The following is a 230,686-nucleotide window of genomic DNA, read 5'->3' as shown; positions in this document are numbered from 1 at the left end:
AGGCGGTCGTTTTGGTGTTCGTGATAGCAAAAAATTTCTTGTCCTTTTTCGTTGAACTTTCGTGTGACTTTGGCGTAAAATTCTTCATTTTGCAAAGTCAAAATTTCAGAATTATTGTTGTTTTCATCATAAGTAAAAATTTGTTTTAGTTCTAAATTTCCGTCTGAATCATAATAAAGAGCCTGTATTTTTTTGCCATACGCATCAAATGTTACTTTTTTGTATTCGTAAGGTTCAAAATATTGATAATGAAAAATCCACTCCACAACTCCATTTCTATTTAGAAAAAACTCCTTTATGGAATATAAATTTTCTCTTCCTTCAATCACTGAATAACAATTGATTTTCAAATATTTGACATTTTGATGTGTCATTATTTGATAATATTCTGGGCTAAAAAAAGCACTTTCTTCCAGTATGATAAGCAACGTTTGATTTTGTTTTTTCATCGTGTTTTTTTTTAGGAAAGACAAACTTAATAATAAATTTTATTATTGTTTTGGACTTGGACAATATACCTTTGGTGGTGTTAAGCTGTGAAGCGTATCTACCAAACGTTATTTTACTTCATCAATAGTAATACCTCCTTTTTGACAGCTGACCTTTAAACTTTCTTGAAAAATGCAAAATCTTATCAAATGCCTCACTTCATCTTTCGGATTAAACTCAAATCAAAAAGAGCTAAAAAGCTGAAATACAGAGTTCCCAATGCAATCGCTGTATGAGGAAAATCTAAAAAAAGTCCACCGTGTTTTTTGGCATCTAAGTAACTTTGGGATTTGCGAAATCCTTCATCTAAGGCAAATTCTGGGACAATATTTTGCCCAAAAGCGACAAACATCGCAAGAAAAAAATACAGCATTACTGCGACGACAGATTGAGCCATTACTCTTTGTTGTACAGCTTCACTGGTGTTAAAAAATGCAAAACGCATTCGGTTAAACACGGTAACGCAATAAAGCGTAGTAATCGTCCAATCCGAAAACCCCATAATACTCTGAAAAGAATAGGCAAACAAGCCATATACAGGGAAAAATATAAACAAACTGATGCGTGCAGAAAACGCCACCATAAACACACCTGAATGTACCATTATAAACTCAAATGCCATTAAAAGACTGAATTTAAATACTTTATCAGCGTCCAAAGGCGTGGCGGAAAACCACAAACTTCCGTAATAAAATGCCATCAACACCAAATTCAAAAATCCAAAATACTCAAAAGGCTTGTCCCAACGCTCTATCACACTGATTTTTGAGTTTTCTTTTTTGGTTCTTTTTCGTGTCATTTTTTATTTTTTTGGCAAAAATAGGAGATTTTATTTATTTTTCACAAATTACGAAAAACAAGGAAGAATTATACCTCCTTATATTAACCATTTAGCATTGAGAATTATCCCTCCCATTCTTCCGGTTCGTGTTCGTTTACCCACCAACGGAAACCGCTAATACCTTTTATTTTCAATCGCTCAATGATTTCTGCTGTATGGTGTTGGGTATGCCGGATGCAGTTCAGATGCAATTCAAAACGCGAAACTGGATACCATTCATATCCCGAATCCGCTTCAAAAGGCAGAGTTTCAATCCGTTGTAGCAAGTTTTCATTCAGCTCATCAATAAACGAAAACAATTCTTCTTTGGTATGAAATCCCTCTACCACCACACCTGCATCAGGATTTTCCCATTCTTGCGAACCTCCAAGACTCTCTGCCCCTCTGATGTCTTTTTCAAAGGGTACAAAACTGGCGTCATTTGCCCCTAAATAATATTGTATTGCGGCAATGCAATGATAGGCAATTTGTCAATTCGGATTGTTGTACTCATCCGTATTCCATTGGTCTTCAGGAACTTTTTCCAAAGTTTTACGTAGCATTCCAAGGCTTGCTTTATACTGCGAAGCCAAAATCTCTGCGATTTTTTTGTTGTTCATTTTATTCTGATTTTTAGGTTGTTACTATTTTGTTGTGGGCTACATATCAAGACCGTAGCCTTTTGAAAAAGGAATTTTTACTGTTTCGTTGGCAAAAATACGATGGTGTTGAACAACCGATTTGCTTGGCGATATTTCGGGTAGAAAGTACTCCAAACCCTTCTTTACGAACCATTTCAAAGGCAGTATCCACAATGATTTCTTTGGTAATTGTCGTTGATTTCGGCATAATTTTATATCAAACTTGTTTAAACTTTTCGAATAAATGTTAGTATAATCCCTAGATACAACATAGCCATCCAAGTTGTGTTTAGGGTTTCATATCTTATAATCAATCCTTTAAAACCATCAAGCCACGCAAAACTTCTCTCTATTTTAAACCGATTTTTATATAATTCTTCGTCAAAATAAATATTTTCATTTTGTCCATTTCTGGGATTTTGTTTGATATTAGGTATTATTTCTTTTTCCTGTAAAAAACTTTTTAAGTCTCGGCTATCAAAACCTGCATCTGCATTGACAAACAAGCCTTTATGCTCTATTTTCGCTTCCTCCAAAAGATTCAAAATCTCTTTTAAAACAAAGTCTATATTATTCAAATCGTGATGATTACCGGATTTTGGACTACCCATTGCTAAAATTTGCCCCAAATTATCACACAGAAAGATAGAATTCGTGGTCTTTGACTTTTTTCTTAACTGATAACCAACAGATTGTCCTCCCATTCGACATCGAGTATGACTACCATCAAGTTGGACGCTTGATAAATCTAATTTTCTCCGATTCTCAAGCAACAAATTAAGCCAAATTCGCTTAAAACTACCATCTTTACTCCATTTATTGAAATAATAATAGACTGTTTGATAGCTTATTTTTTGGTCTTTAAAATACACTTCTACCGGAAGTTCCCTCCACTGGCAACCTGTTTTTAATCGTTTGACTATCAGAAGAAAAATTAATGATAAATCAAATTTTGTTTTAAATCCTCTTTTTCCAATACTCAAATGGGAAATAATCCATTTTTTTATTATATCTTTGCTCAAAGTTCCTTGATTTTCATTTTGTTATGCAAAACAAAAATGCTAAAAATTCTTGGAACTTTTAATTTTCCTCTTAAAAAGTTTAGACAGGTTTATTATAACTTTTTTTGAATGAGCAATATTTTAAATAAAAAAAGGAACGAAATTGCTCGTTCCTTTAAAATATCTTAGCTTTTCAGTCGCTTCGGATGTCGTGCATCCTTTATCAATGACAATCGCCGCACTTGCATTTCATTTTTCAGTCCTCAACCATTCCCTTCATACCCCTCGTAATAATACGATTGCTCAATGCCTTTGAAAATGATTTCTCTATTTTCAACCTCATCGGTTAGGTTTTCTTTTAATAAAAATCGGATTTCTAAATCATTTATGGGACTTCTTTCCATAGCTTGCAGATAAAGTGTTTTGTCCACAAATTGCCAATTTACTATCTTTTTAAGATTCTTTTTCAGCATCATATCCAACCAAATACGCATACTTCTGCCGTTGCCTTCCATAAATGGATGAGCGATGTTCATTTCCACATATTTTTGAATGATTTCCTCAAATGAGTTTTCGGGCATTTGCTCTATTTTCACCAAAATTTCGTTTAGATAAAGTGCCGTAGCAAATCGAAATCCGCCTTTTGAGATGTTACTCGTTCTTATTTTTCCTGCAAAGTCATACAATCCACCAAACAAATATTCGTGAATTTGTTGCAATCCCTTGGTCGTTCCGACTTCCATTTCATCAATAGCCTTACTTTCAAAAAGTTGGTAAGCCTTATTCAAACTCTCTTTATCGATATTTTTCATTGGTCAGATGCGTATTTTAGGCTGTAAAAGTACAATATATTTACTCTCTTTATGCGAAAAAACTTAATTGTCAATAAAATTTTAGAACAAACACACTAAACTATTCTCAATTTTGCGTGAGCAGTGAATATGCTTACAGTTTTAAGTCAATGACAATCACCACACTTGCATTTCATTTTTGAAAGTTCTATTTCAAAAGTAGAATGCTGAATATGTTCGTGTTGGAGAGTGTGTTTTATTTCCTTTTTGAGTTGGTCGATTTCCTCAAAAGTGCTGTTGTCTTCAACTACCAAATGTGCGGTAAGTGCGTTTTCCTGACTGCTAAGTGCCCAAATATGAATGTGATGCACCGAACAAACCCTAGGATGTTGCTCAATAATTTGCTTTATTTTGTCCACTTTTATGCTGTGTGGCACGCCATCGAGGATGAGTTTCACGCTTTCGGCAAGCAAATTCCAAGTGGAAATCAAAATCACCACCGCAACGACCAAACTCGTCAGCACGTCGGCAATGTCCCAGCCTGTGAAATAGATAATTACCCCCGATACAATCACCCCAACCGACACCAAAGCGTCCACCAACAGATGCAGAAAAGCTCCTTTTACGTTGATGTCCTGTTTTTGTCCTTTGTAGAAAAGAAAAGCCGATAAAGCATTGATAATAACCCCGATAGTTGCCGTTATGATAATCATATTACCCGTCATTTCGGGGGGAGCTTCAAAGCGTTCGATAGCCTCAACGATAATTTTCACGGCGATATACACCAGCAGCACCGCATTGATGAGCGATGCCAAAATGGAGGCTTTTTTGTATCCGTAAGTAAATGAGTACGTGGCTGCTTTCTGGGTTAGTTTCAGCCCGACAAGCGAAATAACCAAACTGGCAACATCGCTCAGGTTGTGACTCGCGTCCGAAATGAGTGCCAGCGAATTGATGCGGAAACCCACCACAAATTCGATAATCGTATACACCAAATTCAGTCCGATACCAATGTAAAAAGCTCGGTTGATGCTCTCCAAACTCGCTACGCTATGGGTGTGTCCTTCGTGTGAATGTTCCATTGCTTTAAATTTTTAGTTTGTTGTTTTTGAATAATTTACTTTCAATTTTATATTTATATTAATTTTTTTCCATCTTTTTTCCAACGATATTTTATAAATTGTTCGAATTCTTCCTCATCAGCATGTTCTAAAACAATTACTTGAGGTTTATATCCGCATTCTTTTTCAGTATCCTCAATTTCTTGAGAAATTACCTTAAATATATTCTTAACTTGAATAATATTATCATCAATAATCTTTTGTTCATTTTCAAATTCTTCATCTAATTGTCTATAAACTTTGGGAAAATATACCTGACTTGGTTGATCCAATATCAAAATTGATGGGATTTTAGATGATTGGGTTACACTGTGAAGATATAAAAAGCCTAGAAAAGTGGATAGGTGTATTGCTAGCCAATTTGAGCCACTTCCCATTTCTGATAATAAAATATCTTCATTATTTTTTACCTTATATTTCAAACTAAATTTTTCTAAATCAAAAGATATTTCTCCTGGTTTAAATTCTTCTTCAAAATCAAGCTTTTCACAAATAGAGGTCATTTTTGTACTTAAGGTTATTTTTGCTTTCTCCAACTTTTCTTTGAGATTATATGTAGCAAGCTTATCCTTAATACTATTAATTTCAGTTTCCAATTCAGAATAATCACTTTTATTATTCAATAAAATGTCATTCCTTTTAATGAAATTTAAAGCATTAGCTTCTGTTTTACCTTTTAATAACAATCCTCTTTCATACTCGCCTCTAGTATTAAACTTTGATATAATTTGTTTATTTAAATTATCTGCTTTATTCCTAAGATTCCTTATATCTTTCTTCAATCTATCTCGTTCCTTTTGTAACGAGATAGATTGTTCGGACATATCATTTACATATATTCCTATCTTTTTGAACTCATCCTCTAACATTTCGTTAGATTTCTTTATGGTCAAAATCTTCTCATTTATTTCCTTAACGTCTTGCTCACAAAGTGGGCAAGAAATTTGTCCAACATTTTGTTCAATTGATGCTAGTGCTTTTAGTCTATCGATACTTTTTGAATAATTTTGAGATACATCATTATTGGACTCTATTGCGTAAATCAAGTTTTTGACTGAACATAGCTCTTTGTTCTTCTCAAATATTAAATTATCTATTTTCTTCAGTTCTTCATTGAAATTTTGATCGCCTAATGAGTTTATATTGGGTAATGGTAAATCTTTAGCTAATTTTTTAAGTTCTGATAAGTCAATATCATCTGGTAGTTTTTTACCAATTATAGTATAGTATATTGATATAGAATTAAAAAGATCTTCTCTTAATTGTTTATTATCAATTTTCAGTTTCTCATCAATCTTTTTCTTTTGATTCAATTCTTTTTGCTTACTTTCTAATGTTCTCTGTAACTTAAAAAAGTTAGCATCTCCCCACCCCATTAATATAGGATAATCATCAATTGTTTTTTTTCTTTTATAAAAATCGTCGAACCTATAAAATAAGCTATGTTTATTAGCAATCAAATTTTGATGTTGAAAAATAAAAGGAATGAAACTCCTCATTGTTACTTTTCCTCCCGATTTCCTTTTATCCTCATCTTCGCTAGTTCTCGTATCCAAAATAGAAATTCCTATGTGTTTTTCAAATTCCTTCTTAGCCTCTTCTATATCAATTTGATTTTTGCCTTTAAAGTACTCCTTTGAAAAATTTTCTATGAATTTCAAATTAGTTTCAACATTAAAGTACACTTGACTACTATTTTTATTTCTTGCAATTACTAAATATTTTTCTTTTACTCTGATAATTAAACAATAAAGATTAGTCCAATCCGTTATGATTCCCTTTGGAATTGTTGATTTTTTAGCAAATAGACAATAATCAATAATTTCAATTATTGCACTTTTACCTGTTTTAGAATCTCCTGTAATTATATTCAATCCATCATTAAATTTTAGTACTCGTGACTGCTCATTATCATTGAAAAGAAATATACGGAATATTGATGCTTGCATAGTTTTATAAATTGAAAAATATTTTTCTATAATCTTCTTTTGAAAAAATAGAACCTAAGTTGAATGCTGCTTTATAATAATCTCTGAGTGTACTATTCTCCTCTTTTGAATAAGTTAGTTCTTGATTCTCTTTTAAAACTAAATAATCAGCAATTTCAACATTGTAGGTATTAGATAGTGTAATCAAAGCCTCTTTCGTTTTTATTTTATAATTAATTATAAGATCGTCTATTATAATTAGTTCTCTTTTAACTTCTTGATTTAAAAGAGTATTTAATGTACTCGTCTTTTTACTATTTGTAAGTTTGCTCCTTATTATATCATTATAAACCATTGGAAGAATAAAATATATAAGTTCTACCTTTAACTGATTACTTTTTGAACCAGCTAAAGCCATCAACAATAACTTAGAAGTAAACAAAGGGTTAAAAAGAATATTTTCTATCTGCTTTATGTTCATATATCAGTTTCTTTATACAGCCATTCAAAATCAGTAGTTTCATTTATATTATAAATTCTACCATTTCTAAAATACATTTCAGTTCCTGTAAATCCATTAATATCTCTATGAGGCTTCTTGATACAACTGAAATAAACCTCTCGTGATTTTCTTATGTAAGTATCATCTTTGAAAGATTCAATTGACAAGTCATATAAGGCAGAACTTTTTTCATTTTTAATTTCATATTCTATACCTGACTCATAGGATATTACATTCTCTTTCAGAGTAGGATTTATTTTTAAAATTTGTTGATAAGCCTGTTCGGATCTGGCATAATCTTGAAAAGCTTGATGTAAATCGTTTTCTCGAATTGATATTGATTTTAATTTTTCAATAAACTTGTACCCCTTTGTTAGATTTGTATCATCTCTTTTGGGTTCTTCGATTGTAGGAAAAGGAAAATAATCTTTTGTGTATTTTGACAAATTAACTCGCAAATCCGAATTGAAGTCTGTAATATTAATCTCCCACTTATTGGAGTCATCTATAGCTCTTGAAACAAGATATTGAATAAGTACACCAATCGCTGGTTTTCTAAATTCATCAGGTATTAATTTGAATACTGAGTGTTCCTTCAATTGTTCAAATTTTTCGCCAATTTTCGGTTTACTACTATCAATGGTAAACTTTTCTAAAATATCTACTAAATTAGCCTTAGAAATCCCTCTAGTATCAAAAATTATATTTTTAAAGTGCTTGGAAGTTTCTGAGACGGGATGAGCCTTAAGCTTACGATATTTATTTTTTCCGTCAAGTTTATTCCAGCCATAGAATATACTATTCTCTGGTATTTCTTGTGTAGTATGTAAAATAAACTTATCATTTGCTTTTAATTTAGAGTATTCAACAACAATATTTTTCAAAGTTTTCCAAACGTCAACAGAATTACTAGTAAGATTTGATTCTCCTAAATGATGTTTAACTTCAATGGAATCACCTCCATATTGAACATCTCCAAAACATTCGATATACACATATTCTCCATCTTTTGCATTTAAACAATATTCTAAAGCAATTAATTTTTGATATTCAAATCCTAATTGCTTTTTAGTGGAGTCATTATTTAAAATTTCACGCATATTTTATCATAAAATTACAATGTTTTACCTATAAAGATACTCTAAAAAAACTTTCATATCTTTCAATCTCAGTTATACTCGTGTTTAATATCTCTCGCAAAGATATAATTTTTTCACAACAAAACCCTTTCATTTCGTAAAATTTGCTAAAAAAACAAAAAAACTATCCTTTTTCAGAATAGTTTTTTGTTAAGTTTCTTTCAATTACTTCAACTTTCCAAACTTGCCTTGTTCAAAATCTTGGAAGGCTTGCACGAGTTCGGCTCGGGTGTTCATCACAAACGGACCATAAGCCGCAATGGGTTCGGCAATCGGTTCTCCGCTAAGCACTAATAGCAAGGCATCAGAAGTGGCTTCCACAGTGAAATTTTCACCATCGTTTTTGAATAACACAAAATGGTCGGCTGCAATTTCTTCCTTCTCGTTTACGCGGATGCTTCCCTCCACCGTTACCAAAGTTGTGGTGTAATTTTGTGGGAAAGAAAGCGTGGTTTTTGCTCCTTTTTGCAAACGCACATTGTACATATGGATAGGACTAAAAGTAGAAGCCGCACCTTTCACGCCGTTGTATTCCCCAGCAATGATTGCTACTTCGCCCTCGGCTATCGGAACTTTGGGAATATCCGCATTTTTTATCGCCTGATACTTAGGCGGAGTGGTTTTGTACTTTGCCGGAAGATTCACCCACAACTGCATCATATGGAAAAGTCCGCCCGATTTGCTCCACTCGGTTTCGTGAAATTCTTTATGTAGAATACCATTTCCGGCGGTCATCCATTGTACATCGCCTTCTCCGATTACTCCGCCTCCACCCGCACTATCGGCGTGTTCCACCTTGCCTTTGTAGGCGATGGTTACGGTTTCAAAACCCTTATGCGGGTGTACATCTACGCCCTTCGGAATTTCGCTGGGCGGAAAAACATAAGGTGAGTTATAATCCATCATAATAAACGGATCCATACGCTCCATAGAAGAAGTTCCAGGAATGAAATTATGCACGCGAAATCCGTCCCCCACAAAATGCGGTGTTCCAGGACGAACGATTTTTTCTATTGTTTTTGTGTTCATAGTGTTCTTTTTTTAATTTGTTATTTATTGTTTTACAATGTGAAATATTAGCTATAAAACATTGATTTCATCATCTATTTTCATATTCGTACTTTTGTCTTGAAACAAAAGTACCAAAAATTCAAGACTATGGATACTTCTCTAAAAATCAAATCATTTCACTGAAAATCTCCAAACTCGTTAACGCTCAAACAGTGGATATTTTCTACGCTCCATTCATTGATTTTCTTAACGCTTCGTCTCCAATGTCAATGGAATATTGGAAAAGTCATCATTATAATATATCAACGCAAAAAGTATTTTCATTACTCGTTTTTCTTAAAAATATTGGTTTTATCCAAGTTCAGAAAAGGATTATTCAAATTGGGATTATCTTCAAAAGTATAATTCGACATTCTTCTTCTAAATAATTCATTACGAAGATTGATGACTACTTTTTCCAAATCTGCCATATTTTTGAAATCTGTTTCTTCAAATATAATCTCAGAATCTAAAATTCCTGCGATTTTCTTTATTTTGAGAATTTCTTGTTCTTCAATAGTTGCATCTGCCAATATTGCTCCCACAGCAAAGAGATTCAATTTTTCAATGGCTTGTTCGGCATTATTCGCAAATTCAAACACAACTGAAGTATATACTTTTGCCAACTCTCTGATGAAAGTTTCTTCTTTAGAAACAATCAAAACAACATTTTTTTTCATTGTTTAATCTCCTTTTATTTTTCTGATACAAAGATACGACTATATGCAATACATTTTTCAGTAATAGAACATTATCAAGTTAATATAATTTTATATAGTAATTGATTTCTAGATGTTTATTTTGAAAAATGTAGATATTCAATATTTTTCTATTTGCCAATATTGTCTATTTTTGCAATCTAAAAAACTTTTGATGAAAGAAAACAACGAAAATAAATACACGGAAATACAATCGGTTTTAGATGCGATTGAAGTTATTGGCGGGAAGTGGAAATTTCCTATTATTTACAGCCTCTGCGACCATACCAAGCGGTTTAAAGAATTGGAAAACGAACTAAAAGGTATTTCACCCAAAGCTCTTTCCAACGCTTTGAAAGATTTGGAAATGAATGGACTAATACATCGCGAAGTGTTTCCCACCGTTCCCGTTACGGTAGAATACAGCCTTACGCCCTACGGCAAAGACCTAAAGCCTGTACTTTCTGCCCTACAAGAATGGGGCAAAAAACACCGTGAAAAAATCGTGGAATCTTGTAGGGAGGAATCGCAAACAGCATACATCCGCTCCGAAACAGAAAAATAGTACATATATGGAAAAAATAAAAATAAATCATTCAAACCACCCTTTTTATGCGTCTTTTAAAGAACTTTATACCACGAGTTTTCCTATTTTTGAACAAAGAACAGAACCTCAGCAAGAATACGCTTTCAGTTGCGAAAAATATCATCTGATAGGCTATTGTGACGAGGAAAATTTCGTAGGATTTATCGCGTATTGGGAGTTTGATAACTATTTGTATATCGAACACTTAGCCATAAATACAAGTTTGCGAGGCAAAGGCTATGGCAGTCAATTACTAAACGATTTTATCAGTTCGACTTCCAAAATTGTGCTATTGGAAATTGACCCTGTGATTGATGAAATTTCCGAAGCACGATTGCGATTTTACAAAAAGTGTGGTTTTTACAGTAATCCCTATTTGCATAGTCATCCTGCCTACCGAGCTGATTATCCGCCTCATAGGCTTATTGTACTCACCACCCAACGACCAATCACAGCAACAGAATACGAACAGTTTTCACACGATTTGAATTCCGTTGTGATGAAATTTCTGTAGTATTTCAACTTAAAAAATTTAGATTTATAATATTTCATCAATATTCGCATACAAAAAATGAACATTTCTTTATTTGCAAGCTTTTATCAGCCTTCGCAGCTTACTACTGAAGAGATGGAAATTCTTGCCGAAAAACACCAATATTGGGAAGTTCCTAAGGGGACCATCATCTTAAAACAAGGCGAAATCTCCAATGAAAATTATATCATCGAAAAGGGCGTAATGCGTTCCTACACCTTTGATTCGGACAACAAGGAAATCACCACCCGACTTTTCTTCGAAAATGAATTAGCCATAGAAACACTTTCCTTTTTTGGGAGAATGCCCTCGCCCGAGTTTTTGGAAACGGTTACCGATTGTAAAATCTGGCGTTTCCACTGGGATACGGTGCAAGAACTTTACCATACAATGCCCTCCTTTCGTGAATGGGGACGCTACTGGATGACACGCGAATTATTTCTCTCCGAAACCCGAATGCTTGATTTTAAAACCCTTAGTGCCGAACAACGCTACCAAAAACTCATACACGAAAAACCCAAAACCCTACACGAAGTACCTCTGAAATACATCGCCAGTTTCTTAGGCATCACCGATTCTACTTTGAGTCGAATTAGGAAATTGAAGTGATTTTTTGCCCTATGTCAAGTGATAAATCAGAAAAACCTTCATAGTTTTGCCTCATTAACTTAAAATCATCTAAAAATGAGACACTTATTAAAAAATACTTGGATTTTTGTCCTATTGGCAATTGTTTTCGTAGGTTGTTCCAAAAGTGAAGGCTCGGACGACGGGAGTTATTTTATAAAAATGCGGGTAGATGAAAGAGCCGTGGTTTGCAAACCTATCAACGCGTATTTCATCAAATATAGGGCAACCGTAGGCAATGAAGAGAAAGATTTAGTGCATATTACATTTTCCTGTCCAGCAAATAATGATCCTTTGGAGACCGTCACTGCAAGTATGACCGATTTTAAAGGGCTCGGAACTTACAATCTGAATCCAGAAAACCCTCAAAATTCGGCTCAATACGCCAAAAATGTTACCATTGCCGATGAAGTGTGCGGTGCTGTGGAAGGGGAAATCACAGTTACGGGAGTTACCGAGGCTAGTATAACAGGTACTTTTAAGTTTACAGGAGTGAATCATACGAATTCAAAAAGTGTAAAAATTACTGACGGAAGTTTTTATCTTCCTTTGAAGAAATCTTAATTTTATCAAAGCAAAAGGACAGAATTTAATTTTATTCTGCTCTTCTTTGAATCAAACAAAAACAGAATGAAAAAATATATTTTTCTGATTTTATGTATTTTACCTTCGTACATTCTGGCACAAAAGCAGGTTTTCCCAAAAGAAAAATTTGACGCAAAAGATGCAGAAAACAAATTAGCGTACGGCAACAGTACCATAAAAGGGGTTGCCGTTACCAGAGAATACGCTCACGCACGAGGCATCAAGGAATTTACAGGGGAGAAACACCTCGCTCCGAAGGGTACTGTGGTGATGCTTTTTCCTGTAACAGATTATTTTAAAGCCTATTATAAACTTAGAAATAAATACAAAGAAAGTATCAAATATGTAGCGGCAATTTCGGCGGAGGCGTTCAGTTATCGTATCGAAACCCAAGTGGGCGACAATGGTGAATTTGTTTTTGAGAAAATGAAACCAGGCAAATATTACATCGAAACCACAAGTTTTCAGTATGGCGGAACAGCAGTGGGGCATCGTGAAATTGGCAGAACACACTACTGGAACGGCTTAGGGCATTACAAAGGTTACGACCCCATTTACGAAAAATACAATTATAACTATACAGGAATTGCCGTAGAAAATGCTTTTGTAGAAATCAAAAAAGACGGAGAAATTAAAAAAATCAAACTTTAAAATTTTAATTATGAATAAATTAAAAAGTAAAATAGCTTCTACCATTGTAGTTTTTATGCTTTTGATGGGGTACAATGCAAACGCTCAAAAAAGAACCTTTCAAAGGGTGAAAGCCGGATACAGCCACGGAATGCCGAAACTGAGTTTAGACAAATTAGGTGAATTGGAAGCCAAAGGTTCGCACGGTTTTTATGCCAATTATTCACTTGAAATCCGATTTGCGGAGCGTTTCGCCTATTTTATGGACCTTTCATACGAACAAATACACTCGGAATTTACACCTACCCTACCCACTGCTTCCGTCAAAAATACCAACGGAAGTCTCAATGTAGCTTTGGGACTAAAATTTTATCCGATATACAATTTGGGAATATATGCTGGAGGCTTCGGTGGATTTAATCTTGTCAATAACATAGCTATTTCGTCCGACACGATAAAAAAAGACGAAATAAATGATTTGGAAGAGGCTTTTGATAAGAGTTTAAAGAGTGGTTACGGCTTGCGTTTTGGGGCGGATTATCGCTTTGTAGATAACTGGTTTGTAGAGGTTTCGTATAGCTGGGGCAACAATCAAGAAATTAAACAAGCCAGAACACTCAAAGAGATAGGTAACTACCGTCTAAGCTACATCAGTGCTGGAATTGGATATCGCTTTTAGGAAACCAAAATTTATTTTTTGCTCTATGTCAAGTGATAAACTCAAAGAAGTCCATACCTTTGGTGTAGTAATCTTGTAAATTACAAATACTGTTAAAAAGAAAAGACGCCGTGGGGGCGTCTGTGGAGGTGGAGTTGTATTGGATGTTTTTGGGGACTTAAGATTTATTATCAATTCATCTGTAATAGCTTAGAAACATCTTCGGCGTGGATACGGCAATAGTACATTACATAAGCAATGTAAGGAACAAAAAGCAAAATACTCCACAACAAACCTTTGGCAAAGGCTTGGTAATTTGCGTTTTTCACAAAAAGATAAATCACCCATAAGATATTCAAAGTCATCACGATATGCGACATTTGAGCAAAAATATTGGCTCCGCTCCAACCAAAAGTAAACATTCCCATCGTTCCGAAATAATACATCGGCAAGAGGGCAAGAGGCAACAAAACTGCTTTTTTCTTCCATATAAACAGCAGAAAACAAAGCAAATATACCAAACTTGAAGGCGAACAAGCGTTCAGCATCGCCCATTGTAACAGGCTTACTTTCAGCTGTGCAAAGAAATACCACGAGCCACTGAATGTCAGCAATAACAGTAAAAAAGCCAACACCATTCCGATTGTTTTTTCTGTTTTTGTAAGTGTCATAGCTAATTATTTTATGGGTAAATAGATTTCGGTTTTAAGTTTTTCAGGCGGTGTTTTTCGGGCATCGTTCAAATATTTTTCAAAAGGAACAATACTGCGAAGTTCGTAACCGCTTTCGGGCAACCATTTTCCGAAAATTGTGTCGTACACTTTCCCTAAATTGTCGTATGCACCCTGATAGTGAAAAACGGCGTATTTGCCTCCCTCAATTTCTTTCACCCCAACCTCGCCCTGAGGCTTGGCAGGTTTGTGAATCGCCAAACAGATGTCTGACCGCTGTTTGTCTCCCTCCGTAATTTTAGGGTCATCGTGCGAGATGCAAATATGTTCAATACCTGCCGTAAAGAGCTTATTTTCCTTAACGAAAGCCCAAAGTTTGGCGTAAGTATCGCCGTAATTGAGTGTTCCGTAAGTTCCTGTAAGGGCAATATAAACAACTTTTTTCGGCTCTAAATCAATGATTTTTGGAGCTTTCAGTTTGATTTCCGCAATAAATTCTTCTTTTCTCATAATATATACTGTTTTATTGTTTCTGTATTCGGTAGGACTTACGCCGTAAAACTTTTTAAAGGATTTGGATAAAGACGAAAGCATCTCATAGCCAACTCTTTCCGAAATCTGCTCAACCGACAGATTAGAATATCGGAGCAAAATCGCCGAAGCCTCTACCCGCAGACGCGTAATGTAAGCACCAACAGATTCATTTACAAAGGCTTTGAAAATGCGATGGAAATGAAACTCTGAAAAATTAGCAATTTCGGCAAGGGTTTTCAGTTCTATTTTTTCATCTAAATGAGTGCCGATGTATTCGAGAACTCGGTTGATACGCTCGTGATAGTCCGCTTGTGTAGATTTTGTATTCATCAGTATTGTGTCTTTTAAATTTCTGAAACAAAGGTAATAAGGTTTAAAAGAATTTTGTTTTTCCTATCTTGCGAAATTGTTTTTTGAAAAGATTTTTTTTATCTCTGTTGCAAAAGAAATTTTGTAAAGTTTATAAACGTGTCGGAAAATTATAAAAAATAAGGGCGAAAAAATTTTCGCCCCTACTATTGCCTAATCCCTATTTTCTATTCCCTACTTACTCAAATACATTTTCCTTCTTGCATAGAGTTCATAGAATTGGTAGTCTTTGAGGTCGTCTGTGAAAATAGGTCTATGTGTGGTAAAAGTTTCACCCTTCAAAAATAATCATCCAAGAGATACCGAACTTATCTTTGAAATCTCCGAAATAGCCAAAAAACTGCTCTTCCATAGGCATTTCTATTTCGCCTCCTTCGGAAAGTGCGTGGAAAAGACGGTCGGCTTCGGCTTTGCTATCTACGGAAATACTCACATAGTTGTGATTGCCCGTAACAAGTTTTTGCCCAAGCGATTCGAAAATGTCCGAACCCATTAGTTTATCGTTTTCGCCTATGGGAAGCTCAATGTACATCACGCGGTTTTTCTCATTTTCAGCCACTTCCATCGGAGTTTCATCAGAACGAACCACCATTGTAAAATCGCCCCCGAAAGCCTTTTTGTAAAAATTAAACGCCTCTTCGCAATTCCCATTAAAATTCAAATACGGATTGATTCTTGTTGCCATTTTTTTATCGTTTTAATTATTAAGAGCAAAAATAAGCAGTTAGAACGAAAAAAATCTTGCCATAAGGCAAGATTTAATATATTTTCAAAAGTAAATTCTATTGAAAATAGGACTCTACAGAATCAAAATTAACAATATCATTATCATAATTAGAGTCAATAATCAATCTACATTTTCTATATAGTTCTTTGGAAAATATTCTCAGAGGAATATTAGGTCTAGCTTCTTCTGGGGTAAAAGCGGGATTGATGTAAATGATGTCACTATGACTTGGATTTCCTTCATCCGTTTCATCAATAATATTTCTATTAATCAAATAGTTTCCCTCATTATCTAGAGGGGTAAATTCCAAAATAGATTCAAATTGAGATCTAATTTTTCTAAACTCATTACAAGCCAATAAATAATCTTCCTTCTTAAAAAGCACAAAGCCTACAAATATTTTATTATTAATCGACTTTGCTTTATTTTTGCAAAATTCAAAATTTGAATATCCAATCCGCTGTAATGAGATTCCTACTAAACGTGTATCCAAAAAAACATCTCCATCTATTATTTTATCGGGAAGTATATTTTTCTTTTTAAAATTATCTTGGAAAACGAAACGCAATAATATTTCAGAATCATCAATATGTTGAGGTACAAGCATTTATTCTAATTATAAAATTTCACAAATTCTTTACTCAACTTTCCAAAAATTTTATTTCTTTCGTTCCTTTCTTCAGGGATAAATACTTCTTCTTCGATTATCAAATAATCACCATCCTTCTCACCAAAATATCCAAAAGAATCTTCCCCTATTTCAATAGTAAAATTAGAACTCTTTGTTTCGTACTCTAAAATAGCTGTTCCATATGAGGATTCGTAGATATTGTCTACATCAAAATTGATTAAAAATAACTCAGGTAAATTATGAATAATATCCAATGCGTTTCTTTTTACAATTTTATTTGATATTTCTAATTCTTTTATTATCTGTTGTTGCTTAACCTGACTAGAACTATTTTTTAAAAAATAGGTTTTTACAAAGGGCTCTGATTTTTTATACAAACACTCAACATTGGCAGGTGTACTACTCACATAAGACTCCAAAAAACTTTGTTTCTTTGCATCTGAAGACAAAGAAGATACTATTAGAGTTGTTGCGGCAATTAGCATAATTGAATATTTTTAATGTAAATTGATATTTTTTTTAATTTCTGAAGTAAAAATCTTGTCCAACAATTCTATATTTTTCGAATGTGCTTCATTAAATAACTCTTCTAAAAAAGACTTGTCATATCCTTTAAAATCTTCTAATTTAATGGCATATATATGATTAATAATAACTCTTTTAACATCATTATTAAACAAAATTTCTGTTTTTTCTTCCCTAAATTTTTCTTTGGGATTGTGTTCCGACTGCGAAATTATAACCAAAGTCCCATTATGTGATTGAATAAAATTAGAATTCATTAACTCAGCATCTTGATTAAAAATCGAAGACACAGGAATTTTTTCATCTGATTGCCAAATAAATTCATCTATATAATTTAATGACATTGCCTCTACATAAAAAGGATAAACATTTGCTAATGAATCAATATTTCTAAAAAATCTTTCTTTGAAATTCATCCAATTAGTATAATCTCTTGTTTCAAAACTTATTTGAGATTTACTTTTATCATTTATATTTTCAATCTTAAGCACATTAACGCTACTTCCAATTTCATTGAATTCTTCAAACACAAAACCAAAAATTTCATCACTTGATATATGCAAGCCATCATTGTGCAGATTAATGGTCTTTGAAGAAATCAACCCTTTTTTTTGATACTCTGATAATGCTTTTTTTTGATTAATTTTATCAAACACATCTTCAGGTTTAATCAGCGATTGAGGCAAAAAAATATTCGCACTTACTCTACTAATTGAGTGGTTTCCAGCAACAGGTATAAACATTTATGTCTAAAATAATTTACTTTAAGCGACAAATGTAAAGAAAAAAAATGTATTTACAATATATTTTAAAAAAATAATATTATAGTCAAATCTCCTTTCGGATTCTACTCAGCGAAGTATCGGTAATTCCCAGATAGGTGGCGATGTGCTTTAATGCCACATTTTGAAGTACTTGTGGTTTTTCTTTGAGGAACTGCAAATAACGGTCTTTGGCAGGAAGCGTAATCATTTCGAGGAAACGGCGTTGGGTTTGGAAGAGTTTTTCGGTCATAAAAAGTCGCCCCCACTCGGAAAAACCTGCGATGGAATGGTACAAAACTTGGAAATCGGCAAAGGAAACTTCCCACGCCGTGCAGTCGGTCAGGGCAACGATGTTTTCTAAACTTGGCTCTTGTTTAAAAAGCGATAATTCATTGATAACGAACTCCTGCTCACAGAAAAAACCCGTAGTGATGTCGTTTCCATCATAATCATACACAAAACTCCGAGCAATGCCAATTTGCAAAGCAAAATAACTTTTGGAAATTTCGCCTTTTTGTAAAATAAAATCTCCTTTCTTGAAACTCACCTGCCGATGTACTGCCTTGATTTGTTCAAGTTGAACAGTCGAAATCAGCGGATGGGCGTAAAGTGTGGAAAAATCAAAGGTGGTTTGCATTTTGTGTTCGGTATTTTACGGTTTAGATATTAAAAATGATTCATTGGGCAGTCCTTGCACAAAGATACATTTCTCTTTATTATTCACAAAATAAAATCTTTATAGGAAAACAAAACGACCTTTTCACTGTAGTGAATTGCTTCGCCATAAAACTTTTCTACTTTCGGACATTTGCCCTCTTAAAAAGTTGTCTTTGTGAGTTGAGTGTGCCTAACAAAAAAACAATTATTTTTCATTATTGCTTAAAATTTCTAAAAAAAGTATATCTTTGCCGTTGAGACTTTGGGGGTGTCCACCAATCAAGTGGGCTGAGATTTTACCCTTTGAACCTGATCTATATCATAATAGCGTAGGGAATAAGTGAAAAAAATATCTTCTTTTTTGAATATCTTTCATTAGGTATTTCAGAAAACATTTCCGGAGTTCAGCAATCTTTTATTTTTACCTAAAAAGAAAATCGGAAATGGAAATTACTATCAACAATCAATCGGTTTATTTTGAAAAACAACCTCTGTTGGAAGAATTGGTGCTTTCGTTTACCAGCGGAAAAACCAATGGTATCGCTGTTGCTCTCAACGGAAAAGTAGTCGCCAAAGAGCAATGGGCAGCTACGCTTGTAAACACTTCGGACAATGTGCTTATCATCACCGCAACACAAGGAGGATAGGTCGTCGCAATTTATTCAGAGTTAAAAAATAGATACAAATAATCAATTAAAACATCATACAAAAATGGAAATTACAACCACTCCTTTTCCCAGTTCAAAAAAGATTTATGTGGACGGAGAGCTACACCCGATAAAAGTGGCAATGCGTGAAATAACTCTTACGCCTACGCATCTTGCTAACGGAAATATAGAAGAAAACCCGCCAATTACGGTCTATGATACTTCAGGAGCTTATACCGACCCGAACATTACCATCGATGTACGCAAGGGATTACCTCGTTTGCGTGAGCAATGGATTTTAGACCGCGGTGATGTGGAAATTCTCGACGAGGTTTCTTCCGATTTTGGAAAAGAACGACTCAACGACCCTAAAACCCAACATCTTCGTTTTGAATACAATCACAAGCCTAAAGTTGCCAAAGAAGGTAAAAATGTAAGTCAGCTGTACTACGCCCGTCAGGGAATTATCACGCCCGAAATGGAATATGTTGCCATTCGCGAAAACCAACGCATCGAGCAGTTGCAAAACGCGCCTAAAGGACTTGCCAATCAGCATCCGGGGAACAGCTTCGGAGCCAATACGCCCGTGGGAAAAATTACGTCCGAGTTTGTTCGCTCTGAAATTGCTGCAGGTCGTGCTATTATTCCGTCAAACATCAACCATCCTGAATGCGAACCTATGATTATCGGACGCAATTTCTTGGTAAAAATCAATGCCAATATCGGAAACAGCATCGTAACTTCGAGCATCGAAGAAGAGGTAGAAAAAGCCGTATGGGCTTGTCGTTGGGGAGCGGATACCATTATGGATTTGTCCACAGGAAAAAACATACACGAAACCCGCGAATGGATAATCCGCAACTCGCCCGTGCCGATTGGTACAGTGCCTATTTATCAAGCACTTGAAAAAGTAAACGGAATTGCAGAAAATCTTACTTGGGAAATTTTTAGAGATACGCTTATCGAACAAGCCGAACAAGGAGTTTCGTACTTTACGATTCACGCAGGAGTTCGCCTCAAATACATTCACCTCACGGCAAAACGCGTTACGGGAATTGTATCACGCGGTGGGTCGATTATGGCGAAATGGTGCCTGTATCATCACAAAGAAAACTTCCTTTATACACATTTCGAGGAAATTTGCGAGATTATGAAAAAGTATGATGTGGCTTTCTCACTCGGAGACGGATTACGTCCAGGTGCTATTGCCGATGCCAACGATGAAGCACAATTCTCGGAACTTGAAACACTGGGTGAACTCACCAAAATTGCTTGGAAACACGACGTGCAGACCATCATCGAAGGGCCTGGACACATCCCGATGCACCTCATCAAAGAAAATATGGAGAAGCAACTCAAAGAGTGTGACGAAGCACCTTTCTACACCTTAGGTCCTTTGACTACGGATATTGCACCAGGTTACGACCATATCACTTCTGCCATTGGAGCGGCAATGATTGGTTGGTACGGTTGTGCGATGCTTTGTTATGTAACACCGAAAGAACATTTAGGATTGCCTAACAAAAAAGATGTAAAAGACGGAGTAATTACTTACAAACTTGCCGCCCACGCTGCCGACCTTGCCAAAGGACATCCAGGGGCACAATACCGCGACAATGTGCTGAGTAAAGCCCGTTTTGAGTTCCGTTGGGTAGACCAGTTCAACTTGGCACTTGACCCCGATACGGCACGCGAATTTCACGACGAAACCCTCCCAGCCGAAGGAGCAAAAATCGCTCATTTCTGCTCAATGTGTGGCCCGAAATTCTGCTCAATGAAAATTACACAGGAAATCCGCGATGTAGCCGAAAAAGGTATGAAAGATATGTCCAAAGAATTTATCAAAGCAGGAAAAGAAATTTATTCGTAAAACGGAATGGAATCTCTAAAAAGCATCATTATTTCTCCTGAAAAAGCCTATCCCGATGAAACCTATTGGGTGAATGGTCTTTTGAACGAAGGATTGAACTATTTTCACATCCGAAAACCGCAGTTCACGGAAAAAATGATGCTTGACTACATTGAAGCGATAGATAAAACGCACCGAAGTAGATTGGTTTTACATTCTTTTCATCACTTGGCGGAAAAATTGGGCATTCAGAGGCTTCACTTTTCCGAAAACGACCGAAAAAACAAAGCCTACGAAAGGTACAAAAAACACCTTTTGCTCTCTACTTCGGTGCATTCGATAGATGCATTTAACCTGTTGGCTGATACTTGGCAATACGCCTTTTTAAGTCCTGTTTTTGCGAGTATTTCCAAAAAAGGTTACGGCATTAAGCAAAATGTTTTTGAAGAATTAAAAAGGCGAACCAATACTGCTGTGGAGCTTATTGCCTTGGGGGGAATTTCTGCCGAAAACTTACATCGTTTGGCAAATGAATCCATTGATGGAATAGCACTTTTAGGCTTTGTGTGGCAAAGAAACAGTCCAGTGAAAAATTATCAATTATGCAAACAGACCGACCTTTTGTAATGAGCATTGCAGGCTTTGACCCTTCGGGAGGTGCGGGCGTGCTTGCCGATATCAAAACCTTTGAACGACTTTCCGTACAAGGGCTGTCGGTGCTTACTGCGCTTACTTTACAAACCGAAGATACTTTCCGAAAATTGCAATGGCTCCCAATAGCGGAAGTGGTAGAAGCGGTTGAAACCTTGCTCGACCGTTACGCGGTTCGGTGCGTAAAAATAGGCATCGTACCCAATATCGTTTTTTTGTCGGAAATTGTGAAAACCATTCGCAACAAAGATAAAAACTTGCCCATTGTGTGGGATACTGTACTCAAAAGCAGTTCGGGAGGTACTTTCTTTTCCATAGAAAATCTGTCATTACTTGGTGAAACGCTTTCAGAAATCAATCTGATAACGCCCAATCAACCTGAATTTGAATTTTTGTCGGAAATGGGGGTACTCAACAATTTGCAAACGGCGATTTATCAAAAAGGCGGACACAGAGCCGAAAAGGGAGAAGATATTTTGCACATTGGTAAGCAGAAAATAAAACTTTTGCCAACCCAAACCGATTGCCCACCCAAACACGGCTCGGGTTGTGTGTTGTCAAGTGCCATTGCGGGGCATTGGGCAAAAGGCTACGATTTGGAAAACGCCTGCCGACACGCTAAACAATTCATTGAAAAGTTTTTAAATAGTCATTCTTCTCTTTTGGGAAATTACAATTTTTAAATATGCAACATACCTATTATATATCACAAGGAAAAACTGCCGAAGAACAACTCGCAAATATTCAAAAAGTACTTGATTGCGGTGGAAAGCTCATCCAATTGCGGTGGAAAACAACCGACCCAATCGCACTTTTGGAATTGGCTGTCGAGGTAAAAAACCGTTGCCAAAAGCACAACGCACTGCTCATCATCAACGACAACCCAGACGTTGCCCAAAAGGTAGATGCAGACGGAGTGCATTTAGGTTTGCAGGACAGTTCAGTGGCTTCGGCTCGGACTTTGTTGGGAACAAAAAAAATCATCGGAGGGACGGCAAATACTCTCCAAGATGTACTCCAACGCATTGCGGAAGGTTGTGATTACATTGGCTTAGGGCCTTTTCGGTTTACAACTACCAAAGAGAAATTAAGTCCGATTTTGGGGGTTGAGGGTTTTCAAAAAATCCTTCATCACTTGAAAAAAAATAATCTATCATCTCCTCCCATTTATGCCATCGGAGGTATTGAATTAGGAGATATTTCTCTATTGAAAAAGTGCGGACTTTACGGCGTAGCTATCTCGGGATTGCTTACGGAAAAACCAGAACTTTTAAAACAAATAGAATCAACTTTTACAGAAAATGAAAATAGCAGATAAAGAATTTCAATCACGATTATTTCTCGGAACAGGCAAATTCGGCTCACTCGATTTAATGTCCGAAAGTGTAAAAGCCTCGGGGAGTGAATTGGTAACAATGGCATTAAAACGTGTAGATTACCAAAACCAAAGCGACGATTTGCTCAAACACTTGCAGTTGCCTGGCGTAAATTTATTACCTAACACATCGGGAGCAAGGAATGCCAAAGAAGCCGTATTGGTGGCTCAACTCGCCCGTGAAGCCTTGCAAACCAACTGGGTAAAGTTGGAAATCCATCCCGACCCGCGCTACCTTTTGCCCGATCCTATCGAAACGCTCAAAGCTACGGAAGAACTTGCCAAATTAGGCTTTGTGGTCTTGCCTTACATTCACGCCGATCCTGTGTTGTGCAAACGCTTGGAGGAAGTGGGTACTGCCGCCGTGATGCCTTTGGGTTCACCAATCGGGACGAACAAAGGACTGAAAACGATTGACTTTCTGGAAATCATCATCGAGCAATCCAATGTGCCAGTGGTGGTTGATGCGGGTATCGGAGCCCCCTCTGATGCTGCCAAAGCAATGGAGCTCGGAGCAGATGCTGTACTGGTAAATACCGCCATTGCCGTAGCACAAAACCCCGTACAAATGGCTATCGCCTTCAAAGAAGCGGTAATCGCCGGCAGACGTGCTTACGAAAGCGGACTGGGAAGCACACAAAAACACGCCGAAGCATCCAGCCCTTTGACGGGATTCCTAATGTAACAAAAATCTGAAAAGGCAAAACTATTCTGAAATCGTATTTCTAAAAATAACATCCAAAAGAAATAAACCAAAACAACAATGTCTTTCATCGAATTATTTGAAACCTATTCTTGGGACAATATAAAAGAACGAATCTACAATACCACCGCCGAGGATGTACGCTTCACACTTGTCAAAAAGAAACATACCGTGGAGGACTTCCTGATACTTGTTTCACCTGCGGCAGCTCCTTTTCTGGAAGAAATGGCACAGCTTACCCAACGGCTTACCCAACAGCGTTTCGGGAAAACCATTCAGCTTTATGCACCACTTTACGTAAGCAATGAGTGCAACAACATCTGTACCTACTGCGGATTTAGTTTTGACAATAAAATACGACGCCGAACTCTCACTGATGCCGAACTACTTCAGGAAGCAGAAGTACTAAAAAAAATGGAAGTCGAACACGTACTTTTAGTAAGTGGCGAGGCAAATCATATTGTAGGGCAGGCGTATTTTCTCAACGCCCTCAAAGTGTTGAAACCTCACTTTGCTAATATTTCCATCGAAGTGCAACCTCTTTCTGCCGAGCAATATACCGAGTTGCAACAAGCCGGTACGTACGCCGTAATGGTCTATCAGGAAACTTACCACAAAGAAGTGTATAAAACCTACCACCCAAAAGGAAAAAAATCGAATTTCAACTACCGATTGGATACCCCCGACCGCATCGGGCAGGCAAATATTCATAAAATAGGATTAGGCGTTCTGCTGGGATTGGAAGATTGGCGTATAGACAGTTTTTTCACCGCACTACACATTGATTATCTTCAAAAAAAATACTGGAAAAGCAAATATTCCGTATCTTTTCCTCGATTGCGACCGGCACAAGGCATCATAGAACCGAATTTCGTGATGAACGACCGCGATTTGTTGCAACTTATCTGTGCATATCGCATTTGGAACTTCGATTTGGAAATATCCATCTCTACTCGTGAAAGTGCCGTCTTCCGAAATAATGTCATCGGCATTGGGGCGACTTCTATGAGTGCCGGCTCGAAAACCAATCCGGGCGGATACACCACCGACGAAGAATCATTGGAACAATTTGAAATCAACGACGAACGCCCAATGGAAGTTTTCCGAGAAATCATCAAACAAAAAGGCTACGACCCTGTAATGAAAGATTGGGACAAAAGTTTTTCAGTTTAATTTACAATCGCATACAAAAACAAAAGCATTCATCCTGAGAAAAATAACAAACCACGAGACAAAAAAACGCAGATGAACGACAAACTTTTCAATAGATACAGCCGTCAGATTTTTATGGAAGAAATCGGGACGGAAGGACAACGAAAACTGGGCAACACAAGGGTTTTAGTAATCGGAGCCGGAGGATTAGGAAGTCCCGTTTTGCAATATCTGGTGGCTGCAGGCGTTGGAAAAATTGCAGTTGCCGATTTTGACACACTCGAACTACATAACCTAAACCGACAAATCATCCACACCGAAAAAAACATCGGCAAAAAAAAGGTGGAAAGTGCTTCGGAGTTTATACACAATTTCAATCCGCATATTGATTTCAATCCGCTTGATTTGTACATCAATGAACAAACCGCAGATGAGCTTGTACCCCAATATGATATCGTGGTTGACGGGTCGGACAACTTTGCTACGCGTTACCTCGTAAACGATGCCTGTGTACAGCACGACAAACCGCTGGTATATGGCAGTGTATTTTCGTTTGAAGGGCAGGTTGCGGTTTTTAACTACCAAGGAAGCAAGCAACTCCGCGACCTTTTCCCCACACAACCCGATAACGCCCAAACTTGCGACAAATTTGGCGTGTTGGGAGCTTTGACAGGAATTGTAGGCAGCCTTATGGCGATGCAAGTACTGAAAATAAGTCTGCAACTACCCGTACAAACCAATCAACTACTGCTTATAGATGCAATGAATTTCAGATTTACAACGGTGGATTTTTAAGCAGAACTTTATTTTCTCTTCATAAAAGCGTTATAACGCGATGTTTTTCAACGATATTTCCTTCCTTACCGATGTGTTCATCGAGTTTTCAAGCAAGATGCCAATAAAGCCCGCAATCTACTTTTTGATTACCTCTTCAACGGATTTTCGTTTTGAATAAGGGAGCGGTTTTGCATAACCGATACGCAAAAGAATTTGAGGTATCTCGCCTTTTATAGGTAATTCTTTTTGCATTTTTTGCCGTAATTCGGGAATTTCGCAAGGCTGATTAAGATATGCGTGAGCAATGCCTTTCTGGGTGAGCAATAGCAAAAATCGTTGCAGAATGCGTCCCGTTTTTACCCACGAAACCACCGTATTTTCCGTACTTGTTAAAAGAACTATGTGCGAGGAAGAAGCTATTTTCTTAGCATCTGTTTTATTTTGCTTTTTACTGCTAAGCGACGCTTTTACAATGGGTTTGGTGATAAAAAGAGGCAGATTGGGAGCACCCAAAGCGGCATAACTGATACCATCATTTGTCTTTTCGGAGTGTCGTTTGTTAAAACGTATCCACGAAAGAAGCTCTTGTTTGAAAGCCTCATCATTCATCTGGATTTCATTTCCTTTCATCACAAATTGGCAAAGCAAATCAAACTCCGAAGTTTTGTTTTTCCACGCATAAATGGCTCCATTTCCCTCTTCTTCAAAACATTGCAAGATACTTTTTAGCTCCTCTTCAGGGATTTCTTTCTTATTGTAAACCGACCGATTTGTCTGCCGTGTTTCAATTTGGTCAAAAAGCAAATCTTTTTCTACAAGTTCTGATTTTTCCAAATGAACCGTGATGATTCCTTGTGGGGAAACGCTCACATTTGGCTGATAACTCAACACCAAAGCTGCCAGACATAAATTTTCAGTTGCACACCCCAAGCTGATAAAAAGTTCACGATTATCACCATCAACCGCAGCAAGATGTTTATCAAAATTAGGATGAATTATTATCTGATTATCTGTCATTTCAAACAACCAAGGTTGCGTATTGTGTCCGGAAGGGGCTTTAATGGCGTACTCAATCATACGCATATAGTCCGAGTTTTGAGCATTTGATTTCATCATTCCTCCAATTAAAATTAAACAAAAATAAATTGCTAACGTTCTCATTTTTTGAAAGATTTTTATCGTTCTACGGCAAAGTAACGACTATATTTTCTCTAAAAAATGAACCTCGGTTAAAAAATGGTTTTATGCTACAAACATTTCTCTTTTTCTATTCCGTTACGATGCGCCTGCGAATTCGGCTAAGTGCCTGCGGAGTTATTCCTATGTATGAGGCGATGTATTTCAAAGGTAATTTTTGTACTAAAACAGGTTCTTTTTCAATAAGTTGTTTATATATTTCTTCCGGTGATTGTGTGAGGAATTGTATTTCCTTGCGGGCTTTCTGTACGAAGAGTTCTTCCATAATTTGCGACTTAACGAGAAGGAATGTTTCTTGCTTCATTAGCGTATCAAGCAATTGTTTGTCAATTCGGTAGGCACGGACATCACTTATGGCTTGAAGTTCCAAAAGCGAGGGCGTGCAGTCACGAAAAGATTCGTACGACAAACAAAACTGATTCGGAAAAATAAAATCAACGGTTGTTTCTTTATCCTTTCGGAAATCATAGTGAAATATTCGCACCATTCCGCTTTCAATGTAGTAAAGATATTTTTCAATTTCGCCCGCTCTGAGCAGATAATCTCCCTTTGAGAAGGTTATTTCTGAAAAATATTTATAAATCAAATCCGTTGGTATTTCCATTTTTACTCGCTCTGAATTAATAAATACTAAAACGATACTCCTTCCGCTCTTTCAGAGTTTTAGACTAACCGAAAATAGTTTCATTCTTACCATAATTATACACTATTCTTTCCTATTTTTCTTTATTTTTTTTGTCATTACAAATTGATATATTATCAATTTTGGGAGAATAACAAACAATAGTAATAATTGTTTTGGCTTTCCCCCTTTCATAATGCTAATAACAATAGTTACAAGTGGAATCAATACTAACAATACCGTATTGATGCGATATGCCCAAATTAAATACCCTTTTTCTGCCCAAAGGTCCAATTCATCTTTGATTTTCAAGTCAGTTATTTCACTTTTGAGAAAATCAACGAATTGTTTGGTATCGCTTTTAAACAGTGGGTAGGAATTTTTACATACAAAAGCAATAGTTTTGTTCCTGGTTACAATCTTATGAAGCACATTTCTTCCTTCATCATCAAAAACAAGTGCTGTTATTTCCGAAATATCAATCGTAGGAATCTCTTTGTAATTAAATATCAACTTCTTGTTCCAATGAAATACAAGTTTGTTGTTTTCAACAGTTACTATAAGTCGGCTGACTATAGAATATATTAGCAATAAAGTCAGCCCAATGAAAACGAGCGAAGAAATTATCCATTTGAGATACGGAATTTTAATATATACAGCTAAGATAATAGCAATAAATATCAATAGAGGGAAAATAAAAATACTTATAAGCGCTCTATTTAATCTATAAACCAACAAACTAAACGTTTTCTTCTCTTCCACGACTTATTTTTCAAAGATAATTTTACGGTTCAAAGATATAAATTTTATGACTTTTTTTGAAAGAATATTAGGATAAAAACTTCGACTTCGCTCAGTTTGACAAAGTGCCTATAACATTGAGTAAAGTCAGCATTTTTGATTTAAGTCAAAAGAACAAAAAGATAAAAACCCAAACAGATTTCAATCCATTACCGATATAAGAAAAGTAAAGACGCCACGACAGACGTCCTTACCGATAATTTTTTAATTCTTTAGCCTCTTTTGGTAACAATGCCCAAGGCTTCAAGGTCTTGGCTTTGCGAAAGGGCAACTTTGGCATAGGCGACAAACTCGCTGTACTGCGGGTAAAGCTCATCGAAGAATTTGTCACGGGCTTCGGTGGCTTTTTGGGCTTCAGCGGTTTCTTTTTTCTGACTTTCTTTCAAGGCGATGATTTCCGAAAGCCGATTTTGAGCCGCTTTAAGGTCTTCTTCCTTGATGTTGATGCCCTGCAATTTGGTCATAAAGTTCGGGTTTTTGAGCAATTGCGAATAGAAATTCCCCACTTGCACCAACCAATCGCTGTACGCCGTTTTGCGTTTGCCTGCAAAGTCGAGCGAAGCACTTGCCAACGTATCACCTTTGAAAAGAATTTTACAGAAAGCTAAATGTTTGGTGTACAAATCGTTAATTTCCGTAAACTTTTGGTCGAACTTCTGCGTTTCAGCGTATTGCTCGGCATATTCCGTTTTTTGAGTTTGATGTAATTCTTGCAAACGTTCTACTTTGGCTAAAAGCCCGTCAAGTTTTTCAGTAGTATAGCCCAGCAGACTCATTTGCTCCTGAATGTTAGGCAGTTTCCCGTTAGAAAATGCCAATCGCATTCTCTGAATCCATTCCTCCATTGAAATATGCACGTTTCGCTTCTTCGGAGTTGGTGTTTGCTCATTTTGATTCAGATTTTGGTCATTCTGATTCAAGTTTTGTTCGTTCTGATGTAAATTCTCGTTCATAATAATTGTGTTTTTGGTGTTAAACTTTTAATTTTCTATTGATTTTATAGATTTTTACTTGCAGGAAATGGATTTTTACCGGTCAGAATCCATTTTTTATCGGTCAGAATCCATTTATTGTCAGTCAAGATTGATTTCTTGTCAGTCAGAATTCATTTCCTGTTGGTAAATATTGATTTCCTATGGGTCATAACTTATATAATGCAGGTCAAACCTTGCTTCCCTGTTGTAAGAATGCTTTTCTGTACGGGAATTATCAAAATCCTATGGGTAAACATTCATCTCTCACAGGGATTTCTTGTTATATATGCAGCAATATCCGTGCCGTAAGTGGTAAAAATTCAGCGGATTAGTATTAAAATGCTGTTAAAAAGAAAAGACGCCGTAAGGGCGTCTGTGGGGGTGGAGTTGTATTGGGTATTCTTTAAGAAAATAAAATTTTATAATTAATTCATCTGTAATAGCTTAGAAACATCTTCGGCGTGGATTCGACAATAGTACATCACATAAGCGATATAAGGAACAAAAAGCAAAATACTCCATAGCAATCCTTTGGCAAACGCCTGATAATTTGCGTTTTTCACAAAAAGATAAATCACCCATACAATATTCAAAGTCATCACGATATGCGACATTTGAGCAAAAATATTGGCTCCGCTCCAACCAAAAGTAAACATTCCCATCGTTCCGAAATAATACATCGGCAAGAGGGCAAGAGGCAACAAAACTGCTTTTTTCTTCCATATAAACAGCAGAAAACAAAGCAAATATACCAAACTTGAAGGCGAACAAGCGTTCAGCATCGCCCATTGTAACAGGCTTACTTTCAGCTGTGCAAAGAAATACCACGAGCCACTGAATGTCAGCAATAACAGTAAAAAAGCCAACACCATTCCGATTGTTTTTTCTGTTTTTGTAAGTGTCATAGCTAATTATTTTATGGGTAAATAGATTTCGGTTTTAAGTTTTTCAGGCGGTGTTTTTCGGGCATCGTTCAAATATTTTTCAAAAGGAACAATACTGCGAAGTTCGTAACCGCTTTCGGGCAACCATTTTCCGAAAATTGTGTCGTACACTTTCCCTAAATTGTCGTATGCACCCTGATAGTGAAAAACGGCGTATTTGCCTCCCTCAATTTCTTTCACCCCAACCTCGCCCTGAGGCTTGGCAGGTTTGTGAATCGCCAAACAGATGTCTGACCGCTGTTTGTCTCCCTCCGTAATTTTAGGGTCATCGTGCGAGATGCAAATATGTTCAATACCTGCCGTAAAGAGCTTATTTTCCTTAACGAAAGCCCAAAGTTTGGCGTAAGTATCGCCGTAATTGAGTGTTCCGTAAGTTCCTGTAAGGGCAATATAAACAACTTTTTTCGGCTCTAAATCAATGATTTTTGGAGCTTTCAGTTTGATTTCCGCAATAAATTCTTCTTTTCTCATAATATATACTGTTTTATTGTTTCTGTATTCGGTAGGACTTACGCCGTAAAACTTTTTAAAGGATTTGGATAAAGACGAAAGCATCTCATAGCCAACTCTTTCCGAAATCTGCTCAACCGACAGATTAGAATATCGGAGCAAAATCGCCGAAGCCTCTACCCGCAGACGCGTAATGTAAGCACCAACAGATTCATTTACAAAGGCTTTGAAAATGCGATGGAAATGAAACTCTGAAAAATTAGCAATTTCGGCAAGGGTTTTCAGTTCTATTTTTTCATCTAAATGAGTGCCGATGTATTCGAGAACTCGGTTGATACGCTCGTGATAGTCCGCTTGTGTAGATTTTGTATTCATCAGTATTGTGTCTTTTAAATTTCTGAAACAAAGGTAATAAGGTTTAAAAGAATTTTGTTTTTCCTATCTTGCGAAATTGTTTTTTGAAAAGATTTTTTTTATCTCTGTTGCAAAAGAAATTTTGTAAAGTTTATAAACGTGTCGGAAAATTATAAAAAATAAGGGCGAAAAAATTTTCGCCCCTACTATTGCCTAATCCCTATTTTCTATTCCCTACTTACTCAAATACATTTTCCTTCTTGCATAGAGTTCATAGAATTGGTAGTCTTTGAGGTCGTCTGTGAAAATAGGTCTATGTGTGGTAAAAGTTTCACCCTTCAAAAATAATCATCCAAGAGATACCGAACTTATCTTTGAAATCTCCGAAATAGCCAAAAAACTGCTCTTCCATAGGCATTTCTATTTCGCCTCCTTCGGAAAGTGCGTGGAAAAGACGGTCGGCTTCGGCTTTGCTATCTACGGAAATACTCACATAGTTGTGATTGCCCGTAACAAGTTTTTGCCCAAGCGATTCGAAAATGTCCGAACCCATTAGTTTATCGTTTTCGCCTATGGGAAGCTCAATGTACATCACGCGGTTTTTCTCATTTTCAGCCACTTCCATCGGAGTTTCATCAGAACGAACCACCATTGTAAAATCGCCCCCGAAAGCCTTTTTGTAAAAATTAAACGCCTCTTCGCAATTCCCATTAAAATTCAAATACGGATTGATTCTTGTTGCCATTTTTTTATCGTTTTAATTATTAAGAGCAAAAATAAGCAGTTAGAACGAAAAAAATCTTGCCATAAGGCAAGATTTTAAGTTAGAAATTAACTATTTTATCATACCTTCTTTTCCTAACAATCGGCGAGCATACCCGATTTGTCCACAATGATAAATCTCGTGCAGTGACAAAAATGAAAGTTCTACAATATTGCTTTTAGGTTGATTTTCAAACTGTTCCAAACCGTCCATTAAAGGTTTATATGTTTGCTGAAAGTATGATTTAAGAAGTTCAAAATCAATGAGTTTTTCTGTTACATCCTTAGCGTTGATATATCTTCCGTAGAAAGCAAAATGTTCATCGTTCCAAACGGAATTTTTACCCAAAATTTTTAAAACCAAATTGCGAGAATAAATCAAATGCCCTAAAAGCCAATTCACACAATTAGCCTCATTCTGTGGAAAAATCAACGATTCTTCGGCTGAAATTCCTTCTAAATTCTTCAAAATCAAACCAAAATTGGCTTCAAATTGCGTTTTTAATATGAGAGTGTCCATTGTTATGTTTTTATTTGGGCAAAAATAAGCAGTTGGAACGAAAAAAATCTTGCCTTATGACAAGATTTTAGTTCATTTGTCGTATCCTTACTTCAATAGGTGTATTTTTGAGTTTTTCAATAAGTTCACTAACAGGAGTTTCGTTGAAATGATATGGGTAAAATATCTTAGGTTGTACCATTTTTGCTGCTTTTTCGGCTTGTTCTAATGTCATCGTATAAGGTTGATTGACAGGTAGAAAAGCAATGTCTATATTTGAAAGATTTGCCATTTCGGGAATATCTTCCGTGTCGCCCGCCACATAAATCCGTAAGCCGTCAAAGGTAAGAATGTAGCCATTATCACGCCCTTGTGGGTGGAATTTTTCGCGACCAATGGTAGTGTTATAAGCGGGGACAGCCTCTATGGTTACATTTTTCATAAGGGAACGCTTTTCTCTGTTTTTCATTGCTATTCCTCTTCCTAATTTGTTCTGACAACTTTCATTCAGAATGATTTTTGTTTTCTCCTTTTCAAGAGAAGCAATTGTTTTGGGGTCGAAATGGTCGTGATGCTCGTGAGTTACCAAGATAAAATCTGCTTTCGGAAAGCGTGAATAATCGGTTGTATGGTTTTGGTAGTTTTCAACAGGGTCAATTTGAAAATATACATTTTCATAATTTATTGCCAAACTGCCGTGCTTGATGAATGTTATTGTTACCTGTTTTCCGTTTTTGGTAGAAAAAGTATCGGAAACATAGTTTTGAGCAGACATACCAACACACCAAAAAAATATAAATGCTACAATTATCTTATTCATAAAATTTAAAATTTTGAAACAAAGGTAATACAATAATTTGATTTGCAAAATAAATTTTGTTTTGTAAGTTTGATGTTTCCCCCAATTTTTATCATCAAAAAACCTCCTTCCGAATTCTACTCAGCGATGTATCGGTAATTCCGAGATATGAAGCGATGTATTTTAAAGGTACACTTTGAATTACTTGTGGCTTGTCTTTAAGGAATTGCAAATAGCGGTCTTTGGCGGGAAGCGTAATCATCTCGAGGGAGCGTTGTTGGGTTTGGAAGAGTTTTTCGGTCATAAACAATCGTCCCCATTCAGAAACTCCCGCAATGGAATGGTACAACAGCTGAAAATCCTCGAAAGAAATTTCCCACGCTATGCAATCGGTCAGGGCAACTATATTTTCTAAACTTGGCTCTTGCTTAAAAAGTGACAATTCATTGATAACAAACTCCTGCTCACAGAAAAAACCCGTAGTAATGTCGTTTCCTTCGTAATCGTGGACAAAACTCCGAGCAATACCACTTTGCAAAGCGAAATAACTTTTGGAAACTTCGCCTTTTTGTAGGATAAAATCTCCTTTCTTGAAACTCACCTTCCGATGTACCGCCTTAATTTGTTCAAGTTGTTCAGTCGAAATCAGCGGATGGGCATAAAGTGTGGAAAAATCAAAGGTGGTTTGCATTTTTAAGTTAGTTATGAATATATAATTTATTACTCAAATATAGTTCTATTTCCCTGACTACAAAAACAAGATATTTTATTGTTTGGTCTTTTAATTTTCCTAATTCTGTTGTTGAGTAATCTTTTCCAATTTCAGCAAACGAAAATAATCCGTGAGCAAGATCGTTTCGCTTATCCTTTATTATTTCAAGTGTATTTCCGTGTGCAGTTTCTTCATAATTGCTATTTTTAATATTAAACCCATAAACCATAGCTAATGAAGAAATTACTTCTCTATCTATATTACCTTTTGATATATTTTCTTTTTTAAAAGATAGTTTTATAACATCTCTTGATATTTCAGTACAGAGCCTAATAAAATCTTCAGGGCTGATGTTCTGTCTTAAGTCCTTTATAATCTGTTTCTTTATTTCAGTTTTTAAACAATTAAAATCTACAGAAGAATCTTTATGTATATTGTTTCGAATTGCATCAACAGAACTAGATACCACAGCCTCAATACAATTATACAGCATTAGTAATATATTGGCTTTTAATATCTTATACACAGTCATATCTGTATTATTTTCAACCGAAGATATGTAACAAAAATAACTATCAATTTCAGTGCTCCTTTCCTCTAAAATTCTTTTAGTTTGCTGCATTCTGTAACAATTTGTTTTTTACATACTCAATTCTTCCAATTACTTTTAATCTATTGTTAGAAGCATCTGATGTTGTGTGCTCTTTAAATTCTTCAGAGTTTAACCATTTTTCTACATTAGCAACTTTCAAGTTTGAGTTCTCTTTTAGTGCCAACGTAACACCAACTGCAATGGTTTCAAATCTTACACGAGGCGTAGTATTATGAGTAGGTGCTTTTTTAAATCCGTAAGGGAAGTATGTATTTACAAAATCCAACATATTTTCAAATTGAATTTTCATTTCACTTTCATTAAAACTACCATTATGTTTCTCCTTGATATAATCATCTAAAAAAACATCTACGCGATGTGTAAACTCTGCTAATTTTTCTGAATACGCAAAATACCTTAGCACTAACTCCTGTGCTTCTCCTCTTTTTTGTCTATTTTCTGATATCGGACATAATTCTATAAACAAAGGATTTTGTGAACACTCTACAATCAAATTATAAAATTCTCCCTCCTGGTACATTCCCTTTCTTATTTCCATATCAGTTAAATCATAAGGGTCAGTATTTATTCTTTGAAATATATCTTTTTTAACTTCGAAATCTGCTCTTTCAGTTAATTCAATTGAACGCAGGGTTTTTCTCAAAAAACGTCTTTGACGACTTTCTAATAAATCAGAAAATTTAAACCCATTAAGTTTATATAATTTTTCCAACCCCTTTAAAGTTAAGTCATCATTTTTAAAAGCTACTAATGTTCTAATTCTTTGCGAACCATCAACTATTTCTAATTTACCATCATCTTTATCATCTGCAAAAAAAAGATATGGAATAGGTAAATCTAGCAATACAGACTCTATAAACCGAGATTGTTTTTCTTTATCCCAAACAAACTCCCTCTGATAAGGAGGAATTTTGTATTCTCCCTCAATGAATTTATCAATAATATGCTCTACTACGAATTCCCTTGTATCGTAATCTACTTGCCTTTTTTCGGTTATCAATTGATCTTCTGCCTCCTGTTTTTCTATCTCTGTTTTCATTCCTTAATTTTTTTTAAATGTTCCTTTATACTTTGAGCAATTACTTCTCCGAGCCTTACAGGAACTGCGTTACCTATTTGTCTTGCAATATTTACAACGGGTAATTTCTCTTTGGTCTCGTCGTAAAAAACATAATCCACAGGAAAAGTTTGTAATAATGAGGCTTCTCTGAGTGAAATAGCTCTATCTTGCTCTGGATGTCCAAACCGTCCATTTCCATAACCCACACAATGAGTTGTCATTGTAGGGGAAGGTTCGTCCCACTTCATTCTACCATAAACACTTGGATAAGATTTTCCTGATTCTTTTTTATGGCATTCTAATTTTAAATCATCCGACCAATCTTTCCAACTTCCTCCATAAGGCGTATTTTGAATTCTTTTTTTGTTAAGCGGACTTAACTTTCTTGCATAATGCAAAGTGTCATTTTCATAAAATTCACCATCATTAATTCTAGGAAGCTTACCAATAGTATCTTTTACAGTAACATAATTCTCTTTACTATGAGTTTTAGGAATTAGCTTAATTTCTCCCAATTTTGATGCTAACAGAACCAAGCGTTTTCTATTTTGAGGAATACCATAGTCAGGACAATTTACAATTTCATAATGAACAAAGTACCCTAATTTCTTTAAAGAATTTATAAAATCTTCAAATACAGGAGCTTTTTTAAAGTTGATTAATTGAGAAACATTTTCCATTGAAACAATATCTGGTTGTGTTTCTTCTACTAATCTTGCAAATTCGTAAAGCAACTTCCATTTTGAATTGTCTTTTTTTTCTTCATCTTTAAATGTATAGGAAGAAAAAGGTTGGCAAGGAGCACAACCAACTAATATTTTATATTTAGGATTTCCAAACAATGCATTAATCTCTGTTTTGGAAATATCAGACACACTTTTAGAAATAAAAACAGCATCGTTATTAGTTTCAAAAGAGTATTTACAAGTTTCATCAATATCTATACCTGCGACAACATTAAAGCCTTCCCTCACAAATCCGTGAGATAAACCTCCTATGCCACAGAACAAATCTATAACTGTAATATTTCTATCTTTTTTGTTCATAAAATAACCCACGAGGCAAAGTTACGACTTTTTGATAAATGTAAAAGATTGCTTATCAAAAAAAAGGGCGAATTATAATTCGCCCTTACTATTTCCTATTATCTAAATCCTACCGCCTATTTAGACAGATACATCTTCCTTCTTGCGTAGAGTTCATAGAATTGGTCGTCTTTGAGGTCGTCTATGAAAAGAATACTCTCGCCGGTAGATTTCATTTCGGGACCTAAACGCTTATCCACGTTCGGGAACTTGTTAAACGAAAACACAGGCTGTTTGATAGCAAATCCGTCCAATTTCGGTTGGAAATCGAAATCAGTTACTTTCTTCTCACCGAGCATCACTTTGGTAGCATAGTTCACGTACGGCTCCCCATAGGCTTTGGCGATAAACGGAACGGTACGCGACGCCCTCGGGTTGGCTTCGATGATATACACCGTGTCGTCCTTAATGGCAAACTGAATGTTTATCAGTCCCACCGTGTTTAGGGCTTTGGCGATTTTGTGCGTATGGTCTTTGATTTGTTGCATCACAAACTCACCGATGTTAAACGGCGGCAGTGTGGCGTTACTATCCCCCGAATGCACCCCACACGGCTCGATGTGTTCCATAATCCCGATGATGTACACGTTTTCGCCATCGCAAATAGCATCGGCTTCGGCTTCGATAGCTCCATCTAAATAATGGTCGAGCAAGAGTTTGTTATTCGGAATTTTACGAAGCAAATCCACCACGTGTTCTTCCAATTCGTGCTTATTGATAACGATTTTCATTCCTTGTCCACCCAACACATACGACGGACGCACCAAAAGCGGGAAGTCCAACTCATCGGCTAACTTTAAGGCTTCGTCGGCAGTTTCGGCAACACCAAATTTCGGATACGGAATGCCCAATTCTTTCAATAAAGTAGAAAAACGCCCTCGGTCTTCTGCCAAATCCAACGCGTCAAAACTTGTTCCGATTATTTTAATGCCGTATTTGTGGAGTTTTTCAGCCAATTTCAAAGCGGTTTGTCCGCCCAACTGAACGATAACACCTTCGGGTTTTTCGTGACGAATGATGTCGTAAATATGTTCCCAAAAAACAGGTTCGAAGTAGAGCTTATCTGCCGTGTCAAAATCCGTAGAAACCGTTTCAGGGTTGCAGTTAATCATAATGGTTTCGTAACCACACTCAGCAGCCGAAAGGACTCCGTGAACGCAACAGTAATCGAACTCAATTCCCTGCCCAATGCGGTTGGGTCCTGAGCCTAACACAACTACTTTTTTGCGGTCGGAAACGATACTATCGTTCGCTGTGAAAAGATTGCCGTTCGCATCACGAATTGGAGCTTCAAACGTAGAGTAATAATACGGCGTTTGTGCTTTAAACTCGGCAGCACACGTATCTACCAACTTATATACTCGGTTGATACCCAATTCTTCACGTTTTTTATAGACTTCACTTTCCCAACACCCCAACATATGGGCGATTTGGCGGTCAGCAAAGCCTTTTTGTTTGGCTTCCAATAGTAAATCTTTCGGAAGTGTTTCTATTTTATAGGTTGAAATTTCTTTCTCAATGCTGTATAGTTCTTCGTATTGCTTCAAGAACCACATATCTATCTTAGTGATTTCGTGAATTCTCGAAAGTGGAATACCCATCGCGATGGCGTCGTAAATCACAAAGACTCTATCCCAACTTGGGTTAGTAAGTTTATCGATAATTTGCTCATAGTTTTTGTATCCTTTGCCATCTGCTCCCAATCCATTGCGTTTGATTTCAAGTGATTGCGTAGCTTTGTGAAGTGCCTCTTGGAAAGAACGACCAATTCCCATAACTTCCCCTACCGACTTCATTTGCAGACCGATAGTTCTGTCCGAACCTTCAAATTTATCAAAATTCCAACGCGGAATTTTCACAATCACATAATCCAACGTAGGTTCAAAAAGTGCCGAAGTGGATTTGGTAATTTGGTTGCTGAGTTCGTCCAAGTTGTAACCGATTGCCAGTTTCGTAGCAATTTTGGCGATTGGGTAACCTGTTGCTTTTGAAGCCAATGCAGACGAACGCGACACACGCGGATTGATTTCAATAGCGATAATATCTTCTTTTTCATCAGGCGAAACCGCAAATTGCACGTTACAACCGCCGGCAAAATCGCCAATGCTTCGCATCATCTTGATTGCCATATCTCGCATACGTTGGAAGGTTCTGTCGGAAAGCGTCATCGCCGGAGCAACGGTAATGGAGTCACCCGTGTGGATTCCCATCGGGTCCATATTCTCAATGGTACAGATAATTACCACGTTGTCGTTTTTATCACGAAGGAGTTCCAACTCGTATTCTTTCCAACCCATTAACGCCTTGTCAATGAGCACCTCGTGAATGGGAGAAGCCTCCAAACCGCGAGTTAGGAGCGTATCGAAATCCTCTTTTTTGTACACCACAGAAGCACCCGTTCCGCCCAAAGTAAACGACGGACGAATCACGAGCGGAAACCCGAATTTCTGAGCGATTTCTTTCCCACGAAGGAAGGAATTTGCCGTTTCGGAAGGAGCCATCGGAATCCCGATTTTGTCCAAAAGTACACGGAATTTCTCTCTGTCTTCAGTAATTTGAATGGCATCGATATCCACCCCGATAATTTCCACGCCAAAATCTTTCCAAATGCCTTTCTCTGCAGCTTCAATGCACAAATTCAGAGCGGTTTGCCCTCCCATTGTAGGCAGAACGGCATCAATATTAGGATGTTTTTTCAAAATTTCAACAATGGATTTTGTGGTCAATGGCTTTAAATATACGTGGTCAGCCATTGAAGGGTCGGTCATAATGGTTGCGGGGTTGCTGTTGATAAGCACCGTTTCGATGCCGTCCTCACGAAGTGAACGCAACGACTGCGAACCCGAATAATCAAACTCGCACGCCTGCCCAATAATAATAGGTCCCGAACCTATTAACAATACACAATTTAAATCTTTACGTTTTGGCATAATATTCAGATAGGTGTTATTTTTTTCGAAATTTTAAAAAAAAGGTGTTACCTAAAAAAGATAACACCTTTATATATTGTAAAAACCAACCATCGACCTATTTTTTATGTCTTGGTTCAGAAGAAACAGTCAATTTTTTTCTTCCTTTTGCTCTTCTTCTCGCTAATACTTTTCTACCGTTTGCAGTAGCCATACGCTCTCTGAAACCGTGCTTATTTCTTCTCTTTCTTTTTGATGGTTGAAATGTTCTTTTCATTGTCCTAAATCTTTAAAATATCTTATTCTCAAATAAAATTATAGAAATTTTCTCTACTTAAAAGTGGGGCAAATGTACGATATTTTTTTAAACTGACAAATATTACATCTAATTTTCTTATCAATTTTTGTTTTTATTATTACTTTTAGGATATTTATTTATGATGATATCGAAATATTTATCGTCATAAGTACCTGTCATAGAATAAAATAAGTCTTTCCGCTGTTTTAAATCTTTCGGAAGAGAAATCAGCTTTAAATCTGTTTCCAGAATTTGCCAAATAAGCTCCGTACAGTACATTTGTGAAGGTTCGTCAATGACGCCCATTCTGTCAAACGGAACTCTTCTTTCTAAATAATATTTTGCCTGATTTACAATCTGTTGCCCTTCCTCTATGTTTATATTTTTAGGACGTACAACAATAATTTTTTCAGGCATTGAGCCTTTTAAAAACTGATTGAGTGGCTGCTCTTGCATTCCGTCCGTGTCACTTGCATCTGATGAAAGTGAATGAATTACCCACCATTTGCCTTCTTTCAGGTACAAAATTCCCGAATGAGTAACATCAAAAACAGAATCATTTAACTTTTTGGCTATCAAATCACTAAAAAAACCATATCCTCGCCTAAGAATAATGTCCCCCTGTCGTATTTTTTTCAAATCTTCTTGAGTAAGGCGAGTAATGGTTTGGTTCTGTTTTATGAGTTTGTTTTCTTGCTTTCGGTCTATCCAAAAGAAGAAATGAAAACCTATCCACAAGAAAAAAATAAAAAAACCGAAAAATAAAGCTATTTTTCTAAAATATTTCTTCATTTTTCAGTTTTTCTGTAATTTTATTGTTCTGTTGTTTCGGAAACCACACCTGATTCTATATTTTCAAGCTCTGTTCCCATATTTTCATCAGTTGCCTCATTTCCAGAATCCATTGAATTTGGCTCTGTATTAGGTGCTTCTTTGTTTGCATCTTCTTTATTGAAAGAAACTTTCCATTTTCCGTCAATCTTCTTCAAATCAATGCTTTGCTCTTTGCTTTCTCCTTCAATTTCCGAACTTTCAATAATGTAGAAAACCTTTGCTTTATCGCCTTCTTTTTCTACTTTAGTCACTTTAACTTTCGCATTTTCAGCCTTTTTATTGTTTTCTTTCGGCATATCATCAAGCATCGTTAAAAGCTGCTTCATTGAATCGTCAGAATATTTTTTGGCTTCTTCAAAATTCTGGTTTTCCATAGCTGTTAAAAATTTTTCTGCTACCGATTTTGGAGAATCACCTGAACAAGAAGCAGTTAAAAGAGCTAAAAACACTGTTAAAATTAAAAATATCTTTTTCATATCAATCTATTAAATTATTAAAAAATGCCCGCAAAGGTAAGAATAAAGAAGTTATGGGAAAAATCTTTTTTTGATTTTTTATGCAGAATTCATATCTTCGCAATTCTTTTATTGATTTAATTTTTATGAAAATAGTTATTTCTCCGGCAAAGTCTCTGAACTTCGACAGAAAAATCCCTACAGAAAAATATTCACAGCCCATTTTTCAGCAAGAAATGGCGGAAATTAATTCGGAATTAAAAAAGCTGAATCCCAAGCAATTGGCTGATTTAATGCATATTTCAGAAAAACTTGCCGACCTTAATTGGCAACGAAATCAGGAATTTTCTCAGCCTTTTTCTACTGAAAATGCCCGACAAGCAGTGTACGTTTTCGATGGAGATGTTTATGACGGATTAGACGTATATTCTTTTGATAATGAAAAAATTGAGAAAATGCAAAACCATCTTAGGATTCTCTCAGGGCAATACGGATTATTAAAACCTTTGGATTTGATGCAACCCTATCGCTTGGAAATGGGAACAAAATTTGGCGTAGGAAAAAATAAAGATTTATATGACTTCTGGAGGGAAAAAATCACGACAGCTTTAAACAATGAACTATCAGAAAATGAACTGTTTATAAATCTGGCAAGCAACGAATATTTCAAAGCGATTGACACAAAAAAACTAAAAACTTCAGTCATCACGCCAATTTTTAAAGATTGGAAAAATGACGAACTTAAAATCATCAGTTTTTATGCAAAAAAAGCCCGCGGATTGATGGTCAAATACATTATAAAAAACAACGTCCGAACCATTGAAGACCTGAAAGGATTTGATTATGAAGGATATAGTTTCAGTGAAAAGCATTCAACAAAGAAAGGTGAACTTGTTTTTGTGAGATAAAACAAAAAATTACCTTTGTAAACCAAATTGATTTTGCAAAGGTAATTTTTGAATTTCTATTTAACTCATTTAAAAGAAATTAGCTAAGCTTCATATCCTTAACAATAGCCTTGATTTTATCATCTAAAACTTTTTCGGTTTGTTTGAACTCTTCAATGCCGTTAAGTGGAGTATTTACACTGAAATAAAATTTAATTTTAGGCTCTGTTCCGCTTGGGCGAGCAGCTATTTTTGTTCCGTTTTCAGTATAGTAAATAAGCACGTTTGATTTTGGAATATCAATTTCTTCCACTTCTCCTGTTATGATATTATGAGCTTTTGAAGTTTGATAATCTTCAACCATTGTAACTTTCTCTCCGTTAATTTCTTTCAGAGGGTTTTCACGAAGGTCTTTCATCATTTGAGCAATTTCCTCAGAACCTGAAATTCCTTTACGCACCAACGAAATTAGATATTCTTTATAAAAACCGTAATCAACATAGGCTTTTAGCAATTCTTTATAGAACGAACTTCCTGATGCTTTGGCTGTTGCTGCAATTTCGCAAGCTAATAACGTAGCTGTAACAGCATCCTTATCGCGTACAAAATCACCCACCATATATCCGAAACTTTCTTCTCCTCCACCGATAAATGTTTGGTCAGAAAAATCACGAATCATTTTAGCAATCCATTTGAAACCTGTTAAACCTACTTTACATTCTACCCCAAAAGCTGTTGCTACGTCATTCATCATAGGAGTAGAAACAATCGTTGAGCCAACAAATTCGTTGCCTTTAAATCCTTTTTCTTCGTGTCTTTGCAGTAGGAACAAAGTCATCATCACCATTGTTTGGTTTCCGTTCAAAAGAACCATTTTCCCTTCCAAATCACGCACGGCAACACCTACACGGTCACAATCCGGGTCTGTACCGATAACAATATCTGCACCTATTTCATCAGCTTTTTTAAGAGCCATTGTTAAGGCTTCGGGTTCTTCGGGATTTGGAGATTTCACTGTTGGGAAGTTTCCGTTAGGCGTTGCTTGCTCTTCCACAATGTGAACATTCGTATATCCTGCCCTTTTAAGCACCTCAGGAACCATCGTGATAGATGTTCCGTGTAAAGAAGTGAACACCACTTTCAAGTTTTCTTTACCCGGAGCGTTGAAACTTCCGTTTTTGATAGATGCCTCCGCAAAAGCATTATCTAACTCGGCATCAATCCACTCAATTAATTTTTCATCAGTATTGAATTTAATATCCTTAAAATCAACCTCTTCAATAGCTTTCATAATTTCTCCATCTTGCGGAGGAACAAGCTGCCCGCCGTCTTCCCAATACACTTTGTATCCGTTATATTCAGGCGGATTGTGTGATGCCGTAAGCACGATTCCGCATTGGCAACCTAAATAACGTACTGCAAATGAAAGCTCCGGAGTCGGACGCAAATCCGAAAATAAAAATACTTTTATTCCGTTGGCAGAAAATACATCAGCAACCACTTTCGCCAATGTTTTGGAATTATTTCGGCAATCGTGAGCGATGGCTACTTTGGGTTGCTCATTCGGAAATGACTTTTTGAGGTAATTACTCAATCCTTGCGTGTTTTTTCCCAACGTGTATTTGTTGATTCGGTTTGTCCCGATTCCCATAATACCACGCATTCCGCCGGTTCCGAATTCAAGATTTTTGTAAAAGGATTCTTTAAGTTCGTCAAGATTTTTGTCAAGGAGTTCTTGCACTTTGGCTCGTGTTTCTGCATCGAAAGTGTCAGAAAGCCACGTTTTTGCTGTTTCAATACTTTTCTCTAACATAGGACTATATAAATTAGAAGATATTTTATTTTACTTATCGTTTTTCAATCAAGCAAAGATAAAAAATTTATATCAATTTCCTTAGTAAAAGATTTAATATTTTTAGGAAGAATTCTGTTGTTAAAGTTATATTTTTTATGTTCAGTTTGTAATTTACTGATTTATTTACTTTTGATTTTCCGATTCTTTTTTGGTATTCTGCTGCAATTCCACCCAAGCATCTGCAAGCATAAATTCCAATGTTTTATCATCTTTTGCCTTTATTATATCGTGAAACTGAGGTCTTTCCATTACATAATAGGCTAACAATTCTATTTCTTCGGTTGTGAGCCGAATGGTTTTCTGAAGAAAGGTGGACATATTTTCAACGATGTAATTCTTCACTTTTATATTTTCATCATTGACTACCAGCTGTTTTATCTTTTTACTTTTTCCGGTAATTGCATTTACAAGACCTTCTAAATTCACCGTAAACGACCCAACAAGCAGAGGTAAAATTCCGTTTGGAAGAACGCGTGTTTCGCTATACACTCGCTTTTCGTTATAAGTTCGGATTTTGGGTTTATGTTGTAAAATCCCGAGCGATTGTACGTTTATATCCGGATTTTTATAAACTTCAACTTCCTCTATCTCAATCACTTCATCTTTCATTTTAACAAAAAACAATTGACCAGCTTCTAAATCATACTGAGTAACAACACGATGAACCGTTTCCTTACCTACGTGAGTAATTTTCAGCGTATTACCTTCAAAAACTTCAATAGAAAATTCCCCATTAGCATCTGTTGTGGAAAAACGATTTCTCTCCAAATTTTGTATGTGGACGCCCTGCAGAGCTTGTTTTTCATCAACCACTTTTCCCTTGATAATCACAGCTTCCTGAGCGACCAACGTTTTTCCTACAAACAGAAAAAATACAAATGCTATCCAATTACTTGCTCTCACTTTTTAGTTCTTCTTTCAGAATTTTTTGCAATTCCAGCCAAGCATCTATAAGCATAAATTCCAGTGTTTTATTGTCTTTCGCTCTGATTACTTCGTGAAATTGAGGTCTTTCCATTACATAATACGCCAGAGCATCAACTTCTTCTTGAGAAATTTTGAGTTCTTTTTTTAAAAAATCACTCATATTTTCAGAAATATAGGTTGCAACCGCCATATTTCGCTCATTTTCCAAATCTTTTTTTATTTTCTTCGTTCTCCCTGTTATGGCATTTATGAGAGCACCAACATCTAATCCTCCACTAAAAACTCTGGTATTACTATAAACTTTTTTCTCTGCGTATGTTCTTTTTATGGGTGTATGTTGCAAAATTCCAAGTTCTTGAGCCGTAATATTTCTATATTTTGTCACTTGAACTTCCTCTAACTCATTAACTTGCTCCTTCATTTGTATCACTATTCCGGCAAACTGAAAATCTGCTTTCACAATATTTCTGAAAACCGTTTGCATACTAACGTGAGTCAATTGCAAAGTATTTCCTGCAACTGCCTTTATTGAGAAATATCCTTTTTCATCAGTGGTGGAAAACAATTCGGTATGAAGGTTTTGCACGTGAACGCCTGCCAAAGGAATTGTGTCGTTCATCACACGCCCACGTACAACTTCTTCATTTTGAGCAAAAAGCTGTCCAAAAAATAATAGAAAAATAAATGTTATTGCAGCTTCTTTCATTTGTTAGGTTTAATTTTCAGTTTCCGATTGTCCCATAAGCATTAAATAGGCTTTCAGGAATTGGTCAATTTCACCATTCATTACGCTATCCACATCAGTGGATTCATATCCAGTACGAACATCCTTTACTAATTTATACGGATGCATTACGTAATTACGGATTTGTGAGCCCCACTCAATTTTCATTTTTCCTGCTTCAATTTCATCACGTTTTGCTTGACGCTTCTTCAATTCAATTTCATAAAGTTGTGATTTTAAAAGCTGTAATGCTTTATTTTTATTATCAAGCTGACTCCGTGTTTCTGAGTTTTCAATGATAATTCCCGTTGGATGGTGGCGAAGACGCACCGCTGTTTCTACCTTGTTTACATTCTGCCCTCCCGCACCGCTGGAACGCATCGTTTCAAAAGTGATGTCAGACGGATTTATCTCAATTTCAATGGTGTCATCGGCAAGCGGATACACGTACACCGAAACGAACGACGTATGGCGTTTGGCGTTGCTGTCAAAAGGCGAAATACGTACCAAACGATGCACGCCGTTTTCCCCTTTAAGATAACCGAAAGCGTACTCGCCCTCAATTTCAATGGTTACGGTTTTAACACCCGCCACATCACCCTCTTGAAAGTTGAGTGTTTTCACGCTGTATTTCTGGTTGTTACACCACATTGTGTACATTCGTAAAAGCATTGAAGCCCAATCACAACTTTCAGTTCCTCCTGCACCTGCCGTAATCTGCAACACAGCACTCATACTGTCTCCTTCCTCGGACAGCATATTTCTAAATTCAATATTTTCAATGTGTTGCAACGCTTTTTGGTACTGCTCGTCCACCTCGTCGGGCGTAGCAGCTTCTTCTTTTAAAAATTCCATCAACACCTCCAAATCCGAAACCAATTTTTCGGCTTCTTCATAATCCTCTACCCATTTTTTTTTGCTGCGGAGTTCCTTTATGATTTTCTCAGCCTCTTTGGCGTTGTTCCAAAAGTCGGAAGCGAATGTTTTTTCTTCTTCATTTGTGATTTCGATACGCTTGGCATCTACGTCAAAGATACCTCCTTAACGCACCCAGGCGATTCACTAAATCTTTTACTTGCTCGTTGTTTACCATCTTTTTTTAATTTTAAAAGGCAAATATAAATTTAAGAAATTAAGAATACAAATTTATCTCTTAAGAAAAATAATCTTAGTTATTGTCAAACTATTATTTTTCAACCAAATGTTCTCTCTAAATTCCTTTTATAATAATTTTATAAAAAGCAATCTCGACCTCTAAACTATCCCCAACCTTTCTTTTGTTAGTAATCTTAACCCTCAAAAAAACAAAAAACCTCAAGATTCCTCTTGAAGTTTCTAAAAGAAGGTAGTGTGCGGCCGCAGAAACACTCTACCCCCCTTAAAAAACAAAAAAACTCCAATCATCTCTGATTGGAGTTTTAACTTAAAGAAGGCGGCGACATACTCTCCCACTTGCGTAGTACCATCTGCGCTAAAAGGTTTAACTGCTCTGTTCGGAATGGTAAGAGGTGAGACCTTTCGCTATAACCACCTTAAGTCTTTAGGGAAGAGCCATTAGGCAACAGGCATTAGCCATACTTCCACTATAATATGTTAACATACTAGGATAAAAAACACGTTCTAATTATCCGCCAACTGCCATAAGCTATCAGCACAAAAGAATCTGCGACGCAATAAGTCTACGGGTTATTAGTATTACTCGGCTATGACATTACTGCCGTTACACCTGTAACCTATCAACGTGGTCATCTCCCACGACCCTTAAAAGAAATCTCATCTTGTGGCGGGTTTCGTACTTATATGCTTTCAGCACTTATCCCTTCCCAACGTAGCTACTCAGCCATGCTCCTGGCGGAACAACTGATACACCAGAGGTTGGTCCAACTCGGTCCTCTCGTACTAGAGTCAGCACCACGCAAATTTCTAACGCCCACAGTAGATAGAGACCGAACTGTCTCACGACGTTCTGAACCCAGCTCGCGTGCCACTTTAATGGGCGAACAGCCCAACCCTTGGGACCTTCTCCAGCCCCAGGATGTGACGAGCCGACATCGAGGTGCCAAACCCCCCCGTCGATGTGAGCTCTTGGGGGAGATCAGCCTGTTATCCCCGGCGTACCTTTTATCCTTTGAGCGATGGCCCTTCCATACGGAACCACCGGATCACTATGCTCTACTTTCGTACCTGATCGACTTGTTAGTCTCTCAGTCAAGCTCCCTTATACCATTGCACTCTACGCACGGTTACCAAGCGTGCTGAGGGAACCTTTAGAAGCCTCCGTTACGCTTTTGGAGGCGACCACCCCAGTCAAACTACCCTCCACGAATTGTCCTCCACTCTATGCGGAGTTAGACCTCAGATAAGCAAAGGGTGGTATTTCAACAACGACTCCACAACTACCGGAATAGCCGCTTCTAAGTCTCCCACCTATCCTACGCATCACTTATCCAAGACCAATACGAAGATATAGTAAAGGTGCACAGGGTCTTTTCGTCCCACTGCGGGTAATCGGCATCTTCACCGATACTACAATTTCACCGAGCTCATGGCTGAGACAGTGTCCAGATCGTTACACCATTCGTGCAGGTCGGAACTTACCCGACAAGGAATTTCGCTACCTTAGGACCGTTATAGTTACGGCCGCCGTTTACTGGGGCTTCAATTCAATGCTTCGCCGAAACTAACATCTCCTCTTAACCTTCCAGCACCGGGCAGGTGTCAGACCCTATACGTCATCTTTCAATTTAGCAGAGTCCTGTGTTTTTGATAAACAGTCGCCTGGACCTTTTCACTGCGGCCTCCCCGGAGGGAGGCGACCTTTCTCCCGAAGTTACAGGTCTATTTTGCCTAGTTCCTTAGCCATGAATCTCTCGAGCGCCTTAGAATTCTCATCCCAATCACCTGTGTCGGTTTACGGTACGGGTTTCATAACTCGCTTTTCTTGGAAACGTTATCTGCTCATTATCACCGCAGCCGAAGCCTTAGTGTACTATCAATGCCATAACAGCACCTTCAACGTACTATTCCGTCAGTACGCAGAGCTTACCTCATTCCGTCACTTCTATCGTTATGAAAGTACAGGAATATTAACCTGTGGTCCATCCACTACTCCAATTCGGATTCGCGTTAGGCCCCGACTAACCCTCAGCTGATTAGCATAGCTGAGGAAACCTTGATCTTTCGGCGGGCAGGTTTCTCGCCTGCCTTATCGTTACTTATGCCTACATTTTCTTTTCTAATCGCTCCAGCAAACCTCACAGTTCACCTTCAACGCCATTAGAATGCTCCCCTACCACTTAATTTATTAAGTCCATAGCTTCGGTAATATGCTTATGCCCGAGTATTATCCATGCCCGACCGCTCGACTAGTGAGCTGTTACGCACTCTTTAAATGTATGGCTGCTTCCAAGCCAACATCCTAGCTGTCAGTGCAGTCAGACCGCGTTTGGTCAACTTAGCATATATTTGGGGACCTTAGCTGATGGTCCGGGTTCTTTCCCTCTCGGACATGGACCTTAGCACCCATGCCCTCACTGCCGCAAAACATTTATTAGCATTCGGAGTTTGTCAGGAATTGGTAGGCGGTGAAACCCCCGCATCCAATCAGTAGCTCTACCTCTAATAAACTATATACGACGCTGTACCTAAATACATTTCGGGGAGTACGAGCTATTTCCCAGTTTGATTGGCCTTTCACCCCTACCCACAGGTCATCCGAAGTCTTTTCAACGACAACCGGTTCGGTCCTCCACGCTGTGTTACCAGCGCTTCAACCTGCCCATGGGTAGATCACCAGGTTTCGCGTCTACTACTACCAACTATATCGCCCTATTAAGACTCGCTTTCGCTACGAATTCGTATCTGAAATACTTATCCTCGCTGGTAAAAGTAACTCGTAGGCTCATTATGCAAAAGGCACGCCGTCACCCAAAAGGGCTCCGACCGCTTGTAAGCGTATGGTTTCAGGGTCTATTTCACTCCGTTATTCACGGTTCTTTTCACCTTTCCCTCACGGTACTGGTTCACTATCGGTCTCTCAGGAGTATTTAGCCTTACCGGATGGTCCCGGCAGATTCAGACAGGGTTCCACGTGCCCCGCCCTACTCAGGATTTCCCTATGATTTATTAAACGTTACCCATACGTGACTATCACACTCTATGGCGTATCTTTCCAAACACTTCCGGTTCCATTTAACAACCAACATCGGGTCCTACAACCCCCATATTGCCGTAACAACATGGGTTTGGGCTGTTCCAATTTCGCTCGCCACTACTCTCGGAATCACTTTTGTTTTCTTCTCCTCCGCCTACTTAGATGTTTCAGTTCAGCGGGTTCGCCTCCTTTATAAGGATACTAGTCCTTCAAACTAGTGGGTTGCCCCATTCGGATATCTGCGGATCTATTCGTATGTGCCAATCCCCGCAGCTTTTCGCAGCTTATCACGTCCTTCTTCGCCTCTGAGAGCCTAGGCATCCCCCATACGCCCTTACATAACTTATTGCGCTTGTAGTTGCTTTACTTCAAGTAAAGCATACCTCGTTCTCTTTGATTCTTTTATTTTTTTCTCGATTTAATCAATCTTATTTGATCTCTCGTGTTTTTTATCCCAATATGTCAATGAACCTTTCGAAAGTTTAAAGTGTAAAGTTAAAAGTTTGAAGTTTTTTATCCTTTTTACTTTATCCTTTATCCTTTTCCCTGTGGAGAATAAGGGAGTCGAACCCTTGACCTCCTGCGTGCAAGGCAGGCGCTCTAGCCAGCTGAGCTAATTCCCCTTTTTATACAGGTATTAGGGGTTAGGCAATAGGGAATAGTTTATATCAATCCCAAAACTCTTACCTATCTTAAAAGCAACAACCTCTAAAATTTCCTTTCATTCTATTTCTATGAACTTTTTAGCATTTAGCTAATAGCTATCAGCCTTTGTAGTCCCAGGCAGACTCGAACTGCCGACCTCTACATTATCAGTGTAGCGCTCTAACCAGCTGAGCTATGAGACTGCATCTTTTTTTATCGACTGCACAAGATTTAAAGAAAATCCCTAACAACTCTCCATTTGGATCGTCTCTAGAAAGGAGGTGTTCCAGCCGCACCTTCCGGTACGGCTACCTTGTTACGACTTAGCCCCAGTCACTAGTTTTACCCTAGGCAGCTCCTTGCGGCAACCGACTTCAGGTACCCCCAGCTTCCATGGCTTGACGGGCGGTGTGTACAAGGCCCGGGAACGTATTCACCGGATCATGGCTGATATCCGATTACTAGCGATTCCAGCTTCACGGAGTCGAGTTGCAGACTCCGATCCGAACTGTGACCGGCTTTATAGATTCGCTCCTGCTCACGCAGTGGCTGCTCTCTGTACCGGCCATTGTAGCACGTGTGTAGCCCAAGATGTAAGGGCCGTGATGATTTGACGTCATCCCCACCTTCCTCACGGTTTGCACCGGCAGTCCCGTTAGAGTGCTCGACTTCACTCGCTAGCAACTAACAGCAGGGGTTGCGCTCGTTATAGGACTTAACCTGACACCTCACGGCACGAGCTGACGACAACCATGCAGCACCTTGAAAAACGTCCGAAGAAATATCTATCTCTAGATACGTCGTTTCCCATTTAAACCTTGGTAAGGTTCCTCGCGTATCATCGAATTAAACCACATGCTCCACCGCTTGTGCGGGCCCCCGTCAATTCCTTTGAGTTTCACACTTGCGTGCGTACTCCCCAGGTGGGATACTTATCACTTTCGCTTAGCCACTCAATATTACTACCAAACAGCTAGTATCCATCGTTTACAGCGTGGACTACCAGGGTATCTAATCCTGTTCGCTCCCCACGCTTTCGTCCATCAGCGTCAATAAGTTGTTAGTAACATGCCTTCGCAATCGGTGTTCTGTGTAATATCTATGCATTTCACCGCTACACTACACATTCCAGCTACTTCACAACCATTCAAGACCTACAGTTTCAAAGGCAGTTACTCAGTTGAGCTCAGTGCTTTCACCTCTGACTTATAAGCCCGCCTACGGACCCTTTAAACCCAATGATTCCGGATAACGCTCGCATCCTCCGTATTACCGCGGCTGCTGGCACGGAGTTAGCCGATGCTTATTCGTATGGTACCGTCATCAATCTACACGTAAATCTTATTCTTCCCATACAAAAGCAGTTTACAACCCATAAGGCCGTCATCCTGCACGCGGCATGGCTGGATCAGTCTTCCGACCATTGTCCAATATTCCTCACTGCTGCCTCCCGTAGGAGTCTGGTCCGTGTCTCAGTACCAGTGTGGGGGACATCCCTCTCAGAACCCCTACCCATCGTAGCCTTGGTGTGCCGTTACCACTCCAACTAGCTAATGGGACGCGTACTCATCTTTTGCCACCGTAGCTTTAATTATTAAATGATGCCATCCAATAATACTATAAGGTATTAATCCAAATTTCTTCGGGCTATCCCTTAGCAAAAGGTAGATTGTACACGCGTTACGCACCCGTACGCCGGTCTCAAGTGCCGAAGCACTCTACCCCTCGACTTGCATGTGTTAGGCCTGCCGCTAGCGTTCATCCTGAGCCAGGATCAAACTCTTCATCGTTAAAATCTTTAATATTATAACCAAATAAAGTAATTGACTCTAGGATTAATTCTTTAAATCTTTTTTGTGCTGTCAACAATATATCAATGAACTATGCGTCTTATTCATTTTAGCAACGCACCTCCCCTTCAGAAGCTCGTTGCATTTGCGGGTGCAAAAGTAATACTTTTTTTTAAACCACCAAAACTTTTTGAAAGTTTTTTTATTTTTTGCTTTTAGCTATTGGCTAATTGCTATTAGCTATACACCGTAAGCCTTTCAAAGCGGGTGCAAAAGTAATACTTTTTCCTAAAACTCCAAACTTTTTACAAAGTTTTTTGCAAAAAAAATTGCGTTTTATTTTTAAGAATCTAAATATCAACAAAGTATAAAGTAAAGATTTTTGATGAAATTTACAACACCTATTTCAAAAACATCTCAAAAGCACAAAATATCAAAGTCAAAGATTTCTATTTTTGGTATTATGTTAGCTAAAAAACACTAATATCAATAAAAGCAACAAAAGTATTTTCTGAGAAATTCATAAAATTGCCGTTTATACTATTCATAATATTCTATTTCACGTTCGGTAATGCTTTCAGGTTTATCTATTGCATACGCTATTCGTTTTACCCAATTACCATACTTGTCATATTCGTATTTATAAGCCCATTTTACAATCAGACTTCTATTGGAATTATGCCCATTTCCCTCTATAAGATTTCCATTAGCATCATATCTATAAGTCAATTGAAAAAAAATACTGCCATCCGATTTATACTCATTTTTCTCTATCTGATTGCCATTGGCATCGTATTTATAAGTCAATTTTTTATCAAGACTTCCATCAGAATCATACTTATTTTTCTCTATCTGATTGCCATTACCATTGTATTTATAAGTTTCTTTCTCTCTAAGATGACCATCAGAATTATACTCATTTTGTTCTACCTGATTGCCATTAGTATCGTATTTGTAAGACCATTTTTCACTAAGGCTACCATCTGATTTATACTTATTTTTCTCTATCTGATTGCCATTAGCATCGTATTTATAAGTCCATTTTATAATAAGTCTTCCATCGGAATTGTATTCATTTTTCTCTATTAGATTTCCTTTATCATCGTATTTATAAGCTTCTTTCCTTCCAAGATGACCATCAGAATTATATCTGCTTTCCTCTACTATATTTCCTATATCACCATATTTATAAATCCATTTTAGAATCAGTCTTCCACCAGAATTATACACATTTTTCTCTATCCGATTTCCTTGCTCGTTATAGATGTAATTATCTATGCCTATAACTGATTTAATTTCTCCTTTTTGAATTTCTCCAAATTTTTCAACAGCATAATAAGGGGTCTCTCTAACCGATTTTACTTTGCCTTTTAAATTAGCTTCTTGTAAATCGTTCTTTTTCCCTACTTTCTTCTCTTGATTACAACCTATTAAGCTAATGACTGTAACCAATAATAAAATTATCTTTTTCATCTTATTCATAATATTGTATTTCGCGTTCGGTAATATATTTAAGTTTATCATCTACATATTTTACGAGTTTTATCCAATTGCCATATGGGTCAAATTCGCATTTACAAGTAGATTTCCAATCAAGACCGCCATCGGAATTATGCTTGTTTGTCTCTATCTGATTTCCATTAGCATCGTATTTATAAGTAAGTTTCCAATAAAGACTGCCATCAAAATTATACACATTTTGCTCTATCTGATTTCCATTGGCATCGTATTTACAAGTCATTTCTATATAAAAACTTCCATCGGATTTATACTTATTTTTCTCTATCTGATTTCCTTTATCATCGTATTTATATGTATACTTACCCAGAAAATTACCATCGAAATCATACCCATTTTCCTCTATCTGATTTCCTTTAGTATCGGATTTACAAGTTATTTTTACATTAAGACTTCCATCGGAATTATACACATTTCTCTCTATCTGATTTCCTTTAGTATCGTATTTATAAGTTATTTTTATATTGAGACTTCCATCGGAATTATAACTATTTCCCTCTATCCGATTTCCATTAGTATCATATTTATAAGTCCATTTTATATTGAGACTTCCATCGGAATTATAACTATTTTCCTCTATCTTATTTCCTTGTTCGTTATAGATGTAACTATCTATAAATGATTTAATTCCTCCTTTTTGAATTTCTCCAAATTTTTCAAAAGCATTATAGCTTGTCCCTCTAACTGATTTTACTTTGCCTTTTAAATTGGCTTCTTGCAAATCGTTCTTTTTTTCTTCTTTTTTCGCTTGGGTACAACCTATTAAGCTAATGGTTGTGATTACTAATAAAATTATCTTTTTCATTTTTCATAAAATTTAAATTACCTACATACACCACACGAACCTCCGTTATTACAATGTTTGCAATATTTGCAGTTTTTACAGGCTTTGCAATTTTTAGCTCCTACGCATTTTGCACAACATTCATCTTTGACGGTTTCTCGAAATCCTACATAAGCAGTAGCCCCCAATGAAACCACTAAGCTCATAATTAATACTATTCTTTTCATCTTTCTGTAAAATTAAATTAGTAAATCTTTACTCTGTTACAAGCTTTTCAGGCTTCGCCTTTTTTATTTTTTCGGAACGCATACCATACTTTTAAGGATGAAATCGAATCATAGAATCTTTGTTATATGCTAATACTAAAACCCCGTTTTCGTATAGAAACAAAAGAAGTTCATCTCCATCTTCATCTAAAATTTCCACTGCTTGAACCTTTATACCCTTATCAATTTTATGCTCTGTTACACTGCTAATGCTCCTAAAATATTTTTTATCTCCATTTGGGAGATACAACAAAACATCTCCATTATCATTGATATTGAAAACGAAAGTACTATTACGTTTTATAGGCTCCTCCCATTTTCCGTCTTTAAAAAAACTCACATAACTAAAATGCCGTGCAAACTTTTCGTTTTTTTTAGTTTCTTCTTGGCTGTATAGCGATATGTTAAAACATATTAGCCCTATAAAAACTAATAAATTTCTCATTTTAAATACATTTTTTTTCATTCTGTTACAGGCTTTTCGGGTTACGCCTTTTTTTATTATCTGGTTTTATCTTTTACATCCCCGCTCTACGAGCTGCCCCTTCAAAGGGGCAATAGCAGAGCAAACGACATTTATAATTGTTAATTATTTGTTATAAAATTATCATTTATTATTTTTTAAAAACCCAGTGTCCACCCAAGCTCTACCCAAGGTGTACCTAAGCTATGCACTTTATTCTTCTTTTATATATTTTTAACACTTTCAGTAATGTTAGCCGGCATATCCGTAGCACGAACTACAATTTTATCTCCAGAAAGGTCGGTGTTAGCTTGTGTAGCGGTATATACCCAATCCAAACCATTATCTACGGCATTGCCCTCCTCTACCAACGAACTATCGGAATTATAAATATGTATCGTAACCGATACTACCTTAAAATCATCATAGGCTCTAACTTTGATGGTATCGCCTACCTGACCCGTATAGCCCGAAAGGTCAATCTGTTCAATTTTCGGAGCTTGGAGCATATCGGCAACCGCTACGTTATAGGCGGTTACTCCTTACTTTTTGTCGGCTTCTGATTGGTATTCCTCCTTAACCGCAGGATTTTTTAATGCCGTTTTTGCATAAATGGTTGCTTGTTGAAATTTTGCCATTTGTTCCTTTACTTTTTCAGAAGTGATAGTTTTCTTGGTTGGTTTTTGAGAAACAATTGTTTTTCCATTACGCTGACTGAACACCAACAAATCGCCTACCTTTCCACTCAATCCGTGTGTAATAATGTTGTTTTTTGATTCTGCCATTATTTTATATATTTTTGTTAGATACTTAATTTTAACATCTCTGCTCTACAAGCTATTTCTTTGAAAGAATAACAAAAAAAATCCACTTGATAGAGATTCCTCTCCATCAAGCGGATTTACACCATTTATATATTATGTTATTATTTAGCTGTTTATGTGCTGTGCTGTGCTGTGCTGTGCTGTGCTGTGCTGTGCTGTGCTGTGCTGTGCTGTGCTGTGCTGTGCTGTGCTGTGCTGTGCTAAGGCACGTACAAATGTACTGATTTTATGTGAATTACACAAGTTTTTCATAGTATTTTTATGCTGTTTTAGTATGTTGAGTTAATTGTATGCGGGGGCAAATGTATAAAAATTTATATTATAACAAAATTATAACGTTAATTTTAACATAAAAAAACGTAAAGAGGCGAATAGCAAAACCAAAATAATAAAAAAATCCGTTTAAAATTAATAATAAACGGACTTTCTATTTTGGTTAAAATGAATATTTCATTGAAAAATTCCAAGTGCGTCCGAAACCGAAATGCACCCGATTTCGTGTGTCTATTCCTTTGTAAGTTTCGCTATTTGTGGTTGTATGAATATTATCCTGTGAATCGGAAATATAGTAAGTATCAAGCACATTGTATATATTCAACCCAAAAGTCATCGTGTGTTTTTTGAATAACGGTAATTTGTAAGACGCTGAAAAGTCAAACAAATTGTAGCTTGGAAGTTTTAAAGCTCCCTTTGAAGCAGTGTCATTGTCGCTAAATGCATAAATATCAAAATCTGAATACAACCGATTTACATAATGCCAGTTAAGATTCACATTCAAATTTCTTAGCGGAGTAACCATCGCACCGAGATTGGTTGTCATTTGTGCAGCACCTCCTACTTTTACTTTATCTAACAAAAGAGGTAATCTGTTTGATTTAGCTCCGTTAAGGATGTAAGGTTTTCTGTCTGCCGTTCTGTACGTTTGTGCTTCTGCGTTTCCTTCATAGTACCAATTGCCATAGGAAAACATTCCGATGAGCTTCAAATATTTGTTGTATCTGTAGAGCAATTCCAGTTCTACGCCCTGATGAAGTTCGTCCAAGTTTGAAATCTCGGCATAGTAACGTGTTTTATTTGAGTCGGTATCTATAAGATTATTTTTTCTTGTGTATCTGTCATTCCAACTTGTTCTGTAAACATTTACCTTAGCATTAAGATTTTTCAACTTCAGTCCGTAGCCCAATTCGATTCCCAACACCTTTTCATTGACATTATCCGAAGCAGGATGATTGATATTTCCTCTGTAAACTGCATTGAAATTTGGCTGTTTCTCATAATATCCCACATTAGTAAATATGTTGTGATTACCTATGTTATGATTAATTCCTACCTTAATATTATATCCTAAAAATGTTTCGTAATCTGTTTTTTGAGGCAAAGAAATGTTTGTTCCTTCAATTAATGTGCCTTCAGCCAGAAAGTTATCCGTCCGTTTATAACCTTTGTTTGAGACAGCTCCCTGAACAAAGGCAGACAAATTATCCTTAGAATATTCCAACTGACCAAAAGCTCCCGACCAAAATATTTGTCCTACGTTGTTATAAAAAATAGTATTTGAAATATCATCTATTTTGGAAAAAAGAGGATTGTAAGTAGGATAATTAGAGTTTGTTGTGGAAACATAATTATTCAGTTTCAAATTTTTATTTGAATCGTCTCTGTAGAAAGTAGCTCCGAACAAGTCATTTAACATTGCATAATGGTATCCTTTGTAATATCGACCATCAATCCCTACGTTAAATATCAGTCTGTCAGAAAGTTTATGATTGAAATTTGCCAAAATTCCGTACAAATCGTGTGAATTTATCCGTGCCGTGCGAATAAGAATATCTCTGTCAGAATTCGCTTCTTGGTTTGCTTTGGCAAGAGCATCAAAATCATATAATCCTGTCGTAACATTTCTGAAAGATTCCAAATCCCTTCCCATAACAGAACCATAATTCAATGTTCCTGAGCCTCTTCCAAAAGAAGTATATGCAGTAGCATTAATTGTTGTTCTTTCTGAAGCGTTCCAATCCCAATTGAACATTATCACCGGCTTATGATATACATTTCTGTACACATTATAATCCTCACCTCTGAAAATTCCTAAATCAGGATTGTATCTTCTGTCAGGATTTCCGTTAGCTCCATATTTTAAAGCATCTGATATTTTCACATACGAAAGCCGTTGGTTATGCCACTGAGGAGAACCCGTCATCATCAGCTGAAAATTATGTTTTTCCGAAGGTGTGTACCCAAAAGCTAAGTAGTAATTATAGCTCTCAAAATCAGTACCTCTAACATACTTATTTCCAGAGGTTCTTCCCATAAGAAGAGAAGCCGAGAAGCCTTTTTCGTTTTTTCCTGTGTTGTATATCGCAGAAGTTTTCACCGCGTAATCATTTCCTACAGAACTCAGTATCGCTCCTCCTTCATTCAAATCAGATGAACGTGTAACAATATTGAGAGTTCCGCCCACAGAAGCTATGGCTAATTTGGAAGCTCCCAATCCTCTTTGCAATTGCAAAACTGAGGTTACATCAGTGATTCCCGTCCAATTACTCCAATAAACTCTGTCATTTTCCATATCATTCATAGGTATTCCGTTTACCATTACGGCAATATTTTCGCTTGCAAACCCACGAATATTAACTTTGGAATCTCCGAAACCTCCTCCTGATTTTATAGCGTACACCGATGGAATTCTGTTTAGAATTTCCGGAAACTCCTGATTACCTGATTTTCCTGCAATTTCAGAAGAGAAGATTGTTGAAACTGCAATAGGCGTTTTTCTTTCCTGTGCCATATCCAACAGACTGTTATTCACAATAGCATTAGCCAGTAAATGAGCGTCTGGTTCTAATTCTATTACTGTTGGTTGCGATTTTCTCAGAATTCGGAATTGCGTTTCCTGAGAAACAAACCCCAAGTATGACACCTCAAGTGTTCCCGCCTTAGAGGGTACTTCCAGTAGAAATTCTCCCTCTTCATCTGTCGAAACTCCCATAATATTTCCTTTCAGAACCACACTGGCTCCCGATAATGGTTGTTTCGTTTCTGCGTCGATTACTTTTCCTTTTATAAAATTTTGAGCATAAGCTATTTCAGTGACTATTAAAAATAGCACTAATGAGTGTAGTAGTCCGTTTCTCATCTCTCTTAATTCATTATATCTTTCCCGTTACAAATTTTCAACTTTTATTAAGATATTCGTGTTAAAGAATGGTTAATATTTTAGTTATTCATAACTTTTTACAGACGAAATACCTCTGTAATATAAAAATATTTCATAAAAAGAAAGACAGAGGACATCTCACAAAACACTCATAATCAAACTGCTTATTTTAAATATTCATCACTTTAATAATAAAAAAAAGCCACTTTTAAAAAGTGGCTTTTTACAATTCTTAATTTTTCTTTAGAAAGTATATCTCAAACCGAAGCTCCAAGTTCGTCCGAAACCAAAATAAACTCTGTTAGAAGTATCGACTCCTTTATAAAGATTATTGTTTTGATAATCATCAAATTGCTTTTGAGCTGTACCTTTAGTAGCATCATCTTTGAAGTCTGCCAACGTTTTAGCGTGCTTATTGTCGTAAGATTCTGCGATGTAGTATGTGTCTAACACGTTATCTACATTCACTGAAAATGTAATGGATTGCTTATCCGTTAAAGGTAACTTATATGAAGCATTCAAATCAAATAAATTAAAGCTTGGTAATCTCAAAGCACCTCTGTCAGCCGCTTCCTGAGTTGTAAAATCTGCTACATTCAAATTAGCATATAAATTATTTACATATCTCCAATCTACATTAAATCTTAATCCTTCAATAGGTGTAACAGTAGCCCCCAAAGAAGCTGTTTGCTGTGCAGAATCACCTACTTTTACTTTATCTAAGAATAATGTGATTGACTCTGCTCCTCCAGTAGGAACAACTTCACCTTGGCTGTTTATTAACTCATTACTTTCATTGAATAAACTTCCTTGAGCATTTCCTTCATAAAACCAGTTCCCTAAAGAAAGAGATCCTTTGAAAGTTAGGTAGTCTGTAGCTCTGATGCTTCCTTCAATCTCTAATCCTTGGTGAATTTCGGTAACTCCCAATACATTGGCATAAGCACGAATTGTTTCACCTGCAGCATTTTTCACATCATTACTTTTTCTTACGAAGCGATCTTTCCAAGAAGTTCTATAAACATTCACATTTAAGTTGGCAATGCTTGATCTAAAACCATATCCAGCTTCAATTCCAAAAATCTTTTCGTTGGTTAAGTTTGGATTTAAGAAGTTTTGATTATTTGGATAAACTGCATTAAAAAAAGGTTGTTTTGAATAGTATCCAACATTAGCAAAAATATTATGCTGTTCATTAATGTTATAATTTGCCCCTGCCTTTATATTATATCCTAAAAGATCTTTAAAACCTGTCTTTCTGTACATTGCAGTTTCTGGTTTGTTTTTGACTGCCTCTGTACCAGGCTTTAAAAACTCATCAATACGCTGAAATCCTTGTAAGGAAGAAGAGCCTTGTACGAAAGCAGAGAAATTATCATCGGAATACTCTAACTGAGCGAAAAGCCCCATCCAACGAACCTCTCCATCATTACTATATCTTATACGATTTTCTATTGGATCTATTTTTCCTCCGAAAGGATTATAATTAGGTTTATCTTTACCTACATAAGTCACATAGTTAGTTTCCGTTAGATTTCCATTAGACTTATCACCGTAAGAAGATGCTCCCCACAAATCTGTAAGTATTTGATAGTGATATCCGTAATAATACCTCCCATCAAGTCCCATATTTACTGTAAAATTTTCATTAATTTTATGATTGAAATTCGTTAAAACACCATACCAGTCGTGCGAATTCACACTTGCTCTACGAACTAGTACTCCTTTATCTGCATCTGAAGCCTTATTTTCTTTAATTAACGCTTCGAAATCATACAAACCTGTATTTGCATCTCTAAAAGAATTTAGTCTTTTTCTGTTTACAGAGCCCAAATCACCAGTTCCAAAACCACGTCCGAAAGAAGCATAAGCTACAGTACTTAAAGTAGATTGCTCAGTAATATTCCAATCCCAATTAAGCATCATAACTGGCTTATGATAAGCATTACGGCGATTTGAATATTGTTCTCCGTTCAAATATCCCCAATCTGAATTATGTTTACGGTTCGGTTTTTCAAGTGACCCTCCGTATTTTATCGCATCTGCAATAGATACCGATGATGAACGCTGATTATGCCACTGAGGTGCTCCAGTTATCATAAACTGCAAACTGTGCTTCTTAGAAGGTGCATATCCTAATGCAAAAAAGTAATTGTATCCTTCAAATTTCGTTGCATCAGCATATTTTTCTCCCGAACTACGACTAAATAAAATAGATGAAGACCAACCACTTTCACTTTTTCCTGTATTATATGCCACAAGACCTTTGTACTCGTGGTTTCCACCATTATTTCCATAACCCGCATAAGCAGCTCCTCCCTCCGTCATATCAGAAGCTCGAGTAACTACGTTAATCGTACCACCAACTGATGCAATCGCTAACTTCGAAGCTCCTAAACCACGTTGTACCTGCATTGCAGAAGTCACATCTGAAAGTCCAGCCCAGTTGCTCCAGTAAACACGACCATTTTCCATATCATTTACAGGCATACCATTAACCATTACAGCAATGTTCTCGTTAGCAAAACCACGAATATTAATTTTAGAGTCTCCAAAACCTCCCCCACCTTTAGTAGCATAAACAGATGGTGTTCTATTCAAAATTTCAGGAAACTCTTTATTTCCCAATCTCTCAACAATTTCTGCTGCCTTAACAGTGGAAACAGCTACGGGCGTTTTTCTCTCTTTTGCAATATCCAACAAAGAACTCCCTGTAACTACAACCTCTCCCAAATCTTGAGCATCAGGTTGCAGAACAACTCTTACATTGGCTTTTCCTCCTGATAATGTGTAATTTACTCTTTGAGTAACAAATCCTATGTAAGAAATTTCCAAAGTTCCTGAATTTGATTCTACTTGTAAAGAAAATTTCCCATCCATATCGGAAGAAACTCCTTTAGTAGTTCCTCTTATCACCACGTTTGCACCTGGAAGAGGCGTGTTAAGTTCTCCATCAATGACTGTTCCTGTTACAATTCCCTGTGCGTAAGTCATTGACGATAATAAAATTAAGGCTAAATTTAAAACCCAGTTTTTCATTTTTTCTATTAATATAAAAGTTAGTTTATTTAGGGTGCAAATTTGCAATTTTTTCAAATAAGAATTGTTAAGTAATTGTTAAATAATTATTGTTTAAAGAAAGAATACAGCTTTTTAGGAATAATATTTCAAAAAATACATTCACATCAAAGCAAAAATTCAAATATTATCATTTTTTTAACAAAATGATTATATAAAATAAAAAATATGCTTCATCAAAATCTCTATTTCAAAAATTGAATGCAAACAGGCTTAGGAATGCTCAATTCTGTTTTTAATTCAAGCAATCCATTTTTCTGAATTTCAAATACTTGAACAGAATTTTCATCTCGTGATGCTACAAACATATACTTCCCTTCAGAAGTTATCGCAAAATTTCTCGGGTGCTTTTTAGTTGGCTCATAACCAATCTTTTCTAATTTCCCTGATTTTTGAATAGAAAAAATTGCAATTCCGTCATTAACCAACCTATTGGAAGCATACAAAAATTTTCCGTTCGGATTAATATGAATATCGGCCGCTCCTTTTCCATCGTGAAAATCATCTGTCTCAATTGATTGTATTTCAGCATATTTATTGTTTTTACAGCTAAAAACGAATATTTTTCGAGAAAGTTCCCCTAAAACATACAAAAATTTTCCATCCGAAGAAAAAGCAAAATGTCGAGGTCCCGTTCCTTTCGGAAGTTTTATTCCTTCGTTAAGAACGCGATGTAATTTTCCCTTCTTCATTTGAAAAGAATAAATCTCATCTGTACCCAAGTCCGCTGCTAAAATTCGTTTTTTATCAGGCGAAAGTTGTGCCGAATGCAAATGAGAATGCTTTTCAAAAGGAATATTTTGAGAAATTTTTTTCAAACTTCCATTTTCAGTTACGGGAAATACGGAAATATTACCTCCCGTATAATTCGATGTTATAACATTCTTGTTATCAGAATCATACATAACATAACACGGAGCTCCTCCAAATGTATTCTGATTGCTAATGAGTTCTATTTTACCATTTTTCTTATCCAAAGAGAAAGAAAATACTTCACTGTCATTTTGGTCGTTTTCGCTTACCGAAAAAAGAAACTTCTCATCAGGCGACAAAGTCAAATAAGACGGATTTTTCACAAAAACAGAAGTTATTTTTTCAAACTTAAACGATTCTTTATCAAAATTATACAGATAAATTCCCTCACTATCGGAATCCGTGTAAGTACCCACTAAAAATTGAATATTCTTTCCGTTTTGAGCCAGAGAAATCACCGTAAACAATAATGTGATTATAGAAAAAATTTTTTTCATACAATTAAAAATAAAAAACCGAAAGTCAGATATTTAAATTTTTAAAATCTTAACTTTCGGTTATATAAAATCTCTAATTCAGTAATTATCTGCAACTTGCTTTCAAATACTCACGGTTCATACGTGCAATATTTTCCAATGAAATACCTTTCGGACATTCCACCTCACAAGCTCCCGTATTGGTACAGTTCCCGAAACCTTCCAAATCCATTTGATGAACCATATTCATCACACGGTCAGCGGCTTCTACTCGTCCTTGTGGCAATAATGCAAACTGAGACACTTTCGCAGCTACGAACAACATCGCCGATGAGTTTTTACACGTAGCCACACAAGCCCCACATCCAATGCACGAAGCAGCATCCATTGAGCGGTCGGCATCGTATTTCGGGATTGGAATAGCATTAGCATCTTGCGTATTTCCGGAAGTATTTACCGAAATATATCCACCTGCTTGTTGGATACGCTCGAAAGCAGTTCTGTCCACAATCAAATCTTTAATTACAGGGAAAGCTGTTGCTCTCCAAGGTTCGATAGTGATAGTGTCGCCATCGTTGAACATACGCATATGCAACTGACAAGTAGTGATTCCACGGTCAGGTCCGTGAGCTTCTCCATTGATGAAAAGTGAACACATACCACAGATTCCCTCACGACAATCGTGGTCAAAAGCCACAGGCTCCTCTCCTTTGGCTACCAAACTTTCATTAAGTATATCCATCATCTCCAAGAATGACATATGCTCGGAAATATCGGTTACTTTATATTCTACCATACGACCTTTGGTTTTTGAATCCTTTTGTCGCCATATCTTCAATGTTAAATTCATCGTTTTATCTTTTTAGGCAATAGGGATTGGGCAATAGGCAAATAGCCCTTAAAACCCTTATCGCAATTAGTTTTTAATTTTATTTATCAAAGCATTCAGCATTCTACTTATTTCTGAAATAATAATCTCAATATCATCATTTACAGAGATAAAGTTTAACTTTCTGGCAATATGGAACTGTGTTTCAAGCTCGAAAAGAGACCCTCGCGCAATGGACAAAAATTGCAAATAAGTCTTGGAAGAACCTCTTCCGTACCCCTCGGCAATATTCGAAGGAATGGATACCGCACTTCGGCGAATTTGACTGGTAAGCCCGTATTTTTCCTCCTCCGGAAACAAGCGAGTTATTTCATAAACCTTTGAAACCAACTCTACTGATTTTTGCCAAACAATCAATTCTTTGTATGAAGATATTCTTTCCATTCTCCAAACTGTTGCCTTTTCCCTATTGCCTAATGCCTTTATTTATAACTACGTTGTGCTAATTTTATATCTTTAAATTCTAATTCTTCTTTATGCATAATTTCCTCACTTGGGTTGTAAGTACATTTCACCTCGTTAGGGTTTCCTGTATATTCCCAAGCAGCTACATATGCATAGTGCTCGTCATCACGAAGTGCCTCACCATCAGGAGTTTGATACTCTTCACGGAAGTGACCTCCGCACGATTCGTTTCTTTCTAAAGCATCTTTGGCAAAAAGTTCACCAAGCTCCAAGAAATCGGCTACACGACCTGCTTTTTCAAGCTCGGTGTTCATTCCTGTAAGTTCTCCCGTAACTTTAACGTTTTTCCAGAAGTCTTCACGAATTTCACGAATTTCCTGAATAGCTTCTCTCAATCCTTGTGCGTTACGTGCCATTCCTACTTTATCCCACATCACTTTTCCAAGTTTTTTGTGGTAATAATCTACCGAATTCGTTCCTTTATTATTGATGAAGAATGCCAAACGCTCTTTTACAACACGCTCTGCTTCAACGAATTCAGGCAAATCTGTTGAGATTTTTCCTGTACGAATGTCAGCCGCCAAATAATCTCCGATAGTATAAGGAAGAACGAAATATCCGTCTGCCAAACCTTGCATCAAAGCAGAAGCTCCTAATCGGTTTGCTCCGTGATCAGAGAAGTTCGCCTCACCGATACAGTAACATCCTGGTATTGTAGTCATTAAGTTGTAATCTACCCAAATTCCGCCCATTGTGTAGTGCGTTGCCGGATAAATCATCATCGGTGTTTTATACGGATTTTCATCAACGATTTTTTCATACATTTGGAAAAGGTTTCCGTATTTTGCTTCAATGATTTTTTCTCCTCTTTTTATAATTTCTTCTTTGGAAGGATTTTCAATTCCGTGGATTTTACATTGTTCTCTTCCGTAGCGTTCAATGGCAGAAGAGAAGTCCAAATACACAGCCTCACCTGTTGCATTTACCCCGTAACCTGCATCGCAACGCTCTTTGGCAGCACGTGAAGCGATATCACGCGGAGCCAAGTTTCCGAAAGCAGGATAACGTCTTTCCAAGTAATAATCACGGTCTTGCTCTGCAATTTCAGTTGGTTTTTTACGTCCTTCACGGATAGCATACACATCGTCCATATTTTTAGGCACCCAAATACGTCCGTCGTTACGAAGCGATTCAGACATCAATGTCAATTTTGATTGATAATCTCCCGAACGTGGAATACAAGTTGGGTGGATTTGCGTAAAACAAGGATTCGCGAAGAATGCTCCTCTTTTGTGAGTCTTCCAAGCTGCCGTTCCGTTACAACCCATTGCGTTGGTAGAAAGGAAATATACGTTTCCGTAACCTCCCGTTGCAATTACCACAGCATGAGCTGAATGGCGTTCTACTTCACCTGTAACCAAATCACGAGCAATAATTCCACGAGCCTTGCCGTCAACTACCACAACATCCAACATTTCGTGACGATTGTACATATCAATTTTTCCACGAGCTATTTGTCGGTTCATTGCTGAATATGCTCCAAGCAAAAGCTGTTGTCCTGTCTGTCCCTTTGCATAGAAAGTACGGGAAACTTGCGTCCCTCCAAACGAACGGTTGTCCAACAATCCTCCATAATCACGAGCCAACGGAACTCCCTGAGCCACACATTGGTCGATGATATTTCCTGATACTTCTGCCAAGCGATATACGTTGGCTTCACGGGCACGGAAGTCACCTCCTTTTACAGTATCGTAAAAAAGTCGGTAGTTAGAATCGCCATCACCCATATAGTTTTTGGCAGCGTTGATACCTCCTTGTGCAGCGATAGAGTGAGCACGACGTGGCGAATCTTGATAAGCGAACGCCTTTACGTTATAGCCCAATTCAGCCAATGTAGCCGCAGCAGAACCTCCCGCAAGCCCCGTTCCCACTACAATAATATCAATATTACGCTTGTTGGCAGGGTTTACCAAGTTGATTTTATTTTTATGTTTTGTCCATTTCTCAGCGATAGGACCTTCTGGAATTTTAGAATCTAATTTCTTCATAGTTATTTCCCTAATAAATGATTAAAATAATGGAACAAAGCAACGAAAACAAATCCGCCACAAATCACAAATGAATAGATATTACCCACCTTGCTGATGAATTTTTTGCGTTTGTCATCCTTCCATCCCATTGACTGAAAAGAAGATTGAAATCCGTGAATCAAGTGGAGGAAAAGGAACACAAAACCAGCACAGTAGGCAATTACTCGCCAAGTTTCGGACATTTTTTCAACCAAGTCGGCATAATAACGGTACTCTCCGTCAATCATTCCGCTCATATCTCCTTCTACGTATTTCACGGTCATTTCGTGAACCCAGAAATCCACCAAGTGAATTCCTAAGAAGATAAGAATGAACATCCCGCTGTAAATCATATTTCGGGACATCCAAGTGGAGTTTGCCGCTCCATTATAACGGGCATACGCATTAGCTCCGCGTGCTTTTCGGTTTTGGAGTTCCAAAACAAAACCCATCACGAAGTGGAAGATAACTCCCAACATCAGAATGGGTTGCATTACACCTTGAACCAACGGATTTGTTCCCATAAAATGTGATAAGTCGTTGAACAAATCGGCACTAAAAACCGAAGTAAAATTCACCGCCAAGTGTATCACCAAAAAGACAATCAGGAAAAGTGCCGATAACGCCATCGCCACCTTTCGAGCAATAGATGTTTTAAATAGTGCTGCCATTATATTTGTTAATTGTTATTTAAAAATTTCACACAAAGTTAAATACTTTTAATGGTTTGGACAACTAAAAAAGACTTTTTCAACCTAATTTATAATCAATATAATTTAATTCAAAATACAAAATACAGAATATGACACACTTTGGTAAAAAACGAACATATTAAAAATAAAAAGAGCCCCTTAAATGGGGCTCTTTATTACTTTTAGTAAACCGATGCGGCTTTAAAAACCACAGTCGAAATATTTTCCATAATTTTGGTAATCATATCTTCATTTGAACTGCCAACAACTGCATTTTCAGAGGTTAACAATATTTTATTCTTACCGCCAAATATGTTACTTGCATTCACTTCAAAGCGTATATCTTTTGTTTTTCCTTTTTCGAGAATCAAACTTTCGGGCAGAGGCAATGTCAATTCAACCGACCTTTCCTTATTTTCGGAAGGAATGTTTCCTATTTGCACACTAAACGCTTTTCCTTCTTCTCCCCAAGTTCCTTCAAAATTCAAATGTTTGTAGCCTTTTGCCCAGCTATCCCAAGTCATTTCTGCTGCCTTTGATGCATTCCAAAATGCTTTTTGTTGGTTTTCTCCCAATTTCCAAGCTGCGTTGGAAAGCCCTACTCTTAATTTAATTTTGGTATAAGTCCCAGCCGGAATTCCTTTTAACTCAATCTTTTTGGGCATTTCATTTTTATGTTGTACCAGCAAGAAAGCTCCCTTATCAGGATTTGTGTGATGATATTTCACTTCTTCTCCTTTGTCATTCACAAGCGAAATATCACTAACGATGTATGTAAAACGCGAGCAATTAATTTTCTGATCCATTGGCGGAGGAGTCGTGTAGTCACTAAGTAGCTCAAAAGGAACATCTTGATAAACATTCTGAAACTCTAAAAATACTTTTCCTGTTTCATCAACAACTTGATTTGGTTCATCTTTTTCGCAAGAAACAACCAAAACAGAAACCAAAACTAACAATAGGCTTTTTAATTCTTTCATTTTCTCTATTTTTTACATTAATATTTTATCAATTGTATCAAATAAATTGAATACCAAGTGCAAAGCTAATCCTTATTTTCTTACTTAAAAAACTTTTTCCCCCTTTTTAATTTTCATTAACACAAAGTAACCTGAGCTTTGGACTTCTCTAAAAATATTCAAAAACACTATGCAAAAAAATCTTTCCTAAACTGAAATCTTTTGGCAATATTATAGAAAATTGTTTTCTTCTCTAAAAAGATATTTCGTATCTTTGGCGGTTGATTTTCTTCTTTCCCGAAAAGAAAGAAATTCACAGAAACTGAAAAAACTGAGAAAGCAAAATATCTTTTTTTAGTTTTTCAGCTTTTAAACTTTAATAATCTGTTAAATATTTTAAATTATTCAACTTGTAAATTTACAAAAAATGCAAGCACTAAAAATATACAACTCACTTACGGGCGAAAAGGAAAAGTTTAAACCTTTAAAAGAAGGACACGTCGGGATGTACGTCTGCGGACCTACCGTTTACAGTAACGTACATTTGGGAAACTGCCGAACCTTTATGTCTTTCGACTTAATATTCAGATACTTGAAACACATCGGATATAAGATTCGCTATGTGCGAAACATCACCGATGCCGGACATCTTACTGATGATGGCGACGTAAATAACGACCGATTCGTGAAACAATCCCGATTGGAGAAGTTAGAACCAATGGAAATCGTGCAAAAATATACGGTGGATTTCCATAAAGTATTGGAAATGTTCAACACATTGCCACCGACCATCGAGCCGACTGCCACGGGGCATATCCTCGAACAAATACAACTAACCGAAAAACTCATCAAGGACGGTTTCGCCTACGAAAGTAACGGTTCGGTGTACTTCGACGTGCAAGCCTACAATCAACGCGGACTAAATTACGGAGAGCTTTCACGCAGAAATATAGAGGAACTGTTCGCTAACACACGCGATTTGGACGGACAGAGTGAAAAACGCAACCCGCAGGACTTCGCCCTCTGGAAAAAAGCCTCGCCTGCTCATATTATGCGATGGGCTTCGCCTTGGGGAGATGGTTTTCCGGGCTGGCATTTGGAGTGTACCGCAATGAGCACTAAGTATTTAGGTGAGCGTTTTGACATTCACGGAGGCGGATTGGATTTGAAATTCCCACATCACGAGTGCGAAATTGCTCAGGGAAAAGCCGCCAACGGAGAAAGTCCGGTTCGTTATTGGATGCACGCCAATATGCTGACAATGAATGGGCAACGAATGAGCAAATCCACAGGAAATTACATATTGCCAATGCAGCTTGTTTCGGGAGAAAACGACTTTTTCGAAAAACCATTTAAACCATCGGTGGTGCGATTCTGCTTTATGCAAGCTCACTATCGAAGTGTTTTGGACATTTCCAACGAGGCAATGCTCGCCGCCGAAAAGGGCTTTACCCGACTTATGGAGGCGGTAAAAACACTTTCGTCCTTGCCTTCTGCTCAGAACTCTTCGTTCGATGTAAAAAATTGGAAGGACGAATGTTATCAAGCGATGAATGATGATTTCAATAGCCCTATTCTCATTGCACAACTTTTTGAGGGCGTTCGTGTTATTAACCTCGTAAAAGACGGGAAAGAGACGCTGACCGAAGCCGACCTTCGTGAGTTGGAAACTACTTTCAACGCCTTTGTTTTCGACGTATTAGGACTGAAAGACGAGCAACAATCCGCTGAGAATAACGATAAATTGGACGGTGTAATCCAAATGCTAATACAGATGCGTATGGAAGCTCGTGCGAATAAAGACTGGGCTTTGTCCGATAAAATCCGTAATGAGCTTGCTACTCTTGGCATAAATCTTAAGGACGGAAAAGAAGGAACAACCTATTCTATTAATTAAAACAACAGTAGAAATTAGTTGTTATATAATAGGCAATAAGAAAGTTTCACAGCTTAAATCTTTCTGTTTATAGACAGAAAAACAGAAAACAGTCTTTACAAAATAACGAAAGCAAAAGAATATAAATCCACTTTATTCTTTTGCTTTTTTTGAAAATAAATAACTGATTACTTGTTTTATACGTACAATTATTTTACCTTTGAGGCATCATTAAATTAATTCCGTTTAATGATGTGAAAAATTTCGACGTCGCAATTTACAAAATGACACGTTGGATTTCAGAAAATTCGACGTCGCAATTTTAAAACTCGCACGTATGAACTTTAAAAAACATATTTTATAAACCTTTAAATCATTTGTGTGTTATGCCGGTAAAATTTAAAGCAATTCAGAAACAAAACCCACAGAAACGCAGTGAACCTGCAAAGTGGTATCCGCACGCAATAGGTGATGGAGAAACAACCCTGCAAGACTTAGCCAATTACGCTTCGTCTGTTTCCACAGTATCTAAAGGAGATATTTTGGCAGTGCTCGAAACAATCTTAACAAAAGTAAGTGCAGACCTCTCTGAAGGACGCATCGTACGTGTGGGAGAGTACTTTACCTTACAAATGGGACTAACGGGGCTTCCTTCTGAAAAAGAAGAGGAAGTGAATGCAAGCAAAGTGAAGAGTTGTCATATTCTCTTTCGTCCCGGAAAAATGTTAAGCGATATGATTAAGCTTGCAACCTTTAAGAAATTATAAACCGAACCTTTTAAAATCCGCATACATACCCTGCGGATTTATTTTTTGTATATATAATATAGGTGTATTCATCAGGAACAATTAATTATGTTATCATTTTTAATTTTCCGAAATATACCTTTATTTTGTATTTTATTTCAGTAACAAATTTTTTGATAGAACGTTGAAGCAAATAAAATTCAACTTTTTATTTTTATAACTCACAATAATAATATTTAATAAACAATAAATACTATACAATGAATCTTTCGTTATTTGGAAAAGTTATATCAAGTGGACTTAAGTATTTCACTTATTTCTTTTTGTTCTTTCTCATTAATCGTTTTGTATTTTTATACGTATATGGCAATTATGAGGAGCTTTCCTCTCATAAAACAGATTTGGTTCAAGCCTTTTTAATGGGCGGACGATTTGATATATCCATAATTTGCTATGGATTTCTTCTTTTGGCTCTTTTTTGGTTAATATCCTTATTTATCAAAAAATCTTTCAGTCAAAAATTTGAAAAAATATATTTGAATTTCTGCAAATACTACCTTTTATTTGCTTTATTCATATTTACAAGTTTGCAAATTATTGACTTCTTTTTTTATCAATTCTTCCAATCACATATTAATATTCTCTTTTTTGGTATTTTCAATGATGATACGTCTGCTGTACTTCACTCGGTTTGGACAGACTATCCCATACTTATGATATTATTAATTTTTACGGTAGTTTTTATAAGTTTCTTAGTTTTTCATAAATTCATTTACAGGAGCTTTCAGCAGAATACAAATCGAATTTCAAAAACTGCAAGTGTTTGTTTATTGTTAATATTTCCTTCATTTGTTATAGGTATGCGTGGAAGTTTGGGAGTTTTTACGCTTCAACGCGACCATACCAACGTAAGTTCAAATACTTTTATCAATTCACTTTGCTATAATGCAGCGTATGCTTTACGGTTTGCCTACGTTGAGCTTGAAGAAAATCACATTAATCCTGATATTGAAAAAACCTTACAAAATAGCGGATTCAGCAGTTTCAATCAAGTAAAAGAAGCATATCAACAACCTGATAGTAACCTATTTGATTCTGAAATGTACGCGAGAACTCAAGAAAATGACTTCTTGAAAAAGAATCCTCCAAACGTTATTTTCTTTCTGATGGAAAGTATGAGCAATCATTATTTTGAGTTACATTCCGAAAAATTGAACTTATTAGGTGATTTAGCCCCTTTGTTGTCTGATTTATATTACTTTAAGAATTGTTTATCTTCTCACAACGGAACGATTGGTTCATTAGAGAACTTAATGATTAACACACCGAAGGGAATTGTAGCTCAGTCGCCGTATTTTGATGTTTCCTTCTCATCATCTGTTGCAAAGCCCTTTAAAGAGCAAGGATATGAAACTATGTTTATTACCGGAGCGAACCCTTCGTGGAGGAATGTGGACAATTTCATTAAGCATCAAGACTTTGATGTTATCGAAGGAAGCTCTCATATAATTAATAAAATCCCTAATGCGGAAACCTTTGCTTGGGGTGTGCACGACGGATATCTCTTTGATTATATTGCTGAAAGATTACGTACTCCTTCTGAAAAGCCACGTTTCATTTTCTCATTAACTGTAAGCAATCATACGCCTTATGAAGTACCTTTACATTACAAGCCTTATCCCATTGACATAAAAGCTCTTGAAGAAACTATCCGAGTGGACAAGCAAATGGCATCAGACAACTTTTATGCTCATCAATATGCAGCGTCGCAATTAGCAAAATTCATCCGATTTATTAAAGATTCTCCTTTAGGAAAGAATACGATTATTGCTATAACCGGCGACCATAACATCCGACAAGTTTTTGAATACGACAATGAGAATGCTTTTCTCCGACGAAGTATTCCGATACTTTTCTACGTTCCGGATGCTTATAAACCTTTGTTCTTTGATGAAAATATTATTGCTTCGCATAAAGATATCTTCCCTACATTATTTCATTTGAGCCTTTCCAATCAAAAATATGTGTACTCGGGAGATAATATGTTTTCAGAATCTTTGAGTTATCGCTTCGGTGTAAATGATTATAACTTCATTGCAGATTCTCTCGGAGTGCTTTCTGTAGAAAGTCAAAAGCCTTTATATTTCACTTGGAAGGACGAAAAGAAACGCAAACTTACTCCTGACAATTCTGATAATCCACACGCACAATTTATGTTAAACAAACTGAGAAGTTTTGAAACTTTACAAACCCTCAAAATTTACACTGACATCAAAAATCAAAAAAAGTAACTGATTAATTTATTCTTAACAAAGAAGAATTTCAGAATTTTTCTTTCTAAAAATATACAAAAACAAGAACAGTGAAAAAGAGTGTGTTTTGTGTTTTTTCCATTGTTTTTAAGTGTTAAAAAGAAAACTTTCTTCAAAATCTCAAATATTTTTCACCAATGGAAGTAAATTTTTATCTTTGCAACCTGTTATTTTTCAGATGAAGATTGGTAAATCAACTTAAAAAAAATTAGAAAAATCAACATAAAAAACAACTTACTGACATATATCATTTTTTATTAACTAAAAGTCGGCTACCTTTGCACAGCCGTTTAAAACAGAATAATGGCAATATCGCTCATACAAAAATACAACGTTGCGGGACCACGTTATACGAGTTATCCAACGGTTCCATATTGGGATAATCTTTCTTTTTCTAATGAAAAATGGATAGAAAGTCTCAAAAGGTCTTTTGCGGAAAGTAATCGTTCTGAGGGCATCAGTTTGTATATACACCTCCCTTTTTGCGAGAGTTTATGTACATTTTGCGGTTGTCACAAACGCATTACCAAGCGTCACGAAGTGGAAACCCCGTATGTTGACGCTGTACTGAAAGAGTGGAAGTTGTATCTTGATATTTTGAAAGAGCGACCACTTATTAAAGAAGTTCATTTAGGAGGTGGAACGCCTACGTTTTTCAAACCTGAGGAATTGAAACGCTTGCTTGAGGGGATTTTTGAAACTGCTGAAATTGCAGAAAATAAAGCCTTTAGCTTTGAAGGACATCCGAATAACACTACGAAGGAACATCTGCAAACGTTGTTTGATTTGGGATTCGACCGCGTTAGTTATGGTGTTCAGGATTATTCCCCAAAGGTACAGAAAGCGATTCATCGTGTTCAGCCCTTTGAAAATGTAGAAAAAGTGACACAATGGGCGAGGGAAATTGGGTATCAATCAATTAGCCACGATTTGGTTTTCGGTTTACCTTTCCAAACCCTTGAAGATGTTCTTTTTACTATTGATAAAACTAATCAACTTCGTCCTGACCGTATTGCGTTTTACAGTTATGCACACGTGCCGTGGATTAAAGGCAGCGGACAAAGAGGATTTGACGAAAGCAACCTGCCTTCGGGTGACGAAAAACGATTGCTGTACGAAACAGGAAAGAAGCATTTGATTAACGCAGGGTATGCCGAAATTGGTATGGATCATTTCTCCCTACCTTCCGATTCGATGTATAAATCTTTTGAAAACAATAACTTACATCGAAACTTTATGGGATACACGGCTTCCAAAACGCAAGTAATGATTGGCTTGGGAATGTCGGCAATAGGCGATAGTTGGTACGGTTTTGCTCAGAACGAAAAAGATTTGGATGATTATTACGCTCGAATAGAACGTAATGAAATTCCTGTTTTTAGAGGACATATTTTGAATGAGGAAGATTTAATCATCCGCAGACATATTTTGAATTTGATGTGTCATTTCAATACATCTTGGGAAGAAAATTCAATGTATTTTCCTGAAATAGAAATCGTAACAAAACGATTAAGTGAGATGGTCAGCGATGGTTTAATCCGCATTACCGATAAAAAAATCGAAGTAACCGATGCAGGAAAACCTTTCGTAAGAAATGTGTGTATGGCATTTGATTTAAGGTTACAACGCAATATTCCGAACACAAAAATATTTAGTATGACAGTGTAACAAATCGGGATTTAATAGTAAAATAGATAAACTTTTATAGTTTTCTATTTTTTGCCAAATTTTTTAGAATTAAGAATCATAGTGATTGAGTTTTTTTAGTTAGTGATTGAAAAGGGACAATGTTGTGAAACAGTCCCTTTTTCTTTTTCTGTCATTTTACCAAATAAGAAAAAGTTTTATGAATAAGCATTTTGCTCCCATAAAACTTTCTCAAATTATAGTTTATTTTTCTACCGAATCAAATTAGCAAGATGGCTGTTGCCTGAAGGTTTCATCAATTAAGTTGGCAACTAAAGCTGTCCAACCGGTTTGGTGAGAAGCTCCAACTCCCCTGCCGTTATCTCCGTGAAAATACTCATAGAAAAGAATCAAATTCTTAAACTCAGGACGTTGATACAATTCAGAATACAAACGATTTACCGGACGATTCCCATCTGAATTCTCACGGAAAATATTTATCAAGCGTTTGCTTAGTTCATCTGCTATCTCGTCAAAACTCAGCTTATTATCTTCATTTCCTGTTGGAAACTCAAAACGAGTATCTTCAAAAAATGTGTGCAATTCCCTTAAAGCATCTATCAAAATATAATTTATTGGAAACCAAATAGGTCCTCTCCAATTGCTATTCCCTCCGAATAAATTACTTGTGGACTCAGCTGGGTCGTAAGCAATCTGATAATCATTACCTTCCAACGGAACCGTAAAAGGAGTTTCATATATTTTGGAAAGTGAGCGAATGCCGTACGTGCTTAAAAACTCTTTTTCATCAATGAGGGCACGCATTAACCTTCGGATGCGGTTTTTAGGCACCAACGACAATAAAATGCTTTGATCTTTTTCGGAAGTTTGAATAATCGGATGCCTTAACTTGCTCATTCTGTATCTCTCAAACCACGAAAAACTTCTTTTTAACCTTGGGAGTTTTTCCAATGTTTCCGCATCAATATGAAGCACAGCCATCAAAGCCAACATTCCTACCACAGAACGAACTTTGATAAGTTTGGAACCTCCATCTTCAAAAATAATTTTATCATAAAAGAAACCTTCATCTTCGTCCCAAATACCTTTATTCTCCTGATTCATATGGTTTAAGGCTTTGGCGATATGAACGAAATGCCCGAAAAACTTGATAGCCATTTCCTCATACGTTTCATCTTCTTTAGATATTTCCAAACTGATTTTCAGCATACAAAGGCAGTACAAAGCCATCCACGCGGTACCATCTACCTGCTCTAAAAGTTTCACTCCGGGAATACCTTGGCTACGGTCAAAAACACCAATATTATCCAGCCCCAAAAATCCTCCTTCAAAAACATTATTATCCGTGCTATCCAAACGATTTACCCACCAAGTGAAGTTCACAGTCAGTTTATTGAACATACGTTTGAGAAAACTTATATCCGGCTTTCCAGTTCTCTCTCTATCAATGTTGTAAACCATAAGAGTTGCCCAAGGCTGCACCGGCGGATTAACATCACTGAAATTCCACTCGTAGGCAGGAATTTGCCCGTTAGGACGCATATACCATTCCTTATTGAACAATAAAAGTTGTTCCTTAGCAAATTGTGCATCAATCGCTGCCATACTAACACAATGGAAAGCAGAATCCCAAGAGGCATACCAAGGATATTCCCATTTGTCGGGCATAAGCAAAATGTCATTATTGCGTAACGTTAGCCATTCGGCATTTCGTCCATTCCAACGCTGGTGGGGAGGTTTTGGTTGTTTTGGGTCGCCCTCCAACCATTGTTCAATATCGTAATAATAATATTGTTTGTTCCATAGCAATCCTGAAAAAGCCTGTTTTTGAATCAAATACAATTCTTCGTTGGAGGAATTAAGGAGATTTCTGTAAAAGATTTCACATTCTTGCTCACGTTGCTCAAACAATTTTTCAGCTTCCAAAAATGGATTTTCCTGCTGTTGGTTTGTGAGTCGCAAAAAGACAATTTTCTGTTCTTTCGGAGCTATTTCAAAACAGTACATTGGTGAAAATTTTGTACCTTCCTGATTTTGAGTTGCCAGAGTGAAATCTCCGGAAATTACTGCTTCGTGAAATAAATCTTTTTTGAAAGGATGGTCATTTGTATGTTGGTGAATCTTTTCATCATTGGTCTCATTTTCAGTAAAAAGATGCTTATCAGCCTTGTCGAAATATAGGAAAAACGTCCCAACAGATTTATTTTCTACCTCTGTAAAATAACCACATTCATTCTTACGCAAACTGATTTTTGGCTTTTGCTCCACATCAATGAAACTCCAATAATTCCTCATCAAAAGCGTGGGCAACAGCGTCAAAGGAGCGGTTTCTTTCCCTTGATTTGTCACCGTTATTTTCATAAAAATGTCATTTTCAGTACATTTTGCATACTCTACCTGCACATCAAAATACGCATTTTCATCAAAAGCTCCTGTTTCAGGAAGCTCAAATTCAGCATCTTGCAGACCTCTCTCGGCATTAATTCTCTCCAAAGCCTCATACGGAAACGCATTTTGCGGGTACTTGTACAGATACTTCATATAAGAATGCGTAGGAGTATTGTCCAAATAATAGTACAATTCTTTAACATCCTCCCCGTGATTGCCCTGATTATTGCTCAGCCCATAAAGTCGTTCTTTCAAGATGGAGTCCTTGCCGTTCCACAAGGCTACGGAAAGACAGATATTACAAAAATTATCGCAAATTCCTGCTAATCCGTCCTCGCCCCAACGATAAGTGCGGCTACGAGCATCATCGTGGGAAATGTAATTCCAAGCATCTCCGTTTGCACTATAATCCTCACGTACAGTTCCCCACTGGCGTTCACTGAGATAAGGTCCCCAACGGAGCCATTCCTTTTCTTTTCTGTCTTTTTCCTTAATTCGTTTATTTTCCGCTGATTCTGAAATCATTTTGTATCTTATTTTTAAGATTTTCTGGTTTTTACTAAAATTTTTACAAATGATAGAATGCTTCACTTCAAAGGCTAACTACATAAGCCCGGCACGTTTTAGCAATGCATCCGGAGAAGGTTCTTTTCCTCTGAAACGTTTGTAAAGTTCCATTGGTTTTTCGCTTCCTCCTTTGCTTAATATATTCTCTTTAAAACTTTTAGCTGTATTCTTATCAAAAATACCATTTTTAGAAAACACCTCAAAAGCATCAGCATCTAACACTTCCGACCATTTGTAACTATAATATCCTGCTGCATATCCTCCCTGAAAAATGTGAGAAAATCCTGTTGAAAAGCAAGATTCAGCAATCATAGGATAAAGCTCAGTAACTGCAACTGCCTTATCTTCAAATTCTTTTACATTTTTAATCGTCTTAGGGTCGGCAGTATGCCAAGCCATATCCACGATTCCAAAACTAAGCTGACGCATCGTTTGTAAACCTTCCATAAAAGAAGAAGATTCTTTAATCTTGTTAACTAACTCGATAGGTATCAATTCATTAGTCTCATAATGCGTGGCAAACAATGCTAAAGCTTCTTTTTCATAACACCAATTTTCCAAAACTTGGCTTGGCAACTCAACGAAATCACGAGAAACGCTGGTTCCGCTCAAATTTGGGTAAGTTGTATTGGCAAGAATGCCGTGCAAAGCGTGTCCGAATTCGTGAAAAAGTGTCCGAACTTCGTAAAAGCTCAGTAACGAGGGCTGAGTTTTGGTAGGACGTGTGAAATTACAAACAATTGTTATGTGTGGACGCGAATTTTCGCCATTGCGTTTATACTGATTCTTGAATGACGACATCCAAGCTCCTGCCCTTTTGCCTGGTCTGGGGAAAAAATCGGTGTAAAATAACGATACATATTCACCTTTTTTATCTGTAACCAAATACGTATCTACTTCTTCGTGATATTTTTCAATAGTATCTATCTTTTTGAAATTCAAACCATAAAGTTTATTTGCTACTTGAAACATCCCATTTACAGCATTTTCCAATTTGAAATAAGGTTTGAGTTTTTCATCATCCAAATTGAACTTTTCTTGTTTTAATTTTTCGCTATAAAAAGTAAAATCCCATTTCTGAAAATCAGTAATTCCGTCACGTTTTAGGGCGAATGCTTTCAGTTCATCCAATTCTCGTTGAGCTGCAGGTTTAGCTTTTTTCAATAAGTCATCCAGAAAATTGTTTACAATTTCGGGCGTATCTGCCATTCTTTCTTCTAAAACAAAAGAAGCATAATTCTTGTATCCCAATAACTTAGCACGTTCGTCACGCAATTTTACAATTTCTAAAATATTTTGCTCGTTATTGTTTGCATTTTTGTTAAACCCACGACTTGCGTAGGCAACAAACATTTTTCGGCGTAAATCTCTGTTTTCGGCATATTTCACAAAAGCACTGTAACTTGGAAAATCCAAAGTGAATACCCAACCTTTTTTATTTCGGTCTGATGCTGTTTGTGCCGCCGCTTCAATGGCAAAATTCGGAAGTCCTTTTAAGTCTTTCTCGTCGGTAATATGTAGTTCAAAAGCCTGTGTTTCAGCAAGTACATTTTCTCCAAAACGAAGACTTAAACTCGAAAGTTCTTTATCTATCTCTCTCAAACGTTGTTTCTGATTTTCAGACAAATTGGCTCCGTTTCGTGTGAATCCTTTGTACGTTTTGTCCAATAGAGTGATTTCTTCAGGAGATAATTTCAGTTTCTCACGATTGTCATACACTTCTTTCACTCGAGCAAACAACTTGGCATTCAATCGAATATCATTGCTGTAATCGCTTAATATAGGGGAAATACTTTGTGCTTCTTTTTGTAATTCTTTGCTGGTCTCCGCACTGTTCAAGTTAAAAAACATCATTGTGAGTCGGTCTAACTTTTCTCCGTTGAAAGCCAAAGCTTCAATCGTGTTTTTGAAAGTAGGCTTTGTTTTTGAATTGGTAATCTTATCGATACCTTTTAAGCTTTCAGAAATGGCTTTTTCAATGGCTGGCTTAAAATCTTCTACCTTATAATCACTAAAAGGAGTTGATTGATAAGGAGTTGCAAAAATAGGTTTATTCATAGTTTGTTGTGCTTTAAGGCTACCACACACAGCAATAGCACATAATGTTATTAGTTTTATTCTCATTCTTTTAACAATTTTATGGTTTTGAATTGATGATTAATCTTGCAGAGTAAAAACAGACTTTAATAAAGATGTTGTTCTTGCTGATATGTTAGTTCTGATTTCCTTTTCCTTATCTCCCACTTTTACAAATAATCCGTTGATAGCCTGCGTTGTAACATATGAAGTTAAGTTAGGTTCTACCTTTTTCACAAACGGAATTTGATTGTATTGATTGATAATATCACTCCAAATTTTATCAGCACCTACTTGGCTAAGTGAAGCTTGTATTTTGGGAGCAAAAGCAGCCTGCAAAGCGGAAAACGTATTGTTTTTCAGGTATGTTGTTGCAGCTTGCGAATCACCTTTCAAAATCGCCATTGCATCATCAAACGTCATATTTTTTATGGCTGAAATAAAAATCGGTTTTGCCTCATTTACAGCATTTTCAGCAGCTTTGTTTAGTATTTTTAAACCTTCGTCAGCCAGCGACCCTAATCCGATACTTCGAAGAGCAGAATCCACTTTTTTCAACTCATCGGGGAGTAAAATCCGAACGGCTTGGTCTTTAAAATATCCTCCATCTTTGCTGAGGATGTCCACTCCGTTTGACACACCAAATTCTAAGGCTTGTTTTAATCCATCTGCTACATTAAACCCTGTATTTGAATAAGTTGAATTAATAACTTGTTGCAATTCACCACAACTATTCAATGTTAATGATGCTAACAAAAGTAACGGAAAAACAGTTTTTCTCATCGTTTTTATTTATTTTATATTATTTATTTATTCGTTGATTTATGTGTCGATACAAACTATAATTTATAGCGTAAAAAATAGGCAATGTTAATGCAAGACCGAAGCCAAAAAGCAACACTCCTGAAAATGCTAAAACTACACCAACAAACAATACAATCAAAGTTGTAAACATTTGCGGAGCCACGCTGGCTGAACTTTGTTTCATTGAAGCTTTAAGTGATTGATTCTCAAAGATAATAATCGGTATTGTTAGTGTAAACAATAAAGATAATATCACTGATACAGAGAAATTTACAGTAGCAAGACCTAATTTCATCAGAAGAAATTCTATGACCAATTTTACAGCCATCAGCCCAACGACAAAGCCCAAAATTCGGGTCGTAAAGGTAGAATTATAGTATGAGAAAAGCACTTTATAACTTACTTCTTCTCCCCTTTTTTTCATATCAAAAGCTTTATAAAATCCTGCTGACATCGGAGCTATAATACACTGAATCAACAACATAAACAAATTGAACTTTATCTGAAATTGTGGCGTAAGAATTATCTCCTGAACCACCTGAGGATTTTCAATTACGCTTTTCATTAGGTATTCTTGCGAAACTCCAAAAAGGATTGGAAAAATCAGCATATAGATTCCTAAAATAATTGAAATTACAGAAATTGACCCTAATATGGTAATTACAAAAGAATTACGATATATTTTGAAAGCGTCTTTTAAAATATCCAATAAAAGCATTTTGTATGAAATATGATTTAATTTTTGTTAAAAAAGAATATAAAATATCTAATTTTCGTACTAAATATTAACAAATTAATTTTATATCCCGCAAATATATAAAAATATAGCCACACGGCGAAAAAAACTAAATTATTTTCCCGAAACGCAAATTTCATTGTTCTTTTTCATTATTTTAATACCTTTGTGCCTTTCCATTTTTTATTAATTTTCAAAAGGTTAAAAATATGTTTGTGTATCTTGTTATTAGTGTTATTTGCTTAGGGATTGGCTTTTTTTTAGGAAATTACATAAATAAAATTAAAACTGAGAACTTAATTTCATCAAATAAAAGCCGTGAGGAGCTACAAAAACGCTCTTTGGAAGAATTACAGCAACTTTTGGCAGCTGAAAAGCAAGAAAAAGAAGTTTTTAGAGACCAAAAAGATGAATTAAATCTACTTTTGACCAAAAACGAATCGGAAAAAGAGTTTTTATTAACAAAATTGAAAGAAAAAGCCAAGGAAACTGAACTTCTACAAGAAAAATTCTCGAAAGAATTTGAGAATTTGGCAAATAGAATTCTGGAGGAAAAATCGTCCAAATTTACAGAACAGAATAAAGAAAATCTCAAAAACATCTTAAGTCCGTTACAAGAAAAAATTAAGGATTTTGAGCAAAAAGTAGAACACAGCCAGAAAGAAAATATCAGCATACATTCTGCTCTAAAACAGCAACTTATCGACCTACAAAATCAAAATTTACGCATCACCAAAGAAGCCGAAAACTTGACAAAAGCCCTCAAAGGCGACAGCAAAATACAAGGAAATTGGGGAGAATTGGTTCTGGAAAAAGTTCTGGAAAAATCAAATTTGGAGAAAGGAAGGGAATACACCGTTCAGGAATCATTCGTGCGAGAGGACGGCTCAAGGGTCATTCCCGACGTGATAATTCATTTGCCTGACGGAAAAAAAATGATTATCGATTCAAAAGTTTCTTTAACTGATTATGAGCGTTTTGTAAATGCCGAAGAAGAGGAAAAACCCATCTTCCTAAAGCAACATATCAATTCAATTAAAAGACATATTGACCAGCTTTCGAGCAAAAAATATGAAGATTTATGTACCAACAGCCCCGATTTTGTATTGATGTTTATTCCTATAGAACCCGCTTTTGCCATCGCACTGCAAAGTGATGATTCACTGTACACAAAAGCCTTCGCTCAAAATATTGTTATTGTAACTCCAACCACTTTATTGGCAACACTTCGCACAATCGATTCGATGTGGACAAATCAAAAACAGCAGGAAAATGCGTATGAAATTTCACGCCAAGCAGGAGCTTTGTACGATAAATTTGAAGGTTTCATCGCTGATTTGATTAAAATAGGTAAAAAAATGGACGAAGCAAAGTCAGAATATGGCAATGCAATGAATAAGTTAGTTGAAGGAAAAGGAAATATTGTCAGAAGTATCGAAAAATTGAAAATAATGGGCGTGAAATCAAAAAAATCGCTCCCCGAAGCCATCCTAAAAAGAGCAATGCCTGAAAAAGAGGACGAAAATGAAGAATAATTGCGGATTTATTCTTTAAAAAGATTGTGTAAGTACAAAATTTTTGTGAATTAAGCCCTCGTCCATTCCTTCAGAGTAATAGTTTTTGTTGTGCTTCATCAGGTAAATATACTTTATATACTTCTTAATTCGGTCACTCATTAAGGAATTTATGTTCATATCTCCTATGAAGTACAACGGCACTCTTTCCGTATTTATGTTCAGCTGCTCAACCGAAAAAAGAATAAAATAGAGAAAATCGTCCATCGTTTGATATTCAAATCGATTGAAATAATACAGTTTTTTATCTCTGAAAACTACAAAGTAAAACGAACTTTGCTCCGCATACACATACATAATTTCGTAAGCGTGTGAAGCGTAATGTTTCAGAAGCATCCGTAGTAATGAAGAGGCAAAATGCTGATATTCAAATGTTCCGTAATACTCAATTAAAATATTATTTATAAAAATATCCGGAACAAAAACGTTTACCGTTTCAATGGGAATAATTCTGTCGTAATCAACAAAATTTTCTTTTAGCGAAGAAACATCAATACTGTATTTCAAATATTCTATTGCTTCTTTCTTGCCCATAAAAAGAGCCTGCGGAATGAAAGTAAATATTGGCGTGTTATGAAACACTTTTATATTATTGAAGTCCTGACGTAAATCCTCCTCAGAATCCAATATGGTATGAATCTCCCGTTCAATTTCCTGCCTATTTTTGTAGTTGAAATTTATTGGGAAATTATAGATAGATTCAACGTAATTTAACACAGGATTGAAGACACAAAAAGAAAGTCCATCCAAGTTAATTTGAATGGACAATTCCTTGAAATAAGTTCTAAATATATTATTTTCTTGCTGTCTTTGCATCGTATGACGTAGGCCAGTTACCATTTGTACTTAGTTCTTCCAAAGAACCTACTTTGATATCCGCACCTTTAACATCTTCTACTGAATTTTTTGCAACTTCTTTTTCTACCTCATTTTTGTCAAGCCCCCAAAGTACTTTAGCTTTAGGCACAGAAACTTCAAAAACAGAAGCTGAATATCCATTTTTGTCAAGAGAAGCAGTCTTCATCACGAATTCTTCTTTTGGATTTTCAGCAAAAGGAACGTATCTAAGATTTTTATAACGATCAGAATTTTTGAACAAAGAATCTTTAACTGATATATGTCCCAAAGTATCAACCACAACTCCTTGTTTTAAAACATCAATTTTAAATGTTTTATCATATTCCGTCCAGCTCGTATCACGCTGAGACGTGATTGTAAACTTTTCAGTTTCAATAAACTTAGTTAAGTCATCAAAACTATTTGCATATTTTCCTGTTACAACCCGATGTGCCTCCTGAGCATCTCGAATATCTTTTAACTTACCGATTACCGCCGTGTAACGTTCCGTTTTAATTTTGTTAAATTCAATAGGACCGGTGACTGATTTATAAATCATAAAGCAAAAAAATAAGCCCACAGCCCAAAGCGCAATTTGTAAAATTTTTTTCATCTTTTAAAAATATTTTTTTCTTGACTGGTTTACTGCAAAGCTACAATTTTTTTTTATTCAAAAAAGCTTTTTGACAAAAAAAATTATATTTTTGGCATCTCTATGGATTCATCAATGGATAAAAATACCTTTTTCAACGGACTTTTAAAGGTCTTTCCTCATACTCCCACGGCATCTCAAAACATTGCTTTGCAACTTCTTAGTGAATTTTTATTAAGTGAAAATTCTTCCGAAAAACTATTTTTGCTCAAAGGATTTGCAGGAACAGGAAAAACTTCGATTATCAATTGTTTGATACAAAACTTGCCTTCAATCGGGCATAAAGCCGTTCTTCTTGCACCTACCGGGCGAGCCTCGAAGGTAATGTCCAATCTTGCAAAACAACAAGCTTTCACCATTCATAAGCACATTTATTTTCCGAAAACAAATGGAGGCGAATTTTCTTTTACGCTGAAAGTCAATAAATTCAGAAATACCTTATTTATTGTAGATGAAGCCTCAATGATTGCGGATAGCAGCGAACATTCCTTTGAACAGAATTCTCTTTTGGATAATCTCATAACGTATGTCTATTCCGGAAAAGGCTGTAAACTATTATTGATGGGAGATTCTGCTCAGTTACCGCCTGTTAACTCCGATTACAGCCCTGCGTTGGATATTCGAAATTTGGAGGTTCGATACAATAAGGAAGTATCTCATATTGAGCTTAATGAGGTTGTTAGACAAGAAAAGAAATCCGGAATTTTATACAATGCCACAAAAATCAGAGAGCTTCTTTTTAATTTTTCCTTCCAAAAAAATTTCAAATTCAATATCAAAAACTTCAAAGATATTGTTCGGCTAACCGAAGGAACTGAAATTCAGGAAGCTATAGAAAATTCATATTCCTATTATGGCTCGGAACAGACTGCAATTATTGTCCGCTCGAATAAAAGAGCTGTGCTTTACAACAAGCAAATCCGAAGGGTAATTTTGGATAACGAAAACGACCTTTCCGCAGGAGATTTGCTTATGGTTGTGAAAAATAATTATTACTGGCTAAAGGATTCACCTGAAGTAAGTTTCATTGCCAATGGCGACACTCTGGAGGTTCTTCAAATCTATGCTTTTCGGGAATTATATGGATTTCGGTTTGCTGAAGCCAAAGTACAACTTGTTGATTACCCGAATCATCCTCCGTTTGACACGGTTCTTCTCTTAGATACTCTTGAATCTGAAAATCCGTCACTTACCTATCAGGAAAGTAATCGCCTTTATGAAGAAGTTTTACTTGATTATGAAGAAGAAACTTCCGCATACAAAAAGTACTTAAAAGTTAAAGAAAATCCTTTTTTCAATGCTTTACAAGTCAAATTTTCGTACGCTATCACCTGTCATAAAAGCCAAGGAGGACAGTGGGACGTTGTTTTCATTGAGAAACCTTACCTCCCAAACGGAATTGATGAAAGCTACCTACGTTGGCTTTATACCTCACTAACCCGTGCCGTTCAAAAAGTATATTTGATTAATTTTCAAGAAGATGATTTCAGGTAAAAACTTTGAGTAATTAGCAAATCATTACTTATTTCTTCCCTTTTCATCTGGATAAAGTTCAAAAACAGGGTCGCTTTGCCAATATTCTTTGGTATCAATATCCATAATTGAAATTCTTCCTTTGAATGCAGCTCCTGTATCCACGTTCCATACATTATTGGCTGTCATCGGTTTATCAGTTCCTGAGCGAGTTGTTGGCGTATGCCCTATGAATGTTTCCGAATATAGCAACAAGCGACTGGGGTATTTGCTATCTTCGGGCGAAGTTTTCACCGATGTCGCTAATTCCCAAAGAGTTCTGTCCCAATAGAACATTTCAGGAAAGTACTCAAAATCAACCCCTCTGAGATTGGTAAATCCTGCGTGAACGAATAACCGATTTTTACTGTCCAAATAATAATTTTCTAAATCCGAAAGAAACTTGATATGCCTTTGCTTTACTTCATCCGAAATATTTTGGTAGGCTTTCTCCGTAGCATCTCCTCCGTGATAATACCACATCTTTTCCATTGAAGCTCCTTGCAAAAATTCAAGACAAAGAGCATCGTGATTTCCCCTGATAAACAAGCAATTATAATGCCTTTTGAATTGTAACAAGAAGTCAAGTACCTCAGGAGTTTGGCTCCAACCATCCGAATAGTCTCCTAAAAATATGAAAAAGTCATTTTTTCTTATTTTCACTCTTTCAAGTACCTGAACCAGAGCCTTGTAAGCCCCGTGAATATCTCCGACAACTAAAGTTCGTCGGGAGTTAGCAGCTGGTTTCTTCATCAACGATTGTATTTTAATTTTCGTAATATTCTTAATGTTTCTTTCAGTGAGCTATATGCCTCTCTGTCAATCTCTTTTAATTTCGGTCGTACTTCTTCCAAAAATTCTTTCACCTCCAAATGCCCGTTCAAATAACATTCCAAACATATTGAAGGCAGCGTTGGAATTTCTTTTAATTCCTCTTCCGTCAGAGGGTTATCATTAATTATCTTCTCTAAAATAGCTCGGTTTTTACTCCATACATCGCATATTTTCTTCTCGTCATAAATGGGTGGCGAAAAAATGAGTTCCTGTTCTATTTTATAAGTTCCGTTATTTGAAAAATCAATTTGAACAATCTCCAGAGGATGATAATCCTTCTGATTTTCAATACCTAACTGAATATATTCTATTATAGAAAACGTATTTTCTTCAACGCGAATTTCAACTTTATCAAGATTAGAAAAAAACAGACGAACTTGCTCATTAATAAGCTCAATATCAACTCTAGAATACATCTTTTTCCCATTGACAAGTTTAGGTTTCCCTGCCCAACAAAGTACAAATTGTTCTCTAAAAACCTGATAATGTGATTCTAAATCTTTATGGCGATGATTTATGAAATTAATTACTCCGTCTAAAGTGTGTTGAATGTTATTGCTTGATGTTTTTTCAATTTGCTGAACTATCTCAGAATTAGAGTCTTTCAGCTCAAAATCAACATTTTGTATTTTGCTATTGCTTCCTTCTCTTTTAAAAATCGTGTCTTTTGAGTATTTCCATATGCCTTTGGAAAGAGAGCAAATTTTCTGTGATGAGGTAACAGTCACCAATCCTACCACTTTGTCATTTGGCAAATCGGGGAAAATAATATTTTCGTAAGTGATTGAAGGGGCGTTGTGTAAATAGGAATTAATCAAATTTTGAATGCGACTATCATCAAAAAAATCCACCCCCACTATTTCACGTGACTCATCTTCTACTCCTATGATAATGAATGCTTTATTATACGGATTAGAATTTGCCAAAGCACAAATTATCTTCAAAAACTTTGCTTTTCCTTCTCGGCTGTTTAGGTCAATAAAACGCTTTCGGTCATAGAAACTATTTTCATCACTATGCCCTAACAAATTCTTTATTAACAAACGTTTATTGACCATTAGTTCGAGAATTATTTTATTAATTTCGCTTCGAAATCAGTTGATTTTGCATCACAAAGATATAATTTATTTTTCGGAAAGCAATTTTTTTTGATATCACACTTCTAAAAATAATCACTCATTAACAAGCAAAACCTCCAACCTTTGAATTTCAAAAATTGGAGGTTTTTTTATTTTGTTTCCCACTTTTATTCCTCGTTATGCAAGAATTTTTTCTTTGCCTCAAGTTCTTCCGTTGTTTCTTGATTGTCTTCATCGGGAATGCAACAATCCACTGGACAAACAGCCGCACACTGTGGCTCTTCGTGAAATCCTATACACTCCGTACATTTGTCAGTTACGATAAAATAAAAATCATCGCTAACAGGCTCTTGTACTTCATCTGCGTTCAACTGCTTTCCATTGGGCAAAACTATCTCTCCTTTCAAAGCCGTTCCGTCGCTATAACGCCAATCATCTGCTCCTTCATAAATAGCATTATTAGGACATTCAGGCTCGCAGGCACCACAATTTATACAATCATCAGTAATCTTTATCGCCATAAATCTATAGTTTTCTCGTTTTTTTAATTATGGGGGCAAAGATACGTTATTTTTTAAATATAATGATTGTATCTTGAGGTGTAAAAGTGCAATAAACTCGGAAATTTAGAATGATTATAATTCTCTGTTTACATCCCAATTTTCAAGATATTTCGCCACAAACTGTACAAACATTCCTCCTAAAGCACCATTTACAACACGATGGTCATAGCTATGAGACAGCATCATTTTGTAACGGATTCCTATCACGTCACCTTCGGGAGTTTCAACAACGGCTGGAACTTTTTGGATTGCACCAACAGCCAAAATTCCTACTTGTGGCTGATTGATAATCGGAGTGCCGAACAAAGTCCCGAATGAACCGATATTTGTAACTGTGTAAGTTCCGTCTGTTATATCATCAGGAGACAATTGACCCGCTCTGGCACGCGATGCTAAGTCATTGACTATCTTCGCCATACCTCTCAAGCTTAGCTGGTCGGCATTTTTGATTACAGGAACGATAAGGTTTCCGTCAGGCAAAGCCGTGGCCATACCAATATTTATGCTTTTCTTTTTGATGATAGTTGTTCCTTCAACTGATATGTTCATCATCGGAAATGCGAGCAATGCCTTGGCAACTGCTTCCATAAATATAGGTGTGAACGTGAATTTTTCTCCTTCACGTGCCTCAAAAGCTTTTTTTGCTTTGTTACGCCAATGCCAAACTCGAGTCATATCAACCTCAATAAAACTCTGAACGTGAGGTGAAGTATGCTTACTACGTGTCATATGTTCCGCGATGAGTTTGCCCATTCGTGACATTTCAATCAGTTCATCGCCTTTTCCTATTAATTCGGCTTTTCTTTCGGCAGAAATTTCAGGTTGAAGAAGAGGAACTTGAACCACCTTTTGTGTCAATTCAGATGGAGCACTTGCTCTGTTTTCCAAATAATCAAGCATATCTTGTTTTGTAACCCGATTATCTACTCCGGTTCCTTTAATTTTATCCAATTCCTGCAACGAAATTCCTTCTCTTTTAGCGATACTTTTTACCAGAGGAGAATAGAAACGTTCTGTATTTGAGCACTGAACTTTTGAAGATTCAGCATTTTGCAGTGTTGTTTCCTTTATTTCAGCAATTTCTTTTTCTATTGCTTTTGCTGTAGTTTCAGTTTTTGCTTCTTGCTTTGCATCTTGAACCGCTTCTGTTTCAAGAATAGCCATAACTTCACCAACTTTTACCACTTGGTCAACTTGAATACAAATCTCAACAAGCACTCCTGAGACTTCCGAAATTACCTCCGTATCTACCTTATCTGTAGAAACTTCAACAACTCCTTCCTCTGCCTCAATAGTTTCTCCTACTTTTTTTAACCAATTCGTAACGGTTGCCTCTGCAACACTTTCCCCCATTTTGGGTAATCTTAATTCGTATTTAGCCATTTCTTAATTGTAGTTATTTAGAGATTAGCTCTTACACCAATCGGTTTTTAAAAATATACACAAAATATGCCCAAAGATACAAAAAAAATTCAAATTAAATATTTTTGAGCATTAAATAATACTAAAATTTTTATTTTTGGAAATTGACTTTTTCATTTTCAACTTTTTAAAGAGTGCTCAAAAGGGACTCTTTGCGTGATGCTTCTTCCCAAAGTAACTTCATCGGCATATTCCAATTCACCACCCACCGAAATACCTCTTGCTATGGTTGAAACAGTGATATCGTATCGTTCTATTTGCCTGAAAATGTAGAAGTTTGTCGTATCTCCTTCCATCGTATTGCTCAGTGCAAAGATGAGTTCTTTTACATTGCCTTCCTCTACTTTTTTCACTAAAGAACTGATATTCAAATTTGAAGGACCTACTCCATCAATGGGAGAAATCTTCCCTCCCAAAACGTGATACTGACCAAAAAACTGCCCTGTATTTTCAATAGCCATCACATCACGAAAGTCCTCCACTACGCAAATAACTCCTGTATTTCTGCTGGGATTGCTACAAATTTCACAAATATCAACATCTGAAATATTATGACAATTATTACAATACTGAATGTTTGTACGCAAATTTAGTATCGCATTTGCCATTCTAACAGATTGTTCTTCAGGTTGTTTTAACAGATGTAATGCAAGACGTAATGCAGTTCGCTTCCCAATACCGGGCAATTGTGCAATTTCATAAACTGCATTTTCTAAAAGTTTTGACGAAAATTCCATTGTGCAAAGGTAAGCAAAAGTTAAATTTTCTTTCAAACAGAATGTTTAAAAATCAAAAAGAAAGTCAAAATATATTCACGAGCCGCATTTAACTCATATAACCCTCAAATCCACCAAGAAAATAAACAACTTATATGGGCAGTAATATAAAAAGTACAAAACCACACTAACAAAAAAAGCCTGTAAAAATCTTGAAAATAAAGAAGTTACAACCAAAAAAGCCCGATTTTCAACGACAAAAGAAATGTGCAACTACCGTAATTATGCGTAATTCTACCGAAAGATTTTTAAGCCAAAAAGCCCCGTATTGAAGCCCTACCGTAATTGACACAAGGCAATATGCCCCAAAAGAGCTAAACCCCTTATAAAACAAGCCCTTTGGGGCTTTTTTTATGTGCTGAAACCACTGCTTTGAAACCCGCCGACAGACCATTTGCGTGGGCTCACGAAAATGATACCACCCCACCCCGAAAAACACAAAAAAACGCATTAGGTGGATGTTTAGGTGGACGTTTAGGTGGACAAAAAAACGAAAAAAATAACCCTTAAAACAGGGTGTAACGACACGTTTAACCTATGAAACCGCTAAAACAACCCCTTAACGCAGGGTGTAACGACATTATTTTTGATAGTTAAAACACATAAAATATTGATTTTTAAATATTTATATTTTATATTGATATATAACAAGGCGTTTGCACCGAAAACTGTACATTTTATTTGGTTACGCCTTACCTGAATTGGAACTATTATACCCACAAGCTGGGCAATAATTAACGTTGTGGCTGAACGAGCGATTTTGCTTGGCTTGGTTGGTTGAATTGATTGACTGCTACACTTTGAGCTGACTTTAACGCCTGTATTTCAGCTTCTAATTTGGCGATTTTTTCCTCTTGCAGTGCGTTTATTTTTTCTAATGAAGCGTTATTTTTCTCCAACATAGCTACGTACTTATCATTTACTGGTCCTGCCGATGGCTGGTTTTGCTCATTTTTAAGCATTGAACCATTGCCCGTAAGCAACCATTCAGCATTTATTTCAGGAATTTCAGATAAAATTTTATCTAAAAAATCCGAATTAAGAGAAGTTAATTTCTGTTTTCCTTTGAAATTTCCATAAGTCATTCCAAAATTTTCAATAAATTTTTCTTTGCTAATACATTTATAATCAGATATTTCTAAAATCCTTTCTTTTATGTAAGATATTTTTTTATCCATTTTCTTGTTTATTAGATATTTTTTTATCTGTCTTTGCAACGTTAAAACATAGAAACAATGGAGACAAAGGTACAAGATTTTAATGAGATTGTTCGCTTTTGCGAACAAAAAAGACAAACAGGGGATTATCAAACACTTGCTAATGTGTTGGGAGTGAATACAGATGCGGCAAGAATGCAGATTTATAGAAAAACAGAAAAAGCCGTAATGATACTCTACAAAATCATTAAGCAACGGGAGGAATTAAAGAAAGAATATCAAAATCAATAAGTTATGCAAGAATTAATCACAATTACAGAACAAAACGGACAGAGAGCCGTAAATGCAAGAGAATTGCACGAATTTTTAGAAGTAGGAAAAGTATTTGGAGCTTGGATAAATGAGCGTATTGAGCAATACGGATTTATTGAAAATCAAGACTATGTAGTTTTTTCCAAAAATGGAAAAAACCCCGAAGGCGGACGACCATTAAAAGAATACGCCATTAGTATAGATATGGCAAAAGAGCTTTCGATGGTGGAGCGAAACGAAAAGGGCAAGTTGGCACGTCGTTATTTTATTGAGGTTGAAAAACAGCAACGCAGTAAAACGCTTCAAATAGAGCAACGAAGCCAACGCCAAATACAGCAAAAACAACGAATGGAGCTTATTGACCTTATTCGAGAGCATTTACGCAGAGGCGATATCACGGAAGTTTGCCGAGAAAATGGTTTTGCTATGAACCAAGTAAAGAATGTAATGCGTTATGATAATTTCCGTGCCGATATTGTTAAAGCGTTGTACAACAAGGCTCTTTCCAACAAAAAGCAACTGGGCAGTGAACTCCAACAAATGATTGACGAACTCAAAAAATAGAGCAATGAAAAAAATCTTAAAAAAACTTCTCGCACCGGTGATACGAGAAGTAGTGCAAGAGGAAATAAAAGGGCTAAATAAAAGCCTTACAATTGAGCATCTAATAAAAGAATTTTCTGTTGTAGTTCGTTCTTGCAATGAGAAAAATCATTCAGACAAATACCCTCAATATTCACTGCTTGACTTGAAAGGGGAAGTGGTATCAGTGGTAATAGAAGCCTTAAATAAGACGTATATGTTTGAAGAAAATCAGCAAAAAGGGCAGGAGTAAATTCATTGGCATCTGTTAATAACGAAAATTCTCTGTAAGCATTAGCAAGGGCTTTTTCAAAAAAGTCATTTTCCAAAGCATCAAAGCCATAGGTATTTATAAGCCAAGAGTTGAAAAGATTAAAATCCATATAACTAAATTTAAGATTGAGACCGCAAATTTAGTGATTTTTCCCGACCTGCTACGAGCAGGGGCAAACAAAACAACGCTGTGGGTCGCACCCACTCGGAAATTATCGTGCGAGGCGGAAAAGTCAAGTTAAAATCCGTAGGGAAGACATATATGTCTTCCGTTAAAAAAGACACGTTACAAGTAAATAGCACGAGTGTCCGTACGGCTGAAAATACGCAAAAAATCACTGAAAATAAATCGTTTAGCAAAACAAAAGAAGTGAAAACGAGCCCGTTTCGTTGGCTTTATTTTACGATGTTTGTCGCAGGCATCATAATTTTGGTTTTGGCATTTTTGCAATGGCGATTGAACGTTTTCGGACGATTTAAACGGCTTTTAAAAATGATTTAAATGGTAGGGAAACGAGCCTTATAATTCGCCCTTGTCCGCTTATACATAGCTATAAGTATGCAAGTAAAAAAAGGATTTTAGGAGGATAAAAAATGTCCTCCGCTTTTTAAAAAGTTCCCCAACTTTTAATTAAAAACACGAGCAAGAAGCTACGGAGGACAAAATGTCTTCTGATGCTTCTTGCTTTTTTTGTTTAAAAAAGTTGGGGATTGCAAATATACAAAAAATTATGAAATATCACTATAACTGGAACTTATCAGACTCAAATTTTACTAAAAATAAAGGCAAAGTATTTAGTTGTTTTGCCTGTGGAGGCGGTTCGACTATGGGTTATAAATTGGCTGGTTTTGACGTGATTGGCTTTAATGAAATCGACCCACGAATGGCAAACTTGTACGTCAAAAATCATCAGCCCAAATATCAATTTGTCGAGGCGATGCAGGATTTTGTCAGTTGGAACGAATACCCCGAAGAACTTTACAACCTTGATATTTTGGACGGTTCGCCGCCTTGCGGTTCGTTTTCTGTTTCAGGAAATCGGGAGGCAGATTGGGGCAAAGAAAAAGTTTTTAGAGAAGGTCAGAAAAAGCAGGTGCTTGACACGCTTTTCTTTGATTTTATTGCACTTGCGGAAAAATTACAGCCGAAAATCGTAATTGCCGAAAACGTGAAAGGCATTTTACAAGGCAAGGCGAAAGCCTATACCGAGCGGATTTTACGGGAGTTTGACCAAGCAGGTTACAAGGTCAATTACCATTTGTTAGACGCTTCAAAAATGGGTGTTCCGCAACGACGTGAACGGGTGTTTTTTGTGGCTATTCGGAAAGATTTAGCAATGAAAGTGAACGACTTACAGCTGAATTTTGATTTGCCGACTATTCCATTTGGAGCAATAAAAACCAACGAAAACACAGCAAGTTTTACCGACCACGATAGAAATGTGTGGAACAACCGAAAGCACGGCGACCGCAACTATGCAGACGTTTTGAAACGCATTGAAAACCGAGATAGCAACTTCAATGCACAATTTATTTATGACGACAAAACACCGCCAACATTGGCGGCTTCGAGCGGTTCAAAAATGGTGCTTTTCAGCGAACCCCGCAAGATGAACCACACCGAGCTAATTCGTTGCCAGTCGTTTCCATTAGATTATCATTTTGGTACAGATGCGTATTCATTTGTGCAGTATGTACTGGGAATGAGCGTTCCGCCTGTAATGATGGCGAATTTGGTCGATGAGATTTATAGACAATGGAGAAAAATATTTGAAAATGAATGAAATAAAACGAATTACTGTACAAAGTAGCAGAATGGGGAATTTAGTTATCAAGCGAATTTCCAAAGAAAAAGCAAAAAGTTTAATCATTGAAAATCATTATAGTAAGAAATTAGGAGCAAATCACGGATTGTTCAATTATGGCATTTTCCGAGAGGGGCAAGAGGCTGAAAATGAATGTTTGGGCGTGGCGGTATACGGCTATATGATGCACCCGAAAGCACGGCATTTTACGCACCCTAATCCGCAGGCTCAAATGTTGGAACTCAATAGAATGTGGATAAATGATGAGCTGGGTAAGAATGCCGAAACGATACTTATTAGTCGATCGTTGAAGCTGTTACGTGAGGATTGTCCGAACTGTGTAGCCGTACAAAGTTTTGCCGATGGGCGGTTAGGTTGCGGAACGATTTACAAGGCAGCGAACTTTAAATATTACGGACACCACAAAACAACCTTTGTCAAAAACAAACGTACGGGGGAAATTAGCCACGAAATGAATTTTACCCGAATGGATAGTAAAGGAATGTATTTGCGTAATAATTTAGCGTTTCTGCTGGGCGATGTTTAAGTGTTTCAAGTAGATACGTATCGTTATATTTTTCCATTATGTAAACGGTTTAGATATAACAAGCCTTCACAGTCTTATCCCGCATATAACAGAGGAGTAACGCCTTTTGAGTGGCAACGTAACCGCAAACTCATCAAAGAACGATTAATTAAATTTATAGACGAATTGGAATAAAAAACACGGCATTTTAGCCGTGTTTTTGCGTTTTTTGAATATATTTGCAGTAGTGTTGAAATTCCGAAAAAATGTACATTTCATTTTGAATTTTGGTACATTTCATTTTGCGGAATATACTTATAATCAACAAATTAAATATTTTATTTAAAATAAATCTAAATTAATTTTGCAGAATTAAAAAACTTACATACCTTTGCCGTGTTGTTAGTAATATTGTTTGTCATCGCAAAAGTGATATAATTTTTATATTTCGTTTGCAATCCATTATGAAGATTACTTTTCGTATTCATTTTGAAACAGTTGTTATTTTTCTTCATAACGAATTAGTTAGTTTTAAGCTAAAAAGCCCATTTTTCAAAATGGGCTTTTTCTTTTCTTGTTCAATGCGAGTGAAAATCATCCCTGAATAGTTATTGTTTCTTCTGTTTTTTTACTTAAATTTGCGGTTGATTAAAAAATCTGGAAGAAATGAAACTAAACACATTTATCCTACTGAGTTTAACAGGATTAACAGGACTTGCCCAAACTCCCGAAGGAATCACGGGTTCGGGTTTGAAAACCGGTCAAGCACCTTTTCCTACCGAAAAATATGTGGAATTACCCAATCCGGTGGCTACCAATTCGCAAAATTGGGCTTCAGTGAAAGGCATCAACATTGGTTGGGGCTCAACGGATGTTCGTTACAAAAAAGAAGAACCTGCAAGTAATTTGGAGCAAACCAAACGCCTAAAAGCTTGGAAAGGAGAACGTGTTTCTGCTCAAATAGCGATTTCAAATGCAGATAAAGATGCTGAAATATCCGTAGAAATTTCGGATTTGAAAAGTGGCAAAAATAAAATCGGAAAAGAGCATTTTGAGTCTGCTTTTGTGCGTTATGTAATGACTGATGAACTCAATAAAGACGGTAAAGGAGGTTGTGGATATCGCAAATCTGCCGATTTTGATTCTACCCTCGTTGCCGATGTACTCGACCATCACGCAAAAAAAATGGAAATTGCAAAACACTCATCTCGTGGAGTTTGGATAAAAATTCAAATTCCTCAAAACGCTAAAGAAGGTAGCTATAAAGGCTTTATTACTGTAAAAAACAAAACGAAAATTCTAAAAAAATTACCTTTTGAAGTTCAAGTTTTAGCACGCACACTTCCTGAACCCAAAAATTGGAAATATCATCTGGATTTATGGCAAAATCCGTATGCAGTTGCTCGTTATTTCAACGTAACTCCTTGGTCTGAAGCTCATTTCGAACATTTAAAAAAGGAAATGAAACTTTATGCTGATGCCAGTGGAAAGTCTATCACGGCTTCGATAATGTACGAACCTTGGGGCGGACAAACACAAGACCCTTTCAATTCTATGGTGCTTTGGATGAAGAAGTTAGATGGTTCTTGGTATTTCGATTTTGCGGTATTTGACAAATGGGTTGAATTTATGCACCAAATGGGGATAACCAAGCAAATCAACTGTTATTCAATGGTTCCTTGGAAATTGTCTTTCCAGTACTTCGACCAAGCTACCAATCAATTGCAAAGCGTTAAAACACAGCCTGGTGAACCTCAATATGAGGAAATGTGGACAGCTATGCTCACCGCTTTTGCCAAACATCTGAAAGCAAAAGGTTGGTTTGAAAAAACTTTCATTTCGATGGATGAACGCCCCAAAGAAGTGATGCAAAAAACCCTGAAAATCATCAAAAATGCCGACCCTAATTTTAAAATATCTTTGGCAGGAGATTGGCATCAGGAATTAGAACCTTATCTTGATGATTATTGCGTTCCGCTAAGTACAAAATACGAACAAAAAGTCCTCGAAAAAAGGCAAAAACAAGGCAAGGTAACCACATATTATACCTGCTGTACAGAGCCTTACCCAAATACTTTTACTTTCAGTAAACCTGCCGAAAGCGAGTGGTTGGCGTGGTATGCAGCAAAAGATAATCTGGACGGATATTTGCGTTGGGCGTTGAATAGCTGGACGTTAGAACCTCTGTTGGACAGCCGTTTCAGAGCTTGGGCAGCGGGCGATACTTATTTGACTTATCCGATGGGAAGAAGTTCCATACGTTTTGAACGAATGTTGGAAGGTATCCAGTTTTATGAAAAAGTAAACATTTTACGTGAGGAATTTCAGAAAAAACAAAATTCCGAAGGACTCAAAAAAATAGAAAGTGCCTTGCAACTGTTCGATGAAAAAACGTTGCCTCAACATCCTGCATCGGAAGTTACAAAAAAAGCAAGAGAAATTATCAATTCACTATAAATCAATAAAATAATATGAATAAATTAATTACAATATTGGCTTTGTGCCTATTTGGGTTTTCAAATGCACAACAAAAAGCGGAAAACACTATATATCAATTTGTTGTGAAGGATATATATGGGGACGATTTTGCTCTCTCGCAACTGAAAGGAAAAAAGGTGATGATTGTGAACACGGCTTCCAAATGCGGGCTAACTCCACAATACGAAGGTTTGGAGGCTTTATATAAAAAATATAAGGATAACAACTTCATTATCATTGGGTTTCCTGCAAATAATTTTAAATCGCAAGAACCGGGAAACAATAACGAAATTGCCGAATTCTGCAAGATAAATTACGGTGTAAGCTTCCCGATGATGGAGAAAATTTCTGTAAAAGGAGATGATACGCATCCTCTGTATAAATTCCTGACCTCCAAAAAATTAAATGGAGTTGAGGATTCCGAAGTACAATGGAATTTTCAAAAATATCTCATCGGAACAGATGGAAAATTGGAAAAGATAATTGCTCCAAAAACTGCTCCACAAGATAAAGAAATCATCGATTGGATTGAGAAATAATATGAGTTTAAAATTAGATATTTTAGCCTTTGGGGCACATCCTGACGATGTGGAATTGGGCTGCTCGGGAACGGTAGCAAAGGAAGCTTCTTTGGGCAAAAAAGTAGGAATTATCGACCTGACACAAGGCGAGTTAGGTACGCGAGGCACTGCCGAAACCCGAAAAAAAGAAGCCGAAGAAGGAGCTAAAATCTTGGGAGTTGAAGTTCGTAAAAATCTGAAATTTGCTGACGGATTTTTTGTTAATGATAAAGCTCATCAGTTGGAAATCGTTAAAATGATTCGGAAGTATCGTCCTGATATTGTGCTTTGTAACGCTATTGACGACCGCCATATCGACCACGGCAAAGGGAGTAAATTGGTGAGTGACGCGTGTTTTTTAAGCGGACTTCGGAAAATTGAAACCGAAATAAACGGAGTGCAACAAGAAGCGTGGCGACCCAAAGTGGTTTATCATTACATCCAATGGAAGAACATTGAGCCTGATTTTGTGGTAGATATCTCGGAATTTATGGACAAAAAATTGGCTTCCGTTCTGGCTTACAAAACCCAATTTTACGATGCAAACAGCAACGAGCCAACTACCCCGATTTCCGATAAGAACTTTTTGGACAGCGTTACTTATCGGGCGAGAGACCTCGGGCGACTAATTGGCGTGGATTTTGCAGAAGGATTCACAACCGAGCGTGTTGCAGCAGTGAATTCGCTTTATGATTTGAAGTAATTTTTTTAAGAAATTATTACAACTATTTGTTTTTCAAAAAAATAATTTAAATTAAAATGAAATTAGTATTATTAACTATCGGAATTTTAGCTTTGTGTTTTGCGGGCATTGCTATCAAAATTTGGGCTAAAAAGGAAGGAAAATTCGCAGGAACTTGTGCCAGCCAAAATCCGCATTTGAATAAAACGGGCGAGCCTTGCGGTTTCTGCGGAAAAATGCCTGATGAGCAAGATTGTAAGAAATAAAATCGGGATATTTTGAGCAATCAGAGCGTATTATCCGAAAAAATTAAGGAAGCAAAAGAAGGTAACCAAAAGGCTTTCAGCTACTTGCTTGACGTTTTTTGGACAGATGTTTACAACTTTCAGCAAAAACGCATCGGTGATGAAAACGATGTGGAAGACGTTGTTATCCAGACGTTTGCCAAAGCTTTCGACAAAATCGATACGTACAGCGAGGAGTTTTCTTTCAAAACGTGGCTCATTGCCATTTCCAAAAATGTTCATATTGATATGATTAGAAGCCAACAGCGGAAATTTACACAATCATCATCCTCGGAAGAAAAAGAGGCTAAAACAATTGTAGATGAATCACCCACCGCTGAGGACAGCCTGATTATGGAACAAAATCTGAACAGATTACTGCTGTGTATCAAACAATTAAAAGAACCTTATCGCACTGTGATACAACTCAGATATCTGCAAGAAAAATCTTACAAGGAAATTGCCGAAATTACCAATATGTCACACAGTAATGTGAAAGTAACTTTACTTAGGGCAAAGAGAACTCTTTCCGAAATATTGAAAAAACAATAAAAAACGAGCCAAAAATTCTACTAAAAATAAAATTTTTGGCTTTTATTTTTGTTAAACAGCTACATTTTCCCTGTCAATATCAACAACTTCACTAATTTGGTATTCATCGAATAAGTCCAATAAAGCATCAACACCTTCTTCCAATTTCAAATCCATTTCCTCCACATAAAGAGGCAAAATACAATAGAAATTGATTGTCGTTTCATCTTTGGTTTGCAATTTCAGAAAATCCTGTGGAGCAGACAAATAAGGAGGCATCAGCAAAATACAACCAAAATTAGTATTGGCAATAGGTTCAGCCTCAAGACCATTGGGTATTGTATGCCCCTCTGCCATCCACGTTTTGTACTGATGCGGAAAACGAGCAATCATTTTTAAAAAATAAATGGGCCAATAATTGTCGTCATCAAAACTATTTTCATCTATTTTCCAATCCTTTGGAAGATAAACCATTAATTCAGCGTGGCTAAATTCGTTCGGATTTTCTAATTCTTTAGGAAGATACATCGGGTAATCGCTCATTCCTGTTGTAAAAAGTACGTGATATGGACGTTCTTCAGTAGGTTTAATCCAATGTACGTCGATATGTACGTATTCCGACATAATTTCGTGAAAAACACTTTCCGGCTCACCTATGTATTTCTTAAAGTGTTCACAAATTTCATCCATATACACACAAGTGCGATCAGGAAATACAAAATCACTGCTGTTTTCTTTGCCATAACTGTACACATTTGAACCTCCTTCTGACACATAATCAGGAGTTGGAGCAAAAATGTTGTTCATTATTTCATCAGCACATTCACTCTGAAAAGTCAAAGTTTTGATATCTTTATCGTATGAAAGTTCCTCATTTCCAAATTCTTCTATCAAATCCTTAAACCAATCTTTCAAGGAGTCATTCATTAGTTCAACAAACGAATGTTCCACATTTTCCGTGTCCAATACAAATTCCACCACCTGACCTTCTTTCCCTTTTTCATCTGGGTCAAGGTCTATGAAAACATAACTCACATCATCTGCTAAAAAAGGAATCCACTTTGGATTAAAAAGCTGATTTTTAATTCTTTTGTACCAACCAAAATCCTCTGCTTCTTCCTTATCAAATTCAAATGATTGCCAATTTTCAACTGAGGAATTCAGCCTTTCAAGCCATTCGTTTTGTGTCTTTTTTACTTCTTCAAGTGGGATAAAATACTGACTATTAAGAAAACTAACAGAACTTTCCTCCTTCATTTTTTGCCCATTGAAAGTTTTATAAAGTTCTTTAACTTCCTCTGGGAGCTTCACATTCATTTCTTGTTCAAAAGTTCTTATCTCAGCATCGGTTACTCCTTTATTCAAGCTTCCCATTATGGGAGTTGCTTCACGAAGAAGGGTATCCAAAAATTTCTGCAGAACTTTTTTCATATATTTGATTTAAAAAGATTTATAACTTTTCACCGCCTCAACAAAGGCTTTGGCGTTTTCAACGGGAATATTTGGCAAAATTCCATGTCCCAAATTGACTACATACCTATCTTTTCCAAAATCATCAATCATTTTATGTACCATTTTTTTGATTTCCGAAGGCGGAGAAAGCAATCGTGAAGGGTCAAAATTCCCCTGCAAAGTAATTTTACCTCCGGTTAGTTCGCGAGCTCTTTGCGGTGTACACGTCCAGTCCACACCAAGTGCAGACGCTTTGGATTTTGCCATTTCAGGGAGTGCAAACCAACATCCTTTCCCGAAAACAATTACTTTGGTAAGTGGTGCTAATGCTTCCACAATTTGATTGATATATTTCCAAGAAAACTCCTGATAATCAACAGGTGAAAGCACTCCCCCCCAGCTGTCAAAAATTTGCACGGCATCTACTCCTGCTTTAACCTTTTCTTTCAGATACAAAATGGTTGTATCCGTAATTTTTTGTAATAATTTATGTGCTGTTTGTGAATCTGTAAAACATAACTCCTTGGCAATGTTGAAGTCGCGTGAGCCCTTTCCCTCTACGACATAGCAGAAAATCGTCCACGGAGAGCCTGCAAATCCGATAAGCGGTACACGCCCGGCAAGCATTTGTTTGGTGAGCTTGATGCCTTCCATCACATAACCCAAAGTCTCGTGAATATCAGGAACTATTACATTTTCAACATCTTTGGCAGAACGAACAGGATTTGGAAGCCAAGGACCTACCCCCGATTTCATTTCCACTTCAATATTCATCGCTTGCGGAACTACCAAAATATCAGAAAACAAAATAGCAGCATCAGTTCCCACAATATCAATAGGTTGAACAGTGATTTCTGCGGCTAATTCAGGTACTCGGCAACGTGTGAAGAAATCATACTTATCACGTAAAGCTCTGAATTCCGGCAAGTACCTACCCGCCTGACGCATCATCCATACCGGCGGACGCTCCACAGTTTCGCCATTCAAGGCTTTTAAAAATAAATCGTTTTGTAGCATAGTTAGGCAATAGGCAATAGGCAATAGGCAATAATTTTGAAGATTCTAAGATCCAAGTTTCAAATGCCAAGTTTTAAATACTTGGATTTTGGCACTTGAAAACTTAAATTCTAAAAACTCCTATTGCCTAATTCCTATTGCCTTAAAAAAATTAAATTCCGTTAATAATTGCAATAAAGTCATCGGCTTTGAGTGATGCTCCACCGATAAGTCCGCCATCTACATCTGCTTTTGCAAAAATTTCTTTGGCATTATCAGGTTTTACGCTTCCTCCATAAAGAATTGAAACACTGTCAGCTACTTCTTTTCCGTATTTGTCTGCAAGTGTTTTGCGGATAAAGGCGTGCATTCCCTGAGCTTGTTCAGGGGAAGCCGTTTCTCCCGTACCGATTGCCCAAACAGGCTCGTACGCCAAAACGATGTTTTTCCAAGCATCGGCAGGCAAGTGGAACAATCCGTTTTTAATTTGATTTTCAACTACTTTGAAGTGATTATTAGCTTTCCTGTCAGCCAACTCTTCTCCGATGCAAAATACCATTCGGATGTTGTGTTTCAAAGCTGTGTCTGCTTTTTTAGCAAGTGACTCGTCAGTTTCGTTGAAGTAAGCACGACGCTCAGAATGCCCTAAAATTACCGTTTTTACGCCTACACTTTTTAACATTTCAGCCGAAATTTCACCTGTATAAGCTCCATTTTCAGCAAAATGCATATTTTGAGCGATAACTTCAACAGCACTTCCTTTTGCAGCTTCCATTGCCGGAATTAAATTTACAAAAGTAGGCGCCACCATTACCTCGGCTTCTGTTTTAGGTAATTTTTTTAATAAATCAGCAATTAATTCTGTTGACTTTTTCAGGTCATTGTTCATTTTCCAATTTCCTGCTACAATTTTTTTTCTCATATTGAAATTATTTTTTGTATTTCGATTATTTACTTCAGAAGTCACAAAGATACATTTTTTTTGCAAAAGCTAAATGCAAAAAAAATCAAAATATTTTTTTGCTTTCTTTAACAGTTTGTAAATAATTAAATATCAACACAAAGCACAGACAATGTTACATTTATAACTAAAAAAATTAGAATAGAATTGAAAAAATTAGTATTATTGACCGTTTAAATCGTTAATATAAACTAAAATGAAAAACAGACTTTGTTTTACCTTGTTATTTTTATTCATCTCTTCAATTTCAGTAATTGCTCAAAACAAACCCATTACATTGGAAGACATTTGGGCAAAGGGCGTATTTTATCCGCAGAGGATGACTCACCTTTCAGCAATGAAGAATACAAATCAGTACACAGTACTTAATTACGACCGAAAATCAAATTCGCAACAGATTGATTTATATGATTTCACAACACTCGAAAAAGTAAAAACACTATTTAACAATTCAACCAATAAGGAGGTTTTATTAAATATCGATAGTTACTCTTTCAGTCCTGATGAAAAATGGTTACTTATCGCTTCAAAGTCCGAACAAATTTATCGACGTTCGTTTGTAGCGTCCTATTATCTTTATAATTTGGAGACGAAACAAGGAATATTCATCAGTGAAAATAAAATCCAAGAGCCAACCTTTTCGCCCGACGGAAATAAAATCGCTTATGCATATGAAAATAATTTGTACATATATAATATAACAACCAACAAAACCACGCAAATTACTTCCGATGGAAAGAAAAATAAAATTATCAACGGAATAACTGATTGGGTATATGAAGAAGAATTCAGCTTTGTGAGAGCATTTGATTGGAATGCTGATGGAACAAAATTAGCCTACATCCGATTTGATGAAAGCCAAGTTCCAGAGTTTTCAATGGACATTTATAGAAAAGAACTCTATCCTACACAACAAGTATTCAAATATCCAAAAGCCGGAGAACCTAATTCAAAAGTTTCTGTACACATTTACGATATTTCTTCTCAAAAAACATTTAACACACCCATTGCAACAAGTTTAAATCACTCCAGTAAACAAAATTCACTCAGTGCACAAGATGATTTATACTATTATATACCTCGCCTTCGATGGACAAATGATAAAAATATACTAAGTATACAAACTCTCAACAGACATCAAAATAATTTTAACCTAAATTTCATAAACTCACAGACAAATCAAGTTCATTCGGTAGTAAATGAACAAAACAACACTTATGTAGATATTTCAGACAATCTAATTTTCTTAACTGACAACAGTTTTTTAATTACTTCTGAAAAAGATGGCTTTAATCACATTTATCATTATGATAAAAATGGAAAATTAAAAAAACAAATAACAAAAGGTAATTGGGAAGTAACCAAATGCTATGGATATGACCCAAAAAGTGGGCTTATTTTCTACCAATCTACTGAAAATGGATCGATAAACAGAGGCATTTACAGCATTTCTATTAATGGAAAAAACAAAAAACAGCTTTCCGCTGATGAAGGAACTAACAATGCTACGTTTAGTCCTGATTTTTCATTATATATAAATCAATTTTCAAGTGTAACTAAGCCAACACACTACACACTTAATAATAGTAAAGACGGGAAAAAGGTAAAAGATATCTTAGATAATTCAAAATACAGTGAAAACATTTCCCAATATCGTTTGGCTAAAAAAGAATTCTTTGAATTAAGTACACCTAACGGAAAATTAAATGCCTACATTATCAAACCGAAGGATTTCGACCCAAATAAAAAATATCCTCTATTAATGTATCAATATTCGGGACCGGGTTCACAAGAAGTTAGCAACAAATGGTTTGACAGCAATGATTTTTGGCATTTTCTTCTAACGCAAGAAGGATATTTGGTTGCTTGTGTGGACGGTCGCGGAACGGGTTATAAAGGTAGTGACTTCAAGAAATGTACTTACAAGGAACTTGGAAAATACGAGGTAGAAGACCAAATATTTGCAGCGCGTTATTTTGCAGAACAGCCCTATATTGATAAAAACCGCATCGGGATTTGGGGTTGGAGTTTCGGAGGATTTATGTCCTCTAACTGTTTGTTTCAAGCCGGTGATGTATTTAAAACAGCCATCGCGGTAGCTCCGGTGACTTCGTGGCGTTTTTATGATACCATTTACACGGAACGATTTATGCAAACTCCGCAAGAAAACCCATCAGGGTATGATAATAATTCGCCTATCATACACGCTAAAAAACTGAAAGGAAACTATTTACTTATTCACGGAACAGCTGATGACAACGTACACGTTCAAAACGCAATGGTGTTAATCAATCAACTCATTCAGCTAAATAAGAATTTTGATTGGCTAATCTATCCGGATAAAGACCACGGCATTTACGGTGGATATACACGCTTGCAACTTTACCAAAAGATGACGGAATATCTGTTGCAAAAATTATAAAGTTTTAAAAAGAGTTTAAAGAATTGGTTAGCATCCCACTAACCCCCTTCAAAGGGAGAATTGGGGAAATGCAATCACAACAAAATCCCCCTTTCAAGGGGGCAGGGGGATGTAAAAAATACTGTAAGGGCGTATTGCATACGCCCAAATAGATATGAAAACATCATAATCGGTATATGTAATATATACTTATAAGAAAAAATTATTATAAAAATATAATGAAATGATAAAAACAATGTAACATCCCCCTAACCCCCTTCAAAGGGGGAGCGTGAGCCACGCAGGCAATTATAATTATTTCTTTGAAGTAAGCAGGGGGATGTAAAAAATACTGTAAGGGCGTATTGCATACGCCCAAATAGATATGAAAACATCATAATCGGTATATGTAATATATACTTATAAGGAAAAACTATTATAAAAATATAATGAAATGATAATAGCAATATCACATCCCCCTAACCCTCTTCAAAGGGGGAATTGGGGAAATGCAATCACAACAAAATCCCCCTTTCAAGGGAGCAGGAGGATGTAAAAAATACTGTAAGGGCGTATTGCATACGCCCAAATAGATATGAAAACATCATAATCGGTATATGTAATATATACTTATAAGAAAAAACTATTATAAAAATATGATGAAATGATAAAAACAATATAACATCCCCCCTACCCCCTTGAAAGGGGGAATTGGGGAAATGCAATCACAACAAAATCCCCCTTTCAAGGGAGCAGGGGGATGTAAAAAATACTGTAAGGGCGTATTGCATACGCCCAAATAGATATGAAAACATCATAATCGGTATATGTAATATATACTTATAAGGAAAAACTATTATAAAAATATAATGAAATGATAATAGCAATATCACATCCCCCTAACCCTCTTCAAAGGGGGAATTGGGGAAATGCAATCACAACAAAATCTTCCTTTCAAGGAGGCGGGGGAATGTAAAAAATATTATAAAAATATAGTAAAATAAAAACATAGAAGTAAAATCTATATACTTTTAAAAAAATAAACAATACAAAAATAATACATTATGTTTGAAATTACTAAAAAAGAAGATATTATCATTCCATTTAAAAAAATCGGAGATGAAAATTGGGAGAAGAATACACGTTTTATTCTGACCGCCGACGGAGATGAACTTCCTGAAGTAGTTACCGAAGAAGAAATCCAAGAGATTGAAAAGCATTTAGGAGCAAAACTTCCTGACAGCTTAAAACTTTTTTACAAAACATTCGGAGTAGCTGATATTGGAGAAGAACTTATTGATTTAAAGAATATAAGCTATTTAAAAGAGTGGTGGGAAGAGGATGCTGAATATGGTCCTGACTTTTCCGAAGAAGACAAAAAGGTTCTTCCCTACTTAGTATGGTTCGGAGATTATTTAGGCAATGGAAATATGTTCTGCTTCCATACAAAAACGCACGAAATTTATTATTTTGATCATGATACGCTACCTTATCTGACAAAATTGTTTGACGATTTCAGTGATTACTTAAAAGGATGTTTAATTTTCTTACAACTTAATTATGTTTCCGATGAAAAATGGGCAAAATTTGAAGAAGTTTTAGAAGAAGTCGTTTCAGAATTTATCAGTGAAGAAGTCATTAAAAAGTGGAGATATTAATGTTTTTCAGGGTTTTAAAAGACTAAACACAAAAAAACATTTATTCTTTTTAACATACAATAAAAATTTTTTACGTACCTTTGGGAAAATTTTGAGAACATATTAAATCATCCAAGCAAAATCACAACATTATGTTTTCAATAACAAAACACTAAAACAAATTTAATACACTCAATGCAACAAGTTTAATTCTTCAAATTAAACTCAATGCATAGAGTGAAGCAAATTAAAAATACAAAATTAAATTAATTACACTAAGTGAAATAAATTTAAAATATAGTATTAAATTCAATTCAACAAGAGAGTTTAATTTAAATTGTAAAATTAAATTAGTTACGTCAAGTAACATAAATTTATTTTAACGAATCAAACTTACAACACTGAGTGATGTAGAAATAAAAACATATAAATTAGTAAACAAATATTAATAAATAAACAGATAACACCTAAAATGATTACAAAATGAAGGTAAATTACAGAAAATTATCAACAAAAGACTTAGCAGCTCTTGCACAACGAGTAATTGAAGCTGTAAAGCAATCAGAAATTAGTGAAGCGAAAACGCATTTGTTTATGAATAAATTAGAAGTTTCATATCAAAAGTATTACGCTGTAATTTCAAAGAAAACATTTAGCGGAAAAGGAAAGACCGTAGCTCAAGCTAATAGAGAACGTGATAAGGCTTTTTCGGATATGAAGATATTTCTTTCAGGTTACACGCGTGTTTCTTCTGCTCCTAACATTGATGATGCTATTGCTCTTTACAATCAATTTAAAATACACGGTCTTAAGCAAGACCAGCTTTCGTATGCAGAACAAACCGTTCAGTTAGGAAAACTCATCGAGGCACTTTCATCTGAAGAGAATCAAAATCACTTAAAAAACTTATCGCTTGAAGTTGCTTTTGAGAATTTAAAAACAAAGCACGAAGAGTTTAAATTGCATTACAGTGAGCAAGCTCAAGCCAATGCCGAACTTCGTGAAACTACTTCTGCAACTAAGCAACGCAAGGAATTGGAAAGAGATTTACGTCGTTTTTTAAGTCTTGTTACATTGATGTTTGATGCCGATGAGTGGATTTCATTATACAACAACTTAAATGAATTTGTAAAAGCTGCTAAAAGTTAAAAATCATTCAATGTAATTAGTATAATGAAGATTAATGAAATAAAAATATTTACCGAAAATAGTTTAATTTCAATAATTTCATAAAAAAAGACAAGTAACTAAATAGAAAACAAATTTAATATACTATGACTAATAACAGAAAACATCCTCGGGGACTATTTTATTTATTTTTCACGGAAATGTGGGAGCGTTTCGGGTATTATTTAATGCTCGGAATCTTTGTTTTATATATGATTGACCCGAAAAATACCGGAGGTCTTGCCATAGATGATAAAAATGCATATGATATATTCGGAACGTTCATTGCACTTACATATCTTACTCCTTTTTTAGGTGGATTTTTGGCTGACAGAATCTTAGGATATGTCAAAGCTATTTACATCGGAGGAACTTTAATGGGATTGGGATACATAGGTTTAGGACTCTTCCAAGACCTTGCAATGTTTTATGCCTCAATGGGATTAATCATTGTAGGAAATGGTTTTTTCAAGCCGAGTATTTCTACTCTCTTAGGAAATCTTTATTCCGAAGAACCTTATCAAGAAAACAAAGATTCAGGATACAATATATTCTATATGGGAATTAATATTGGTGCGTTTATTTGTAATATCATTGCTGCCTTTATGCGTAACAAATTCGGGTGGAGTGAAGCATTTATAACCGCAGGTGTCGGAATATTCTTAGGATTGATTATCTTTACTATGGGACGTAAACACATTTTGCACGCAAACGTTTTAAAGCCAGTACAGGAAGGAGATACAACCATAACTTCAGTTCTTGTGAAGGTATTTTTACCAGCTATCATAACGGGTGCGATAGGTTGGGCAATTCCTGGTAACATTTTAGGAAGTGACAGTACAGATGCGTTCATTTTTGCTTGCATTCCGGTTGTATTCTTTTACTTTTCGCTATATGCACGTGCTTCACAGAGCGATAAAAAACCTATTGGTGCATTATTAGCAATCTTCGCTGTAAGTTTAATGTTCTGGGCTGTTTTTAAACAAAACGGAACCGTACTTACTACGTGGGCGAAGTATTATACTGACCGCAGTGTGCCGGCTTCTATAGAAAAGCCAATGGAAAGCATTTACCTCGTGGAAGTTAAAGATTTTCAGGATAAGGAAACAACTATGTACGATTCGGAATATAGAATTGTGAAAGATGAAAACGATAAGCCTAAGAAAGAAATAGGAAAGGACATCTATTTCCGAAATCTTCCTGAGAAACAAAAAGCCGAGTTAGCAGCAAACCCTAATCAGAAGGTGTTTTTATATAATCCGGAGTTGTTTCAATCAATTAATCCGTTTTGGGTAATTGTTTTGACGCCTGTGGTGGTAGGTCTGTTTATGTTTTTACGTAAACGAGGAAGCGAGCCAACTACTCCTGCCAAAATTGTATTAGGAATGTTCATTTCTGCATTAAGTTGCCTTGTGATGGTAGGTGCTATGTATGCTTCTGAAAACGGAATGGTAAAAGCTTCAGCATTATGGTTGGTTGTTGCATATGGTATTATTACTTTGGGAGAACTTTGCTTGTCACCTATGGGTCTTTCACTTGTGTCAAAGCTTTCACCGCCTCGTATTACAGCTCTTATGATGGGAGGATTTTTCTTATCAACAGCCATTGGAAATAAACTATCGGGTGTACTTGCCGGAATGTGGTACGGATATGAACACAAATCTACATTCTTTTGGGTAAACTTTGGGCTATTATTAGTAGCAACAATCATAGGTCTTTCTATTTTGAAATCACTCAATCGAGCTTTAAGAGAAAAAGGAGTAAAATAAAGAATAATGTAATAAATTGTTCAGTGAGTTTTTTACATTTACTCTATAAATATAACAATATAATAATGAATTAATTTAATAATAAATATACTATGTTAAATCCAGATTACAAATTGATGTTAATAGCGTGGCTTGGCGTTGCGCTGTGGGTAGGGTTTGTTATTTTCTCCAATAGGAAAATCCATCCCAAAGCCCTTTTTACCCTTTTTATGGTGGAGCTATGGGAACGCTTCAGCTACTATGGTATGCGGGCACTCCTTATCCTTTATATGACTGCGAATTTAATTGATGGCGGGTTCCAGTTTGATGATGCAAAGGCTTTCGGAATTTACGGAGCTTACGGTGCATTAGTTTACTTAACGCCAATACTTGGCGGATACTTCGCTGATAAACTTATCGGTTTTCGCAAAGCAATTGTTATCGGTGCGATATTGATGGCAGCGGGGCAGTTTACTTTATTTATGAACAATCAAACTACTTTCTTCATCGGGTTAGCTTTACTTGTGGTAGGAAATGGTTTCTTCAAACCGAATATCTCTTCAATGATTGGTCGTTTTTATGCCGACGGAGATAAAAGACGTGACGGGGCGTTCACTTTATTCTATATGGGGATAAATATGGGTGCATTCTTAGCTCCTTTAACTTGTGGTGCCATCGGGGAGAATGAAGGTTGGCAATACGGATTCTTAACAGCCGGTATCGGAATGTTATTGGGGTATATTATATTCTTCTTCGCTAGCAGAACAAGTGTTTTTGAGAACGTAGGATTAGCTCCTGATGAGAAACCAACTAAAAATGTGGTGAGTTTCGTTCCAAACAATGTGCTTCCGTATGCTGCTATCGTGGTTTTAGTTACTATCTCGTGGATTTTAATTCAATACAATGATGTTGTAGATGTTTTGCTTGGAAGTTTGGCTCTTATTATCATTGGATATTTGTTATTCCAAGCCAGCAAAATGGAAACGGTTGCCAAACAACGTATTTGGGTAGTGGTTTTATTACTAATGTTCACCACGATATTCTGGACGTTCTTCGAGTTGGCTGGTTCGGCACTAAACCTATTTACTGCACGCAACGTACATAAAGAAATTTTTGGTGTGGGAATCAAAACTACTTTCTTTCAGTCATTCAACCCATTGTTTATAATGCTTTTCGCTCCTGTTTTTTCTTGGATATGGATAAAGCTATCTAATTTGAACAAAGAACCAGCTGCTCCGTACAAGTTTGGAACAGGTTTGCTATTGTTAGGACTTGGTTTCTTGGTACTTAAATTCGGTGGCAGCTACGCGAAATTAGGAATGGTGCCTGCTATATTTATGGTTTTCTTGTACTTATTACACACTCTTGGGGAACTAACACTTTCACCCGTAGGTTTATCATTAGTAACGAAACTTTCACCAAAACATATGGTAGCGTTTATGATGGGAATCTGGTTTTTATCTTCTTCCATTGCACATCAAGGAGGAAAACATATCTCTAAACTTACTACAGTAAACGAAAAGACTATTGTTGAGAGTGATGCATTCCAAAATTCGGATATTGATAATGATTTGAAGGCTATTTTATCTGAAAATGAGTTTAAGAATCAATTGGAAGATAAATCAGTTGAAGCAGTTTTAGTTTCTGATGAATTCATTAAGAAAATAAATGAAAAAAATCCGCAAAGACAATATGCCAAATCTACAGTAACTATTAAAGAAGTATTGGAAGATGCGGAGAATTACAGCGGAATGAAACGAGAAAAAATTATTAAATCGGCAACCCAAGAATTTTTATCTTTCAAAGGAAGTGAAGTACATACAGAAGTAGCAACCTTTGACGATTACGAAAAATTGGTTGATAATTCGGCAGGTGTTTCAGTAGCTAACGTCATCAAAGGAGAATCACTCAATAAAGGACTTTCTGTATTCACAATGTTAGGCTTTATAGCTATCGGTTGTGGTGTAGTGTTATTCCTAATGGGGCCATTCATTACCCGTTGGATGCACGGAGTGAAATAATTATAGAAAAAATTCTAAAAAAGCAGGTCTTAACGATCTGCTTTTTTATTTATTAATCTTTAATATCTGAAACTTAGAAATAACTAACTATAATTACATAGAATGAAAAGTTATTAAACAATCGGAGGGAAAAATCATCCTATAATTATTATCATTTGATACTAATAAAGCCTTTTTGAGATAAAACATTTCTGATTTTAATTCTACTTCAGAAAGACAAAAAAGATATTATAAGTAATATATATTCTAAAAATGGCCAAAGATTATAACGAAAAAGAAACGTCTTTCAATGAAAGACGTTTCTTTTTTTAAATATTGTTATTTTAGAAGTTTATTTAAATACAACTCTAAATCCAAGATTGTGACGGATTCCGTTAGGTGCACGGTTACTTCTGTTTGTAGCACGGTTAGTGTTTGGAGTACAGAAGGCACTAGCTCCGCGTCTTACACGATTATTTCCAGTGGTTGCTCCTGTTGGGTCAGTTTGTGGTGTTGTAGTATATACCCCGTACAAATCAGCTGTCCACTCCCAAACGTTACCACTCATATCGTATATTCCTAGTTCATTCGGTTTTCTAGTCCCAACTTCGTGAAGTCTTCCTCCTGAGTTATCCAAATACCAAGCAACTTCATCAAGATTATTGCTTCCTGAATAAGTATACCCCTTACTTTTGTTTCCTCCACGAGCTGCATATTCCCACTGTGCTTCTGTAGGAAGACTTCCACCAACCCACTCCGCATAGGCTTTCGCTCCGTGCCAAGTAACAAATACTACAGGATAATTTTCTCTACCAGCTCTAGCCTTAAAACCGTTTCCTTCCTTAACAATATCTTTTCCTTGATACCATATCGCTCCATTCTCTCTTTGATTTCCTTTGGCTGTCAAAAATTTAGCGTATTGAGCATTTGTAATCTCGTGTTTACTTATTTTGAAACTGCTTAAAGTTACAGTGTGTAGAATTTCATCTCCTTCTCCTCTTGAAGGCGTTCCCATTTGGAAAGTTCCTCCTTCTACAATTGCCAACTCTCCTACGTCACCTTTTGTAGAAGTTGGTGGAACAACCGGAGCTGGAGCTACCACCTTAACACTCAAAACAGTAGGGTTATCTATACCATTTGAAATTGTTATGTTTGTACTCCCTGATTTAACACCTTTAACAATCAATACATTTCCTGAAATATTTGCTGTCGCTACTCCAGCATTTCCTGAAACTGCAACATAATTACCACTTCCTGTACTAATTACCACGTTTCTTGTGATACCTGCTTTTATTTCTGTGGTAGTTTGAGCCAATTTTATATTGTTTTTTGCAGATACAGTTACATTAATAACCGCTGTTTTACCTGTAATTTTATCCTTAACAGTAACTTTTGCTGATCCGATAACCTTACCTACAATAACTACTCTATTGCCGTTGACAGAAGTTGTAGCAACTGCGATACTACTTGATGTTGCTTCATAGCTACCACTACCTGTTAAAATGTTTATATTTGTAGTTTCTGTCGCTCTCAATGTTGCTGATAAAGAAGATAAAGTAATGTTAGCTACAGTTACCACTACTCTTACTTCAGCAACTTTTCCTGTTTTACTATCTTTTACAGTGATTTGGGTTGTTCCTTGAGAAACACCTCTGATAATCAATTTTCCACCAGAGATAGATGCTGTTGCTACGTTTGAGTTAGCTGAAGAAACTGTATATTCTCCACTACCAGAATTAATTACAACTTCTTGATTTTCTTTCCCTCTTTCCAAAGTTACTTCTCTTTTTGAAAGAGATACATCTGCAAGAACTACAACTTTCACATCAGAAGCTTTTCCTGTTTTTACGTCTGTAACGCTTACTGTAGCACTTCCTGCTTTTCCAGATTTAACTGTAATCTTATTTCCAGATAAAGTTGCTTTAGCTATTGCTTCATCACTGCTTTTTACAACGTATTGACCACTTCCCACAACAGAAAGAACTTCTGAGCCATTTGCTCTTACAACCAATTCCGATTTGCTTAAAGACAGTTTTTCAACAACAGAAATCTTTACTTGAGCCGTTTTGTTTGATTCCTTGTCCTTAACAGTAAGCGTTGTTGAACCGATAGTTCTCGCTTCCACTGTTATTTTTGAACCAGAAACAGTAGCTCTTGCTACATTTGTATTTGCTACACTCAACTCATAAACACCATTTCCTGTTCTGATATTCACAATCGCAGACTCTCTCGGTGCTACATTAATTTCTGCTTTATCAAGGGAAAGATTTTCTAAAGCTTTAAGTACAGTTACTTTTATGGCTGATTTTTGCCCGGTAACTTTGTCTTGTACTGTAACTGTAGTTTCCCCTTTACCAATACCTCTCAAAGTTACTACAGACTCTGACCTTGATGCTTTCACCACACTCTCTTGGGCACTCATCACATCATACTCTCCACTACCTGAAGTAACTTGAAAAGTTGTTGTCTCCCCCGCTCTAAGTGAACTCTTCTCAGAACTCAACTTAAGATCGTCGTACTCTACTTCTTTCACGCAATTCGTTGCTGTGGCTAATGCACAAAAGGCAGCCACGTAAGTAATAATTTTTCTCATGCTAAAAATTTGAATTTAATTAAACGATTATATTTTTTCTCAATTTTGGGGGCAAAATTAAATCATTAAATTTATTCTGCAAACAAAAACGGAAAAACTTAACATTAAATTTAAATAAAAATTTCTTTTAAAAGACTAAAACAAAGGCAATTACAAACAATCAAAGAATGATATTTTCGCAACTTTTTTACACTTATGATAAATATTTTTCAACAAATAAAAACACACTCAAAAATTCTTAAAACACTTAGGCTTTTATTTTATAAATTTTAAAATGACGATTTGGCTTTATGTACTACATTATAACAATTAACTTTATTAAGAATCGCTTTTGTTTTGTTTAACAGAAAAAATAACTACCTTTGTCGGGTCGAACCAATAATTTCAATTTTATGAAGATAAAATCTATACTAACTTATTTGGCGGGAGCTTTGTTTATTGTTTCTTGTCAAACAAAAAAAGAAACTTCAAAAGCTGATTTTCAAATCATTCCAATGTCCAAACAAATTAGTAACGAAAAAGAAGGCAATTTTGTGCTAAACTCTTCTACAAAAATCATTTATCCGGAAGGGAATGAAATTCTGAAAAAAAATGCCGCATTCCTCTCCGAATACATTGAAAAACAATCAGGAATATCCCTAACTTCAACATCTGGAGCTGAAAATACAGAAAATACCATTCAGCTAAAAACAGGACTTTCATCTGAAAACAAAGAGGCTTATCAACTCACTGTAAATGAAAAAACTATAATCATCGAAGGAGCAATCGAAGCAGGCGTTTTTTACGGAATTCAAACTCTTCGAAAATCAATACCTGTTAAAAAAGTTCAAGAAATTGAGATTGGTTTTGTTTCAATTTCAGACGAACCTCGCTTCGGTTATCGCGGAGCACATTTGGATGTAGCTCGCCATTTCTTCCCGGTGGATTCCATCAAAATTTTCGTGGATATGTTGGCATTACACAATATGAACACTTTCCATTGGCATTTAACGGACGACCAAGGTTGGCGTGTGGAAAGCAAAAAATATCCTGAACTAACAAAAATAGGTTCAAAACGTAAAGAAACCGTAATCGGTAGAAATTCTGGAGAATACGACGGAAAACCCTACGAAGGTTTCTATACTCAAGACGAGCTTAAAGAAATCGTAGCCTACGCAAAAGAGCGTCACATTACTGTAATTCCTGAAATTGACCTGCCCGGGCATATGCAAGCTGTTTTGGCAACTTATCCCGAATTAGGCTGTACTGGAGGTCCGTACGAGGTTTGGACGCAATGGGGAGTTTCTGATGATGTGCTTTGTGCTGGAAATCAGAAAGTTTACGGATTCATCGAAGATATTTTGAATGAAGTTGCCGATATTTTTCCTTCAGAATATATTCACATCGGTGGTGATGAAAGCCCGAAAGTTCGTTGGGAAAAATGCCCTAAATGTCAGCTAAAAATCAAAGAATTAGGCATCAAAAAAGATGATAAACACACGGCTGAGGAGTATCTTCAAAGTCACGTAATTTCGTTTGCCGAGCGAGTTCTTGCCAAAAGAGGACGAAAAATTATCGGTTGGGACGAAATTTTGGAAGGAGGAATCGCTCCGAATGCTACTGTGATGTCGTGGAGAGGCATCGAAGGCGGAACATTCGCAGCACAAACCGGTCACGATGCTATTATGACGCCGATGTCCTTTCTTTATTTCGACTATTATCAATCGAAAGATACTGAAAACGAACCTCTTGCCATCGGTGGATATATTCCTGTAGAAAGAGCATACAGCTTCGAGCCTATTCCTGATGCACTTACCCCTGAGCAAAGAAAACACATTTTGGGCGTGCAAGCCAATATCTGGACGGAATACATAAAAACCTTCAAACAAGTGCAATATATGGCTTTGCCTCGATATGCTGCTTTGGCTGAAGTACAATGGACGCAACCCGAAAAGAAAAACTATGCCGATTTCTTGCAACGTGTAGTTCCGCTGATTAAAATCTACGAATTGTACGGATACAATTACGCTACACATATCTTTGATTTAAAGGCAGATATCACTGCTTTGGAAAAAGAGGGTGCTATTGAAGTAGCTTTCGCAACGGTTGATAACGCTCCCGTTTTCTATACTTTAGACGGAAGTGAGCCTACCGAAAAATCAGAAAAATATACCCAACCTATCAAAATCAGAAAAGATGCACAATTGCGTGCCATCGGAATTCGTGAAAACGGAAAAACACGCATTTTCTCGGAAGATTTCAAATTCAACAAGGCTACTGCGAGAGCCATTGATATGAAAACTGAAATTTATTCCTCATACAAATTCAATGGAGCTTCTACTTTGGTGGACGGCTGTGTGGGAGACCAAAATTTCAGAACAGGACGTTGGATTGCTTTTTCAGGAAACGATTTGGAAGCAGTGATTGATTTAGTTGATGTTACCGAAATTTCAAAAGTAGCTTTCAATGCAAACGTTATCACAGGTGATTGGATTTATGACGCTCGCAATTTTTCGGTAGCTGTATCCGACGACGGGAAAAATTTCCAAGAAGTAGCTTCTGAAACCTATCCGCAGGAAGCAGAAGGACACAAAAGCGAAATCCGTACACATTCTTTATCATTCAACCCAACAAAAACACGTTACGTAAAAATAAAAATCGCTTCGGAACACAGCATTCCAAATTGGCACACGCAAGCCAAAGGCAAATTAGGGTTTTTATTTGTTGATGAAATAACCATCGAATAATTTAAGTTTAACTTTTCACCTTTATTATTAATTCCAAATCACACAGATTTTTTTAAGAATATTCAATCAAAATCTGTGTGATATTTCTGATTTTAAAACTTGATGATTCTTATGAAAGCACTCATTATTATTGATGTACAAAATGACTTTATGCCAACCGGAGCATTACCTGTAGCTGAGGGTGATAAAATCATACCTTTTATAAATAAAGAAATGCATTCCGGTTATGATATTATTGTAGCAACTCAGGATTGGCACCCGCAAAATCACCAGAGTTTTGCCTCTAATCACAAAGGAAAAAATACTTTTGAAATGATTGATTTGCACGGAATTAATCAAATACTGTGGCCTAATCACTGCGTGCAGGGTACCTTCGGGGCTGACTTGCATAAAGATTTAGACAAATGTCCTATCTCCGCGATTTTCCGCAAAGGAATGAATCCTGAGGTTGATAGTTATAGTGCCTTTTTTGACAATAACAAACTCAATAGTACGGGACTTCACGGATTCTTAAAAGACAAAAATGTTACAGAACTAACTTTCTGCGGGTTAGCAGGAGATTTTTGCGTAGCCTACAGTGTAAACGACGCTCTTTCTTTAGGTTATAAAGTTCGTTTGCTGAAAGAAGGTATTCGTTCCATCAGCCCTATGGAATATGAAAGATACGTTTCTGAATGGGGAATTGAGCAATTGTAAAATCTTTCAAAATATGAGATTCTTTTTAACTTTTCTCTTCTTTGCATCTTTTCTTGTTTCTTGCGAAACCATCTTCTTCTCTCCGAAAGAAGGATTTGTAACGCGTTTTGAAACTTCAAACGGAACAGAAAGTGCTACTTATGACGAAGTTATAGATTTTTATAAAAACTTATCAAGAGAATATAGTTCCGTCAGCCTGAAAACGATGGGACAAACAGATTGCGGTTTGCCTTTACACATTGTTACGTATAGTTCCGATGCTGAATTCAATTTTGCAAAACTCCAGAAAGAAAAAACGATTGTTTTAATAAATAACGGAATTCATCCCGGGGAAACCGACGGCATTGATGCTACGATGCTTCTATTCAGAAACTTAGCCGAAAAACAAATACAAGTACCTGATAATGTAGTTATTGTAGCTATTCCTGTGTATAACATTGGTGGAGCTTTAAATCGGAATTCAACTTCACGTGTAAACCAAAACGGACCTAAGGAATATGGTTTCAGAGGAAATGCCAAAAATCTTGATTTAAACCGTGATTTTATCAAAAATGATTCTGAAAATGCCCTTTCGTTTGCTAAAATATTTCATCTGGTTCAGCCTGACATTTTTATAGATAATCACGTTACAAATGGTGCTGATTATCAGCACATCTTAACGTATGGAATCTCCCAACCTGATAAATCTGGTTCATTTGTAGGAACTTATATGCGTGATACGTTAATTCCTCGTTTGTCAGATTTGTTAATAAAACAGCAGAATGAATTTAAAAATGATTCTCTACCAAAACCTTTCTGGCATTTGATTCCGTATGTGAATGTTTGGAATAAACCTCCTGATGCTGAAGGATATAGCAGTGGTGTTGATTCGCCTCGTTATTCCACAGGATATGTGAATTTGTGGAATTGTATGGGAATTTTGATTGAAACTCATATGCTGAAACCTTACAAACAGCGAGTGGAAGCCAATTACGAGATGATGAAAAGCCTTTTGGATATTTTAAATTCGGATTCTAAAAACATTAAACATTTAAGAATCAAACAATTTGAAGAGGATTTAGCTAAAATTGATTTTCAAATTCGGTGGAAGTTGGACAGCACAAAAGTTTCAAAAATTTCATTCCACGGATACAAAGCTGATACTTTGATTAGCGAAGTTACAGGTTTGCCAAGATTAAAATACAATAAAGAAAAACCTTTCATTAAAGAAATTCCGTATTACGAACATTTTATTGCAGAAAAAAGTGTAAAAACGCCCAAAGCATATATAATTCCGAAAGCTTGGAACAATGTAATAGAAAGACTGAAAATCAACAAGGTAGAAATAAAAGAAATTCAAAAAGATTCTTTGATGTACATTGATTACTACCGAATTGAAAATTATAGCACGGTTGAAAAACCTTTTGAAGGACACTACTTACATTTCAATACAGAAGTTTCAAAACACAAGGATAGCATTCAAATAAAAAAGGGTGATTGGATTGTGGAAGTAAATCAACCTGCAAAAAGATATTTGATCGAAACTCTTGAGCCTGAATCTGTTGATTCTTTTTTTAATTGGAATTTCTTCGATGCTATTTTACAACAAAAAGAACATTTTTCTCCATACGTTTTTGAGGAAATTGCCTTAGAGTTTTTAAATAACAATCCGCATTTAAAAGCTTCTCTGGAGGTTATGAAAAAGAAAAATAAACTTTTTGCCAATGATAGTTATGAACAACTAAACTGGATTTACAGGCAAACACCTCATTACGAGAAGTCACATTTACGATATCCCATTTACATTTTAGAATAAGAATTTTTGAGATTTTGGAAAAATTCCAAAATCTCAAAAATTTAAAAAATTATTTAAATATTCGCTTTAACGAGTTTAGAATTCCTCCTTCAATAATATCAATTCCGATTCCAAAATTGCTGTCTGCTACTTTATGATAATCTTCACGAACGGCTTCAAACTTCTCTAAAGGAATCTCAACATTTGTCAAAGGATTGTACGCAACTGTTACTTTTCCTGAGTTTTTTGTGATAAATTTTTCTGTTTTATGTGTGAAAAATTCATTTTTTATATCACACTCTTGGATAGTGTATTTTTCTTTTGTGTCAATTTTTTGGTCTGTTGTTAGTGTAATTTCATAGTATTCACTATCAAAATTATGCCAAAAACCCGAATCGCTATGCTGATAATCCCTTATGCTATTTTTAAGAAGAGCTCCGTCAAAGTACATCAAGAAACGTGCTCCCTTCGGGTCTGTGAAATAAGGGTCTTGAATGTCGGCTTCATATCTAACAACAAACTCATTTTCAGACTTATTATCACTTACAATTTGCAAAGAGGCATTTTTAAAAATATCACGAAAATCTTTGCCTTTTCGGTCATTACAATAATTTAAACTGTAAAATAACGAACTGTTCCAGCTATCCAATATTTCTTTTTTATTCTTAGATTTAAAATACCCCCTCATTGAATTGGCTCTACCGTATCGATATATCGTATTCAGAACTATTTTGCCTGTATCTCCCTTCGCATCCAAACTAACAGTTTCTTCAATACAGTACTTTTTGAAACGAATAGGTTTACGCACTTTTAATTCCTGATTTGGAGCTATTTCCATATAAAAACAGAAACTGATTACGGCTCTGTTCTGCAAACGTCCAAACTCATTTCGTGCCGTTACATCAATAAGATATTCCTCTCCTTTGTAATTAATTTTTACAATAACGTGATTGAACGCCAACAACGAAGGCAGATAGTATTTCAGATAAAAATCCGAATTATAATTTACCAATACAATAGACGATTCCACTCCGAGATAATCCAATATTGTTTTGAGTAACACTGACTTAGCTTTACAATCACCTTGTTTATTTTGATATGTTACTGCTGGTTCCTGTGGCTTATGTCCGTTCATTTCATCAGCATTGTACACATAATAAATATTGTTTTGCACATACTCAATTGCATACTGAATTTTTTCGTCAAATGATGGTATTGCATTGAGTTTCTCAACAAAATCAGGGGCAAAACTCTCTAAATCAGATTTTTCAAAAACTTCCTTATAAAACGGATAAATGTAATTTGACAAATCCTTCCAATTGCTTTCTGTGGCAAAATCTATAAACGAAAAAATTTCACGACTTGGGTCAACCGGATTGATGTAGTCCGTTTTCAGAATTTCAAAAGCCTCACCTTGATTCAGATATTTAACTTCGCTTGGGAGTACATTTCGATCTTCATCACGGAAAAATACATTTTTGTAAGCCACTCGCTTATTTCTATTATTGATAAATTTATAATGATATTTACCATAAGCCCAATATGTATCTGGCGTAACATACACATTTTTAACAAAATCACGACGCAAAAACTCCTTTTCTGTGAAGACTTTCGTTCTCATATCCTCCAGAATAAGAATATCGTTCAAATGTAAATCCTTAATTGAAAAATTCAATTTTTTGGAACTGCTCAAAACCCCACGCCCACTTTGATTCTCGTTATCCAAAACTTTTACCGTTGTATCAGAAGTTTTATCAATTATTTTTCCATTTCTGAATACACTAATTCTATGAATATCAAAATATTCATTCTCTTCCAAAACCATATCATACATTGAGGCACGCTCCAAATTTTCAGGCTGCGTCAATGTATATGCCATAAACACATAGTCAGAAGTTTGAGTTTCATCTACTTTAAAATATTTATGTAAGAAGTAGCAAAAATCACGCCCTTCATCAGTTTGCTCACGAGAAAAGTCAGTATCTTTCAGTAATTCAATGATTTGCTCATCAGACAATGAATTTGCCCAAGACTCTGCTTTCACAAAACGAAATAATTCTCTATTTTCCATCTGTATTTTGAATTTTGCCTGCTAAAGTAGAAAGATTTATTGAAAAAACAATATTTTTCTAACTAAATATTATATTTCTATCAAAAAATTTTAGTTTTCTTAATTGAAAAATTACATTTCACTAATAGCTCAAAATAACAAAATAAATTTAAAAACATTGCCTACAAATTACAATCTTATAAAATAAAAAATCGGATTCATAAAAAACGAACCCGATTGATTATATTAAGTTTTAACTTCTTAACTAAATTATAGTGCAACACGTTTAAATCCAGTGATTTCCACACCTTTTGATTTTACGTATTCAGATACTTTTTTAGATTCGTCAGAGATATAAACTTGGTCTAACAAAGCTTTTTCTTGGTCTAATGTTGTGTTATCGCTGATGAATCTTTGTAATTTACCTGGAAGAATTTTATCCCAAATTTGCTCTGGTTTTCCTTCTGCTTTTAACTCTGCTTTTGCATCTTCCTCTGCTTGTTTCAACACCTCTTCTGTTAATTGAGCGTAAGAAACAAATTTAGGAACATTTTTAAGAGGTTTGCCCAAACGTGCTAACTCTTCATTTTCTTTTTCAATGATTGCGATACGAGCTTCCGTTTCTTTAGCAAGATATTCAGAAGAGAAATCTTTATACGATAAGGTTTCTGCCCCCATTGCAGCAACTTGCATTGCTAAGTTTTTAGACACGTCACTTGCATCTGAAATACTAGCTGACAAGCCTACCAATGAAGCGATTTTATTTCCGTGGTGAATGTATCCACCTACAAAAGCTCCTTCTAATTTCTCGAATGCACCGATTTCAATTTTTTCACCGATAACTCCTGTTTGCTCAGTCAACTTATCAGCAACTGAAATTCCTTTGTAATCAGCAGCTAACAATTCCTCTTTTGAATTTACTGACAAAGCTAACTCTGCTAAATCTTTCGCTAATGCCACAAAAGCTTCGTTTTTAGCAACGAAATCCGTTTCACAGTTCAAAGAAACGATAGCTCCTTTTGTATTATCAGCATTTACTTTTGCGATAACAGCTCCTTCGCTTGAATCACGATCAGCTCTTTTTGCAGCTACTTTTTGTCCTTTTTTACGCAAGATTTCAATAGCTTTGTCAAAATCTCCTTCTGCTTCAACCAAAGCAGCTTTGCAGTCCATCATACCGGCACCCGTTGCCTGTCTTAATTTGTTTACTTCTGCGGCTGTAATATTTGCCATAGTATTTAATCGTTTTTAATGAATTAATTAACTTATTTTATAAAAAAACAAAGTAACTATGTTTCAAAGGCACATCACTTTGCAAACATAATTACTTTATTATTTTGTTTGATGTTTTTGAAAGTTCATTTTTTAAATTAAAAACGAACAATCTCAAACAATTCAATAATTATTCAGCAGTTTCTGCCTCTTTGCTTTCTTTATCAGATGTTCTTCCTGAAAGTCCTTCGTTAATAGCTTCTGTTACATACGTAAGGATTTTCTCAATTGATTTTGAAGCGTCATCATTTGCTGGGATAACATAGTCCACCTCACGAGGGTCTGAATTTGTATCCACCATTGCAAAAATAGGAATGTTTAATTTTTGAGCTTCTTTCACAGCAATGTGTTCACGCATCGTATCAACTACAAATAAAGCACCTGGAAGGCGAGACATATCAGCGATAGAACCTAAGTTTTTCTCAAGTTTTTCTCTTAAACGCTCGATTTGTAATTTTTCTCTTTTTGAAAGGGTCTCGAATGTTCCATCTTTTTTCATTTTATCGATAGAAGACATTTTTTTAACCGCTTTACGGATAGTAACAAAGTTTGTTAACATACCTCCTGGCCATCTTTCTGTGATGTAAGGCATTTTAACAGAAGCTGCTTTTTCAGCAACTACATCCTTTGCTTGTTTTTTAGTGGCAACAAAAAGCACTTTTTTTCCTGAAGCTGCGATTTTTCTTAAAGCCTCACTTGCTTCTTCGATTTTTGCTGCTGTTTTATATAGGTTAATAACGTGAATTCCATTACGTTCCATATAAATGTATGGAGCCATATTCGGATTCCACTTTCTAGTCAAGTGTCCAAAATGAACACCAGCATCTAGCAATTCTTTAATTTCTATGTTATTTGCCATTTCTTTAGTAGTTTACGTTCCGTTGATTTAGCAATGTTGAAGAGGAAACAACCTGTTTGCCAACAACATTTGGATGCTAAACTAAATTCCTTTTGAAAAGGAACAACGACAACAATGTTTTTATTTTCTTTAATCGTTCTGATAACGTATTAACGTTTAGAGAATTGGAATCTCTTACGAGCTTTTTTCTGACCGAATTTCTTACGCTCAACCATACGAGGGTCTCTCGTTAATAATCCTTCAGGTTTTAGCGTAGTTCTGTTCTCAGCGTCAACTTCACAAAGAGCTCTGGAAATTGCCAAACGGATTGCTTCCGCTTGCCCTGTAATTCCTCCACCATATACGTTTACTTTTACATCGTAAGCATCTTCTGTTCCTAACAACAAAAATGGTTGCTTCACTTTGTATTGAAGAGCTGAAGTAGTAAAGTAATCATTTAACTCTCTTTTGTTTACACTGATAGTTCCGTTGCCTGGTTTTAAGTAGATACGTGCAACGGCAGTTTTTCTTCTACCAATTTTGTGAATTACTTCCATTATTTCAAATCGTTTAAGTTAATGGTAGTAGGTTGTTGAGCTTCGTGTTTGTGCTCTGTACCTACATACACTTTCAAATTACGTAAAATCGCTACACCCAATTTGTTTTTAGGCAACATACCTTTAACTGCTTTTTCAATTATGCGTTCAGGGTGTTTTGCTAAGACGTCCTTAGCTATTTGTACTCTCTGCCCTCCTGGGTAACCTGTATAACGAAGATATTCTTTATCGTTCCACTTGTTACCAGTTAAGTTGATTTTCTCAGCATTGATAACAATTACGTTATCCCCGCAATCAACGTGTGGCGTAAATTCAGGCTTGTACTTGCCACGTAGCAATTTAGCCACTTTTGAAGCAAGACGACCTAATGTCTGTCCTTCAGCATCTACCAAAACCCACTTCTTGTTAGCGGTGTTTTTGTTCACTGAAATTGTTTTGTAGCTTAATGTATCCACATTACTAGTTTTAAAAATTAAACATTCCTTATTATATATTCCAAATACACAAGTATCTGAAATTGGGGTGCAAAATTACAACTATTTGTGTAATATGCAAATTTTTATCAATTATATTTTACTCAAACAGAAATTCCTCAGTATCTTCTCCTTCAATTATTACTATTTTTTCGCAAGTATAAAAATTTCTTTTCTATACCTTAATATTATATGTACCTTTTCCACCATTGCAATTTCTATTTGCAGAAAACTTTATTTTCGTCCAAAGCTTTCTTTAGTAGTATATCAAAAGTTTCTCCCATTGCATCGGAAGCCCTTTTTACAGTATTTTCAATTACTTTTCTGATTTGTTGCTCATTTACTTCCGCCTGTAACCAACTTTTAGCTGAAGTATGCGTATTGAGGACGAAAGGCATTATTCTGTCCACAGCACACGCAAAAATGGCATCTGGAGTTTGCTCTGCCTCAAATTCTTCCCACAAATTCAAAAATTCACTACAAAGAGGTTCGTCTAAAATTCCAAAAATCCGCTTTGCAGAAGCCAATTCTCTTTCATACTTGCCAACCATCGCTTGCTCATCAAAAACAAAAGTATCTCCGGCATCAATTTCCACTACATCGTGAATTGATAACATCCTGATAACTCTAAGTAAATCAATCTCTTCCTTATTTTTAGCGTATGGATGTAAAATCTGAGCAAAAACCATTATTTGCCAGCTATGTTCAGCGGAATTTTCCCTGCGAGAATCGTCCAAAATATAATTTCTTCGTTGTATGTTTTTTAATGCATCAAGTGCTAAAATGAATTGTATTTCTTTTTCTAATTTCATTCTGTTTGTTAATTGTAAAATGTATTTTTGGGGTGCAAATTTATGGATATTTTTCTGTTTGCAAGTTAATTGGTAGCATTCAAAATGAAGAATTTAATTAAAATACAGATTTTGTCAGTGATATTTTTTTTACTACTTTTGCCAATATTTTAATTAAATGTTATCTTAGTCGGTTAATTTTCTTTGATTTAATAACCTAAAAATTCGCTAAATAGCATAATTTTTTTCGTATGAAACACATCGCTGCTATTGGAGGATATTTTATTATGCTCTACAACATATTCCGAAAGAGAACCCGTTGGTCAATTATGAAAGATTTGATTCTTCGGGAAATTGATGACTTGATTTTCAGCTCTATCGGTATTGTTGCTTTTATTTCCTTTTTTGTGGGAGGAGTTGTTTCTGTTCAAACGGCATTAAATATCGACAATCCTTTCATTCCTAAGTATTTAATTGGTTTTGCTACACGTCAGTCGATTATTTTGGAGTTTGCTCCTACATTTGTTGCTATCATTTTGGCAGGAAAAGTAGGTTCTTTTATTACCTCAAGTATTGGGACGATGCGTGTAACCGAGCAAATCGACGCACTTGATATGATGGGAATCAACTCGTTGAATTACTTGGTTTTCCCGAAAATAATTGCCCTTTTGCTACTTCCGTTTCTCATTGCAATGGGAATGTACTTGGGTATTTTGGGAGGTTGGGCATCAGCCGTAGTGAGCGGATATACCACTTCAAGCGAATTTGTACAAGGAGTCCAACTTGATTTTAAGGTTTATAGCTTAATTTATGCCTTTACCAAAACGATTGTTTTTGCTTTCTTCTTGGCTACAATTCCCGCTTATCACGGTTATTTTATGAGAGGTGGAGCTTTGGATGTAGGAAAGGCGAGTACTACTTCTTTCGTTTGGACAAGTATCGTAATCATTCTTTCCAATTCAATTATAACACAATTGTTTTACGCTTAGGTTTCTTTCCCGAAAAAAAACAACACGCAACATTAACAGAAAATGATTCAAGTAGAAAATTTACATAAATCGTTCAACGGAGTTCCTGTTCTGAAAGGAATTTCAACCATTTTTGAAAAAGGAAAAACCAATTTAATCATCGGGCAAAGCGGTTCCGGTAAAACGGTTTTCCTTAAATCTTTATTAGGTCTTTTCACTCCAGATGAGGGAGATATCATTTATGACGGAGTGCGATATGCCGAAATGAAACGCAACGAACGAACAAAATTACGCCAAAAAATGGGAATGGTTTTCCAAGGAAGTGCTTTGTTCGATTCGATGACTGTGCTTGAAAATGTGATGTTTCCGCTAAAAATGTTCTCAACAAAAACAAAAGAAGAAATCCGAGAACGTGCTGATATGGTGCTAAATAGAGTAAATCTGGTAAATGCCGAAAATAAGCTTCCGTCCGAAATTTCAGGAGGAATGCAAAAGCGAGTTGCCATTGCACGTGCCATCGTAAACCGACCTAATTATTTGTTTTGTGACGAACCCAATTCAGGGCTTGACCCAAAAACCGCCATCGTTATCGATAATCTTATCAAAGAAATTACCGAAGAATTCAACATAACAACTGTAATTAACACACACGATATGAATTCCGTAATGGAAATCGGAGAAAAAATTATTTTCCTTAAAAACGGATATAAAGAATGGGAAGGCTCCAAGGAAACTATTTTCAGAACAGATAACGAGGCTGTTACGGATTTCGTTTATTCTTCGGAACTGTTTAAAAAAGTTCGGAAGGCATACATTGATGAAGCCGATTCTCAAATGTAGATTTTTTAAATAATCAACTATACCAAATATTTTTATTAAGATGAAAAAAATTACTATTTTGTTCAGTTTCTTCCTTTCGCTCATCGCTTGGGGACAACAGAAACAACCAAACATCGTCATCATCATTTCCGACGACCACTCATTTCAATCTATCGGGGCGTATAATAAAGGTGAAACTTCATATACGCCAAACATCGACAAGTTATCCGACCAAGGCTTGACTTTTAACAAGGCGTATGTCGCAAACTCTATCTGCGGACCAAGCCGTGCGTGTATCTTAACTGGAAAATTCAGCCACAAAAACGGATATACCGATAACGAAACTTCGCGTTACAATTCAAGCCAGCAGCAGTTCGTTAATCTTCTGCAACAAAATGGTTATCAGACCGCTTGGATTGGAAAATACCACTTAGGAAGAGACCCAAAAGGGTTTGATTTCTTCAAAATTTTAATCGGGCAAGGTCATTATTTCAATCCTGATTTCATTATTGAAGACGGAAAAACCGTTCGTGAACAAGGATATGTAACTGATATCGTGGAAGATGAAGCTGAAAAATGGCTTGATAATCGAAATACAGATAAACCCTTCTGCTTAATCGTAGGACAGAAAGCCACTCACCGAACTTGGATGCCTGACATACAAGACTTAGGAACTTTTGAAAATGTAAATTTCCCCCTTCCGGATACTTTCTATGACAATTACAACGGGCGTATTCCCGCCTCAATGCAAGAAATGAGCATCGCCAAAGATTTGAGAATGGGATATGACCTGAAAATGTTTGCTCCTGGTGAGGAGGACAAGGACAGTAATTTTAACCGAATGACTCCCGAGCAGCGAAAAGCCTATGGTAATTTCTACCACGCCATTCAAGCGGATTTAGAGAAGAAAAACTTAACAGGCAACGCCCTTACCGAATGGAAATTCCAACGCTATATGCGTGATTATTACGCCACTGCGGTATCTCTTGACAGAAATATTGGCCGTATGATGAACTATTTGGATAAAAATAATTTATCTGACAACACAATAGTTATTTATCTTTCCGACCAAGGATTTTATATGGGCGAACACGGCTGGTATGACAAACGCTGGATGTACGAGGAATCATTCCGCACCCCAATGGTTATCAAATATCCGAAATTCATCAAAAAAGGAAAAACCACAGAAAGCTACGTAATGAATGTTGACATCGCCCCTACTCTTCTGGAAATGGCTGGTGTTGCAATTCCTTCTGACATACAAGGAGAATCGTTCTTGCCTGTGTTGAAAAAACCTTGCAAAAAGGTTCGTGAAACGGTTTATTATCACTATTATGAAAACGGAGAACACGCAGTTTCGCCACACTTCGGTATAAAAGATAAGCGTTACAAAATCATCCGTTATTACAAACGCTACAATGGTTGGGAACTTTATGACTTGAAAAAAGACCCTAAAGAGATGAACAACATTTACGGTCAAAAGTCAAGCGAAAAAATTACCAAGCGAATGAAAAAAATCTTGTTGGAAGAAATCAAAAAATTGGACGACAAAGCAGCTTTAGAAGTTTTCAATAAAAACTAAAACAAATATAAAACAAGTAAAAAAAGGTCTTGCAGAAAAGAGAATTATCACCTGCAAGACCTTTTATTATTTTTTCTCTTTTCAGTTTTCTTTTCCCACTTTTTTGCTTATATTTGCGGTCAAAATTCAGAGCTAAAAAAATGAAATATCAAGAAAAGAAAAAAGCAGTTATTTTACTTGCCGACGGAACAGCCTTCTACGGAAAAAGCGTTGGAAATGAAGGAACTGTTTTTGGTGAAGTTTGTTTCAATACAGGAATGACGGGTTATCAAGAAATTTTCACTGACCCTTCATATTATGGGCAAATTATGGTAACTGCCAACGCCCATATTGGCAACTACGGAATTAATGATGATGAAAACGAGTCTGATGGTATCAAAATAGCCGGATTAGTTTGCCGAAATTTCAGCTATGATTATTCTCGTCCGAGTGCTTCCGGCTCACTGAAAGATTTTTTTGACCGCACAAACTTAGTAGCTATTTGCGAAGTGGACACACGAGCTTTGGTGGCTCACATTCGTGATAATGGCTCAATGAATGCTGTTATTTCAACTGAAATAAGTGATTTAGAAATCCTTAAAGCAAAATTAAAAGAAATTCCAGATATGAAAGGTTTAGAATTGGCTTCAAAAGTGTCAGTTACTAAACCTTATTTTTTTGGTAACGAAAATGCAAAATACAAAGTTGCAGCATTGGATTTTGGAATTAAAAAGAATATCCTACGAAATATGGCTGCACGAGATATGTACATAAAAGTATTCCCATATAACACTCCTTTGGAAGAGCTAAAAGCTTGGAATCCTGACGGATATTTCTTATCAAACGGGCCTGGTGACCCTGAGCCACTTACTGAGGTTATTGCCCAAGTAAAAGAAATGATTGCTCAAGATTTACCTATTTTTGGAATTTGTTTGGGACACCAAATTATTGCATTGGCAAACGGAATTCCAACGTACAAAATGCATAACGGACACAGAGGAATCAACCATCCTGTGAAAAATATTTTGACAGGAAAAGGTGAAATAACATCTCAAAACCACGGATTTGCGGTAGATAGAAAGCAAGCTGAATCAAACCCGAATATAGAAATTACCCACACACACTTGAATGACGACACCGTGATGGGAATTCGCATTAAAGGCAAAAAATGTTTCAGCGTTCAGTATCACCCTGAAGCAGGACCTGGTCCTAACGATGCAACGTATCTGTTCGACCAGTTTGCGGAAATGATGGAGAATAATTAACAAATAACAAGTTTTCAATGAACAAATAACAATTTGATAATGACCAATGAGAGAATGAATAAATAATAATTTACTATGAAAAAGTACTATTCTTATTTCTCTGAAAAATAGTTCATTGGTAGTTGTTCATTGTTAATTGATAAAAAGAAGTTTTAATTAAATAATAGAAAATATGAGTATTATTGTAAGCGTACACGCACGACAAATTTTGGATTCAAGAGGGAATCCTACGGTAGAGGTAGATGTTTTAACAGAAAACGGTTACTTAGGAAGAGCAGCTGTTCCGTCAGGAGCTTCAACTGGTGAGTATGAGGCTGTTGAGCTTCGCGATGGCGGAAAAAATTATATGGGTAAAGGTGTTTTAAAAGCCGTTTCCAACGTTAATGAAGTTATTGCTGAAGAAATTGTTGGAATGAGCGTTTTTGAACAAAACCTTATCGACCAAACAATGATTAAGTTAGATGGAACTCCAAATAAATCAAACTTGGGAGCTAACGCTATTTTAGGAGTTTCTTTGGCTGTTGCAAAAGCTGCTGCTGAGGAGTTAGGATTGCCTTTATATCGTTACGTTGGTGGAGTAAGTGCTCACACACTGCCTGTACCAATGATGAACATCATCAACGGAGGTTCACACTCTGATGCCCCGATTGCTTTCCAAGAATTTATGATTATGCCTGTGAAAGCAGCAAACTTCTCTCAATCTATCCAAATGGGAGCGGAAATATTCCACAACTTGAAAAAAGTATTGCACGACAGAGGATTAAGCACTGCCGTGGGTGACGAAGGAGGATTTGCTCCCACTTTCGAAGGAACAGAAGACGCTTTGGATTCTATCAAAAAAGCAGTTGAAAATGCTGGTTACAAATGGGGTGAAGAAATCAAAATCGCTTTGGACTGTGCTTCATCAGAGTTCTATGCAGACGGAAAATACGACTACACCAAATTTGAAGGAAGCAAAGGAAAAGTACGTACTCGTGAAGAGCAAGTAAATTACTTGGCTGAATTGGTAGAGAAATATCCTATCATTTCTATTGAGGACGGAATGGACCAAAACGATTGGGAAGGCTGGAAAATGCTTACTGACAAAATCGGACATAAAGTACAATTGGTTGGAGATGATTTGTTTGTAACAAATGTTTCTATCCTTGAAAGAGGAATTGAGAAAGGTGTTGCTAACTCTATCTTGATTAAAGTAAACCAAATCGGAACGCTTTCTGAAACTATCGCAGCTGTTGAAATGGCTCACAGAGCAGGTTACACTTCAGTAATGTCACATCGTTCAGGTGAAACTGAGGACAACACAATTGCTGACTTGGCTGTTGCGTTGAATACAGGACAAATCAAAACAGGTTCTGCTTCACGTTCTGACCGTATGGCAAAATACAACCAATTAATCCGCATTGAAGAGCAATTAGGAAGTACAGCTTATTTCCCACAAGAAAAAGCATTTAATGTGAAGTAATTTTTATAAAATCATAAAAAAGAGGCTATCTTCATAGCCTCTTTTTTTATTTCATTTGAGTAAGTTCCACAAATTTGTCATCAACAAAAAGATTACATTTCATCCGAACAAAATGGAAAAAAATATTGACTTTTATGTTTTTTTTTATCTCCCCATCAAAAAGATGCCCCGTTAATAAAGCATTAAATATATTACTTTGTTCATCTTGAAGTTCGTCATTGACGTACAACCGCTCTCCGTGAAACCAAGTGTTTTCAATTCTGATTTTATTACAGGCATAAGTCGCTTTCCAAATACTTTTCATAAAACTATATTCTAAAAATTATTATTAAACATTACTCCAAAAAATCCTACTATAAAACCCAAGATAAATAATGCCACAAAAAATACAAAAATCCAAAAAATGATATGCAAAACCTTTCCTGCCTTACCAAATTTTTCAACAAATGAAGGCTGTGTATTTTCAAAAAAAGAGAAATATTTTTCCATTTTCACAGTAGCTCTATCATACTGAAAATCATCTTGCTGGTCATTCATTTGGTTTACTAATTCCGAAATTTCCAAAATATATTTCCCATACATCTCTTTGAGCCAAATCTTTCCGTAGAAATAAACAAAAACGACACCAAATATCATTGAAAGAAAAATTTTCCCTATTTCGTAAAGATTTTGTTCCACGGAAAAAAACAATACATAGGCTGAAAATGCCAAAGGCACAAAGCACAAATAATACGATTTATACAATTCGGAATTTAGCACCAATTCATATCTTAAATTCAGTAGATTATGGTACGTATCAAGCCCTTGTGTGTTGATTTTTTTATAAAAAACTCGAAATTTGCTGAAATAATACACGGTAATCAAAACAGCAAGCCCCATCAACATCAAAAAAATGGATATTTGGTAAAATCCGTCGAAAAAGAATAACAATAGGAATAACAACGGAAAAGAAAATATGGTGAATTTGTACTCTCTCTTCATATTGGCTCGTATTTTCTCCAAAGGCAAACGAATTTGCTGCTGTTTTTCGAGCGAAATTTCAGGTGTTTCGGTAATTTGGTCTTTATTCCAAAGTTCTTTAAAGTTATCCATCGTTCTAAACATTTAATTTTTTGACTATTTCACTAAGTTTACTTTTTGCTCGGCTGAGTTTCACGCGTACATTCACTTCCGAAAGTCCCATTTGCTCGGCTATCTCCTTACCCGAATAATCTTCTAAATAATAAAATATCAAGGCTTTATCAATCGGGTTTAGTAAATGAATTGCGTCGTACATTATTTTAATTTGGTGTTCCTCTTCCGAGCTGTCCTCGTCTTTAATTTTGATACTGTGTAAGTTATCGTCTCTCGAAATAAAATCTTTTTTCTTTTCCGATTTCAGAAAAACAATCGCCGTATTGAGTGCCACCCGATACATCCAAGTTGAAAATTCGCTCTTGCCCTGAAAACTGGGATAAGCCTTCCACAACTGATAGGTAATTTCTTGAAAAAGGTCTCTTTGGTCGTCGATATCATCCATATACATTTTGGCAATCTTAAAAAGTATGCCTCTATGCTTTTCGATGCGTTCCAAAAATTCTTTTTCTAATGACTTCATTTTCTTGTTTTGTGTATTAGTAACACTTCAAATTCATTTGTTACATCAAAAATAAAAAATATTTGTATTTTTTTAATAAATTTTATATTCATTACAGCCAAAAACGCAACGATTTGCCTCTGCATTCAACACTGTTTTATTTCAAAATTTAACAAATAGTAGTATCTTTGCGGAATATAACTCACAAAAAATGCAGAAAATAATCATTGCCATTGACGGATTTTCTTCAACTGGAAAAAGTAGTACAGCCAAAAAAGTAGCACAACAATTGGGATACGTCTATGTGGATACGGGAGCGATGTATCGGGCTGTAACATATTTGGCTGTAAAAGAAGGATATATAGCAACCGCTGGCGTAGAAAACGAAAAAACAGGGAAGTTTGAAAATACGATTCATATTAAGAAAGAGGAATTAATCAAAAAACTGAAAAACAGTGATTTATCTTTTAGATATAATCCTGAATTGGGCTTTTCGGAAATGTACCTAAACGGGAAAAATATTGAGCGAGAAATCCGCAGTATTGAAGTCGCCAATTTAGTGAGTGAAATTGCTAAAATTCCAGAAATACGAAGCTATTTAGTTGATTTACAAAGAAAAATGAGCCAAGAAAAAGGCATCGTTATGGACGGACGTGACATCGGGACGGTGGTTTTTCCTGACGCCGAACTCAAGATTTTTATGACAGCTTCAGAGCAAATCCGTGCCGAACGCAGATATAAAGAACTTCAAGAAAAGGGTGAAAATGTATCTTTTGAAGAAGTTCTAAAAAACGTACAACAACGTGATTTTCTTGATACTACGCGAAAAGAATCTCCTCTTAAAAAAGCGGAAGACGCTATTGAAATTGATAATTCACATTTAACTTTTGATGAGCAGGTAAACAAAATTCTTAACCTGGCAAAACAAAAAATCGAAAGTTTGTAATATTTCCTTTTTATTATGATTAAAGCTAAAAACATACATAAAACCTACGGAGATTTAGAAGTCCTGAAAGGTGTTGATATCCAAGTGAATAAAGGAGAAATCGTTTCGATTGTAGGAGCTTCGGGAGCCGGAAAAACTACTCTGCTTCACATTTTAGGTACGTTAGATTCTGCAAACAACAATCAAGATACTTCTCTGTTTATCAATAATGTAGATATAAAAAGCCTGTCTTCCAAAGCTTTGTCAAAATTCAGAAACGAACACATCGGATTTATTTTCCAATTTCATCAATTATTGCCTGAATTCACGGCTTTGGAAAATGTTTGCATTCCGGCTTTCATAAAAGGAACTCCCAAAAAAGAAGCTGAGAAAAGAGCCAAAGAATTGCTGGCTTTCCTGAATTTATCGGACAGATTTGACCACAAACCCAGTACTTTATCAGGTGGAGAACAACAACGCGTTTCAGTTGCAAGAGCATTGATGAATCATCCTTCGGTGGTTTTTGCTGATGAACCCAGCGGAAATTTGGACTCGGAAAGTGCTGAAAATCTGCATAAATTATTCTTTGATTTGCGAAAAACATTCAATCAAACTTTTGTGATTGTAACCCACAACGAAGAATTAGCCAATATGGCAGACCGAAAATTAACGATGGTTGATGGTAGAATAATATAAAAAAGAGGCTTTTTTCAGCCTCTTCTTAAATTCCTTAGAAATAATATTTTACGGATAATCCCGCTAAAAATCCGAAAGATGACAAATTAAATTTACCCGAATCTATCAACATATTGTTAAAACGCCAAACTCTTGACACAGAATACCGATAATAAGCATCTGTATTCACGGATAAACTCAATCGGTTTTCGTTCCAAGATGCTACTCTGAAATAAAGCCTTGTTCCGAGAGTAAAATTAGTTTCATCACCCGTAATACGAAGTGAAGTTGGTGTTACTCCTCTTTCAAACTTATAGTCTAAAAAGATTTCTGCATCTTGACCGCCAATGGTGACATAGGGAGAAAGTGTAAAGATTTTTTTTTGAAAAAGCTCATAAATAACTCCTAATGAATACAATTCAGAATTTCCGCTGTAATAATGTTTGGCTTCATTTTCAGAAGTTTTGAAATGTGAAGCAGAAGTTTCAAGCAAAAATCCCCATCTATTTCTTCTCAAAATCAAAGTTACCCCACCTTGTGTAATACCAAACGAATTTAATTTTTCCGACAAAGCAGGAAAATTATTTTCTTTTAATCTGTCATATATCTGACTAATAGATGTAGCGTTTGCAAAACCGAAATTTGAGCCAAACTCTAACGAATATACGCTACTTTGTGCATTTGCAATACAAACAAAAAGTGTAAACAGAAAAAATAATCTCTTTTTTATATTTTTCTTGTTATAATTTTTCTACCTTATTAATAAAAAAGCTACTCGTATTTCAATGAAACACGGGGCAAACGTACTATTTTTTTTGATAAAAACAATATTTGTACAACTTTTCGAAAAGAAATTTTATCTTTGCACATCGAAAAATCAAGTTAAAAATATGAATTTCAACGAATTAAAATCTTTTCTTGATGAAAAAGTAATACAATACAATCGACCTGAATTTATTGAAACTGACCCAATTCAAATTCCAAAAAATTTTTCTGCAAAAGAAGACATCGAAATTGCAGGTTTTCTGATATCTGTAATCGCTTGGGGACAACGTAAAACAATCATTTCCAACGGATTGAAATTAATGGATTTACTTGGAAATTCGCCTTATGATTTTGTAATGTCGCATTCGGAAAATGATTTGGAACGGCTTCAAAATTTTGTGCATCGCACCTTTAACGGGCAGGATTTGGAGCAATTCGTTTTAAGTTTAAAAAATATTTACACACATCACAACGGACTGGAAAAAGCCTTTGCCCAAAGTATCGAAAACAACGACTTACAATTAGGAATTTCAAATTTTAAACAGCTGTTTTTTAACGATTTAAAATGTCAGAGAACTTCAAAACACTTACCCGACCCGCGTAAAGGTTCGGTTGCCAAGCGTTTTAATATGTTTTTGCGTTGGATGGTTCGATGTGATAATGCGGGCGTTGATTTCGGAATTTGGAAAGGGATTTCGCCTTCGTTATTGTCCTGCCCGTTAGACGTTCATTCGGGAAATGTAGCCAGAAGTTTGGGGCTTATCACCCGACCCAAAAACGATGTGGAAGCCTTGTCAGAGCTTGATAATCACTTGCGGAAATTTGACCCGACCGACCCTGCAAAATATGATTTTGCCCTCTTCGGGATTGGTGTTTTTGATGATTTGGATTTGAAAAAATCACCCCTCATCGTCAAGTAATGAAATGCCGTAAACAGTTTGGAAAATTGCTCGAACTTCCTCCCATTCACTTTGACGGACTTCAATGAACAAAATGCAGTTTAGTTCCATTTTTTGATTGATAATCTGTAAGTTACGTTCTTTGATGATTCGCATTACTTTGTTCATATCTTTGTAATCGAATGCGATGACAAGCGTTTGGGTAACAATTTTTTCCATAATTTCAGCCTCTTGCAAGGTGAGTTGTGCTGATGTTTTGTAGGCTTGCACCAGTCCGCCAACGCCCAATTTGATACCGCCAAAATAACGCACTACGATTACCAAAATATCCGTAAGTTCAAAAGATTGAATTTGTCCGTAAATGGGAATGCCCGCCGAGTTGTTGGGTTCGCCATCGTCATTTGCCCGATAATGCATTGATTTTCCGTGACCTAACTGCCAAGCATAGCACCAATGCCGAGCCGAATAATGTTCTTTTTTGACGGCTTCAAGATGTTGTTTTATTTCTTCTTCGGTTTTTACGGGAAAGGCGTAGCCCAAAAACTTGCTACTTTTCTCCTTGAAAATGACCTCTTTAACCGGATTTTCTATCGTTTTAAACGTATCTTCCATATACAATTTATAAAAAACTATAAGTTTTTGTAAATGAATAATTTATCGTTTTCAAATTCGTAAATCGTTATCAGCGTTTTTTGTTGAAAATCAGGAGCTTGCCTTCCGATTCCAAACGAGGTATTTCCTTTGAAAATAAAGGCTTCGTCCCACAGATTTTCATTTATAAATTGCTGTAACACAGTGCTTCCGCCTTCCACGATAAGGCTTTGGATATTTTTTTTATACAGAATGTCGCAAATTTGTTGAGGTAGATTTTCCGAAAAATCAGTTTTTTCAAAACAAGTATTTGTAAATAACTGATTTTCTGTTTTTTCAGAAAGAAATAACGTAGGTTGCGTATCGTCCCAAACCGAAAAATTTCGTGGTGTTTTCAAATTTCGGTCGATAATCATCCGCAATGGATTTTGCCCGAACCAATCACGCGTGTTCAATTTCGGATTGTCGTGTAAAACCGTATTTGTACCTACCAAAATTGCCTGTTCTTGGCTTCGCATTTTGTGAACGAATTGCTTTGAGTATGAGTTTGTTATCCACTTCGGAGCAATTTCATTTTTAGTTTCGGGAGCGATAAAACCATCACGAGTTTCTGCCCATTTCAAGAAAATATAGGGGCGTTTTTTTTGATGAAACGTAAAAAAACGTTTGTTTAATTCCTGGCACTCTTTCTCCAAAATACCTACAATTACCTCACAACCAGCGTCTTTTAGTTTTTTGATTCCGTTTCCACACACTTTGGCAAAAGGGTCGGTTGTCCCGATAATTACTTTCGGGATTTTATGCTTGATAATCAAATCACTACACGGAGGCGTCTTTCCGAAATGGCTACAAGGCTCCAAACTTACGTAAATGCTACTTTTTGTGAGTAATTCTTTGTTTTTCACTGAATTAATGGCGTTTACTTCTGCGTGTGGTTCGCCTGCTTTTTTGTGCCAGCCTTCACCGATGATTTTTCCCTTACAAGTAATGACACTGCCCACCATTGGATTTGGATAAGTAGAACCTAAACCGTTGTTTGCCAGTTGAATACATCGTTTCATCATTTCATTATCAAAACCTGTCATTTGTAGTGATTTTTCTTGCAAATTTACGCTATTTCAACCGATTTCACAAATTTTCAAAAATACCAAATTAAAAGAAAAAATAGTGTTTTTATCGGAAAATAAACCTATTTTTGTCGGTCAAATGTATATTTTTTTATGAAACACGTGTTATTCTACTTTTTACTGATTTTCACATCGTTATCTTATGCTGGGATTGACCATTTATTGCCCAAGCCACAGCACATTCAGCCTAATGGAGAGACTTTTTGCTTCAAAAAAGTGCGTTTGGAAACTTCGGTTTTGCAAGAACAGTGGCGACAATTTATTTCGGAAATGGGCGGAGAAATTTCATCTTCGGCTAAGCAATCTGTTGAAATAAAGTTAGTTAGTAGTATTCCGCAAGCCGAACTAAACAAAGAAGAGGCATACCGATTAATCGTTTCCAAACGAAAAATACAAATCGAAGCCATAACCGAGAAAGGCGTTTACTGGGCAATGCAAACGCTTCGGCAACTAAAATCACCCAAAGGGAAAACCTATTTTGAAGGCTGTTCCATAGTGGATTATCCTGCGTTTCGCATTCGCGGATTTATGCAAGATGTGGGGCGTACGTTTATTTCATTGGAAGAATTAAAGCAAGAAATCAAAATTCTTTCGCAATATAAAATCAATGTTTTTCATTGGCATCTAACTGAAAATCAAGGTTGGAGATTGGAAAGTAAGCGATATCCGATTTTGAATGATAGTTCGAGTTACGAGCGAATGCACGCCAAATTCTACACTTTGGAGCAAGCTAAGGAACTTGTCGATTTCTGCAAGCAACACAATGTGCTTTTAATTCCTGAAATTGATATGCCAGGACATAGTTTGGCGTTCCAAAAAGCGTTTAAATGTGATATGCAAGCCGAAAAAGGAATGCTGATTCTCAAAGAATTACTTGATGAAATGATGCCTTATTTCGATGTGCCGTACTTCCATATTGGGACAGATGAAGTAGAGTTTACCAACCCTGATTTTGTCCCCGAAATGGTTCGTTTCATTCGGAAAAAGGGTAAAAAAGTGATTTCTTGGAACCCTGGTTGGGACTATAAAGAAGGGGAAATTGATATGACGCAACTGTGGAGCTATCGAGGGAAGGTACAAAAAGGCATTCCTGCCATTGATTGTCGTTTGCATTATATCAATCATTTTGATGCATTTGCCGATTTAATTGCTTTGTACAATAGTCGTATTCTGAATGTAAAAAAAGGAGATGACAACCACGCAGGAGCCATTGTTGCGGTTTGGCACGACCGATTCATTCCTGATGAAAAAGAAATCATCATTCAGAATAATTTTTATCCGTCGATGTTGGCTTTGGCAGAGCGTACTTGGCTTGGTGGAGGGACAGAATATTTTGACGTAAAAGGAACAAATTTATTTTCGGAAAAAGATGAAAACTTCATTGCTTTTCACGATTTTGAACGCCGAATGTTATGGCATAAAAAACTATATTTCAGTAATTTACCTTTTGCTTATGTAAAACAAACACATATGAAATGGCAAATTACCGATGCTTTTCCTAATGAAGGAAATCTAACAAAAACTTTCCCTCCCGAGCAAGAAAATTTTGCAGAAAGTTATTTTTACAATGGGAAAAAATATGGTACGAAAACAGCCATCGGGGCGGGCGTTTATTTGCGACACGTTTGGGGAAAAATTGTGAAAAGTTTTTACGAAAATCCACAGCCCAACCACACGGCGTATGCTTATACGTATGTCTATTCGCCTAAAAAACAATCTGTTGGGTTGTGGGCTACCACACAGAATTACAGCCGTTCTGAAAAAGATTTACCGCCTCCACAAGGAAAATGGGATTACAAAGAAAGTAAAATTTGGATTAACGGAACGGAAATTTTACCGCCTGTGTGGGCTTCTTCTCATAAAGAAAAATCGAATGAAATTCCGCTAACGAACGAAAATTTTGAAGTACGAAATCCTATCTCGGTAACTTTAAATAAAGGTTGGAATAAGCTTTTGCTAAAACTTCCTGTCGGGAATTTTTCAACACACGAAGTTCGGCTTGTGAAATGGCATTTTAATTTTGCTTTTGTTACGTTAGATGGCAAAAAAGAAATTGAAAATCTGACTTTTAGTCCTACCCGAGAAAAATAAAAATCATAAAAAAAGTCCGTTTTTATTTCAAAAACGGACTTTGTATTTTTAAAAATCTTTTATTTTTTAGGGATTTTAATATAATATGTTTTTCTGTTTTTATTTTCCAATTTTCGGTCACGAAGCCACGAGTTATGAATTTTCAATTCTTTGTAAGTAATGTTATGCTTCTTGGCAAAATCTACCAAATTAGTTATGCTCGTATCCACTTTTACGTTGTAAGTTGGTACTTCATTGTAAAGATGACGCTTCTCAAAATTGAATCCGTAACGTTTCGGATTTTTCATAATTTCTTTCACCGCCAAAATTCGGAAGACGTAACGCGAAGTTTCTGAATTTAGCCACAAGTCATAGTAGTCAGAAGTTTGCTGTGCCGCAATTTGGCGAGTCATTCCTGCCATTCCTGCATTATAGGCTGCGGCTGCCATTGTCCAACTACCTGTACTTTCCTTGGCTTTTTTCAGATAATCACAAGCAGCTTGCGTGGCTTTTTCCAAATGATAACGCTCATCAACAGTGCTACTTACCTCCAAACCGTATTCTATGGCTGCAGGCTTCATAAATTGCCAAAAACCACTTGCCCCCGAAGGAGAAACCACATCAAGCAATCCGCTTTCAATCAATGCCAAATACTTGAAGTCATCAGGAATGCCATTACGTTTCAAAATAGGCTCAATAACAGGAAAATATTTATTGGAACGCTTAATTAACAGCAAACCGTTGGATTGCCAATAGGTGTTGACTAAAAACTCCCTGTCCAAACGCTCATAAACATCAGAGATTTCTAGTGGGACCCTCTCTCCCGCAAAATCCATCTCCGAAGGTAAATCAATAGCATAAACGTTATACTTATCAGATTTTACTTCTTCAAGAGTATCTGACTCAAAAATATTATTTTCCTCATTTGTTACCGCAACAGCATTGATAAGGAATCCTGCTATGAAAGCAATTCCTACAACATAAAATATGCTTTGTACTATTTTTCTCATCTTTTCAAAATTGCAAAATGTAATCTCTGTACTACTTGTTTGCAAATATCCTATTATTTTTTTGATTAACAAAAAAGTTTTCCGAATGATTATTATCATAAACTTTTTTAAGTGTATTATAGAAGCAAAAAAATAAAAAACGAAACACAATAAATGTTTAAATCGAAATTTTTCGAAATACTTAAATGTTAATTTTTTTTGTAAAAAAGAAATATTTTCTTACTTTAGCAACGTCAAACGAAATTTGTTTATTGTATTCCATCTCAACATCCAACCTTAGGAAATTTAACTAATTAAGAGTGCTTATTTGGAATGATTTTTCTGCAAAAGAGTTTCCTAAATCACAAGGAAAAACAAAAAAATATATCTTTTGAGAAAGTATTTTACAATAAATCTGGATAAAAAATAATTTTAAAATAATAAAAATATGTTTAAACAGGTAGTAATGATGTTTGTGCTGATGCTTTCAGCTTTATCGCTTTCGGCACAAGTAAAAGTAACAGGACAAGTTACTGATGAAAGTAAAAGTCCATTACCCGGAGCGAGTATTGTGGTCAAGGGGACCTCAAAAGGAGTCGTTTCTGACCTTGATGGGAATTATGAAATTCAAGCAGAGGAGGGAGATGTACTAGAATTCTCTTACGTTGGATTTCAAACTCAAGCCAGAATCATAGCAAAAAATGCATCCATATTGGGGGGGGGTAAATTGCTTATAATCAATGTTTTATTAAAAGAAGAAGCGAGTACACTCTCGGAAGTAGTGGTTACGGGGTATGGCGGAACTCGAGAAAAAGCAAAACTGACCAATTCCATTGCCACGGTTAAAAAAGACCTTTTGGAGAAAGGCTCGTTTTCAAATCCTGCTCAAGCCCTTTCAGGAGCAGTTTCGGGGGTTCGAGTAACACAGTCATCAGGGAAACCTGGTGCTACCCCTTCCATTGTTCTACGTGGGGGAACCAACTTAGACGGATCAGGATCACCCTTGATAGTCATTGATGGGCAAGTGCGAGGGGGACTCAATGACATAAACCCCAACGACATCGAATCAATGGAGGTCTTGAAAGACGCAGGAGCTACTGCCATTTATGGGGCCCGTGCCAATAATGGTGTCATATTGGTAACAACCAAACGAGGAAAAGCGGGAGTGTCTTCACTTAATATCAATGCTAAAACAGGGTATGGATTCCAAAGCTTTTTATACGATTACTTGGATGCCCGAGAGTATTTATACTGGCAACGGAATTCTGTTAACGCGGCTGCAAATATCTATCAAGATTCTAGTGGAGCTTGGAAAGGTTATACTACTACGGCATCTCTTAATACCCCGGGAGGTTACGGAATAGGTAATAAGCACTTTGACGCCAACGGTAATGTGATAAACCCAAATGTGGGGCGTGATGCTGCAAACGCGGCGTTTAGCCCAATGTTTTCTGAAACGCTTACAGCAGCCCAGAGACAACAACTTCTTGCTGAGGGCTGGGAAACAATGATCGACCCCGTAACGGGTAAAGAAATAATCTTCTCTGATTACGATACCAAAAAAACATCTTTCCGACCTTTTTCTCTAACACAAGATTATTCGTTATCAATGTCGGGAGGTAACGAAAAAGGAAAATATTATGCAGGTTTAGGATATTATTTTCAAGAAGGATTTCCCATTGGGAATGAGTATAAACGTTTAAATTTTGTTTTTAATGGCGAATATAGGTTAAAGCCTTGGTTGCTCTCATCAAGTAACTTTTCAATTGCCCGTGCTACTTGGCAAGATAACATAAATCAAACAAGTGATTTGCATTATTACGGACGAGCTTTAACAACACCTCCTACACAAAAACAATATGTGAATGGAGAGGTGGTACTTGGTAGAGGAGGAGGTGATGGAAACCCTCTGGTAAATGCAGGGAAATTTTTTCGTGATAATGTAACCAACAAATTTAATTTTGGACAAACATTCAAAGTTGATTTGTATAAGGGTTTGTCTTTGACATTAAACGGACACATAATGTTTGATGAAGGAATTTATGAATCTTTCAATAAAGATTATTTAGCTGCACCTAATGTTGTAAACCAAGACCGATCAACTTCAGCAAGTTTTAGCAGGACTTTGCGTCAGACATATAATAGTATTTTGAATTACAAAACTACTTTGGGCAAACACACTCTTGACGCAATGGCATTGTATGAATTTTACGACAACTACAATAGAGGATTTAGTGCATCAGGACGCGAGGCACCTACCGATGATTTTAGAGATTTGGGATTAACCTCAACGGCCGAAGGCAAACGGGGAATTGATTCTCACCATTCACGCATTCGTATCAAGTCTTATGCAGGTCGTTTAAATTATGACTACGATGCTAAATATTTAGCCTCATTTACAATACGTAAAGATGGATATTCAAGTTTACTGGGAGATAATCGTTGGGGGGTATTTCCTGGTGTCTCAGCAGGATGGGTCTTTACCAAGGAAAATTTTCTACAAAATATAACGGACATTCTCTCATTCGGTAAGATAAGAGGAAGTTTCGGTCTTAACGGAAATGCTTCGGGAATAGGGGCTTACACTTTACAAGGGAGTTATTCAACCACCAAATATAAAACGGAAGTCGGCTACCTTATAGGAAATCTTCCAAATCCAGGGTTACAGTGGGAAAAATCACGTACCTTTGAAGGTGGTTTAGATCTCGGTTTTCTAAATAACCGATACACTTTGAACACTACTTACTATAACCGCTTGACTTTGGATAAGTACGCAACGCTTCCACTTCCAATCTCATCAGGAATTTCGGGGATTAATTCCAACACCGGAAAATTCCGAAATACTGGAGTGGAAATTGAAGGAACGTTTAATTTTATCAAAAATGATAATTGGGATTGGACAGTTACAGCTAATGCCACTTACAACGTTAATACCGTTGTGAAATTGATGGATAACGGGTTAGACCGTAACCGTCAAAATGCCTTTGAAGTATATGACGGTACCACAGGTAAAAAAATGTGGGTAGGTGGTTATCAAGAAGGGCAAACACCAGGTGATATTTACGTTTTCATAGCCGAAGGCATTTTCAGAGATGAGGCTCACGTACGTGAAATAGCCAACAACCGAATAGATGAAACGACCAATAGAAAACTTTACGGACCTGAAGAGTGGGCAAAACTCACAGATGCCGAAAAAGCCAAAGGTCTGCCTATCCAGCCTGGTGATGTTATTTGGAAAGACATTAACGGTGATGGAAAAATAGATCAGTTTGATAAGGAGAAAGTAGGAAATTCAACTCCGAAATGGACAGGGGGATTAACTTCTACTCTTAAATACAAGGGGGTTTCATTATATGTTCGTATGGACTATGCTCTGGGACATAAGCAGTATTTAGCCGCAGGGAACGGTTCTCTTCCTTGGCTTTTGGGAAATATGCAAGGAACATTCAACACAACAACTGACGTTAGAGATACGTGGACACCCGAAAATCCTAATGCCAGATATCCGCGTTATCTGTGGGCAGACCAAAACGGAAAATCAAACTATAACAGAGTTTCTTCAATGTTTACCTATAATGCAAGTTATTTGGCTTTCCGTGAGGTATCATTATCTTACAGATTTGACAAAGAAATGGCTCAGAAATTGTATTTAAGTGATTTAGATATTTCCCTTACAGGTCAAAATTTAGGCTATTGGACAAATGCAAAAACATATACCCCCGAAACAGGTGGTTTCACCTATGGATTAGGATATTCCTTGCCTAAAACAATTATTCTGGGAATTAATTTAACTTTTTAAAATTGAAATGATGAAAAATATTAGATATTACATAGGAGTGTTCTTGTTGTTTATTGGAACAGCCTGTTCTGATTTGGATTTATCACCAGAAGATTACTACGGAAGTAATAATTTTTGGAAAACAGAAGCACAAGCAAAAGGATTTATGATTGGTTTACATTCAAATTTTCGAGGGAATGCTTTCACATACTTTATGCTTGGAGAACTCAGGGGAGGATTATTAAAATCAGGAACCAGTAGCTTGGGTACAAGTCTGAATTACGAAAATACGATTCTTCAAAATTTTACTAAGGATAATTTTGATGGAGCTTTTCATAATTGGGCAGGATTTTATGGTAGAATTTTAAACATAAATTTAGCTATAGACCAATTAAATCAGGCAAATTATCTTTCAGAAAACCAAAAGAATTTTTATTTGGGGCAGGCTTATGGACTTAGGGCTTGGTATTACTTTTGGTTGTACAGAACTTATGGTGGTGTTCCCATAAAAACGAAACCAGAAGTAGCCAAAGGATCGGTTACGGCAGAGCAGTTATATACAGCCAGAGCCACTGCGAAAGAAACATTGGATTTTATCAAAGAAGATATCAAAAAATCAGAAGATTACTTCGGGAATTCAACTGTGGACACCAAATCTCAATGGACACGTTATGCAACATTAATGCTTAAAGCAGAAATATATCTTTGGTCTGCCAAAGTAACTACCGGTAATCAAACTCCTACCGATGTATCGGGAGATTTGGAGAAAGCAGAAGAAGCTCTAAACACAGTTAAAAGTAGTGGAAAATACAGTTTATTACCTGACTTTAATAATGTTTTTAGGTATGGTAATAAGGAAAACGCAGAGATTATCTTTACAATCCCATTCTTAGAAACAGAAGCTACCAATAGTTCCTCTTTATTTTTATACAGTACCGATGGCTTATTTAACGGGAAATATAAAGCAGATGGAACACAATACGAAAACGACCCTTTAAAAATAGTCAGTGCGGGAGGAGTTCTAAGAATTGAGTATAAATATGCTTTCTTTGAGAAATTTGATATGGAAGATACTCGAAGAAATGTTACTTTTTTTGATTTTTACTCCGATTCAAGCAAGGGGAATCCAGCAGTAGTTATGCCTAAATTCATCGGAATGATTAACTCTTCCAATGTACGTCGTTATGCTGATGATATCCCTATTTATCGTTATGCTGATGTATTATTAATGCTTGCAGAAATTAAAAATAAAAAGAATCAAGACCCTTCCGAAGAGATTAACGAAATCCGTAAAAGAGCTTACGGAAGCAATTATGTTGCATCAACTCACGGATACACAAATGGCTCGTTTGCTGAAAATGAGCTGGCAATTCTTTTAGAAAGAGACAAGGAATTTGTGTGTGAAAACAAACGTTGGTTTGATGTTCGCCGTATGCAAGATGCTTCCGGAGAGCCATTGGTGTTCTCCCAAAATATAAACTATGGTAGTACGACACCAATTCTCAACCAAAGCGAAAAATATAGGCTTCTAATGCCAATAAATTCGGCTACACTTAATGGAGATCCCAAACTTGAGCAAACAGAGGGATATCCAAAAAAATAATCACCGCACAAAAAAGCTGTCCTTTTCGGACAGCTTTTTTGATTTATAATAAATCTTTCCAATCTCCTTCAAAAATTTCAACAAAAGTTGAATACTATTTTGTTTTTTTAATCAATGTTTATAATTTTACAACCAGATTGCGAAATACACTCAATCGTATCACTATCTAAAAGTATAAAACTCATAAGTTTTGGGTAAATTTATGATTAAAAAAATTTAATAATTATGACATACCGTTCAAAAATCAAAGGATTGGGGTTTTATGTCCCTGACAATATTGTAACTAATGATGATTTATCAAAATTAATGGACACAAGTGATGCTTGGATTCAAGAACGTACAGGAATTCAAGAACGCAGACATATCATCAAAGGAAAAGACACTACAACCAGTATGGGAGTCAAGGCAAGTTTGAAAGCCATTGAAAATGCAGGAATTGACAAAAATGATATTGATTTTATCATCTTCGCCACCTTAAGTCCTGATTACTACTTTCCCGGTTGCGGAGTGTTGGTTCAAAAGGAATTAGGATTAAAAACTGTGGGAGCCTTGGATATCCGGAATCAATGTTCGGGGTTTGTTTATGCACTTTCCATAGCTGACCAATACATCAAAACAGGAATGTATAAAAATATTTTAATTATCGGCTCCGAAACACACTCTCCAGGGCTGGATTTTTCCACACGAGGGCGTAACGTTTCTGTTATCTTTGGAGACGGAGCGGGTGCTGCCATCGTATCACGGGAAACAAATCCTGAAAAAGGAATTTTATCCACTCATTTGCATAGCGAAGGACTTCACGCAGAAGAATTGGCTCTTATCGCTCCCGGAATCGGAAAACGCTGGGTTACAGACATTGTAACTGAAAATAATCCTGATGACGTAAGCTATTTCCCTTATATGAATGGGCAACACGTTTTCAAAAATGCTGTTGTTCGCTTCTCTGAAGTTATTCAAGAAGGACTCAATGCCAACGGACTAACTCAAAAAGATATTGATATGTTAATTCCACATCAGGCAAATTTGCGTATTTCACAATTCATTCAACAAAAATTCGGGTTAACGAATGACCAAGTTTATAACAATATTATGAAATACGGAAATACAACAGCAGCTTCCATTCCTATTGCACTGACAGAAGCTCATCAGTTAGGAAAAATCAAAGACGGAGATTTGGTAATTTTAGCTGCCTTCGGTAGTGGATTTACGTGGGCAAGTGCCATAATCCGATGGTAATTCATCAGAAAAAATATATAAAAATCTAAAAAATATTGTGTTATGAAGCTTTTTAACAATTTACTTTTCAGGGTTTTCTTGGCTATTGTAGTCGGGATTGTTGTAGGACTTTATGCTCCTCTTTGGCTGAACCGCACTTTTGTTACTTTCAACAAGTTGTTTGGAAGTTTTCTCGGTTTTTCAATTCCATTAATTATTATGGGACTTGTAATGCCAGCCATTGCCGAGCTTGGCAAAAATGCAGGAAAACTACTGTTTGTAACTGTTGTAATTGCATATTCATTCACTATTTTTTCTGGTTTTTCCACTTATTTCGTTGGGAGTGCCTTGTTTCCTGCGGCGATTGGCGAACAAACATCGGTTACCTCAACTCAAGCGGCTGAACGTTCGTTAGAAGCTTTTTTTACCATCAATATCCCTCCGATACTTGATGTTATGAGTGCCTTAGTGCTTGCTTTTATGATAGGAGTTGGTTTATCACTGAAAAGTAATTCAACTTTGGGAGAGGTATTAAAAGATTTTAAAGATATTATCACTCTTGTCATTGGAAAAGTTATTATTCCGCTTTTGCCTTTTTACATTATGAGTATTTTCTCGGAGATTGCTTACGGCGGAAAGGTTGTTTCAGTGATAAGTGTTTTCTTCAAAATTATCGGAATTATTTTCGTAATGCACATTGCTTTGCTCATTTTGCAATTTATTTTAGCCGGATTAATCTCAGGAAAAAGCCCGATGAGGTCGCTTCTTAAGATGATGCTCGCTTATGCGACCGCTCTCGGAACGCAATCCTCAGCCGCGACAATTCCCGTTACTTTGAGGCAAGTTATCAAGATGGGTGTTCCTGAGCGTATTGCCGGTTTTGTAGTTCCTCTTTGTGCTACGATTCATCTTTCGGGAAGTACAATGAAAATCACAGCTTGTGCGATGGCTTTAATGCTGATGAGCGGACAAACTATTGATTTTGAATCCTTTTCAGGGCTGATTTTGATGCTCGGAATAATGATGGTTGCCGCACCTGGTGTTCCTGGGGGAGCGATAATGGCTGCTCTCGGGATTTTGCAAACAATGTTGGGATTTGACGCTCAGCAACAGGCTCTTATGATTGCTCTTTATATTGCAATGGATAGTTTCGGGACTGCTTGTAATGTAACCGGAGACGGAGCTGTGGCTCTTATCGTAAATAAAATCAGTACATTATCTAAGAAAGAATAAAAAAGGAAAGATAAAAATAAGGTTTTTTCCAAATTAAAAGAGTATCTTTGCAAACTTTTTAAAACGAATTTTTTAAGAATTAATATTAAAGAAATGACAGATAAACATATTTCAGAAGAAGATATTTTGGGCGATAACCACGTATGTACTTCTGCAAAAACTCCCTTGCGTGCCGATGCTTTCGACAAAACAGACGCTGAAAAAATCAGTATAATTGAAGAAAACATAAGGCAAATTATGCACACTTTGGGCTTAGACCTAACCGACGACAGCTTAAGAGGAACTCCAAAACGAGTTGCCAAAATGTTCGTTAAAGAAATTTTTGGAGGATTGCACCCTGACCGTCGTCCGTCGGCTTCTACCTTTGATAACAACTACCAATACGGAGAGATGCTGGTTGAAAAAAATATCGTGGTTTACTCCACTTGCGAGCATCATCTTTTGCCTATTGTGGGAAGAGCTCACGTGGGATATATTTCTAACGGAAAGGTTATCGGACTCTCGAAAATGAATCGCATTGTTGAATATTACGCAAAACGCCCGCAAGTGCAAGAACGTTTGACTTTACAGATTGTTCAAGAGATGCAACGAGCTTTAGGAACGGAAGATGTAGCTTGTGTGATTGATGCTAAACATTTGTGCGTTAATTCACGAGGAATTAAGGATATTGAAAGCAGCACTGTAACTGCCGAATTCGGAGGAAAATTCAAAAATCCGGAAGTTCGTAAAGAATTTTTAGAATATATCAAGCTGGATACAAAATATTAAGCATCAAATTAATTTAATATTAAAAAGCAACGGATTATTTCTTTTAAATCCGTTGCTTTTTTATTTTTTATCGCACCCATTTTTCCATTTGTTGTTGTAGCTTTTGAGCTTCCTCGCGAGCTTTTTCGGCAAAATCTTTACCATTGGAAGCATAAATAATGCCTCGGGAGGAATTTATCAGTAAGCCATTGTCTGTATTGAGTCCGTACTCGCAAACTTCATCCAAACTACCGCCTTGAGCTCCCACACCCGGAACTAACAAAAAGTGGTTCGGGACAATTTTACGGATTTCTTTCAGGTACTCGGCTTTGGTTGCTCCTACTACATACATTAGGTTTTGGCTATTTTTCCAAGTTAAGGAAGTTCGTAATACTTTTTTGTAAAGCTCTTCATCGTTTACCATTTTCGTTTGAAAATCAAAAGCTCCTTCATTAGAAGTCAGTGCTAAAAGTATAGTAATTTTATCTTCAAAAGCTAAAAAAGGCTCTACCGAATCCCTTCCCATATACGGAGCAACCGTAACGCTGTCAAACTGTAAATCATTGAAGAAAGCCTGAGCGTACATTGCCGACGTATTACCGATATCACCGCGTTTCGCATCGGCGATGGTGAATATATCAGGATGATTTTCATTGATATACGCAATGGTTTTTGCCAGCGATTGCCAACCTTTCACGCCATAAGCCTCATAAAATGCCGTATTGGGTTTGTAAGCCACCGTATAAGGATGCGTTGCGTCAATAATGGCTTTGTTGAACTCAAAAATAGGGTCTTCGGTTTGTAACAAATGGGCAGGAACTTTTGTCAAATCTGTATCGAGTCCTACACATAAAAGCGATTTCTTTTTCCGAATTTGTTCTATTAGTTTTTGTAATGTCATATACTAATATTTTTTGTTTTTATTGTGTTATAATGCTGTAATTAAGATGATTTCTTCTTTAAGAGAGGAAAAAAATTATCATTTAAGCCTTCAAAGATACGTGTTTTTCTGCTATTTTGAATTAGCGATTTTTGTTTGTTTTATTTTTAATTATTTTTTGTTTTTGTATGGACGTTGTATTAAATAAATTAGTTTTTAAAAAAAAGATATAAGAAGCAATACAATAATAAAAATGATAATATGGAGAGACAACCAATTAAAATAGCTTCCTTTTGCCGTTCTTTTATTAGTTTATGTCTTATATCTGACTTTATTTTTTCTAATTCTTCTTTAGAAATCGATTTCGATTTATCAATCAAAGGAGAATCATTTTCTAATTTGTATAAACTTTTAGTCTTTTTATCTTTTTTGGAACGATATTTTTCACGCAAAGCATTGTTTGCGTTTGTTCTTTTTATCATATCTAATATATGTCCGCCAAAACTCATAATTACCAGCTGTTTTTTCTATTCTTTAGTTCATTTGTCTATTGAAGAGATATGAAACACTTTTACACGAACCATTCTACATTAATTACATCATCTTCAAGGTTGTAACTTTTCTCTTGTAGGGACTGTAATACTTTTTCGGAGAACTCATAAAACGAATTTGCAATCACCACTTCATCACTTTCCATATCAATACCCGACCAAAGTTGTATAATTTGCCCATAAACACCATTGCAAGCAGGATTTAAGTCAATGAAAATCCGTTGTGTGCCGTTGAAATTAGCAAAAGGTATCCACCCCTTGTTCCAAATGCTGGGCTGAATTTTATTTGGAGTTAACCAATCGATAACTTCCTCATCTTCAAATGCCATTTCATAATCCGAAATAATTTCATCAACGGAAAGTAATGCATTATAGCCAACAAAAAGCGTTTCATACCATTGATGATTTTGTCCGTTAAACGTACGAAGATAATTTTTAAAATCCTCAGGCAATTTTTGTTCTATAATTGCTTCTAACTGATGTATTTTCTCTTCTTCGGCAGGTGGATTGAAACTTTTTCCTACTTTCGGATTCATTTTTTCAAGTTCCTCACGTATTTTTTGCCAGATTATTTGTATTCCCATAATATGAATTTGTTGTTTTTCGATTAAATGCCGCTTATGTGTTTACTTTTCCATACAACATAATTCTTCCCTATGTTTTTCCGCATACTTACGATACAAATCGCCCATAAAACCATCGGGATAGTATGAAAATTCGCTGTCAAGTTCAGCCATCAACTTTTCCGAATACTCATCAGAAGTCTCAAAAAACCAAGAACCATCGGCAGGAAGTAGTTTAACTGCCTTAGTTACAATCTCCGCTGATTTTAAAGCTCCTATCTCTCGCAATGCTTCAATGACTTCGTCGTTATATTCAGAATATTCCTCTTGTAAAAAGCCCAAAATACCATCTGCCTGACCAAAATTTTCTAACAATATGCACAAAAATATTTTTTTCTGTACAGAATTTAGTAAATTAGGATTATGATTGCATTTTTCTGCGAGAATTTCGTATAACGCAATGGTAAAATCGTCATTGTCTTCAAGTAAAAATAAATCCTCCATAGTTTTTCTATTTTTGTTTTACCAAAACTTTTGAGGTAAAGCCAAATGATTGATTATATGTTTCTTTTGTAATTCTTTCAATGCTGAAATATCCTCCAACTTTCGGGCGTATGTAATCTCAAACTTCTCTAAACGAGTCATATTTTCAATCCCTGACAGCCTTTGAATCGAAGGACGCACCAATAATAAATCCGTTAGAAGAGTTAAATCCTTTAATTCTGTTAAATCTTCCTTATTGTACGACCAAATATGTAAACGATTAAGATTTATAGCCTTGCCAAGCCCCAAAATACAGGGATAGAAATCAAAACGCAAATCGACCAAGTTAGGAATCTGCGAAACATCGATTTGTAGCTTTTTACTTACTTTTTTTACATTCAGAATGGTTAATTTTTGTAACGTGTATAGCACCTCTACTCCTACAACCTCATCAATTTTAAAATTATCTTCAATGATAAGTTCCGGTAAATCAGGATAATTTTTCAGGGGAGACAAATCTAAAATAACCTTTTCACCAGTTGCTTCAAACTGACCAAAAAAACCTGCAAAATCCGCAGTAATTCGAAGTCCGCAATGATAATTTTTCGCCATTTTGATGCCTTTGGATAAATACTCCGGAAGTACCTCCACGCAATTGATATCCTTATTATAATAATATATTAGCTTTTCCATTCTTTTTTATTCTTAAAATGTTTCTTCTTTGCTGATACAAATGTCAAATTTCTACTTCACTTCCGCCTTATCTTTTATACTCTACTTTTTCTAAAATGATAGGTTTTGGATTCTGCGTTACCCACAAAACAGCCAATTTTGCTAATTCAAATGAGTTTTCTCCGTCATCATCACCTTCATAAAGAAGTGTTTTTAGTTCTTTAGCTTTTTCCATTGAGGTTTCTTGCAGAGGATTTCCTTTTTGGAAATAATCTATCATTGATGAAAGCATTTTTTTGAAATGTTTATCCCAATTGCCAGCTCCATTTCGCAATATTTCATCACGAATTTTTCCTGAAATACGAATAACTTCACCTTGAATCGTTTTTGAACTACCCGAACTCGGTACCAGAAAATCCCAAAGATATTCAAACTGCTTTTCAAAATCATTATCGGGAACAATTATTGGCGAAGTCCCATCGTGCTGAATGCGTTTTGCTACAGGCTGAACATCAAATAACTTATAAAGTTCCTCTAATCCGTTTTCTGTTTCTTCCAAAAACTCAGGATTGAATCGTTCACGATGAAACTCAAAATTTTTACCAATGCGAACGACTTGTTCTTTGGTAAATTTGGTAATTTTTTCACCCGATTTGAGCAATAATGCTGCACTTTTCGCTACTTTTGGAATATCTGCATTCTGACATCGGCTTAGCATTTCTTGTAAAGGCGTGAAACCTCTATCATTTTTAGCGAAAATGTCTGCTTCTCGCTCTACTAACAACTTTGTTACTTCAAATCTACCCGATGCAGCGTGCAAAACTCCATTTTTATAGGTGTCAGAAGTGTGAATGTTTGCTCCTAAAGCTAGTAAAGTACTCACTATTTCAACATTATTTACAGAAGAATGATACCATAAAGCTGTTCTTCCATAAGAATCTGTTGCTTCAATATTTGCTCCATTTTCTATCAACCATTGCATCCATTCTACCGGAATGTCATAAAAACAAAGTGCTGGTCTTTTGATATAATCCCTTTCATAAGCGTTAATATCACACTTTTCAAATATTTTTTGAAATGTTTCAAAATCTTTGTCTTCCAATATTTTATAAATATCACTTGGGAGGGTAGCTCTTTTCTTTGCCATCGTATGATTTATTTTTAGATATTCTGATTTGCCTTATGGACAAGTAAATCGCCTGTGTATAAGACTAATTCTCTGTTATTTGAGATAGCATATCTTGCAAATGTTCGTCTTTTTAATCTCTAAAATACAAACTTATTTTTGTATCGTTTCATTTCAAAAACTCAATTGTTCTATTTTTCCCTATTCCTTTCCTACACAATCGGGATGTTTAACTCATTAGCTAAAGCGTAGATAACATCTTTATCTTCTTTCTTTGCAACGATAAAATTACAATCGTCATTTCCGCTGGCAATGTCAAGTAAAGTGTAATCTGATAGATTTTCCAATTTTTCCTGAACAAGCCCCCAATCGTTGCCCACTTCCTTAAAAGTCACTTTGAAAGGCTGACCTATTTTTTCCGAAATATATTTACTCAATTCCTTGGTATCAAACTTCCAATCGTCTTTAAATACATCAAATTTTTCAGTGAACGCCCAATATAACAGATACTCTTTTTCTTGCTGGTCAAGATATTCCAAATCTTCCTCAAACCAAATGCCTTCATCAATTAACCTTTCTGCAAAAGCCTTACGATTTTCATTGATATTCTTCCAATCGGTTTTTAATTCGGAAATCTCATTGTCCGACAGATAGTTATTGTAATTCAGTAAGCGAATCAGTTCATCAAAATTCTCCTCATCGGCTGTGTTTTCCTTTTCAAAAGAGCCTTTGTTTTGCTCTGTTTCAATTTCAATTTCTTTACAAACTTCTTCTGCAAACTTCAGGAGTTCGTCAAAGTGATACTTTTCGGTTTCATCGGCAGTTTCATATTCAAAAGCGTGACTCTTTAGTATCATTTCCTTGTAAGTCATCTGCAAATCCACATCATTACAATGAATATAGACAAACTCGCCTCCGGCTTGCATCATCGAGAACGAAACATAGTAAGTTTTTGCCAATCCGATATTTCTGCGGACTTTAAACAAGTAGTGCATCAGTACATAACCACAACCACATCTGATATCTTCAATATCTTCATCATTAAGTTCTCCAAATCCGAAAATGGAAAAAATTTGGTTCGTCTGTTTAATTTCTTCGGCATAATCATAATCCTCTGGAATATCATCAGGAGCCGAACAGAAAGGATAACACAAGCAATTGACATCGCCTAACCACGAACCGTATTTGCTGTAAATATTTTTTCTATCAATTTCGTTATTATCAAAATATTCGTAGATTTTAAATAGATTGTTTTCCATAGCATTTTTATTTTTTAGCAATTGTAAATAAAATTTTGTTATCTCTACAAGTTGTTAAAATTATCAAATGTTTCTAACCATTTACCATATTAGTCTTACTAATTTTTTGCTTGTAAATGATAACTGTTTTAGGATTTTCTATCTCTTCTCTTCTGTTTTTGCTGAGTTCCAAAAAATCTTTTTCTTTGTCGATACCTATAAAATTTCTTCCGAAAAGATTGGCTGCGATGCCCGTGGTAGAACTTCCCGTAAATGGGTCGAGAATCCACGCATTGGGCTGGGTAGAAGCCAATATCAGTCGCGTTAAAACCGAAAGGGGCTTTTGTGTAGGGTGTTTACCACACGATTTTTCCCAAGGGGCAATGGCAGGGAGTCGCCAAACATCTTTCATTTGCTTGTTACCGTTGAGTTGTTTCATTAGTTCGTAATTGAAATAATGCGGAACTTTTTCGTGTTTCCTCGCCCAAATGATTTGCTCCGTAGAATGGGTAAAGTAGCGACACGAAAAATTGGGTGGCGGATTGGTCTTTTCCCAAGTAATGATATTGAGGATCTTAAAGCCCAATTCCGTGAGGATTTGTCCCACTGAAAAAATATTGTGCATCGTTCCGCTAATCCAAATCGTGGCATCGTCTTTCATTTTTTCTCGTACCAAAGATAGCCATTTTCGGTTGAAATCGTTGATAAATTCAAAGCCTTGTGATTTATCCCACTTACCTTTATTTACGCTTACAATTTGTCCGTTTTGGATAGAAAGTCCGTCATTGGATAAAAAATAAGGTGGATCAGCAAATATCATATCAAACTTACGATTCATTTGAGGCAAAAGTTCCATTGTATCTCCGTGCAGAAGATAAAAATCTTTGTTGTTTGATATGTAGTAAGGGGTGAGCATTATATTTTTGTTGTATCGATATGCGGAACTATTTGGGTGTTTGTATAATTCTTTTTGTAATAAAAGGCTCGTCTTCTGGCTTTTGTTGTACCTCCTTTTCCGTCAGGAGCATTGGTTAGGTCTTGATTATTTTTTCCTTTGGTTTTTGGTTCGATAAATTCTCCCATACTGCACGAGAGTTTATCTGCCCAACCTTTTTGAATGTAACTTTGTATGAGTTCCCAATCGTTTTTAAAAATTTCCATTTTTGAATGATCGGGATGATCTAAAAAATAATCCACAATTTTATAATCATCTTGATTGAGCGAAGTTCCGTTTTCTTTGGCTAAATAAACTACCCAAAAAGTTAAGTTGATTTTCTTGCGAAGTTTAGCAGTTTCCCAAGTTTCATTGGCTACCTCAAAATAGTTTATCATCTGTATTTGTGTGGGTTCTTTTACCTTTATCTCCCCATTTTTATTTTTTTGGAGAGGTAATATTTTTACCTCACAGCCTATTTCTGTTATATCAGCATCCGCAAGATTATTGTTTTGAATTCCTAAAAGATTTTCAATAATGAGTCCCGATGCCCCCTTTTTCATTTTATCTCTTTCTATATGTAATTTGGATTTGATTTGTCCGATGGTTTTCCCCTTCGAATTTTTAATAATTTCAAAAAAGGGAGCCATCACTTCTATTACTTTACTACTAATCATAAGTTTTTTAAATATGGTTGGTAATTAATAATTCAGTCAATAGACCTCTTTTTTTATGATTGGCGTTGATGCTTCGTTTGGCATTTACTCTTTGGATTGAAAATTCAGCATAAAGGTCATCAAAAAAATTATCTTCTGCATTTTTTCCTTTTACATCCGAATTGCTCAAAATCCAAGTATGGTTTAAAGCATCTAATCTATTGCAAAAATCTCTCAAACGAATTTGTTCATCATCATTAAATTCGTCTTTTGCATACGAATTGAAACTCGAAGTTTCACTAAGCGGTTTATAGGGAGGATCGAAATAAAACAACGACTTTTCATCTGCATAAGATAGTGTTTGCTCAAAATCGCCACATAAAATTTCTACTTTCTGCAAAGCCTCACTTACCGCCAAAAGATTTTCTGTATCACAAATGGTTGGCTTTTTGTAGCTTCCCATCGGTACATTAAATTCATTTTTCCTATTGACACGATACAAGCCATTGAAACAAGTTCGGTTTAAGAAAATAAACAATGCCGATTGGCTTGTTCTTTCTTCCTTTCGAGTATTGTACAAAGCTCTTTTGTCGTAATAATATTGTTTTTTCTTGTCGTCGTTTCCGTCTAAATCGTGGTATTCATTTTGCAAAATTTCAAGAATAGAAATGAGTTCTTTGGGATTCGAAGCAATGGTTTTATAAGTATTGATAAGGTCTTGGTTAATATCGTTGATTACCGCCTTTTTCAAATTTGGAAAATTGTTCAACATCCAAAACAAAACCGCTCCGCTCCCTACAAAAGGTTCGATATAGGTAAAATTACCTTGCACAAGTTTTGAAGGTAAATTTCTTTCTATCTCCGAAATCAGTTGCGTTTTTCCTCCTGCCCATTTGAGAAAGGGTTTGGCTGTACTTTTGTTATTAGTAAAAACTCCCAAATCTTCTATTTCGGATTTAGTTTTATCAACTAATACCCATCCTATCGAATTTGTTCCTATGTCCAGTAATATATTTTTCATTCTTAGAAAAAGTGTGAATTAAATATTCTTGTGTTGCTTTATAGCTGTATATAAAAGAAAGACGATGAAATTCATCGTCTTTCCCAATATTATTAAAACATATCGTTTTCCTTGAGTTTTTCGGTGTTTTCGGCAAGTTGTAGCTCGTCGATAAGGCGTTGTACATCGCCGTTCATTACATTCTGTAAATCGTAGAGTGTCAGCCCGATGCGGTGGTCAGTTACACGCCCTTGCGGATAGTTATACGTACGGATTTTGGCACTTCTGTCCCCACTGGAAACCATACTTTTACGTCTGGCTGAATCTTCCTCCATTTTTTTTGCCAATTCCATTTCGTACAAACGCGAACGCAACACTTTCAAGGCTTTATCCAAGTTTTTATGCTGTGATTTTTCGTCTTGGCAACGTACTTCAATCCCTGTGGGAATGTGCTGCAACTGAATGGCGGAATAGGTAGTGTTCACCGACTGTCCTCCGGGTCCTGTTGAGGTAGTTCTGATGATTTTAACATCTGCCATATCCAATTCCACATCAAATTCTTCTGCCTCGGGGAGTACCATAACCGTTGCGGCTGAGGTATGTACGCGTCCTTGTGTTTCAGTTTGCGGAACGCGTTGCACACGATGCACACCGGCTTCAAATTTGAGCGTTCCGTACACGTTGTCGCCCGTAACTTCGAAAATAATTTCTTTATATCCACCCGAAGTTCCTTCATTGAAGTCCATCACCGATGTACTCCAACCCTTTGATTGACAATATTTAGTGTACATTCGATATAAGTCTCCTGCGAAGATTGAAGCCTCGTCGCCTCCCGTTCCCGCACGGATTTCCATCACGGCATTTTTGGCATCTTCAGGGTCTTTAGGGATAAGCATAAAGCGAATTTCCTCCTCCAACTGCGGAAGTTTTTCTTTGGCTTCGTCCAATTGCATTTTTGCCATTTCCACCATTTCGGGGTCGGTTTCATTGGCGATAATGTCCTCGGCTTCGCTAATGTTTGAAGTTACTAAAATGTATTCTTCTCTTTTATCGATAAGTTCTTTAAGTTCCTTGTATTCTTTGTTAAGCTGAATGTAACGTTTTTGGTCGGAAATAACATCGGGTTGGATAATCAAATCCGAAATTTCGTCAAAACGTTGTTTTACAATGTTTAATCTGTCAAGCATTTTTTTGAAATTGAATTTTTTCGTTGAAAATTGGTTGCAAAAATAGTAAAAATGACGTTTAAAATCAATTCTTTAATAATTTTTAATTTATTCGACTTGTTGAAGTTTTGAATAAGTGAAAATTTTTATTAAGCTAACAATTTCATTTCTCATAAAAAACTAATAATCAATAAATTATTGAATAAATATTAAAAAAAGCTGCCTAATATAGGCAGCTTCTACAGTTTGTTTATATGTTATAAAAGCAATTATTTGCTATTTTTTGAAAGAGGTAACTTCGATTGTCCATTCAGCAAAATTACCATTATTAGCTTCTACTCGATATTTATCGGGTTTTGACCAATCAGCAGGAACTCCCAATTCAGGAGCATCACCAATTGGATAAATTTTCGTTGTAGTGGAAATACTGACAACAGACAAATCTTTCAACCATACTTTAGCTCTTTCACTGAGAAAATATTAATATCCTTTTGCTTTTTGAGCATCTTTGAGTTTAGGATTTCTGTCAATTGCAGAAATCGGATAAGGCATACGCATAAATTTATCTTCCCAACGACGTTTCTGAGCTAACTCACCGTGAATACTGTAAATATCTTTCATTACTTGAGATGAAATTCCCCAACGACGGATATCGTTCCAACGATGTCCTTCGCAAGCTAACTCAATTCGGCGTTCATTACGAATAACCTCACGCATTTCCTCTTTTGAAAGTCCTGCGGCTACATCGGGCATTCCCACACGTTCTCTGATCTTATGCAAAGCTTCATAGACCGTAGCGTCAGCACCAGCTACTTCGTTTTGAGCTTCTGCATACATTAGTAAAACCTCAGCATAACGAATAAGTGGAAAATCATTCACTTTTCTGTATATATCCTCCCCATTAGGATCAACCATTTTACGATAGTTATATCCTGTTTTAGAAGTATTACTAGCCTTACCGTTATTCTGCCAAACGAAAGTATCATCTCCTAAATTAGCCTTCCAAATGGCACCAGGGTACAGAATTGTTGCATACAAACGAGTATCACGATTTTTGAATTCATCTAAATACTCAGGCTTGTACTTACCATCATTGTAATTGGCTTTACGTTGTTCTGCTGATGGAGGCGTAAAAGTAGTTCCATCTGACTTCCAATAAGCATTTACCAAATCTACGGTAGGAGTTATTGAACTCCAACCTCCCCCAGCATTACTTGACAATAAGTACAAACTTATATAGTTGAAACTATCCTCTATAAACTCTTGATTAAAAATAACCTCAACATTACCCTTATTTTCGTCCCAAAACAATTTTTCATAACTACGGAGACCGCTATAAAATTTTTGTTTATGTTCGTCGTTTGTAAAATCTATAAATTTAGAATAATCGTCTTGTTCACTACCTAAATCTGACTTTATTTTAAACAAATCATATCCCATACCCATAATGGCTTGAGTTGCTTCTACAACCTGAGGATACTGACCGTAAAATAAATGCACACGGGCTTTTACTGCATAGGCAGCTGCTTGACCCAAACGACTTTTCACAGAAGGGTTCGTTGGCAAGTCAGGAATACTCTGTTCTAACTCACTTATAACAAAGTTAATGACTTCTTTCTCTGAAGTAGGTGCTATTTGTCCTTCTTCCGTTTCGGTAATATATGTTTTAATTAAAGGAACATCACCAAATCGAGACGCCAAATTGAAATAAAACCAAGCTCTAAGAGTGCGAACTTCGGCTTTAGTTTGCTTTTTCAAAGTTTCTGAGATAGGGGCTTTATCAACATTTTCTAAAAAATAGTTAAAACGACGAAGACCTACAAAACCATAACCAAAATCCTCATTATCAGTAATATCTCCTGCAGAAATTACAGTAGCTTTACTTTCCCAAGGATATTGACAGTAACTATTATCGGCATATCCATCTAGATATGCGTTATATACACTGGCAGGAATATGTGCATAACATCCCATCAAAGCTCGAGTAACATCATTTTCTGTTTTCCAGAAACTGTCTGAAAAAATTTTATCTTGAGGTTCTCTATCCAAATCACATCCTACAAAAAGTAGGGCTATAAAAAATGGTATTATATATTTCGTTTTCATACAGTTATTTTTTTTAAAATGATACGTTTACTCCAAAAGTAATATTTTTCATATTAGGATATGTTCCTCTGGCAGAAGGAGCCTCAGGATCAAAATCTTTCATACGTTTATCGGCTCTGAATGTTAATAAGTTTGTTCCTGAAAGGTAAAATCTTACCTTTTGGCATCCCATATACTTACTAACGTCTTGCGGCATTGTATACCCCAAAATAATGCTTTTTATGCGGAAATAATCAGCATCATATAACCAAAAAGAAGAGGCTATGGAATTGTGTGCATTAGCTGATGTTATCAACAATCGAGGATAATTTGCGTTAGGATCAGGATTTTGCGGTGTCCAACGACCTAAGTGATATTCTTTAGCACCAGCCCCATTGAAGAATGCTTGTGATGCCTCACCTGACAAATAAACCATTACATCTCTTACACCTTGTCCTTGTACGGAAAGATCAAAACCTTTGTACGAAACATCAAAACCTAAGCCATACGTAAAGTAAGGAACATCATTCCCTAAAATAGTACGGTCATTGGCATCTAATTTGGCATTCCCGTCAACATCAGCATATTTAATATCTCCGGCAGCGGTATTGGCACTTTGTTTCACGTGATTTTTAACTTCTTCCGCGTCTTTGAACAGTCCAAGAGCCTTATAACCAAAGAAAGAACCAATAGCTTCCCCTTCTTTCAAAATAAAGTTACCATCTATTTGATTGTCCTGTCCGTTCAAGTCCACAACCTTGTTCCAAATTTTAGATACATTAGCAGAAATACCATATTTGAAATCTCCCACTTCTCCCTTATAGGAAACAAGAGCTTCAACACCTTTATTTGAAACCTTTCCAGCATTTTTAGCTGCTCTTTCGTCATAATTCCTATTAGTAACCAATCCTAATTCATAAGGTTGTGGCATTTTCAATAAGATGTTTGATGTTAACTTATCAAAAACGTCTAACTGAACATTTAATGAGTTTTTGAAAAATGAAGCATCAATCCCTAAATTAGTCATTGTAACAGTTTCCCAAGTTAAATTTTTATTAACTTGGATTGAAGGCCAAGCCCCATCAGCTTTGACACCATCAATAATATACGCAGACCCAACCCCAAGGGCATCATAATAGTCGTAATAGCCAACGTTGTCCACATTTCCTAATTTACCCCACGAAGCACGTAATTTTAAGTCGGAAAGCCATTCAATATTTTTCATAAACTCTTCCTGGCTGATACGATACGCTGCAGAAAACGAAGGGAAAACGCCTAATCTATTATCTTTGGGAAATTGTGACGATTGGTCAGCACGTACGTTAGCCTCAAATAAATATTTTCCATCATAATTATACTTGAATCTACCGAAATAAGACAGAAACACTCGTTCTTGTATGGAACCATCATTACCTAAATTCTCAGCCTTTCCAGAACCTGCATTTATTGAGTTTAAAGTATTATTAGGAAAATCTTTTCTTGAAGCACGAAGCCACTCGTACTTATAATCCTCGTACTGTGTTCCTGCCATCAACGAGAAGTTATTATTTTCAACTGAAAAATCATAATTAGCATATACTTGAGAAATAAGATTTTGCACGTGTTCCCAAGTCTTAGTCATTTTATTAACAGTTTGCCCATCTGTACCTTTTAAAGGTTTTTTGGAAATAAAACCTGTAAGTTGCTCTACTTTGTTCTCAAAATCAGTTTCTCTTTTATCAACTGTTCTATACGAAAGTTGCCCGGTTACACTTAGCCCTTTCAGCGGTTTCCAGACTCCATTTAATGAACCATTAAAACGTGTTGTAACATAATTATGCCTTCCATATTCCGCAATTTTTCGAAGTGGGTTATTCTCTGCCAGAACTGTACTTTGGTTACCACCAGTTACGGTTCCCCAACTACCGTCAGTGTGACGTGCCACAGTTAATGGTGTCATTCGGTCTAAGTCGGTAATTGAGAAATTTCCATCTCGTTTATAGTCATCACGAACATATGAAATATTCGTTCCCAAAGTAAATTTATCCGTAAAATCACGCTCGGTATTGGCTCTGAAGCTGTATCTGTCTAACAAACGTCCTTTCACCACGGATTCTTGCTCATAGAATGTTCCGCTGACGAAATAACGTGTTTTTCCTCCTCCGGAAACACTCAAATTATGTTCTTGAATGGGAATATGTTTTCTGAAAACCAATGAATACCAATCATTATTAGGATATAAGTCGGGTGAATCCTGTGCTACGATTCTGTCCATCGCAGCTTGATTGTAAATGGCGTTTTTACCTGCGTTTATGTTAGCTTCATTTAAAAGTGTAGCATAATCGTACGCATTTAATTTTTTAGGAAGAACAGTGGGAGATTGGAAACCATAATATCCGTTGTAAGAAATACTGGCTTTTCCTTCTTTGCCTTTTTTAGTTGTTACCAAGAAAACTCCATAAGCAGCACGTGAACCATAAATAGCAGAAGCAGCAGCATCCTTTAATATACTGATACTTTCAATATCACCTGCGTAAAGACGCTGAAAATCTGCTGCACTTACTGGTACTCCATCAACCACATAGAGAGGAGCCGCTGTACCAAGATTTCCTCTACCTCTGATATTAACACTACCCATATCTCCTCCGATATCGCCCGGACGAGAAATAACAGTCACCCCTGGAGCAACCCCTTGTAATGCATTGGTTAATGACGTGGTTGCTTTTCCTTGAATAGCCTCTGCTTTAACGGTATTAACCGTTCCGGTAAGATTCGCTTTTTTCTGAGTTCCGTAACCTACTACAACTACGTCCTCCAGCTGCTGTGTATCCTCTTTTAGTAAAATATTGATTATCAGTGATTTACCCCCCCCCGCTACTTTTTTAGTTTGGGTTTGAAATCCAATAAATGAAAATTCAAGCACATCTCCTGGATTGGCTTGAATCGTATAGTTCCCGTCAAAATCGGAAACAACTCCGTGCGTAGTTCCTTTTACCAGAACATTGGCTCCTGGCAACGGACCATTAGCTTCATCGGTAATTTTACCAGTTACAGTCACTTGTGCCACCAACGAAAAGGTCGAAAAGAAGCAAACAAGTAACCAAAATAATTGTTTTGACATATTTTAATTGTTTTGAAATTAATGTCACAAAATTACGATTTTTTTTACAGCAACAAAAAAACTTGAGATAATTTTTGTTAATATTTTTACCTTTTCGAAATAATTTATTTCTACCAGTTCCGATAATTTTCTTTTAAAAATTAAAAAATGATTTTATTGAATAAATTAAGAAATAGAATAACTCCTTATAAAACACCAATTTTCCAAAAAACGAAATTAAAATTCTATAAATAATCCAGAGAGAAACATCACATAAAGTTATTTCGATGACAGAAAAATTACTTGAAGAAATTGGAATTTTCTGTCAAAAAATCGAAGAGAGAGTCAGAGAGAAACTATATTCTTTTTAAGAATTTCCAAAAAAATAGTTCGTGGGATTTCCTCCGCACCAAGTTTTTCCAAATATTCACTATAAACTTGGCAGTCCACTAATTTTATTTCGGGATAATGCTGCAAAAAAGTAATAAAACCGTACTGTGAAGCATTATTTTTCTTGCTAAACATACTCTCTCCGCAGAAAATATTCCCCATTTTGATTCCATAAAGCCCGCCAACAAGCTCGTTTTCTTCCCAAACTTCTACCGAAAAAGCATATCCCATTCGGTGTAATTCGCAATAAGCCGAAATAATTTCAGGGTGAATCCACGTACCTTCTTGGTCTTTACGCTCAATAGAAGCACAATTCAGAATCACCTCTTCAAAACACTCATTATAAGTTACTTGATAAATATTTTTCCGAAGTAATTTACCTATATTTTTAGAAATATGTAATTTTTCAGAAAAAAGCACAAATCTGGGATTGGGCGACCACCACAAAACAGGCTCTTCCTCATTGTACCAAGGAAAAATCCCTTTTCGATAAGCCTCAAGCAAACGTTTTGACGTTAAGTCATAACCATAAGCAACAATTCCTTCTTCCGAAGCAGTTTCGGGAGAAGGAAAAGGTATATTTTCTTCTAAAAAAATCAACTTTTAGAAAGGTAAATCGTCAAAATCTTCCGTATTCGTATGTGTAGTTTCAAAACCTCCTTGTGGTGGCATTGGCGGTGGAGTTACCTGATTTGGAAAAGACGGATTTCCTCCGTAAGTCTGTTGTTGATACGGTTGCTGGTATTGCTGATTCGGATAAGGTTGTTGGTATTGTTGCTGTTGGTAGGCTTGTTGTGCCATTTCCATATTTTCAATACGCCAGCCTTGCAATGAATTGAAATACTTAGCTTCTCCTTGAGGGTTAATCCACTCTCTACCACGTACATTGAAACTTATTTTCACCAACTGACCTACACGAAAAGCATCCAACAAAGCACACTTTTCTTGCGTAAATTCAAAGATAACGTGCTGAGGATATTGCTCTTCTGTGGTAATCACCACTTCACGCTTTTGAAAACCATTCGTCCCGAAGGTTTGAGTATTGGATATTAATTTTATACGTCCTTGTAGTTCCATTTTTCTCGTTTTTAATCTGAATTTTACAAAAATACAATTTTATTGTTTAATTATTCCAAACAGAAGGAAAAAACTTTCTCTTTTGTATGTAATTCACTTAAAATCAACAATTAATTTAGATACAAATTTTAGTTATTGATTGGTTCGGCATACAAATCATAATCTGCTGCATCTGTGATTTTTACCATCAAAAATTCTCCTGTTTTAACATAATGCTTTTTAGCATCGATAAGTACTTCATTATCAACATCTGGAGAATCATATTCGGTACGACCTATGAAGTAATTTCCTTCTTTTCGGTCAATTAAACAACGGAATGTTTTTCCAACTTTTTCCTGATTTAACTCCCAGGAAATTTGGGACTGAATTTCCATAATTTCGTTGGCTCGTTGCAATTTCACCTCTTCCGGAACATCATCAACCAAATTATAAGCGTGCGTGTTTTCCTCGTGGCTGTACGTAAAGCAACCTAATCGGTCGAAACGCATTTCCTTCACAAATTCTTTCAACGTATTGAAATCCTGCTCTGTTTCACCGGGATAGCCTACAATCAAAGTAGTACGAATTGCCATTTCAGGTAGTTTTTCCCGAAAATCTTTCAATAATTTGGTTGTCTTTTCCTTGCTTGTACCACGTCGCATACTCTTCAAAATGGAATCTGAAATGTGTTGCAACGGAATATCCAAATAATTACAAATTTTAGGTTCTTCTTTCATTACCTCAATCACGTCCATCGGGAAGCCTGTCGGAAAAGCGTAATGCAATCGAATCCATTCAATGCCTTCCACCTTTACCAAAGCTCGCAACAAATCTGCTAATTTTCGTTCTTTGTAAAGGTCTAATCCGTAATATGTTAGGTCTTGTGCTATCAGAATCAATTCCTTAACTCCTTTGGCAGCAAGTTTTTCGGCTTCAGTGACCAAATCTTCAATAGGCGTGCTTCGGTGACTTCCACGCATCAGCGGAATAGCACAAAAGCTACACGGACGGTCGCAACCTTCGGCAATTTTTAGGTAAGCGTAATTTTTTGGCGTTGTGGTAAGTCGCTCACCTATAAGCTCGTGTTTGTAATCTGCTCCAAGAACTTTCAACAATGCTGGAAGTTCGGTTGTTCCGAAATATTGGTCAACATCAGGAATTTCCTTTTCCAAATCAGGCTTATAACGTTCGCTCAAACAGCCCATTACGTACACTTTATCAACAAGCCCTTCTTCCTTTCGTTGTACATAATCCAAAATGGTATTTATGCTTTCTTCTTTGGCGTTATTGATAAAACCGCACGTATTGATAACCACAATGTTACCTTCTTTTTCGTGAACAACTTGCTTTCCTCCTGCCTTTAATTGTCCCATCAAAACCTCGCTATCATATACGTTTTTGGAGCATCCCAAAGTCACGACATTGATAACATTTTTCTTTATTGATTTGGTTCTCATTTCTTAAAAACTGATTTTTCAGGGGGCAAAGATATTTATTTTTAAAATTGTTCTCTTATTTTCTAAATTTAGAACGAATATAAATTATCTTTAAATCTTTCCAAAACGAGCAACCGTATTGAGTTTTCCGACCAAATTTCTGGCAACTGTGTTTGTATATTCTTTTTTACGATATTTCGTAATTGGTTGAATACCAATAATACTATTTGTTATAAATAACTCATCTGCCTTTTGAAGTTCAAAAGGCGATATTGAAGTTTCAATCACCTCAAAATCAGAAGTTTTTTTGAGTATATTTAGTAATATCTTGCGTGTAATTCCATTTAAGCAACCATCGGTAAGCAAAGGAGTTTTTAGCGTATTCCCTTCTACTACAAACAGATTTCCGTTCAAAGCCCCGACAACGTTTTTATTGGAATTCAGAAGGATGCAATTCTGATAATCATTCTCTTTGGCAAAAACACTCCCTACAACATTTATCAAACGATTGGTGTGCTTCACATTTGCCAGCAAATCGGGTTGCACGTAAAAATCTTTGAAAAGCTCCACTTCGTAAGGATTCTCATTTATTTCAAAAAAGTAAGAATCAAGCTTTTGCGTTTCAATAAGATAATCCACCTCATTGGTTTGAGGCGTGTACAGACCTCCCATTTTTCGTGAAATTGTTATCCGCACCCGAACGGAAGAGTTTTCCAAATCATTGGTTTTTATAGTTTTAACAATTTCTTCTTCTAAAAATTCTAACGTAAATGACATCGGAATTTCCATACGAAGAATACGCATTGCCGCCATCAAACGAAGATAGTGTTCTTCCCAGAAAAGAAGTTTTTGGTTGGTATATTTTAAAGTATCGAAAACGGCATCACCGTACTTAAATGCCCTACTTTCAATAGGTAAAAAAGCTTCATCAGAGGCTAAAATTGCCCCATTATAATTTATTTTCATTTACTTTTATCTTAGTTTTAAACTGAACCTAACACGTGTTTTAGTTCTGCTACTTGATTCTCCCACAGCATTTTAGATTCTTCCAAATCTTCAGGAGTTGCAAAATCGATAATTACTAATGATACATCATCGGTAATTTCATCAACGACGATTTTCATTTCAAAGTAAGTATCATTTCCGCTATTCAACCACCTGAATTTTATTGATTCATCTAATTTCTTTCGGAGTAATTTTGCTTTTTCTTCAGCATCACTCCAAATAAAAGTATAAATTTCTCCCCTTGTATTCACATTATCAGCGTACCACTCCGACAAACCCGATGGAGATGATATATATTGATATAACATTTGAGGAGATGCGTGAATCGCAAATTCCAACTCGTACTTTACTTTGTTTTGCATTATTCCGTTAGGTAAAATTTGAAAGGTGGCAAGGTATGATTTAAAAATCAAATAACCAAATTTTTTTGTGTTTTGGCAAGTCGGGAAATTCAATACAAAACCTTAAAAATGGTTTTTCTTCTGAAAGTAACAGAAATTAAAAACGAAAGAAAAAGCAAGTAAATGAAATTTATTTCCATATCAAAAAAGAAATTAATCTTATAATTACCAATAGTTTATCAAACCACACACATTCAATTTTGCCAAATTCGTGCAAATATCCTTTCAAAAAAAATTCAAAAAAATAGAAAATACAAAACTTAATTATATCTTTGTATTCACTTATCACGAATAACGTTTTTACTATGGACAAATATTCTTTTTTGAACGCTGCCAGTACGGCATTTTTTGGGGATTTATACGAAAAATATCTCGAAAACCCTGATTCGGTTGAAGCAAGTTGGAGAGCCTTTTTTCAGGGCTTCGATTTTGCACAAGAAAATTACGGCACGTCATATGACGACACGGTTCAGGTAATGGCTCAAAAGGTTGATTCGGGCGGAAATGTGGCTTCTGAACAACTGCAAAAAGAATTCAAAGTACTGAACTTGATTAACAGCTATCGCACTTATGGTCATCTGTTTACCAGAATCAATCCGATTCGCGAACGTGAAGCATACTTGCCGAATTTAAACATCGAAAATTACGGACTTTCCAACTCCGATTTGGAAACTGTGTTTGATTCTGCCAAAGAAATCGGGTTGCAGCCCACTTCTCTGCGAAACATTATCAACACACTGAAAAGCATTTACTGCAATTCCGTAGGCATTGAATACACGTACATTCGAGAGGCGGAAGTTCGGCAATGGATTGAGAACAGACTGCACAAAAATGCCAACAAACCGCAATTCTCAAAAGAAGAAAAAATCCAAATTCTGAAAAAACTGAACGAAGCCACTTCATTCGAGAATTTTCTGCACACAAAATACGTAGGGCAAAAGCGTTTTTCGCTCGAAGGAAACGATGCTCTGGTAGCAGGTTTGGATTTTGTAGTGGAAAAAGCCGCTGAAAAGGGCGTAGAACACTTGGTTTTGGGAATGGCTCACCGAGGTCGGCTGAACGTTTTGGCAAATATCTTCAACAAAAATCCGCAAGATATTTTCTCTGAGTTTGACGGAAAAGACTATGAAATGGAAGACAATTTTGATGGCGATGTTAAGTATCACTTAGGAATTGCTTCCGAGAGAGTTACCCAATCAGGCAAGAAAATAAGCCTGAATTTGGCTCCCAATCCTTCACATCTGGAAACCGTTGGGGCTGTCATCGAAGGGATTACCCGTGCTAAGCAAGACAAATACTATCCTAACGACATCAAAAAGGCTTTACCGATTGCCATTCACGGTGATGCGGCAGTTTCAGGGCAAGGTGTCGTATATGAAATCACACAAATGTGCCAGCTCAACGGATTTAAGACAGGCGGGACTCTTCATATTGTGGTTAATAACCAAGTTGGGTTTACCACTAACTATACCGATTCACGCTCGTCCATATATTGCACTGACATTGCCAAAGTAAACTCTTCGCCTGTGCTACACGTCAATTCAGATGACGCAGAGGCGGTAGTACACGCCTTCCTTCTGGCATTGGATTTCCGTCAAGAGTTTGGAAGAGACATATTTATCGACCTGTTGGGCTATCGTAAGTACGGACATAACGAAGGAGACGAACCTCGTTTTACACAACCCGTACTTTATAAGGCTATCGGCAAACACGATAACCCAAGAAATATTTATGCTCAGAAATTAATCGCAGAAGGCATCGTTCAGCAGGAATTTGTTACCCAACTTGAAAATGATTACAAGGCATTACTGGACAAAGATTTGGAAACTTCGCGAAAAGAAGAACTAACCATCATCAAACCTTTTATGCAAGAGGTCTGGAAAGGCTTTGAAATCGCATCACGTGCCAAAATGCTTGAAAAAGTGGACACTTCTTTCAACAAAAAAGACTTAACTGAAATCGCTAAAATCATCACCGAGCTACCTTCCGACAAAAAATTCATCAGCAAAATCAAAAAAATCATCGCCGACCGCAAAGAAGGTTTCTTTGATAAGGATAGTATCGACTGGGGTAGCGCTGAACACTTGGCGTTTGCTACCCTTCTTTCCGAAGGTTTTGACGTTCGGCTAACGGGGCAGGACGTTCAGCGAGGAACGTTCTCACATCGGCACGCTGTGGTAAAAACCGAAGATACGGAAGAGGAAATAACGCCGCTTGCCGCCCTAAAACAGCACGAAAAGTTCTCAAAAGGAAACTTTTATGTCTATAATTCCTTGCTTTCAGAGTATGCTGTGTTAGGTTACGAGTATGGTTACGCAATGGCAAGCCCCAATACGCTAACCATTTGGGAAGCTCAGTTCGGAGATTTCTCAAACGGGGCTCAAATTATGCTTGATCAGTACGTTTCTTGCGGGGAAGACAAATGGAAAACCCAAGATGGCGTAGTAATTTTGCTTCCTCACGGATATGAAGGGCAAGGTTCGGAACACTCTTCGGCACGTATCGAACGATATTTGCAATTATGCTCGGACAAAAATATGTATGTAGCAAATTGTACCACTCCGGCGAACTTCTTCCATTTATTAAGAAGACAGATGAAGACAAACTTCCGCAAGCCGCTCGTAGTTTTCACACCGAAGAGCTTACTTCGCCACCCGCAAGTGGCATCTACCGTTGATGATTTGGCAAATGGGCATTTCCAAGAAGTTATTGACGACCCAAATGCCGATGCTTCAAAAGTGAAAACGCTGGTTTTCTGTTCAGGACGCTTCTATTACGACCTTTATGCCGAACGTGAGAAATTAGGACGCGATGATGTCGCCTTTGTTCGCATTGAGCAGTTATTCCCGCTTCCTGTTGAGCAAATCAAAGCCGTTGTAAGCAAATACAAAAACGCAGATGACTTTGTTTGGGCACAAGAAGAGCCTAAAAATATGGGAGCTTACGGATATATGTTGATGTTCTTCGACTTTGTCAGCTGGCGTTTGGCATCGAATACGGTGTATTCGGCTCCTGCTTCGGGAAGTTACACACGCGACCGCAAACGTCACGCAGAGGCTATCGCAATGGTCTTTGACCGCAACACCGATGCGAAAAAGAATATATAATATATGGTGTACTTTGCCAAAGCTTTCGTAGCTTTGGCAAAGTTTTCGTCATACAAATAACTTAAAATGAAATAATATACGTAATTTTGCTGTTGTATTACCTTAATAAAGGTATTTGTTACCCTAAACGAAGTATCTGCCACCCTGAGCGAAGCACCTGTCACCCTGAGCGAAGTCGAAGGGAAGAAACAAAAAAGGTCTCAACTCCGTTCAGCCTGACAAATAGCCCATTAAAAGAATAGACATTCAGCAGAATAATATTAAAATAAACAAAAATTTTTATATTACACCATTATGAAAAAACTCTTTACCGTGATAATCGCTTTGTTTACCGTAGCTATATCAGCTCAAATCAAGGATATTGATGCGAATGCCATTCCAAAGCAAATGAGAATCAGATGTGGCAATACAAACACCACACCTCCGTTAATGGTAATAAATGATATAGCAATTAAAGACAAAAAAGTAGGAAACCTTATCCTACACACCATTGACTCTGAAAAAATTGTAGGCATTCATATATTAAAAGGAGAAGAAGCTATCGAAGCATATGGAGAAGATGCCAAAGAGGGCGTAATAAAATTCCATTTAAAGAAAAATAAGAAGAATGTAGCCAAACCTTCTTCTACAAAAGAAAAAATCAATTCTTCAAATGAAGTAATATATTTCGCCGATAACGAAACTGATAAGGCAAAAGAGTTTTTAAAATTGATGGAACAGAACTCTGATAAAATTAGCAAGTTAAGATTTCTGAAAGGAGAAAAAGCCATTAAGAAATATGGCGAAGAAGCCAAGAATGGAGTGATATTAGTAAACCTAATACAATAAAAGAATTAACAACCAATGGCTTTTAAAAAGATTGTTTATTTTTAATAGCCGGAAAAACAGGACAGAAAAAACAAATATATAGCAATAAAAATGTATGCAATCCTTTTTGATATCGAACCTTCCGTAGCAGAGCAGAATTGTGGCGTGCCATACAACCAAGTAAGCGACAAAATAACGGAATTACTGCAAGGCTATGACTTTGTTCAGGAACAAGAAGGCGTATATTTTTCAAAGACAGCCTCAAAACAGGAAACTATCAACGCAATAGAAGCACTTTCTCAAAAAGATTGGTTTTTATTGTCCGTTAAAAAGGTACAAACATTCAAAATAGAAAATTGGAACGACTTCACTCCGCAAATTGATAAAAAAATGCAGGAAGTAGTTTTCCAAATATCAAGATAACAAAAAACACGTTCTTTTTATTATTTTTTATCTCAGGGATTGATTGCTTCACGTCAGGCATCGGTTACTACACATCAGAAATTGATTGCTTCTGACAAGGAATAGCTTGCTACACATCAGAAATTGATTGCTTCTGACAAGGAATAGCTTGCTACACATCAGAAATTGATTGCTTCTGACAAGAAACAGCTTGCTTCATATCAGAAACTAACTACTTATGATAGAAAATTGATTACTTTATATCAGAAAATGCTTACCAAAGATAGTTTTTTAGATGACAAAGTATAAAAATTCTATCCCATAGGTAAGAAAAAAAATTCTGATAGAAAGTAAAAAACACCAAAGATGAAGATATCACACCCCGAGTTACGAAATCAGTATAGGAAAATAGGAATACATAATTGTATTCTTTCGATAATTAAAAATTAAATAGGAACTAAAAAAGAAACAAAATGGCAAAATCAAGCAGACCTAAGGTAAGTTATGCCGAACTTGTAGCAAAAGCTCAGGTAATGGTAGCGGGATTAAAAAATAATCCCCAAGAAGTACAGAAAAGAGGAATTGATTCCGAATTTACTACGCTACTTGAAAAGCAATGTGAGGAAGCAATTGCCCTTAATAACGAACAAGAACGCCTCAAAGCGGAACTCAAAGCCAAAACAGAGGAATTTGTTCAGAAACTCAGTGCAATTCACGAGCAAATGAGGGAAGCTAATGCGGTAGTAAAGTTAGCAATACCGCAAGCAAAGTGGAGAGAGTTCGGCATTGAGACTTCAAGATAAATAATAACGAATTATAATAAATAAAAACTCATACTTAAAACTAATAATGCTATGTTAGAAATGAAAGTTCCCTCACCAGGGGAGTCGATAACGGAAGTGGAAATCGCTCGTTGGTTGGTAAAAACAGGAGATTACGTAGAAAAAGACCAAGCCATCGCCGAAGTAGATTCAGATAAGGCAACACTTGAACTTCCTGCCGAAGCCAGTGGCGTAATTACCTTACAAGCTGAGGAAGGAGACGCTGTAAAAGTAGGACAAGTGGTATGTTTAATCGATACATCAGCAAGCAAACCGACAGGCGTAGCAACATCAAAAACAGAAGAGATTAAAAAAGAAGAAGTTAAGAAAGAAGAACCGAAACCTACTTCGGTTGAGAAGACAACTTACGCTACCAACACACCAAGTCCGTCAGCTCGTAAAATTTTGGAAGAAAGAGAAATTCCTGTATCGATAGTAAAAGGCACAGGCAGAGATGGACGTATCACCAAATACGATGCTTTAAAGGCTTCAAAGCCATCAATGGGAACACCAACGGGCGGAAGTCGCAGCGAAACGCGTACAAAAATGTCAATGTTGCGCCGTAAGGTCGCAGAACGGTTAGTATCTGCCAAAAATGAAACAGCGATGCTCACAACTTTTAACGAAGTAGATATGACTGCGATTTATGAGCTTCGTAATCAGTACAAAGATGCCTTTAAGGAGAAACATAATGTAAATTTAGGGTTTATGTCATTCTTTACATTGGCAGTAGTTAGGGCTTTAAAGATGTATCCTGACGTAAATTCAATGATTGATGGGCAAGAAAAGGTAACGTATAACTTTTGTGATATATCGATAGCCGTTTCAGGCCCAAAAGGATTGATGGTTCCGGTGATTCGCAACGCTGAAAATTTATCATTTCGCGGTGTGGAAGCAGAAGTGAAGCGTTTGGCGTTACGTGCTCGCGATGGTCAGATTACCGTTGACGAAATGACGGGAGGAACTTTCACTATCACAAATGGAGGTGTCTTCGGTTCGATGCTCTCTACGCCTATTATCAATCCACCACAGTCAGGTATTTTAGGAATGCACAATGTTGTAGAACGAGCTGTGGTTAAAAACGGACAGATAGTCGTAGCTCCGGTGATGTACGTTGCACTTTCGTATGACCATCGCATCATTGACGGACGCGAATCCGTAGGTTTCTTAGTAGCTGTAAAAGAAGCGCTTGAAAATCCCGTAGAAATCTTAATGAACGGAAATGCAAAAGCAGCTTTAGAGCTATAATCCGAACGCTTATAACACAATATATAAAAAAGGAGCAAAGAAAACAAAGATGATTCACATCTTGATTCTTTGCTCCCTTCTATTTCAAAACCTTTTTGTTTTAATCATTATAAAGAGTTGTTTTTCAAACATTTTGTAAAGCTATATTATTTACATACTTTTGCGGAATTAAAATAAGCTTGCATTTGAATCTTCAAAATATTTTATAATTACGTAACAATGAAACTAAAAACTATTTTAAATCTGGTACTTATCCTATTTGTAATTTCCTTTTTTGTAACTCCTTTGGGATATGAAAGTAAAATAATCTTGCAAAGAATATTTGCCAGCTCTGCGGAAATTCCTCCTGAAAATGAACAATATAAAATTGACTTTGATTGGAAATTAAAAGACAGAGATAACAAAGAATTTAACTTTTCACAATCAGAAGGAAAAAAACCTTCTTTTGTTTATTTTTGGTCGTCTTGGAGAGTTACCAGCGTTGCCGACCTATCAGGAATACAAAAACTTTATAATGATTACAAAGAAAAAGTTGATTTTTACATCATTACCAATGAGTTACCTGCTCCCGTTGAAGAATTGATGGCTAAAAGAGGATACGATTTTAAAGTAACTTATTTAATCATAGGAGAAAAAATGCCTTTTGACTCAGAAAAAATACCTTCGGGATATATCATTGATAAACAAGGACTTGTTAGAGCAAAAAGCGACAGAATTGCTAAGTGGAATAGTGATGAAATTCGCAATTTGTTGGATTCCATTTCAAAATAACTTCTATATTACTTTTTAATCCTTTACGGAAAACAATAATAAGAAAAACTTATACCAAAATACATATAATTTGATTATGTACATATTGGTATTTGAATTATATGTACTATTTTTGTCGCCAAAAACTGACATATATCATATATTTACTTTTTTCAAAAAGTAATCAAAACATAAAACACAATGATTCAAGTATCTGAACAAGCAAAAAAGAAACTGATTTCCTTAATGGAAGAAGAAGGTTTTGACCCTGCTACCGATTTTGTTCGAGTGGGCGTGAAAAGTGGCGGATGTAGCGGACTTTCATACGAACTCAAATTCGATAAAACCACCGATGATAACGATAAAATATTTGAAGACAACGCAATACGAATCGCTGTGAATAAAAAAAGTTTTCTCTATTTAGTAGGAACTATTTTGGAATATTCAGGCGGACTAAACGGCAAAGGTTTTGTATTCAACAATCCGAACGCTAACCGAACTTGCGGTTGCGGAGAGAGTTTTTCGTTGTAAGTATTCAAGGTTCAAAGTTTGAGGTTCAAAGTTTGGAGTTTTGTCCGAAACTTTACGCATCCAATCCTAAAAACGCAATATGGCTACAATAAAAAAATTTGAAGACTTAGAGATTTGGCAATTAGCAAGAATACTTAGCAATGATATTTATCAAATTATTGAAAATTCGGCACTTAAAAATAATTTTCGTTTAAGTAATCAAATTGATGGTGCCTCAGGGTCAATAATGGATAATATAGCAGAAGGCTTTGAACGTAATGGCAACAAGGAATTTGTACAATTTTTATCAATAGCGAAGGCTTCTTGTGGAGAAACAAGGTCGCAATTGTATCGAATTTTAGATAGAGGATTCATTTCCGAAGAAGAATTTATCAGATTAAAAAATCAAACAGAGATTTTAAGTAAAAAAACAAATACATTTATCAATTATTTAATTAACAGCAATTTAAAAGGGATAAAATATAAATAATTTTAAGGTTACATATTCAGAGTTCCACTCTTTAAACCTTGAACTTTGAACCTCAGACCTTAAACTTAAAAACTAAAACTATGGCAAAATACACAGAAGACGATTTACGCGACGAACTGCAAACCAAAGAATATGCGTACGGTTTTTATACCGACATCGAAGCCGAAACATTCCCAAAGGGACTCAATGAGGAAATTGTAATTGCGATTTCCAAAAAGAAAAACGAGCCTGAGTGGATGACCAATTGGCGTCTCGAGGCTTTCCGCATTTGGAAAGAAATGGAAGAACCCGAGTGGGCAAATGTAAATTACGAAAAACCTGATTTCCAAGACATTTCGTATTATTCCGCACCCAAACAAAAACCGCAATACGAAAGTTTAGATGAAGTAGACCCGAAACTTTTAGAAACTTTTAACAAGTTAGGAATTTCCATCGAAGAGCAGAAACGTCTCACGGGCGTTGCTCCTGTTGCGATGGACATCGTGATGGATTCCGTTTCGGTGGCGACAACTTTCAAAAAGACGTTGGCTGAAAAGGGAATTATTTTCTGTTCCATTTCCGAAGCCATTCAAGAACACCCCGAATTGGTGCAAAAATACATCGGCTCGGTAGTACCACGAACCGACAATTTTTATGCTGCCCTGAACTCGGCGGTATTTTCCGATGGGTCGTTCTGTTATATACCAAAGGGCGTTCGTTGTCCGATGGAACTTTCAACGTATTTCCGTATCAATCAGGCAGGTACGGGACAGTTTGAGCGTACGCTCGTAATTGCCGATGAAGGTAGTTATGTGTCGTATCTTGAAGGATGTACCGCTCCGCAACGTGACGAAAACCAATTGCACGCTGCCGTAGTGGAACTCATTGCTTTGGACAATGCCGAGATAAAATACTCAACCGTACAGAACTGGTTTCCAGGCGATAAAGATGGTAAAGGAGGCGTTTTCAATTTTGTAACCAAACGCGGATTATGTGAAAAGAACGCCAAAATATCTTGGACACAGGTCGAGACAGGTTCCGCAGTAACGTGGAAATATCCTTCGTGTGTGCTGAAAGGTGATAATTCGATTGGGGAATTTTACTCCATCGCCGTAACGAATCACTTCCAACAGGCAGATACAGGAACAAAAATGATTCATTTAGGAAAAAACACCCGTTCAACCATTATTTCCAAAGGGATTTCTGCGGGACAATCGCAGAATTCTTACCGAGGCTTGGTGAAAGTAAGTCCGAATGCGGAGAATGCACGAAACTTTTCGCAGTGTGATTCGCTTTTGATGGGTAACGAGTGTGGGGCTCATACCTTTCCATATATCGAAGCAAAAAACAAGACTGCCCAAATAGAACACGAAGCAACGACTTCCAAAATTGGGGAAGACCAAATTTTCTACTGCAATCAACGGGGTATCGACACGGAAAAAGCCATCGCCCTGATTGTAAACGGTTTCAGCAAGGAGGTTTTAAACAAACTCCCGATGGAATTTGCCGTAGAAGCTCAGAAATTATTGGAAATCTCTTTGGAAGGAAGCGTCGGCTAATCCGTAGCACGGACAGGCAAGAATTTTTCTTTAAAAGAAAGATAAAAAAGCCAAGTATCAAGCTATTTTTCAAAGAAAACAACCATAACAAGGCGTTAATACAGTAGGGGTGTATTGCAATACACCCTTACATCATTTAATATAATTCGGCACGAAATATATTTCATCCGTATATCACGTGTTCCACGTAGGGGCGAAATATTTTTCGCCCGTACATTGTGATTTACAACACGAAACAAACAGTATCCGTGTAGGAACGAAATATATTTCGTCTGTATATCGCGTGTTCCACGTAGTAACGAATTACATACGACCAAACATTGAAGCATTTTTACGTAAAAAAAACAATATTTGTACAAGGAAAAAACATTTTCCATCTAAATATTATATTTTTCTATAAAGGATAACGCATTTCCTATGTGGGACGAACAATGTCCAAGATAGAACGAACAATGTCCAAGATAGGACGAACAATGTCCAAGATAGGACGAACAATGTCCAAGATGGAACGAACAATGTCCAAGATGGGATGAACAATGTCCAAGATGGGACGAGTAATGTCCAAGATGGGACGAGTAATGTCCAAGATGGGACGAGTAATATCCTTGTAGGGGCAAAATATTTTTCGCCCGTACATCGTGATTTGCAACACGGAACAAACAGCATCCGTGTAGGGACGAAATACATTTCGTCCGTATATTATGTGTCCCACGTAGGGGCGAATTGCAATTCGCTTTCATTACTGAAATATCTAAATGTGGTCATATGAGGAATATAAACCTACTACTGTTTGATGATTTTGAAACGTTGGACTTGTTTGGTCCTGTGGAGATTTTGGGTAAAGTGGAAACATTCAATCTAAAATATTTTTCCATCAATGGGGGAATTATAACAAGCAAACAGGGAACACAAATTATCACACAGAAAATAACGGAAGCCAAGCCAACAGACATTTTAGTAATCCCAGGCGGACAAGGAACAAGAAGGTTGGTTGATGATTCCATTTTTATAGAAACTCTTTTTTCATTTGCGGAAAAGGCTGCGTTTTGTCTAAGTATTTGCACAGGTAGCGTATTGCTTGCAAAAACAGGATTGCTCAATAATCGTGAAGCAACCTCCAATAAAAAGGCTTTTGATTGGGCGATGCAAATGGCTCCTGAGGTTTGCTGGAAGCGAAAAGCCCGATGGGTGGTGGATGGAAAGTTTTATACTTCGTCAGGTGTTTCCGCAGGGATTGATATGACATTGGATTTTGTAGCGAATCAATTCAGCAAGGAAAAAGCACAACAAATCGCCACGCATATTGAATATGTATGGAATTCTGACAAAGAAAGTGATATGTTTGCTTAATCAATAAAAGAGGGATAGCGTATTTTTATGTAGGGGCGAAATATATTTCGTCTACATTGTCAGTTCCCACGTAGGGGCGAATCGCAATTCGCCCGTACAATGTGATTTGCAACACAGGACAAACAACAACACAAATAAAATCTATATAAAAACAAATCATAAAAATATTATTCGTGTAAACAAATTGATTATGAACCGTATATTTTCATTATTAGCACTTACAACGTTGCTTTTTACATCCTGTACCAAAAAGGAGCATTCTGACGCCCCAAACGGTAAAGAAGTTCCTCAGTCAGAGCAAGAAACCCCAAAAGAGAATACATCTGAGGAAAGTGTTAAACCATTTTTTGCAGACCATTTGGCAGGTAAAACGGGACTTTTCCAAGAAGGTAAAAAGTTGTCAATTGCTGAAATACCCAATGCCCAACAAGAAATATGGAAAGCGTGGAAAGAAGCAAATGAAAAGTTTTCCGAACAGAAGTTAGGAGCATTAAATCCGTTAAATTCGAGAACTTCCTCCAAATGGAACATTCCTGAGAACTTGGAGAAAAATGCCGTGATGCCTTATTACTATGGTTACAAAGGAAGTAAACCACAAGAGGGATACCCGCTTTTTCTTTACTTGCACGGTTCGTCAGATAAACATCAGGAGTGGGCAGCTGGAATAGCCTTAGGGGAAGCCTTTAATGACGCTCCATCAGCTTACTTTATTCCGCAGATACCCAACACGGGGGCGTTGTATCGTTGGTGGCAAAAGGGGAAACAATTCGCTTGGGAAAAATTACTTCGCTTGGCTTTTCTCTCAGGAGATATTGATGCTAATAAAGTATATTTCTTCGGGATTTCAGAAGGAGGCTATGGCAGTCAGCGTTTGGCATCGTTCTATGCAGATTACTTGGCAGGGGTAGGACCAATGGCAGGGGGTGAGCCACTTATCAATGCTCCTGTTGAAAATTGCAGAAATATTGCTTTTTCTCTCCGAACAGGCGAGCAAGATTATATGTTTCATCGCGATTTACTTACCCGATACACCCAAGAAGCCTTTGAAAAACATCAACAAGCAGACCCTGAGGGGTTTGTTCATCACATCGAACTCATACCTCGTATGGGACACGATATAAATTACTTTCCTACCACTCCTTGGCTGAAACAGTACAAGCGAAATCCACACCCGAAAAAGGTAGTTTGGGAAGATTTTCCGATGGATGGCATCTATCGAAAAGGATTTTATAACATTGCAGTACAAGAACGTACTTCCGACCGTACACGTTACACGATGGAAATTACAGATAATACCATAAACGTCCAAGTTGATGCGGTTACCTATCAAGGTGTAGAAAAAAGTCCGCGTTGGAATTTCTTTACCAAATATGAAAAAACACACGTTCCTGCATCAAAAGGCAAATTTACACTATATTTGAACGCTCAATTAGTAGATTTAGGCAAAGAAATAACAGTTATCGTCAACGGAAAACAAGTTTTCAAAGGGATTGCACAACCCGATACGAAACATCTGATAAACAGTTGTTCAATTTTCTTTGACCCCGAAAGGCTTTTCCCTTCTGCTGTGGAAATTGCTTTTTAAGGTATGAAAATTCAGCCAAAAGCTCTAATATTGCACCAAACTAAAATATTTAAAATATCAGTATAACAACAAATTAAGTAACAAATTAAAAAATATATATAAAATGTTAGAAATAAAAAACCTACACGCCTCAGTTGAGGATAAAGAAATTTTAAAAGGAATCAATCTTACGGTAAAAGCAGGTGAGGTTCACGCCATTATGGGACCTAACGGAGCAGGAAAGTCCACGCTTTCGGCAGTGGTTTCGGGCAATGAAGCCTTTGAGGTAACCGAAGGAGACATTATTTTGGAAGGAGAAAGCATCTTGGAAGACGCTCCCGAAGAAAGAGCCCACAAAGGAATTTTTATGTCCTTTCAATATCCTGTGGAAATCCCTGGTATTTCCGTTACAAACTTCATCAAAACAGCGGTAAACGAGGCACGCAAAGCTCGCGGAGAGGAAGAAATGCCCGCCGCAGAGCTCCTTAAAAAAATCCGCGAGAAGGCCGAACTTTTGGACATCAACAAAGACTTTTTGTCCCGTTCGCTCAACGAAGGATTCTCGGGAGGAGAGAAAAAACGTAACGAAATCTTCCAAATGGCAATGCTTGAACCCAAAGTAGCCATCTTGGACGAGACCGATTCAGGGCTTGACATTGACGCACTACGCATCGTGGCAAACGGGGTAAACAAACTGAAAGGCAAAGATAATGCGGTGATTGTCATTACTCACTACCAACGTTTGTTGGATTACATCGTTCCTGATTTTGTTCACGTGCTTCACGATGGAAAAATCGTGAAATCAGGTGGAAAAGAACTCGCCTTAGAGTTGGAAGAAAAAGGATACGACTGGCTGAAATAAAAACAAACAAAATAACAAAAGGTTTAAAGTGTATGCTTTAAACCTTTTGCTTTATGTGAGCTTTTCTTCAGTTGTGAGGGTTGTTTTCCTCAGTAGAAAATCATTAAAAACAACGTATCGATATTAATATGAAACATTCGCAAATTTTAGATAAGTTAGCAGCAAAATATTTAGTGGAAACGATGGATGACGATTTAGCTCGGCTTGTTTGGTGGGCAATGACCGGTTCTTCTAACAAAACGCCACAAGAGCAATTGAAAACTATACTTCCCGAGTTTTTATTACGCTGGGATTGTACCTTGAAACCTTCCGCAGAAAAAGGCAAAAAGCACTATCGAAATAAAGCCCTTGTTGCTATGGCTACACTGCTTCACAAATATGGTTTTAGCAAGCCAAGCATTACCTCTCAGGCAATTGATGCCATTGATGCACTCAACAAAGGCGTTGTTTTGAGCGATGACTTCGAGAGGAAATCGCCACAAATTAAGGAGCTTTTACAAAGTCCGCCCGTACCATTGAAGCGACACCCCGCATTGCCTGAATCAATTACCTTTTATCGTCCGAAAGATATCATAGCAATAGAACTGGAAAACATCTTCTATATTGCTTACATTCATACGGATACAGGCATCAATCAAAGCCCGGTTGTGGAGTTTTACGAACAGACCTTTGATAAAGTTCCAACGCTTGAAGAGCTGAAAAACACACGAGCTATTGGCGAAAGATATAGTGATGGAACAACAAAAATCAGTATGTTTAGTATCAGCGGACTAAAATATTTACCCGACCCCGCAGGACAAGTCACACTAATTGCAAGTGCCATCGACACACCTCCCGATAACAGTCATCTGAAAAGCCCAATAGGACTTTACACAATGAGCACTATCTTTCAAATACAACCTATAATCAAAAGAATGTTTTCAAAATAAGATTACAAGCAGAATATTTTATCAATTTCATAGATTTACAAGTATAAATTTTCAAGAAACATAGCAAGAAAAAATCATCTTCACAATATCTTATAAATGAATGGTTTATATCTATCACAAAAAAGCTCCAATGAGATTTTTCATTAGCGAGCTATCTTGTTGAAGAATAGAGTGTTACCATTTAGGGATAGATGGGTAGGTAACGATTTAGAAATGAGCGGAGTGCATTGAGGCACATTGTTTTGAATAGCCAAAGAACGCTCACTTTTACTACTTGCAAAGGTACATATTTTCGAGGGAAAGTGAGCGTCTTTTCTTGTTTTTCTTCTTGTCAGTGAAAGAAAAAAGCAATTACAGCCGTTGCGAGCGGTTGCGATTGATGAGTTGTTTCCATTTCTGCTCGTACCAATTGGTAATGGGAAGCCCGTTGATGGTGAGGAGCGGTCGTTTCTTCTCATCCTTGATGATACAGATTTCGCTGTCCTCTTCCGTAAACTCTCTCTTGTATAATCCCGAATAGGCTTTAGCCGTTCCTCGTTGGGGAGCTTCCGTGCGATACATCTCCGCTATCCTATCATCAGAGAAGTTCATCTTTCTGAGCATCAGACGGATATTCAAAAGCTGGTAGAAGCCACTGAAGAAACGTTTTATCCAATTCCGCTCTTCCTCGTAAATCTGCACGGTTTCTTTCAATTCGGCAATAGTTCTGTCCTTTCCCTTGACCGTGTCCTGCAAGAGAACGACTTCCTTTCGGATTTCGTTTTTCTCCTTTTCCGAAAGATACTGTTGCCGTTCGGCTTCCTGTTCCAAGTCTGCAATACGCTTCTCTGCCTTGTCGAGTTCGGAGTTGCCAAAGAGGGAGTACAGCGTACCTTTCATTCGGAGCTTGCCTGCCTGCTTCTCCAGCTCCTTTATCTTGGCTGTGAGTTCCGCTTCTTGGGCTTTCTTCTCTTTCGTTGATTTGAGGATTTCCTTGTAATACTCCATAGTGGTACGGTGCTTGGCTTCCGAGCCGTGTACGCCTCGTTCCAATCCGAACCGTTGCACTCGCTTGGCATAGTCCGTCTGATACTGCTCCAGTTTCTTGGGCGTAAGCACATCATCGGCACAAAGTCGTACCTTGTTCTTCTTCGTCTTGTACTTCCGCTTCCCATTCTCGGCTTCCTCTTTGGCTTTCCTTCTTTCGCCCGTGACAATCGGAACGACCGTGGCGTGAATATGGGGCGTTTCCTCGTCTGCGTGCAGCGTGGCAGCGACCACGTTGTCCGCCCCGAAAGTGGAGCGAAGCCAATCCATCGATTCATCACACCATTCGTACAAGCGTCCTTCCTGCTCTATACGAGCCATATCCTCTGGTGAACTCGACAGGATAAAGCGCAAGGCTTTGACTTGGTTCTTTGCTACCTTTCGGTAGATACCGGCTGTGGCGATGCGATGCTCTATCGCTTCGCTACGGTTGGTCACATTTGCAGGGAATTGCACCAATTCCCTATTCAGGTGTGTGCGAGAAGGATCGACGTTACTCGGGGTATATGTCCGCGCTATATGAGCGGTATTTCCCGAGTCGTTGCTTCTCGCCTTGTCTATATGTAATACGGCGTAGCCCATTGTTTGAAGATTGATTTAGGGGTATCCAAAGGGGCGAAGTCCCTTGGCTCAGGAGGGTATTTTTAGCGATAACGGAGTGCAGCGTGAAGAAAATACCCTAATGAGCTATGGCATTTCTTGAAATGTCCGCTCCGCCCTGCTCGTCCTTCTTTCTTGTTACGTTGCATTCTGTGAATGCCTGCACGCTTTGTTTCTAAGTTTGGCTCTGCAAACTTGCTGTTCTGAGGAACTGCCGTAGCTATCGAAACAAAGCCGTTTATTCGCATACATTTTATTTCCTGCATCTTTGAATACCTGATGATAGAATAATGTTGTTTGCTCTCTTTTGCCTTATCGTCTAAGTCCTCGTTTGCGAGGTGGTATCACCTGTTTTTGCCCTGTTCTTTGGGCAACGTGGTACTCATTGAGGTCTTTGTATCGGGAATAGTGTCGGCTCATATCCTCCACGTTGATACCTGCCGATTGTAAAGAATGTAGGGCTTGTCGTCCAGCTTGGTCGTTATCGAAGAAAGCTTGAACGGAATCGATACCTTTCTCGTGGAGATAGGCAATGGCTCGTGGGAGATTGCTGACGGAGTTCAGTACAAGGCAGGGAGCAGTTTCTTTTTCTTTCATCGTGAGAAGGGAAAGGAAATCCATAAAGCCCTCAAAGATGCAGTGAGGAGCATTGTTCGCTTCTCCTGCAATCAGAGAAATATCCTTTGGAGCTATCGTTCCATTGAATGTCTTGTCGTCTCGGAGTTCATATCCTCCTGCACGATTGGCAAAGCCGATGGCAGAATACTCTCTTCCTCCTACTTCGTAGCGAATATGACGGAGATAAGGACTTGCCACGGCAAGGTCTATCCTGCGTACCTCTCGAAGATAGTTTTGCAGATACAGGGGCAACTCTTCGCTGATGAAGAGAATACGCCTTACATTACTTGGTCGCTGTTCACCTCTTATCTGTCCTGTGTGAGTTTCACGATGAAAGGAAGAGGAAGCGAGGGTTATCGCTTTCCTTTCGGCAAGATGCGCCATTGCTTCGTAGGCACTGCATCCACGCATCCGCATCACAAGGTCTATGATGCTTCCACCTTGGCTTGTCCCATAGTCGTGCCACAGATTTTTCCGAAAGTCCACTTTCAAGCTGGCGTTGTGGTCTTCTCGGTAAGGTGCGTGATAAAGGGCATAGCCGTTATAAAGCTCGGCAGGCTCGATGCCACAGGCGTGCAGGTAGTCGCCTATCGGTATCGCCTTGATGTATTGTAGGTCGTAATATTCGTTGTTCATTGCTGTTATCGTTGGATTGGAATTGTTCATATTCATAGTTCGCTCTGTTTTCTCTTTTTGGAATTTTCCTCTTTTTATCTTACTACTCTTCTACATTCAGATAAGAGATTGACAGTGAAAGAGAAAAGTGTAACACTTCATTCTGTTTTATCCTTCTACACCTCCTGTCTACACCTTTTCTCATTCATTCTTCCGTAGAAGCGTAGAAAGATGGTAGTAAGCTGTGTCGCAAGATGGAGACCTCCTGCAATCCTTTCTCTTTCATCGTATTATCGGTAGTTGTAGTAACGTAGTAAGGAGAATAGGAAAGAAAAGAGAAAGGGGTATTGCAAAGGAGTGGGTAACAACAGAGTGCTATGGCGGTTGCTCGGGGTAAACCTTACGGACGGCATAGACATATACGGGATTGCCGTTTATCCTGCGACACTCCTTTGTATAGCCAGCCTTTCGTAAGGCTTCCCCCATCCGTTTGGCGGAGAGGGATTGTCGGGTATAGCAGGAGAGGTAACCCACTATCTCCGAATTGGTCATATAGAAGCGTTTTGTTGCCGTCTCTGCCTCCGTGGGAAAGGTGAAATAGCGGAGCAACAGTTCCATCTCTGTCGTATAGACTTGGAAGGCTTCGCTGTTTCTATGCAATTCAATAATCTCTTCATCATTGAACCAATAGCGAAACCCTTCATTCAATAGGGTCTTGGCTTCACTGTAAACGTCATCCATCGGAATGCTCTTGGCTCGGTCTATATCTATTGCCAGCACTTCAAAGGGCAGGAAGCGTCTGCTTCCTGTCGGGTCGGTGAGGAAATCGTTGCCATTGACCGAAGCCACGAAACTTGCCAAGTGGGGTCGTTCCTCGATATGCTTCTCGTAGGGCATACGATACTTCACCTGCGGACAGGTAATGAGGTTCTTCAGTTCGTTCTCGTCCCGCTTGTTGAGGGCTTTGAGTTGGTCGTCAATGTTGATGATGAGGTTTTGCCCGATAAGGCTCAGCACGTCCTTTTCCTGCGGGTAAATCTTTCCCGTATAGCGGTAATCGGATAGAGCCGGTGGACAGAGCAAGTCAAGGAACGTTGTCTTGAACTTGCCCTGCTCGCCTGTCAGCACAAGGCAGGTGTGATTGCGACACTGCTTGTCGTCCATTACATTGGCGACCACTGCCACCAGCCACTTGGTGAGGTATTCTTTCCACTTCTCAGGATTGGTTACGCTCACGCAGTCGGAAAGGGCGGTGATAGCTTCCGCATTCCCTTTCGTCAGCGGTAACGCTTGGAAATAGGCTTGCACGGGATTGATGCGTGGTGAGAAATCGCTTTCGATGATGCTGTACAGATTCTCGGGCGAGGCCTGTACATCGGCTTCCTTATCTAAAGCTCGTTTAAGGGTATTGATGCGGTAGCGGTCTACGGCTGTATAATCGTCCGTTCCTCGTGGACGGTACTCGGCTCGGTGCAATACGGTATTGTACCGAAACTCGTAACGAGCCGAAAGGAACTCTTCTATTTGCGTGTTCTTGGAGAGGTTGTCCTTCTCTTCTTTTTTCATTGTTCGTATCTCTTTTATTTGCTTGATTTTGAACTTTCATCCGAAAACGGATGCTGAAACCAAGTTAAAGAGGCGAACAAGTGAAGCCAAGCCTTATGGCGTTGTTGCATCGAGGTGCTGCATATTTCTTCGGCAAAAGGAAAGGATACCTCACATTTTCTCCTCAAAAATCAGAAAAAGACAAATGGAAGAACGGGAAACGCTACCCGAATGGCTGTATCGAATTACGTGCAGATGCATGCCTTTGCCTTTTCGATGAAAGCAGAGGGAAAAGCCTAAAAGACAGGTAGGAAGATTCTCTCTAACAGAGCCACTTCATACTATATCGACGCCAGAAGTATCCACTTAGCAGGAATGGAGTAAACAGTATATGTTGGTTCGTTATTTTCGCATCGAAACAGGATTTTTCCTCTCGGAAGGAATTTGGAGAAACGGAGAGAAAAGGCAGGGAATCCCTTCTGAAAATAGATAGGTTTTACTTATACATTTGCCTGCAAATTCCTGCGATTTCCTTTGATCTCATCAGGTCAGAGAACAAGGATTTCGACTGCATACATTTGCATCAAAAAGAGGAAATAACAACAATTAAAACGATATTGATATGAGATTTACAGCCATCGACTCCTCCGCTTGGGAGGAACTGAAAAAGAGCATCGAAGAACTGGCTCTTTGTATGAGAGAGAATTTCGGCACGAAGCCCGAAGTCCCTGACCTGTTGCACAATGGGGACGTGTGCCGAATACTCAACATCAGCAAACGGACGCTCCAGCATTATCGGGATACTTCCGTATTGCCCTTCATTCAAATCGGGCATAAGTGCTACTACAAACGTGAGGATGTGGAAGCACTCCTCGAAAAGTCGAACCGAAAAATACAATGACTATGGAACACGAAATCATAAATAAAGAAACGCCCGAAATGAAACAACTCATTTCGGGCATTCAAGAAGTAAGCAAATGTATTCGGGAGATTGCCCAAACGCATCGTCCGCTGTTCGGAGGAGAAATCTATCTCACGGGGAGAGAAGTGTGCGAACGGCTTTTCGTCAGCCCCCGCACCTTGCAGGATTATCGCGACAAGGGCATTATTCCCTACACCCAAATCGCAGGGAAAATCCTCTATCGCCTCTCCGACATCAACCGATTACTGCAAGAGAATTATCGGAGATGAAACTCTTTATGACAAAATTGCTCTATATTCTTTGATTATTGTTGTCGGGTATATTATCTTTGTGGCTACAAAACGATTTCTCACATGAAGATAGAAAGAATAGGGATGCGAAACGTCGATTTTTTCGGTTCATTCATTTCCTGAAATATTCAGAACATAAGACAATTTAAATATGTGGTCAAAAACGTATTCTATTACAACGAACGAAGTTGCAAGAGAACAAATGTGGAAGCTATTTGCTGATGTCAATGGCTGGCATACATGGGATAGCGGGGTGGAATATGCCCAATTGAATGGATCGTTTGAACAAGGTAGTCACATTCTATTGAAACCTAAGGGAGGTCCGAAGATAAAGATTGTCATTTCAGAAATAATAGAGAAAAAAATGTTTATCACGGTTTCCTCTTTTCCTTTGGCAAAAATTTATCACGAGCATTTGTTTGAGGAAACCTCTGATGGGTTGAGAATTTCATATACTATCACGGTAAAAGGAGTGTTGAGTTTCTTGTGGGTGAAACTTATTGCCCAAAATCTGTTCAATTCAATTCCAAAAGATGTTGTAAAACAAATAAACATAGCCAAGACACTATGAATAAGACAGACATTGTTTTTGGAGCCGAAAAGGCAGAAGATAGTTCGGGGTTTCTGCTTTGGCAGGTTACAACACTTTGGCAGCGTCGCATAAAGCAATCATTGGATTTATTGGATTTGACACACACGCAATTCGTGCTATTGGCAACCGCTGCTTCGCTTTCTCAAAATGGTAATATCGTAACACAGATTGATATTGCAAATCAAAGTAAAACCGATCGTATGATGGTCTCTAAGGTTTTGCGCACACTACAATCAAAAGGACTGATAGAGAGAAGAGAGCATAGAACGGATACGCGAGCCAAAGAAATAACCCTCACTCGAAAAGCCTTAGACCTTGTACAAAAAGCAGTAGTTGCAGTGGAGCAAACAGATAGAGAGTTCTTTGGAGTTCTCCGCACCGAGCGAGAAAGTTTCAACGAAAGTATGCGCCAACTAATCAAGAACGACATAGGTAGTTCCTCAACGTAACAGACATCATGAAAATAGAACGAGTTACCAAAAACAAGAAACAATTTCTTGATTTATTGCTGTTAGCGGACGAACAGGAAAATATGATTGACAAGTATTTGTCGTGTGGAGACTTGTTTGCCTTATACGACGATGACTTGAAAAGCATTTGCGTTGTAGTGCCTGTAAGCAGTGATACCTGTGAATTGAAGAACATAGCGACATACGAGCAATATCAGGGTAAAGGTTACGGTAGAAGATTGATAGATTATATTTCCGATTTCTACAAAAAAGACTATAGGGCAATGCTTGTCGGTACTGGTGAAGTTCCTGCAATCCTATCGTTTTATGAAGGCTGTGGTTTTGAAAAGTCTCATCGGATAGAGAATTTCTTCACTGACAATTACGACCATCCAATTTTCGAACGAGATATACAACTCGTAGATATGATTTACCTTAGAAAGGATTTATGACAATGGGAATAGACAATATCTTGAATAAGATACAGCAAATTGAACATGGGTTTCAGCATATTATTGATGGAGCTGGCGAGGTTGTTTCCACACACCCGAAAGAACAATGTTTTGAACTTGCACTCACTTTGTTTGAACACGAAGCCTATCAAGCACGAATGTTGGCAACAACAATCTTGGGCAGATTGGCAACAGAAGATAATAACGCACTTTGTCTTCTGAAAAAGCGAATAAGCACCGATGAGAATTGGAGAGTGCAGGAAATGCTTGCAAAGGCTTTTGATGAAGTTTGCAAACACAGGGGGTATGAAGCATCTTTACCTCTCATTGAAGAATGGTTGAATGATAACAAACCGAATGTTATCCGTGCTGTAACGGAGGGGTTGAGAATTTGGACAAGTCGCCCGTTCTTCAAAGAAAACCCATTAGTTGCTATTGCTCTAATCGCTAAGCACAAAGGACACGAAAGCGAATATCTTCGTAAATCTGTTGGAAACGCTTTAAGGGATATAAGCAAGAAACATTCAGACTTGATACGGCAAGAAGTGGAGCAATGGGACTTATCTAATCCTCGAATTATGTTTACCTACAAACTTGCAACAAAATTATTAAAATAGAAATTCAACTTTGCTATAGAATAACAACATGCTTGATCAATCTTTTTCTGCACATAATTTTGAAACCATTTATTGCCTTGAGAGTCGTAAAGGCAATATAGACATACAGACTATGCCTGAAGAGTATCGTGATGTTTTAGCAAGATCTGAGGAGCTAAAGAAAGCGGTGTCAGTTCTTAGGCAGAAAAAAGACAGAACACAGGAGGAAGCATTAGAACTTGAAATAAAAAAAGTCGAATTAAAGAACCTTATAGAGCAAAAAAAGGATGTATTACGCATTTATTTGGAAACTATCGACAAACAAGTAAATGCTCATGGCTTTAAGTTTTCTTTGAATAAATTTGTTGCCGATGACAACAAAGAAGTTTATACGTTAGATGTGACATCTCACGCATATCTATTTGCCATTAAGCAACTTCAATATAATATTCGACAAACCTTCAAGGTAAAGCAGGCTAACCGACATAGCATATTGGCAAACATCAAGACTTTTTTGAATTCTGATATTCCAGTTTATGTTATTCGAACAGATATCTCAAGTTTCTATGAGTCTATACCTCATGACAAACTAATGCCGATGATATTTGACAACACCTTACTATCTAATAAATCTAAAGCGTTTATTAAAGGTATATTGGGAGAATATGAGAAAATCAAAGGTCATGAATTCGCTTCTCCATCACGAGGAGTACCTCGTGGTATAGGGATCAGTTCATACTTAAGTGAGTTATATATGAGGGATATTGACGCTAAAATATCTTCTCGAAAGGAGGTGATGTTCTATGCAAGGTATGTTGATGATATTTTTATCATTCTTTCCTCATTGCCTATTGAATCTTCTATAGACCAGTATTATGCCGATATGACAGCTTTTTTCCAAACTTATGGTTTATCTTTGAAACCATCTGGAGATAGATCCGGCAAGTGTCGCATTATGGATTTTACCAAAGACAATTATGTCGAAAACCCTATGAACTATCTAGGATACTGTTTGCACATGAGTCGAACTGCAAAAAAACTGTCAGTTACGTATGGGCTTTCAGATAAAAAGAAGGAGCAGTACCGTAAAAAAATTGATCATGCAATAGACCATTTTGAAACTCTCTGCAAGTACAATATTAAGCAAGCATATTGTGATCTATTTGACTCATTGAATATTCTTACTGGTAATTTCAAACTATTCAAATCGAAGAATAGCGTAAAGGTTGGCTTGTTCTATAGTAATGATTTGCTGGATCGCAAGGAAGATCTTGATGAACTTACAACATACCTAAAAGAGCACCCCATAGAACCTTATGCGGGATTAAAAGATTACGCAAAAGTAAAGGCTAAGCTCGTTAAGCGTATATCAAGCATAGATTTCAATCATAGATGGAGAGAACGTAAAATGTTTTCCTTCAGTATTCAGCGTATTCAGGAAATAAAGAAATGGTTATGAGAAGAAAGGAAATCAGACTTCGCTACAAGAAAGAACGAGTAGTATTCTCGGATGTACTACCATACGAACTTCCATTGATTTTTAGTAATCGTTACTTTTATCGATTTCTAGTGCGTAATGGTATCTGGATAGAAATAGGTAGAGAAGGGCAAGATACATTACATTGGAATAGAACAGACGACAAAGGTATATTGGGTGTGTTGGCTATAATCTTTTGCCGAAAGATTTCTGAATTCGAAGGTAGGAACTCTTTGGAGCTCAGAACACATGACCTCAAACGTATTCCATTCGTATATAGCATACAGCACAAACCTCTGAAACATAGATATCTTTCATTGATACATCCTGCCAATCAAATTAAAGTGGTTGATTTATACAACAGATATAAGGATACCATCATATATCTCTGTTCTAAAAGTAATTTTTCCATAAGATACCCCAATAAAGTAGCTTGTTATTTTTATTATAAAGATCGGCTCCATCACGTGCTTATGGGAAAGAAAACAGATGAAATGGAAATGTACTTCAACGAATATGAGAATCTAAAAACATTCTTTAGCTATAAACAATACACTAATATCTATAAATTTTATGAAGATTATAGATATCAGCGTGCTGAAAAGAAGTTTTCTCATCTGCTAAAAATGGATGTACAGAACTGCTTCGACAGTATATATACGCATTCAATAGCTTGGGCAATTAGTGGTGGTGTGGACATATATAAAGACACATTTGAAGGTAAGTGTGATGGATCCGTTGGTGCATTATGGGATAAGATGATGCAAGAGATGAACTATAACGAAACAAATGGCATAGTCATTGGACCAGAGTGTTCACGCATATTTGCAGAAGTTATTATGCAACATGTTGATCAAATGGTAGAGCAGCAATTATATGAAAAAGGTTACCGAAACAAAGTGGATTATGAATGTTATCGCTATGTGGATGATTATTTCTTTTTCTACAATAGCGAAGCTGTTAAGGTTGATGCCGAACAGCTATTTCAAATGTATCTAAAAGAGTTTAAGTTGAGTCTTAGTCAAGAAAAGAGTAAGACTCTTGAACGTCCTTTTGTTACAGATATAACAAAAACAAAAATTGCGATAGACAGTTTACTCAATGATACTATCAAACTATATACCAACGAACCTGAATCTGAGCAATCTATTGAAGAAGAAATAGAAGAAACAGAACAGGACACATCAATGGAAGCAGAGGAGCAACTTCTAAAGATTGATCGTGAAAAAACGCTCAGTTGTTTAACTACTGATATTTATTTTCGCTTAAATGCAACTGATTTCAATAAACGATTTAAGGCTATTGTATCTGCCAATAATGTAGAAGCTAAAGATGTCCTCAACTACACAATGGCTCGCTTAGCCATTCGACTAGAGAGAAACCTGAAAAAGCTTGATGGATACTATAAAGTCCTGTGCTTATCGGCAGTTGATTTGAATTTAAGGGATTTATATCCACAAGTAGAAAAGAAAAGAAGACAACTTGAAAAGGTTTTGTCGAAATACCTTTTTAATATTCTTGATGCAGTTTTCTTCCTCTATGCGAACAGCAAACGTATTAACACGACTCTCAAGGTAATGCAAATTCTAAATATTATTTTGATTTATTTGGACAATAATTATAGTTTGAGGGTAGGCAAGAATAAATCAATAGTTCATCGTTTTACCGAATACACTCGTGAGATAGTGTTCAAGAAGATGCGAGATGAAATAAGCGTAGTACTACAAACAGCCCCCATGGATGACAATGTCCAGCTAGAAACATTATATTTCTTAATCATACTACGCAGTATGAATAGCAAATACCATTTGTCCCTACTTGAAATAGAACGATATCTTAGAATAAGGTATAACAACGATAGAACGATAAAAACATTCCCGAAGTTGAATATGTTAGCAGTTACAATTCTGGTATATTACTTCGGTAATGTGAAACAGTTTATAGATCTAAAGAATCTTATTGTTGACCACGCTCTGAAAAAGATAAATGAAATACCTGCTAATAGAAGATATATATCTGCTGAATATATTATATTTGCACTAGATATGGCTGCTTGTCCTTATATTTATCCGAGTAAGAGAATAAAATTTCTTCAAGCTGTAGGTGTTTCAAGAGCAGAAGGACAGCAGATTGTTAATTATATGAAAGAGCAGAAGTACATGTTTACAAAATGGACAAGCATTGATATTACGAAGGAACTAAACGCAAAAATCAGTCAAGAAGTTTATTCTTGATAGATGTATGCCCCAAACAAGCATAGGGTATAGAGCTCAAATATTTTTCACACACATAACCCTATGTCGTGACTTATGAAGTCTCATCAAAAGAGCCTAGAGCTCAGGCTCTTTTTCTATTGTATACTACACCTATCGTTACATCAACCTCTCCATATCTCTTGCAATCTTTTGGTCAGTGATTTGAGCATAGATTTGCGTGCTGGCAATGGACGAATGTCCCATCATCTTGGCAATGCTTTCTATCGGGATACCTGCCTCCAAAGTCAGCGTACCGAAGCTATGTCTTGCCATATGCCAAGTCAGCGGAGTACGAATGCCACACGCCAAGCCAACGGTTTTAAGGTGAGAAGACAACTTACCTTTGCTCACAGTATCGGGGAATATCTTGTAGTCTCCTTTGCTTTTCTCCTTTGTGTAGAGAGAAAGTATCTGCTCCGCTATCGGATGCAATGGTGTCAGGCTCTCGACTTCTGTCTTTTGGCGTGCCTTGCGGATATATCGTTTCCCATCGCTGTTCGTTTCGATTTGCGAAGCTCTCAAACTCTGTAAGTCGGCAAATGCCAAACCCGTAAAGACGGAGAAAAGAAACATTCTTCGGCTTAGTTCCGCTCCTTCGTCTTGCAATGGGAATGCCAAGAGCTTAACTATATCTCCTTTGCCTAGGAAACGAGGTTTATTCTCCACGGCTTCATACTTCATCCCCTCAAATGGATTGAAGCGGATAGTCCCTTGACCAACGGCTCGATACATCAACCGACTCAACCAGCACAAATGCCTGTTTATCGTTGCAGGGGCATAGCCTTCCTTCTTCAAATGGAAGCGATAATCATCAAAGAACTCTATCGTTAGAGCCGTTAGAGAAATATCCTCTTCGCCACGATTTCGCACAAAAGCATTGAGCTGTTTATCGGAACTTCGATTGTTGCTATACGTTCCCTTACTCTTGCTTTCTCTTTGGGCATTGAGTTCCTCTGTACTAAGGGCAAGAAGTGTCGTTGGATTCCGTCCGATGCCTTGTAAGTAGTTCTTCAGAAGCTCGGCACTCACTGCTCCATATTTGTAGAGCAAAGTATTGTAACCTTGTTCGATTTCTTCCCGAAAGTTTTTCAGGCGTTGATTGGTTTTCTTGTCCGTTGTTTCTCCTCGCTTCGCACACCAACCGTGGGGAACAATGCTTTCGCCTGTGGTTATTACCACGTTTGAACCATCAATAGTAATACGACAAAGGATGGCTGTTGTGCCGTCTGCTTTCGTTTTATTCTTATTGATATAGAATAGAATTTTGAATGTACTACGCATAAGGCTTATAGAGTTAAGGTTAAGTTTTCGGTGAAAGAGAGAAATCGCTCGAACTCATCGAAGAGCTTTTTCGGGGTGACGTGGGCGTATCGTTCGGTCGTTTGGATGTTGCTATGCCCCAGCATTCGGCTGACCGTCTCGATGGGAACACCTCGCTCCAATGTTATTAGCGTGGCAAAGGTGTGCCTCCCGACATGTGCCGAAAGGGGAATAGAAATGCCAGCCCGAAGTTGTAAGGCTTTGATTTGGGTAAGATAAGCCGAATAGGCAATGGGAGCAAAGAGCGTGTTTCGTTCGTCAGATTGAAAATGCTCTATCAAGTGTACGGCTTCAGGCAAGAGCTTTACACGACAAAGCGTATCGGTCTTTTGTCTGCGGAACTTCAGCCACAACGCCCCCTCATCGTCCGTAAAGAGATGCTTCCGACCAAGGGCGACCATATCGCAATAGGCGACCCCCGTAAAGCAAGAAAAGAGAAAGAGATTGCGAGCAGTCTCCAACTCTATTTCATGCGGTTCAAAAATCAAGGCTTGCAACTTATCCAATGAAGCTCTGTCCAACGCACGAGGTTGTTTGTTCTCTCCTCGTTCTATCTCTACGTAAGCGAATAGTTGTCGCTCTGTCAAGCCCTCACGATACGCCAAGCGGCAGACTTTCTTCACCGCCAAAGCCATCTTACGATAATGACCTTGCGAATGCCCCAGCTTCCCAACAGAATAATGTTGCAAGCATTCCAAGAAATCTTCCTCTATCTGTCCGAAAGAAATATCTGTCGTGTGGTACTTCTCACAGATAAAGGCTTGCAGATGCTTACGAGTAGTGTAGTAACTGTTTAAAGTCGTCGCCTTTATTTCTATACCCACCTTTTGCTCCATCTCCTTGACCATTCGGTCGTATCGCTCCAAGAAGGTTGTCTGGCTTTGCATACTTCCTTGAAACTGCTCCTTGATGTCAGTTGCCGTAAAGACTGCACCTCGCTCGCAAAGGAGTCGATAAGCCGACTGCACCGAGAGAAGCAAGCGTTCCAACTTGCCATTCGTTGCCACCGCTTCACGGCTTTTGCCGTTCAACCTGCTCTCACGAGCATTCCACAACTTCGGGTCGCACGAGAGTTTACAACTGAATTGGGCGATGGTTCGCCCATAGGTTATACGCCCCATTATCGGAGCTTGCCCCGATTTGTCCAATCCGCTCTTTTTGAGGTAGAGCAACACCTTGAATTTGTCTGTTTGCATACGCTTCTTTTTTATGGGCAAAGTTACCCGTTACCGAAGCGTTTTCAGCTACGCAAAACATTGTGGTACAAAGCATAAGTACCGTAACGACGGAAAGGTGAGTTACCGAATACTCTTCTGTCGGTTACCTTCTCCTGCCTCTTCGTTACCATTCGGAGAATGGACTAACGATTTGGTAACGGAACTTCTGCACAAATCCACGCTTTCTGCACTTTATCCCTCAATGCAAACCACCGAGATATGGCGCAAATTACCCTCATTTCCATTTACTTACCTCTCATTCTCTCTCTAATGCCCTTTCCTCTGATAGTTCCTGATGTTTTACCAAAAAGCTCAGTATCTTTTCAGTAAAAGCTCTTGATGTTTTCATAAAAAGCTCCTGATGTTTTTTGTGAACATTCTTTTGAATTTGCAGAAATGTAATTTTTCATTTTTCAATTTAGTATAGAAGAAATACTTTATTTCAAGAGAGAATTTATCAACCTAAACAAAACCAACAATATTAAATATTTGTTAAAATATTAGTTTTTATCATTTTATTTATCTAAATTTGTCTTATCTATCTCATAGATTACAAATGAGATAAGTGATGAAAATTTAGTTTGTTTAATTAAAAAAGAAAGGTATTTATGGCAATTAAAATTAAAGCAGTTCAGAAAAGAAACCCGCAAAAACCTACAGAATCCGCTAAGTAGTATCCGCAAGCTGTGGGAGATGGTGAAACAAACCTCAATGATTTAGCGATGTATGCTTCGTCGGTTTCAACTGTGTCAAAAGCAGATATTTTGGCAGTGCTTGAAACAGTTTTAACAAAAGTAACGCACGATTTGTCCGAAGGGAAAATAGTTCGTGTGGGAGAATACTTTACGCTTCAAATGGGAATTACGGGCTCTCCATCGGAAAAAGAAGAAGAAGTTACGGGGGCCAAAGTGAAGTCTGCTCACATTCTCTTTCGCCCTGGCAAGATGTTATCCGATATGATTAAAGTAGCGACCTTTAAGAAAAAGTAATTTGCTACTTATGATGTATTCAAAATCCATAAGGCTTTCTATAAAAACAAACATAGAAAGCCTTTTGATGTTATTTAAGTATCTGTAAAAATATCCATAGAAAATAATTATTTTCTAATTACAATAAAAAGAAATTATCCGTATCGTAAATATCAAAAGCTATGAGTATCAGCATTCAAGATTTAAAGAAAATAGTAGAAACCTCGGAATATCAAGCATTAATAAAGCAGTTAAGCCAAGAATATCATATTGATATTTACAATGAAATGGAATTACAATTATACAATATCATCAGTAATCAATGTAAGTTTTCCGACCTTTCAATTGATGAAATTCATCAGTTCTTTTTAGAAAATCAGACTTTAGTTTGCCTTTACATCAACGATAAATTTGGTAAACCCGAAAAAGAAAAAGGAGTAACTTACTTGGGCTTTCCGCAAACAATCTTCTTAACTTCAGCAATGGAGATACTTCTCATTGAAAAAAATAAACTGTTAGATTATGTTAAAAAACAACGAATAACAGCTCCTACAAAATGTGTAAAAGAAGATATTGCATCGTATCAAAGAGCTTTAGCCACAAGTAAAAACGAACCAATTCCTGAAATCTTTCAGAAAAAACCTAAGGAGGAAAAAGTTATTTCTTACGTAGGAAATAAAATAATTTTAGGAGAGTTTAAGTCTACTGACGAAGATGATAAATGGCAAACTTCAGCTATTCTTTGGGAAAAGGAAACTGAAATTAACATCATTGGCGATTATGATTCCAAAAAAGCAATTGTAAATTATGTGCAATGGATAGAAGATAATCGTGAAACTATCCTTAGCTTTGCTTTGGAATATGAAAACTTTTTAGATACTTTCAACGATTGGATTTCGGAAGAAATACGTAAAAAAGGAAAAGCAACCCTTTATGATAAAACTATTTTAACAGAACCAATTACTGAAGAAACACTGATAAAAGGAATTCATATTGAGGATATTTCAGTATATTTGGAAGATGGTTCAATAGAAAGTGCTGAGATAAATCTTATAACTTCTCCTGATTATTTCAATGGACATACCCTTGTAATTGAAACAGACAAAAAGAAAAAATTATCTTTTGGCGGAATGCAAGGATAACAAACTAACTTAGTAATTTTGCAAATCAACAGAATAAAAAAACTAAAACAAACATACAAACAATGAAAAAGTTAGAAGCCTTAGAACAAGAATTTAGGTTTAAATATCCTGAATTATATAAAGAATTATACAAAAATAAAATGCTTGATAGCGGAGAATCCTCGTCTGATTGGTTTCAATTAACCTATCCGAAGTTAAAAGAGAACCCTCCCCTATTGCTTTATGGTCAGGATTTTGAACTAACACCCATAGAAGAAATTCAATCTGTCATCGAAGAGATGCGTGACCCTGATGATTATCGTGAAATAAATCCTGACTATCTGTTTGTACCTTTCGGACAAACGGGTGGAGGTGATTATTATTGCTTTTGGTATCACTTCCCCGAAGAAATTGAAGCAGACCAGCCGCTGATTGTGTTGCTTCCTCACGATGATATTGAGCTTGAAGTATTAGCAAAGAACTTGGAAGACTTTATCTTTGCCGAACTTTGCAAGTCGATTTGTGATGTTTACGAAGAAGGATTAATAATGGACGGTAGTTTCAGAGAGAATATTACTAATATGCTTCGCACGCATTTGCCTTATCTGTCAGAAGAAAAGCAACGTATTGTTTCAGAACTTTATCAGCGGGAATGGTTTACTCATACGTTTAAAGTGAGCTATGGCAAAGGTGAAGATAGCTATCAGGGACTTATCACTCGCGAAGATTTAGAAGAACTTTTGGAGAAAGAAATCGGTTTTCCTTACCGAAACGAAAGGTATAATTATGAAAGAGATACGGACACTCCTCCTCTTCAATTACATAAAATAGAAGGAATTCTATGGCTTTATTTTTCGCCTAAACCTGAGGAAAATTCGCCTGTGTACGAACTTTTAAAGCAACTCAACTGGCGTAAAGATGAAAGTATAACCGATAAGTTAGCCTATCAACGCAAATTAAGTCAGTTTACTCCCCATACGGATTGGGCTACCCGACAAAAGGAAATTTTGGAAGCCTTCTTGCCTCGTCTTCAAAAGCTCAAAGAGTTTGAAGGATTTCAATTAATTTTTAAAGATGATTCTAACGGAGAAATCATTGATTTAACCAGTTATATTTAAGTAAAAATATAAGATATTTTTCAGAAAACAAGAAATAATAAATTTTTATTTCTCAATATTTTATTATAAATTTGAACCTAAATCTTATTAAAATGAAACGGATATTTTTTATTACAGTTGGGCTTCTTTTAGTAAGTTGCAACCATTCAAGAAAGCTAACCGAAACTGAGATTGCCAATTATTTGACGTTGGGAGACAGCATTGCCACCCAAACACAGAAAGTTCTGCTAATGAACGTTTCCGCAAAGATGAAGGAAGGTGGTGCCGTTCACGCTGTGGATTTCTGTAGCGAAAAAGCTGTTTTCCTGACAGACTCGCTTTCCAATAAGCATCATATTCAGCGTGTTTCCAACAAAAACCGCAATCCTAATAATGCTATCTCTTCCGAGTTAGACAAAAAAGCTTGGGATGAAATTTCAACTTTAATGGGAGATTCTTCCAAAGAAAAACATTTGATTTTGCAGGAAGGAAACGAGGTTTACTACTATAAAGCCATTCCGCTGGGAATGCCCACTTGCTTGGCTTGTCACGGTAATCCGCAAGCTGAAATCACCCCCGAAGCCTTGCAAATAATATCGCAAAAGTACCCAAACGACAAAGCTACTAACTATAAAATGGGCGAGCTTCGCGGACTTTGGAAAATTAAAATTAACGAATAATCTTTCTGAAATAACTAAGGGAATTAATGAGAGTTGCCTTTCTTGAGGCAGCTCTTTTTAATTTTTGTACGGAAAAAAATACAGATTTTAAATCATTGACGTAAATATTTTGCTCATCAAATTAATTTTTTTCGTACCTTTGCGGACTTCTTAGGATAAAGAAGGAAATTTATTTTAAAAAATTACTATACTAAAAAAATGAACTTAAAAGAAAATTGGCTATCATCCTTTGAAACATTTGAAAATAAGGAGGATATATTAAAAGATACACGTAAGGAAGCTATTTCGGTTTTTGAAAAGAAAGGATTTCCTACGAAAAAAGACGAGGCGTGGAAATACACCTCACTTTCGGCATTGCTGAAAAATGATTTTTCTTTGTTTCCGAAAGTAAAAAATCAAGTTACGAAAGAGCAAATTCGTCCGTTTTTAGCTGAATGCAATAGTTATAATGTTGTTTTTGTTGACGGAGATTTTATTCCTGAATTATCTGATATTCAGTCAAATGATTTTATGATTTCGCCTTTGAGTGACATTTTAAAATCTTCTGATAATAAGGAGTTTGTTACGAAACATTTCAATCAAGAAACACGTAAAGACGATGTTTTTACCGCATTGAACACAGCCTTTGCCAAGGAAGGAATTTGCATCTATATTCCTAAAAGCAAAGCAATTGAAAAACCAATACAATTACTCTACATTACAACTAATTCGGATGGGGCAATTTGTCATCAACCTCGAAATGTTGTGGAAGTAGGCGAAAACGCACAAGTGAAAATCATTGAAATTCACCAAAGTTTATCGCAAAATCCTGTGCTTACCAACACTGTAACTGAAGTTTTTGTCCGTGAAAATGCAATTTTGGATTATTACAAAATTCAGAATGATAATTCACAAGCGTCACTAATTGACAATACATATATTTCGCAAAAAGAAAACAGTAACGCTTCAGTACATACATTTTCTTTCGGAGGTGATTTAACACGTAATAACTTAAATTTCTTCCATCACGGAGAGCATTTGGAATCAACTTTGAAAGGCGTTACAATTCTGTCAGGAAATCAGCATGTTGACCATTACACGTTGGTCAATCACGCTGAACCAAATTGCGAAAGCCATCAAGATTATAAAGCCATTTTATCCGACAAAAGCACGGGCGTTTTCAACGGAAAAATTATGGTTGAGAAAATTGCTCAGAAAACTAATGCTTATCAGCAAAACGATACAATTTTGCTTTCAGATAAGGCTAACATCAATACAAAACCACAGTTGGAAATCTTCGCTGATGATGTGAAATGCTCGCACGGATGTACGGTAGGAGAACTCAACAAAGAGGCTCTTTTCTACCTGCAAACACGTGGAATTCCTAAAAAAGAAGGTGAGGCATTGCTCACTTACGCTTTTGCAAACACAGTTTTGGAAAGTGTAAAAATTCCCGAATTAGAGGAGTATATCAGCAAACTGATTTCTAACAAATTAGAAGTGAATATTTTGGTTTAAAACAAGTACTTTAACTCGAAAAATCTGCCTTAAGACACCTTTTGGCAGATTTTTTATTTTTCAATAATTCAAACTTAAATTGATTATAGAACAAAGTTTTTAAACGTTTTCTGTTTTGAATTGCACTTCGTAAAGATTTCGGTAATACCCGTTTTCAAGCTGAAGTAACTCATCGTGAGTGCCTATTTCCACGATATTTCCTTTATCCAACACAATGATTTTATCTGCCTTTTTAACCGTGGTAAGTCGGTGAGCAATGATGATGGAGGTTCGTCCTTGGGTTATTTTGTCGGTGGCTTCCTGAATCATTTTTTCCGAATGTGAATCAACTGACGAAGTGGCTTCATCAAGAATAAGTATCTCAGGTTTACTCATATACGCACGCAAAAAGGCTATTAACTGACGTTGCCCTGCTGAGAGCATCGTTCCTCTTTCTTTCACGTTATAATGATATCCGTCAGGAAGTTTCATCAAAAAATCGTGTACACCAATGCTTTTTGCTGCTTCAATTACATCTTCTTCTTTGATATTCGGATTTTTCAATGTAATGTTGTTCAAAACACTATCGGCAAACAAAAACACATCTTGCAACACTACTGCAATATGCTCGCGTAATGAAGACAAAGTCAGCGTTTTGATATCGATATCATCAATATAAATTGCTCCCGACTTAATATCATAAAAACGATTTAACAGATTGATAATCGTTGTTTTACCTGCTCCTGTTGCCCCAACAATGGCTATTGTTTCACCTTGTTTTGCCTCAAAACTTATTCCACGTAGAATTTCCTCACCTTCAACATATTCAAAACGAACGTTTTCAAATCGGATATTGCCTTTTACGTTTGTGAGTTCTTTAGTTCCTTCTTTTTCAAGGTCTGCCGTTGTATTTAAAATGGAAAATACACGTTGAGAGGCTATTACGCCCATTTGCAAAGTATTAAATTTATCAGCAATATGCCTAAGCGGGCGAAATAACATCTGTGTAAGCTGGATAAACAAAAATATAACTCCTAAATCAAATATATTTTCAGAAATAGCGTTAAATCCTCCGTACCAGACAATTACAGCTATCGTGATAGATACACACAAATCTCCTATAGGAAAAAAAATAGAGTTATACCAAATCGTTCTGAGCCAACCTTTTTTATGTTTTTCATTGATTTTTTTAAATTTCTCAAATTCTCCTTTTTCTTGCGTGAAAAGCTGCACAATTTTCATTCCCGAAATTCGTTCTTGCACAAAGGAATTCAGATTGGCAACTTCTTTACGAACCTCAACAAAAGCTGATTTCATTGATTTTTGAAACCATCGCGTCATATACAAAATGAAAGGCATCGCCATAAAACTTATTAACGCTAATCGCCAATCAATCACGAGCATAACAATTGTTATTACTACCATTTTCAGCAAATCGCTTATGATTTCAAAAAGCCCCGAACTGAAAACTTCACCAATGCGTTCCATATCATTCACTGCACGCGTAACTAACACACCTACAGATGATTTATCATAATATGCCATTTTAAAACGCAACAAATGAGCGAAGAGCTTTTTGCGAACATCTCTGATTACAGTTTGTCCCAACCAACTTGCAGAATAAGCAAACAAGAATTGCACAAGAACTTCTGTCACTAATGTTGCAACCAAAATATATGTGATGACAAGAAGCCCTTCGTAATTTTTAGGAATAATGTAATCGTCAATAGCGGTTTTGATAAGATAAGGCTGAGCAGTGGCGAGTAATGAGGCCAAAACGGACAAAAAAGCAACTACAAAAAAAGTAAAGCGATAGGGCTTTACAAAATGATAAAGTTGTTTGAAGGTTTGTTTATTGCTTTTTGAAATTTCTGACATCTTTTATATTTTTTCAGTGAAAAACCGTCGCATAATGCTTTTATACCGATATTCCTCAGTAAATTTTAATTTCTTAAGATATTTATGATTAGTTCTTTGAGTAGGTCGGCTTGAGGAGCATTCACTGCCCCCACTCCTTTGCTTTTCATATCTACTTCCCGAAGCCCGGCAATTATGGCACTAACTCTCTTCATCGGGTAGTTGCGAGCTGCCGTATGATATTCTTTAACAAAATACGGATTGATTTTCAGTACACTTGCTACGTTTTTATCAGTTTGGTCACTAAGCCCGTGATAAGCCAAAAGTTGCTGAAAAAAACTGTAAAGAGTACCAAGAGTAACAACAATAGGGTTATCTTTCGGGTTATCAGCAAAATACCGTATAATACGTACCGCTTTGAATTCATCTTTTTCGCCAATTGCTTTTCGTAATTCAAAATTATTAAATTCTTTGCTGATTCCTATATTTCTTTCAATAATATCAGGAGTGATTTCCGTATTTTGCGAAACTATCAAAGTAAGTTTATCTATTTCATTTTGAATTCGGCTTAAATCTGTTCCCAAAAACTCTACAAGCATTTGCGTAGCTTGCGGATGAATTGCATAACCTTTTTCTTTCAAAATGGCTGGAATCCAATTCATCACATCTCTGTCGTAAAGTTTCTTACTTTCAAAAAGAACACAATTTTTCCCCAGAGCTTTCACCAGTTTTTTGCGTTTATCAAGAGTCTTGTACTTGTAGCAGATTACCAAAACGGTTGTTGGCGTGTAATTTTCCACGTACGAAACCAAATCTTCCACCGAATTCCCCAAATTCTGAGCTTCTTTTACGATAATTACCTGATAAGGAGCCATCATCGGGAAGCGTTTTGCATTATTGATAATATCGGCAACCGATACATCTTGACCATAAAGTACCATCTGGTTGAATCCCTTTTCGTCTTCCGAAAGGATATTTTCCTCAATATAATCCGAAATCACATCAATAAAATAAGGCTCCTCCCCCATCAGGAAGTAAATCGGGGCAATATTCCCCTTTTTGATATTATCAATAATTTTTTTGACTTCGTTCATAACCATTGTGAAAATGCAAATATACAAAAAAGAAAGAATCAACAGCAATTACAAATTAACAGACATTTTTCCTCAAAAAATGTTTCAACTTTTTCCGTTTCTAAACTCAATAACTATTAAGAAAATTTCATTGATTTTGTAGGAGATATTTTAGTTATAACGTAAGTAGGCAAAAGCAAAATCATCAAGCAGAGGAATAAAACACCAATGTTTAAGAACAAAATAATCAATGGTTCAATATAAATTGGGACTTCCGTTACATAATAAGTACTTGGGTCTAACTTCAACAAACTGTATTTCTGCTGAAGGAAAAGCAATAATAATCCCAATACATTTCCCCAAAAAAGCCCCAAAGAGATAATATACGCAGCGTTATACAAAAATATTCCTTGAATGCTTTTATCCGTCGCACCCAAACTTTTTAAAGTTCCTATCATCGGAGTTTTTTCCAGAATTAACACCAAAATAGCAGTTATCATATTGAACCCGCCAACGATAATCATTATCCCGATGATGAGGTAAATATTAAAATCAAACATTCCCAACCACTCAAAAATAAAAGGATACTTCTGGATAATTGTTTGTGAATCAAGATGTGAAACCGTTTCCCCGTAAACTTTCATTCCTACTGATTCTATTTTATCAAAGTCATTGATAAAAACTTCAAAGTTGCCGATTTCTTCCGCTTTCCACTGATTAATACGCTGAATTTGCCTAATATCCGTAAAAATATATGATGCATCAAATTCCTGAAAACCACTATTGTAAATCCCAACAATTTTAAAATTCCTCTGATTAGGCATTTGTGAACTTTCATCTTTCAGAAAGATGGCGTGACAGCTATCTCCGAGTTTCAAATTCAACCTGTTAGCGAAATATTCCGAAATGAGAATTTCATTACTGATTTCTTCTTCTTTAAAATTAGGAATACGTCCTTCTTTTATGAATTCCTTCATTAATTCCCAATTGTAGTCCTTCCCTACCCCTTTGGCTAAGATTGCCTCATAACTGTTTTCGGTACGGACAATTCCTCCTTTGGTAGCTACCGCCTGAATATGCGTAATTTCGGGAATATTTGCGAATTTCGGATAAAAATCCTGATGAATGGAAATAGGTTTTATGGAAACTTCCGAAGCGTTGTTATCGTAGTTGTAGATTTGAATATGTCCCTGAAAGGCAACAATTTTCTCTCGTATTTTTCGTTGCAAGCCCATTCCGGTAGCAATGGCAACGAGCATCATCATTATCCCGACAGCAATAGCCACTATCGCCATTTTGATAATTGGAGAAGATACTGTACTTTTGTCCGATTTCGAAAAAATAATTCGTCGTGCTATGAAAAATGGAAAATTCAACCGTAACTTTTTTATTAGAAAGGTCAAAAATACAATTTTTTTGCTATTCTTGATGGCTTCGTGCAAAAATAATGGACAAAAAATCACCAACAAAGCCTTCACACCCACTCAGGAAACTTCGCAGGAAATTATTTTGGGAGCAAACCGAATGGATTTGTATCTTACTCTCTTACAGAACAAAAAAGTTGGGATAGTTACCAATCAAACCGGAATTGTAAAGACCCAAAACGGCAAATATGTTCATCTGGTTGATACACTTTTAAAGAAAGACGTGAAAGTTATCAAGGTTTTTGCTCCGGAACACGGTTTTCGCGGGCAAGCCGACGCCGGTGAAGTGGTAAAAGACGGTAAAGACAGCAAAACCGGGCTTCCTATCGTGTCACTTTACGGAAAAAACAAAAAACCTACCAAAGAACAACTCGCAGACCTTGACGTAGTCCTTTTTGATTTGCAAGATGTCGGGGTGCGTTTCTATACTTACATCTCTACCCTGCATTATGTTATGGAAGCCTGTGCCGAACAACAATTACCCGTCGTGGTTCTTGACCGACCTAACCCCAATGCTCACTACATTGACGGTCCCGTACTCGAACCTGAGTTTAAGAGCTTCATCGGGATGCATCCTGTCCCTGTAGTTTACGCAATGACCATTGGTGAATACGGGCAGATGATTAACGGAGAGAAGTGGCTCAACAATAATTTGGTTGCCAACCTCAAGGTTATCCCTCTTGCCAATTACACGCATCAAACGCCTTACAGTTTGCCGGTAAAACCCTCGCCGAACTTGCCCAACGATGTTTCTATCAACCTTTATCCCAGCTTGTGTTTCTTTGAAGGCACAAATATTAGTATGGGACGCGGAACTTCGTGGCAATTTCAGGTATATGGCTCACCATACCTCGAAAATACTTCCTTTAGCTTTACCCCGAAACCCAATGAAGGCGACAAGAAGCCTATGTTCAACGGAAAGGTTTGCTATGGAGAAGATTTGAGGAATCATCCTACCTTATCGAAGTTGAATTTTACTTGGCTGAAAAAAGCCCTCGAGCAATCGAAGGGAGTAAAAATGCCTTTTTTCACTTCCTCTTTCAATAAGATTGCAGGAAACGCCACACTGAAACAACAAATCATCGACCAGAAAAGCGATGACGAAATACGGAAAACGTGGCAACCCGCTCTGGATAAATTCAAACAAACACGGAAGAAATATTTAATCTACAAGTAATAAGATATCAATTTTATTTTATCCGTATTCAATAAACAGAAATAAAATATCAATACATAATAATTTATAATCGAAAGGCAAGAGTAATATCTTGCCTTTCTTTTTTTTATTTTTTATCAGTTAGAAGTAATTTATCAAACTACAGAAATCAATTAGCAAGATACAGAAATGAATTAGCAACTTGCAGAAATGAATTAGCAACTTGCATAAATCAATCAGCAAACTTCATAAATAAATTATCAATATTCAGAAATGAATTATCAACTTTCAGAAATGAATCAGCAAGTTTGATATATCATTTTTTCTGTCAAAAAATTGAATTATATATTATTTTTCACCATTTTATCAAACAAAAACAGCATTTATACGGTCAATTTTGTTATTTATGAGCTTAAAAAATAAAAAAATAAGCACAAATAAATGATTTTTACCTTCAAATCATTCATTTGTGCATATTAAAACAATACTTTATAAAGATTTTATATCTGTTTACTGATTATTTTATCTCGTTTTAAATAAATTTTTATTGTTAGAAAAATTTGTTTATTAAAATATTATTCTAAAATTTCATCAATTTTTTCGATAACCTCAGCAACTAATGCAGTTTCTTCAACGATATTTTGTGAAAGTTCTTTTTTAGTTTGTTGTAGTTTGATGATTTTTTCTTCAATTGTGTTTTTAGATACAAAACGAGCCACATTTACCTTGTTTTTCTGCCCTAATCGATGTGCACGAGCGATGGCTTGCCTTTCCGAAAAGGGATTCCACCAAGGATCAAGCAAAAGTACGTGTGAAGCTTCGGTAAGATTGAGCCCAACCTCTCCGGCTTTGAGTGAAATGAAGAAAAATTTTACTTGCCGATTGCTTTGAAAGGCTTCAACTTCTGCTTTTCGCTGTTGCGTAGGCACTTCTCCGGTAAGTTTGGCATATTGTACGCCTTGCTCATTGCACCATTTTTCAAATATCTCCAAATGTGATACAAAACTACTGAAAACAAGGGCTTTATGGTCGGAATGTAACACAAGTTCCATATAATTAATCACTTCCTCATACTTTCCTGATGGAATTTCACTGGTTTCATCTACCAATTTCGGATGATTGCTTATCTGCCGAAGCCTCATTAGCACGTTTAATGCGTTAAATTGAGTGATTTTACGCTCTATACGAAGTAATTCATTCCGAGCTTTTGATTTTTCACGCTCATACCATTGCTGCTGAGCTTCAGAAAGTTCGCAATATATGATTTGTTCCATCATTTCAGGCAAATCATCAAGTACTTGTTCCTTTGTTCGGCGTAAAAGAAAGGGACTTATGATGGTTTTTAGCTCTTCTAATGCAACAAGGTCGCCTTTTTTCTCAATATTATGCTTGAAATACTTACTAAAATGCGAAAAACTCCCTAAAATATTGGGGTTAATGAATTGCATTTGCGACCATAAGTCACTCAAAGAGTTTTCTATGGGCGTTCCACTCAAAGAAATTTTATGCTGAGCTTTAATTTCGTGAATTGCTTTAAATATTTGCGAGTTTTTATTCTTTATGCGTTGGCTTTCATCTAAAATAATGTATCGGAACTCTTGTTTTTGAAAGATTTTCGCATCTCGGGTCACGATGGGATAACTCGTGAAAATCATATCGTAATTCTGCAACCGATTTGCCTTTCCCTTACGGTCATTACCCACATATTGCGTGCATTTGAAGTGAGGTGCAAAGCGTTTTGTTTCGTCATACCAGTTAAATACCAAAGATGACGGGAGAATTACCAAAACTCGGAGAGGTTCTTTTTGTTTTTGTACGGAACTGAACAAATCTGCTGGGTGATGGTTCTCTACTTCCGGAAGTTTATCGTGAACATCTACGAGCAAAGCTATGGTTTGCAGGGTTTTACCAAGTCCCATATCATCAGCAAGGCAAGCTCCCAATCCGTTATAGTGATGTTCCAGAAGCCATTTCACACCTTCCTGCTGATACGGACGAAGTGTGGCTTTCAGGTTTGGTGAAGGCGTGTATGTAACATTACTAACGAGTGTTTGTGCTTTTAATTCGGGTAATTCCTCCAAAAGTGCGTAGTTACTCTTAGGAAGTTGCAGTTTTCCTTCTGAAATTTTGGCAAACTTCATTAAAGTTCCGTATCTGCTGAACCACTCTTGCGGAATAATGAATATATTTCCGTCAGAAAGCGTATAAATCGGGTTGTTTTCTCTTATATTTTTAATCAAATCCTTAAAATGGAAGGTCAAATCACCTTGTTTTACTCTCATATTGAGGTCAAACCAGTCATTTTCGCTTTTTGTTTCGGAAAATAACAGTTCTGGGGGAGTTATTGGAGCTTTCTTTCCGTCAATTTCAATTTCTTTAAGGGAAAAATCGGCTTCAAGTAAGTCATTTTTCTTTTCTAACAGATAAAAATAAGAAGCAAATGGGTTTTCTTTCTTCAAAAAGAAAGTTCCTTCGCTTTCTGTAAAGCCTAAATTGATTAAAACTTGGTGTTTTTCGGTTTCTTGCTGAAGATTTCTCTTATAATTGGTAATTTGAAGCTCTTCATTGGCTTTCATTTCCAATACGGAATGTGATTTTTTAGATTGGTTGCTGCTAAATGCGTAACCTTCGTAATCAAATTCCAGATATATTTTGTAATGATTAGCAAAAAAGTCGTGCATTAAGTGCAATTTTGTTGCAATTACTTCATTTTTATGAATAATATCGAAACCTTTTGCGTTAATTTCCACTTTTTTGAGGATTCCTTTGAGAAATTTGTCAAAATATTCGCTAATGAGTTTCTCTGGAATGAAAACTTCTGCCTTATTTAGGAAGGGTTTTACGTTCAGTGCCTTAATGTGAGCGACTTTTATCAATTTCTTATCGATAACAAGCCACGACTTTTCATTATTTAGTAATTCTATCCGATGCTGATAAGGAATAATTTGCTCATTATCATCTAATAAGGAAAGCCTATAGGTGATGCCTACTTCTGTTTTTTCGAACTCCAAGAAAGGCTGGAAAATCTTTTGGGTGATTTGTATTTTCTGTTTAGCGATTTCATCTTTAGTGTTGAGATTGACCGTCAGGAAAAAGTCATTTTCTGAAATAATTTGCAGAATTTGTGCAGTCTTTTCCTCAATATACGTCAATATTACTTGCTTTTGTTGCGTATTTTTGTACAAAACCTCCACCGAAGCGGACTTTTTCGCAAACTTTTTAATCAAAACGGGCTTCTGAAGGGTATTTATCAATTCCAGAAGCTGTTTTTGTCTTTCATTTGAAACTATTTGAGGTAAACTTTTAAGAGTTTCTTCGTTTGCCTTCTTAAAGAAATACCAAGCACTGCCTTTTTGTTCCGCAATGTAGGCATTGGGCAAAAAAGTAGCGAAATCGGCATCCAACGAAAGGTCAAAAAAGAGCAAATAATTCATACGGGTTCGTGTCGGGGCAAAAGTTCAATTAAAGGGCGGCAAAAATAATTCTAAAATTTGGGATAACCTTGCCTTTTTAGCTCAAAGGAGAAAAATATTCGGCATAAAAAAATTTTTCATACCTTTGCCCCCAATTTATTTACATTATTATGTTTTCCAATTCAAGTAAATACGCAATTAATGCCGTTTTGTATCTTGCTGTTCACTCGTCTGAATCCAATAAGATTAGCGTGAAAGAAATTGCAGAAAAGCTGAGCATTCCACCTCCGTTTTTGGCGAAGATACTCCAAACTTTAGCCAGAAAAAAAGCTATCAACTCAACTAAAGGACCCGGAGGAGGATTTTGGATTTCAGATGAAGAAAAAGAAGCACCGCTTATCAGCATTATTGAGCATATTGATGAATTACACAGGTTTATGACTTGTTCTATGAGCTTGAAAGGCTGTTCGGAAGAGGAGCCTTGCCCTATACATTATGCTATTAAGCCTTTTAAAGATGAATTAAGAAAGCAACTTAGCGAGAATAGTATTGCCTTCTTTGCCAATAAAATAAATAACGGAGAGGCTTTCCTGTTCGTGTAATCATTCTCTCATTATTATGACCTTCAAATTCAAACAATTTTCAGTTTCACAGGCACAAAGTGCGATGAAAATAGGCACCGATAATGTACTTTTAGGAGCTTGGACACCGATTGACAATTCCCCTGAAAGTATATTGGACGTTGGGGCGGGAACGGGCGTTCTTGCACTTATGTTGGCTCAACGCACGAATGCAGAAACCATTGACGCTGTGGAAATTGACGAAGAAGCATACATCGAATGTACTGAAAACTTCGAAAATAGCCCTTGGGCAGACAGGCTTTTTTGTTATTTTGCTTCTTTTCAAGAATTTGTGGAGGAAATGCAAGATGAAAAGTACGACCTAATTATTTCCAATCCTCCTTTTTACACTGCTGATTATCAAACTGAATGCGAATCACGTAACAAGGCTCGGTTTGAAAACTCTTTGCCTTTCGGAACATTGGTGGAAGGCGTTGCCTCATTGCTTTCAGATGAAGGCGTTTTTTCTGTGATTGTGCCATTTGCAGAAGAGGAAAATTTTGTGCAATTGGCTCGTGAAAAAGGTCTCTTCCCGAAGAAAATCACTCGTGTAAAGGGCAATGCCAATTCAGAAGTAAAACGTAGTTTAATTGCCTTTGACCGAAAAAGTGAAGTTTGCATTTTCGACCTATTGATTATAGAGAAAGAGCGCAACGTATATACTGACACCTACACCGAAATAACGAAAGATTTCTATTTAAAAATGTAATTTATAACGCAATAATCAAACTTATTCTAAAATTTTTTCTTAAAAAATTAAAGATTTTTAAATACAAAAAACTATAATTTTTTGTATTTGAGAAAAAACACTTCTTACTGTAAATCAGAAAAATAAGTTTATTCTTCATAAAAATCCACCGTTAAAGATTTCTAAAATGCTTTACAAAAGTATTTTTTTACCATACTTTTGCACCGAAATTTAAAAACATTTCAAGAAAATACTTATCAAATAATATTTTCAAATAAATAAAAAAGAAAACAATATTAAAACTATATTTTTTTAACAAATGAAGAAATCATTTATCCTTTTGGCAGTTGCAGGAATAATAACTTTGGGTTCTTGTACAAAAAATGAAGTGGAAATTACACCAACAGTACAAGAAATTACCATTTCAGAGAAAAAAGATTTAACACTTCAAATCGGGCAAACTTCACAGGAAATTATCGTAATGGGAGGAGATAACGAAAATTTCAAAATTGTTTCGTCACAACCTTCAGTAGCAGAAGTGCAACAAAACAAAAACAAATTCACAATTAAAGCATTACAAGAAGGCGATGCTGTCATTTCAATCAGCTCAGCCGGAAAAACAAAAGAATTGTCAGTCAATATTTCTAAAGTTTTAGTGGAACGAATTGAAGTATTGGAATCAGGAAATTATCAAGCCGGAAATGCATCAATTTTCTTTAAAATTTATCCGGAAAATGCGACAAATAAGGAACTTGTATGGGAATCAAGCAATAAAGATATAGTAAAAATCGCCGATGCCAAAAAAGGTGAAATTTTTGTAATGAACAAACCTGGAAAATCTTCTGTAATTACAATCAAAAGTAAAGACGGAAGCAATGTGAGTGTTCAACACACTGTGAATGTGGTACAATTGGTAAGACAAATTGATTTAGATGTAAGAGAAAATCTTTCTTTGGCAGTGGGTACTACGTTTAAGCTCAACTATGTTATTTCTCCTGTAAATGCAACCAACAAAAATGTTTCTTGGCAGTCAAGCAATCCTGATGTAGTTTCCGTGGATAGTGAAGGTAACATCACTACTTTGAAAGGAGGTATCGCACGAATTACCGTTACGGCAAATGACGGCTCAGAAACGTCAAGTTCTGTTGAAGTGAAATCTGTTTTAGGAATTAACAAAATCACTATTGATACAGCTGTTAATGACGAAATTAGAGTTAAAAAAATGTCGAAAACTCCACTAAGCATCACCACTTGGAGTAATGACAAGCAAGTAGAAAGCGGCATCACAAAAAAATCACAAAAGAGTGAAACCGCAACCGTTCGTTGGAAAGCTGCTGACGGATATTACTTTGGAAAAGAACGTGATAATGCCGAACACATTTTTGATGCCTACAAATCAGGTTCCGTAAAAGTAACCGCTACTTACTATGATACACTTGAAAATGAATATGTGGAAAAAGAAGTAACCATAATCGTTGAATAAAAACTCCATTTTTAATTATCAACAAAAGGGAAAGTAAATAATTTACTTTCCTTTTTTGCTTTTCTATTTTAGATTCTTTCTAAGAAAACAATAATGCTTTTTTCGTTATTTTTGTACACATTTTACAATCAAAACAATGACGAAAAAATATCTGTTTATTTTCATATTGGCAGCCATAATATTAGTAATTTTGGTTTTTATATTCTTCCCCAAAACAGACAATTACACCAAAATCGAAGATAATCACCAAGAATACGAACAAGGTTACGTAGGCTCGCATTCTTGTAAAGAATGCCACGAACAAGAATACGCAGAATGGGAATTATCTGACCATTTCAAAGCGATGCAGCACGCCAACGACCAAACCGTTTTGGGTGACTTCAATAATGTTACATACACTGCCGACGGAATTACCTCCCGATTCTTTAAAAAAGATGGAAAATTCTATATAAATACAGAAGACGAAAACGGAGAATATCGTGATTTTGAAATTCTTTTCACTTTTGGGCACTACCCATTACAACAATATTTAACCCCTTTTGAAGGCGGAAAAATGCAAGTATTTCGGCAAAGTTGGGACAGCAGAGAAAACAAGTGGTTTCATCAATATGCTGGAGAAAAAATTCCGCCCGATGATTACCTTCACTGGACAAATGCTGGTCAAAACTGGAACTTAATGTGTTCTGCTTGTCATAGTACAAATCTGCAAAAGAATTACAATCCGCTGGAAGACACCTACAAAACCACTTACGATGAACTGACCGTGGGATGTGAGAGTTGCCACGGACCCGGAAAAAAACACAATGAGTTTATGCGAAGCTCAGACTATCAAGCCGGAATTTCCAAAAATTTGTTCATTGATTTAGGAAAAAATACATCGCAACAGACAGAACTAAATACTTGTATGCCTTGCCATTCCCGAAGAGGTGAAGTCACACAACATCACACTCCTTCCAACGAAATTATGGACAATTACATTCCTGAAATTCCGATGACAAACATCTATTTTGCAGACGGGCAAGCCCTTGATGAGGTTTACAAATATGGTTCTTTCCTTCAAAGCAAAATGTATCACGCTTCAATCAAGTGTACTAACTGCCATTTGCCACATTCAGGAAAACTAAAAATGCAAGGAAATCAGTTGTGTTTACAATGCCATACCCCAAATTATGCCACAAGTGCACACACTTTTCATAAGGAAAATACAGAGGCTTCTGACTGTAAATCGTGTCATATGCCAACACGCACCTATATGGGAAACGACATTCGTCACGACCATAATTTTGCTGTTCCTCGTCCTGATTTGTCGGACAAATATGGAGTTCCAAACGCCTGCAATACTTGCCATAACGACAAATCCGCAAAATGGGCGAGCCAAGCAGTAGAAAAATGGTATGGAAAAGAACGAAGACCACATTTTGCAGAAAATTTGATTATCGGAAGCCAACAAAACGAAGAAAGTTTAGAGCGATTGAATGAATTGCTCACAAACGAGACCACTCCTAATATCATTCGAGCAACTGCTATGCACTATTTAGGAGGAATATACACGGAAGAAAGTCTTCAGCTGGTAAAAAAAGAATTGAAAAGCCAAGATGCTCTTACTCGTTACCGAGCGGTTATAGCTTTAGGAAATTTCCCGATACATTTGTATGAAAACGAGTTAATTCCGCTATTAACCGATAAAGTAAAAGCTGTACGAATAGCCACAGCCTACGTGTTTCTGTCACAAAAGGGATTAGAACAATCAAAATTACTATCTTCCTTTGAATCAGCCCGAAAAGAATATGAAATTTTTGTACTTTCACAAGCTGATTTTCCGGTAGGAAGTGCCACAGCTGGTGATTATTTCACGAACTTAGGAGACACAGACAAAGCAATTTTATTCTACGAAAGAGCTATCAAAAAAGATAAAACTCTGAATCACGTTCGCTTGAACTTAGCAACACTTTATAACAGAAAAGCACAAAACGACAAAGCGTGGCAAATACTTAACGAAGCCCAAAATTATGCCCCGAAAAACCCTCAAATTTATTACTTTATGGCTTTGTTAAGCAGTGAAGAAAAAGATTATAACCAAGCGAAAAAATATTTTGAAAAAGCGATGCAATTGGGAATGAATAATGAAAATATTCAAAGAAACTATCAATCAGTGATTCAACTAATTAAAAACAACAATTAACATAAAAGGAACTATTTCTTAATTGAAAATAGTTCCTTTTTAAATCATATTTTCTTCTGAATTTAACTTGGAGTATTTTTCAAAATTTCAAGCAAATATTTCCAGAATTTTTGAACAGATTTGATATTCACTTTTTCATCGGGAGAATGTGCCCCTTTGATGGTAGGTCCGAAGCTAATCATTTCCATATTGGGGTAATTCTGTCCTAAAATACCGCATTCCAGTCCTGCGTGACAAGCAACAACATTTGGTTTTTCCCCGAATAATTTCTCATATTGTTCTTTCAATACCTTCAAAATAGAAGCATTAACATTAGGCTCCCAACCAGGATAACTTCCTGTGAATTCTACCTCAAATCCGGAAAGTTCAAAGGCTGAACGTAGTGCATTTGCCAAATCAAACTTCGCTGATTCCACTGAAGAACGCGTCAAGCAAAGAATTTTAATTTCTCCATTTTTGATAACCACACGAGCGATGTTATTGCTGGTTTCTACCAAATCCGAAATACTTTTGCTCATTGCATAAACTCCGTTGTGAGCTGTGTAAATCGAACGTAAAACTCCTTCCTGAACGCCCAATTCCATTACACTTTCAGGCAGATTTACATCTTCCAAAGTAATGGAAAAATTAGGTTCTGTTACTTGTAATTCGTGTTTAATTACTTCGGCAAGTTGCTTAAATTCAAACTGAAACGCCTCATTCTGAACTTTATCAACTACCACAATAGCAACACTTTCACGAGGAATGGCATTACGAAGCCCGCCTCCGTTTACCTCAGCAATTCGCAGACCAAAGTTTTCAAATCCGTCAAAAAGCAGGCGGTTCATTATTTTATTGACATTGCCAAAACCTTTGTGAATATCCATTCCGCTATGTCCACCTTGCAATCCTTTTACAGCGATTTTGTACGCGACAACATCTTGCGGAGTTTCTTCTTCGTCATACTCACGGAAAGCGGTAACATCCACGCCACCAGCACATCCTATGTCTATTTCGTCATCTTCTTCAGTGTCCAAATTCAGAAGAATATCCCCTTTGAGCAGTCCGCCTTTAAGCCCCATTGCTCCGGTCATTCCCGTTTCTTCATCGATGGTAAAGAGTGCTTCAATGGCAGGATGAGCAATATCGGTACTTTGCAGAATTGCCATTATTGCGGCTACTCCAATTCCGTTATCGGCTCCGAGTGTGGTTCCTTCTGCTTTTACCCAATCGCCTTCGATTTTCATTTTAATGCCTTCCGTGTCGAAATCAAAAACGGTGTCGTTATTTTTTTGATGAACCATATCCAAATGCGATTGAAGCACTACCGTTTTTCGGTTCTCCATTCCGCTTGTTGCTGGTTTTCGGATAATTACGTTCCCTACTTCATCTTTTGAAGTTTCCAAACCTAATTTCTTCCCGAAATCCATCATAAAAGCAATTACCTTTTCTTCCTTTTTTGACGGACGAGGCACAGCATTCAAATCTGCAAAATTCTCCCAAAGTGCTTGGGGTTGTAGTTTTTTTATGTCTGTATTCATATTTGATAAAATTAAAAACGAGTTTCGCGAACTCAAGTTATAAGTTGAAGGCTCAAAGTTAATGATAAAATTTATTATTTTTGCCCTCAATTCAAAATTATTTCGGCGGAATGAAACGCAAATATATTTTTTACATCTTTTTTATCGGAATTTGGATATTACTGCGAAATTCACCTCAAATAACAGAAACTTTTTACAGCAGAAATATATATCCTTACATCGCAAAAACACTTCATTTTGCTTTCGGATGGATTCCTTTTTCATTCGGAGATGTTTTTTACACCATTTTAGGCAGTTTTATTGTATATTTCATCATAAAAAATATAAAAAAAATATGGGAAAAGCCCATTTGGTTCGCTGATAAAGCTTTTTCTTTCATTTTTGCAATCTTTTTTTGTTTTTTTTCTCTCTGGGGGTTCAATTATTTTCGCATTCCGCTATCGGAATCATTAAAAATCAATACAAAATACACAAAAGAAGAACTTTTACTGGCTACTGATATATATATTTCAGAAGCAAATCATTTCCATAAACAATTAGCAGAAAATGACAGTGTAAAAGTTGATTTTCAAATGCCACATCGCGAGATTTACAAAATCGCTTCTGAAAGTTTCCCTCTGGAAATTGAAAACTTGACTGATTTTTCCTCGTTTAGAAGTGTAAAACCGTCAATTTACAGTTTGTTTTTGACCTATATGGGGTACAGCGGTTACATCAATCCTTTCACCAATGAGGCTCAGGTAAACGGAAAAATAATTGGTTACTCCACCGCCGTCACAGCCTGCCACGAAATCGCTCACCAAATGGGATACGCCGCTGAAGAAGAAGCTAATTACATTGGCTATTTGGCTGCAAAAAATAGCGATAATCCACATTTTAAGTACTGTGCTTCCATTTTTGCTTTGCGTTATCTGCTTAACGAAGTTTATAAATTCGCTCCTGAAAAATACGAAGAAGTTAAGGGAAAAATCCGTTACGGAATTTTTGAAAATTATGCAGAAACCCGCCGTTTTTGGCAGCAATATGAAAACAAAGCCGAACCGATTTTCAAAGCAAGTTACGATGCTTTTCTGAAAGCTAACAAACAACAACAAGGTATTGAAAGTTATAATTTGGTTGTAGGTTTGCTTATAAATTCAAAAATAAAAAACTGAAAATCTGAATATTACACACAACAACCTCTTTCTTTTCGGAAAAAAATAACACTTTTTGAGAAAAAATATATGATTTTCTTATGTTATTCCAATATAAGTAGTATATTTGCTTACGGATTTTTCAGCCAAAATTGATGACAACAGAAGTAAAAAAAGAGGGTAAATTTTCATACATAGAAGAAGGAGAAGGAACTCCAATTATCATTCTGCACGGACTTATGGGAGGGTTGAGTAATTTTGAAGGAGTCCTTTCATTTTTTTCAAAGACAAATTACAAGGTAGTTATTCCTGAATTGCCTTTGTTTTCAATGCCTTTATTGACTACATCTGTCAAAACCTTAGCAAAATTCTTACGAAAATTCATCAAACATAAAAAATTTGAGAACGTTATCCTCTTAGGAAATTCACTGGGAGGGCACGTGGGGCTTCTTTATACAAAAATGCATCCGCAGAACGTTAAAGCACTCATTTTAACGGGAAGTTCAGGGCTTTACGAAAGTGCTATGGGGGATGGCTATCCGCGTCGGGGTGATTACGATTTTATCAAAAAGAAATGCGAAGAGGTTTTCTATGACCCTGCGGTTGCCACAAAAGAAATCGTTGATGATGTTTTTCAAAATGTAAATGACCGAGGAAAATTAATAAAAACGTTGGCTCTTGCCAAAAGTGCTATTCGCCACAATATGGCTAAGGATTTGCCCAAAATGCACACTCCTACTTGCCTGATTTGGGGGAAAAATGACAGCGTTACACCACCAAAAGTAGCGGAGGAATTTCACGAATTACTTCCTGATTCTGAACTATTTTGGATTGATAAATGCGGTCACGCACCAATGATGGAACATCCCGATGAGTTTAACGAACTGCTAAACAATTGGCTACTTAAACGAAATCTATAACAGAAAGAAAAGTCACTACACGTTTAGTGATTTTTCGTTTTTAAAAAGCATAAAACTTTTAAAAAGAATGATTATTACCAAAGCTGAATTTATTGTAAGTAACTCTGACGTAAGTAAATGCCCCTCTGAACCGATTCCCGAATATGCTTTCATTGGGCGGTCAAACGTTGGGAAATCTTCGCTCATTAATATGCTTACCAACAATAAAAATTTAGCGAAAACTTCGGGAAGACCAGGAAAAACACAACTCATCAATCATTTTAAAATAAATAACAATTGGTTTTTGGTGGACTTGCCCGGGTACGGATATGCCCGTGTGTCAAAAACAACCAAAAAAACATTCCAAAAGTTTATCACTCAATATTTTGAGAAACGCCAACAATTAGTTTGTGCTTTTGTTTTGGTGGACATTCGCCACGAACCTCAAAAAATTGATTTGGAATTTATGCAATGGCTGGGCGAAAATGCTATTCCGTTTGGGATTATTTTTACCAAAGCCGACAAGCTGAAACCCAACGCCATCGAACGGAATGTTGAAGCCTACAAAAGTATTCTGCTCGAAACTTGGGAAGAATTCCCTCCGCATTTCGTTACTTCCTCGGAAAATAAAACAGGAAAGGAAGAACTTCTGCAATACATTGATGATATCAACAAAAGTTTGCGATAAATTTCTTTTATGAAGAAAAGAAAACGAATATCCCAATGCCCAAATTGCCAAACGATGCTTTCGGTGAGGGATAATTTCTGTCCAAACTGCGGACAAGAAAATCACTATAATGATTTTTCCGTCAAAGAATTAGCGAATGACTTTTTTGGGTCATTCATAAACTTCGACAACAAAATCTGGAACACGCTCAAAACCATCTTCCGTCCCGGACAAATTACCAAACAATATATCGAAGGCAAACGCATTCGGTTTGTACCGCCTTTCAAGTTGTATCTGTTTTTTTCCTTCATTTTCTTTGTAATGATGAGTTTTTCTTTTCAAAAAGCCTCTCATTCCGATTTCACGAAAAGAATTTTCAACAGAATTAATAAAACCATCGATTCGGAAACACTAAATATCTCCGAAAAAGAATACAATCAGCTTAAAAATGCCAATTCCGATGAAATAAAATCGTTTATCGACAGTGTTTTTGCCCATAAAACAAAATGGAATCAAACAAAAAAAGAAGATTTTTACGATTTAGTAAATAAAAACGGATTTGAAAGCTTTCGAGTAGATGTTTCAGAGAATAATTTTTCTATAGGAACGCAAAGAAGTTTCCTTTCATACGATATTTTTATGAAAAAAAAGCCGGAATTTGATACTATTTGGACTGGAAAACATCAACTCACACGCAAGGAACTGCAATCCGTTTACGGAAATAACTCCAAAACGGATTCCTTGATAACGGCAAAATGGAAAAACCTCGGGCATTTTGAGCGAATAAAACTTCATAACTCAATCAACCAAACAGGTGTTTTTACCTTCGGAACGGTAAACCAAATGACCGAATTCATCGATGCACAAATCGGGAAATATTTATCGATTATCTCCTACACCATTATTTTAATGATGCCTTTTGTATCATTACTCCTACTTATTTTCTTTCACAAAAAATATAAAAAACTATACGTACACCTGATTCATTCCCTGCATTTACATTCAATTATCTATCTGTTTACCAGCGTTTTTATGGGAATATTTTTATTGATAGGATTAAACAATTTGTTCTGGATATTATATGTACTTTTCCTAATAGGATTAATAATATATTTCATAATTTCCAACAAGATTTTATATCGGGAAAGGCGTCTCATAACCGTTTTTAAATCACTCATTTTAATCTTTTTATATTTCGGAATCTCGTTGTTCCTTACTATATACGTCGGATTTCTTTCCGTGTCATACACCTAAAAGTTTTTAATCACTTTTTTTCTTCTTGATGTTTTTCTGTTTTGAAATTTGTCTTTTTCAGAACAGATTTTCCTTATTTTCATTTCTTTTAGAACTTCAAACAGAATAATCGAACCAAAAATCAAATAGTTATTAATCATTATACCTTGAAAAAATATTTTAACTAAATAGTTAAAACTAAAAAACAAAGTAAAATAACTTTTAACTAAATAGTCAAAATCGAAAAACAAACTGAAACAACTTTTAACTAAATAGTCAAAATCGAAAAACAAGATGAAATGACTTTTAACTAAATAGTCAAAACTAAAAACAAACTGAAACAACTTTTAACTAAATAGTCAAAACTGAAAAACGAACTGAAACAACTTTTAACTAAATAGTTAAAACTAAAAACAAGAATAAATGACTTTTGACTAAATAGTTAAAACTGAAAAATAAACTGAAACAACTTTTAACTAAACAATTAAAGAATAAAAAAATGATAAAACTCACAAGCTTACAGATATAATCATCTGATTCATCGTTAAACAGATTAAAGTTTTCTAACTCAAAATAAATTACTATCTTTGAGGTCGAAAAATTGACTAATAAAGTGATAAACCGATAATTTTTAAGCCAATGAAAAATATATTTTTATCAACCATTCTGTTAGGAATTAGTTCGTTAAGCGTGGCACAGACCTCGCAAACGCTCGAAAAGAATTGGAAATTTACGCGTGAGGACAACAAAAACTTCTCGCAAGTAGCTGTGAACGACAAAAAATGGCAAAGTGTAACCGTGCCGCACGATTGGGCGATTTACGGACCTTTTGACATTGAAAACGATGTGCAACGCACCGCCATTAAGCAGGACGGACAGGTAGCTCCCATTGAGCATTCAGGGCGTACGGGAGGACTTCCGTTCGTGGGCGTGGGCTGGTACAGAACTTCTTTTGATGTGGCTGATTTTAACGCTGACAAAAAGGTATTTATCCAATTTGACGGGGCAATGTCCAATGCCGAAGTGTTCGTAAATGGGCAAAAAGCAGGTGAGTGGCATCACGGATACAATACTTTTTTCTTCGATGTTACTTCTTTGGTAAAAGAAAAAAACAACACCTTGGCGGTTCGGCTCGAAAATCTTACGCAGCAGTCGCGTTGGTACCCCGGGGCAGGGCTTTACAGAAATGTGCATATCATTACCAAACATAAAAATCACATTCCGATTTGGGGGGTACAAATCACAACTCCTGTTGTTAAGAAAAATTTCGCAAAAGTTGTGATAAAAACGGAATTATCTCTGGAAGTGAAGCAGAATTATTTCGTACATACCATAATTAAAGATAAAAACGGACAAAAAGTTGCTGAAAAACAAACTCACTTAACAAAATATGATGTAGCTATGGGCTATGTGATTGAACAAGACTTCTTTATTGACAATCCAGAGCTTTGGGATATTCAGCAACCGAATTTATATACAGCCGAAGTTTCTTTATTTGAGTCTTGGGGCGATGTTTATTCAAGTTCTGAAAAAGTAACGAATACTTTTGGTATCCGAAAAATCGAAATCAAACCCAACGACGGCTTCTACCTGAACGGACGCAAAATCAAGTTTCAAGGAGCTTGTATGCACCACGATTTAGGACCTTTGGGCGGAGCGGTTAATGAGGCGGCTATCCGTCGTCAAATCAAAATAATGCAAGATATGGGCGTAAATGCCATTCGTACCGCTCACAATATGCCTGCCCCTGAGTATGTGCGTATTGCAGACGAAATGGGAATGATGCTTGCCCTTGAAAGTTTTGACGAGTGGGCAATTCCGAAGGTACAAAACGGCTATCATTTGTATTTCAAAAACTGGGCTGAAAAAGATTTGACCAATTTGGTGCGTCATTTCCGCAACAATCCGAGCGTAGTGATGTGGTTCATTGGTAATGAGGTGGAAGAACAAAGCGTGGAGGAGGGAGCCAAAGTAGCACGATGGCTGCAAGATATTATCCACAAGCACGATGGTACACGTCCGGTTTCCAACGGAATGGACAGACCTGACCACGTCTTCAAAAACAATATGGCGGCGACAATGCAGGTAGCTGGGTTTAACTATCGTCCGTTCCGATACCAAGAAGCCTATAAAAAATTACCACAACAGCTAATTTTAGGAAGCGAAACGGCTTCAACTATCAGTTCACGAGGCGTTTATAAATTCCCTGTGGAGCGAAAATCAATGCCGAAATATGCCGACCAACAGACCTCTTCTTACGATGTGGAACATTGTGGCTGGTCGAACCTACCCGAAGACGACTGGATTCAGCACGAAGACCTTCCGTATGCCATCGGTGAATTTATCTGGACAGGTTTTGACTACTTGGGCGAACCGACTCCGTATTATGTAGAATGGCCAGCTCACAGCTCATACTTTGGTGCGGTCGATTTGGCAGGGCTTCCAAAAGATAGATTTTACCTTTACAGAAGCCATTGGAACAAAGAAGCCGAAACGCTACACGTTCTACCACATTGGAATTGGGAAGGACGTGAAGGACAGGTAACTCCGATTTTTGTTTATACAAATTATCCTTCGGCAGAGGTTTTCATCAATGGAAAAAGTCAAGGGAAACGTAGCAAAGATTTGAATATTCCGCTTGACGGAAGTTACACCAAAGAAGCGCAGCAATCGTTTGAGCGTCAGAAACGTTATCGCCTAATGTGGCTCGACACCAAATACGAGGCAGGAGAGGTAAAAGTGGTTGCTTACGACAAAAACGGAAAAGCCGTAGCTGAAAAAATTGTAAAAACCGCAGGAAAACCTCATTCACTTCGCCTTACTTCCGACAGAAATGTAATTACTGCCGACGGAAAAGACCTTTCGTTCATTACCATAGAAGCGGTGGACAAAGACGGAAATCTATGTCCTAATGTAAATGATTTGGTTACTTTCAAAGTGAGTGGAGCAGGAACATATCGTGCGGCAGCCAATGGCGATGCCACCTCAACCGACCAATTCCATTTGCCAAAAATGCATCTTTTCAACGGAAAATTGGTAGCCATAGTTCAATCTGCTGAAAAATCCGGAGAAATCACTTTTAAAGCCGAGTCAAAAGGTTTGAAAGGAGCAGAAATCAAACTAAAAACAGAAAAATAAACAAAAAATCAAAAAAAGGTTTCTCAAAAAGGGAAACCTTTTCTGTTTTACATTAAAAATTCAATTGATAATTTGCTTTTTGATAAAAAACACCGCAAAAATTATTTTCAATTACCAAAAAATACATCTTGAAATTCTCAAATTTTAGAAATTTCAAAAATTAATTCTATCTTTGTAAAAAATAATCTGATTATGTTTAGTGAAAGAGCTTTTAAAGTTTTTGAAGAAAGTATCAACAAATATCATATCTTAGATGATGTATATCAGCCATTTGAAAACCCTTATCCTTCCAAAAGCATAGAGCATTTACTCTATCGAAAAAATTGGATTGACACGGTGCAATGGCATTATGAAGATATTATTCGTGACCCGAAAATTGACCCCGTAGCTGCATTGGATTTAAAACGTAAAATAGATGCTTCAAATCAGGATAGAACTGATACTGTGGAATATATTGATAGTTATTTTCTCAATCTGTACAAAAATGTTAAGCCTCAAGCCAATGCTACAATAAACACAGAAAGTCCCGCTTGGGCAATCGACAGATTATCTATTCTTGCTTTAAAAATATATCATATGCAGGAGGAGGTAAATCGTCCTGAAGCATCGGCTGAACATAAAGCAAAATGTCAGGAAAAACTTAACATCCTCTTGGAGCAGAAAAAAGACCTTTCACTGGCTCTCAATCAACTTTTGGAAGACATTGAGGCGGGCAGAAAATATATGAAAGTATATAAGCAGATGAAAATGTACAACGATGAGGAACTTAATCCGATTTTGAGAAAAAAATAATCTCATTATAAACAATTTATACATATTGACTTTGGTAAAACTTATGATTTTGCCAAAGTTTTTTGTTTTAAATCAAAACTAAAAATTGATGAACAATTCTCGTTTCTGTTCTATTTTCTATTTGTGAAATTCATTGATTTTCCGTAAGTTTGCGAATCTAATTTTTCAATTGTGAAAAGAAACAAATTAAAAATCATTAATGACCCCGTTCACGGATTTATTCATATTCCTAACAGCCTTATCTTTGACCTGATTGAACATCCTTATTTTCAACGATTACGACGCATTACTCAGATGGGATTGTCCTATTTGGTGTATCCCGGAGCAAGGCATACGCGATTTCAGCACGCTTTAGGATGTATGCACCTAATGCAAAAAGCTGTTGAAAATCTTCGATATAAAGGAATTGAAATTTCCGACAAAGAAGCCGAAGGACTTTATATTTCCATTTTATTGCACGACATCGGTCACGGACCTTTTTCTCACGCAATGGAACACAGCATCGTGAGTAACATAGCACACGAAGAAATTTCGTTGTTGTTTATGCAAGAACTTAATCGTGAATTTAAAGGAAAATTGGAAGTCGCTATCGAAATTTTCAAAGGTAGTTATCCTCGTAAGTTTTTACATCAACTTATTTCAAGTCAGCTTGATATGGACAGGTCGGACTACTTAAAACGCGACAGTTTTTATACCGGCGTGGCAGAAGGAAATATCAATCCTGAGCGTATCATATCAATGCTCAATGTGCGAAATGATGAATTAATGGTCGAAGAAAAAGGAATTTACTCAGTTGAGAAATTTCTGGTAGCACGCCGACTAATGTATTGGCAGGTATATCTTCATAAAACCAGTGTTGCCGGGGAACAGCTGCTAATCAGAGTTTTAAAACGTGCTAAGGAATTAATTCAGAATGGAGAAAGTTTACCAATGTCAAGCTCTTTGATGTTTTTCGTTAAGAATAAAGTGAGCAAGGAGCAATTTACAAAAGATATATTGGATAAGTTTGCATTGCTTGATGATGTTGATATTATTTCTGCTATGAAAGAATGGCAATTCCACTCTGATTTTGTTCTTTCCAAGCTAAGTAAAATGCTTTTGTACAGAGATTTACCCAAAGTAAAATTACAAAATTCCGAATTTGACTCAGATAAATTAAACGTTTTATATGAAAAAGTTTCTTCCGCTTATAACATATCAAAGGAAGAGGCTGCATATTTCGTTTTTTCGGACAAAGTTTCTAACACAGCATATGATTCAAAACAGCAGAGAATAAACATTTTGACTAAAAAAGGCAAAATCATAGATGTTATTAAGGCATCTGACCAGCTTAATTTGGAGGCTTTATCAAAACCTGTTGTAAAACACTATCTTTGTTATCCAAAAGATTTATAATTAAATCATTACGAACAAAGGAAAAAGAAAAACTTATTACAAGATACGCATTATTTTATGTTTTTCACATTTAAATATTCAATTCTTTTTCCTAACCAATTAAATATTTTAAATTTTTTTAACACAAAAGAAAAAAAATATTTATAACTTGCGTGCATAAACGCTATAAGCCAACTTATTATTGATTAAAAAACAAATTTATATATACTAATTTTTTATGGAACATAGAACACCTGTCGATATTGGGCAAATCAACGAACGAATTGAGAGAGAAAGCGTATTTATTGATGCATTAACTTCTGAAATGAACAAAGTTATTGTAGGTCAGAAGCATATGGTGAATGCATTGCTTATAGGTCTGCTCGGGAAAGGGCACATTTTGCTTGAAGGGGTACCAGGACTTGCAAAAACGCTATCCATCAACACTTTGGCGAAAGCAGTTCACGGAAGTTTTAGCCGAATTCAGTTTACGCCCGACTTGCTTCCTGCCGATGTTATCGGAACAATGACTTACAACATCAAGCAAAATGAATTTTCTATCAAGAAAGGACCTATTTTTGCCAATTTCGTGCTGGCGGACGAGATAAACCGAGCCCCAGCCAAAGTACAATCCGCCTTGTTGGAGGCAATGCAAGAGCGACAAGTAACCATCGGCGACTCAACCTTCAAACTTGATGCTCCTTTTATGGTAATGGCAACCCAAAACCCCGTAGAACAAGAAGGAACTTATCCGCTCCCCGAAGCACAAGTGGATCGTTTTATGCTCAAAACGGTTATTGATTACCCGAAACTCGATGAGGAACAACGCATTATGCGTGATAATTTGCTAAACACGCAAACAATCGTGAACCAAACGGTATCACTCGAACAAATTTTGAAAGCACAACAAGCCATTCGTGAGGTGTATATGGACGAAAAAATCGAAAAATACATTCTGGACATCATATTTGCAACGCGTTATCCTGAAAAATATGGTTTGTCGGAGCTAAAACCACTCATTAACTTCGGTGCTTCACCTCGTGGTAGCATCAATTTAGCAATGGCATCGAAATGTTACGCCTTCATTAAGCGTCGCGGGTACGTAATTCCAGAAGATGTGCGGGCGGTTGTGTTCGATGTGTTGCGTCATCGTATCGGAATTACGTACGAAGCCGAAGCCGAGAACATTACCTCTGTTGAAATGATTCACAAAATTGTAAATACCGTTGAAGTTCCGTAGCATAACAATTTATTAATGAGTCAGTTATTTACAATAAAAGATGCCAGCCAATGGGCTACAGAATATACTGGAAAGAAGGTTACTTCTTCCAACATTTCGTATTTGGTACAATATGGAGTTATAAAGAAATTTGACATTGCAGGAAACACACAGATTGATAAAAATGAGTTAAAAGCCTATTACAATTCTCAAATAAAAAATCGAGAAGAAGATTGGAAAGAAAAGCTGGGCAATGACTTAAATTGGCATCTTTCATTCGACCAATATAAAGAAGCTGAAACCACCAAACACGTTCATCGTTTGCATCCATATAAAGGAAAATTTATCCCTCAGTTGGTAGAATATTTTTTGGATAATCATACTGATGAATTTAAAAAAGCAGTATTTTTCCAAGCAAATGATATTGTACTTGACCCATTTTCTGGAAGTGGCACGACAATGGTTCAAGCCTGTGAATTGGGCATTCACGCTATTGGAATAGATATTTCTGTTTTTAACACCTTGATAGGAAATTGCAAAGTCGGAAAATATCAATTGGCTGACATTCAAAAGGAAACTAAACAAATTACGGATAAGTTAAAATCATTTTTAACCGAAAAACATATTACGGATTTTGATAAAGAATTGCTTGATGCCTTAAATGAGTTTAATAAAATTCATTTTCCTGTTCCTGAATACAAGTATAAGCTTCGTCAAAAACAAATTGATGGTAAAGTGTATGGAGCAGAAAAAGAGCAACTATTTTTGGAACAATATTTTTCTCTGGTAGATAAATACAATATTCAACTCAAACAAGACAAGGCAGAAACCTTTCTCGATAAATGGTATATCAAAAATATTCGTGAAGAAATTGATTTTGTTTTTGATTTGATAAAGAAAATTGAGAATCCAAGCACAAAAAGAATTGTTACTCTTATTTTGAGTCGTACCATTCGTAGCTGTCGTGCCACCACTCACGCCGATTTGGCAACATTAGTAGAACCTGTAACTACAACCTATTATTGCGCCAAACACGGAAAAATTTGCAAACCTTTGTTTTCTATTTTAAAATGGTGGGAAACCTACTGCAAGGATACGATAAAACGACTGCAAGAATTTGATACAAGACGAACCAATACATATCAGATTTGCTTACAAGGCGATAGCAGAAATATTGATATTTTTGAGCAATTAAAGTTAAAAAATCCTGAATTTGCACAGTTAGCAAAAGGGCAAAAGATTAGAGGTATTTTCTCATCACCGCCGTATGTGGGGCTGATTGATTATCACGAACAGCACGCTTATGCCTATGATTTATTTGGGTTTGAACGCAATGACGAGAAAGAAATAGGACCTTTGTATAAAGGACAAGGACAAGAGGCTAAAAAATCGTATGTAGAAGGTATTTCAGCAGTTTTGAATAATTGTAAAAAGTATTTAGTAGAGGATTACGATGTATTTTTAGTGGCGAATGATAAATACAATTTATATCCGCAAATTGCCCAAAATGCAGGAATGCAAATTGTTAATCAGTACAAACGTCCCGTGCTCAATCGTACCGAAAAAGATAAAAATGCGTATGCGGAAATTATTTTTCATTTAAAAAGCAAGGTTTAAAGTTATGGATAGTATAATAAAATCATATTTAAATAATTTTATAAATAGATATAGCATAGATTCATCTATTCCTGAATCTGATAAATTTGAATATTTTTCGACTTTTAGTATTCTGTCTCAAGAAATTAATGGAAATATTTTAAAAAATGATTTAGAAACAATATCCACAGGAAAAGCAAAAGGAGTTGATACTATTGCTTTTAGTATTAATAAAAAATTAATCCTAAATAGTGATGAGCTAAATAATTTCAGTAATCAAAGTTTATTTGTTGATGCATTT

At 36.5% G+C, this 230,686-nt stretch carries 212 protein-coding genes, 2 tRNA genes, 3 rRNA genes, 2 pseudogenes and 1 riboswitch (2 of these 220 running past the window's edge); of the genes and pseudogenes, 97 read left to right on the top strand and 122 right to left on the bottom strand.

Annotated features, from left to right (window positions below):
- The 13 genes and pseudogenes from CGC58_RS10020 to CGC58_RS09960 all read right to left on the bottom strand — a co-directional run.
- Positions 1–449, bottom strand: the 5' portion of a protein-coding gene (locus CGC58_RS10020; RefSeq protein WP_095896578.1) for a hypothetical protein. Its footprint begins 286 nt before the window's first position; 449 of the gene's 735 nt are visible here — the first part of the coding sequence; it begins with the start codon at positions 447–449; the stop codon falls past the left edge of the window.
- Between the two features lie 194 nt (positions 450–643).
- Positions 644–1,288, bottom strand: a complete 645-nt coding sequence (locus CGC58_RS10015) for a hypothetical protein (RefSeq protein WP_052458201.1) — start codon at positions 1,286–1,288, stop codon at positions 644–646.
- Positions 1,289–1,392: 104 nt separating this feature from the next.
- Positions 1,393–1,662: a hypothetical protein gene (locus CGC58_RS10010; RefSeq protein ID WP_095896577.1), complete on the bottom strand. Its 270-nt coding sequence runs from the start codon at positions 1,660–1,662 to the stop codon at positions 1,393–1,395.
- Positions 1,663–1,800: 138 nt separating this feature from the next.
- Positions 1,801–1,929 carry a hypothetical protein gene (locus CGC58_RS12910; RefSeq protein ID WP_262482462.1) on the bottom strand — a complete coding sequence of 43 codons (129 nt, stop codon included), beginning with the start codon at positions 1,927–1,929 and terminating at the stop codon, positions 1,801–1,803.
- Positions 1,930–2,011: 82 nt separating this feature from the next.
- Positions 2,012–2,158: pseudogene (locus CGC58_RS10005) on the bottom strand (TetR/AcrR family transcriptional regulator); the annotation flags it as partial.
- A gap of 19 nt (positions 2,159–2,177) precedes the next feature.
- Positions 2,178–2,972, bottom strand: a complete 795-nt coding sequence (locus CGC58_RS10000; RefSeq protein ID WP_095894635.1) for an IS5 family transposase — start codon at positions 2,970–2,972, stop codon at positions 2,178–2,180.
- A 242-nt stretch (positions 2,973–3,214) separates the two neighbouring features.
- Positions 3,215–3,763: a protein adenylyltransferase Fic gene (gene fic / locus CGC58_RS09995; RefSeq protein WP_095896576.1), complete on the bottom strand. Its 549-nt coding sequence runs from the start codon at positions 3,761–3,763 to the stop codon at positions 3,215–3,217.
- 146 nt (positions 3,764–3,909) lie between these two features.
- Positions 3,910–4,824 carry a cation diffusion facilitator family transporter gene (locus tag CGC58_RS09990; RefSeq protein WP_095896575.1) on the bottom strand — a complete coding sequence of 305 codons (915 nt, stop codon included), beginning with the start codon at positions 4,822–4,824 and terminating at the stop codon, positions 3,910–3,912.
- Between the two features lie 53 nt (positions 4,825–4,877).
- A complete protein-coding gene (locus CGC58_RS09985; protein ID WP_095896574.1) occupies positions 4,878–6,812 on the bottom strand; it encodes a DUF3732 domain-containing protein in 1,935 nt (644 codons plus the stop codon).
- A 4-nt stretch (positions 6,813–6,816) separates the two neighbouring features.
- Positions 6,817–7,272, bottom strand: a complete 456-nt coding sequence (locus CGC58_RS09980; protein ID WP_095896573.1) for a three component ABC system middle component — start codon at positions 7,270–7,272, stop codon at positions 6,817–6,819.
- Complete coding sequence (locus tag CGC58_RS09975) at positions 7,269–8,393, bottom strand: hypothetical protein (RefSeq protein WP_095896572.1); 1,125 nt, start codon at positions 8,391–8,393, stop codon at positions 7,269–7,271. The genes CGC58_RS09980 and CGC58_RS09975 overlap by 4 nt, the downstream gene beginning before the upstream one ends.
- 204 nt (positions 8,394–8,597) lie before the next feature.
- Positions 8,598–9,461, bottom strand: coding sequence for a pirin family protein (locus CGC58_RS09970; RefSeq protein WP_095896571.1), 864 nt, complete (start codon positions 9,459–9,461; stop codon positions 8,598–8,600).
- 305 nt (positions 9,462–9,766) lie between these two features.
- Positions 9,767–10,162: a hypothetical protein gene (locus CGC58_RS09960; RefSeq protein WP_095896569.1), complete on the bottom strand. Its 396-nt coding sequence runs from the start codon at positions 10,160–10,162 to the stop codon at positions 9,767–9,769.
- Positions 10,163–10,355: 193 nt separating this feature from the next.
- Between CGC58_RS09960 and CGC58_RS09955 the strand changes: the two genes are divergently transcribed.
- The 6 genes from CGC58_RS09955 to CGC58_RS09930 all read left to right on the top strand — a co-directional run bounded on the left by CGC58_RS09955 (position 10,356) and on the right by CGC58_RS09930 (position 13,819).
- On the top strand, positions 10,356–10,745 hold the full coding sequence (locus CGC58_RS09955) for a winged helix-turn-helix transcriptional regulator (RefSeq protein ID WP_095897199.1): 390 nt from the start codon (positions 10,356–10,358) through the stop codon (positions 10,743–10,745).
- 7 nt (positions 10,746–10,752) lie between these two features.
- The gene (locus CGC58_RS09950; RefSeq protein WP_095896568.1) at positions 10,753–11,280 is read left to right on the top strand and encodes a GNAT family N-acetyltransferase; all 528 of its coding nucleotides are present in this window, start codon (positions 10,753–10,755) and stop codon (positions 11,278–11,280) included.
- Between the two features lie 57 nt (positions 11,281–11,337).
- On the top strand, positions 11,338–11,907 hold the full coding sequence (locus CGC58_RS09945; RefSeq protein WP_095896567.1) for a Crp/Fnr family transcriptional regulator: 570 nt from the start codon (positions 11,338–11,340) through the stop codon (positions 11,905–11,907).
- Positions 11,908–11,982: 75 nt separating this feature from the next.
- Positions 11,983–12,489: a DUF6252 family protein gene (locus CGC58_RS09940; RefSeq protein ID WP_095896566.1), complete on the top strand. Its 507-nt coding sequence runs from the start codon at positions 11,983–11,985 to the stop codon at positions 12,487–12,489.
- Positions 12,490–12,555: 66 nt separating this feature from the next.
- Positions 12,556–13,161 carry a hypothetical protein gene (locus tag CGC58_RS09935; protein WP_095896565.1) on the top strand — a complete coding sequence of 202 codons (606 nt, stop codon included), beginning with the start codon at positions 12,556–12,558 and terminating at the stop codon, positions 13,159–13,161.
- 10 nt (positions 13,162–13,171) lie between these two features.
- Positions 13,172–13,819: an outer membrane beta-barrel protein gene (locus CGC58_RS09930; protein WP_095896564.1), complete on the top strand. Its 648-nt coding sequence runs from the start codon at positions 13,172–13,174 to the stop codon at positions 13,817–13,819.
- A gap of 170 nt (positions 13,820–13,989) precedes the next feature.
- On the opposite strand, the gene CGC58_RS09925 is transcribed toward CGC58_RS09930, so the two are convergent.
- The 7 genes from CGC58_RS09925 to CGC58_RS09895 all read right to left on the bottom strand — a co-directional run bounded on the left by CGC58_RS09925 (position 13,990) and on the right by CGC58_RS09895 (position 18,656).
- On the bottom strand, positions 13,990–14,469 hold the full coding sequence (locus CGC58_RS09925) for a hypothetical protein (protein WP_095896563.1): 480 nt from the start codon (positions 14,467–14,469) through the stop codon (positions 13,990–13,992).
- Between the two features lie 6 nt (positions 14,470–14,475).
- Positions 14,476–15,333, bottom strand: a complete 858-nt coding sequence (locus tag CGC58_RS09920) for an AraC family transcriptional regulator (protein ID WP_095896546.1) — start codon at positions 15,331–15,333, stop codon at positions 14,476–14,478.
- A gap of 310 nt (positions 15,334–15,643) precedes the next feature.
- On the bottom strand, positions 15,644–16,057 hold the full coding sequence (locus CGC58_RS09915; protein WP_095896545.1) for a VOC family protein: 414 nt from the start codon (positions 16,055–16,057) through the stop codon (positions 15,644–15,646).
- Positions 16,058–16,154: 97 nt separating this feature from the next.
- Positions 16,155–16,706, bottom strand: a complete 552-nt coding sequence (locus tag CGC58_RS09910) for a hypothetical protein (RefSeq protein ID WP_095896562.1) — start codon at positions 16,704–16,706, stop codon at positions 16,155–16,157.
- Between the two features lie 5 nt (positions 16,707–16,711).
- On the bottom strand, positions 16,712–17,215 hold the full coding sequence (locus CGC58_RS09905) for a hypothetical protein (protein ID WP_095896561.1): 504 nt from the start codon (positions 17,213–17,215) through the stop codon (positions 16,712–16,714).
- 12 nt (positions 17,216–17,227) lie between these two features.
- Complete coding sequence (locus CGC58_RS09900; protein WP_095896560.1) at positions 17,228–17,998, bottom strand: TIGR04255 family protein; 771 nt, start codon at positions 17,996–17,998, stop codon at positions 17,228–17,230.
- A gap of 85 nt (positions 17,999–18,083) precedes the next feature.
- The gene (locus CGC58_RS09895; protein ID WP_095896559.1) at positions 18,084–18,656 is read right to left on the bottom strand and encodes a Crp/Fnr family transcriptional regulator; all 573 of its coding nucleotides are present in this window, start codon (positions 18,654–18,656) and stop codon (positions 18,084–18,086) included.
- A gap of 274 nt (positions 18,657–18,930) precedes the next feature.
- A riboswitch (TPP riboswitch) is annotated at positions 18,931–19,030 on the top strand.
- Positions 19,031–19,119: 89 nt separating this feature from the next.
- Between CGC58_RS09895 and thiS the strand changes: the two genes are divergently transcribed.
- From thiS to CGC58_RS09855, 8 genes are all read left to right on the top strand, one after another.
- On the top strand, positions 19,120–19,323 hold the full coding sequence (gene thiS, locus CGC58_RS09890) for a sulfur carrier protein ThiS (RefSeq protein WP_095896558.1): 204 nt from the start codon (positions 19,120–19,122) through the stop codon (positions 19,321–19,323).
- Positions 19,324–19,387: 64 nt separating this feature from the next.
- A complete protein-coding gene (gene thiC / locus CGC58_RS09885) occupies positions 19,388–21,193 on the top strand; it encodes a phosphomethylpyrimidine synthase ThiC (RefSeq protein ID WP_095896557.1) in 1,806 nt (601 codons plus the stop codon).
- Between the two features lie 6 nt (positions 21,194–21,199).
- Positions 21,200–21,799: a thiamine phosphate synthase gene (locus CGC58_RS09880; RefSeq protein ID WP_095896556.1), complete on the top strand. Its 600-nt coding sequence runs from the start codon at positions 21,200–21,202 to the stop codon at positions 21,797–21,799.
- Complete coding sequence (locus tag CGC58_RS09875) at positions 21,775–22,506, top strand: hydroxymethylpyrimidine/phosphomethylpyrimidine kinase (RefSeq protein WP_095896555.1); 732 nt, start codon at positions 21,775–21,777, stop codon at positions 22,504–22,506. Before CGC58_RS09880 ends, CGC58_RS09875 begins: the two co-directional genes overlap by 25 nt.
- A 2-nt stretch (positions 22,507–22,508) precedes the next feature.
- Positions 22,509–23,141: a thiamine phosphate synthase gene (gene thiE / locus CGC58_RS09870; RefSeq protein ID WP_095896554.1), complete on the top strand. Its 633-nt coding sequence runs from the start codon at positions 22,509–22,511 to the stop codon at positions 23,139–23,141.
- Positions 23,125–23,883: a thiazole synthase gene (locus CGC58_RS09865; protein WP_095896553.1), complete on the top strand. Its 759-nt coding sequence runs from the start codon at positions 23,125–23,127 to the stop codon at positions 23,881–23,883. Before thiE ends, CGC58_RS09865 begins: the two co-directional genes overlap by 17 nt.
- Before the next feature lie 78 nt (positions 23,884–23,961).
- On the top strand, positions 23,962–25,074 hold the full coding sequence (thiH, locus tag CGC58_RS09860) for a 2-iminoacetate synthase ThiH (protein WP_095896552.1): 1,113 nt from the start codon (positions 23,962–23,964) through the stop codon (positions 25,072–25,074).
- 72 nt (positions 25,075–25,146) lie between these two features.
- Positions 25,147–25,848 carry a HesA/MoeB/ThiF family protein gene (locus tag CGC58_RS09855; protein ID WP_095896551.1) on the top strand — a complete coding sequence of 234 codons (702 nt, stop codon included), beginning with the start codon at positions 25,147–25,149 and terminating at the stop codon, positions 25,846–25,848.
- A 117-nt stretch (positions 25,849–25,965) separates the two neighbouring features.
- On the opposite strand, the gene CGC58_RS09850 is transcribed toward CGC58_RS09855, so the two are convergent.
- From CGC58_RS09850 to CGC58_RS09770, 17 genes are all read right to left on the bottom strand, one after another.
- On the bottom strand, positions 25,966–26,991 hold the full coding sequence (locus CGC58_RS09850; protein WP_095896550.1) for an Acg family FMN-binding oxidoreductase: 1,026 nt from the start codon (positions 26,989–26,991) through the stop codon (positions 25,966–25,968).
- A 106-nt stretch (positions 26,992–27,097) separates the two neighbouring features.
- Positions 27,098–27,631: a Crp/Fnr family transcriptional regulator gene (locus CGC58_RS09845; protein WP_095896549.1), complete on the bottom strand. Its 534-nt coding sequence runs from the start codon at positions 27,629–27,631 to the stop codon at positions 27,098–27,100.
- A gap of 102 nt (positions 27,632–27,733) precedes the next feature.
- Positions 27,734–28,411 carry a hypothetical protein gene (locus CGC58_RS09840; protein WP_095896548.1) on the bottom strand — a complete coding sequence of 226 codons (678 nt, stop codon included), beginning with the start codon at positions 28,409–28,411 and terminating at the stop codon, positions 27,734–27,736.
- Positions 28,412–28,662: 251 nt separating this feature from the next.
- The gene (locus tag CGC58_RS09835) at positions 28,663–29,403 is read right to left on the bottom strand and encodes a hypothetical protein (protein WP_198540722.1); all 741 of its coding nucleotides are present in this window, start codon (positions 29,401–29,403) and stop codon (positions 28,663–28,665) included.
- Positions 29,404–29,849: 446 nt separating this feature from the next.
- On the bottom strand, positions 29,850–30,329 hold the full coding sequence (locus tag CGC58_RS09830) for a hypothetical protein (RefSeq protein ID WP_095896547.1): 480 nt from the start codon (positions 30,327–30,329) through the stop codon (positions 29,850–29,852).
- Between the two features lie 6 nt (positions 30,330–30,335).
- Positions 30,336–31,193 carry an AraC family transcriptional regulator gene (locus CGC58_RS09825; protein ID WP_095896546.1) on the bottom strand — a complete coding sequence of 286 codons (858 nt, stop codon included), beginning with the start codon at positions 31,191–31,193 and terminating at the stop codon, positions 30,336–30,338.
- Between the two features lie 310 nt (positions 31,194–31,503).
- On the bottom strand, positions 31,504–31,917 hold the full coding sequence (locus CGC58_RS09820; RefSeq protein WP_095896545.1) for a VOC family protein: 414 nt from the start codon (positions 31,915–31,917) through the stop codon (positions 31,504–31,506).
- Positions 31,918–32,007: 90 nt separating this feature from the next.
- On the bottom strand, positions 32,008–32,454 hold the full coding sequence (locus CGC58_RS09815; protein ID WP_018278979.1) for a hypothetical protein: 447 nt from the start codon (positions 32,452–32,454) through the stop codon (positions 32,008–32,010).
- A gap of 67 nt (positions 32,455–32,521) precedes the next feature.
- Positions 32,522–33,253 carry an MBL fold metallo-hydrolase gene (locus CGC58_RS09810; RefSeq protein WP_095896544.1) on the bottom strand — a complete coding sequence of 244 codons (732 nt, stop codon included), beginning with the start codon at positions 33,251–33,253 and terminating at the stop codon, positions 32,522–32,524.
- 94 nt (positions 33,254–33,347) lie between these two features.
- Positions 33,348–33,923 carry a Crp/Fnr family transcriptional regulator gene (locus CGC58_RS09805; protein ID WP_095896543.1) on the bottom strand — a complete coding sequence of 192 codons (576 nt, stop codon included), beginning with the start codon at positions 33,921–33,923 and terminating at the stop codon, positions 33,348–33,350.
- A 7-nt stretch (positions 33,924–33,930) separates the two neighbouring features.
- Positions 33,931–34,566 carry an MAE_28990/MAE_18760 family HEPN-like nuclease gene (locus tag CGC58_RS09800; RefSeq protein ID WP_095896542.1) on the bottom strand — a complete coding sequence of 212 codons (636 nt, stop codon included), beginning with the start codon at positions 34,564–34,566 and terminating at the stop codon, positions 33,931–33,933.
- Complete coding sequence (locus CGC58_RS09795) at positions 34,553–35,596, bottom strand: DUF262 domain-containing protein (RefSeq protein WP_095896541.1); 1,044 nt, start codon at positions 35,594–35,596, stop codon at positions 34,553–34,555. The genes CGC58_RS09800 and CGC58_RS09795 overlap by 14 nt, the downstream gene beginning before the upstream one ends.
- Positions 35,593–36,663, bottom strand: coding sequence for a DNA cytosine methyltransferase (locus tag CGC58_RS09790; protein WP_095896540.1), 1,071 nt, complete (start codon positions 36,661–36,663; stop codon positions 35,593–35,595). Before CGC58_RS09790 ends, CGC58_RS09795 begins: the two co-directional genes overlap by 4 nt.
- A gap of 116 nt (positions 36,664–36,779) precedes the next feature.
- Complete coding sequence (gene carB, locus CGC58_RS09785) at positions 36,780–39,632, bottom strand: carbamoyl-phosphate synthase large subunit (protein ID WP_042009502.1); 2,853 nt, start codon at positions 39,630–39,632, stop codon at positions 36,780–36,782.
- 97 nt (positions 39,633–39,729) lie between these two features.
- On the bottom strand, positions 39,730–39,888 hold the full coding sequence (rpmH, locus tag CGC58_RS09780) for a 50S ribosomal protein L34 (protein WP_002669412.1): 159 nt from the start codon (positions 39,886–39,888) through the stop codon (positions 39,730–39,732).
- A gap of 120 nt (positions 39,889–40,008) precedes the next feature.
- Positions 40,009–40,701, bottom strand: coding sequence for a YiiX/YebB-like N1pC/P60 family cysteine hydrolase (locus CGC58_RS09775; protein ID WP_095896539.1), 693 nt, complete (start codon positions 40,699–40,701; stop codon positions 40,009–40,011).
- Between the two features lie 20 nt (positions 40,702–40,721).
- A complete protein-coding gene (locus CGC58_RS09770; protein WP_095896538.1) occupies positions 40,722–41,219 on the bottom strand; it encodes a DUF4878 domain-containing protein in 498 nt (165 codons plus the stop codon).
- Between the two features lie 125 nt (positions 41,220–41,344).
- On the opposite strand from CGC58_RS09770, the gene yaaA reads away from it, so the two are divergent.
- Positions 41,345–42,106, top strand: coding sequence for a peroxide stress protein YaaA (yaaA, locus tag CGC58_RS09765; RefSeq protein ID WP_095897197.1), 762 nt, complete (start codon positions 41,345–41,347; stop codon positions 42,104–42,106).
- Between the two features lie 79 nt (positions 42,107–42,185).
- Here the strand turns inward: yaaA and CGC58_RS09760 are convergent, their stop codons facing one another.
- The 24 genes from CGC58_RS09760 to CGC58_RS09650 form a co-directional block, all read right to left on the bottom strand.
- Positions 42,186–43,898, bottom strand: a complete 1,713-nt coding sequence (locus CGC58_RS09760; protein ID WP_095896537.1) for a phospho-sugar mutase — start codon at positions 43,896–43,898, stop codon at positions 42,186–42,188.
- A 165-nt stretch (positions 43,899–44,063) separates the two neighbouring features.
- Positions 44,064–44,843, bottom strand: a complete 780-nt coding sequence (locus tag CGC58_RS09755) for a carboxypeptidase-like regulatory domain-containing protein (RefSeq protein ID WP_095896536.1) — start codon at positions 44,841–44,843, stop codon at positions 44,064–44,066.
- Complete coding sequence (locus CGC58_RS09750; protein ID WP_095896535.1) at positions 44,830–45,573, bottom strand: carboxypeptidase-like regulatory domain-containing protein; 744 nt, start codon at positions 45,571–45,573, stop codon at positions 44,830–44,832. Before CGC58_RS09750 ends, CGC58_RS09755 begins: the two co-directional genes overlap by 14 nt.
- Before the next feature lie 9 nt (positions 45,574–45,582).
- Positions 45,583–46,684 (bottom strand): peptide chain release factor 2 gene (gene prfB, locus CGC58_RS09745; RefSeq protein ID WP_095896534.1). Its coding sequence is split into 2 segments (ribosomal slippage): positions 45,583–46,620 and positions 46,622–46,684, totalling 1,101 coding nucleotides; the frame shifts between segments, so codons are not numbered across the junction.
- Positions 46,685–47,018: 334 nt separating this feature from the next.
- Positions 47,019–47,126, bottom strand: a 5S ribosomal RNA gene (rrf, locus tag CGC58_RS09740).
- Between the two features lie 134 nt (positions 47,127–47,260).
- Positions 47,261–50,093, bottom strand: a 23S ribosomal RNA gene (locus tag CGC58_RS09735).
- 200 nt (positions 50,094–50,293) lie between these two features.
- Positions 50,294–50,367: transfer RNA gene (locus CGC58_RS09730), tRNA-Ala, on the bottom strand.
- A gap of 151 nt (positions 50,368–50,518) precedes the next feature.
- Positions 50,519–50,592 (bottom strand) — tRNA-Ile (locus CGC58_RS09725).
- A 71-nt stretch (positions 50,593–50,663) separates the two neighbouring features.
- Positions 50,664–52,179 (bottom strand): 16S ribosomal RNA (locus tag CGC58_RS09720).
- The 16S, 23S and 5S rRNA genes sit together here with 2 tRNA genes alongside, the layout of an rRNA operon.
- Positions 52,180–52,719: 540 nt before the next feature.
- Positions 52,720–53,631, bottom strand: a complete 912-nt coding sequence (locus CGC58_RS09715; RefSeq protein WP_157909251.1) for an RHS repeat domain-containing protein — start codon at positions 53,629–53,631, stop codon at positions 52,720–52,722.
- 22 nt (positions 53,632–53,653) lie between these two features.
- A complete protein-coding gene (locus CGC58_RS09710; RefSeq protein ID WP_095896532.1) occupies positions 53,654–54,502 on the bottom strand; it encodes a hypothetical protein in 849 nt (282 codons plus the stop codon).
- Positions 54,503–54,519: 17 nt separating this feature from the next.
- Positions 54,520–54,708: a hypothetical protein gene (locus tag CGC58_RS09705; protein ID WP_095896531.1), complete on the bottom strand. Its 189-nt coding sequence runs from the start codon at positions 54,706–54,708 to the stop codon at positions 54,520–54,522.
- Between the two features lie 91 nt (positions 54,709–54,799).
- Entirely contained in the window at positions 54,800–55,192 is a 393-nt protein-coding gene (locus CGC58_RS09700; protein ID WP_157909250.1) for a hypothetical protein, read from the bottom strand.
- Between the two features lie 242 nt (positions 55,193–55,434).
- Complete coding sequence (locus tag CGC58_RS12870) at positions 55,435–55,719, bottom strand: hypothetical protein (RefSeq protein WP_232748829.1); 285 nt, start codon at positions 55,717–55,719, stop codon at positions 55,435–55,437.
- Between the two features lie 33 nt (positions 55,720–55,752).
- Complete coding sequence (locus CGC58_RS12865) at positions 55,753–55,995, bottom strand: hypothetical protein (protein WP_232748828.1); 243 nt, start codon at positions 55,993–55,995, stop codon at positions 55,753–55,755.
- Between the two features lie 144 nt (positions 55,996–56,139).
- Complete coding sequence (locus CGC58_RS12820; protein WP_095896529.1) at positions 56,140–56,286, bottom strand: methyltransferase; 147 nt, start codon at positions 56,284–56,286, stop codon at positions 56,140–56,142.
- A 184-nt stretch (positions 56,287–56,470) separates the two neighbouring features.
- Complete coding sequence (locus CGC58_RS09685; RefSeq protein ID WP_095896528.1) at positions 56,471–59,170, bottom strand: TonB-dependent receptor; 2,700 nt, start codon at positions 59,168–59,170, stop codon at positions 56,471–56,473.
- A gap of 264 nt (positions 59,171–59,434) precedes the next feature.
- Positions 59,435–62,230 carry a TonB-dependent receptor gene (locus CGC58_RS09680; protein WP_095896527.1) on the bottom strand — a complete coding sequence of 932 codons (2,796 nt, stop codon included), beginning with the start codon at positions 62,228–62,230 and terminating at the stop codon, positions 59,435–59,437.
- A gap of 224 nt (positions 62,231–62,454) precedes the next feature.
- Entirely contained in the window at positions 62,455–63,519 is a 1,065-nt protein-coding gene (locus CGC58_RS09675; protein WP_095896526.1) for a lactonase family protein, read from the bottom strand.
- 85 nt (positions 63,520–63,604) lie between these two features.
- On the bottom strand, positions 63,605–64,348 hold the full coding sequence (locus CGC58_RS09670; protein ID WP_095896525.1) for a succinate dehydrogenase/fumarate reductase iron-sulfur subunit: 744 nt from the start codon (positions 64,346–64,348) through the stop codon (positions 63,605–63,607).
- Positions 64,349–64,414: 66 nt separating this feature from the next.
- On the bottom strand, positions 64,415–64,771 hold the full coding sequence (locus tag CGC58_RS09665; protein ID WP_095896524.1) for a four helix bundle protein: 357 nt from the start codon (positions 64,769–64,771) through the stop codon (positions 64,415–64,417).
- A gap of 38 nt (positions 64,772–64,809) precedes the next feature.
- Positions 64,810–66,840, bottom strand: coding sequence for a fumarate reductase/succinate dehydrogenase flavoprotein subunit (locus tag CGC58_RS09660; protein WP_095896523.1), 2,031 nt, complete (start codon positions 66,838–66,840; stop codon positions 64,810–64,812).
- 2 nt (positions 66,841–66,842) lie between these two features.
- Positions 66,843–67,532 (bottom strand): succinate dehydrogenase cytochrome b subunit, encoded by a 690-nt coding sequence (locus tag CGC58_RS09655; RefSeq protein ID WP_095896522.1) that lies wholly within the window; start codon positions 67,530–67,532, stop codon positions 66,843–66,845.
- Positions 67,533–67,735: 203 nt separating this feature from the next.
- Positions 67,736–68,533, bottom strand: a complete 798-nt coding sequence (locus CGC58_RS09650) for an MbnP family protein (RefSeq protein ID WP_095896521.1) — start codon at positions 68,531–68,533, stop codon at positions 67,736–67,738.
- Positions 68,534–68,939: 406 nt separating this feature from the next.
- On the opposite strand from CGC58_RS09650, the gene cysS reads away from it, so the two are divergent.
- The 4 genes from cysS (at position 68,940) to hemN (ending at position 75,114) form a co-directional block, all read left to right on the top strand.
- Positions 68,940–70,409: a cysteine--tRNA ligase gene (cysS, locus tag CGC58_RS09645; RefSeq protein ID WP_095896520.1), complete on the top strand. Its 1,470-nt coding sequence runs from the start codon at positions 68,940–68,942 to the stop codon at positions 70,407–70,409.
- A 365-nt stretch (positions 70,410–70,774) separates the two neighbouring features.
- Positions 70,775–71,155 (top strand): HU family DNA-binding protein, encoded by a 381-nt coding sequence (locus CGC58_RS09640; RefSeq protein ID WP_095896519.1) that lies wholly within the window; start codon positions 70,775–70,777, stop codon positions 71,153–71,155.
- 839 nt (positions 71,156–71,994) lie between these two features.
- Complete coding sequence (locus tag CGC58_RS09635; RefSeq protein ID WP_232748827.1) at positions 71,995–73,425, top strand: LTA synthase family protein; 1,431 nt, start codon at positions 71,995–71,997, stop codon at positions 73,423–73,425.
- Between the two features lie 324 nt (positions 73,426–73,749).
- Entirely contained in the window at positions 73,750–75,114 is a 1,365-nt protein-coding gene (hemN, locus tag CGC58_RS09630) for an oxygen-independent coproporphyrinogen III oxidase (RefSeq protein ID WP_095896517.1), read from the top strand.
- 243 nt (positions 75,115–75,357) lie between these two features.
- Here the strand turns inward: hemN and CGC58_RS09625 are convergent, their stop codons facing one another.
- The 4 genes from CGC58_RS09625 to CGC58_RS09610 all read right to left on the bottom strand — a co-directional run bounded on the left by CGC58_RS09625 (position 75,358) and on the right by CGC58_RS09610 (position 81,646).
- Positions 75,358–78,006, bottom strand: a complete 2,649-nt coding sequence (locus CGC58_RS09625) for an MGH1-like glycoside hydrolase domain-containing protein (protein ID WP_095896516.1) — start codon at positions 78,004–78,006, stop codon at positions 75,358–75,360.
- A 78-nt stretch (positions 78,007–78,084) separates the two neighbouring features.
- Entirely contained in the window at positions 78,085–80,106 is a 2,022-nt protein-coding gene (locus CGC58_RS09620) for a M3 family metallopeptidase (protein WP_095896515.1), read from the bottom strand.
- Positions 80,107–80,205: 99 nt separating this feature from the next.
- Positions 80,206–80,907, bottom strand: coding sequence for a DUF4197 domain-containing protein (locus tag CGC58_RS09615; protein WP_095896514.1), 702 nt, complete (start codon positions 80,905–80,907; stop codon positions 80,206–80,208).
- Between the two features lie 19 nt (positions 80,908–80,926).
- Positions 80,927–81,646 carry a hypothetical protein gene (locus CGC58_RS09610; RefSeq protein WP_095896513.1) on the bottom strand — a complete coding sequence of 240 codons (720 nt, stop codon included), beginning with the start codon at positions 81,644–81,646 and terminating at the stop codon, positions 80,927–80,929.
- Positions 81,647–81,873: 227 nt separating this feature from the next.
- Here CGC58_RS09610 and rmuC point away from each other — a divergent pair, with 227 nt between their 5' ends.
- Positions 81,874–83,199 (top strand): DNA recombination protein RmuC, encoded by a 1,326-nt coding sequence (rmuC, locus tag CGC58_RS09605; protein WP_095896512.1) that lies wholly within the window; start codon positions 81,874–81,876, stop codon positions 83,197–83,199.
- 15 nt (positions 83,200–83,214) lie between these two features.
- Here rmuC and CGC58_RS09600 read toward each other — a convergent pair whose 3' ends face one another.
- Together CGC58_RS09600 and CGC58_RS09595 are read right to left on the bottom strand one after the other, a co-directional pair.
- Positions 83,215–84,078: a DUF3822 family protein gene (locus CGC58_RS09600; RefSeq protein ID WP_232748826.1), complete on the bottom strand. Its 864-nt coding sequence runs from the start codon at positions 84,076–84,078 to the stop codon at positions 83,215–83,217.
- Positions 84,032–84,688 (bottom strand): hypothetical protein, encoded by a 657-nt coding sequence (locus CGC58_RS09595; protein ID WP_095896510.1) that lies wholly within the window; start codon positions 84,686–84,688, stop codon positions 84,032–84,034. Before CGC58_RS09595 ends, CGC58_RS09600 begins: the two co-directional genes overlap by 47 nt.
- A gap of 114 nt (positions 84,689–84,802) precedes the next feature.
- On the opposite strand from CGC58_RS09595, the gene CGC58_RS09590 reads away from it, so the two are divergent.
- Entirely contained in the window at positions 84,803–86,221 is a 1,419-nt protein-coding gene (locus CGC58_RS09590) for an ATP-dependent DNA helicase (protein ID WP_095897196.1), read from the top strand.
- A gap of 24 nt (positions 86,222–86,245) precedes the next feature.
- Here the strand turns inward: CGC58_RS09590 and CGC58_RS09585 are convergent, their stop codons facing one another.
- From CGC58_RS09585 to recR, 5 genes are all read right to left on the bottom strand, one after another.
- The gene (locus tag CGC58_RS09585; protein WP_095896509.1) at positions 86,246–86,992 is read right to left on the bottom strand and encodes a metallophosphoesterase; all 747 of its coding nucleotides are present in this window, start codon (positions 86,990–86,992) and stop codon (positions 86,246–86,248) included.
- The gene (locus tag CGC58_RS09580; RefSeq protein ID WP_095896508.1) at positions 86,992–88,131 is read right to left on the bottom strand and encodes an ATP-binding protein; all 1,140 of its coding nucleotides are present in this window, start codon (positions 88,129–88,131) and stop codon (positions 86,992–86,994) included. Before CGC58_RS09580 ends, CGC58_RS09585 begins: the two co-directional genes overlap by 1 nt.
- 188 nt (positions 88,132–88,319) lie before the next feature.
- Complete coding sequence (locus CGC58_RS09575) at positions 88,320–88,673, bottom strand: 4Fe-4S binding protein (protein WP_095896507.1); 354 nt, start codon at positions 88,671–88,673, stop codon at positions 88,320–88,322.
- Positions 88,674–88,787: 114 nt separating this feature from the next.
- Entirely contained in the window at positions 88,788–90,098 is a 1,311-nt protein-coding gene (locus CGC58_RS09570; RefSeq protein ID WP_095896506.1) for a dihydrolipoamide acetyltransferase family protein, read from the bottom strand.
- Positions 90,099–90,256: 158 nt separating this feature from the next.
- Positions 90,257–90,874 (bottom strand): recombination mediator RecR, encoded by a 618-nt coding sequence (gene recR / locus CGC58_RS09565; protein ID WP_095896505.1) that lies wholly within the window; start codon positions 90,872–90,874, stop codon positions 90,257–90,259.
- A gap of 378 nt (positions 90,875–91,252) precedes the next feature.
- Here recR and CGC58_RS12725 point away from each other — a divergent pair, with 378 nt between their 5' ends.
- The gene (locus CGC58_RS12725) at positions 91,253–91,423 is read left to right on the top strand and encodes a hypothetical protein (protein WP_157909249.1); all 171 of its coding nucleotides are present in this window, start codon (positions 91,253–91,255) and stop codon (positions 91,421–91,423) included.
- A 224-nt stretch (positions 91,424–91,647) separates the two neighbouring features.
- Here the strand turns inward: CGC58_RS12725 and CGC58_RS09555 are convergent, their stop codons facing one another.
- A complete protein-coding gene (locus CGC58_RS09555) occupies positions 91,648–92,091 on the bottom strand; it encodes a hypothetical protein (RefSeq protein WP_095896503.1) in 444 nt (147 codons plus the stop codon).
- 57 nt (positions 92,092–92,148) lie between these two features.
- On the opposite strand from CGC58_RS09555, the gene CGC58_RS09550 reads away from it, so the two are divergent.
- Both CGC58_RS09550 and CGC58_RS09545 read left to right on the top strand, forming a co-directional pair.
- Entirely contained in the window at positions 92,149–92,361 is a 213-nt protein-coding gene (locus CGC58_RS09550) for a hypothetical protein (protein ID WP_095896502.1), read from the top strand.
- Between the two features lie 3 nt (positions 92,362–92,364).
- The gene (locus tag CGC58_RS09545; protein WP_095896501.1) at positions 92,365–92,946 is read left to right on the top strand and encodes an antA/AntB antirepressor family protein; all 582 of its coding nucleotides are present in this window, start codon (positions 92,365–92,367) and stop codon (positions 92,944–92,946) included.
- An 86-nt stretch (positions 92,947–93,032) separates the two neighbouring features.
- On the opposite strand, the gene CGC58_RS12720 is transcribed toward CGC58_RS09545, so the two are convergent.
- The gene (locus CGC58_RS12720; protein ID WP_157909248.1) at positions 93,033–93,347 is read right to left on the bottom strand and encodes a hypothetical protein; all 315 of its coding nucleotides are present in this window, start codon (positions 93,345–93,347) and stop codon (positions 93,033–93,035) included.
- 80 nt (positions 93,348–93,427) lie between these two features.
- Here CGC58_RS12720 and CGC58_RS09535 point away from each other — a divergent pair, with 80 nt between their 5' ends.
- From CGC58_RS09535 to CGC58_RS09500, 8 genes are all read left to right on the top strand, one after another.
- Complete coding sequence (locus tag CGC58_RS09535) at positions 93,428–93,739, top strand: hypothetical protein (protein ID WP_157909247.1); 312 nt, start codon at positions 93,428–93,430, stop codon at positions 93,737–93,739.
- A gap of 229 nt (positions 93,740–93,968) precedes the next feature.
- A complete protein-coding gene (locus tag CGC58_RS09530) occupies positions 93,969–95,021 on the top strand; it encodes a DNA cytosine methyltransferase (protein ID WP_095897195.1) in 1,053 nt (350 codons plus the stop codon).
- A complete protein-coding gene (locus CGC58_RS09525) occupies positions 95,014–95,589 on the top strand; it encodes a Mom family adenine methylcarbamoylation protein (RefSeq protein WP_232748825.1) in 576 nt (191 codons plus the stop codon). Before CGC58_RS09530 ends, CGC58_RS09525 begins: the two co-directional genes overlap by 8 nt.
- Positions 95,590–96,234: 645 nt before the next feature.
- Positions 96,235–98,025: a DUF4091 domain-containing protein gene (locus CGC58_RS09520; RefSeq protein WP_095896498.1), complete on the top strand. Its 1,791-nt coding sequence runs from the start codon at positions 96,235–96,237 to the stop codon at positions 98,023–98,025.
- Between the two features lie 14 nt (positions 98,026–98,039).
- Positions 98,040–98,585, top strand: coding sequence for a glutathione peroxidase (locus CGC58_RS09515; protein WP_095896497.1), 546 nt, complete (start codon positions 98,040–98,042; stop codon positions 98,583–98,585).
- 1 nt (position 98,586) lies between these two features.
- On the top strand, positions 98,587–99,309 hold the full coding sequence (gene bshB1, locus CGC58_RS09510; RefSeq protein WP_095896496.1) for a bacillithiol biosynthesis deacetylase BshB1: 723 nt from the start codon (positions 98,587–98,589) through the stop codon (positions 99,307–99,309).
- Positions 99,310–99,365: 56 nt separating this feature from the next.
- The gene (locus CGC58_RS09505; protein ID WP_095896495.1) at positions 99,366–99,554 is read left to right on the top strand and encodes a membrane or secreted protein; all 189 of its coding nucleotides are present in this window, start codon (positions 99,366–99,368) and stop codon (positions 99,552–99,554) included.
- 12 nt (positions 99,555–99,566) lie between these two features.
- Positions 99,567–100,124, top strand: a complete 558-nt coding sequence (locus CGC58_RS09500) for an RNA polymerase sigma factor (protein ID WP_095896494.1) — start codon at positions 99,567–99,569, stop codon at positions 100,122–100,124.
- Positions 100,125–100,175: 51 nt separating this feature from the next.
- Here CGC58_RS09500 and CGC58_RS09495 read toward each other — a convergent pair whose 3' ends face one another.
- The 3 genes from CGC58_RS09495 to tpiA form a co-directional block, all read right to left on the bottom strand.
- Positions 100,176–101,534: a suppressor of fused domain protein gene (locus CGC58_RS09495; protein WP_095896493.1), complete on the bottom strand. Its 1,359-nt coding sequence runs from the start codon at positions 101,532–101,534 to the stop codon at positions 100,176–100,178.
- Between the two features lie 9 nt (positions 101,535–101,543).
- A complete protein-coding gene (gene hemE / locus CGC58_RS09490) occupies positions 101,544–102,572 on the bottom strand; it encodes a uroporphyrinogen decarboxylase (RefSeq protein ID WP_095896492.1) in 1,029 nt (342 codons plus the stop codon).
- A 151-nt stretch (positions 102,573–102,723) separates the two neighbouring features.
- Positions 102,724–103,473 carry a triose-phosphate isomerase gene (tpiA, locus tag CGC58_RS09485; protein WP_095897194.1) on the bottom strand — a complete coding sequence of 250 codons (750 nt, stop codon included), beginning with the start codon at positions 103,471–103,473 and terminating at the stop codon, positions 102,724–102,726.
- A 235-nt stretch (positions 103,474–103,708) separates the two neighbouring features.
- Here tpiA and CGC58_RS09480 point away from each other — a divergent pair, with 235 nt between their 5' ends.
- The 5 genes from CGC58_RS09480 to CGC58_RS09460 all read left to right on the top strand — a co-directional run bounded on the left by CGC58_RS09480 (position 103,709) and on the right by CGC58_RS09460 (position 112,486).
- Complete coding sequence (locus CGC58_RS09480) at positions 103,709–105,934, top strand: S9 family peptidase (RefSeq protein WP_095896491.1); 2,226 nt, start codon at positions 103,709–103,711, stop codon at positions 105,932–105,934.
- 1,043 nt (positions 105,935–106,977) lie between these two features.
- Positions 106,978–107,571 (top strand): SMI1/KNR4 family protein, encoded by a 594-nt coding sequence (locus CGC58_RS09475; protein ID WP_095896490.1) that lies wholly within the window; start codon positions 106,978–106,980, stop codon positions 107,569–107,571.
- Between the two features lie 462 nt (positions 107,572–108,033).
- On the top strand, positions 108,034–108,699 hold the full coding sequence (locus tag CGC58_RS09470) for a DUF6261 family protein (RefSeq protein ID WP_095896489.1): 666 nt from the start codon (positions 108,034–108,036) through the stop codon (positions 108,697–108,699).
- A 125-nt stretch (positions 108,700–108,824) separates the two neighbouring features.
- On the top strand, positions 108,825–110,486 hold the full coding sequence (locus CGC58_RS09465) for a peptide MFS transporter (RefSeq protein WP_095896488.1): 1,662 nt from the start codon (positions 108,825–108,827) through the stop codon (positions 110,484–110,486).
- A 92-nt stretch (positions 110,487–110,578) separates the two neighbouring features.
- Positions 110,579–112,486: a peptide MFS transporter gene (locus CGC58_RS09460; protein ID WP_095896487.1), complete on the top strand. Its 1,908-nt coding sequence runs from the start codon at positions 110,579–110,581 to the stop codon at positions 112,484–112,486.
- A gap of 331 nt (positions 112,487–112,817) precedes the next feature.
- Here the strand turns inward: CGC58_RS09460 and CGC58_RS09455 are convergent, their stop codons facing one another.
- Positions 112,818–115,058: an SUMF1/EgtB/PvdO family nonheme iron enzyme gene (locus CGC58_RS09455; RefSeq protein ID WP_111970137.1), complete on the bottom strand. Its 2,241-nt coding sequence runs from the start codon at positions 115,056–115,058 to the stop codon at positions 112,818–112,820.
- 392 nt (positions 115,059–115,450) lie between these two features.
- On the opposite strand from CGC58_RS09455, the gene CGC58_RS09450 reads away from it, so the two are divergent.
- From CGC58_RS09450 to CGC58_RS09440, 3 genes are all read left to right on the top strand, one after another.
- On the top strand, positions 115,451–117,784 hold the full coding sequence (locus tag CGC58_RS09450; protein WP_095896486.1) for a glycoside hydrolase family 20 protein: 2,334 nt from the start codon (positions 115,451–115,453) through the stop codon (positions 117,782–117,784).
- A gap of 111 nt (positions 117,785–117,895) precedes the next feature.
- Positions 117,896–118,480 carry a bifunctional nicotinamidase/pyrazinamidase gene (pncA, locus tag CGC58_RS09445; protein WP_095896485.1) on the top strand — a complete coding sequence of 195 codons (585 nt, stop codon included), beginning with the start codon at positions 117,896–117,898 and terminating at the stop codon, positions 118,478–118,480.
- Positions 118,481–118,493: 13 nt separating this feature from the next.
- Positions 118,494–120,275 carry a M14 family metallopeptidase gene (locus tag CGC58_RS09440; RefSeq protein ID WP_095897192.1) on the top strand — a complete coding sequence of 594 codons (1,782 nt, stop codon included), beginning with the start codon at positions 118,494–118,496 and terminating at the stop codon, positions 120,273–120,275.
- Positions 120,276–120,324: 49 nt separating this feature from the next.
- Here CGC58_RS09440 and CGC58_RS09435 read toward each other — a convergent pair whose 3' ends face one another.
- The 6 genes from CGC58_RS09435 to CGC58_RS09410 all read right to left on the bottom strand — a co-directional run bounded on the left by CGC58_RS09435 (position 120,325) and on the right by CGC58_RS09410 (position 126,256).
- Positions 120,325–122,331: a hypothetical protein gene (locus CGC58_RS09435; RefSeq protein ID WP_095896484.1), complete on the bottom strand. Its 2,007-nt coding sequence runs from the start codon at positions 122,329–122,331 to the stop codon at positions 120,325–120,327.
- 243 nt (positions 122,332–122,574) lie between these two features.
- Positions 122,575–123,537: a translation elongation factor Ts gene (gene tsf / locus CGC58_RS09430; RefSeq protein ID WP_095896483.1), complete on the bottom strand. Its 963-nt coding sequence runs from the start codon at positions 123,535–123,537 to the stop codon at positions 122,575–122,577.
- 169 nt (positions 123,538–123,706) lie between these two features.
- Positions 123,707–124,435: a 30S ribosomal protein S2 gene (rpsB, locus tag CGC58_RS09425; RefSeq protein ID WP_095896482.1), complete on the bottom strand. Its 729-nt coding sequence runs from the start codon at positions 124,433–124,435 to the stop codon at positions 123,707–123,709.
- Positions 124,436–124,584: 149 nt separating this feature from the next.
- On the bottom strand, positions 124,585–124,971 hold the full coding sequence (gene rpsI, locus CGC58_RS09420; protein ID WP_095896481.1) for a 30S ribosomal protein S9: 387 nt from the start codon (positions 124,969–124,971) through the stop codon (positions 124,585–124,587).
- Positions 124,971–125,426 (bottom strand): 50S ribosomal protein L13, encoded by a 456-nt coding sequence (rplM, locus tag CGC58_RS09415; protein WP_095896480.1) that lies wholly within the window; start codon positions 125,424–125,426, stop codon positions 124,971–124,973. The genes rpsI and rplM overlap by 1 nt, the downstream gene beginning before the upstream one ends.
- 236 nt (positions 125,427–125,662) lie before the next feature.
- On the bottom strand, positions 125,663–126,256 hold the full coding sequence (locus CGC58_RS09410; RefSeq protein ID WP_095896479.1) for an HD domain-containing protein: 594 nt from the start codon (positions 126,254–126,256) through the stop codon (positions 125,663–125,665).
- Positions 126,257–126,486: 230 nt separating this feature from the next.
- Between CGC58_RS09410 and CGC58_RS09405 the strand changes: the two genes are divergently transcribed.
- The 5 genes from CGC58_RS09405 (at position 126,487) to eno (ending at position 132,310) form a co-directional block, all read left to right on the top strand.
- Entirely contained in the window at positions 126,487–127,224 is a 738-nt protein-coding gene (locus CGC58_RS09405; protein WP_095896478.1) for an MlaE family ABC transporter permease, read from the top strand.
- Between the two features lie 42 nt (positions 127,225–127,266).
- The gene (locus CGC58_RS09400) at positions 127,267–128,043 is read left to right on the top strand and encodes an ABC transporter ATP-binding protein (RefSeq protein ID WP_095896477.1); all 777 of its coding nucleotides are present in this window, start codon (positions 127,267–127,269) and stop codon (positions 128,041–128,043) included.
- Between the two features lie 40 nt (positions 128,044–128,083).
- Entirely contained in the window at positions 128,084–129,604 is a 1,521-nt protein-coding gene (locus tag CGC58_RS09395; protein ID WP_095896476.1) for a sulfatase family protein, read from the top strand.
- Positions 129,605–129,744: 140 nt separating this feature from the next.
- Entirely contained in the window at positions 129,745–130,848 is a 1,104-nt protein-coding gene (gene carA / locus CGC58_RS09390; RefSeq protein ID WP_095896475.1) for a glutamine-hydrolyzing carbamoyl-phosphate synthase small subunit, read from the top strand.
- 172 nt (positions 130,849–131,020) lie between these two features.
- Positions 131,021–132,310 (top strand): phosphopyruvate hydratase, encoded by a 1,290-nt coding sequence (gene eno / locus CGC58_RS09385; protein ID WP_095896474.1) that lies wholly within the window; start codon positions 131,021–131,023, stop codon positions 132,308–132,310.
- A 46-nt stretch (positions 132,311–132,356) separates the two neighbouring features.
- Here the strand turns inward: eno and CGC58_RS09380 are convergent, their stop codons facing one another.
- From CGC58_RS09380 to CGC58_RS09370, 3 genes are read right to left on the bottom strand one after another with little or no spacing between them, the layout of a single operon-like run.
- Positions 132,357–132,614: a hypothetical protein gene (locus CGC58_RS09380; RefSeq protein WP_095896473.1), complete on the bottom strand. Its 258-nt coding sequence runs from the start codon at positions 132,612–132,614 to the stop codon at positions 132,357–132,359.
- An 11-nt stretch (positions 132,615–132,625) separates the two neighbouring features.
- Positions 132,626–133,402: a hypothetical protein gene (locus CGC58_RS09375; RefSeq protein ID WP_157909246.1), complete on the bottom strand. Its 777-nt coding sequence runs from the start codon at positions 133,400–133,402 to the stop codon at positions 132,626–132,628.
- A gap of 4 nt (positions 133,403–133,406) precedes the next feature.
- The gene (locus tag CGC58_RS09370; RefSeq protein ID WP_095896471.1) at positions 133,407–133,907 is read right to left on the bottom strand and encodes an RNA polymerase sigma factor; all 501 of its coding nucleotides are present in this window, start codon (positions 133,905–133,907) and stop codon (positions 133,407–133,409) included.
- Positions 133,908–134,097: 190 nt separating this feature from the next.
- Here CGC58_RS09370 and cmk point away from each other — a divergent pair, with 190 nt between their 5' ends.
- Complete coding sequence (cmk, locus tag CGC58_RS09365) at positions 134,098–134,832, top strand: (d)CMP kinase (RefSeq protein WP_095896470.1); 735 nt, start codon at positions 134,098–134,100, stop codon at positions 134,830–134,832.
- Positions 134,833–134,847: 15 nt separating this feature from the next.
- Entirely contained in the window at positions 134,848–135,507 is a 660-nt protein-coding gene (locus CGC58_RS09360; RefSeq protein WP_095896469.1) for an ABC transporter ATP-binding protein, read from the top strand.
- 34 nt (positions 135,508–135,541) lie between these two features.
- Here the strand turns inward: CGC58_RS09360 and CGC58_RS09355 are convergent, their stop codons facing one another.
- Positions 135,542–136,057, bottom strand: coding sequence for a hypothetical protein (locus CGC58_RS09355; protein WP_095896468.1), 516 nt, complete (start codon positions 136,055–136,057; stop codon positions 135,542–135,544).
- A gap of 319 nt (positions 136,058–136,376) precedes the next feature.
- On the opposite strand from CGC58_RS09355, the gene CGC58_RS09350 reads away from it, so the two are divergent.
- Positions 136,377–137,171, top strand: a complete 795-nt coding sequence (locus CGC58_RS09350; RefSeq protein ID WP_095897191.1) for a TIGR02757 family protein — start codon at positions 136,377–136,379, stop codon at positions 137,169–137,171.
- Here CGC58_RS09350 and CGC58_RS09345 read toward each other — a convergent pair.
- A complete protein-coding gene (locus tag CGC58_RS09345; RefSeq protein WP_095896467.1) occupies positions 137,151–137,762 on the bottom strand; it encodes an IMPACT family protein in 612 nt (203 codons plus the stop codon). The genes CGC58_RS09350 and CGC58_RS09345 overlap by 21 nt on opposite strands.
- 17 nt (positions 137,763–137,779) lie before the next feature.
- Entirely contained in the window at positions 137,780–138,826 is a 1,047-nt protein-coding gene (gene ribD, locus CGC58_RS09340) for a bifunctional diaminohydroxyphosphoribosylaminopyrimidine deaminase/5-amino-6-(5-phosphoribosylamino)uracil reductase RibD (RefSeq protein WP_232748824.1), read from the bottom strand.
- Positions 138,827–138,961: 135 nt separating this feature from the next.
- On the opposite strand from ribD, the gene CGC58_RS09335 reads away from it, so the two are divergent.
- Positions 138,962–140,959, top strand: a complete 1,998-nt coding sequence (locus CGC58_RS09335; protein WP_095896466.1) for a family 20 glycosylhydrolase — start codon at positions 138,962–138,964, stop codon at positions 140,957–140,959.
- Positions 140,960–141,018: 59 nt separating this feature from the next.
- On the opposite strand, the gene CGC58_RS09330 is transcribed toward CGC58_RS09335, so the two are convergent.
- The gene (locus CGC58_RS09330) at positions 141,019–141,948 is read right to left on the bottom strand and encodes a transglycosylase SLT domain-containing protein (RefSeq protein ID WP_095897189.1); all 930 of its coding nucleotides are present in this window, start codon (positions 141,946–141,948) and stop codon (positions 141,019–141,021) included.
- A 427-nt stretch (positions 141,949–142,375) separates the two neighbouring features.
- On the opposite strand from CGC58_RS09330, the gene CGC58_RS09325 reads away from it, so the two are divergent.
- The 5 genes from CGC58_RS09325 (at position 142,376) to folE (ending at position 150,524) form a co-directional block, all read left to right on the top strand.
- Complete coding sequence (locus tag CGC58_RS09325) at positions 142,376–145,726, top strand: SusC/RagA family TonB-linked outer membrane protein (protein ID WP_095896465.1); 3,351 nt, start codon at positions 142,376–142,378, stop codon at positions 145,724–145,726.
- Positions 145,727–145,733: 7 nt separating this feature from the next.
- Positions 145,734–147,308, top strand: coding sequence for a RagB/SusD family nutrient uptake outer membrane protein (locus tag CGC58_RS09320; protein ID WP_232748823.1), 1,575 nt, complete (start codon positions 145,734–145,736; stop codon positions 147,306–147,308).
- A 225-nt stretch (positions 147,309–147,533) separates the two neighbouring features.
- The gene (locus CGC58_RS09315; protein WP_095896463.1) at positions 147,534–148,544 is read left to right on the top strand and encodes a 3-oxoacyl-ACP synthase III family protein; all 1,011 of its coding nucleotides are present in this window, start codon (positions 147,534–147,536) and stop codon (positions 148,542–148,544) included.
- Positions 148,545–148,586: 42 nt separating this feature from the next.
- On the top strand, positions 148,587–149,756 hold the full coding sequence (locus CGC58_RS09310; RefSeq protein WP_095896462.1) for a dicarboxylate/amino acid:cation symporter: 1,170 nt from the start codon (positions 148,587–148,589) through the stop codon (positions 149,754–149,756).
- A gap of 93 nt (positions 149,757–149,849) precedes the next feature.
- Positions 149,850–150,524 (top strand): GTP cyclohydrolase I FolE, encoded by a 675-nt coding sequence (gene folE / locus CGC58_RS09305; RefSeq protein ID WP_095896461.1) that lies wholly within the window; start codon positions 149,850–149,852, stop codon positions 150,522–150,524.
- A 67-nt stretch (positions 150,525–150,591) separates the two neighbouring features.
- Here folE and pyrF read toward each other — a convergent pair whose 3' ends face one another.
- The 19 genes and pseudogenes from pyrF to CGC58_RS09215 form a co-directional block, all read right to left on the bottom strand.
- The gene (pyrF, locus tag CGC58_RS09300; protein WP_095896460.1) at positions 150,592–151,404 is read right to left on the bottom strand and encodes an orotidine-5'-phosphate decarboxylase; all 813 of its coding nucleotides are present in this window, start codon (positions 151,402–151,404) and stop codon (positions 150,592–150,594) included.
- Positions 151,405–151,592: 188 nt separating this feature from the next.
- Positions 151,593–151,892: a hypothetical protein gene (locus tag CGC58_RS09295; protein ID WP_157909245.1), complete on the bottom strand. Its 300-nt coding sequence runs from the start codon at positions 151,890–151,892 to the stop codon at positions 151,593–151,595.
- Positions 151,893–151,954: 62 nt separating this feature from the next.
- Positions 151,955–152,518 carry an SMI1/KNR4 family protein gene (locus tag CGC58_RS09290; RefSeq protein WP_095896458.1) on the bottom strand — a complete coding sequence of 188 codons (564 nt, stop codon included), beginning with the start codon at positions 152,516–152,518 and terminating at the stop codon, positions 151,955–151,957.
- 42 nt (positions 152,519–152,560) lie between these two features.
- Positions 152,561–153,001, bottom strand: coding sequence for a DMP19 family protein (locus CGC58_RS09285; protein ID WP_095896457.1), 441 nt, complete (start codon positions 152,999–153,001; stop codon positions 152,561–152,563).
- 18 nt (positions 153,002–153,019) lie between these two features.
- A complete protein-coding gene (locus CGC58_RS09280; protein WP_095896456.1) occupies positions 153,020–153,673 on the bottom strand; it encodes a hypothetical protein in 654 nt (217 codons plus the stop codon).
- A gap of 67 nt (positions 153,674–153,740) precedes the next feature.
- Positions 153,741–154,799 (bottom strand): ankyrin repeat domain-containing protein, encoded by a 1,059-nt coding sequence (locus tag CGC58_RS09275; protein WP_095896455.1) that lies wholly within the window; start codon positions 154,797–154,799, stop codon positions 153,741–153,743.
- A 191-nt stretch (positions 154,800–154,990) separates the two neighbouring features.
- A complete protein-coding gene (locus CGC58_RS09270) occupies positions 154,991–156,037 on the bottom strand; it encodes a hypothetical protein (RefSeq protein ID WP_095896454.1) in 1,047 nt (348 codons plus the stop codon).
- A gap of 73 nt (positions 156,038–156,110) precedes the next feature.
- Entirely contained in the window at positions 156,111–156,932 is an 822-nt protein-coding gene (locus tag CGC58_RS09265) for a DNA-methyltransferase (RefSeq protein WP_095896453.1), read from the bottom strand.
- Positions 156,932–157,627, bottom strand: coding sequence for a MutH/Sau3AI family endonuclease (locus tag CGC58_RS09260; RefSeq protein ID WP_095896452.1), 696 nt, complete (start codon positions 157,625–157,627; stop codon positions 156,932–156,934). The genes CGC58_RS09265 and CGC58_RS09260 overlap by 1 nt, the downstream gene beginning before the upstream one ends.
- A gap of 7 nt (positions 157,628–157,634) precedes the next feature.
- Complete coding sequence (locus CGC58_RS09255; protein WP_232748822.1) at positions 157,635–158,627, bottom strand: DNA adenine methylase; 993 nt, start codon at positions 158,625–158,627, stop codon at positions 157,635–157,637.
- A 92-nt stretch (positions 158,628–158,719) separates the two neighbouring features.
- Complete coding sequence (gene prfA, locus CGC58_RS09250; protein ID WP_095896451.1) at positions 158,720–159,793, bottom strand: peptide chain release factor 1; 1,074 nt, start codon at positions 159,791–159,793, stop codon at positions 158,720–158,722.
- A 255-nt stretch (positions 159,794–160,048) separates the two neighbouring features.
- Positions 160,049–160,231, bottom strand: a pseudogene (locus CGC58_RS12715) (DUF5018-related domain-containing protein); the annotation flags it as partial.
- Positions 160,232–160,252: 21 nt separating this feature from the next.
- Entirely contained in the window at positions 160,253–161,878 is a 1,626-nt protein-coding gene (locus tag CGC58_RS09245; RefSeq protein ID WP_095896450.1) for a RagB/SusD family nutrient uptake outer membrane protein, read from the bottom strand.
- Positions 161,879–161,891: 13 nt separating this feature from the next.
- The gene (locus CGC58_RS09240) at positions 161,892–164,957 is read right to left on the bottom strand and encodes a SusC/RagA family TonB-linked outer membrane protein (RefSeq protein ID WP_232748821.1); all 3,066 of its coding nucleotides are present in this window, start codon (positions 164,955–164,957) and stop codon (positions 161,892–161,894) included.
- Positions 164,958–165,281: 324 nt separating this feature from the next.
- On the bottom strand, positions 165,282–165,926 hold the full coding sequence (gene aat / locus CGC58_RS09235; RefSeq protein ID WP_095896449.1) for a leucyl/phenylalanyl-tRNA--protein transferase: 645 nt from the start codon (positions 165,924–165,926) through the stop codon (positions 165,282–165,284).
- A 3-nt stretch (positions 165,927–165,929) separates the two neighbouring features.
- Entirely contained in the window at positions 165,930–166,403 is a 474-nt protein-coding gene (locus CGC58_RS09230; RefSeq protein WP_095896448.1) for a DUF3127 domain-containing protein, read from the bottom strand.
- Positions 166,404–166,531: 128 nt separating this feature from the next.
- Positions 166,532–167,839: a 30S ribosomal protein S12 methylthiotransferase RimO gene (gene rimO / locus CGC58_RS09225; protein ID WP_095896447.1), complete on the bottom strand. Its 1,308-nt coding sequence runs from the start codon at positions 167,837–167,839 to the stop codon at positions 166,532–166,534.
- Positions 167,840–167,929: 90 nt separating this feature from the next.
- Positions 167,930–168,784 carry an aminotransferase class IV gene (locus tag CGC58_RS09220; protein ID WP_095896446.1) on the bottom strand — a complete coding sequence of 285 codons (855 nt, stop codon included), beginning with the start codon at positions 168,782–168,784 and terminating at the stop codon, positions 167,930–167,932.
- A 17-nt stretch (positions 168,785–168,801) separates the two neighbouring features.
- Positions 168,802–169,185, bottom strand: coding sequence for an START-like domain-containing protein (locus CGC58_RS09215; protein WP_095897186.1), 384 nt, complete (start codon positions 169,183–169,185; stop codon positions 168,802–168,804).
- A gap of 344 nt (positions 169,186–169,529) precedes the next feature.
- Between CGC58_RS09215 and CGC58_RS09210 the strand changes: the two genes are divergently transcribed.
- The 9 genes from CGC58_RS09210 (at position 169,530) to sufB (ending at position 178,897) form a co-directional block, all read left to right on the top strand.
- Positions 169,530–172,331 carry a 2-oxoglutarate dehydrogenase E1 component gene (locus CGC58_RS09210; RefSeq protein ID WP_095896445.1) on the top strand — a complete coding sequence of 934 codons (2,802 nt, stop codon included), beginning with the start codon at positions 169,530–169,532 and terminating at the stop codon, positions 172,329–172,331.
- 294 nt (positions 172,332–172,625) lie between these two features.
- The gene (locus CGC58_RS09205; RefSeq protein ID WP_095896444.1) at positions 172,626–173,159 is read left to right on the top strand and encodes a hypothetical protein; all 534 of its coding nucleotides are present in this window, start codon (positions 172,626–172,628) and stop codon (positions 173,157–173,159) included.
- A gap of 90 nt (positions 173,160–173,249) precedes the next feature.
- Positions 173,250–173,561 carry a hypothetical protein gene (locus CGC58_RS09200; protein WP_095896443.1) on the top strand — a complete coding sequence of 104 codons (312 nt, stop codon included), beginning with the start codon at positions 173,250–173,252 and terminating at the stop codon, positions 173,559–173,561.
- A gap of 452 nt (positions 173,562–174,013) precedes the next feature.
- Positions 174,014–174,343 (top strand): hypothetical protein, encoded by a 330-nt coding sequence (locus CGC58_RS09195; protein WP_095896442.1) that lies wholly within the window; start codon positions 174,014–174,016, stop codon positions 174,341–174,343.
- 51 nt (positions 174,344–174,394) lie between these two features.
- Positions 174,395–175,609: a 2-oxoglutarate dehydrogenase complex dihydrolipoyllysine-residue succinyltransferase gene (gene odhB / locus CGC58_RS09190; protein ID WP_095896441.1), complete on the top strand. Its 1,215-nt coding sequence runs from the start codon at positions 174,395–174,397 to the stop codon at positions 175,607–175,609.
- A gap of 219 nt (positions 175,610–175,828) precedes the next feature.
- Positions 175,829–176,380 carry a TlpA family protein disulfide reductase gene (locus tag CGC58_RS09185; RefSeq protein ID WP_095896440.1) on the top strand — a complete coding sequence of 184 codons (552 nt, stop codon included), beginning with the start codon at positions 175,829–175,831 and terminating at the stop codon, positions 176,378–176,380.
- A gap of 180 nt (positions 176,381–176,560) precedes the next feature.
- Positions 176,561–176,890: a HesB/IscA family protein gene (locus tag CGC58_RS09180; protein WP_095896439.1), complete on the top strand. Its 330-nt coding sequence runs from the start codon at positions 176,561–176,563 to the stop codon at positions 176,888–176,890.
- Positions 176,891–176,969: 79 nt separating this feature from the next.
- The gene (locus CGC58_RS09175) at positions 176,970–177,359 is read left to right on the top strand and encodes a four helix bundle protein (protein ID WP_095896438.1); all 390 of its coding nucleotides are present in this window, start codon (positions 176,970–176,972) and stop codon (positions 177,357–177,359) included.
- 80 nt (positions 177,360–177,439) lie between these two features.
- The gene (gene sufB, locus CGC58_RS09170) at positions 177,440–178,897 is read left to right on the top strand and encodes a Fe-S cluster assembly protein SufB (RefSeq protein ID WP_095896437.1); all 1,458 of its coding nucleotides are present in this window, start codon (positions 177,440–177,442) and stop codon (positions 178,895–178,897) included.
- Between the two features lie 415 nt (positions 178,898–179,312).
- On the opposite strand, the gene CGC58_RS09165 is transcribed toward sufB, so the two are convergent.
- Complete coding sequence (locus CGC58_RS09165) at positions 179,313–179,609, bottom strand: hypothetical protein (RefSeq protein ID WP_157909243.1); 297 nt, start codon at positions 179,607–179,609, stop codon at positions 179,313–179,315.
- A 53-nt stretch (positions 179,610–179,662) separates the two neighbouring features.
- On the opposite strand from CGC58_RS09165, the gene CGC58_RS09160 reads away from it, so the two are divergent.
- The 4 genes from CGC58_RS09160 to CGC58_RS09145 all read left to right on the top strand — a co-directional run bounded on the left by CGC58_RS09160 (position 179,663) and on the right by CGC58_RS09145 (position 183,602).
- Entirely contained in the window at positions 179,663–180,247 is a 585-nt protein-coding gene (locus CGC58_RS09160) for a DJ-1/PfpI family protein (protein WP_095896435.1), read from the top strand.
- 190 nt (positions 180,248–180,437) lie between these two features.
- The gene (locus CGC58_RS09155) at positions 180,438–181,832 is read left to right on the top strand and encodes a carboxylesterase family protein (protein WP_095897185.1); all 1,395 of its coding nucleotides are present in this window, start codon (positions 180,438–180,440) and stop codon (positions 181,830–181,832) included.
- Between the two features lie 103 nt (positions 181,833–181,935).
- Positions 181,936–182,673 (top strand): Fe-S cluster assembly ATPase SufC, encoded by a 738-nt coding sequence (gene sufC / locus CGC58_RS09150; protein WP_095896434.1) that lies wholly within the window; start codon positions 181,936–181,938, stop codon positions 182,671–182,673.
- A 128-nt stretch (positions 182,674–182,801) separates the two neighbouring features.
- Positions 182,802–183,602, top strand: a complete 801-nt coding sequence (locus CGC58_RS09145; protein WP_095896433.1) for a hypothetical protein — start codon at positions 182,802–182,804, stop codon at positions 183,600–183,602.
- 351 nt (positions 183,603–183,953) lie between these two features.
- On the opposite strand, the gene mobV is transcribed toward CGC58_RS09145, so the two are convergent.
- From mobV to CGC58_RS09125, 4 genes are all read right to left on the bottom strand, one after another.
- On the bottom strand, positions 183,954–185,210 hold the full coding sequence (gene mobV / locus CGC58_RS09140) for a MobV family relaxase (RefSeq protein WP_095896432.1): 1,257 nt from the start codon (positions 185,208–185,210) through the stop codon (positions 183,954–183,956).
- Positions 185,211–185,272: 62 nt separating this feature from the next.
- A complete protein-coding gene (locus CGC58_RS09135; RefSeq protein WP_095897184.1) occupies positions 185,273–185,476 on the bottom strand; it encodes a hypothetical protein in 204 nt (67 codons plus the stop codon).
- A 64-nt stretch (positions 185,477–185,540) separates the two neighbouring features.
- Positions 185,541–186,482, bottom strand: a complete 942-nt coding sequence (locus CGC58_RS09130; protein ID WP_095897183.1) for a toprim domain-containing protein — start codon at positions 186,480–186,482, stop codon at positions 185,541–185,543.
- A gap of 354 nt (positions 186,483–186,836) precedes the next feature.
- Entirely contained in the window at positions 186,837–188,027 is a 1,191-nt protein-coding gene (locus tag CGC58_RS09125; protein WP_095896431.1) for a VapE domain-containing protein, read from the bottom strand.
- A gap of 80 nt (positions 188,028–188,107) precedes the next feature.
- Here CGC58_RS09125 and CGC58_RS12710 point away from each other — a divergent pair, with 80 nt between their 5' ends.
- From CGC58_RS12710 to drt3b, 9 genes are all read left to right on the top strand, one after another.
- Positions 188,108–188,317: a hypothetical protein gene (locus CGC58_RS12710; protein WP_157909242.1), complete on the top strand. Its 210-nt coding sequence runs from the start codon at positions 188,108–188,110 to the stop codon at positions 188,315–188,317.
- Between the two features lie 449 nt (positions 188,318–188,766).
- Positions 188,767–188,907: a helix-turn-helix domain-containing protein gene (locus CGC58_RS12860; protein WP_227977415.1), complete on the top strand. Its 141-nt coding sequence runs from the start codon at positions 188,767–188,769 to the stop codon at positions 188,905–188,907.
- Positions 188,904–189,197 carry a helix-turn-helix domain-containing protein gene (locus CGC58_RS09115; RefSeq protein ID WP_198540721.1) on the top strand — a complete coding sequence of 98 codons (294 nt, stop codon included), beginning with the start codon at positions 188,904–188,906 and terminating at the stop codon, positions 189,195–189,197. The genes CGC58_RS12860 and CGC58_RS09115 overlap by 4 nt, the downstream gene beginning before the upstream one ends.
- Before the next feature lie 172 nt (positions 189,198–189,369).
- Positions 189,370–189,789 (top strand): SRPBCC family protein, encoded by a 420-nt coding sequence (locus CGC58_RS09110; RefSeq protein ID WP_095896429.1) that lies wholly within the window; start codon positions 189,370–189,372, stop codon positions 189,787–189,789.
- Positions 189,786–190,259, top strand: coding sequence for a MarR family winged helix-turn-helix transcriptional regulator (locus tag CGC58_RS09105; protein WP_095896428.1), 474 nt, complete (start codon positions 189,786–189,788; stop codon positions 190,257–190,259). The genes CGC58_RS09110 and CGC58_RS09105 overlap by 4 nt, the downstream gene beginning before the upstream one ends.
- Positions 190,260–190,267: 8 nt before the next feature.
- Complete coding sequence (locus CGC58_RS09100) at positions 190,268–190,711, top strand: GNAT family N-acetyltransferase (protein ID WP_078737567.1); 444 nt, start codon at positions 190,268–190,270, stop codon at positions 190,709–190,711.
- A complete protein-coding gene (locus CGC58_RS09095; protein ID WP_232748819.1) occupies positions 190,708–191,328 on the top strand; it encodes a DNA alkylation repair protein in 621 nt (206 codons plus the stop codon). The genes CGC58_RS09100 and CGC58_RS09095 overlap by 4 nt, the downstream gene beginning before the upstream one ends.
- A gap of 28 nt (positions 191,329–191,356) precedes the next feature.
- Entirely contained in the window at positions 191,357–192,766 is a 1,410-nt protein-coding gene (drt3a, locus tag CGC58_RS09090) for an antiviral reverse transcriptase Drt3a (RefSeq protein ID WP_095896427.1), read from the top strand.
- Positions 192,763–195,018 (top strand): antiviral reverse transcriptase Drt3b, encoded by a 2,256-nt coding sequence (gene drt3b / locus CGC58_RS09085; RefSeq protein ID WP_157909240.1) that lies wholly within the window; start codon positions 192,763–192,765, stop codon positions 195,016–195,018. Before drt3a ends, drt3b begins: the two co-directional genes overlap by 4 nt.
- A gap of 138 nt (positions 195,019–195,156) precedes the next feature.
- Here the strand turns inward: drt3b and CGC58_RS09080 are convergent, their stop codons facing one another.
- Both CGC58_RS09080 and CGC58_RS09075 read right to left on the bottom strand, forming a co-directional pair.
- Complete coding sequence (locus tag CGC58_RS09080; RefSeq protein ID WP_095896425.1) at positions 195,157–196,320, bottom strand: site-specific integrase; 1,164 nt, start codon at positions 196,318–196,320, stop codon at positions 195,157–195,159.
- Between the two features lie 5 nt (positions 196,321–196,325).
- On the bottom strand, positions 196,326–197,555 hold the full coding sequence (locus CGC58_RS09075) for a site-specific integrase (RefSeq protein WP_095896424.1): 1,230 nt from the start codon (positions 197,553–197,555) through the stop codon (positions 196,326–196,328).
- A gap of 13 nt (positions 197,556–197,568) precedes the next feature.
- Between CGC58_RS09075 and CGC58_RS12705 the strand changes: the two genes are divergently transcribed.
- The 6 genes from CGC58_RS12705 to sufD all read left to right on the top strand — a co-directional run bounded on the left by CGC58_RS12705 (position 197,569) and on the right by sufD (position 202,939).
- A complete protein-coding gene (locus CGC58_RS12705) occupies positions 197,569–197,847 on the top strand; it encodes a hypothetical protein (protein WP_155284570.1) in 279 nt (92 codons plus the stop codon).
- Positions 197,848–198,262: 415 nt separating this feature from the next.
- Positions 198,263–198,565 carry an HU family DNA-binding protein gene (locus tag CGC58_RS09070; RefSeq protein WP_232748818.1) on the top strand — a complete coding sequence of 101 codons (303 nt, stop codon included), beginning with the start codon at positions 198,263–198,265 and terminating at the stop codon, positions 198,563–198,565.
- A gap of 161 nt (positions 198,566–198,726) precedes the next feature.
- Positions 198,727–199,686 carry a DUF2262 domain-containing protein gene (locus CGC58_RS09065; protein WP_095896423.1) on the top strand — a complete coding sequence of 320 codons (960 nt, stop codon included), beginning with the start codon at positions 198,727–198,729 and terminating at the stop codon, positions 199,684–199,686.
- 62 nt (positions 199,687–199,748) lie between these two features.
- Positions 199,749–200,783, top strand: a complete 1,035-nt coding sequence (locus CGC58_RS09060; protein WP_095896422.1) for an SMI1/KNR4 family protein — start codon at positions 199,749–199,751, stop codon at positions 200,781–200,783.
- Between the two features lie 92 nt (positions 200,784–200,875).
- Positions 200,876–201,442 carry a Tll0287-like domain-containing protein gene (locus CGC58_RS09055; RefSeq protein ID WP_095896421.1) on the top strand — a complete coding sequence of 189 codons (567 nt, stop codon included), beginning with the start codon at positions 200,876–200,878 and terminating at the stop codon, positions 201,440–201,442.
- Between the two features lie 198 nt (positions 201,443–201,640).
- Entirely contained in the window at positions 201,641–202,939 is a 1,299-nt protein-coding gene (gene sufD, locus CGC58_RS09050) for a Fe-S cluster assembly protein SufD (RefSeq protein WP_095896420.1), read from the top strand.
- Between the two features lie 99 nt (positions 202,940–203,038).
- Here sufD and CGC58_RS09045 read toward each other — a convergent pair whose 3' ends face one another.
- The 3 genes from CGC58_RS09045 to CGC58_RS09035 form a co-directional block, all read right to left on the bottom strand.
- Entirely contained in the window at positions 203,039–204,796 is a 1,758-nt protein-coding gene (locus CGC58_RS09045; protein ID WP_095896419.1) for an ABC transporter ATP-binding protein, read from the bottom strand.
- A 65-nt stretch (positions 204,797–204,861) separates the two neighbouring features.
- Positions 204,862–205,869 carry a DNA polymerase III subunit delta gene (gene holA, locus CGC58_RS09040; RefSeq protein ID WP_095897181.1) on the bottom strand — a complete coding sequence of 336 codons (1,008 nt, stop codon included), beginning with the start codon at positions 205,867–205,869 and terminating at the stop codon, positions 204,862–204,864.
- Positions 205,870–205,985: 116 nt separating this feature from the next.
- Positions 205,986–207,143 carry an ABC transporter permease gene (locus CGC58_RS09035; protein WP_095897179.1) on the bottom strand — a complete coding sequence of 386 codons (1,158 nt, stop codon included), beginning with the start codon at positions 207,141–207,143 and terminating at the stop codon, positions 205,986–205,988.
- Here CGC58_RS09035 and CGC58_RS09030 point away from each other — a divergent pair.
- Positions 207,094–208,449: an exo-beta-N-acetylmuramidase NamZ family protein gene (locus CGC58_RS09030; protein WP_198540720.1), complete on the top strand. Its 1,356-nt coding sequence runs from the start codon at positions 207,094–207,096 to the stop codon at positions 208,447–208,449. The genes CGC58_RS09035 and CGC58_RS09030 overlap by 50 nt on opposite strands.
- A 554-nt stretch (positions 208,450–209,003) precedes the next feature.
- On the opposite strand, the gene CGC58_RS09025 is transcribed toward CGC58_RS09030, so the two are convergent.
- Positions 209,004–211,862: a DEAD/DEAH box helicase gene (locus CGC58_RS09025; RefSeq protein ID WP_095896418.1), complete on the bottom strand. Its 2,859-nt coding sequence runs from the start codon at positions 211,860–211,862 to the stop codon at positions 209,004–209,006.
- A gap of 149 nt (positions 211,863–212,011) precedes the next feature.
- On the opposite strand from CGC58_RS09025, the gene CGC58_RS09020 reads away from it, so the two are divergent.
- The 4 genes from CGC58_RS09020 to CGC58_RS09005 all read left to right on the top strand — a co-directional run bounded on the left by CGC58_RS09020 (position 212,012) and on the right by CGC58_RS09005 (position 216,814).
- Positions 212,012–212,443 (top strand): RrF2 family transcriptional regulator, encoded by a 432-nt coding sequence (locus tag CGC58_RS09020; RefSeq protein WP_095896417.1) that lies wholly within the window; start codon positions 212,012–212,014, stop codon positions 212,441–212,443.
- 16 nt (positions 212,444–212,459) lie between these two features.
- Positions 212,460–213,170, top strand: coding sequence for a tRNA1(Val) (adenine(37)-N6)-methyltransferase (locus CGC58_RS09015; RefSeq protein WP_095896416.1), 711 nt, complete (start codon positions 212,460–212,462; stop codon positions 213,168–213,170).
- Positions 213,171–213,468: 298 nt separating this feature from the next.
- The gene (locus tag CGC58_RS09010) at positions 213,469–214,632 is read left to right on the top strand and encodes an Ig-like domain-containing protein (RefSeq protein ID WP_095896415.1); all 1,164 of its coding nucleotides are present in this window, start codon (positions 213,469–213,471) and stop codon (positions 214,630–214,632) included.
- A 136-nt stretch (positions 214,633–214,768) separates the two neighbouring features.
- A complete protein-coding gene (locus tag CGC58_RS09005) occupies positions 214,769–216,814 on the top strand; it encodes a multiheme c-type cytochrome (protein ID WP_095896414.1) in 2,046 nt (681 codons plus the stop codon).
- A gap of 62 nt (positions 216,815–216,876) precedes the next feature.
- On the opposite strand, the gene CGC58_RS09000 is transcribed toward CGC58_RS09005, so the two are convergent.
- Positions 216,877–218,334 (bottom strand): aminoacyl-histidine dipeptidase, encoded by a 1,458-nt coding sequence (locus tag CGC58_RS09000; RefSeq protein ID WP_095896413.1) that lies wholly within the window; start codon positions 218,332–218,334, stop codon positions 216,877–216,879.
- Positions 218,335–218,444: 110 nt separating this feature from the next.
- On the opposite strand from CGC58_RS09000, the gene CGC58_RS08995 reads away from it, so the two are divergent.
- The 10 genes from CGC58_RS08995 to CGC58_RS08945 all read left to right on the top strand — a co-directional run.
- A complete protein-coding gene (locus CGC58_RS08995) occupies positions 218,445–219,488 on the top strand; it encodes a DUF3810 domain-containing protein (RefSeq protein WP_095896412.1) in 1,044 nt (347 codons plus the stop codon).
- 134 nt (positions 219,489–219,622) lie between these two features.
- Positions 219,623–220,387, top strand: a complete 765-nt coding sequence (locus tag CGC58_RS08990; protein WP_095896411.1) for an alpha/beta fold hydrolase — start codon at positions 219,623–219,625, stop codon at positions 220,385–220,387.
- Positions 220,388–220,457: 70 nt separating this feature from the next.
- The gene (gene yihA, locus CGC58_RS08985) at positions 220,458–221,054 is read left to right on the top strand and encodes a ribosome biogenesis GTP-binding protein YihA/YsxC (protein ID WP_095897178.1); all 597 of its coding nucleotides are present in this window, start codon (positions 220,458–220,460) and stop codon (positions 221,052–221,054) included.
- A gap of 9 nt (positions 221,055–221,063) precedes the next feature.
- Entirely contained in the window at positions 221,064–222,287 is a 1,224-nt protein-coding gene (locus CGC58_RS08980; RefSeq protein ID WP_095896410.1) for a DUF3667 domain-containing protein, read from the top strand.
- Between the two features lie 618 nt (positions 222,288–222,905).
- Positions 222,906–225,404: a DUF4982 domain-containing protein gene (locus CGC58_RS08970; protein WP_095896408.1), complete on the top strand. Its 2,499-nt coding sequence runs from the start codon at positions 222,906–222,908 to the stop codon at positions 225,402–225,404.
- A 192-nt stretch (positions 225,405–225,596) separates the two neighbouring features.
- Positions 225,597–226,196 (top strand): DUF4254 domain-containing protein, encoded by a 600-nt coding sequence (locus CGC58_RS08965; RefSeq protein ID WP_095896407.1) that lies wholly within the window; start codon positions 225,597–225,599, stop codon positions 226,194–226,196.
- A 168-nt stretch (positions 226,197–226,364) separates the two neighbouring features.
- Positions 226,365–227,591: an HD domain-containing protein gene (locus CGC58_RS08960; protein ID WP_095896406.1), complete on the top strand. Its 1,227-nt coding sequence runs from the start codon at positions 226,365–226,367 to the stop codon at positions 227,589–227,591.
- Positions 227,592–227,808: 217 nt separating this feature from the next.
- Positions 227,809–228,810, top strand: coding sequence for an AAA family ATPase (locus CGC58_RS08955; protein ID WP_095896405.1), 1,002 nt, complete (start codon positions 227,809–227,811; stop codon positions 228,808–228,810).
- A 15-nt stretch (positions 228,811–228,825) separates the two neighbouring features.
- A complete protein-coding gene (locus CGC58_RS08950; protein WP_095896404.1) occupies positions 228,826–230,406 on the top strand; it encodes a DNA methyltransferase in 1,581 nt (526 codons plus the stop codon).
- 4 nt (positions 230,407–230,410) lie between these two features.
- On the top strand, positions 230,411–230,686 hold the 5' end (the start) of the coding sequence (locus CGC58_RS08945; protein ID WP_095896403.1) for an AIPR family protein. Its footprint extends 1,473 nt past the window's final position; only the first 276 of its 1,749 coding nucleotides appear in the window; the start codon lies at positions 230,411–230,413; the stop codon falls past the right edge of the window.

The organism is Capnocytophaga stomatis (assembly GCF_002302635.1).
In the GTDB taxonomy this organism is placed as follows: domain Bacteria; phylum Bacteroidota; class Bacteroidia; order Flavobacteriales; family Flavobacteriaceae; genus Capnocytophaga; species Capnocytophaga stomatis.
Note: the sequence above shows the minus strand (reverse complement) of the source record. Positions and strands in the feature narration are given on the sequence as shown.

Bases quoted from the DNA above. Each gene is read 5' to 3' on its own strand.
- thiH (WP_095896552.1), top strand. From the start codon at position 23,962: ATGTCTTTCATCGAATTATTTGAAACCTATTCTTGGGACAATATAAAA.
- CGC58_RS09010 (WP_095896415.1), top strand. From the start codon at position 213,469: ATGAAGAAATCATTTATCCTTTTGGCAGTTGCAGGAATAATAACTTTG.
- ribD (WP_232748824.1), bottom strand. From the start codon at position 138,826: ATGACAGGTTTTGATAATGAAATGATGAAACGATGTATTCAACTGGCA.
- CGC58_RS09135 (WP_095897184.1), bottom strand. From the start codon at position 185,476: ATGCGAATAAACGGCTTTGTTTCGATAGCTACGGCAGTTCCTCAGAAC.
- CGC58_RS09805 (WP_095896543.1), bottom strand. From the start codon at position 33,923: ATGCAAACCACCTTTGATTTTTCCACACTTTATGCCCATCCGCTGATT.
- carA (WP_095896475.1), top strand. From the start codon at position 129,745: ATGAAATATCAAGAAAAGAAAAAAGCAGTTATTTTACTTGCCGACGGA.
- CGC58_RS09800 (WP_095896542.1), bottom strand. From the start codon at position 34,566: ATGCAGCAAACTAAAAGAATTTTAGAGGAAAGGAGCACTGAAATTGAT.
- CGC58_RS08970 (WP_095896408.1), top strand. From the start codon at position 222,906: ATGAAAAATATATTTTTATCAACCATTCTGTTAGGAATTAGTTCGTTA.
- CGC58_RS09530 (WP_095897195.1), top strand. From the start codon at position 93,969: ATGAAATATCACTATAACTGGAACTTATCAGACTCAAATTTTACTAAA.
- cysS (WP_095896520.1), top strand. From the start codon at position 68,940: ATGCAAGCACTAAAAATATACAACTCACTTACGGGCGAAAAGGAAAAG.
- folE (WP_095896461.1), top strand. From the start codon at position 149,850: ATGACAGATAAACATATTTCAGAAGAAGATATTTTGGGCGATAACCAC.
- CGC58_RS09525 (WP_232748825.1), top strand. From the start codon at position 95,014: ATGAATGAAATAAAACGAATTACTGTACAAAGTAGCAGAATGGGGAAT.
- thiS (WP_095896558.1), top strand. From the start codon at position 19,120: ATGGAAATTACTATCAACAATCAATCGGTTTATTTTGAAAAACAACCT.
- CGC58_RS09970 (WP_095896571.1), bottom strand. From the start codon at position 9,461: ATGAACACAAAAACAATAGAAAAAATCGTTCGTCCTGGAACACCGCAT.
- cmk (WP_095896470.1), top strand. From the start codon at position 134,098: ATGCAGAAAATAATCATTGCCATTGACGGATTTTCTTCAACTGGAAAA.
- CGC58_RS09815 (WP_018278979.1), bottom strand. From the start codon at position 32,454: ATGGACACTCTCATATTAAAAACGCAATTTGAAGCCAATTTTGGTTTG.
- CGC58_RS09675 (WP_095896526.1), bottom strand. From the start codon at position 63,519: ATGAAAAAAATTTTTTCTATAATCACATTATTGTTTACGGTGATTTCT.
- CGC58_RS09850 (WP_095896550.1), bottom strand. From the start codon at position 26,991: ATGAGAACGTTAGCAATTTATTTTTGTTTAATTTTAATTGGAGGAATG.
- CGC58_RS09180 (WP_095896439.1), top strand. From the start codon at position 176,561: ATGATTCAAGTATCTGAACAAGCAAAAAAGAAACTGATTTCCTTAATG.
- CGC58_RS09320 (WP_232748823.1), top strand. From the start codon at position 145,734: ATGATGAAAAATATTAGATATTACATAGGAGTGTTCTTGTTGTTTATT.
- CGC58_RS09650 (WP_095896521.1), bottom strand. From the start codon at position 68,533: ATGAAAGAATTAAAAAGCCTATTGTTAGTTTTGGTTTCTGTTTTGGTT.
- CGC58_RS09215 (WP_095897186.1), bottom strand. From the start codon at position 169,185: ATGCAAAACAAAGTAAAGTACGAGTTGGAATTTGCGATTCACGCATCT.
- CGC58_RS09955 (WP_095897199.1), top strand. From the start codon at position 10,356: ATGAAAGAAAACAACGAAAATAAATACACGGAAATACAATCGGTTTTA.
- CGC58_RS09865 (WP_095896553.1), top strand. From the start codon at position 23,125: ATGAAAATAGCAGATAAAGAATTTCAATCACGATTATTTCTCGGAACA.
- CGC58_RS09280 (WP_095896456.1), bottom strand. From the start codon at position 153,673: ATGGAAAAGCTAATATATTATTATAATAAGGATATCAATTGCGTGGAG.
- CGC58_RS09825 (WP_095896546.1), bottom strand. From the start codon at position 31,193: ATGAATACAAAATCTACACAAGCGGACTATCACGAGCGTATCAACCGA.
- CGC58_RS09335 (WP_095896466.1), top strand. From the start codon at position 138,962: ATGAAACACGTGTTATTCTACTTTTTACTGATTTTCACATCGTTATCT.
- CGC58_RS08965 (WP_095896407.1), top strand. From the start codon at position 225,597: ATGTTTAGTGAAAGAGCTTTTAAAGTTTTTGAAGAAAGTATCAACAAA.
- CGC58_RS09145 (WP_095896433.1), top strand. From the start codon at position 182,802: ATGAAACATTCGCAAATTTTAGATAAGTTAGCAGCAAAATATTTAGTG.
- CGC58_RS09195 (WP_095896442.1), top strand. From the start codon at position 174,014: ATGGCAAAATCAAGCAGACCTAAGGTAAGTTATGCCGAACTTGTAGCA.
- pyrF (WP_095896460.1), bottom strand. From the start codon at position 151,404: ATGACATTACAAAAACTAATAGAACAAATTCGGAAAAAGAAATCGCTT.
- CGC58_RS09005 (WP_095896414.1), top strand. From the start codon at position 214,769: ATGACGAAAAAATATCTGTTTATTTTCATATTGGCAGCCATAATATTA.
- CGC58_RS09835 (WP_198540722.1), bottom strand. From the start codon at position 29,403: ATGAACGAGAATTTACATCAGAACGAACAAAACTTGAATCAGAATGAC.
- CGC58_RS09055 (WP_095896421.1), top strand. From the start codon at position 200,876: ATGAAACGGATATTTTTTATTACAGTTGGGCTTCTTTTAGTAAGTTGC.
- CGC58_RS09505 (WP_095896495.1), top strand. From the start codon at position 99,366: ATGAAATTAGTATTATTAACTATCGGAATTTTAGCTTTGTGTTTTGCG.
- CGC58_RS12910 (WP_262482462.1), bottom strand. From the start codon at position 1,929: ATGAACAACAAAAAAATCGCAGAGATTTTGGCTTCGCAGTATAAAGCA.
- CGC58_RS09360 (WP_095896469.1), top strand. From the start codon at position 134,848: ATGATTAAAGCTAAAAACATACATAAAACCTACGGAGATTTAGAAGTC.
- hemN (WP_095896517.1), top strand. From the start codon at position 73,750: ATGGCAATATCGCTCATACAAAAATACAACGTTGCGGGACCACGTTAT.
- CGC58_RS09935 (WP_095896565.1), top strand. From the start codon at position 12,556: ATGAAAAAATATATTTTTCTGATTTTATGTATTTTACCTTCGTACATT.
- CGC58_RS09310 (WP_095896462.1), top strand. From the start codon at position 148,587: ATGAAGCTTTTTAACAATTTACTTTTCAGGGTTTTCTTGGCTATTGTA.
- CGC58_RS09030 (WP_198540720.1), top strand. From the start codon at position 207,094: ATGGCAACGAGCATCATCATTATCCCGACAGCAATAGCCACTATCGCC.
- CGC58_RS09015 (WP_095896416.1), top strand. From the start codon at position 212,460: ATGACCTTCAAATTCAAACAATTTTCAGTTTCACAGGCACAAAGTGCG.
- prfA (WP_095896451.1), bottom strand. From the start codon at position 159,793: ATGCTTGACAGATTAAACATTGTAAAACAACGTTTTGACGAAATTTCG.
- CGC58_RS09105 (WP_095896428.1), top strand. From the start codon at position 189,786: ATGAATAAGACAGACATTGTTTTTGGAGCCGAAAAGGCAGAAGATAGT.
- CGC58_RS09025 (WP_095896418.1), bottom strand. From the start codon at position 211,862: ATGAATTATTTGCTCTTTTTTGACCTTTCGTTGGATGCCGATTTCGCT.
- CGC58_RS09570 (WP_095896506.1), bottom strand. From the start codon at position 90,098: ATGGCTAAATACGAATTAAGATTACCCAAAATGGGGGAAAGTGTTGCA.
- CGC58_RS09020 (WP_095896417.1), top strand. From the start codon at position 212,012: ATGTTTTCCAATTCAAGTAAATACGCAATTAATGCCGTTTTGTATCTT.
- CGC58_RS09465 (WP_095896488.1), top strand. From the start codon at position 108,825: ATGACTAATAACAGAAAACATCCTCGGGGACTATTTTATTTATTTTTC.
- CGC58_RS09470 (WP_095896489.1), top strand. From the start codon at position 108,034: ATGAAGGTAAATTACAGAAAATTATCAACAAAAGACTTAGCAGCTCTT.
- CGC58_RS09375 (WP_157909246.1), bottom strand. From the start codon at position 133,402: ATGGATAACTTTAAAGAACTTTGGAATAAAGACCAAATTACCGAAACA.
- CGC58_RS09875 (WP_095896555.1), top strand. From the start codon at position 21,775: ATGCAAACAGACCGACCTTTTGTAATGAGCATTGCAGGCTTTGACCCT.
- CGC58_RS09855 (WP_095896551.1), top strand. From the start codon at position 25,147: ATGAACGACAAACTTTTCAATAGATACAGCCGTCAGATTTTTATGGAA.
- yaaA (WP_095897197.1), top strand. From the start codon at position 41,345: ATGAAAATAGTTATTTCTCCGGCAAAGTCTCTGAACTTCGACAGAAAA.
- CGC58_RS09205 (WP_095896444.1), top strand. From the start codon at position 172,626: ATGAAAAAACTCTTTACCGTGATAATCGCTTTGTTTACCGTAGCTATA.
- CGC58_RS09480 (WP_095896491.1), top strand. From the start codon at position 103,709: ATGAAAAACAGACTTTGTTTTACCTTGTTATTTTTATTCATCTCTTCA.
- thiC (WP_095896557.1), top strand. From the start codon at position 19,388: ATGGAAATTACAACCACTCCTTTTCCCAGTTCAAAAAAGATTTATGTG.
- CGC58_RS09395 (WP_095896476.1), top strand. From the start codon at position 128,084: ATGAAAAAAATTACTATTTTGTTCAGTTTCTTCCTTTCGCTCATCGCT.
- CGC58_RS09160 (WP_095896435.1), top strand. From the start codon at position 179,663: ATGAGGAATATAAACCTACTACTGTTTGATGATTTTGAAACGTTGGAC.
- CGC58_RS09345 (WP_095896467.1), bottom strand. From the start codon at position 137,762: ATGGAAGATACGTTTAAAACGATAGAAAATCCGGTTAAAGAGGTCATT.
- CGC58_RS09210 (WP_095896445.1), top strand. From the start codon at position 169,530: ATGGACAAATATTCTTTTTTGAACGCTGCCAGTACGGCATTTTTTGGG.
- CGC58_RS09750 (WP_095896535.1), bottom strand. From the start codon at position 45,573: ATGAAAGAAGCTGCAATAACATTTATTTTTCTATTATTTTTTGGACAG.
- CGC58_RS09790 (WP_095896540.1), bottom strand. From the start codon at position 36,663: ATGAACAAAAAAGATAGAAATATTACAGTTATAGATTTGTTCTGTGGC.
- CGC58_RS09045 (WP_095896419.1), bottom strand. From the start codon at position 204,796: ATGTCAGAAATTTCAAAAAGCAATAAACAAACCTTCAAACAACTTTAT.
- CGC58_RS09200 (WP_095896443.1), top strand. From the start codon at position 173,250: ATGTATGCAATCCTTTTTGATATCGAACCTTCCGTAGCAGAGCAGAAT.
- CGC58_RS09575 (WP_095896507.1), bottom strand. From the start codon at position 88,673: ATGGCGATAAAGATTACTGATGATTGTATAAATTGTGGTGCCTGCGAG.
- tpiA (WP_095897194.1), bottom strand. From the start codon at position 103,473: ATGAGAAAAAAAATTGTAGCAGGAAATTGGAAAATGAACAATGACCTG.
- CGC58_RS08980 (WP_095896410.1), top strand. From the start codon at position 221,064: ATGAAGAAAAGAAAACGAATATCCCAATGCCCAAATTGCCAAACGATG.
- CGC58_RS09555 (WP_095896503.1), bottom strand. From the start codon at position 92,091: ATGGATAAAAAAATATCTTACATAAAAGAAAGGATTTTAGAAATATCT.
- CGC58_RS09155 (WP_095897185.1), top strand. From the start codon at position 180,438: ATGAACCGTATATTTTCATTATTAGCACTTACAACGTTGCTTTTTACA.
- CGC58_RS09880 (WP_095896556.1), top strand. From the start codon at position 21,200: ATGGAATCTCTAAAAAGCATCATTATTTCTCCTGAAAAAGCCTATCCC.
- CGC58_RS09060 (WP_095896422.1), top strand. From the start codon at position 199,749: ATGAAAAAGTTAGAAGCCTTAGAACAAGAATTTAGGTTTAAATATCCT.
- CGC58_RS09945 (WP_095896567.1), top strand. From the start codon at position 11,338: ATGAACATTTCTTTATTTGCAAGCTTTTATCAGCCTTCGCAGCTTACT.
- CGC58_RS09975 (WP_095896572.1), bottom strand. From the start codon at position 8,393: ATGCGTGAAATTTTAAATAATGACTCCACTAAAAAGCAATTAGGATTT.
- CGC58_RS09705 (WP_095896531.1), bottom strand. From the start codon at position 54,708: ATGAAAAGAATAGTATTAATTATGAGCTTAGTGGTTTCATTGGGGGCT.
- CGC58_RS08950 (WP_095896404.1), top strand. From the start codon at position 228,826: ATGAGTCAGTTATTTACAATAAAAGATGCCAGCCAATGGGCTACAGAA.
- CGC58_RS09295 (WP_157909245.1), bottom strand. From the start codon at position 151,892: ATGAGTTTTGGCGGACATATATTAGATATGATAAAAAGAACAAACGCA.
- CGC58_RS09125 (WP_095896431.1), bottom strand. From the start codon at position 188,027: ATGAAAAAAGAAGAGAAGGACAACCTCTCCAAGAACACGCAAATAGAA.
- CGC58_RS09450 (WP_095896486.1), top strand. From the start codon at position 115,451: ATGAAGATAAAATCTATACTAACTTATTTGGCGGGAGCTTTGTTTATT.
- CGC58_RS09615 (WP_095896514.1), bottom strand. From the start codon at position 80,907: ATGAGAAAAACTGTTTTTCCGTTACTTTTGTTAGCATCATTAACATTG.
- odhB (WP_095896441.1), top strand. From the start codon at position 174,395: ATGTTAGAAATGAAAGTTCCCTCACCAGGGGAGTCGATAACGGAAGTG.
- CGC58_RS09400 (WP_095896477.1), top strand. From the start codon at position 127,267: ATGATTCAAGTAGAAAATTTACATAAATCGTTCAACGGAGTTCCTGTT.
- CGC58_RS09230 (WP_095896448.1), bottom strand. From the start codon at position 166,403: ATGGAACTACAAGGACGTATAAAATTAATATCCAATACTCAAACCTTC.
- CGC58_RS09265 (WP_095896453.1), bottom strand. From the start codon at position 156,932: ATGCTCACCCCTTACTACATATCAAACAACAAAGATTTTTATCTTCTG.
- CGC58_RS09440 (WP_095897192.1), top strand. From the start codon at position 118,494: ATGAGATTCTTTTTAACTTTTCTCTTCTTTGCATCTTTTCTTGTTTCT.
- CGC58_RS09270 (WP_095896454.1), bottom strand. From the start codon at position 156,037: ATGGAAAACAATCTATTTAAAATCTACGAATATTTTGATAATAACGAA.
- CGC58_RS09845 (WP_095896549.1), bottom strand. From the start codon at position 27,631: ATGGAAATACCAACGGATTTGATTTATAAATATTTTTCAGAAATAACC.
- CGC58_RS09325 (WP_095896465.1), top strand. From the start codon at position 142,376: ATGTTTAAACAGGTAGTAATGATGTTTGTGCTGATGCTTTCAGCTTTA.
- CGC58_RS09115 (WP_198540721.1), top strand. From the start codon at position 188,904: ATGACTATGGAACACGAAATCATAAATAAAGAAACGCCCGAAATGAAA.
- rpmH (WP_002669412.1), bottom strand. From the start codon at position 39,888: ATGAAAAGAACATTTCAACCATCAAAAAGAAAGAGAAGAAATAAGCAC.
- CGC58_RS09515 (WP_095896497.1), top strand. From the start codon at position 98,040: ATGAATAAATTAATTACAATATTGGCTTTGTGCCTATTTGGGTTTTCA.
- CGC58_RS09255 (WP_232748822.1), bottom strand. From the start codon at position 158,627: ATGAAAAATATATTACTGGACATAGGAACAAATTCGATAGGATGGGTA.
- CGC58_RS09830 (WP_095896547.1), bottom strand. From the start codon at position 30,329: ATGACACTTACAAAAACAGAAAAAACAATCGGAATGGTGTTGGCTTTT.
- CGC58_RS09600 (WP_232748826.1), bottom strand. From the start codon at position 84,078: ATGGTAACTGGCCTACGTCATACGATGCAAAGACAGCAAGAAAATAAT.
- CGC58_RS09635 (WP_232748827.1), top strand. From the start codon at position 71,995: ATGCGTGGAAGTTTGGGAGTTTTTACGCTTCAACGCGACCATACCAAC.
- sufB (WP_095896437.1), top strand. From the start codon at position 177,440: ATGGCAAAATACACAGAAGACGATTTACGCGACGAACTGCAAACCAAA.
- CGC58_RS12820 (WP_095896529.1), bottom strand. From the start codon at position 56,286: ATGAAAAACTTGTGTAATTCACATAAAATCAGTACATTTGTACGTGCC.
- CGC58_RS09100 (WP_078737567.1), top strand. From the start codon at position 190,268: ATGAAAATAGAACGAGTTACCAAAAACAAGAAACAATTTCTTGATTTA.
- CGC58_RS09895 (WP_095896559.1), bottom strand. From the start codon at position 18,656: ATGCAAACCACCTTTGATTTTTCCACACTTTACGCCCATCCGCTGATT.
- rpsB (WP_095896482.1), bottom strand. From the start codon at position 124,435: ATGGCAAATAACATAGAAATTAAAGAATTGCTAGATGCTGGTGTTCAT.
- CGC58_RS09380 (WP_095896473.1), bottom strand. From the start codon at position 132,614: ATGAAAAGTATTTGGAAAGCGACTTATGCCTGTAATAAAATCAGAATT.
- CGC58_RS09660 (WP_095896523.1), bottom strand. From the start codon at position 66,840: ATGAAGAAATTAGATTCTAAAATTCCAGAAGGTCCTATCGCTGAGAAA.
- CGC58_RS08990 (WP_095896411.1), top strand. From the start codon at position 219,623: ATGACAACAGAAGTAAAAAAAGAGGGTAAATTTTCATACATAGAAGAA.
- CGC58_RS09285 (WP_095896457.1), bottom strand. From the start codon at position 153,001: ATGGAGGATTTATTTTTACTTGAAGACAATGACGATTTTACCATTGCG.
- pncA (WP_095896485.1), top strand. From the start codon at position 117,896: ATGAAAGCACTCATTATTATTGATGTACAAAATGACTTTATGCCAACC.
- CGC58_RS09460 (WP_095896487.1), top strand. From the start codon at position 110,579: ATGTTAAATCCAGATTACAAATTGATGTTAATAGCGTGGCTTGGCGTT.
- hemE (WP_095896492.1), bottom strand. From the start codon at position 102,572: ATGCTACAAAACGATTTATTTTTAAAAGCCTTGAATGGCGAAACTGTG.
- CGC58_RS09640 (WP_095896519.1), top strand. From the start codon at position 70,775: ATGCCGGTAAAATTTAAAGCAATTCAGAAACAAAACCCACAGAAACGC.
- sufD (WP_095896420.1), top strand. From the start codon at position 201,641: ATGAACTTAAAAGAAAATTGGCTATCATCCTTTGAAACATTTGAAAAT.
- CGC58_RS09760 (WP_095896537.1), bottom strand. From the start codon at position 43,898: ATGTTAGAGAAAAGTATTGAAACAGCAAAAACGTGGCTTTCTGACACT.
- CGC58_RS09130 (WP_095897183.1), bottom strand. From the start codon at position 186,482: ATGAACAACGAATATTACGACCTACAATACATCAAGGCGATACCGATA.
- CGC58_RS09700 (WP_157909250.1), bottom strand. From the start codon at position 55,192: ATGAGAAATTTATTAGTTTTTATAGGGCTAATATGTTTTAACATATCG.
- CGC58_RS09550 (WP_095896502.1), top strand. From the start codon at position 92,149: ATGGAGACAAAGGTACAAGATTTTAATGAGATTGTTCGCTTTTGCGAA.
- drt3b (WP_157909240.1), top strand. From the start codon at position 192,763: ATGAGAAGAAAGGAAATCAGACTTCGCTACAAGAAAGAACGAGTAGTA.
- CGC58_RS12705 (WP_155284570.1), top strand. From the start codon at position 197,569: ATGGGCAAAGTTACCCGTTACCGAAGCGTTTTCAGCTACGCAAAACAT.
- CGC58_RS10015 (WP_052458201.1), bottom strand. From the start codon at position 1,288: ATGACACGAAAAAGAACCAAAAAAGAAAACTCAAAAATCAGTGTGATA.
- CGC58_RS09590 (WP_095897196.1), top strand. From the start codon at position 84,803: ATGGATAAAAATACCTTTTTCAACGGACTTTTAAAGGTCTTTCCTCAT.
- bshB1 (WP_095896496.1), top strand. From the start codon at position 98,587: ATGAGTTTAAAATTAGATATTTTAGCCTTTGGGGCACATCCTGACGAT.
- CGC58_RS09940 (WP_095896566.1), top strand. From the start codon at position 11,983: ATGAGACACTTATTAAAAAATACTTGGATTTTTGTCCTATTGGCAATT.
- CGC58_RS09245 (WP_095896450.1), bottom strand. From the start codon at position 161,878: ATGAAAACGAAATATATAATACCATTTTTTATAGCCCTACTTTTTGTA.
- CGC58_RS09900 (WP_095896560.1), bottom strand. From the start codon at position 17,998: ATGTTTATACCTGTTGCTGGAAACCACTCAATTAGTAGAGTAAGTGCG.
- recR (WP_095896505.1), bottom strand. From the start codon at position 90,874: ATGGAATTTTCGTCAAAACTTTTAGAAAATGCAGTTTATGAAATTGCA.
- CGC58_RS09795 (WP_095896541.1), bottom strand. From the start codon at position 35,596: ATGAAAACAGAGATAGAAAAACAGGAGGCAGAAGATCAATTGATAACC.
- CGC58_RS09175 (WP_095896438.1), top strand. From the start codon at position 176,970: ATGGCTACAATAAAAAAATTTGAAGACTTAGAGATTTGGCAATTAGCA.
- sufC (WP_095896434.1), top strand. From the start codon at position 181,936: ATGTTAGAAATAAAAAACCTACACGCCTCAGTTGAGGATAAAGAAATT.
- mobV (WP_095896432.1), bottom strand. From the start codon at position 185,210: ATGGGCTACGCCGTATTACATATAGACAAGGCGAGAAGCAACGACTCG.
- CGC58_RS09960 (WP_095896569.1), bottom strand. From the start codon at position 10,162: ATGAAAAAAAATGTTGTTTTGATTGTTTCTAAAGAAGAAACTTTCATC.
- CGC58_RS09775 (WP_095896539.1), bottom strand. From the start codon at position 40,701: ATGAAGAAATATTTTAGAAAAATAGCTTTATTTTTCGGTTTTTTTATT.
- CGC58_RS09290 (WP_095896458.1), bottom strand. From the start codon at position 152,518: ATGGGAATACAAATAATCTGGCAAAAAATACGTGAGGAACTTGAAAAA.
- CGC58_RS09910 (WP_095896562.1), bottom strand. From the start codon at position 16,706: ATGCTTGTACCTCAACATATTGATGATTCTGAAATATTATTGCGTTTC.
- CGC58_RS09920 (WP_095896546.1), bottom strand. From the start codon at position 15,333: ATGAATACAAAATCTACACAAGCGGACTATCACGAGCGTATCAACCGA.
- CGC58_RS09095 (WP_232748819.1), top strand. From the start codon at position 190,708: ATGACAATGGGAATAGACAATATCTTGAATAAGATACAGCAAATTGAA.
- CGC58_RS12865 (WP_232748828.1), bottom strand. From the start codon at position 55,995: ATGGCAGAATCAAAAAACAACATTATTACACACGGATTGAGTGGAAAG.
- thiE (WP_095896554.1), top strand. From the start codon at position 22,509: ATGCAACATACCTATTATATATCACAAGGAAAAACTGCCGAAGAACAA.
- CGC58_RS09110 (WP_095896429.1), top strand. From the start codon at position 189,370: ATGTGGTCAAAAACGTATTCTATTACAACGAACGAAGTTGCAAGAGAA.
- CGC58_RS08955 (WP_095896405.1), top strand. From the start codon at position 227,809: ATGGAACATAGAACACCTGTCGATATTGGGCAAATCAACGAACGAATT.
- CGC58_RS09410 (WP_095896479.1), bottom strand. From the start codon at position 126,256: ATGAAATTAGAAAAAGAAATACAATTCATTTTAGCACTTGATGCATTA.
- CGC58_RS09275 (WP_095896455.1), bottom strand. From the start codon at position 154,799: ATGGCAAAGAAAAGAGCTACCCTCCCAAGTGATATTTATAAAATATTG.
- CGC58_RS09930 (WP_095896564.1), top strand. From the start codon at position 13,172: ATGAATAAATTAAAAAGTAAAATAGCTTCTACCATTGTAGTTTTTATG.
- CGC58_RS09820 (WP_095896545.1), bottom strand. From the start codon at position 31,917: ATGGCAACAAGAATCAATCCGTATTTGAATTTTAATGGGAATTGCGAA.
- CGC58_RS09455 (WP_111970137.1), bottom strand. From the start codon at position 115,058: ATGAGAAAAATTATTACTTACGTGGCTGCCTTTTGTGCATTAGCCACA.
- CGC58_RS09925 (WP_095896563.1), bottom strand. From the start codon at position 14,469: ATGACACTTACAAAAACAGAAAAAACAATCGGAATGGTGTTGGCTTTT.
- CGC58_RS09655 (WP_095896522.1), bottom strand. From the start codon at position 67,532: ATGGCAGCACTATTTAAAACATCTATTGCTCGAAAGGTGGCGATGGCG.
- rmuC (WP_095896512.1), top strand. From the start codon at position 81,874: ATGTTTGTGTATCTTGTTATTAGTGTTATTTGCTTAGGGATTGGCTTT.
- CGC58_RS09260 (WP_095896452.1), bottom strand. From the start codon at position 157,627: ATGATTAGTAGTAAAGTAATAGAAGTGATGGCTCCCTTTTTTGAAATT.
- fic (WP_095896576.1), bottom strand. From the start codon at position 3,763: ATGAAAAATATCGATAAAGAGAGTTTGAATAAGGCTTACCAACTTTTT.
- CGC58_RS09065 (WP_095896423.1), top strand. From the start codon at position 198,727: ATGAGTATCAGCATTCAAGATTTAAAGAAAATAGTAGAAACCTCGGAA.
- CGC58_RS09905 (WP_095896561.1), bottom strand. From the start codon at position 17,215: ATGCTAATTGCCGCAACAACTCTAATAGTATCTTCTTTGTCTTCAGAT.
- CGC58_RS12870 (WP_232748829.1), bottom strand. From the start codon at position 55,719: ATGCTCCAAGCTCCGAAAATTGAACAGATTGACCTTTCGGGCTATACG.
- CGC58_RS09585 (WP_095896509.1), bottom strand. From the start codon at position 86,992: ATGAAGAAACCAGCTGCTAACTCCCGACGAACTTTAGTTGTCGGAGAT.
- CGC58_RS09980 (WP_095896573.1), bottom strand. From the start codon at position 7,272: ATGAACATAAAGCAGATAGAAAATATTCTTTTTAACCCTTTGTTTACT.
- CGC58_RS09075 (WP_095896424.1), bottom strand. From the start codon at position 197,555: ATGCAAACAGACAAATTCAAGGTGTTGCTCTACCTCAAAAAGAGCGGA.
- CGC58_RS09350 (WP_095897191.1), top strand. From the start codon at position 136,377: ATGAATTTCAACGAATTAAAATCTTTTCTTGATGAAAAAGTAATACAA.
- CGC58_RS09710 (WP_095896532.1), bottom strand. From the start codon at position 54,502: ATGAAAAAGATAATTTTATTAGTAATCACAACCATTAGCTTAATAGGT.
- CGC58_RS09950 (WP_095896568.1), top strand. From the start codon at position 10,753: ATGGAAAAAATAAAAATAAATCATTCAAACCACCCTTTTTATGCGTCT.
- CGC58_RS09185 (WP_095896440.1), top strand. From the start codon at position 175,829: ATGAAACTAAAAACTATTTTAAATCTGGTACTTATCCTATTTGTAATT.
- CGC58_RS09240 (WP_232748821.1), bottom strand. From the start codon at position 164,957: ATGTCAAAACAATTATTTTGGTTACTTGTTTGCTTCTTTTCGACCTTT.
- CGC58_RS09495 (WP_095896493.1), bottom strand. From the start codon at position 101,534: ATGAAAAAAGTTCTGCAGAAATTTTTGGATACCCTTCTTCGTGAAGCA.
- CGC58_RS09985 (WP_095896574.1), bottom strand. From the start codon at position 6,812: ATGCAAGCATCAATATTCCGTATATTTCTTTTCAATGATAATGAGCAG.
- CGC58_RS09685 (WP_095896528.1), bottom strand. From the start codon at position 59,170: ATGAGAAACGGACTACTACACTCATTAGTGCTATTTTTAATAGTCACT.
- CGC58_RS09545 (WP_095896501.1), top strand. From the start codon at position 92,365: ATGCAAGAATTAATCACAATTACAGAACAAAACGGACAGAGAGCCGTA.
- CGC58_RS09520 (WP_095896498.1), top strand. From the start codon at position 96,235: ATGAAACTAAACACATTTATCCTACTGAGTTTAACAGGATTAACAGGA.
- CGC58_RS09610 (WP_095896513.1), bottom strand. From the start codon at position 81,646: ATGCTTTTATTGGATATTTTAAAAGACGCTTTCAAAATATATCGTAAT.
- CGC58_RS09990 (WP_095896575.1), bottom strand. From the start codon at position 4,824: ATGGAACATTCACACGAAGGACACACCCATAGCGTAGCGAGTTTGGAG.
- holA (WP_095897181.1), bottom strand. From the start codon at position 205,869: ATGAACGAAGTCAAAAAAATTATTGATAATATCAAAAAGGGGAATATT.
- CGC58_RS09680 (WP_095896527.1), bottom strand. From the start codon at position 62,230: ATGAAAAACTGGGTTTTAAATTTAGCCTTAATTTTATTATCGTCAATG.
- CGC58_RS12720 (WP_157909248.1), bottom strand. From the start codon at position 93,347: ATGGATTTTAATCTTTTCAACTCTTGGCTTATAAATACCTATGGCTTT.
- CGC58_RS09315 (WP_095896463.1), top strand. From the start codon at position 147,534: ATGACATACCGTTCAAAAATCAAAGGATTGGGGTTTTATGTCCCTGAC.
- CGC58_RS09370 (WP_095896471.1), bottom strand. From the start codon at position 133,907: ATGAAGTCATTAGAAAAAGAATTTTTGGAACGCATCGAAAAGCATAGA.
- CGC58_RS09665 (WP_095896524.1), bottom strand. From the start codon at position 64,771: ATGGAAAGAATATCTTCATACAAAGAATTGATTGTTTGGCAAAAATCA.
- rpsI (WP_095896481.1), bottom strand. From the start codon at position 124,971: ATGGAAGTAATTCACAAAATTGGTAGAAGAAAAACTGCCGTTGCACGT.
- CGC58_RS08995 (WP_095896412.1), top strand. From the start codon at position 218,445: ATGAAACGCAAATATATTTTTTACATCTTTTTTATCGGAATTTGGATA.
- CGC58_RS09080 (WP_095896425.1), bottom strand. From the start codon at position 196,320: ATGCGTAGTACATTCAAAATTCTATTCTATATCAATAAGAATAAAACG.
- CGC58_RS09810 (WP_095896544.1), bottom strand. From the start codon at position 33,253: ATGAATAAGATAATTGTAGCATTTATATTTTTTTGGTGTGTTGGTATG.
- eno (WP_095896474.1), top strand. From the start codon at position 131,021: ATGAGTATTATTGTAAGCGTACACGCACGACAAATTTTGGATTCAAGA.
- CGC58_RS09330 (WP_095897189.1), bottom strand. From the start codon at position 141,948: ATGAGAAAAATAGTACAAAGCATATTTTATGTTGTAGGAATTGCTTTC.
- CGC58_RS09625 (WP_095896516.1), bottom strand. From the start codon at position 78,006: ATGATTTCAGAATCAGCGGAAAATAAACGAATTAAGGAAAAAGACAGA.
- CGC58_RS09035 (WP_095897179.1), bottom strand. From the start codon at position 207,143: ATGGCGATAGTGGCTATTGCTGTCGGGATAATGATGATGCTCGTTGCC.
- CGC58_RS09220 (WP_095896446.1), bottom strand. From the start codon at position 168,784: ATGAAAATAAATTATAATGGGGCAATTTTAGCCTCTGATGAAGCTTTT.
- CGC58_RS09580 (WP_095896508.1), bottom strand. From the start codon at position 88,131: ATGGTCAATAAACGTTTGTTAATAAAGAATTTGTTAGGGCATAGTGAT.
- CGC58_RS09670 (WP_095896525.1), bottom strand. From the start codon at position 64,348: ATGAATTTAACATTGAAGATATGGCGACAAAAGGATTCAAAAACCAAA.
- rimO (WP_095896447.1), bottom strand. From the start codon at position 167,839: ATGAGAACCAAATCAATAAAGAAAAATGTTATCAATGTCGTGACTTTG.
- tsf (WP_095896483.1), bottom strand. From the start codon at position 123,537: ATGGCAAATATTACAGCCGCAGAAGTAAACAAATTAAGACAGGCAACG.
- drt3a (WP_095896427.1), top strand. From the start codon at position 191,357: ATGCTTGATCAATCTTTTTCTGCACATAATTTTGAAACCATTTATTGC.
- CGC58_RS09915 (WP_095896545.1), bottom strand. From the start codon at position 16,057: ATGGCAACAAGAATCAATCCGTATTTGAATTTTAATGGGAATTGCGAA.
- CGC58_RS09405 (WP_095896478.1), top strand. From the start codon at position 126,487: ATGAAACACATCGCTGCTATTGGAGGATATTTTATTATGCTCTACAAC.
- CGC58_RS09770 (WP_095896538.1), bottom strand. From the start codon at position 41,219: ATGAAAAAGATATTTTTAATTTTAACAGTGTTTTTAGCTCTTTTAACT.
- CGC58_RS09475 (WP_095896490.1), top strand. From the start codon at position 106,978: ATGTTTGAAATTACTAAAAAAGAAGATATTATCATTCCATTTAAAAAA.
- CGC58_RS09000 (WP_095896413.1), bottom strand. From the start codon at position 218,334: ATGAATACAGACATAAAAAAACTACAACCCCAAGCACTTTGGGAGAAT.
- CGC58_RS09620 (WP_095896515.1), bottom strand. From the start codon at position 80,106: ATGAATAAACCTATTTTTGCAACTCCTTATCAATCAACTCCTTTTAGT.
- CGC58_RS09595 (WP_095896510.1), bottom strand. From the start codon at position 84,688: ATGAAAAAAATTTTACAAATTGCGCTTTGGGCTGTGGGCTTATTTTTT.
- carB (WP_042009502.1), bottom strand. From the start codon at position 39,632: ATGCCAAAACGTAAAGATTTAAATTGTGTATTGTTAATAGGTTCGGGA.